Annotated in this window: 210 protein-coding genes, 1 tRNA gene and 1 pseudogene (1 of these 212 cut by a window edge); 195 read left to right on the forward strand and 17 right to left on the reverse strand. The window is 42.2% G+C overall.

The genetic code is table 11. The features are described from left to right. The first annotated feature begins 334 nt into the window (after window positions 1-334). From T541_RS21755 to T541_RS0100065, 12 genes are all read left to right on the forward strand, one after another. Window positions 335-2,209: a hypothetical protein gene (locus tag T541_RS21755; RefSeq protein WP_155839432.1), complete on the forward strand. Its 1,875-nt coding sequence runs from the start codon at window positions 335-337 to the stop codon at window positions 2,207-2,209. A gap of 16 nt (window positions 2,210-2,225) precedes the next feature. Next, window positions 2,226-3,437: a PoNe immunity protein domain-containing protein gene (locus T541_RS0100015; RefSeq protein WP_026650778.1), complete on the forward strand. Its 1,212-nt coding sequence runs from the start codon at window positions 2,226-2,228 to the stop codon at window positions 3,435-3,437. Window positions 3,438-3,782: 345 nt separating this feature from the next. Continuing rightward, window positions 3,783-3,926, forward strand: a complete 144-nt coding sequence (locus T541_RS0100020; protein WP_155839433.1) for a hypothetical protein — start codon at window positions 3,783-3,785, stop codon at window positions 3,924-3,926. Between the two features lie 22 nt (window positions 3,927-3,948). Further along, window positions 3,949-4,602 carry a hypothetical protein gene (locus T541_RS0100025; RefSeq protein WP_026650780.1) on the forward strand — a complete coding sequence of 218 codons (654 nt, stop codon included), beginning with the start codon at window positions 3,949-3,951 and terminating at the stop codon, window positions 4,600-4,602. 63 nt (window positions 4,603-4,665) lie between these two features. Then, a complete protein-coding gene (locus T541_RS0100030) occupies window positions 4,666-5,169 on the forward strand; it encodes a hypothetical protein (protein WP_026650781.1) in 504 nt (167 codons plus the stop codon). Window positions 5,170-5,186: 17 nt separating this feature from the next. After that, window positions 5,187-5,507, forward strand: coding sequence for a DUF6572 domain-containing protein (locus T541_RS0100035; protein WP_026650782.1), 321 nt, complete (start codon window positions 5,187-5,189; stop codon window positions 5,505-5,507). An 80-nt stretch (window positions 5,508-5,587) separates the two neighbouring features. After that, window positions 5,588-6,556, forward strand: coding sequence for a PoNe immunity protein domain-containing protein (locus T541_RS18285; RefSeq protein WP_051537999.1), 969 nt, complete (start codon window positions 5,588-5,590; stop codon window positions 6,554-6,556). A gap of 151 nt (window positions 6,557-6,707) precedes the next feature. Then, entirely contained in the window at window positions 6,708-7,895 is a 1,188-nt protein-coding gene (locus tag T541_RS0100045; RefSeq protein WP_026650783.1) for a pyridoxal phosphate-dependent aminotransferase, read from the forward strand. 75 nt (window positions 7,896-7,970) lie between these two features. Next, a complete protein-coding gene (locus T541_RS0100050) occupies window positions 7,971-8,627 on the forward strand; it encodes a phosphatase PAP2 family protein (RefSeq protein ID WP_026650784.1) in 657 nt (218 codons plus the stop codon). A 174-nt stretch (window positions 8,628-8,801) separates the two neighbouring features. Further along, on the forward strand, window positions 8,802-9,338 hold the full coding sequence (locus T541_RS21555) for a DUF6465 family protein (RefSeq protein ID WP_197025092.1): 537 nt from the start codon (window positions 8,802-8,804) through the stop codon (window positions 9,336-9,338). Window positions 9,339-9,620: 282 nt separating this feature from the next. Then, on the forward strand, window positions 9,621-10,151 hold the full coding sequence (locus tag T541_RS0100060) for a hypothetical protein (RefSeq protein WP_026650785.1): 531 nt from the start codon (window positions 9,621-9,623) through the stop codon (window positions 10,149-10,151). 361 nt (window positions 10,152-10,512) lie between these two features. Next, window positions 10,513-11,550, forward strand: coding sequence for a hypothetical protein (locus tag T541_RS0100065; RefSeq protein ID WP_026650786.1), 1,038 nt, complete (start codon window positions 10,513-10,515; stop codon window positions 11,548-11,550). Window positions 11,551-11,680: 130 nt separating this feature from the next. Here T541_RS0100065 and T541_RS0100070 read toward each other — a convergent pair whose 3' ends face one another. Further along, window positions 11,681-12,733 carry a LacI family DNA-binding transcriptional regulator gene (locus T541_RS0100070; protein ID WP_026650787.1) on the reverse strand — a complete coding sequence of 351 codons (1,053 nt, stop codon included), beginning with the start codon at window positions 12,731-12,733 and terminating at the stop codon, window positions 11,681-11,683. 269 nt (window positions 12,734-13,002) lie between these two features. On the opposite strand from T541_RS0100070, the gene T541_RS0100075 reads away from it, so the two are divergent. From T541_RS0100075 to thiI, 10 genes are all read left to right on the forward strand, one after another. After that, a complete protein-coding gene (locus T541_RS0100075) occupies window positions 13,003-14,514 on the forward strand; it encodes a glycoside hydrolase family 32 protein (RefSeq protein WP_026650788.1) in 1,512 nt (503 codons plus the stop codon). 22 nt (window positions 14,515-14,536) lie between these two features. Further along, window positions 14,537-19,837: a hypothetical protein gene (locus T541_RS0100080; protein WP_026650789.1), complete on the forward strand. Its 5,301-nt coding sequence runs from the start codon at window positions 14,537-14,539 to the stop codon at window positions 19,835-19,837. 176 nt (window positions 19,838-20,013) lie between these two features. Continuing rightward, complete coding sequence (hrcA, locus tag T541_RS0100085) at window positions 20,014-21,045, forward strand: heat-inducible transcriptional repressor HrcA (protein WP_026650790.1); 1,032 nt, start codon at window positions 20,014-20,016, stop codon at window positions 21,043-21,045. A 107-nt stretch (window positions 21,046-21,152) separates the two neighbouring features. Then, complete coding sequence (grpE, locus tag T541_RS0100090; protein WP_051538028.1) at window positions 21,153-21,776, forward strand: nucleotide exchange factor GrpE; 624 nt, start codon at window positions 21,153-21,155, stop codon at window positions 21,774-21,776. Window positions 21,777-21,875: 99 nt separating this feature from the next. Beyond that, window positions 21,876-23,756, forward strand: a complete 1,881-nt coding sequence (gene dnaK / locus T541_RS0100095; protein WP_026650792.1) for a molecular chaperone DnaK — start codon at window positions 21,876-21,878, stop codon at window positions 23,754-23,756. A gap of 95 nt (window positions 23,757-23,851) precedes the next feature. Then, entirely contained in the window at window positions 23,852-25,030 is a 1,179-nt protein-coding gene (gene dnaJ, locus T541_RS0100100) for a molecular chaperone DnaJ (RefSeq protein ID WP_026650793.1), read from the forward strand. A 161-nt stretch (window positions 25,031-25,191) separates the two neighbouring features. After that, window positions 25,192-26,229 carry a 50S ribosomal protein L11 methyltransferase gene (gene prmA / locus T541_RS0100105; RefSeq protein WP_026650794.1) on the forward strand — a complete coding sequence of 346 codons (1,038 nt, stop codon included), beginning with the start codon at window positions 25,192-25,194 and terminating at the stop codon, window positions 26,227-26,229. Then, a complete protein-coding gene (locus T541_RS0100110) occupies window positions 26,229-26,981 on the forward strand; it encodes an RsmE family RNA methyltransferase (protein WP_026650795.1) in 753 nt (250 codons plus the stop codon). Before prmA ends, T541_RS0100110 begins: the two co-directional genes overlap by 1 nt. A 59-nt stretch (window positions 26,982-27,040) precedes the next feature. After that, window positions 27,041-28,198 carry a cysteine desulfurase family protein gene (locus T541_RS0100115; RefSeq protein WP_026650796.1) on the forward strand — a complete coding sequence of 386 codons (1,158 nt, stop codon included), beginning with the start codon at window positions 27,041-27,043 and terminating at the stop codon, window positions 28,196-28,198. Window positions 28,199-28,213: 15 nt separating this feature from the next. Further along, window positions 28,214-29,410, forward strand: a complete 1,197-nt coding sequence (thiI, locus tag T541_RS0100120) for a tRNA uracil 4-sulfurtransferase ThiI (protein ID WP_026650797.1) — start codon at window positions 28,214-28,216, stop codon at window positions 29,408-29,410. A 128-nt stretch (window positions 29,411-29,538) separates the two neighbouring features. Here thiI and T541_RS0100125 read toward each other — a convergent pair whose 3' ends face one another. Next, a complete protein-coding gene (locus T541_RS0100125) occupies window positions 29,539-29,769 on the reverse strand; it encodes an HPr family phosphocarrier protein (RefSeq protein WP_026650798.1) in 231 nt (76 codons plus the stop codon). Window positions 29,770-29,884: 115 nt separating this feature from the next. On the opposite strand from T541_RS0100125, the gene mtaB reads away from it, so the two are divergent. The 13 genes from mtaB to T541_RS0100190 all read left to right on the forward strand — a co-directional run bounded on the left by mtaB (window position 29,885) and on the right by T541_RS0100190 (window position 41,693). After that, window positions 29,885-31,237, forward strand: a complete 1,353-nt coding sequence (gene mtaB / locus T541_RS0100130; RefSeq protein WP_026650799.1) for a tRNA (N(6)-L-threonylcarbamoyladenosine(37)-C(2))-methylthiotransferase MtaB — start codon at window positions 29,885-29,887, stop codon at window positions 31,235-31,237. Between the two features lie 104 nt (window positions 31,238-31,341). Beyond that, window positions 31,342-31,617: an IreB family regulatory phosphoprotein gene (locus tag T541_RS0100135; RefSeq protein ID WP_026650800.1), complete on the forward strand. Its 276-nt coding sequence runs from the start codon at window positions 31,342-31,344 to the stop codon at window positions 31,615-31,617. 2 nt (window positions 31,618-31,619) lie between these two features. Further along, window positions 31,620-32,048, forward strand: a complete 429-nt coding sequence (ruvX, locus tag T541_RS0100140; protein ID WP_026650801.1) for a Holliday junction resolvase RuvX — start codon at window positions 31,620-31,622, stop codon at window positions 32,046-32,048. Continuing rightward, the gene (locus T541_RS0100145; protein WP_026650802.1) at window positions 32,049-32,312 is read left to right on the forward strand and encodes a DUF1292 domain-containing protein; all 264 of its coding nucleotides are present in this window, start codon (window positions 32,049-32,051) and stop codon (window positions 32,310-32,312) included. It begins immediately after the preceding gene. Window positions 32,313-32,371: 59 nt separating this feature from the next. Beyond that, window positions 32,372-34,051, forward strand: a complete 1,680-nt coding sequence (locus T541_RS0100150; protein ID WP_026650803.1) for a ribonuclease J — start codon at window positions 32,372-32,374, stop codon at window positions 34,049-34,051. A 21-nt stretch (window positions 34,052-34,072) separates the two neighbouring features. Beyond that, on the forward strand, window positions 34,073-34,546 hold the full coding sequence (locus tag T541_RS18295) for an endolytic transglycosylase MltG (protein WP_051538001.1): 474 nt from the start codon (window positions 34,073-34,075) through the stop codon (window positions 34,544-34,546). Next, entirely contained in the window at window positions 34,539-35,180 is a 642-nt protein-coding gene (locus T541_RS0100160) for an O-methyltransferase (protein WP_026650804.1), read from the forward strand. Before T541_RS18295 ends, T541_RS0100160 begins: the two co-directional genes overlap by 8 nt. Before the next feature lie 56 nt (window positions 35,181-35,236). Then, window positions 35,237-36,502 (forward strand): peptidase U32 family protein, encoded by a 1,266-nt coding sequence (locus tag T541_RS18300; RefSeq protein WP_034465447.1) that lies wholly within the window; start codon window positions 35,237-35,239, stop codon window positions 36,500-36,502. A gap of 115 nt (window positions 36,503-36,617) precedes the next feature. Beyond that, complete coding sequence (locus tag T541_RS0100170; RefSeq protein WP_026650805.1) at window positions 36,618-38,729, forward strand: glutamine synthetase III; 2,112 nt, start codon at window positions 36,618-36,620, stop codon at window positions 38,727-38,729. 140 nt (window positions 38,730-38,869) lie between these two features. Further along, window positions 38,870-38,942 (forward strand) — tRNA-Gln (locus tag T541_RS0100175). A 163-nt stretch (window positions 38,943-39,105) separates the two neighbouring features. Continuing rightward, entirely contained in the window at window positions 39,106-39,837 is a 732-nt protein-coding gene (locus T541_RS0100180; protein WP_026650806.1) for an acyl-[acyl-carrier-protein] thioesterase, read from the forward strand. 90 nt (window positions 39,838-39,927) lie between these two features. Then, the gene (locus T541_RS0100185; RefSeq protein ID WP_026650807.1) at window positions 39,928-40,767 is read left to right on the forward strand and encodes a S1 RNA-binding domain-containing protein; all 840 of its coding nucleotides are present in this window, start codon (window positions 39,928-39,930) and stop codon (window positions 40,765-40,767) included. After that, window positions 40,767-41,693 (forward strand): CPBP family intramembrane glutamic endopeptidase, encoded by a 927-nt coding sequence (locus tag T541_RS0100190; RefSeq protein WP_026650808.1) that lies wholly within the window; start codon window positions 40,767-40,769, stop codon window positions 41,691-41,693. The genes T541_RS0100185 and T541_RS0100190 overlap by 1 nt, the downstream gene beginning before the upstream one ends. 56 nt (window positions 41,694-41,749) lie before the next feature. On the opposite strand, the gene T541_RS0100195 is transcribed toward T541_RS0100190, so the two are convergent. Then, window positions 41,750-41,938: a YjfB family protein gene (locus tag T541_RS0100195; RefSeq protein ID WP_026650809.1), complete on the reverse strand. Its 189-nt coding sequence runs from the start codon at window positions 41,936-41,938 to the stop codon at window positions 41,750-41,752. 285 nt (window positions 41,939-42,223) lie between these two features. On the opposite strand from T541_RS0100195, the gene T541_RS0100200 reads away from it, so the two are divergent. From T541_RS0100200 to T541_RS0100340, 29 genes are all read left to right on the forward strand, one after another. Next, entirely contained in the window at window positions 42,224-43,306 is a 1,083-nt protein-coding gene (locus T541_RS0100200; protein WP_026650810.1) for a PucR family transcriptional regulator, read from the forward strand. A 33-nt stretch (window positions 43,307-43,339) separates the two neighbouring features. Then, window positions 43,340-44,080, forward strand: a complete 741-nt coding sequence (gene ftsE / locus T541_RS0100205) for a cell division ATP-binding protein FtsE (RefSeq protein ID WP_051538002.1) — start codon at window positions 43,340-43,342, stop codon at window positions 44,078-44,080. After that, window positions 44,070-44,966 (forward strand): permease-like cell division protein FtsX, encoded by an 897-nt coding sequence (ftsX, locus tag T541_RS0100210; protein ID WP_026650812.1) that lies wholly within the window; start codon window positions 44,070-44,072, stop codon window positions 44,964-44,966. Before ftsE ends, ftsX begins: the two co-directional genes overlap by 11 nt. A 27-nt stretch (window positions 44,967-44,993) precedes the next feature. Next, window positions 44,994-46,217: a murein hydrolase activator EnvC family protein gene (locus T541_RS0100215; protein WP_026650813.1), complete on the forward strand. Its 1,224-nt coding sequence runs from the start codon at window positions 44,994-44,996 to the stop codon at window positions 46,215-46,217. A gap of 54 nt (window positions 46,218-46,271) precedes the next feature. Then, complete coding sequence (locus T541_RS0100220; protein ID WP_242840728.1) at window positions 46,272-47,540, forward strand: S41 family peptidase; 1,269 nt, start codon at window positions 46,272-46,274, stop codon at window positions 47,538-47,540. A gap of 126 nt (window positions 47,541-47,666) precedes the next feature. Further along, on the forward strand, window positions 47,667-48,353 hold the full coding sequence (locus tag T541_RS0100225; RefSeq protein ID WP_026650815.1) for a PP2C family protein-serine/threonine phosphatase: 687 nt from the start codon (window positions 47,667-47,669) through the stop codon (window positions 48,351-48,353). A gap of 9 nt (window positions 48,354-48,362) precedes the next feature. Further along, entirely contained in the window at window positions 48,363-49,325 is a 963-nt protein-coding gene (locus tag T541_RS0100230; RefSeq protein WP_026650816.1) for a serine/threonine protein kinase, read from the forward strand. Continuing rightward, on the forward strand, window positions 49,322-49,567 hold the full coding sequence (locus tag T541_RS0100235; protein ID WP_026650817.1) for a hypothetical protein: 246 nt from the start codon (window positions 49,322-49,324) through the stop codon (window positions 49,565-49,567). The genes T541_RS0100230 and T541_RS0100235 overlap by 4 nt, the downstream gene beginning before the upstream one ends. Window positions 49,568-49,691: 124 nt before the next feature. Further along, window positions 49,692-51,683, forward strand: a complete 1,992-nt coding sequence (uvrB, locus tag T541_RS0100240) for an excinuclease ABC subunit UvrB (protein ID WP_026650818.1) — start codon at window positions 49,692-49,694, stop codon at window positions 51,681-51,683. A 38-nt stretch (window positions 51,684-51,721) separates the two neighbouring features. Continuing rightward, complete coding sequence (gene uvrA / locus T541_RS0100245) at window positions 51,722-54,604, forward strand: excinuclease ABC subunit UvrA (protein WP_051538030.1); 2,883 nt, start codon at window positions 51,722-51,724, stop codon at window positions 54,602-54,604. A gap of 161 nt (window positions 54,605-54,765) precedes the next feature. Continuing rightward, a complete protein-coding gene (locus T541_RS0100250; protein ID WP_026650820.1) occupies window positions 54,766-55,758 on the forward strand; it encodes a rod shape-determining protein in 993 nt (330 codons plus the stop codon). 65 nt (window positions 55,759-55,823) lie between these two features. Continuing rightward, complete coding sequence (locus T541_RS0100255; RefSeq protein WP_026650821.1) at window positions 55,824-56,654, forward strand: flagellar hook-basal body protein; 831 nt, start codon at window positions 55,824-55,826, stop codon at window positions 56,652-56,654. A gap of 129 nt (window positions 56,655-56,783) precedes the next feature. Beyond that, window positions 56,784-57,611, forward strand: a complete 828-nt coding sequence (locus T541_RS0100260) for a flagellar hook-basal body protein (protein WP_026650822.1) — start codon at window positions 56,784-56,786, stop codon at window positions 57,609-57,611. Window positions 57,612-57,634: 23 nt separating this feature from the next. Continuing rightward, window positions 57,635-58,027 carry a hypothetical protein gene (locus tag T541_RS0100265; protein ID WP_051538003.1) on the forward strand — a complete coding sequence of 131 codons (393 nt, stop codon included), beginning with the start codon at window positions 57,635-57,637 and terminating at the stop codon, window positions 58,025-58,027. 96 nt (window positions 58,028-58,123) lie between these two features. Beyond that, a complete protein-coding gene (locus T541_RS0100270; protein WP_034465574.1) occupies window positions 58,124-60,379 on the forward strand; it encodes an ATP-dependent RecD-like DNA helicase in 2,256 nt (751 codons plus the stop codon). Next, window positions 60,372-61,106 (forward strand): ComF family protein, encoded by a 735-nt coding sequence (locus tag T541_RS0100275; RefSeq protein ID WP_034465456.1) that lies wholly within the window; start codon window positions 60,372-60,374, stop codon window positions 61,104-61,106. Before T541_RS0100270 ends, T541_RS0100275 begins: the two co-directional genes overlap by 8 nt. Before the next feature lie 19 nt (window positions 61,107-61,125). Further along, the gene (locus tag T541_RS0100280; protein ID WP_081779800.1) at window positions 61,126-61,533 is read left to right on the forward strand and encodes a class I tRNA ligase family protein; all 408 of its coding nucleotides are present in this window, start codon (window positions 61,126-61,128) and stop codon (window positions 61,531-61,533) included. Between the two features lie 9 nt (window positions 61,534-61,542). Then, window positions 61,543-61,935 (forward strand): hypothetical protein, encoded by a 393-nt coding sequence (locus T541_RS0100285; protein WP_026650827.1) that lies wholly within the window; start codon window positions 61,543-61,545, stop codon window positions 61,933-61,935. 4 nt (window positions 61,936-61,939) lie between these two features. Then, window positions 61,940-62,881: a hypothetical protein gene (locus T541_RS0100290; RefSeq protein WP_026650828.1), complete on the forward strand. Its 942-nt coding sequence runs from the start codon at window positions 61,940-61,942 to the stop codon at window positions 62,879-62,881. A gap of 14 nt (window positions 62,882-62,895) precedes the next feature. Beyond that, complete coding sequence (gene cdaA / locus T541_RS0100295; protein WP_026650829.1) at window positions 62,896-63,765, forward strand: diadenylate cyclase CdaA; 870 nt, start codon at window positions 62,896-62,898, stop codon at window positions 63,763-63,765. Further along, window positions 63,762-65,036, forward strand: a complete 1,275-nt coding sequence (locus T541_RS0100300; RefSeq protein ID WP_026650830.1) for a YbbR-like domain-containing protein — start codon at window positions 63,762-63,764, stop codon at window positions 65,034-65,036. The genes cdaA and T541_RS0100300 overlap by 4 nt, the downstream gene beginning before the upstream one ends. 24 nt (window positions 65,037-65,060) lie before the next feature. Continuing rightward, on the forward strand, window positions 65,061-66,410 hold the full coding sequence (glmM, locus tag T541_RS0100305) for a phosphoglucosamine mutase (RefSeq protein ID WP_026650831.1): 1,350 nt from the start codon (window positions 65,061-65,063) through the stop codon (window positions 66,408-66,410). After that, the gene (locus T541_RS0100310; RefSeq protein WP_026650832.1) at window positions 66,410-66,673 is read left to right on the forward strand and encodes an HPr family phosphocarrier protein; all 264 of its coding nucleotides are present in this window, start codon (window positions 66,410-66,412) and stop codon (window positions 66,671-66,673) included. The genes glmM and T541_RS0100310 overlap by 1 nt, the downstream gene beginning before the upstream one ends. Window positions 66,674-66,729: 56 nt before the next feature. Then, a complete protein-coding gene (locus T541_RS0100315) occupies window positions 66,730-67,896 on the forward strand; it encodes a DUF3048 domain-containing protein (RefSeq protein WP_026650833.1) in 1,167 nt (388 codons plus the stop codon). Between the two features lie 78 nt (window positions 67,897-67,974). Next, window positions 67,975-68,850: a dTDP-4-dehydrorhamnose reductase gene (gene rfbD, locus T541_RS0100320; RefSeq protein WP_026650834.1), complete on the forward strand. Its 876-nt coding sequence runs from the start codon at window positions 67,975-67,977 to the stop codon at window positions 68,848-68,850. Further along, window positions 68,847-69,305: a divergent PAP2 family protein gene (locus T541_RS0100325; protein ID WP_026650835.1), complete on the forward strand. Its 459-nt coding sequence runs from the start codon at window positions 68,847-68,849 to the stop codon at window positions 69,303-69,305. Before rfbD ends, T541_RS0100325 begins: the two co-directional genes overlap by 4 nt. A 33-nt stretch (window positions 69,306-69,338) precedes the next feature. Continuing rightward, window positions 69,339-71,147 (forward strand): LIC_10190 family membrane protein, encoded by a 1,809-nt coding sequence (locus tag T541_RS0100330; protein WP_026650836.1) that lies wholly within the window; start codon window positions 69,339-69,341, stop codon window positions 71,145-71,147. A gap of 179 nt (window positions 71,148-71,326) precedes the next feature. Then, window positions 71,327-71,764, forward strand: a complete 438-nt coding sequence (locus tag T541_RS18305; protein ID WP_026650837.1) for a CAP domain-containing protein — start codon at window positions 71,327-71,329, stop codon at window positions 71,762-71,764. An 18-nt stretch (window positions 71,765-71,782) separates the two neighbouring features. Beyond that, a complete protein-coding gene (locus T541_RS0100340; RefSeq protein WP_026650838.1) occupies window positions 71,783-72,565 on the forward strand; it encodes a heparan-alpha-glucosaminide N-acetyltransferase domain-containing protein in 783 nt (260 codons plus the stop codon). A 122-nt stretch (window positions 72,566-72,687) separates the two neighbouring features. Here the strand turns inward: T541_RS0100340 and T541_RS0100345 are convergent, their stop codons facing one another. Together T541_RS0100345 and gmd are read right to left on the reverse strand one after the other, a co-directional pair. Beyond that, window positions 72,688-73,629, reverse strand: a complete 942-nt coding sequence (locus T541_RS0100345) for a GDP-L-fucose synthase (RefSeq protein ID WP_334291891.1) — start codon at window positions 73,627-73,629, stop codon at window positions 72,688-72,690. Between the two features lie 30 nt (window positions 73,630-73,659). Continuing rightward, the gene (gene gmd / locus T541_RS18310; RefSeq protein WP_051538005.1) at window positions 73,660-74,751 is read right to left on the reverse strand and encodes a GDP-mannose 4,6-dehydratase; all 1,092 of its coding nucleotides are present in this window, start codon (window positions 74,749-74,751) and stop codon (window positions 73,660-73,662) included. 156 nt (window positions 74,752-74,907) lie between these two features. Between gmd and T541_RS0100355 the strand changes: the two genes are divergently transcribed. From T541_RS0100355 to T541_RS0100655, 60 genes and pseudogenes are all read left to right on the forward strand, one after another. Then, a complete protein-coding gene (locus T541_RS0100355; protein WP_026650840.1) occupies window positions 74,908-75,768 on the forward strand; it encodes a helix-turn-helix domain-containing protein in 861 nt (286 codons plus the stop codon). Window positions 75,769-75,889: 121 nt separating this feature from the next. Beyond that, window positions 75,890-76,828 (forward strand): glycosyltransferase family 2 protein, encoded by a 939-nt coding sequence (locus tag T541_RS0100360; protein ID WP_026650841.1) that lies wholly within the window; start codon window positions 75,890-75,892, stop codon window positions 76,826-76,828. After that, the gene (locus T541_RS0100365) at window positions 76,828-77,574 is read left to right on the forward strand and encodes a glycosyltransferase family 2 protein (protein WP_026650842.1); all 747 of its coding nucleotides are present in this window, start codon (window positions 76,828-76,830) and stop codon (window positions 77,572-77,574) included. Before T541_RS0100360 ends, T541_RS0100365 begins: the two co-directional genes overlap by 1 nt. Window positions 77,575-77,593: 19 nt before the next feature. Next, a complete protein-coding gene (locus tag T541_RS0100370) occupies window positions 77,594-79,000 on the forward strand; it encodes a sugar transferase (protein ID WP_026650843.1) in 1,407 nt (468 codons plus the stop codon). 28 nt (window positions 79,001-79,028) lie between these two features. Further along, the gene (locus T541_RS0100375) at window positions 79,029-80,132 is read left to right on the forward strand and encodes a hypothetical protein (protein ID WP_026650844.1); all 1,104 of its coding nucleotides are present in this window, start codon (window positions 79,029-79,031) and stop codon (window positions 80,130-80,132) included. Window positions 80,133-80,141: 9 nt separating this feature from the next. Beyond that, window positions 80,142-80,969, forward strand: a complete 828-nt coding sequence (locus T541_RS0100380; protein WP_026650845.1) for a glycosyltransferase family A protein — start codon at window positions 80,142-80,144, stop codon at window positions 80,967-80,969. Further along, window positions 80,970-82,097 carry an EpsG family protein gene (locus T541_RS0100385; protein ID WP_026650846.1) on the forward strand — a complete coding sequence of 376 codons (1,128 nt, stop codon included), beginning with the start codon at window positions 80,970-80,972 and terminating at the stop codon, window positions 82,095-82,097. It begins immediately after the preceding gene. A 15-nt stretch (window positions 82,098-82,112) separates the two neighbouring features. Continuing rightward, window positions 82,113-82,985, forward strand: coding sequence for a glycosyltransferase (locus T541_RS20385; RefSeq protein WP_026650847.1), 873 nt, complete (start codon window positions 82,113-82,115; stop codon window positions 82,983-82,985). A 1-nt stretch (window position 82,986) separates the two neighbouring features. Then, a complete protein-coding gene (locus T541_RS0100395; protein ID WP_026650848.1) occupies window positions 82,987-84,273 on the forward strand; it encodes a glycosyltransferase family 4 protein in 1,287 nt (428 codons plus the stop codon). Then, window positions 84,270-85,460, forward strand: coding sequence for a glycosyltransferase family 4 protein (locus T541_RS18320; RefSeq protein WP_051538006.1), 1,191 nt, complete (start codon window positions 84,270-84,272; stop codon window positions 85,458-85,460). Before T541_RS0100395 ends, T541_RS18320 begins: the two co-directional genes overlap by 4 nt. A 52-nt stretch (window positions 85,461-85,512) precedes the next feature. Next, a complete protein-coding gene (locus T541_RS0100405) occupies window positions 85,513-86,694 on the forward strand; it encodes a glycosyltransferase 87 family protein (RefSeq protein WP_155839434.1) in 1,182 nt (393 codons plus the stop codon). Continuing rightward, the gene (locus tag T541_RS0100410) at window positions 86,687-87,694 is read left to right on the forward strand and encodes a glycosyltransferase family 2 protein (protein ID WP_026650850.1); all 1,008 of its coding nucleotides are present in this window, start codon (window positions 86,687-86,689) and stop codon (window positions 87,692-87,694) included. Before T541_RS0100405 ends, T541_RS0100410 begins: the two co-directional genes overlap by 8 nt. Window positions 87,695-87,699: 5 nt before the next feature. Beyond that, complete coding sequence (locus T541_RS0100415; RefSeq protein WP_026650851.1) at window positions 87,700-89,265, forward strand: hypothetical protein; 1,566 nt, start codon at window positions 87,700-87,702, stop codon at window positions 89,263-89,265. A 110-nt stretch (window positions 89,266-89,375) separates the two neighbouring features. After that, on the forward strand, window positions 89,376-90,578 hold the full coding sequence (locus T541_RS0100420; protein ID WP_026650852.1) for an ATP-grasp domain-containing protein: 1,203 nt from the start codon (window positions 89,376-89,378) through the stop codon (window positions 90,576-90,578). Then, entirely contained in the window at window positions 90,575-92,485 is a 1,911-nt protein-coding gene (pseF, locus tag T541_RS22025) for a pseudaminic acid cytidylyltransferase (RefSeq protein WP_081779801.1), read from the forward strand. The genes T541_RS0100420 and pseF overlap by 4 nt, the downstream gene beginning before the upstream one ends. A 47-nt stretch (window positions 92,486-92,532) precedes the next feature. Then, entirely contained in the window at window positions 92,533-93,606 is a 1,074-nt protein-coding gene (gene pseI / locus T541_RS0100435) for a pseudaminic acid synthase (protein WP_081779802.1), read from the forward strand. Then, entirely contained in the window at window positions 93,607-94,692 is a 1,086-nt protein-coding gene (gene pseG / locus T541_RS0100440) for a UDP-2,4-diacetamido-2,4,6-trideoxy-beta-L-altropyranose hydrolase (protein ID WP_026650854.1), read from the forward strand. Further along, window positions 94,689-95,747, forward strand: coding sequence for a glycosyltransferase (locus T541_RS0100445; RefSeq protein WP_242840729.1), 1,059 nt, complete (start codon window positions 94,689-94,691; stop codon window positions 95,745-95,747). Before pseG ends, T541_RS0100445 begins: the two co-directional genes overlap by 4 nt. A 1-nt stretch (window position 95,748) precedes the next feature. Then, window positions 95,749-96,828 carry a glycosyltransferase family 52 gene (locus T541_RS0100450; protein ID WP_026650856.1) on the forward strand — a complete coding sequence of 360 codons (1,080 nt, stop codon included), beginning with the start codon at window positions 95,749-95,751 and terminating at the stop codon, window positions 96,826-96,828. Window positions 96,829-96,850: 22 nt separating this feature from the next. Beyond that, on the forward strand, window positions 96,851-98,602 hold the full coding sequence (locus tag T541_RS0100455; RefSeq protein ID WP_026650857.1) for an ABC transporter ATP-binding protein: 1,752 nt from the start codon (window positions 96,851-96,853) through the stop codon (window positions 98,600-98,602). 17 nt (window positions 98,603-98,619) lie between these two features. Then, entirely contained in the window at window positions 98,620-99,753 is a 1,134-nt protein-coding gene (locus tag T541_RS0100460) for an acyltransferase (protein WP_026650858.1), read from the forward strand. Beyond that, the gene (locus tag T541_RS0100465; RefSeq protein WP_026650859.1) at window positions 99,747-101,495 is read left to right on the forward strand and encodes a hypothetical protein; all 1,749 of its coding nucleotides are present in this window, start codon (window positions 99,747-99,749) and stop codon (window positions 101,493-101,495) included. The genes T541_RS0100460 and T541_RS0100465 overlap by 7 nt, the downstream gene beginning before the upstream one ends. 14 nt (window positions 101,496-101,509) lie before the next feature. Next, window positions 101,510-101,965 carry a GtrA family protein gene (locus T541_RS0100470; protein ID WP_026650860.1) on the forward strand — a complete coding sequence of 152 codons (456 nt, stop codon included), beginning with the start codon at window positions 101,510-101,512 and terminating at the stop codon, window positions 101,963-101,965. A 12-nt stretch (window positions 101,966-101,977) separates the two neighbouring features. Next, the gene (gene rffA, locus T541_RS0100475; protein WP_026650861.1) at window positions 101,978-103,114 is read left to right on the forward strand and encodes a dTDP-4-amino-4,6-dideoxygalactose transaminase; all 1,137 of its coding nucleotides are present in this window, start codon (window positions 101,978-101,980) and stop codon (window positions 103,112-103,114) included. A gap of 50 nt (window positions 103,115-103,164) precedes the next feature. After that, a complete protein-coding gene (locus tag T541_RS0100480) occupies window positions 103,165-105,087 on the forward strand; it encodes a hypothetical protein (RefSeq protein WP_026650862.1) in 1,923 nt (640 codons plus the stop codon). Window positions 105,088-105,089: 2 nt separating this feature from the next. Next, the gene (locus T541_RS0100485; RefSeq protein WP_026650863.1) at window positions 105,090-105,635 is read left to right on the forward strand and encodes a GNAT family N-acetyltransferase; all 546 of its coding nucleotides are present in this window, start codon (window positions 105,090-105,092) and stop codon (window positions 105,633-105,635) included. 15 nt (window positions 105,636-105,650) lie between these two features. Then, the gene (locus tag T541_RS0100490) at window positions 105,651-106,604 is read left to right on the forward strand and encodes a glycosyltransferase family 2 protein (protein WP_026650864.1); all 954 of its coding nucleotides are present in this window, start codon (window positions 105,651-105,653) and stop codon (window positions 106,602-106,604) included. Continuing rightward, window positions 106,591-108,264 carry a DUF6020 family protein gene (locus tag T541_RS0100495; RefSeq protein WP_026650865.1) on the forward strand — a complete coding sequence of 558 codons (1,674 nt, stop codon included), beginning with the start codon at window positions 106,591-106,593 and terminating at the stop codon, window positions 108,262-108,264. The genes T541_RS0100490 and T541_RS0100495 overlap by 14 nt, the downstream gene beginning before the upstream one ends. Before the next feature lie 87 nt (window positions 108,265-108,351). Next, window positions 108,352-110,976, forward strand: coding sequence for an O-antigen ligase family protein (locus tag T541_RS0100500; protein WP_026650866.1), 2,625 nt, complete (start codon window positions 108,352-108,354; stop codon window positions 110,974-110,976). A gap of 21 nt (window positions 110,977-110,997) precedes the next feature. After that, on the forward strand, window positions 110,998-112,938 hold the full coding sequence (locus T541_RS18330) for a polysaccharide biosynthesis protein (protein ID WP_034465482.1): 1,941 nt from the start codon (window positions 110,998-111,000) through the stop codon (window positions 112,936-112,938). A 12-nt stretch (window positions 112,939-112,950) separates the two neighbouring features. Continuing rightward, window positions 112,951-114,219, forward strand: a complete 1,269-nt coding sequence (locus tag T541_RS0100510; protein ID WP_026650867.1) for a DegT/DnrJ/EryC1/StrS family aminotransferase — start codon at window positions 112,951-112,953, stop codon at window positions 114,217-114,219. Window positions 114,220-114,264: 45 nt separating this feature from the next. Beyond that, complete coding sequence (locus tag T541_RS18335) at window positions 114,265-114,924, forward strand: sugar transferase (RefSeq protein ID WP_034465485.1); 660 nt, start codon at window positions 114,265-114,267, stop codon at window positions 114,922-114,924. Window positions 114,925-114,928: 4 nt separating this feature from the next. Then, window positions 114,929-115,918, forward strand: coding sequence for an ATP-grasp domain-containing protein (locus tag T541_RS0100520; RefSeq protein WP_026650868.1), 990 nt, complete (start codon window positions 114,929-114,931; stop codon window positions 115,916-115,918). Window positions 115,919-115,929: 11 nt separating this feature from the next. After that, a complete protein-coding gene (locus T541_RS0100525; RefSeq protein ID WP_026650869.1) occupies window positions 115,930-117,039 on the forward strand; it encodes a glycosyltransferase family 4 protein in 1,110 nt (369 codons plus the stop codon). Between the two features lie 37 nt (window positions 117,040-117,076). After that, on the forward strand, window positions 117,077-118,393 hold the full coding sequence (locus tag T541_RS0100530) for a nucleotide sugar dehydrogenase (RefSeq protein ID WP_026650870.1): 1,317 nt from the start codon (window positions 117,077-117,079) through the stop codon (window positions 118,391-118,393). A 253-nt stretch (window positions 118,394-118,646) separates the two neighbouring features. Continuing rightward, complete coding sequence (locus T541_RS0100535) at window positions 118,647-119,621, forward strand: SDR family oxidoreductase (protein WP_026650871.1); 975 nt, start codon at window positions 118,647-118,649, stop codon at window positions 119,619-119,621. A gap of 41 nt (window positions 119,622-119,662) precedes the next feature. Continuing rightward, window positions 119,663-120,412, forward strand: coding sequence for a DUF2334 domain-containing protein (locus tag T541_RS0100540; protein ID WP_026650872.1), 750 nt, complete (start codon window positions 119,663-119,665; stop codon window positions 120,410-120,412). A gap of 50 nt (window positions 120,413-120,462) precedes the next feature. Beyond that, window positions 120,463-121,914, forward strand: a complete 1,452-nt coding sequence (locus tag T541_RS18340) for a glycosyltransferase (protein WP_051538007.1) — start codon at window positions 120,463-120,465, stop codon at window positions 121,912-121,914. After that, window positions 121,914-123,119: a glycosyltransferase gene (locus T541_RS0100550; protein ID WP_026650873.1), complete on the forward strand. Its 1,206-nt coding sequence runs from the start codon at window positions 121,914-121,916 to the stop codon at window positions 123,117-123,119. Before T541_RS18340 ends, T541_RS0100550 begins: the two co-directional genes overlap by 1 nt. A 53-nt stretch (window positions 123,120-123,172) precedes the next feature. Continuing rightward, a complete protein-coding gene (locus tag T541_RS0100555; RefSeq protein WP_026650874.1) occupies window positions 123,173-124,108 on the forward strand; it encodes a methionyl-tRNA formyltransferase in 936 nt (311 codons plus the stop codon). Further along, window positions 124,108-125,223, forward strand: coding sequence for a glycosyltransferase (locus T541_RS0100560; protein ID WP_026650875.1), 1,116 nt, complete (start codon window positions 124,108-124,110; stop codon window positions 125,221-125,223). The genes T541_RS0100555 and T541_RS0100560 overlap by 1 nt, the downstream gene beginning before the upstream one ends. A 33-nt stretch (window positions 125,224-125,256) precedes the next feature. After that, window positions 125,257-126,015: a hypothetical protein gene (locus T541_RS0100565; RefSeq protein WP_026650876.1), complete on the forward strand. Its 759-nt coding sequence runs from the start codon at window positions 125,257-125,259 to the stop codon at window positions 126,013-126,015. A 6-nt stretch (window positions 126,016-126,021) separates the two neighbouring features. Then, window positions 126,022-127,956: an asparagine synthase (glutamine-hydrolyzing) gene (gene asnB, locus T541_RS0100570; RefSeq protein WP_026650877.1), complete on the forward strand. Its 1,935-nt coding sequence runs from the start codon at window positions 126,022-126,024 to the stop codon at window positions 127,954-127,956. A gap of 151 nt (window positions 127,957-128,107) precedes the next feature. After that, on the forward strand, window positions 128,108-128,575 hold the full coding sequence (locus T541_RS0100575) for a hypothetical protein (protein WP_026650878.1): 468 nt from the start codon (window positions 128,108-128,110) through the stop codon (window positions 128,573-128,575). Between the two features lie 207 nt (window positions 128,576-128,782). Beyond that, window positions 128,783-129,457, forward strand: a complete 675-nt coding sequence (locus T541_RS0100580; protein WP_026650879.1) for an amino acid ABC transporter permease — start codon at window positions 128,783-128,785, stop codon at window positions 129,455-129,457. Between the two features lie 37 nt (window positions 129,458-129,494). After that, a complete protein-coding gene (locus tag T541_RS0100585; protein ID WP_026650880.1) occupies window positions 129,495-130,229 on the forward strand; it encodes an amino acid ABC transporter ATP-binding protein in 735 nt (244 codons plus the stop codon). An 88-nt stretch (window positions 130,230-130,317) separates the two neighbouring features. Beyond that, a complete protein-coding gene (locus T541_RS0100590) occupies window positions 130,318-131,127 on the forward strand; it encodes a transporter substrate-binding domain-containing protein (RefSeq protein ID WP_026650881.1) in 810 nt (269 codons plus the stop codon). A 176-nt stretch (window positions 131,128-131,303) separates the two neighbouring features. Continuing rightward, window positions 131,304-132,224, forward strand: a complete 921-nt coding sequence (locus T541_RS0100595; protein WP_026650882.1) for an ABC transporter ATP-binding protein — start codon at window positions 131,304-131,306, stop codon at window positions 132,222-132,224. After that, window positions 132,217-133,137 carry an ABC transporter permease gene (locus T541_RS0100600; protein ID WP_051538008.1) on the forward strand — a complete coding sequence of 307 codons (921 nt, stop codon included), beginning with the start codon at window positions 132,217-132,219 and terminating at the stop codon, window positions 133,135-133,137. Before T541_RS0100595 ends, T541_RS0100600 begins: the two co-directional genes overlap by 8 nt. Window positions 133,138-133,148: 11 nt before the next feature. Next, the gene (locus T541_RS0100605; protein WP_026650884.1) at window positions 133,149-133,583 is read left to right on the forward strand and encodes a LytTR family DNA-binding domain-containing protein; all 435 of its coding nucleotides are present in this window, start codon (window positions 133,149-133,151) and stop codon (window positions 133,581-133,583) included. A 2-nt stretch (window positions 133,584-133,585) separates the two neighbouring features. Next, entirely contained in the window at window positions 133,586-134,017 is a 432-nt protein-coding gene (locus T541_RS0100610; protein WP_026650885.1) for a DUF3021 family protein, read from the forward strand. A gap of 29 nt (window positions 134,018-134,046) precedes the next feature. Continuing rightward, window positions 134,047-134,751, forward strand: a pseudogene (gene eno / locus T541_RS18345) (phosphopyruvate hydratase); the annotation flags it as partial. A gap of 340 nt (window positions 134,752-135,091) precedes the next feature. After that, entirely contained in the window at window positions 135,092-135,319 is a 228-nt protein-coding gene (locus T541_RS18350; RefSeq protein WP_034465492.1) for a hypothetical protein, read from the forward strand. Between the two features lie 14 nt (window positions 135,320-135,333). Then, on the forward strand, window positions 135,334-135,531 hold the full coding sequence (locus T541_RS0100625) for a hypothetical protein (RefSeq protein WP_026650886.1): 198 nt from the start codon (window positions 135,334-135,336) through the stop codon (window positions 135,529-135,531). A 145-nt stretch (window positions 135,532-135,676) separates the two neighbouring features. Continuing rightward, window positions 135,677-136,231, forward strand: a complete 555-nt coding sequence (locus T541_RS0100630; protein ID WP_026650887.1) for a flavodoxin domain-containing protein — start codon at window positions 135,677-135,679, stop codon at window positions 136,229-136,231. Next, window positions 136,228-137,598 carry a serine hydrolase domain-containing protein gene (locus T541_RS0100635; protein WP_026650888.1) on the forward strand — a complete coding sequence of 457 codons (1,371 nt, stop codon included), beginning with the start codon at window positions 136,228-136,230 and terminating at the stop codon, window positions 137,596-137,598. Before T541_RS0100630 ends, T541_RS0100635 begins: the two co-directional genes overlap by 4 nt. A gap of 25 nt (window positions 137,599-137,623) precedes the next feature. Further along, window positions 137,624-138,025 carry a DUF3795 domain-containing protein gene (locus T541_RS0100640; RefSeq protein WP_026650889.1) on the forward strand — a complete coding sequence of 134 codons (402 nt, stop codon included), beginning with the start codon at window positions 137,624-137,626 and terminating at the stop codon, window positions 138,023-138,025. Window positions 138,026-138,351: 326 nt separating this feature from the next. Then, entirely contained in the window at window positions 138,352-138,951 is a 600-nt protein-coding gene (locus tag T541_RS0100645) for a TetR/AcrR family transcriptional regulator (protein ID WP_026650890.1), read from the forward strand. Between the two features lie 32 nt (window positions 138,952-138,983). Further along, window positions 138,984-140,780 (forward strand): ABC transporter ATP-binding protein, encoded by a 1,797-nt coding sequence (locus T541_RS0100650; RefSeq protein WP_026650891.1) that lies wholly within the window; start codon window positions 138,984-138,986, stop codon window positions 140,778-140,780. Further along, complete coding sequence (locus T541_RS0100655) at window positions 140,781-142,526, forward strand: ABC transporter ATP-binding protein (RefSeq protein ID WP_026650892.1); 1,746 nt, start codon at window positions 140,781-140,783, stop codon at window positions 142,524-142,526. An 8-nt stretch (window positions 142,527-142,534) separates the two neighbouring features. On the opposite strand, the gene T541_RS0100660 is transcribed toward T541_RS0100655, so the two are convergent. Then, complete coding sequence (locus tag T541_RS0100660) at window positions 142,535-142,888, reverse strand: heavy-metal-associated domain-containing protein (RefSeq protein WP_034465495.1); 354 nt, start codon at window positions 142,886-142,888, stop codon at window positions 142,535-142,537. A 148-nt stretch (window positions 142,889-143,036) separates the two neighbouring features. Here T541_RS0100660 and T541_RS0100665 point away from each other — a divergent pair, with 148 nt between their 5' ends. The 32 genes from T541_RS0100665 to T541_RS0100820 all read left to right on the forward strand — a co-directional run bounded on the left by T541_RS0100665 (window position 143,037) and on the right by T541_RS0100820 (window position 179,076). Further along, window positions 143,037-143,264, forward strand: coding sequence for a FeoA family protein (locus T541_RS0100665; protein ID WP_026650894.1), 228 nt, complete (start codon window positions 143,037-143,039; stop codon window positions 143,262-143,264). Next, complete coding sequence (gene feoB / locus T541_RS0100670) at window positions 143,261-145,276, forward strand: ferrous iron transport protein B (RefSeq protein ID WP_026650895.1); 2,016 nt, start codon at window positions 143,261-143,263, stop codon at window positions 145,274-145,276. Before T541_RS0100665 ends, feoB (T541_RS0100670) begins: the two co-directional genes overlap by 4 nt. 39 nt (window positions 145,277-145,315) lie before the next feature. Next, window positions 145,316-145,564 (forward strand): FeoC-like transcriptional regulator, encoded by a 249-nt coding sequence (locus T541_RS18355; protein ID WP_034465497.1) that lies wholly within the window; start codon window positions 145,316-145,318, stop codon window positions 145,562-145,564. A 178-nt stretch (window positions 145,565-145,742) separates the two neighbouring features. Next, on the forward strand, window positions 145,743-145,985 hold the full coding sequence (locus T541_RS0100680) for an acyl carrier protein (RefSeq protein WP_026650896.1): 243 nt from the start codon (window positions 145,743-145,745) through the stop codon (window positions 145,983-145,985). A 33-nt stretch (window positions 145,986-146,018) separates the two neighbouring features. Next, window positions 146,019-146,411, forward strand: coding sequence for a VOC family protein (locus tag T541_RS0100685; RefSeq protein ID WP_026650897.1), 393 nt, complete (start codon window positions 146,019-146,021; stop codon window positions 146,409-146,411). Window positions 146,412-146,456: 45 nt separating this feature from the next. After that, complete coding sequence (locus T541_RS0100690) at window positions 146,457-147,671, forward strand: glycosyltransferase (RefSeq protein WP_026650898.1); 1,215 nt, start codon at window positions 146,457-146,459, stop codon at window positions 147,669-147,671. Window positions 147,672-147,896: 225 nt separating this feature from the next. Continuing rightward, a complete protein-coding gene (locus T541_RS0100695; RefSeq protein WP_026650899.1) occupies window positions 147,897-149,693 on the forward strand; it encodes an HAD-IIIC family phosphatase in 1,797 nt (598 codons plus the stop codon). A 54-nt stretch (window positions 149,694-149,747) separates the two neighbouring features. Beyond that, complete coding sequence (gene asnB, locus T541_RS0100700) at window positions 149,748-151,631, forward strand: asparagine synthase (glutamine-hydrolyzing) (RefSeq protein WP_026650900.1); 1,884 nt, start codon at window positions 149,748-149,750, stop codon at window positions 151,629-151,631. After that, window positions 151,622-153,154, forward strand: coding sequence for an MBOAT family O-acyltransferase (locus tag T541_RS0100705; RefSeq protein WP_026650901.1), 1,533 nt, complete (start codon window positions 151,622-151,624; stop codon window positions 153,152-153,154). The genes asnB (T541_RS0100700) and T541_RS0100705 overlap by 10 nt, the downstream gene beginning before the upstream one ends. A 34-nt stretch (window positions 153,155-153,188) precedes the next feature. Then, window positions 153,189-154,280 carry an SGNH/GDSL hydrolase family protein gene (locus T541_RS0100710; protein WP_026650902.1) on the forward strand — a complete coding sequence of 364 codons (1,092 nt, stop codon included), beginning with the start codon at window positions 153,189-153,191 and terminating at the stop codon, window positions 154,278-154,280. 92 nt (window positions 154,281-154,372) lie between these two features. Beyond that, window positions 154,373-155,245, forward strand: a complete 873-nt coding sequence (locus T541_RS0100715) for an alpha-1,2-fucosyltransferase (RefSeq protein WP_026650903.1) — start codon at window positions 154,373-154,375, stop codon at window positions 155,243-155,245. A gap of 30 nt (window positions 155,246-155,275) precedes the next feature. Then, the gene (locus T541_RS0100720; RefSeq protein WP_026650904.1) at window positions 155,276-157,093 is read left to right on the forward strand and encodes an ABC transporter ATP-binding protein; all 1,818 of its coding nucleotides are present in this window, start codon (window positions 155,276-155,278) and stop codon (window positions 157,091-157,093) included. 43 nt (window positions 157,094-157,136) lie between these two features. Continuing rightward, a complete protein-coding gene (locus tag T541_RS0100725; RefSeq protein ID WP_026650905.1) occupies window positions 157,137-158,177 on the forward strand; it encodes a glycosyl transferase in 1,041 nt (346 codons plus the stop codon). Between the two features lie 88 nt (window positions 158,178-158,265). Next, entirely contained in the window at window positions 158,266-159,033 is a 768-nt protein-coding gene (locus tag T541_RS18360; RefSeq protein WP_242840730.1) for a DUF5672 family protein, read from the forward strand. Then, the gene (locus tag T541_RS0100735) at window positions 159,030-160,133 is read left to right on the forward strand and encodes a glycosyltransferase family 2 protein (protein ID WP_026650906.1); all 1,104 of its coding nucleotides are present in this window, start codon (window positions 159,030-159,032) and stop codon (window positions 160,131-160,133) included. Before T541_RS18360 ends, T541_RS0100735 begins: the two co-directional genes overlap by 4 nt. A 2-nt stretch (window positions 160,134-160,135) precedes the next feature. After that, the gene (locus T541_RS0100740) at window positions 160,136-160,621 is read left to right on the forward strand and encodes a hypothetical protein (RefSeq protein WP_026650907.1); all 486 of its coding nucleotides are present in this window, start codon (window positions 160,136-160,138) and stop codon (window positions 160,619-160,621) included. 16 nt (window positions 160,622-160,637) lie between these two features. After that, complete coding sequence (locus T541_RS21290; protein WP_155839435.1) at window positions 160,638-161,174, forward strand: hypothetical protein; 537 nt, start codon at window positions 160,638-160,640, stop codon at window positions 161,172-161,174. Between the two features lie 55 nt (window positions 161,175-161,229). Further along, a complete protein-coding gene (locus T541_RS0100750; RefSeq protein WP_155839436.1) occupies window positions 161,230-161,370 on the forward strand; it encodes a hypothetical protein in 141 nt (46 codons plus the stop codon). A gap of 21 nt (window positions 161,371-161,391) precedes the next feature. After that, window positions 161,392-162,348 carry a glycosyl transferase GT17 family protein gene (locus T541_RS0100755; protein WP_026650910.1) on the forward strand — a complete coding sequence of 319 codons (957 nt, stop codon included), beginning with the start codon at window positions 161,392-161,394 and terminating at the stop codon, window positions 162,346-162,348. After that, window positions 162,345-163,517, forward strand: coding sequence for a hypothetical protein (locus tag T541_RS0100760; RefSeq protein ID WP_026650911.1), 1,173 nt, complete (start codon window positions 162,345-162,347; stop codon window positions 163,515-163,517). The genes T541_RS0100755 and T541_RS0100760 overlap by 4 nt, the downstream gene beginning before the upstream one ends. Window positions 163,518-163,550: 33 nt before the next feature. Beyond that, window positions 163,551-164,894, forward strand: a complete 1,344-nt coding sequence (locus T541_RS0100765; RefSeq protein WP_026650912.1) for a DUF3329 domain-containing protein — start codon at window positions 163,551-163,553, stop codon at window positions 164,892-164,894. Beyond that, complete coding sequence (locus T541_RS0100770) at window positions 164,894-165,883, forward strand: glycosyltransferase family 2 protein (protein ID WP_026650913.1); 990 nt, start codon at window positions 164,894-164,896, stop codon at window positions 165,881-165,883. Before T541_RS0100765 ends, T541_RS0100770 begins: the two co-directional genes overlap by 1 nt. A 36-nt stretch (window positions 165,884-165,919) precedes the next feature. Beyond that, window positions 165,920-167,101 carry a polysaccharide pyruvyl transferase family protein gene (locus T541_RS18365; protein WP_034465604.1) on the forward strand — a complete coding sequence of 394 codons (1,182 nt, stop codon included), beginning with the start codon at window positions 165,920-165,922 and terminating at the stop codon, window positions 167,099-167,101. Window positions 167,102-167,157: 56 nt separating this feature from the next. Beyond that, window positions 167,158-168,087: an alpha-1,2-fucosyltransferase gene (locus T541_RS0100780; RefSeq protein ID WP_026650914.1), complete on the forward strand. Its 930-nt coding sequence runs from the start codon at window positions 167,158-167,160 to the stop codon at window positions 168,085-168,087. Beyond that, window positions 168,087-169,607 (forward strand): lipopolysaccharide biosynthesis protein, encoded by a 1,521-nt coding sequence (locus T541_RS0100785; protein WP_026650915.1) that lies wholly within the window; start codon window positions 168,087-168,089, stop codon window positions 169,605-169,607. Before T541_RS0100780 ends, T541_RS0100785 begins: the two co-directional genes overlap by 1 nt. Window positions 169,608-169,634: 27 nt before the next feature. Beyond that, window positions 169,635-170,774, forward strand: coding sequence for a glycoside hydrolase family 88 protein (locus T541_RS0100790; protein WP_026650916.1), 1,140 nt, complete (start codon window positions 169,635-169,637; stop codon window positions 170,772-170,774). A 263-nt stretch (window positions 170,775-171,037) separates the two neighbouring features. Further along, entirely contained in the window at window positions 171,038-171,592 is a 555-nt protein-coding gene (locus tag T541_RS0100795; protein ID WP_026650917.1) for a hypothetical protein, read from the forward strand. Between the two features lie 78 nt (window positions 171,593-171,670). Next, window positions 171,671-174,046, forward strand: a complete 2,376-nt coding sequence (locus tag T541_RS0100800; protein ID WP_026650918.1) for an ABC transporter substrate-binding protein — start codon at window positions 171,671-171,673, stop codon at window positions 174,044-174,046. Between the two features lie 154 nt (window positions 174,047-174,200). Beyond that, window positions 174,201-175,187 carry an ABC transporter permease gene (locus T541_RS0100805; RefSeq protein WP_026650919.1) on the forward strand — a complete coding sequence of 329 codons (987 nt, stop codon included), beginning with the start codon at window positions 174,201-174,203 and terminating at the stop codon, window positions 175,185-175,187. Between the two features lie 18 nt (window positions 175,188-175,205). After that, the gene (locus tag T541_RS20390; protein ID WP_026650920.1) at window positions 175,206-176,873 is read left to right on the forward strand and encodes an ABC transporter permease; all 1,668 of its coding nucleotides are present in this window, start codon (window positions 175,206-175,208) and stop codon (window positions 176,871-176,873) included. Between the two features lie 14 nt (window positions 176,874-176,887). Continuing rightward, window positions 176,888-178,024 carry an ABC transporter ATP-binding protein gene (locus T541_RS0100815; protein ID WP_026650921.1) on the forward strand — a complete coding sequence of 379 codons (1,137 nt, stop codon included), beginning with the start codon at window positions 176,888-176,890 and terminating at the stop codon, window positions 178,022-178,024. Further along, the gene (locus T541_RS0100820) at window positions 178,024-179,076 is read left to right on the forward strand and encodes an ABC transporter ATP-binding protein (protein ID WP_330375702.1); all 1,053 of its coding nucleotides are present in this window, start codon (window positions 178,024-178,026) and stop codon (window positions 179,074-179,076) included. Before T541_RS0100815 ends, T541_RS0100820 begins: the two co-directional genes overlap by 1 nt. Before the next feature lie 55 nt (window positions 179,077-179,131). On the opposite strand, the gene T541_RS0100825 is transcribed toward T541_RS0100820, so the two are convergent. Then, on the reverse strand, window positions 179,132-179,719 hold the full coding sequence (locus T541_RS0100825; protein WP_026650923.1) for a hypothetical protein: 588 nt from the start codon (window positions 179,717-179,719) through the stop codon (window positions 179,132-179,134). A gap of 195 nt (window positions 179,720-179,914) precedes the next feature. Between T541_RS0100825 and T541_RS0100830 the strand changes: the two genes are divergently transcribed. From T541_RS0100830 to T541_RS0100840, 3 genes are all read left to right on the forward strand, one after another. Continuing rightward, window positions 179,915-181,183 carry a hypothetical protein gene (locus T541_RS0100830; RefSeq protein ID WP_026650924.1) on the forward strand — a complete coding sequence of 423 codons (1,269 nt, stop codon included), beginning with the start codon at window positions 179,915-179,917 and terminating at the stop codon, window positions 181,181-181,183. Between the two features lie 224 nt (window positions 181,184-181,407). After that, window positions 181,408-181,665, forward strand: a complete 258-nt coding sequence (locus tag T541_RS18370) for a hypothetical protein (protein WP_034465501.1) — start codon at window positions 181,408-181,410, stop codon at window positions 181,663-181,665. Between the two features lie 245 nt (window positions 181,666-181,910). After that, window positions 181,911-183,842: a carbohydrate-binding domain-containing protein gene (locus tag T541_RS0100840; protein ID WP_026650925.1), complete on the forward strand. Its 1,932-nt coding sequence runs from the start codon at window positions 181,911-181,913 to the stop codon at window positions 183,840-183,842. Here T541_RS0100840 and T541_RS0100845 read toward each other — a convergent pair. Genes T541_RS0100845 through rd form a run of 3 tightly spaced genes read right to left on the reverse strand, consistent with a single transcriptional unit; the run spans window position 183,839 to window position 185,618 of the window. Next, window positions 183,839-184,813 carry a hypothetical protein gene (locus T541_RS0100845; RefSeq protein WP_026650926.1) on the reverse strand — a complete coding sequence of 325 codons (975 nt, stop codon included), beginning with the start codon at window positions 184,811-184,813 and terminating at the stop codon, window positions 183,839-183,841. The two genes, T541_RS0100840 and T541_RS0100845, sit on opposite strands and share 4 nt — an antisense overlap. Beyond that, on the reverse strand, window positions 184,810-185,463 hold the full coding sequence (locus T541_RS0100850; protein WP_026650927.1) for a hypothetical protein: 654 nt from the start codon (window positions 185,461-185,463) through the stop codon (window positions 184,810-184,812). Before T541_RS0100850 ends, T541_RS0100845 begins: the two co-directional genes overlap by 4 nt. After that, window positions 185,460-185,618 (reverse strand): rubredoxin, encoded by a 159-nt coding sequence (rd, locus tag T541_RS0100855; RefSeq protein WP_026650928.1) that lies wholly within the window; start codon window positions 185,616-185,618, stop codon window positions 185,460-185,462. Before rd ends, T541_RS0100850 begins: the two co-directional genes overlap by 4 nt. A gap of 448 nt (window positions 185,619-186,066) precedes the next feature. Between rd and T541_RS0100860 the strand changes: the two genes are divergently transcribed. The 5 genes from T541_RS0100860 (at window position 186,067) to feoB (T541_RS0100880) (ending at window position 191,173) form a co-directional block, all read left to right on the forward strand. Further along, window positions 186,067-186,417: a hypothetical protein gene (locus T541_RS0100860; RefSeq protein ID WP_026650929.1), complete on the forward strand. Its 351-nt coding sequence runs from the start codon at window positions 186,067-186,069 to the stop codon at window positions 186,415-186,417. Between the two features lie 36 nt (window positions 186,418-186,453). Further along, entirely contained in the window at window positions 186,454-186,939 is a 486-nt protein-coding gene (locus T541_RS0100865; RefSeq protein ID WP_155839437.1) for an HAD family hydrolase, read from the forward strand. Between the two features lie 3 nt (window positions 186,940-186,942). After that, window positions 186,943-188,472: a DNA methylase gene (locus tag T541_RS0100870; RefSeq protein ID WP_026650931.1), complete on the forward strand. Its 1,530-nt coding sequence runs from the start codon at window positions 186,943-186,945 to the stop codon at window positions 188,470-188,472. Next, window positions 188,472-188,666, forward strand: coding sequence for a hypothetical protein (locus T541_RS18375; protein WP_034465506.1), 195 nt, complete (start codon window positions 188,472-188,474; stop codon window positions 188,664-188,666). The genes T541_RS0100870 and T541_RS18375 overlap by 1 nt, the downstream gene beginning before the upstream one ends. Before the next feature lie 140 nt (window positions 188,667-188,806). Then, complete coding sequence (gene feoB / locus T541_RS0100880) at window positions 188,807-191,173, forward strand: ferrous iron transport protein B (protein ID WP_026650932.1); 2,367 nt, start codon at window positions 188,807-188,809, stop codon at window positions 191,171-191,173. A 142-nt stretch (window positions 191,174-191,315) separates the two neighbouring features. On the opposite strand, the gene T541_RS0100885 is transcribed toward feoB (T541_RS0100880), so the two are convergent. Continuing rightward, complete coding sequence (locus T541_RS0100885; RefSeq protein WP_242840731.1) at window positions 191,316-191,774, reverse strand: Hsp20/alpha crystallin family protein; 459 nt, start codon at window positions 191,772-191,774, stop codon at window positions 191,316-191,318. A 286-nt stretch (window positions 191,775-192,060) separates the two neighbouring features. Between T541_RS0100885 and T541_RS18380 the strand changes: the two genes are divergently transcribed. From T541_RS18380 to T541_RS20395, 4 genes are all read left to right on the forward strand, one after another. Continuing rightward, the gene (locus tag T541_RS18380) at window positions 192,061-192,261 is read left to right on the forward strand and encodes a hypothetical protein (protein WP_034465511.1); all 201 of its coding nucleotides are present in this window, start codon (window positions 192,061-192,063) and stop codon (window positions 192,259-192,261) included. Window positions 192,262-192,308: 47 nt separating this feature from the next. Beyond that, window positions 192,309-193,130: a mechanosensitive ion channel family protein gene (locus T541_RS0100895; protein ID WP_026650934.1), complete on the forward strand. Its 822-nt coding sequence runs from the start codon at window positions 192,309-192,311 to the stop codon at window positions 193,128-193,130. Window positions 193,131-193,141: 11 nt separating this feature from the next. Further along, window positions 193,142-193,750, forward strand: coding sequence for a thymidine kinase (locus T541_RS0100900; RefSeq protein WP_034465518.1), 609 nt, complete (start codon window positions 193,142-193,144; stop codon window positions 193,748-193,750). Window positions 193,751-194,018: 268 nt separating this feature from the next. Beyond that, on the forward strand, window positions 194,019-195,068 hold the full coding sequence (locus T541_RS20395) for a hypothetical protein (RefSeq protein WP_051538010.1): 1,050 nt from the start codon (window positions 194,019-194,021) through the stop codon (window positions 195,066-195,068). Window positions 195,069-195,128: 60 nt separating this feature from the next. Here the strand turns inward: T541_RS20395 and T541_RS0100910 are convergent, their stop codons facing one another. Both T541_RS0100910 and glnA read right to left on the reverse strand, forming a co-directional pair. Continuing rightward, window positions 195,129-195,674 (reverse strand): ANTAR domain-containing response regulator, encoded by a 546-nt coding sequence (locus T541_RS0100910; RefSeq protein ID WP_026650936.1) that lies wholly within the window; start codon window positions 195,672-195,674, stop codon window positions 195,129-195,131. 75 nt (window positions 195,675-195,749) lie between these two features. Continuing rightward, entirely contained in the window at window positions 195,750-197,048 is a 1,299-nt protein-coding gene (gene glnA, locus T541_RS0100915) for a type I glutamate--ammonia ligase (RefSeq protein WP_026650937.1), read from the reverse strand. Window positions 197,049-197,539: 491 nt separating this feature from the next. Between glnA and flgM the strand changes: the two genes are divergently transcribed. The 14 genes from flgM (at window position 197,540) to T541_RS0100990 (ending at window position 213,157) form a co-directional block, all read left to right on the forward strand. After that, window positions 197,540-197,821, forward strand: a complete 282-nt coding sequence (gene flgM / locus T541_RS0100920; protein WP_026650938.1) for a flagellar biosynthesis anti-sigma factor FlgM — start codon at window positions 197,540-197,542, stop codon at window positions 197,819-197,821. Window positions 197,822-197,846: 25 nt separating this feature from the next. Beyond that, the gene (locus tag T541_RS0100925; RefSeq protein WP_242840732.1) at window positions 197,847-198,374 is read left to right on the forward strand and encodes a flagellar protein FlgN; all 528 of its coding nucleotides are present in this window, start codon (window positions 197,847-197,849) and stop codon (window positions 198,372-198,374) included. A 224-nt stretch (window positions 198,375-198,598) separates the two neighbouring features. Then, window positions 198,599-200,251, forward strand: a complete 1,653-nt coding sequence (gene flgK, locus T541_RS0100935) for a flagellar hook-associated protein FlgK (RefSeq protein ID WP_026650940.1) — start codon at window positions 198,599-198,601, stop codon at window positions 200,249-200,251. Window positions 200,252-200,310: 59 nt separating this feature from the next. Continuing rightward, window positions 200,311-202,158 carry a flagellar hook-associated protein FlgK gene (gene flgK / locus T541_RS0100940; RefSeq protein WP_026650941.1) on the forward strand — a complete coding sequence of 616 codons (1,848 nt, stop codon included), beginning with the start codon at window positions 200,311-200,313 and terminating at the stop codon, window positions 202,156-202,158. 209 nt (window positions 202,159-202,367) lie between these two features. Next, complete coding sequence (locus T541_RS20400) at window positions 202,368-204,446, forward strand: hypothetical protein (protein WP_051538011.1); 2,079 nt, start codon at window positions 202,368-202,370, stop codon at window positions 204,444-204,446. Window positions 204,447-204,577: 131 nt separating this feature from the next. Continuing rightward, window positions 204,578-205,033 (forward strand): flagellar assembly protein FliW, encoded by a 456-nt coding sequence (fliW, locus tag T541_RS0100950; protein WP_026650942.1) that lies wholly within the window; start codon window positions 204,578-204,580, stop codon window positions 205,031-205,033. 99 nt (window positions 205,034-205,132) lie between these two features. After that, window positions 205,133-205,348: a carbon storage regulator CsrA gene (csrA, locus tag T541_RS0100955; protein WP_026650943.1), complete on the forward strand. Its 216-nt coding sequence runs from the start codon at window positions 205,133-205,135 to the stop codon at window positions 205,346-205,348. 260 nt (window positions 205,349-205,608) lie between these two features. Beyond that, window positions 205,609-206,895, forward strand: coding sequence for a glycosyltransferase family protein (locus T541_RS0100960; RefSeq protein WP_026650944.1), 1,287 nt, complete (start codon window positions 205,609-205,611; stop codon window positions 206,893-206,895). An 875-nt stretch (window positions 206,896-207,770) separates the two neighbouring features. Next, a complete protein-coding gene (locus T541_RS0100965) occupies window positions 207,771-208,250 on the forward strand; it encodes a flagellar protein FlaG (protein ID WP_026650945.1) in 480 nt (159 codons plus the stop codon). 100 nt (window positions 208,251-208,350) lie between these two features. Continuing rightward, window positions 208,351-209,877 carry a flagellar filament capping protein FliD gene (fliD, locus tag T541_RS0100970; RefSeq protein ID WP_026650946.1) on the forward strand — a complete coding sequence of 509 codons (1,527 nt, stop codon included), beginning with the start codon at window positions 208,351-208,353 and terminating at the stop codon, window positions 209,875-209,877. 41 nt (window positions 209,878-209,918) lie between these two features. Beyond that, window positions 209,919-210,323, forward strand: a complete 405-nt coding sequence (gene fliS, locus T541_RS0100975) for a flagellar export chaperone FliS (protein ID WP_026650947.1) — start codon at window positions 209,919-209,921, stop codon at window positions 210,321-210,323. Window positions 210,324-210,334: 11 nt separating this feature from the next. Continuing rightward, window positions 210,335-210,814 (forward strand): flagellar export chaperone FlgN, encoded by a 480-nt coding sequence (gene flgN / locus T541_RS0100980; RefSeq protein WP_034465525.1) that lies wholly within the window; start codon window positions 210,335-210,337, stop codon window positions 210,812-210,814. 364 nt (window positions 210,815-211,178) lie between these two features. Then, complete coding sequence (locus T541_RS0100985; protein ID WP_026650949.1) at window positions 211,179-212,051, forward strand: flagellin; 873 nt, start codon at window positions 211,179-211,181, stop codon at window positions 212,049-212,051. 287 nt (window positions 212,052-212,338) lie between these two features. Beyond that, on the forward strand, window positions 212,339-213,157 hold the full coding sequence (locus T541_RS0100990) for a flagellin (protein WP_026650950.1): 819 nt from the start codon (window positions 212,339-212,341) through the stop codon (window positions 213,155-213,157). 91 nt (window positions 213,158-213,248) lie between these two features. On the opposite strand, the gene T541_RS18395 is transcribed toward T541_RS0100990, so the two are convergent. The 3 genes from T541_RS18395 to T541_RS0101005 are packed head-to-tail and all read right to left on the reverse strand — an operon-like array spanning window position 213,249 to window position 216,538. Continuing rightward, window positions 213,249-214,229 carry a hypothetical protein gene (locus T541_RS18395; protein WP_051538012.1) on the reverse strand — a complete coding sequence of 327 codons (981 nt, stop codon included), beginning with the start codon at window positions 214,227-214,229 and terminating at the stop codon, window positions 213,249-213,251. Between the two features lie 17 nt (window positions 214,230-214,246). Further along, on the reverse strand, window positions 214,247-215,485 hold the full coding sequence (locus tag T541_RS20405) for a hypothetical protein (protein WP_051538013.1): 1,239 nt from the start codon (window positions 215,483-215,485) through the stop codon (window positions 214,247-214,249). A gap of 42 nt (window positions 215,486-215,527) precedes the next feature. After that, window positions 215,528-216,538 carry a glycosyltransferase gene (locus tag T541_RS0101005; protein ID WP_081779805.1) on the reverse strand — a complete coding sequence of 337 codons (1,011 nt, stop codon included), beginning with the start codon at window positions 216,536-216,538 and terminating at the stop codon, window positions 215,528-215,530. A 191-nt stretch (window positions 216,539-216,729) separates the two neighbouring features. On the opposite strand from T541_RS0101005, the gene T541_RS18405 reads away from it, so the two are divergent. The 9 genes from T541_RS18405 to T541_RS20410 all read left to right on the forward strand — a co-directional run bounded on the left by T541_RS18405 (window position 216,730) and on the right by T541_RS20410 (window position 224,731). Further along, a complete protein-coding gene (locus T541_RS18405; protein WP_081779806.1) occupies window positions 216,730-217,812 on the forward strand; it encodes a glycosyltransferase family 2 protein in 1,083 nt (360 codons plus the stop codon). A 57-nt stretch (window positions 217,813-217,869) separates the two neighbouring features. Then, window positions 217,870-219,066 carry a glycosyltransferase family 2 protein gene (locus T541_RS0101015; RefSeq protein WP_026650952.1) on the forward strand — a complete coding sequence of 399 codons (1,197 nt, stop codon included), beginning with the start codon at window positions 217,870-217,872 and terminating at the stop codon, window positions 219,064-219,066. 15 nt (window positions 219,067-219,081) lie between these two features. Further along, the gene (locus T541_RS0101020) at window positions 219,082-220,398 is read left to right on the forward strand and encodes a glycosyltransferase family 2 protein (RefSeq protein ID WP_026650953.1); all 1,317 of its coding nucleotides are present in this window, start codon (window positions 219,082-219,084) and stop codon (window positions 220,396-220,398) included. An 8-nt stretch (window positions 220,399-220,406) separates the two neighbouring features. Continuing rightward, a complete protein-coding gene (locus T541_RS21960) occupies window positions 220,407-220,541 on the forward strand; it encodes a hypothetical protein (RefSeq protein WP_278247042.1) in 135 nt (44 codons plus the stop codon). A gap of 63 nt (window positions 220,542-220,604) precedes the next feature. Then, a complete protein-coding gene (locus T541_RS0101030) occupies window positions 220,605-221,630 on the forward strand; it encodes a GDP-mannose 4,6-dehydratase (protein ID WP_026650954.1) in 1,026 nt (341 codons plus the stop codon). Then, window positions 221,627-222,466 (forward strand): NAD-dependent epimerase/dehydratase family protein, encoded by an 840-nt coding sequence (locus tag T541_RS0101035; RefSeq protein ID WP_026650955.1) that lies wholly within the window; start codon window positions 221,627-221,629, stop codon window positions 222,464-222,466. The genes T541_RS0101030 and T541_RS0101035 overlap by 4 nt, the downstream gene beginning before the upstream one ends. A gap of 2 nt (window positions 222,467-222,468) precedes the next feature. Then, window positions 222,469-223,251: a glucose-1-phosphate cytidylyltransferase gene (gene rfbF, locus T541_RS0101040; RefSeq protein ID WP_026650956.1), complete on the forward strand. Its 783-nt coding sequence runs from the start codon at window positions 222,469-222,471 to the stop codon at window positions 223,249-223,251. 115 nt (window positions 223,252-223,366) lie between these two features. After that, on the forward strand, window positions 223,367-224,221 hold the full coding sequence (locus T541_RS0101045; protein ID WP_026650957.1) for a DUF3990 domain-containing protein: 855 nt from the start codon (window positions 223,367-223,369) through the stop codon (window positions 224,219-224,221). A 15-nt stretch (window positions 224,222-224,236) separates the two neighbouring features. Further along, window positions 224,237-224,731: an antitoxin gene (locus tag T541_RS20410; RefSeq protein ID WP_242840733.1), complete on the forward strand. Its 495-nt coding sequence runs from the start codon at window positions 224,237-224,239 to the stop codon at window positions 224,729-224,731. A gap of 1 nt (window position 224,732) precedes the next feature. Here T541_RS20410 and T541_RS0101055 read toward each other — a convergent pair whose 3' ends face one another. Beyond that, a complete protein-coding gene (locus T541_RS0101055; protein ID WP_026650959.1) occupies window positions 224,733-226,868 on the reverse strand; it encodes a glycosyltransferase in 2,136 nt (711 codons plus the stop codon). Window positions 226,869-227,024: 156 nt separating this feature from the next. Here T541_RS0101055 and T541_RS0101060 point away from each other — a divergent pair, with 156 nt between their 5' ends. The 4 genes in view from T541_RS0101060 to T541_RS0101075 are tightly spaced (at most 26 nt apart) and all read left to right on the forward strand, a layout consistent with a single transcriptional unit that may run on beyond the window. Further along, window positions 227,025-228,209, forward strand: a complete 1,185-nt coding sequence (locus T541_RS0101060) for a CgeB family protein (protein ID WP_026650960.1) — start codon at window positions 227,025-227,027, stop codon at window positions 228,207-228,209. Between the two features lie 20 nt (window positions 228,210-228,229). Further along, window positions 228,230-229,318 carry a glycosyltransferase family protein gene (locus tag T541_RS20415; RefSeq protein ID WP_051538015.1) on the forward strand — a complete coding sequence of 363 codons (1,089 nt, stop codon included), beginning with the start codon at window positions 228,230-228,232 and terminating at the stop codon, window positions 229,316-229,318. Between the two features lie 12 nt (window positions 229,319-229,330). Continuing rightward, window positions 229,331-230,341: a hypothetical protein gene (locus tag T541_RS0101070; protein WP_026650962.1), complete on the forward strand. Its 1,011-nt coding sequence runs from the start codon at window positions 229,331-229,333 to the stop codon at window positions 230,339-230,341. 26 nt (window positions 230,342-230,367) lie between these two features. Then, window positions 230,368-230,686: the start of a glycosyltransferase family 2 protein gene (locus tag T541_RS0101075; protein ID WP_026650963.1), read on the forward strand. Its footprint extends 725 nt past the window's final position; only the first 319 of its 1,044 coding nucleotides appear in the window; it begins with the start codon at window positions 230,368-230,370; its stop codon lies beyond the right edge, outside the window.

The raw sequence follows: 230,686 nt of genomic DNA on the forward strand, positions 1-230,686 counted from the left end.
AAAGAAGACAGAGCGGGTGGGACTATGCCGAGATTCTGAACACTCACGTGTTAGGCACAGAAATGCCTAAAATGAGGTGGCTCAGGGACCTCATTGACCAAAAGCTTGCATAAAGAAAGAAACCAGAGGCTGGCGTTCCATGACAGATAAAGTAGTCATTAAGCAGACCAAGGGTCAAAAGCGAAACACCGGGACTTTCGCTTTTTCCAACGGAATTTAGGGTCATATGTTGGATGATGGACAGGCTTGGTGTATAATTACGGAAACAGATCTGATCTTAAATGATTCCAGGTGAACTCCACCCTTTTGTTTCCGAATTTTGATTTACGCTATCATGACTACAGCAGGAGTATCTTCTGCGGCATATTCCTGCTATAATCAGTACACGGAGACAGGAACAATTGATCCTGTTAAGGTATTCTGGGATACAGCAAAAGGTGTAGCTGTTTCATACCTGACATATGTAGGTATGGAATGGGCAACTGGAAAACTCAGTACTTTCTGTACAGAAGGCGCAGCGGCTGCTGGTGCTACTGCAAGTAAAGACACTAAGACAAGCGGCGATGCTGATGGAGATGGCGCAGCTACTTCAAACAAGAAGTCTAAAGGAAATAGTACTGCGCCAGCTGATGTTGATGAGAATGGAAATTCTAACAAGAATAATACTAAGTCTAAGAATAATCAGGCTGCAAATACCGGCGATGTAGATAATCAGCAGGCAGAAAATGCTGATTCAAAGTCATCAGGTAAGGGTACAAATAAAGCTGCTAATAAATCTGGCAATGAAGCACCAACAACTACAACTGATGGCGATGAAGCATCTAAAGGAAACAAGGGAACATCTAAAAACCACGAAACAAATACCGGTGATGTAGATAATCAGCAGGCTGAGAATACTGATTCAAAATCATCAGGAAAGAATACAAATAAAGCTGCTAACAAATCTACCAGCGAAGCGCCGGCAAATACAACTGATGGCAATGATGCACCTAAAGAAAACAAGGGAACATCTAAGAATCACGCAGCTAACAATGCTGATGCCGATAATCATCAGACAGAGCATACAGATTCAAAGTCATCAGGTAATGGCGCAAACAAAACTACCACTAAGCCTGCAAATGAGACACCAGTAGCTACAGCCGATGGTGATGATACACACAAAACAAGTAGTGGATCATCAAAGAGTCAGTCAACAAATAAAGTTAATATAGAAAAGCAGCAAGTAGAAGGTAGTAACGCAAAATCTACAAGTAGCAGCACTAGCAAAGTGGCAAATGAAAACCATGCACCTGCGACAGGTAGTGGCGAAACATCTTCACACAATGGAAGCAGTGGAGCACCAGGTAGTCACACTACTTCTGGCGGCAATGTTGAGAAGCAGCATGTTGAAAGTACTAGTACAAAGACTTCAAGTCAGAGTACAAGCAGAACACCAAGTGAAGTTCCTGTAGCACCACTTGATAGCGATGACATCTCAGTTGGAAATAAGGGAACATCCAAGGGAGATAGCACAAAATCTACTGTTCCAAAACAAAATGCTGATATTAATGAAAACGTTGGAATGGAACAGGCAAAGACAACTCCTGAGCATGAGCAGCATGTGAGCAACGTTGAGGAAACAAAGGTTAAAGCGCCAGAAAAATCAAATCAAAATCAGAATACTCAAAAGAATACCGATTTTGATAACTTTGACCACGATACTGCTAGTAATATGCAAAAGGGTAATTATGGAGAACATCAGGCTTATGAAAATAAGGTCAATAATCCTGAAGCAAAAGAAAAAGGATATGAGCTTAATTCTATGGGGCGTGTTCCCGATGATATAAATGCTCCTACAAAGCAGGGCATAGATGGTTTATACGAGAATCAAAATAAGGATTCCAATATTAAATATGTTATTGATGAGGCTAAGTACAATACATCCAGTCTGCAAAAATCTAACGACGGAAAGCAGATGTCAGACTCATGGATTACAGGCTCTGGAAATGATGCAAGTGGAGATAGTAGAATTTATAAAGCTTTACGTGAAGGAGGATATAGTGAGGAAGCTGCTGCTGCAGAAGAAACAAAAATACTGAAAGCATTAAAGAATGGACAGGTTGATAGAGTATTGACTCAAGTTTCAACTGATGGCACAGTTACAACATATAAGCTTGATTCAAAAGGTAACAAAATTAAAGTAGATGGTAAATATGTAACATGGCCATGATGTGTAGGGAGAGAAAATGAGAGATATAAGGTGTAATAAAAAAAGATTAGAAATAATTATTAGAAATCATCCTATAAACATTGAGGATGAAAAGAATGAAATAAGCATACTTTCAAAAGATGAATTAGAAGGCGTGCAGCGATATCCTAGGGAAAACAAAGATATTATTTATGATACCAAAGTGATGATAATTAAATATATCAGAGAGCTTATGCATTCTCAGTATTCATATGGAATGGATATGGATGAGTTTGATGGCTTGTTTGATGAGATGATTCAATATTTGTGTGAGATTAGAATCAAGGATATCGGATACATAAATCTTTTGCATTTAATTTCCTATGGTATTCTTTTGCAGAAGACCCCAAATATATTTGATGAAATTGTAAGGAAAATGGATGAAGAAGAAATAAATGACCTTCTGATTGACGCATTACTTCAGGCATATGGAATAGAAAGAAATTACCATTCGGATGAGTTTTTTAAGGAAAATCCGTACAAATATTTGTTAGATATTATCTGTTCATCTTATTCAGGACAAGAAAATGTAAGTGATTTATTGAAGAATTATGTATCCAGCAAATGGCTAAAAGGACATTCTGATTATGGATGGGTAAAATCTGTAAAAAGTAAGGATTTCCGTGGCCTTTGGTCATATGAGGCAGCTGCAGTAGCCAAGCTTTTTGATATAGACGACAGTAGTCTAAAGGATGCAGAGTTCTATCCATATGATTTTGCTCATTATAAACCCACAACAATAAAGGCTGCGGAAAGAAAAGGCGCTATAGCAGATCAGAAAGAAATGTCTTATGAGGCTGAAGAGGATCTCATAATCGATGCAAAAGCTATTATTCCTCCATGCTTCTATAAGCATGTGAATGACTTTGTTGGCGATTATAGAAAACTTAGCGACGAAGCATTTTTGGAAAAATACGAGCTGGATCAGATATGGTCAGAGCTTGATGAATATGCTAAAGAAAAGAATAGCGGAGAGATGCTTGGAAAGCTTCTTGTCTTTGAACTTACAGAAAAAGGTTATATTCTGCAACTTGATTGGAAAGAAGACTTTGAGGACTTTAGAGATCATATGAAGAACTATTGGAGTAAGGATGGAGAGACAAAGGTAATCACCTTTGAACTTGATAATGATCAGCAGTATTTTGCAAGGATTCCAGTAGATAATAACATTCAGAATCTCTTTGAGATTCCAGTAAAAGTACATGAATGATTTGAGAGTGTGTTTATTTGGCAAGAAGACGGGGAATAACTACTCTTTTGGGAGATGGAAATGTTTCAAGATAATCTAGTCAATATATCTTAATGTCTGAACATTATCAAAGTAGTTGATTTATATTAAAGGCTTATTGTAAAAAGCGTTTTGTGATGATTCATGAAGCGCTTTTTGCTTTATCAATTCTGCTATGATTTAATTTGGAGCTAGGCGCCAGTCATTTTTAAGAAGCTGCAAAAAGAATTTGGAGGATTTGACTAATGAAGAAAAATATAAGATTAGGTGATATTTATGAGATATCTTTGCCTAATGGGAAAAATGCATATGGTAGGTTGTATAAAGATGGCTAACAGAGTATTGAATGATGTAAATTATGAGCATAGGGGAGAAATGCTTAATGTTTTAAGAAATTCTATTACTAGAGATGATATTCCAGATAGTACAAAAGAAGCTATTTCTGAATTTTTAGACTATCAGGGTGGATAATAGATGAATTGAGGAAGATAAAATGTATACTATTTTTACGTTCACAAATAAAAAAGAAATCTATAGTAAGTGTCTGTATGCGTCTATAGTTCACGCTGTAATGATTGGAAAATATAATATGTTATCCGATGAGATTGCATGGGATGGGAACAACTACCTGTTTCAAAATATGAGTGGAGTCAAAGGAGTCATTGCTTTTTCTGATGATGCTTTTGCTTGCGGCATTCAAAAAGCTGATGGGCCGTTCTTAGACATTGATGCTTGTACTGATTCAGCAAGTGAAAAGGTTAAGAAAATGGCTTATGAAGAGGTGTATCCATATCTTCTTTTGGAAAATGATAATGGAGAAGATGTGGTTTCTGTATCTTCATTTTTTTATGGAGATGATAAGGATATTATTTCATGTTCATCAGAGCCAGTTTTTATGAGTAATAGCGATAATATTTTTATACCTTACTTATATGGCTTTGATGATATGAGAAGATATTGGAATGATTACTACGAGAGCACAGATGAGCAGAGGCAATTGATAGATACCCTTTATCATAAAAAAGTCGAAAAAGGAGAAAGGCTTTTGGATGAAGAACTAGAAATCAAGTTAAGAGGCTGGTTTGGAGATAATTGGGAGAACTGTAGAAACGCTCTTTTGGAAATTGATTGCATAAGCTTAGTATAGGGAGTTTAAAGGTACCTGGCACGAGGTTAGGAAGCATTAGTGTAAAGGAGATAGACTTACCGAATGACAAATAGACGAATAACGATAACTCTTTGGGGAGATGGAAAGAGTAAGGAGAAATGGTGTGAATGGTATCTTGATGCTGTTGAAATGATGCAGCAAATTGGATATAAGTGTACGCATATAGGTATTTACAGTGATAGTTATGATTCAGGAAGAGCCTATACTAGGGGGAGAAAAGAAAAAGAGATCATCGCGAAGCTAGAGGCTGGAGAAAAAGTGCAAAGCCTATCGTGTTATTCATTGCCCAAAGACTATAGATCTGCAGCATTTGATTATTACTGTTCATGCATTAGATCAGAAGAATACTGTTCCGTGATTCTTTACGAAGATGATTATACTGAGGAAAATGAGAAATTGATATTATCGACTTTATCAAAGTATATTTTACCTGAAGAAGGTGAGATTTTTGCAAATGATAGATCTGAAGTCTCATTACTGTATACTGAAACAAAGGATAGGGGTAACCTAAAAACATATGAGTTTATAAAAAAAATAGATTTATAAGGGCAAGGAGAAAGGTAATGTATCAAGATATAGACTCTAATTCAATAGATATTATTGGCGAAAGGAAAGATGGCGGAATAGAATTATACATTATTGTAGATGATATTTTTGATTCTGCAGAGTTTCAGACTAAACTTTTGGATAAGATTCAAAATTATATTTCTTATGCAAATGGAAAAGACTTTGAAGCGGATTTTCCTAATGCGGATAAGAATAAAACGGTTATTGTTTTAAAAGTAAAAGAACAATTGTCAGATGATAAAAAAGATTGGATTAAGTCGATTGAAGATTGGGTTGTTAGCAATAAACTAGGCTTTAATCTAGTCAATGTATCTTAATGTCTGAACATTATCGAAGTAGTTGATTTATATTAAAGGCTTATTGTAAAAAGCGTTTTGTGATGATTCATGAAGTGCACTTGTTCGATGAAATGATCAAGTATGTATATGAAATTAGAATAAAAGATGTTGGTTATATTGACCTTTTGTATTTGGTATCGTATGGAATTCTTCTTCAAAAAAATCCTAATGTGTTTGATAAGATTGTTGAGAAGATGGATGAAGAAAAGGCAAACGATATTTTACTAGATGTATTATTACAAGCATATGGATTAGAAAGAAAATACCATTCGGATGACTATTTTAAAGAGAACCCATACAAATACTTGGTTGATGTAATCGAAGCGGCATATTCAGGAAATTCTAATGTCAGAGAAATGCTTGGTGATTACATGACAAAGAAGTGGCTTAAGGGTCATTCTGATTGGGGATGGGTAAAATATGTAAAAGAAGATGATTATTGTGGCCTTTGGTCATATGAGGCAGCTGCAGTAGCCAAGCTTTTTGATATAGACGACAGTAGTTTAAAGGATACAGAGTTCTATCCATATGATTTTGCTCATTATAAACCTACAACAATTAAGGCTGCGGAAAGAAAAGGCGCTATAGCAGATCAGAAAGAAATGTCTTATGAGGCTGAAGAGGATCTCATAATCGATGCAAAAGCTATTATTCCTCCATGCTTCTATAAGCATGTGAATGACTTTGTTGGCGATTATAGAAAACTTAGCGACGAAGCATTTTTGGAAAAATACGAGCTGGATCAGATATGGTCAGAGCTTGATGAATATGCTAAAGAAAAGAAAAGCGGAGAGATGCTTGGAAAGCTTCTTGTCTTTGAACTTACAGAAAAAGGTTATATTCTGCAGCTAGATTGGAAAGAAGACTTTGAAGATTATAGAGATCATATGAAGAACTATTGGAGTAAGGATGGAGAGACAAAGGTAATCACCTTTGAGCTTGATAATGATCAGCAGTATTTTGCAAGGATTCCAGTAGATAATAACATTCAGGATCTTTTTGAAATATCAGTAAAAGTACATGAATAATTTGAGAGTGTGTTTATTTGGCAAGAAGACGGGGAATAACTACTCATATTGGTGATTCTTTTACCCCGAATAAGGCAGTACACTTTACTACTTTGAAGTGGTAAAAGTATGTGATATAATTAGCGGAGATTTTGGAAGTGGGAGGTAGTATATGTTAAACGAGCATTATAAGAGCATGCTGGGGGCTAAGTCAGTGATTCGTGAGCTTTCGGAGTATGCTACAGCCAGGGGAAAAGAAATAGGTTATGAGAATGTTTTTGACTTTAGCCTTGGCAATCCAAGCGTTGAGGTCCCAAAGGAGTTCACTAAAGAGATGGAGAGACTTTTAAGAGAAGAGGATACAATGACTCTTCACGGCTACACTCCAAGTCTTGGTAACCCACTATATAAAGAAGAAATTGCAAAGTCTCTTAATAAGCGTTTTGGCATGAACTATGGCCCAGAGCACATATTCCCAACAACAGGAGCTGCTGGCGCTATTTCTCATGCTGTTCGTGCTGTGACTAAGGAAGGGGATGAGGTCATCACCTTTGCTCCTTACTTCCCAGAGTATGGCCCATATATTACAGGAGCTGGCTGCAAGCTTTCTGTAGTGCCTGCAGATACAAGCTCTTTTCAGATCAACTTCGATAAGTTTCTGGAAATGATTAATCCAAATGTTATGGCAGTTCTTGTTAATACTCCTAACAACCCATCAGGTGTTGCCTATTCTACAAGTACATTAGAGCGCCTAGCTTCTATTCTTAAGGATAAATCCACAGAGTACGGTCATACGATATATCTTTTATCTGATGAGCCATACAGGGAGATCGTCTTCAAGGGCGCGGATTCTCCATATGTTTCCAAGTTCTATGACAATACACTTAGCTGCTACTCATTCTCCAAATCCCTTTCACTTCCTGGTGAGAGAATTGGTTACGTTGCAGTTAATCCTGCTTGCGATGGTGCTGAGTTCATCGTGCCTATGTGCGGTCAGATCTCAAGAGGCACAGGTCATAACTGTCCTCCATCAATCATCCAGCAGGCTGTTGCCAAGGTTTGCGGAATGACAGCAGATCTTTCTGTCTATGAGACCAACATGAATATCATCTACGATACTCTGGTGGAGCTGGGCTTCACAGTGGTAAGACCTGGCGGAACATTCTATATCATGCCTAAGGCTCTTGAGGAGAGCTCCATCGAGTTCTGCAAGAAAGCTAAGGACTATGACCTTATCTTCGTGCCAACTGATGGTTTTGGCGCACCTGGATTCTTCAGAATGGCTTACTGTATAGATACAGATAAGGTAAAAAGAGCTATGGAGAGACTTCGCGAGTTTGTGAATAAAGAATATAAGTAAAGATTGAATGCACTTCTGTTCTTTGTGGGGTAAAATAAAGAACAGAAGTGCAGTTTAAAATCGTGGAGGAGAGAAATGAAGTATAACAAGAAATTACTAAATAATGCGCTACTTAGTCTTGGACTATTAGTGTTATATTCTCTGGCTATCTGCTTCTTTGATGTGGAGGCCATCGGACCAAATGGAACAGAGGTTGGCTTTTCACACATCAATGCTGCCTTTGCATCATTGGTGCCATATAATGCGACTTTAGATAAGATCACTGATGTGTTCATGCTGATCGCAATTCTTACAGCCCTTGCGTTTGCTGTGGTTGGACTTGTTCAGCTTGTAAAAAGAAAGAGCCTTTTCAAGGTAGATAACGCCATCATTGGACTTGGTGTTGTTTATCTTGTGGTCATTGTTTTGTATGTTCTTTTTGATAAGGTTGCTATTTCCTACAGACCAGTTCTTGTGCCAGGAGAGGAAGAGCTTGAAACTTCATTCCCATCATCACATGTACTTGTGATCGCTACAATCCTGACTACTGCAAAGTTTGCTATTGATAAAGTGTTCCCTGAGAAAACTACACTGAGAAAAATTGTCGCTATAGTGGTTCCAGTGATAGTTCTTTTGACAGTGGTACTCAGAGCATTCGCAGGCGTGCACTGGATTTCAGACATCCTTGCCGGCGCGCTGTTTGCTATAGTGATAAGCAACTTCTACTATCTTGCGAACTACGATGAACACTAACCTTTTTTGAAAGCGTTTATAAAGTGCCGCATATTTGTTGATTTTTTAGTGCCTTTTATCTCGCAAATGCGTTGACAACGTGCATTAATGAGAGTAAACTCTATTTCGTAATCACTTTATTGTTTTAACGAGCTACAATGAAATCTATTTTTGATTTTCTTGAGGAGGAGAAGAATGGCCGAGATTAAGAAAACAGAGGCTACTGTAAAGCCTGTTGCAACAATCAAGACTGGCGTAGTAGCTACAGAAGCAAAGAAAGAAGAGACAAAGGTTGTGGCAGCTGCCAAGACAGAAGTTAAGGCAGAAGCTAAGAAGGCACCTGCAAAGAAAGCACCTGCTAAGAAGGCAGCAGCTAAGAAGCCTGCAGCAAAGAAAGCACCTGCTAAGAAGGCAGAGCCAAAGAAGACTGAGACAAAGCCAGCAGCTAAGAAGCCTGCTACAAAGAAGGCTACAACTGCTAAGAAGCCAGCTGCAAAGAAGGCACCTGCTAAGAAGGCGGCTCCAGCAGCACTTAAGGCTAACATCGTACTTCAGTATGCAGACAAGAACGTTACATACGATACACTTGTTGAGAACGCTGAGAACGTATGGCAGTATGATATGGGCAAGAAGGTTTCTGATATCAAGAAGCTTAACCTTTATGTAAAGCCTGAAGAGAATACTGTATACTTCGTTGTTAACGACAAGGAGCACAATCAGTACGGCTTATAATTTTAAATGAAATAAGAGAATTCTGACGGATATGATCATCATGGTCATATCCGTTTTTTAATTAGAAAATAACTCTGTCATTTTCTAATTAAAAACGCTCCGCTATGGATGCGACTGGTGCGAAGAAGTATATGCAAGCTAAAGCTTCCACGCACCAGCGCGCAAAGAGTTGCATAGTAACTCTTTGATTGCAACTTTTTGTGGATGTTATTTGTATACATTATGAGGATAGTCTGGAAGTACTAATTTATCTAAGAAGCATAACGTGAAAAGGAATTGAGAATGGAAAAGGAAGTCAGAGTAGTTGATGTACTAATATATATTTTGGCGGGAGCTTTGTTTGAGGGAGTGTTTTTCTTTATCCCTTATTTAACGAGCAGGGCTTATCCCGACATCTGCGATATGATGCGAGTTGATGCCGGGCATGCAGAAATCATAAGCTTCGTTCTTATGGGATTTGCCATTGTCTCTTTGTTTGTTCAGAAAGCGACAGTCGATGCGGCACATACAGCCTTTAAGTATGGGATAGCTCTTTTAACTGCTCAAATTACTATGGTGGTGGCAAGTGTGATAGAGGCGTTGTATTCTACAGCACCCAAATATTATGTCAGCACCTATCAGGGAGTCCATATGACCTCTCAGGCAATAGCTTATCTGGCGGCTTACATCATTATCTTTTTTATCATGCTGACTGAGCTCAAGAACTACAAGACCTGGATGAAGATCTTTGCTGTAGTCTTTAGTTTGCCGATGATTGCACTGGCTGTGTTCAATATCTGGTTAGTTATAAGGATAATTACGATCGCGCTGTGATGTTTATGGGTAAATAGCGAAGGAATGATGGTGGATTGATTAGAGATATGACCATGATTACATCCTGATTTTTGTGATTACTAGTTTTGGGATGCATGGTTTTGGTTATAAGAATGCAAATGTATTATATTGCGTGAATTTACACATCCAAATTTTAAGAGTTGTGGAATAAAGGATGCGTTGATCATCACAAAGAAGAAATAATTGTTGTATTGCGTTAATTCACGCATCCTAAATCATCAATAAGGTGGAAAAGGGATGTAAAAAGAGCTATGAGAGGATGAATTATAGCCGCCAAGTAGCTGGATGCGAATTACAAATAGCTTTTAAAGGTGTGCATATTAAGTAATAGGAGGAAGATATGAAAAAGAAAATTGTAGGAATGATGTTAGCTACATCAATGATAATGACAGCACTGACTGCCTGTGGTGAGGAGATGAATGATGACACGACACCGAGTGGGGCGATAAGTACTGAGAATGATGGGGATGGATATGAAGGTAGTGATTCTGCAAGTACTGAGAAGACTGAAAAGTCAGAGAGTATTGAATCATCTTCCAGCGATGCGGAGGCTGGAAGCTCAGAAGATGCAGAAGCTTCAGAGGATAGTTCTAATGAAAGCGTAGAGATTAAGGGACTTTACGCGGACTTTGTGGATGGCAAAGCCAAGGTTAAATATGCAGGCAAAGCCGATCTGTACCAGGAACTTGCAGAGGTACTTACCGTAGGTGAGTCTTATACTTTGCAGGAAATATGCGATGCACTTGAAAATGCTGGTGAGTACGGGACAGATCCCGATCTGACATTTACAGTTATAGATTGCGGTCAGGACGGAGCAGAGGAGCTAGCTGTTGAAATAGGACTTAGCGCAATGTATCACCTTAATATGGTAATAAAAGAAATTAATGGTGAGCTTGTCATCTGTTACGACGAGGGAAGCTCTGATAAACATAGTGTGGATATAAACACTGATGGAACAATTGAAGCGACTCAGTTCAGTGCTGCAAATATTCATTCTTATGACTATGCATTCATAAATGCAGACGGAGAATATGTCTTCTACTATGGATATACCGAAACCTATGGTATAGTGGATGATTCCTATGACATCTATCAGGGCGATACCAAAATCTCAATTCCAGTAGACAATCTTGAAAAAGATAACATAGCAGTCCTTGAATACTACTACGAGCAGGATTACAAAACTCGTGATTACTTCTTCTCCTTCTATAGCTTTGATCTAGAAGATAACTGGAAAGTAATTCCACGTGAAGAGAACTCCGAAGATATCTCTACTATTATGGAACGCTTCGAATCAGCAGGCTACAAGACCCTGACTTCCGAAGAGGTCGAAACGACCCTTGCCCTTCGTGCTAAAGAAGTAGGTTACCCTAACTAAAGGATAGCAAGTATTTAAACATACCGAATTCGGTGGATTTAAAATCTAGATTATGTAATTACTCTTATAGACAAAGAAAGCCAATTGAGTATTAAGATACCCATACTAAAACATCATATAATGTCTTAAATCACCCTGCAGTTTCAGTGGACTCGCGGTAAATAATGTCTGTTTCGATGTAGGTCTTCTTGTATGGAGTGTGCGGATTGGCAATTCGCGATAGGAGAATGTCTGCCGCAGTATACCCCATGGAACTACTGTGAATCTTGACAGTAGTGAGATTTGGCTCAATGATGGTGGCTTCAGGCGCATTGTCGAATCCGCAGACCATCACATCTTTGGGCACATTTTTACCAAGTGAGCGCAGCGCCTTAATTGTTGAAGTTGCAAGGAAGTCGTTGGCGCAGAAGAATACCTCTGGCATTTCCTTTAGAGACTTGATCTTCTCTGAGAGCCAGCTTGTGTCATAGTATGGATTTGAATCATCATCAAGTATGCAAAGACTTGTATCAATGTTTAAGCTGTTATCAGCCATTGCTGATACATATGCCTGCCACCTTTCGTAGAAGGACTGGCAGTGAAAACGGTCACCGACAAAGGATATTTTCTTTTTACCTGATGATATAAAGGTGTTGATAAGTCTGTAGACACTTGATGCGTTTTCCATGAAAAGAGTGTCCGCAGAAAGGTTACATCTGTGGAGAAGAGGCGTATCTACAAATAGAATTGGAATGCCAAGTTTGCACAGAAAAGTGCTGTACTCTTCTGAGAACATCTCGATACACAGTATTCCCGCAAGGGTGTTTAAATCGATATTGGTTGGAAGGCATAGATTATCTATGTCATTATCCTTGATTATATTGATAGAAAGTCTATAGCCTAAGGAATCAATTTTATTCTGGAATGCAGAAAGAAGCTTATTTCCTGAATGTGAAGAACCAGGAAAAGAGTGAGTAAGAAGCGCAATCTCAGTCTTTCCATTTTTGACAGGAGCAGATGAAATGATAGCATCTGCTCTTTCTATTGAACTAAACTGTTTGTAGCCAAGGGCAGTAGCCATCTGGCAAATCTTATTTCTGGTTTCTGCTGATACAGCACCAGAATTGTTAAGTGCTCTTGAAACAGTATTTCTGCTCATTCCAAGAGCGTCTGCTATTTCTTGTAAGGTTACTCTTTTTCCCATATTATCCCCAATATTATTACTAAGAATATGAATTGCGAAAATGGCTCTAGCCATTGAACAATCCATATATCATCTTATCTTAGGTATTGCAATGTGTCAAATGCAACATTAATTGATTTACAAGTGTGCAAAATAGACAAAAAATAATACCTAAAAAAGTAGAAAAGCACGAAATTCTGTGACAAATGCACTTTATAATTGATACAAATGAACCATAATGCTATTATAAATATGTCAATTATTAGTGCAAAAGCACCAAGGGAGGAAATATGCAAAGGGTTAAAGCGATTCTTTTAACGGGAATCATTGCAATAGCAAGTATAGGGTGTTCCCAGAATTCAGAAGATATCAGGGATGAAAGTGTTGTTGAGGAGAAATATTTGGGAGAGAGTTTTGAAGATCACTCAGTATTTCCGGTTTCTGTGGAGGGTCTTATAGGAGATACGATGCCATTTTATGACAATGGCACATACAACGTTTTTTATCTTGCTGATCAAAGAAATGGTAAGCAGGGATATCATCCATGGGGACTAATAAAGACAAGCGATTTCGTGACCTATGATGACAAGGGCGTTGTTCTTAACTACGCAGATAATGTTGAAGATCAGGATATAGCACTTGGTACAGGCAGCGTGATCAAAGGAAATGATGGCAGATACCATGCTTTTTATACAGGTCATAACGACATGTTTGAGCCTAAAGAGGCTGTTATGCATGCGGTCAGTGATGATATGGAGAACTGGGAAAAGATTCCAGAAGATACCTTATACGCTGGTGAAGACTATGCACCAAATGACTTCAGAGATCCATATGTTTTTTATTATGACCAGGACAAGTGTTACTACATGCTTATTGCCACAAGAAAAGACAATATGGGCATTATAGCAAGATATAAATCTACAGATTTAACAAGCTGGGAGGATACAGGCGTATTTTTCCAGAATGATATGGGAACTGATTCGAATTTGGAGTGTCCAACACTCCTTGAATACAAAGGAAAATGGTATCTTTCATTTTCTGATCAGTGGCCGCACAGACTTGTTCATTACAGAATGGCTAATACGATGGAAGGACCGTTCACAATTCCGGCGCAGGATATCTTTGATTGCAACGGCTTCTACGCTGGAAGAATGGAAACTGATGGAGAGAATCTCTATGTTGTTGGCTGGAATGGAACCAAGAAAAATCACACTGATTCAGAGGATTATGACTGGGGCGGCAATATGGTAACCCACCTCTTAAAGCAGGGAGAAGATGGATCTCTTTATCCGGTGCTTAATCCAAAGCTTGAAGAAGCTATGAGTAATGAGCTTGCGGTGGCGCCGCTTAAGATGTCGGAGTCAGCGACATATAAGGATGGAAATATCTCTTTTGCAGAAGATAAATATGAGATGGCGGGCTTCAAGGAGCTGATGGGAAGCTATCTTATTAAGACGACAATAAGAGGTTTTGATAAGGAGGGAATGTTCGGTTTTTGCTTTAATACCAACGAAGAGAGCGTCGGCAGTCTGAACATTATCTTCAATGCATCAAACAACAGGATAGAGTTCTATAACGGCAGTAATATCATGGAAAGAACTGCTCAGTCCTATGTGGATTACGATTTTTCAAAGGTGGATGAACTTAAGGTTTCAATGATTGTTTCAGATGGGGTTGTGAGCATGTATGTGAACGATGAGATAGCATTTACCACGAGAATGTATATGTCACAGGGTTCTGACTGGGGAGTCTTTAGTATTAATTCAAAAGTGTCTTTTGAGGAGTTAAAGGTATTTAAGTAATGTCTATTGGGAGGACTTACAAATGGGGAAAAGTATTAAAGGGTTAGGTGAGTTTATAGCGGCTCACAAGAAATTTTTTGGCGGCGCATTTTTAAGCTTGGTACTATGCGTTAGTGCTGTGACTATTATTTATGCTAAAGGTGTTAAAAAGGAAGAGATTGTTCTTGTTGAGGATGATATAGCTCTTTTGCCAGATTCATGGCCATCTTCCTTCAACACAGATGATTATGTTGAGCCGGAATTTGTAGATGACGGCGAAAGAACTAACAATGCGTTTAACGTTGCTGATTTTGGTGAGCAGGGTCAAAACGGCTGGTTCTATAGATATGGCTCATCTCAGGATCCAGCAAGATCCAAGCAGCTTGAGTCCTTTGATGGGGAAAGATACTCACAGATTGGCCAGACAGGACTTGAGATTAAGGCGGGATTTATTCACACCGCTCAGGAGACTTCACCAATTCTTGAGTGGCGCGCTGCCGAAAATGGTAACGTCAATATTCAGCTTACTTACGTTAAAAATGTTAATAACGATAAGAATCCAATGTATCCAGATGGTGTAACTCTCTATATTTATAAGGGAAATGAAGCTATTGGAAGATACACAGTTGATGCCAAGACTGATGAAGAGGTTGTTGTTGAGAAGGCTTTGAGCGATGTGCATGTGGACGAGCTTGAGAGCTTATATTTTGTTGTTGATCCTAACATGAATAACGCTTACGATGGCGGTTCATTATATGTTGCTATTTCTGATGTCAATGCATCAGTTCTTGGTGTTAAAAGAGATGAGAACAGAATTGATAATAATGCCTATTCAATAGACGATTTCGGATTTCAGGGAAGTAACGGCTGGACTTACATGTGTGGAAAAGACGTTAAAAGTGCTAAGCTTGTTTCCACAGAAAAAGCAGGCGAGTACATGAACTGTACTTCACCAAGTCTCTCTATTAGTAAGTTTTTTATCCACCCATCTGTTAATGACGAGGCGATGCTGTGCTGGCAGCCTAAGACTGATGGCGCTGTAGAAATCAGAGGAACATACACAAAGTTTGAGCAGAATGATGGAAATCCCCAGTGGCCGGATGGTGTTACAGTATCAATTTATAAAAATGGAGAAAAGCTCTTTTCACAGAAAGTAAATGCACCTGATAAGGGCGAGAACAAGATTGCGTTTAGGGGAAAGAACATAAGCATTAAGACAACTGACAGGCTCTACTTTGTTGTCGATGCCAACGGTAATGCTTCATATGATGGCGGCTGCTTTGATATTTCAATCCTTGACAGGACAGGGGTTACAACCGAAAAGGATGTAGTGATCGAGGGCGACGCACAAAGAGATAACAACGCTGATGTAAAGTACGATTTTGGTAAGCAGGGAGAGAACGGCTGGTTCTTCCAGGAAGGCTTCGGGGATGATCCTTTTGACTGCTACAACATGAGATCTTTTGATGAAAAAGAGTACAGATACATGGACGGCAGCTACCTTGAAATCAAGAATGATTTTGTAAGCCCTGGTAAAGGCAAGTCAGCGGTTATCAAATGGAAGGTTGCAAAAGACGGTGTAGTAAACGTCGATGCTTCATATACCAAGTTCAGGAATGAGGACAAGAACCCAAGCTTCCCTGATGGCACAAGGGTGACACTCTATTATAATGATCAGGTCCTTTGCCAGGAGGAGTTTAAGCCTGATACCAAGAATGAAGTGACCAAAAAGATGAGCATAGAGTCCCTAAAGGTCAAAAAGGGCGGCTATATCACAATGGTCGTAAATGGCAAGGGGAATAATGCCTATGACGCCGGTAAGTACGAGTTTTCTATCTTTGATCTTACAGGTGCAACTACAGAAAATGACGTGGCTATAGATGAGAGCGAGACAAGGCAGAACTTTGCTGATGTTAAGTATGATTTTGGTCAGCAGGGCACTAACGGCTGGTTTTATCAGGAAGGTAAGGGCGATGCTCCTTTTGTTGCATATAACATGCGCAGCTATGACACAGTAGAAGAGCGTTATATGGACAAAAGAAATCTCGAGATAAAAAGGGATTTTGTAAGCCCCGGTAAGGGCAAGTCTGCGGTAATTAAATGGAAGGTTGCACAGACTGGAACTATTAAGATTGATGCTTCCTACACGAAGCTAAAGAATGAAGACAAGAACCCAAGCTGGCCAGACGGCACAAGGGTTACAATCTACCACAATGAAACTATCCTTGTTCAGGAGGAGTTTGCGGCAGATACAACTAAGGAAATAACAAAGAGGCTTGATGTGTCTTCCCTTGATGTGGCGCAGGGTGATTACATCACAATGGTAGTAAATGGCAAGGAAAACAATGCCTATGATGCAGGTAAGTTTGAGTTTTCGATAAAGGGCTTATCGCCTCTTACAGGTCATACAGAAAAGGATGTTGTTTCTAATAATGGTAGAAGCAACAATGCGTCAGCAGTTGAGGACTTTGGCAAGCAGGGATCTAATGGTTTCTGTTACCAGTATGGTTACTATCTCGATCCATTTTTTGCAGTAAATGTGGAAAAGTATCAGGAAGACGACAAGTACACTACTATTGATGGAATTGAGATTAAGCGTGATTACATCATGCCAGCCAATAAAGGAAGAAGTGCTAACGTAAAGTGGGTTGTGGCGCAGGATGGAACCATTGATATTATGGCGTCCTACACAAAGCTTAAGAATGAGGACAAGAATCCCGACTGGCCAGATGGCGTAACTGTTTACTTATATAAGAACAAAGAGGTTCTAAGAAAAGAGGAATTTGCTCCACTTGTAGATGAAGAAGTTACCAAGGACCTTACAGTAGAAGGCCTTAGCGTTAAAGCTGGAGATTGTATTACTCTTCTTGTTGATGGAAAAGAAAACACAGCATATGACGGTGGTACATATCAGTTTGTAATTGAAGATGCAGATCTTTATACAGTGAACATGGTTAATAACAGTGGTGTTAACTATGCAAACCTTGCACATGACTTTGGTCAGCAGGGTTCAAACGGATGGTATTACCTTGAAGGCAGAAGTATTAACAGAGCTGAGGTTCTTACTAAGCAAACAGAAGATGGTTCAGGCTATACATCAAGAAAGCAGAAGTACCTTGAAGTTAAAAAGGATTTTGTTCAGCCAAGACTTAATGCAGATGCCATGTATAAGTGGGTTGTGGCAGCAGATGGAGAAATAGATATCGAAGGCCTTTATACCAAGTTTGGTCATAACGATCCAAATGAAAGTTGGCCGGATGGAGTAACAGTTTCTATATATAAGAATAATTCGATAATCTATAACACTACATGCAACTGCTCTAAGGGTGAAGGCAACGATAATGTAAGGAATATCAGTATTAAGAAGCTTACAGTCAGAAAAGGCGATATTCTAACATTTGATATTGGTTGCAACAAGAATAATGCCTGGGATGGCGGAAGACTTGAGATTGATATTGCAGATTCAAATGGGCTTCGTGTAAACGTGGGAGACGCAGTCAGAACCAACAACACTGTACTTGGAAACATTGAGACCATGGCTCAGGGCACAGATGGCTGGTGGTTCCTTGAAGGAAATGATCTAAACAGTGCTTCGGTTTTGGTTTATCAGAACGATGATAAGACTGCATTTATATCTCCTTCAAATAACGGACTCGAGATGAAAAAAGACTATGTCCATCCAGGTGAAAAGAAGAGTGCAATCTATCAGTGGGTTGTATATGAGGATGGAAATATAGATATCCTTGGTGATTACACTAAGTTTGGCCAGAATGATGCAAATCCGGATTATCCTGATGGAGTTAAGGTATCAGTATACCTTAATAATGAACCTCTTAAGTCGGAAGACGTTGCTGTATATAGAGGTGATGGCAATGATAATAAGGCCGAGTTCTTCTTTACAAACCTCGAGGTAAAAAGAGGAGATATAGTATCGTTTGTTATTGATCGCAGGTCAAATGCAGCCTACGACGCAGGAAGACTCTCTGCGAGCATCTATGAATCAAGGGCAGCAGGTGATGAGGATAGAACTAATAACGCTAACCTTTATGAGGACTTTGGCCAACAGGGCTTTAATGGATGGCACTATGGAATGTGCGATTGGGATGGTAAAAACTATAAAGACCTTTCCTATGATGAAGCAAACAACAGATACTATAACAGTGGAAAACCAGAACTGAAAGCAGATTTTGTAGAACCTGGAAACGGCAGAAATGCTGCTTATACATGGGTGGCAGCTCAGACTGGCAAAATCTATGTAAAAGGAAGCTACACAAAATTTGCTAATACAAATGACCCGTATGCTAACGGAGTCTGCATGAGAATATTTGTAAACGGCGAAGAGAAAAAGTGGATTGGTGGCTCAACTCAGGGACAGATTGGCTCAGATGTAGAAGTGTTCTTTGATGAGGCTTACGTTGTTCATCAGGGGGATATCATCATGTTCGCTGTGGATCCGGATGGCAACGATAGCTACGATGGTGGAAAACTCAGCGTAACAATCTCTGACACTGAAGCTGCTACGCAGCCAGATGAAGAGCCTGAAGATCAGAACAGAACAAACAATACAAATCTTTATGATTCTTTTGGCCAGCAGGGAAATGATGGATGGCACTACGGAATGTGTGACTGGGATGGCAAGAATTTTGAAAAGCTTTCTTACGATGAATCTGCAAACAGATACTATAATAGTGGAAAGCCAGAGTTAAAAGCCGACTTCGTAGAACCTGGAAATGGCAGAAATGCTGCCTATACCTGGACAGTAGCACAGGATGGAACCATAAACGTAAGCGGAACATACATCAAATATGCTAATAGTAACGACCCATATGCAAATGGTGTATGCATGAGGATATTCATTAACGGCCAGGAGAAAAAGTGGATTGGCGGAGTAACTCAGGGCAACTTTGAATCTGATGTAGAAGTGTCCTTTGAGGAGACTTACCAGGTTAGCAAAGGGGATATCATCATGTTTGCTGTGGATCCGGATGGTAACGATAGCTACGACGGTGGAAAACTCAGCGTAACAATCTCTGATGCAGATAATGCTTCACCAAACCGTGAGCAAACTTCTGTTGTTCCAGCCACAGATGAAGAAACAGGGGAAGATGCCATAGATAATGGTGAAGATGATTCAGCTCAGGAAAACTCAGCGGAACAGTCATCTGAAGATAGCTCTGAAGAAAACGATGCAGAGAACAGTGAAGATGCTGACACTGACGAATCTGCTGCAGGAAATACTAATGCTGATAATGCCAATGAGGAAGATTCTGAGTCTGAAAAAGATAATTCTGAGGAATCAACAGAAGAAAAAGACGAAGATAATAGCGAAAGTGATGAGGAATAAAATGTAGAATAATAATTCCGGCTGTCTGATTAGCTAACCACTATCAGATAGCCGGAATTATTAATTTGTAGTGGGTTGACATTAATACATGGGAGTGATATTTTAATGTTAGCACTCGAAAGGGTTGAGTGCTAATAACCAGTAAATTCAAGTGACACTCTGTGAGAGGTGACGATTTGGAACTTGATGAGAGAAAAAGAAAAATCCTTCATGCAGTAGTTAAGAACTACCTGGAAACAGGCGAGCCAGTAGGTAGCCGTACAATTTCCAAGTATACAGATATTAATCTTAGTTCAGCCACCATCAGAAATGAAATGGCTGATCTTGAAGAGATGGGACTTATATTGCAGCCACATACCTCCGCTGGACGTATCCCTTCAGATCAGGGCTACAGAGTATATGTAGATGAGATGTTAAGGGACAAGGAAGCAGAAGTTGAGAACATGAAGGAAATGCTTCTTGATAAGGAAGAGAAGCTTGAGAACCTTCTCAAGCAGGTAGCTAAGACATTGGCAATAGATACCAATTACGCCACCATGATCTCTGCTCCTCAGATCAGGAAGAACAAGCTTAAATTCATCCAGATATCCAAGGTTGATGATGAGCACCTTCTTGCAACAATCGTCATTGAAGGCAATGTTATCAAGAATAAGATCATTCCAGTTGAGGAAGTTCTTGATGATGCCACAATGCTTAAGCTCAATATTCTTATGAATACGAGACTTGATGGACTGGCAGTAGAGGATATCAATCTTGGCCTTATAGCTGCTGTTAAGCAGGAGGCAGGAATCCACAGTGAGATCATCGGCAACGTTATAGATGCTGCCGCAGAGTCAATTACAGCAGATGAGGATCTCCAGATTTACACAAGTGGAGCCATGAACTTCTTTAAGTATCCTGAGCTTACAGATTCCACCAAGGCCAGCGAGCTGATTAGCACCTTTGAGGATACCAAGGACTTGTCCAGTATCGTAGAGGACACACTTTCTGCAGATGCCCAGGAGACAGGAATTCAGGTATATATCGGTAACGAGACTCCTATTCAGTCCATGAAGGACTGTAGCGTAGTAACAGCTACTTACGAATTGGGAGATGGTATGAAGGGAACGGTAGGTATTATCGGACCTAAGAGAATGGATTATGACAAGGTAATCTCAACACTTAAGAATATGAGACACGCCCTTGATGATCTATATAAAAGAGAATAGCAGTGACAGGAGGCAATCAATTGAGCAGTACAGAGAATAAAAATGTTCATCCTAAGTCTAAAAAGGCTGAGAACGCCAAGGACAAGGAAGAGGTTCTTGAGAACATTATGGAAGAATTAGAAAAGGAAGCCAAAGAGAAGGAAGAGGGTAAAGAGGCTGAAGAGACAGTTAAGGAAGAAGCCACTTCTGAAGAAGCCGCAGAAGCTACTGACGATCAGGCAACTGAAGAGCAGGCTGATGGCACTGAAGAGAAGGACAAGAAGAAAGGTCTTTTTGGTAAAAAGGAAAAGAAAGATCCTCTCAAGGAAAAGGTTGATGAACTCAATGACAAGGTTATGAGACAGATGGCTGAGTTCGACAACTTCAGAAAGAGAACTGAGAAGGAGAAGGCTCAGATGTTTGAGCAGGGACAGGCCAATGTTCTTGAAAAACTTCTTCCAGTAATAGATAACTTTGAAAGAGGTCTTGCAGCGGTTCCTGAAGAGGACAAGGACGGTGCCTTTGCAGATGGAATGAACAAGATTTACAAACAGCTTATGAAACAGATGGAAGACCTTGGAGTAACTCCTATCGAAGCTGTCGGAAAAGAATTTGATCCTAATCTCCACAACGCAGTAATGCAGGTTGAGAGTGATGAATATGAATCCGGAGTAGTTGCTCAGGAGCTTCAGAAGGGATATATGTTCCACGACACAGTGCTTAGACACAGTATGGTAGGCGTTACACCATAACCTAAGGAACACTTAACAAGAATGTATGTAGGATTACAAAGCATAGCAGGATAATCCACATAACTATAGAAATTTGATTAGTAAATGGAGGAAAACAAAATGAGTAAGATTATTGGTATCGATCTTGGTACAACCAATAGCTGCGTAGCAGTTATGGAAGGTGGTAAGCCAACAGTTATCGCTAATGCAGAGGGCGCAAGAACAACACCTTCTATCGTAGCTTTCACAAAGAATGGAGAGAGAATTGTTGGTGAGCCTGCAAAGCGTCAGGCAGTTACAAACGCAGAGAACACAATCGCATCAATTAAGAGAGATATGGGTACAGACAACGGTCGTACAATTGATGGCAAGAAGTATTCTCCACAGCAGATTTCTGCTATGATCCTTCAGAAGCTTAAGGCAGATGCAGAGCAGTACCTTGGCGAGAAGGTTTCAGAGGCTGTTATCACAGTTCCTGCTTATTTCAACGATGCTCAGCGTCAGGCTACAAAGGATGCTGGTAAGATCGCAGGCCTTGAAGTAAAGAGAATTATCAACGAGCCTACAGCAGCAGCTCTTGCTTATGGTCTTGATAACGAAAAAGAGCAGAAGATCATGGTTTATGACCTTGGTGGTGGTACATTCGATGTATCAATCATTGAGATTGGTGATGGCGTTATCGAAGTTCTTTCAACAAACGGTGATACACACCTTGGTGGTGATGACTTTGACCAGGCAATCATTAACTGGATGGTTCAGGACTTCAAGAACAAAGAAGGCGTTGACCTTTCAGGTGATAAGATGGCTATGCAGAGACTTAAAGAAGCTGCAGAGAAGGCTAAGAAGGAACTTTCTTCTTCAACAACAACAAACATCAACCTTCCTTTCATCTCAGCTGGAGCAGATGGCCCTAAGCACTTTGATGTAGATCTTACAAGAGCTAAGTTTGAAGAGCTCATTCACGATCTCGTAGAGAGAACAGCTATCCCTGTTCAGAACGCTATGAAGGATGCTGGTCTTACAAATTCAGATATCAGCAAGGTACTTCTTGTTGGTGGATCAACACGTGTTCCTTGTGTAGTTGAGAAGGTTAAGCAGCTCACAGGTCAGGAGCCTTCTAAGAACCTTAACCCTGATGAGTGCGTAGCTATCGGTGCTTCTATCCAGGGTGGTAAGCTCGCTGGAGATGCTGGTGCTGGTGATATCCTTCTTCTTGATGTAACACCTCTTTCACTTTCAATCGAGACAATGGGTGGTGTTGCTACAAGACTTATCGAGCGTAACACAACAATCCCTACAAAGAAGAGCCAGGTATTCTCAACAGCTGCAGATAACCAGACAGCAGTTGATATCAACGTTCTTCAGGGTGAGAGACAGTTCGCTAAGGACAACAAGTCACTTGGACAGTTCAGACTTGATGGAATCCCTCCAGCAATGAGAGGTGTTCCTCAGATCGAGGTAACATTCGATATCGATGCAAACGGTATCGTTAACGTATCAGCTAAGGACCTTGGAACAGGTAAGGAGCAGCACATCACAATCACAGCTGGTTCTAACATGTCTGACGAGGATATCGATAAGGCTGTTAAGGAAGCTCAGGAGTATGAGGCTCAGGATAAGAAGCGTAAGGAAGGAATCGACGCTAGAAACGATGCTGATGCATTTGTATTCCAGACAGAGAAGGCACTTCAGGAAGTTGGCGACAAGATCGACGCTTCTCAGAAGCAGACTGTAGAGGATGACATCAAGGCTCTTAAGGAGACACTTGAGCAGACTAAGGATAAGGAGCTTTCAGACTCAGAGATCGATTCTCTTAAGAGCCAGAAGGAAAAGCTTATGAACGATGCTCAGGCACTCTTCGCTAAGATGTATGAGAATGTTCAGGGTGCAGCAGGCGCAGGCCCAGATATGTCAGGTGCAGCTGGTGCAGGCCCAGACATGAATGCTTCTTCAAGCTCTAACGATGACAACGTTGTTGATGGCGATTACAGAGAAGTTTAATAGAACTTTTATAGAGATTTAGACTAAGTTATATTATACTAATAGCCAGGCGAGTTATTCGTCTGGCTATTAAGAGCATTTAAACGAGGAGTATTATGGCTGAACAGAAACGCGACTATTATGAAGTCCTGGGCGTTAGCAAGAATGCCACGGATGATGAAATAAAAAAGGCTTATAGAGTACTTGCCAAGAAGTATCATCCTGATATGAACCCAGGAGATGCTTCTGCTGCAGAGAAGTTTAAGGAAGCTTCAGAAGCTTATGCTGTACTTAGTGACCCTGAGAAGAAGCGTCAGTATGACCAGTTTGGACATGCTGCCTTTGAGGGTGGAGCAGGCGGCTTTGGTGGCTTTGACTTTAGCGGCGCTGACTTTGGCGACATCTTTGGAGATATTTTTGGAGATTTCTTTGGTGGCGGAAGAAGCAGAGGTGGTGCAAGAAGTGGACCATCTAAGGGCGCTAATCTTCGTGCCAGCGTAAGGATCACTTTCCTTGAGGCTGTATTTGGATGTGAAAAAGAGCTTGAGCTTACCATCAAGGATCCATGCCCAACTTGTCATGGAACTGGTGCTAAGCCTGGAACATCTGCTCAGACCTGCTCTAAGTGCGGTGGTAAGGGACAGATCGTTTATACACAGCAGTCATTCTTTGGAACAGTTCGTAATGTTCAGACTTGTCCAGAGTGTGGCGGTACAGGTAAGGTTATTAAGGATAAGTGTACTGATTGTCACGGTTCAGGATATATTGCTTCACGTAAGAAGATCAAAGTCAGCATTCCAGCCGGAATCGACAATGGTCAGAGTGTAAGAATTCGTGAGAAGGGTGAGCCGGGTGTTAACGGCGGACCAAGAGGAGACCTTCTTGTAGAGGTTATCGTATCAGATCATCCTATTTTCCAGAGAGAGGGATACGATATCTATTCTATGGTTCCTATGTCCTATGCAATCGCTGCTCTTGGTGGAACAGTTATCATTGATACTGTTGATGGCAAGGTTGCTTACGATGTTAAGGCAGGAACTCAGACTGATACAAGAGTAAGACTTCGCGGTAAGGGTGTTCCTTCTCTTAGAGATAAGAACTCCCGTGGTGATCACTATGTAACTTTGGTTGTTCAGGTTCCAGAGAAGCTTTCTAAGGAAGCTAAGGATCTTCTTAAGAAGTTTGATGAGAAGACTGGAGATTCACTTGGAGCAGCCGACAGACTTATGGGTGATGATAAGGGACCAGATGATAACGGTTCTGGTGGAAAGAAAAAGAAATCTTTTTTTAAATAATTTTGCTTAATAGAATTATTGTGTTATACTTCCGTAGTCAGGAAACTGGCTACGGAATTTGTCGTTATTTTATATAGTAAATTTATCACTAATAAATTCAGTATTTTGAATAGATTTTAACGGAATTATTGATTGTTTATATTATCGAGAGGTAAGAATTTATGAAATGGATGCGCTTTAGAGTACGCACTAATGAAGAATCAGAAGATATCATTATCAGCTATCTTGAGGATATAGGCCTTGAGGGAGCTCAGATTGAGGATAATGCTCCTCTTTCAGCAGCTGACAAGGAGCAGATGTTTATTGATGCTCCAGAGCTTGAGCCAGATGAGAAGGATAGCGGCATCGAAAGCGGCATTGCTTACCTTAATTTCTTTTTGGAAATAGATGATAACAATATGCTCACAGTGGAAGTGCCTAATGAGGAGGGTGAGTATATTAAGGAAAAGAAGACTCCTGAAGAGATTCAGGCTTCTATCAGAGAGAAGCTCGATGAGCTTAAGACCTTCTCTGACATTGGAGATGGCACAATCTCTGTTGATGTAACTGAGGATATTGACTGGATTAACAACTGGAAGCAGTATTTCCACAAGTTCTTTATCGATGATGTCCTTGTAATCCCTTCCTGGGAGAAGGAATCTGACGAGGACAAGGATAAGGCCAGCATGGTCCTTCATATCGATCCGGGAACAGCCTTTGGTACAGGAATGCATGAGACAACACAGCTTTGCATCAGAATGCTTCGTAAGTACATCACTCCAGAGACAGAGCTTCTTGATGTAGGAACTGGTAGTGGCGTTCTTTCAATTCTTTCTCTTATGTTTGGAGCTAAGCACGCTGTGGGAACAGACCTCGATAAGTGCGCAGTTCCAGCTGTTAAAGAGAACATGGAGAACAACGGCATTGCCCCTGAGAAGTTCGACATGATGATCGGTAACATCATTGATGATAAGAAGATCCAGGATGCTGTTGGATACGATAAGTACGACATCGTAGTAGCCAACATTCTGGCTAATGTATTAGTACCTCTTACGCCTGTTATTCTTAACCAGTTAAAGACAGGTGGTATTTACATAACATCTGGTATTATTAACACCAAGGAAGAAGAGGTTAAGAAAGCGCATCTTGATGCAGGTCTTGAGATTCTTGAGATCCATCATCAGGGAGACTGGGTTTCTATCACATCGAGGAAAAACTAATGTATCATTTCTTTGTGGAAAGCAGCCAGATATCACCTGATTGTAAAAGGGTTGATATTGTTGGAGATGATTATAATCATATAGCTAATGTTCTTCGAATGAAGGTGGGAGAACAGTTCTCTGTAAGTATCAGAGAAGAACAGGATAAGAGAGAGCTCTTTTACGAGATCGAAGAGATTACGGGATCAAGTGTTATTGGTAAGCTCTGCTTTATTGAAGAGGTTGGCAATGAGCTTCCTTCCAAGATATATCTTTTCCAGGGACTTCCCAAGGTGGATAAGATGGAGCTTATTATCCAAAAGGCTGTTGAGCTTGGAGCCTACGAGATCATTCCTATGTCCACCAAGAGGTGCATAGTTAAGCTTGATGAGAAGAAGGCTGTTAACAAGGTCAATCGTTGGCAGGCTATTTCTGAGGCTGCGGCTAAGCAGAGTAAGAGAAGCATCATTCCTACAGTTTCTATGCCTATGACCATGAAGCAGGCTATTGCGAAGGCAAAAGAGATGGATGTTAAGCTGATTCCTTATGAAAATGCCAAGGGTATTGAGGAGACAAAGCGTCTTATCGAGGGTATAGAGCCTGGCCAGAGCATTGCCATATTTATTGGACCTGAAGGGGGCTTTTCTGAAGAGGAGATAGCTCTTTGTCAGGAGGTGGATATTAAGCCTATTACACTGGGTAAGAGGATACTTAGAACTGAGACTGCTGGATTTACTATTATTTCCTGGCTCATGTATCATCTTGAAAGTTGAGACTAGCTCTGCTTTTAGAGCAGATTGTATATAGAGATTTTTATTCTGGAGATTTATAAATGGAAGCATACTTGGATAATTCGGCCACAACGAGAGCTTTTGATGAAGTAGCTGCGCTTGTGGCTAAAGTTATGACAGAAGAATATGGAAACCCCTCCAGCGTTCACCACATGGGAACTATTTCTGGAGACAGGCTTTCCAAGGCAAGAGAAGAGATCGCAGCCACACTGAAGGCTGATCCCAATGAGATTTTGTTTACCTCTGGAGGTACAGAGTCTGACAATACAGCAATCATCGGTGTTGCCAGAGCCAATGCATGGAGAGGCAAGCATATCATCACCACATCAATTGAACACCCTGCTGTGTTTGAGACCTGCTACTACCTTGAGAAGGAGGGCTTTGAGATTACAAGGCTTAAGGTGGACAGCCAGGGCAAGATCGATCTTGAGGAGCTTAAGAATGCCATCAGGAAGGACACAATTCTTGTATCCATAATGATGGTCAACAATGAGATCGGCACCATTGAGCCAATCAAAGAGGCTGGCGAGATTATCAAGGCAGCTAATCCTGATACTTACTTCCATGTGGATGCGGTTCAGGGATACGGTAAGATCCTGATCCGTCCTAAGACTATGGGTATCGACCTTATGTCAGTAAGTGGTCACAAGATTCACGGACCTAAGGGAATTGGCTTTTTGTACATTAGAAAGGGAACCAAGATCGTTCCTATATGCTACGGCGGTGGACAGCAGAAGGGAATGCGCTCTGGAACAGAGAATGTTCCTGGGATTGCAGGACTGGCCCTTGCAGCTAAGATGTGCTATACAGATTTTGACAAGCACATTGAAGATCTTTATGAAAAGAGAGAATACCTTATCAGCAAGCTTTCTGAGAAGATAAGTGATATTTCTTTTAACGGACCAGCAGGAAGAGAGGTAGCGCCTCACATCGTTAGCCTTTCAATTAGAGGTCTGGCGGCTGAGACAGTACTTAATATGCTCAGCAGCAAGAATATATACGTTTCAGCAGGAAGTGCATGTGCTTCCAACAATCCACATGTTTCTGACACGCTTCAGTCCATTGGGCTTGAGAGGGATCTTCTTGAGTCAACCATCAGGATCAGTATGTCAGTAATGACCACCAGAGAAGAACTGGATTATTTTATAGATACACTTTCATCACAGGTAGAGACCATGAGGAAATTCTACCGCCATTAAGAAGAGGTTTAGATTATGCAGTATCATGCTTTTGTAATTAAGTACGCAGAGATTGGAGTAAAGGGCAAGAACAGATATATCTTTGAGGATGCGCTTGTTAAGCAGATCAAGAGAGTTTTATCTAAGTGCGATGGCTCTTTTAACATATCCAAGGTTGCAGGAAGAATCTATGTAGAGGCTTCCGATTTCGATTTTAATGAGACAGTGGACAGCCTTAAGACTGTATTTGGTATCACAGGCATTTGCCCAGCTGTTACTATCGCAAGAAATGAAGACGGTCAGCTCCCTGATGTGGATGGCGTAGCTAAGGCTGTTATAGACTTTATTGACGGAGTATATCCAGATAAGAACAAGACCTTCAAGGTTAAGGTTAGAAGAGTAGATAAGAGCTATCCTATTGATTCAATGGAGATGGCTGCTGAGCTTGGCGGACGTATCCTCGATGCCTTCAAGGAGATGAAGGTTGACGTTCACGAGCCTGAGATCCTTCTTAACGTGGAACTTCGTGAGAAGCTCAATATCTTTTCAGAGGTTATTCCTGGTCCTGGCGGAATGCCAATCGGAACTGCAGGAAAGGCTATGCTTCTTCTTTCTGGCGGAATTGATTCTCCAGTTGCAGGCTACATGGTAGCTAAAAGAGGTGTAGACATTGAGGCGGTTTATTTCAATGCACCACCTTATACAAGTGAAAAGGCTAAGCAGAAGGTTGTTGATCTTGCCAAGGTTATTTCTAAGTACACAGGCAAGGTTCGCCTTCATGTTATCAACTTTACTGATATCCAGATGTACATCTACGAGAAGTGCCCTCACGATGAGCTTACTATCATCATGAGAAGATATATGATGAGAATTGCTGACATGCTGGCTGGAAATACAGGTTGTATGGGACTTATCACCGGTGAGAGTATCGGACAGGTGGCTTCACAGACTATGCAGAGCCTTATGTGCACAGGTGAGGTTGTAACAGATATCCCTGTTTACAGACCACTTATCGCCTTTGATAAGCAGGATATTGTCGATATTTCAGTAAAGATTGATGCTTATGATACATCAATCCTTCCTTACGAGGACTGCTGTACTATCTTCGTGGCTAAGCACCCTGTAACTAAGCCAAGAGCTGACATTATCAGAAAGCATGAAGAGAATCTCTTTGAGAAGATTGATGAGCTGGTTAAGACAGCCATTGAGACTGATGAGATCATCGAGGTCTGATTGGACAAAAGAGCTTTTGAATCATTGATTATTGATCGTTGGAATAAAGATTTAGATACAAAAAGACCATCTTAGCAAGCTAAGATGGTCTGTAATAATCTTTCTAAAGGGATCTAATTGATAAACAATTAGATCATGTAAGGCTTCAAAACATTGAGAACCTCATCTGCTCCGTCTTCTGCATGGATATTGAGATCAATTGGCTTAGAAAGGTCAAGTGAAAAGATACCCATAATAGACTTAGCATCGATAACGTATCTTCCAGAAACGAGGTCAAAGTCATAATCAAACTTCGTAATATCGTTTACGAAAGATTTAACCTTATCGATAGAATTAAGTGAAATTTTAACTGTCTTCATTGAGCAAATACCTCCTTCTTTTCTTTATAGTAAAACAAGGAATGGTCAAAAGTCAATGACTAACACACACAAAAAGACAAACAGTTTTCTGTGAATTTTGGAAAGAAATAATAATATGCTAAATAACGTTAAAGATTTAAAGGTTGCAATGCACAACCTGGGTTGCAAAGTAAATAGCTACGAGATGGACGTAATGGCCCAGAAAATTAAGGAATCAGGCGGTATCATCGTGCCTTTTAACGAGGTTGCAGACGTCTATGTTATCAACACCTGCACCGTTACTAACATTGCGGACAGAAAGTCAAGACAGATGCTTCACAAGGCTAAGAAGGAGAACCCAGAAGCCATCGTTGTTGCCGTTGGATGCTATGTTGAGACTGGAATAGATGGCATCAAGAAGGATGACTGCGTTGATCTGGCTATTGGTAACAACAAGAAGTCTGAGATCGCAGAGATCATCGACGAATTCATAAGTGCCAGAGATGGAGAGTACGACAAGACTCTCAATGGCGCTTCAATTATAGATATTAACGCTACTCACGAGTATGAGAATATGCTTCTTGCTGAGCTTCCAGAGCACACAAGAGCTTACATTAAGATTCAGGATGGCTGTAACCAGTTCTGTTCCTACTGCGTAATACCATATGCAAGGGGAAGAGTCCGCAGTAGAGCCATGGACGACATCATCGAAGAGGTAAAGGGCCTTGTTAAGAAGGGCTGTAAGGAAATCGTATTTACTGGAATCCACATCAGTTCTTATGGTGTAGACTTTGGTGAGCCAGCGCTTATCGAGCTTACAGAGAAGCTCAATGAGATTGAAGGAATCGAGAGAATCAGACTTGGCTCTTTGGAACCAAGAATTGTTACTGAGGAAAACGCAAAGCGCCTTGCTGCCTGCAAGAAGGTGTGCCCTCACTTCCACCTTTCACTTCAGAGCGGCTGTGACACAGTTCTTAAGAGGATGAACAGGCACTATACAGCTGAGGAATATAAAGAAGGCGTAAGACTTCTTCGCGAAGCCTTTGATAAGCCTGCAATAACAACAGATGTTATTGTTGGATTCCCTGCGGAGACTGAGGAAGAGTTTGAGCAGTGCTATGAATTTTGTAAGGACATCGACTTCTATGAGATGCATGTCTTTAAGTATTCTCCAAGAAAGGGAACAGTAGCGGCTTCAATGCCAGATCAGCTCACAGACAGAGAGAAGTCTAAGAGAAGCGACAGACTTCTTGACCTTACAAAGGCTCAGTCAGAGCTTTACAGAAAGAACTTTATTGGTCAGGAGCTTGGTGTTCTCTGGGAAGATGAGGAGACCTTAGGTGGAAAGAGCTATCTTATTGGACATACTGACAGATATGTCCGAGTAGCCGTATCAAAGGACCATGAGGACTTCGATAAATTCGCTTCAGGAGAGATTTCTTTTGTCACACCAAGGACTCTTCTAAATTCCGATACATTGCTTATTTGACATGGTTAGTGTAAAATTAAGATACGATGCACCATCTGTAGGATGGGACTAATAGAGCGAATAGGACCTTGGTCCACAAAATATATTAGAACGGAGAATAGCATATGGCAGATCAGGATTTAGGAAGCACCCAATTTTTCAAAGTTGAAGTCGAGCCAGAAACTGGTGTTAAAAAAGTACTAGCTGTTGTATACGATGCTCTTTTGGAGAAAGGATACAACCCGGTTAATCAGATTGTTGGTTACATCATGTCAGGTGATCCAACATATATCACAAGCCATAATGGTGCTAGAAGCCTTATTATGAAGGTTGAGCGTGACGAGCTGGTTGAGGAGATGCTTACTGAGTACATCAAGAGCAACGACTGGGCTAGAAAGTAATCATGAGAATTATGGGACTTGACTACGGATCCAAGACTGTGGGAGTTGCTATCAGCGACGAGCTTTTATTAACTGCCCAGGGCAAGGAGATCATCCGTAGAAAAGAAGAGAATAAGCTTAGAAGAACACTGGCGCGCATAGAAGAGTTGATACAGGAATACAAGGTGGAATCCATCGTTCTTGGACTTCCTCTTAACATGGATCAGACTCCCTCTGAGCGCTCCAATTTGTGCCTTGAATTCAAGGATAAGATTGAGAGACGTACAGGAATCCCAGTAATTATGTGGGATGAAAGGCTTACTACAGTGGAAGCCGATGAGATAATGGATGAAGCAGGTATTCGCGGTAAAGAACGCAAGGAATACGTAGATATGATAGCTGCCCAGATAATCCTTCAGGACTATTTGGACAATAGGAGCAAAGAGAAATAATTGGAAAAGATAATTTTTAGTCCCGATGGGGAAGAACCAGTAGAATTTTATTGTTTGGAACAGACAGTTATAGGTGCTAAGACGTACCTTTTAGTTACTGATGAAGAAGATGGTGACGGAGATGCGCTTATTTTGCGTGACGACTCCGATATTAAAGATGAAGAGGCAGTTTATGTGATTGTTGACGATGACCTGGAGCTTGAAGCTGTTGCAGGTGTTTTTCGTAAACTGCTTTCTGAGGATGGCATAGATCTAGATATCTAACGGGGACTTTGGTTGATAGCTCTTTCTATGTGTCCGCCAAGAATTATGGAGGAATTGATTTGAGTAAAAAGAAAATTGAAAATGCGTCCAAGTTGCAGATCATCCCTTTGGGTGGTCTTGAGCAGATTGGAATGAACATCACTGCCTTCAGATATGAAGACAGTATTATTGTGGTGGACTGCGGTTTGTCATTCCCTGATGACGATATGTTGGGAATTGACCTGGTTATTCCTGACATCACATATCTTCAGGAGAATATTGATAAGGTTAAGGGTTTTGTTATTACCCACGGACATGAGGACCACATCGGTGCGCTTCCTTATGTTCTTCATGAGCTCAATATCCCTGTTTATGCAACACGCCTTACTATGGGTATTATCGAGCACAAGCTCGAAGAGCATAACCTTCTTAAGACTACAAGAAGAAAAGTGGTTAAGTTTGGACAGTCCATTAACCTTGGACAGTTCAGAGTTGAGTTTATCAGAACTAACCACTCAATCGTTGATGCTGCGGCTCTTGCTATCTATTCACCAGCAGGAATCGTAGTTCACACAGGAGACTTTAAGGTTGACTATACTCCTGTATTCGGTGATCCTATCGACTTGCAGCGTTTTGCAGAGATCGGTAAAAAGGGCGTTCTTGCTCTTATGTGCGACTCTACAAATGCTGAGAGACCTGGATTTACCGCTTCTGAGAAGACTGTGGGAAGAGCTTTTGACTTCCTCTTTGAAGAGCATGAGAATTCAAGAATCATAATTGCTACCTTTGCTTCTAACGTTGACCGAGTTCAGCAGATTATCAATACTGCCCACAAGTGCGGCCGTAAGGTTGTGGTGGAAGGCCGAAGCATGGTCAGCATTATCGACATTGCTCAGAAGCTTGAATGTATTAAGATACCAGAGAATACACTTATAGATATAGATGAACTTAAGAATTATCCTGAGAACAAGACTGTTATCATTACAACAGGTAGCCAGGGTGAAAGTATGGCGGCCCTTAGCAGAATGGCTAACGGACAGCACAGGAAGATCACTATTGGCGCAGGAGATACAGTTATCTTCTCATCTCATCCTATCCCAGGTAATGAGAAGGCTGTTACTAATATCATCAATGAGCTTCAGATGAAGGGCGCTGATGTTATTTTCCAGGATGTTCATGTATCAGGACACGCATGCCAGGAGGATATCAAGCTTATCTATACACTAGTTAAGCCTAAGTATGCTATTCCAGTCCATGGTGAGTACAGACATCTTATTGCTCAGAGCAATATAGCTAAGGATCTTGGAATCCCTAAGGAGAATGTATTTATTCTTTATTCTGGTGATATTCTTGAGCTTGATGAAGAGAGCGCTAAGGTTAAGGGCAAGGTTCCTGTGGGAGCAATCCTTGTAGATGGCCTTGGTGTGGGCGATGTAGGTAATATTGTATTAAGAGATAGACAGCATCTTGCAGAAGATGGTATTGTAATAGTTGTATTTGGAATAGAAAAGGGAAGCGCACAGCTTGTTTCTGGTCCAAGTATTGTTTCCAGAGGATTTGTTTATGTAAGAGAGTCAGATAAGCTCATTGATGATGCCACTGATCTGGTACTTGATGAGGTTACGGAGGCTCTTGAAAAGGGCATAACAGATTGGGGTAAGCTCAAGAGCATTGTTAAGGATGTTCTCAGTGATTACATATGGAAGAAGACTAAGAGAAGACCAATGATCATGCCTATTATCATGGACACCAACTATTGATGTCCGTCATGAGGAGTTATTATGAATGCTAAGAAAGTTGGCTTAGGGCTTTTGGACACCGTCGTTAAGGTGGCGTTCATTATCGTAATTGCCATGTTTATCATCAAGTACGCCAAGATTGGATATTCCTACGGCTACCACATCTTCAACCAGACACCTGTATCATCAGGAACTGGAAGAACAGTTTCGGTAACCATTAAGCCTGGCGATTCTGCTAGTGATATCGGAGATACGCTCTATAGCAAAGGTCTTATTACAGATAAGCTGTTATTTAAATTTCAGGAGAAATTTTCTGAATACAGTGGAAAGGAAGTGCCTGGTACTTATGAACTGAGCACATCCATGACACCAGAGGAGATGATCCAAATCATGTCCAGTGGCAATACATCACTTGTTCAGGAAGGTGAAGATGAGGCATCAGAGGAAAGCTCAGAGGCTGTAATCGGAGCAGAGATTGGTTCTGATGTTGGTTCAGAGGAGAGTAGCAGTGATTGAACAGGATAGAATGAGAGCCTTTATCAATTCGCTGGATCCGGGGAACGCTCCGTTTCTTGACGAACTTGAGAGAGAGGCTAAGGATACAGATGTACCCATCATTCGAAAAGATACTCAGGCATTACTTAAATTTTTGATGGCACAGTCCCGCCCCAAGAACATACTGGAGGTTGGTTGTGCCATTGGTTTTTCTGCCCTGCTTATGGCTGAGTACAGCGATGATGATACTAAGATAACTACAATAGAGAAATTCGAAAAGAGAATTCCTATTGCCAGGGACAATTTCACAAAGTACGACAAGAAGGGTAAAATCACACTTTTGGAAGGTGATGCGACGGAAATTTTAGAGACGCTCTCTCCGGGGTATGATTTTATTTTTATGGATGCGGCAAAGGGCCAGTATATCAACTTTCTACCAAATTGCCTGAGAATCCTTAATAAAGGCGGACTTCTTGTATCTGACAACGTTCTTCAGGATGGAGATGTTATAGAGTCAAGATTTGCCGTCACCAGAAGAGATCGCACCATTCACACCAGAATGAGGGACTATCTCTACGAGCTTAAGCATAATGACCAGCTTAATACCGTGATCCTTACTGTGGGAGACGGAATGACACTGTCAGTTAAGCTTTAATGGACAATATTTGTTTAGTAACTATAGATGTTTTGTATTAGAAATAGGAGTATTTTATGAAGAAACCAGAACTTCTGATTCCAGCAAGTAGCCTGGAAGTTTTGAAAACAGCTGTTATGTTTGGCGCAGATGCTGTGTTTATTGGTGGCGATGCCTTTGGACTTCGCGCCAAAGCTAAGAATTTCAGCCCTGAAGAAATGAAGGAGGGTATTGAGTTTGCTCATGCCCATGGAGTTGAAGTCCATGTAACAGTTAACATCCTGGCTCACAACTACGACCTTGATGGTGTTGAGAAGTACCTTCATGAGTTAAAAGATATGGGTCCAGATGCCCTCATTATTGCGGATCCTGGAATCTTCATGAAAGCCCGCAGAATCTGTCCTGAGATTGATATCCATGTTTCAACTCAGGCCAATAATACTAACTATGAGACCTATAACTTCTGGCATGATCTTGGAGCCAAGAGAGTAGTGGCTGCAAGAGAGCTTTCTCTTAATGAGATAAAAGAGATCACATCAAAGATTCCTGATGACCTTGAGATGGAGTGCTTTATCCACGGCGCTATGTGTATTTCCTATTCAGGAAGATGTCTTTTGTCCAATTACTTCACAGGAAGGGATGCCAACAAGGGAGCTTGCACACATCCATGCAGATGGAAGTATGCAGTTGTTGAGGAGAAAAGACCTGGCGAGTATCTGCCGGTTTATGAAAATGACAGAGGAACCTACATCTTCAATTCCAAGGATCTGTGCATGATCGAGCATATTCCTGAGATGGTGGATGCTGGAATTGACAGCTTTAAGATCGAGGGCCGCATGAAGACAGCTCTTTATGTTGCTACTGTTGCAAGAACCTATCGCAAGGCTATTGATGACTACTTTGAGTCTGAGGAGAAGTACAGACAGAACATGCCTTGGTACCTTGATCAGATTTCAAAGTGTACATACAGACAGTTTACAACAGGCTTCTACTTTGGAAAGCCTACCTATGAGACTCAGATCTATGATAACAACACCTATGTTAACGAGTACATCTATCTGGGAATTGTGGGAGATATAGATGACAGAGGATATGCGAAGTTTGAGCAGAGGAACAAGTTCTGCGTCGGAGATGAGATTGAGATCATGAAGCCGGATGGTACGGATGTTCCTGTGACAGTCAGAGGAATGTACGCAGAAGATGGCACTCCTGTGGAGTCCTGTCCTCATTCCAAGCAGATTCTTTTTGCAGACCTTAGTGTAAAGCCAGAGAAATACGATATCTTACGTGTTAAATCAAAGGATGGCAGCGGTGACGTGGAGCCATTTGGCTGTGAACTGTAAAAAAGCTCTTTGCCTTTTTAAAAAGTTGTTGTAATATGTTCACAGCAGAAATGCGAATCTATTAATCTGTTTCATGTTTTATAAAACGTATCTATCGAAAGGAATATTTACCTAAATGGGCGAAAAAGTGAATGTTGAGGAAATCTTTGGATCTAATGTCTTTACCCTTGCTAAGATGAGAGAAAGACTTCCAAAGAATGTCTACAAAGATGTAGTTAACGTAACTGAGCATGGCGGAGAGCTTTCCAAGGAATCTGCCGACGTTGTTGCTAATGCAATGAAGGAATGGGCTGTTGAGCATGGTGCTACACATTATACTCACTGGTTCCAGCCACTGACAGGCATTACAGCTGAGAAGCACGATTCATTCGTAGGCTCTGCTGATAAAGAGGGACGTATGATTACTTCTTTCTCTGGCAAAGAGCTTATTAAGGGCGAGCCAGATGCTTCCTCATTCCCATCAGGTGGTCTCCGTGCTACATTCGAGGCAAGAGGCTATACTACATGGGACATCACTTCACCTGCTTTCCTTAAGGAATCTGGCGCAGGTGTGACACTTTGTATTCCTACCGCGTTTTGTTCATATACAGGCGAAGCTCTTGATAAGAAGACTCCACTTCTTCGCTCTATGGAGGCTATTAACAAGCAGGCACTTCGCATCGTCAGATTATTCGGCAATAATACAGCTACAAAGGTTAACGTTTCAGTTGGACCAGAGCAGGAGTATTTCCTTGTGGACTGGGATAAGTCAATGAAGCGTGAGGACCTTATCTTTACCGGAAGAACTCTTTTTGGTGCTCAGCCTCCTAAGGGACAGGAGATGGAGGACCACTACTTCGGTGTTATCCGAGAGAGAGTTGGAGAGTTCATGAAGGATCTTAACGTTGAGCTTTGGAAGCTTGGCGTTCCTGATAAGACACAGCACAATGAGGTTGCTCCTGGACAGCACGAGCTTGCTCCAGTTTATGAGACAGCCAACATCGCTGTTGATCACAACCAGATTATTATGGAGACAATGAAGCGTGTGGCTGAGCATCATCACATGAGATGTCTTCTTCATGAGAAGCCATTTGCAGGTGTAAATGGCTCAGGTAAGCACGACAACTGGTCTCTTTGCACAGATGATGGCATCAACCTTCTTGATCCAGGCGATACACCTAACAAGAACATTCAGTTCCTGTTTGTTCTTGCATGTATCCTGAAGGCTGTTGATACTCATGCTGATCTTCTCAGACAGAGTGCATCAGATGTTGGTAATGATCACAGACTTGGTGCTAACGAGGCACCTCCAGCTATTATCTCTGTATTCCTTGGAGAACAGCTTGAGGATGTTGTAAGACAGCTTATTGAGACTGGTGTTGCCAAGTCAAGTAAGAAGGGTGGCAAGCTTAAGACTGGTGTATCTACACTTCCTGAGTTTGAAAAGGATGCAACAGACAGAAACCGTACATCACCATTTGCCTTTACCGGTAACAAGTTTGAGTTTAGAATGGTTGGTTCCTCTGACTCAATGGCTAGTTCAAACACTACACTTAATACAATCGTTGCAGAGGCTTTCTGCGAGGCAGCTGATAAGCTTGAGAAGGCAGAAGACTTTGATATGGCTGTTCATGACCTTATCAAGGAATACCTTACTAAGCACCAGAGAATCATCTTCAACGGTGATGGATATTCAGATGCATGGGTAGAAGAGGCAGCAAGAAGAGGACTTCCTAACATCAAGTCCACAATTGAGGCAGCAGATACCCTTATTACTAAAAAAGCTATCAAGCTCTTTGAGGACTTTGGCGTATATACTAAGGTTGAGCTTGAATCAAGAAGAGAGATCATCTTCGAGAACTATGCTAAGACCATTAACATTGAGGCTCTTACAATGATCGACATGGCTTCTAAGCAGATCATTCCTGCAGTTATGAAGTATGCAGGCCGTCTTGCAGCTGATGTTAACGCAATCAAGGCAGCAGGCGTTGATGCTTCTGTAGAAGTTGACGAGCTTAAAGAAATCCAGAAGAACCTTAAGCTTATGAAGAAGTCCCTTGATGAGCTTATCAAGCTTGAAGCAAAGGCTTCAGAGATCACAGATCAGAAGAAGCTGGCTTATTTCTACAAGGATAAGGTAAGACCTGTTATGGATGCTCTCAGAACTCCAGCAGATGCTCTTGAGATGCTTGTGGATAAAAAGGATTGGCCATTCCCAACCTATGCAGATCTTCTTTTTGAGGGCTAATAATTGATTTGATTTTATATAGCAGGTGCTTGTCACCTGCTATTTTTCTGGGCTTCAACTGATTGACATAAATTTTTGAAAAATTTTTAAAAAAGTACTTGCATTTTTATATTAACCTGCGTATAATTACTTCTTGTCGATGGGCTATCGCCAAGCGGTAAGGCAACGGACTCTGACTCCGTCATTACGTAGGTTCGAATCCTACTAGCCCAGCTAGAAACGAGACTTCAACAGTCTCGTTTTTTTTTGCCCATGAATAAGGCATAGGTACAAAGCGCTCATATTTTCCACATCAATTTGTAGAAAGTTATATTATTTGGTATATTCAAATGAGATTTGTGAAAATATGTTTTTTCGACATCAAATGGAGACTACTATGTACAGCTTTGACTCAAGAATCAGATATAGCGAGGTAGACAGTGACGCAGAGCTTACTGTTGAATCCCTTATAGATTACTTTCAGGATTGTTCCACCTTCCAGACTCAGGATGGCCCAGCCACCATGGAGTATATGAAGGAAAGAGGAATTGCCTGGGTTTTGAACTCCTGGCAGATTGTGATTAACAGACTTCCCAAGCTTTGTGAGGAAGTTACAATCGGAACAGTTCCTTACGAACTAAAGGGCGTATTCGGACTTCGTAATTTTTTTATGGATACCAAGGATGGCGAGAGACTGGCAGTTGCCAATTCAATCTGGACTCTGTTTGATTTTGAGAATCAGGTTCCTGCCAGAATTACCCCGGAGATGGTAGAGGCCTATCCCTTAGAGGAGAAGCTCCCTATGGAATATGGAAGCCGTAAGATTGCAATTCCTAAGGAAGCAGAAAAGCGCCAAGGCGAAGAGATTCTTGTAAGAAAGCATCACCTAGATACCAACAATCATGTGAACAACGGCCAGTACATCAGGATGGCCATAGAAAGTCTTCATGATAAAAAGATAAATTTCAGCCAGCTAAGGGCTGAATACAAGAAGCAGGCCCTTCTTGGAGATGTTCTTTACCCGGTTATCTACAAAGTGGAAAAAGAGAAGGAGAAGGTTTATGCCATTTCTCTTAACGATGAGAATGAGTCTCCTGTGTGTATAGTTGAACTTACACACCCAATGTGAAGTTAAATTGTGGATACAGCCCGGATTTTTATAAGAAATTGTGGATAAATAGTTTGCAACTGGCAACAAAACAAAGAATAGGAATTAGAAATGATCGAATTAGGAAAAAAGCAGACACTGATAATTGCAAAGAAGGTAGATTTTGGTGTTTACCTCTCAGAGGATGGAACCGAGAATGAGAAAGTTCTTTTACCAAGAAAGCAGGTAAAAGAGGGCGCCAGCGTTGGAGATAAGGTGGAAGTGTTCATCTACAAGGATTCAGATGACAGACTTATTGCCACAACAGCTGAGCCTAAGATCATGCTTGGAGATGTAAGGATCCTTAAGGTTAAGGACACTGGAAAGATAGGCGCCTTCATGGATTGGGGCCTTGAGAAGGATGTTCTTTTACCATTTAGGGAGCAGACAAGAAAGGTTAAGAAGGGCGAGGAAGTTCTCTGTGCCCTTTATACAGATAAGAGTGACAGACTCTGCGTAACTATGAACGTTTATCCTTATCTTAAGAATGAGAGCCCATATAAGAAAGATGACAAGGTTATGGGAACAGTTTATGAGATGAGCGATAACTTCGGCGCATTCGTGGCTGTTGATGACATTTATTCAGCTCTTATTCCTAAGAAGGAGCTTTATGGCAACGTTCAGATCGGTGATACAGTAAATGCCAGAGTTGCTTCAGTTAAAGAGGATGGAAGACTGAACCTTAGTCTTCGTGAAAAGGCTTATCTTCAGATGGATGCTGATGCTGAGAGCCTTCTTGCCATGATGGAGAAAAACGGTGGCAAGCTTTCATTTACAGACAAGGCATCACCTGAGCTTATCAGAAAGCATACTAATATGAGTAAGAATGAATTTAAGAGGGCCGTTGGAAGACTCCTCAAGGAAGGCAAGATAGAGATTAAAGAAAGCTCAATAGAAATGAGGAAGAACTGATGAATCGCAACATTGCCAACAGATCATTTTTGTATATAGTAGCCCTGAATATTATCTGCAACTTTGCGCTGGTCTATGTAATGGCTAAGATCCCTAATTTTCCGGTTTGGGCCGTTAACATGATCCTGGAAGCATCTGTGGCAATCCCGGTTATTATTGTTGCCTTGGTTCACGGGGAGAAGATAAAAGAGCTTGTTCCTTTCAAGAAGATCAGGATTTCGTCAGCTCTCTTGACAATGCTGTTTACTGTGTTGATGTTCCCTACAGTTGCCCTTGTGAACGCAATTTCCATGTTGTTTGTGAGAAATACTGTATCTTCCATGACCAGCGAGATTTTGGCATGGCCCATGGGAGTAATGCTAGTGTCCATCGGCGTTTTTGGACCTTTTGTCGAGGAGTTTGTATTTAGAGGCTTTTATTTACACTCCTATAAGAAGTCTGGCAAGGTGTTTGGCGCTATTATGCTGTCAGCTCTTTTGTTTGGACTTATCCACCTTAACCTCAATCAGTGCATGTATGCTGTTGTTATGGGTATCATGCTGGCGCTTTTGGTGGAGGCTACGGGAAGTGTGCTGACTTCCTTTATCTGCCATGGACTGTTTAATTCCATTGAAGTGGTAATGATGTACAGTCTTGGAGATGTGGCTGCCCAGAGCACTGGAGTACTGGATAAAAAGACATTACTCTATGGAATTGTGGTTTATCTCCTGATTTCACTGGTTACATTGCCGCTGGCATTTTGCGTAGTTTATAAGATTTCACAGCTTGAGGGAAGAAACGAGAGATTCCTGTCAATCTTAAAGGATAAGAAGGGAAGCGCAGAGCTTCTAACTCCTTGGCTTATTCCGGGAGTAGTACTGGCAGTGATCTTTATGATACTTCAGATAGTGGGATTCTATGTGATTTTTAGATTGTTCGGATATTGAAACATAAGATAACACCTGTAGTTATAAAACTACAGGTGTTATTTTTGTGGCGTATATCAGATTCTTAGATCGATATTGGCTCCGATGTTAGGATTTACAGATAATTCTGAAACGGCATCAAGACCTTCTGTGATCATCTCGCCTGCATTTTCCATGTTGTCGAGACTCTTAGAAAGTACTGCCACTCCCACATCATTTAACAACCTGTTCTGAGCCAAAGCCATTGATAAAGCAGGAATATCCATAGGCACCTCCTGTGCATACTACCTTCTAGGCAATCCATTTGCCCCTGGGTATTAATACACTTTATCTTATCTTCTATATCGGTTAAAATGTTAAGAATGTTAATAGCCAAATAATTGTTTTTGGTTACAAAAACAGAAGCTCTTTTTTGTGAAAATTGACGGCGAAAACATAAAAATGTACAAAAAACACCCCTTACAAGGTGGATTTTTTTGTTCATTTGTATTAAAATGTCATTAAGTTTGTATAAGCAATGGATATCTCATTTATTGCAGAAAGAGTGACAGATGATTTCTAACCAGATTCTCCAGAACACAATTGATGGACTTAAAACTATCGCTCATGTAGAACTTAGCGTTCTTGACGTGGATGGTAAGGAAGTGGCATCTACATCTAACGAAATAGGAGATGTTTCTGATTCCGCAAGGGATTTTGTCAGCTCACCGGCTGATTCCCAGGAAATCCAGGGTTACCAGTATTTTAAAATTTATGATGAGCAGCAGCTGGAGTATATTTTGATCTGCACCGGCAATGGCGAGAATACTTATATGCTTGGCAAGATGATTGCCTATCAGATCCAGGGCCTTTTAGTGGCTTACAAGGAGAGATTTGATAAGGACAACTTCATCAAGAACCTGCTTCTTGATAACCTTCTTTTGGTGGATATCTACAGCAGAGCCAAGAAGCTTCACATTCAGACAGACTCAAGGCGTATTGCCATGATCATTGAGACTGCCAATGGAAGAGACAATAATGCTCTTGAAACCATAAGAAGTCGTTTTGGAAACAGTAATGATTTTGTTACTGAGGTGGATGAGGACAACGTAGTTGTTGTTAAGGACGTCAGCGACATGAGCAGACCTTCTGACATTACCAAGGCAGCTGAAGAGATGCTTATTGGCATACAGAAAGAGGGCCTGACAGATGTAAGGATTGCCTATGGAACAATAGTAGGCGAGATCAAGGAAGTGAGTAGGTCCTACAAAGAGGCTAAGATGGCTCTTGATGTAGGTAAGATATTCTTTGAGGACAGAAGAGTTATCTGCTACAGCGAGCTTGGTATCGGAAGACTTATCTATCAGCTTCCTATTCCACTTTGCAAGATGTTCATTAGAGAGATCTTTGGTGGTTCTTCTCCAGATGATTTCGATTATGAGACTCTTACCACAATCGATAAGTTCTTTGAGAACAGCCTGAACGTATCAGAGACCTCAAGACAGCTCTTTATACATCGTAATACTCTTGTGTATCGTCTGGACAAGCTTCAGAAGAGCACAGGACTTGACCTTAGAATCTTTGATGATGCTATCACTTTCAAGATCGCATTAATGGTTGTACGATACATGAAATACATGGAGAAATATACCTGATCAAGGTAGATAACAATACTCCGGGGGAGATTTATGGAAAGAAATTACAGAAAGAGGAGATCTAGCAGGTCGATTCCTGATGATGAGGTTATAACACTTGAAAATGTGACTAAGTCATATTCAACTGGCGCACCAGCCTTAAACGGGGTCAACCTTCATATCAAAAAGGGAGAGTTTGTTTTCATAGTTGGAGACAGTGGTTCTGGTAAATCCACACTGATCAAGCTACTACTTAGGGAGCTTGTTCCAACTGATGGAGAGATAACAGTCCTTGGATATAATCTCAAAAAGATTAAACACAGAAAAATACCTAAATTTAGAAGAAATCTGGGAATCGTATTCCAGGATTTCAGACTTCTAAAGGACAGGAACGTCTACGAGAACGTTGCGTTTGCACAGCGTATAGTTCAGACACCAACAAGAGAGATCAAACGTAATGTACCGTCTATTTTGGCAACAGTCAATCTTGCCGGTAAATACAAGAGCAGAATTAATCAGTTATCTGGTGGTGAACAGCAGAGAGTAGCCCTTGCAAGAGCGCTTGTTAATAAGCCTGCAATCCTGCTTGCTGATGAGCCTACAGGAAATCTTGATCCTAACAACTCATGGGAAATCATGAAACTCATGGAACAGATCAACGAAAATGGCACAACTGTTATTGTGGTTACACATAACAGGGAGATTGTTAATGCCATGAAGAAGCGAGTTATCACCATGAAGAAGGGCGTCATCATAGAGGACGAGGAAGAGGGTATGTACATCGATGAGGATTAGTAGTTTCTTTTACACCATCGGACAGGGATTCAAGAACCTTGGGCGTAACAAGTGGTATACACTGGCATCAATTGCTACCATAAGCGCCTGCCTGTTTCTGTTTGGTCTATTTTATTCAATAATTGGCAACTTCACTAATATTGTTAAGACAGCGGAGGAGGGAGTTTCCGTAACTGTTTTCTTCAAAGAGGGAACATCTGAGGACCAGATCCTTGCTGTTAAGAGCGATCTTGAGAAAAGAGCTGAAGTCAGAGAGATTACCTATGTCTCTGCCGACGCAGCCTGGGAGAGCTTTAAAGAGGAGTACCTTGGTGAATACTCAGATGGATTCACAGAAAATCCATTGGCAGATTCAGCCAACTTGCAGATATATCTTAATGACGTATCACTTCAGAGCGCCCTTGTTACCTACATCGAGTCCATTGATGTGGTGCGTTCTGTAAACAGATCAGAGGTGACTGCAGATACTCTCAGCGGCTTTAATAAGCTTATTGCCTATGTTTCTGCAGGTATCATTGTCATTCTTCTTCTCGTATCCATATTCCTGATTAGTAATACAGTAACTATGGGTATCGCAGTCAGAAAGGATGAGATCAATATCATGAAATACATTGGAGCTACAGACTTCTTTGTTCGTGCTCCATTCGTGGTGGAGGGTATCCTTATCGGTATTATCGGATCTCTCGTACCTTTGGTCCTGATCTATTTTGTATACACCAAGGCCATTTCTTACGTGGCTTCCAAGTTTAATATGCTCACATCGGTACTTAAGTTCCTTCCGATCGAGACAATCTACCACAACCTTATACCTATTTCACTTGCTATGGGTATCGGAATTGGTTTCTTTGGAAGTTTTACAACAGTAAGGAAACATCTTCACGTTTAATACAAAATGTAAGGGAAATTCTTTATTTTGAAAAAACTTAAAAAAATAACTTTAAAAAGAATAATGTATCTGCTGGTAAGTATTACTATTCTTGTTACGGCTTTAGGTAGCAGCAGCATTACTTCTTATGCTGAGGTCACTGAGGAGAGCATCAAGGCCAAGGAGGCTCAGATCTCTCAGGCTAAAAAGGAAAGACAGGATCTCAACAATGCCAAGACTGATCTGGAGAAGGTCAAGAAGGAGCTGGAAAAAGACAAATCTGATCTCAATAACTATATTGCAGAGCTTGATGCGTCTCTGACAGATATTCAAAGCAAGATAGATGCGTTGACAACTCAGATTGAAGAAAAAGAAGCACAGATAGAAACAACTACCAACGAGCTTAATGAAGCTGAGGCAATACAGCAGGGCCAGTACGAGGCCATGAAGAAGCGAATTAAGTTCATGTATGAAAAGGGTAATACCATATACGTGGAGCTTTTGATTGAGGCCGGCAGCTTTGCAGATATGCTGAATAAGGCTCAGTATATTGAAGCTCTTTCAGCCTATGACAGGCAGAAGCTCAACGAATACATCGCAACAACCCAGCTCATCACACTGACCAAGGAGGCCCTTGAGCAGGAAAAAGAGACCCTGGATCTTGCCAAGGAATCAAGAGAAGAGGAACAGGCTAATCTTGAGGCTCTTCTTCAGGATAAGAGTAACCAGCTTGCTTCTGTTCAGAGTGATATTTCTAACAAGGAAGCGGCAATTGCCGAGTATGAAGCAGAGATTAAGGCTGAGGATGCAGCTATCGCAGCTCTTGAAAAAGAGGTGGCGGCTGATAAGGCAGCTCTTTATAGCAGATATACCTATGACGGTGGTATGTTTACATGGCCATGCCCAAGTTACACCAGAATTTCCGATGACTTCGGAATGAGAATGCATCCGACCCTTGGGGTTGAGAAGATGCACAATGGTATTGACCTGGCAGCTCCGGCGGGCTCAGCAATTCTTGCAGCCTATAACGGAACGGTAGTGGCAGCCGCTTACGAAGGATCCATGGGTAATTATGTAATGATAAGCCATGGCGCCGGACTGTACACAGTGTATATGCACTGCTCAGCTCTTTATGTTTCAAAGGGACAGGATGTGACTGCTGGAACCAAGATTGCGGCAGTTGGATCAACAGGAAGATCAACAGGTAATCACTTGCACTTTGGTGTGAGACTAAATGGTGCTTATGTGAGCCCATGGAATTACTTGAAATAAATTATTCAGAGGTGAATAGAAGTGGATATCAATAATAATCCTTCGGGGGAACCAGTGCAGGTTCCGGTAGAGCCAGTGGTGGATAAGGAAGCAGAATTTAAAAAGAAGCTTACAAGAAGATATCTTTTCGGCATGCTTACAGGTGTGCTTGCAACGATAGTTCTTTTAGCAGGGGTTGTGATCGGATTCTTATTTGTTGGCTCAAGAAATGGCAGGGTGTTGCAGAATACAGCCCAGTCCAGCGAGCTTTTATCTGATCCCGTTGTTCAGAAGCTTGAAAAGCTCAATGCTATCATTGATGCTTATTACTACAAGACAGATGTGGACTATGATCAGAGAGCTGATGGCCTTTATAAGGGCTTAATGGAGTCTTTGGGAGATCCATATTCTGTATACTACACAGAGGAAGAGCTCATCGAGCTTAGGAATGATACACAGGGTATCTATTATGGAATCGGCGCATATGTGTCAATGGATACATCCCTTAATCTTCCGCGTATTTCTGGTGTCATGGAGGGAACACCTGCTGAAGAGGCAGGACTCATGGCCAACGATATTATCTATGAGATCAATAAGGAGTCTACAGCAGGCCTTACACTTGAGGAGGTTGTAGGTAAGATAAAGGGTGAGCAGGGAACAACAGTGCACCTTACTCTTGTAAGAGATGGCGAGGCAGATTATGTTGAGCTTGACGTTATGAGAAGACAGGTTGAGGTTCCTACAGTCAGCACCAAGCTCCTTGATGATGGTATCGGATACATCAGGATTACAGAGTTTGATACTGTTACTGCAGATCAGTTCAAAGAGGGAATGGCAGAGCTTAGAGCTCATAACATTAAGGGCCTTATCCTCGACCTTAGAGGAAACCCAGGCGGAAGCCTTGATACAGTAGTTAACATCGGAGACCAGCTCCTTCCAAAGGGCAAGATTGTTTATACCAAAGATAGAAATGGAGAGGGCGAGGAGTACTATTCTTCTGGAGAACACGAGCTTGATATTCCATTGGTAGTTCTTGTGGATCAGTATTCAGCCAGCGCTTCAGAGATTCTTGCAGGCGCCATCAAGGATTATCAGATCGGAACACTGGTTGGTGTTACAACCTACGGTAAGGGAATCGTACAGAGCATCCTTGATCTAAAGGATGGAACAGCTGTAAAGCTTACAGTTAGCAGCTACTATTCTCCAAATGGAATCAACATCCACGGAGTAGGAATTGAGCCAGATATTGTTTGCGAATTTGACTCAGAGGCCTACGCAGCTGATAAAACCGACAGTCAGCTTGATAAGGGAATTGAAGTTTTAAAAGAACTTATTGACAACTAAAACCAAAATATAGTAATATACCAAACTGTGTCACGTCTGTGGCACAGTTTTTTCTTTTGCCTGATTCAGGCATTGTTTCCATTTTTTTATTATGGATTTAGTTTGAAGTTTTTGAGGAAGGTTGTTATGAAGGTTAAAGCATGCATTTACACAGATGCAGGAACGAAGTCAAAAATAAATAGAGATGCTGCCCTTGTGAAGGTGGCAGCTACAAGAGAGCTTGGAAGGATATCCTTTGTGGCAGTGTGTGATGGCGGAGCCATGGGCGCCAAGGGAGAAGTGGCAAGTTGTATGGTGATAAGGAGCCTTGAGACCTGGTTCCATGAGGAATTGCCACTTCTTGTAAGCCTTTCAGAGGAGAAGCTTATGGACACCATTGAGAAATCTTGGAAAAGGCTCTATAGAAGCATACGGGTTGAGCTGGACAGATATGGCCGCCATCGAAAGGTGTCACCCTTCTCCACATTGACAGCTCTTTTGCAGATTGGAAAAAGATATCTGTATATGAATGTGGGTAATTCCAGAATTTACTTAACTGACAGGGGAGATATGTCCATGATCGACGTTCCTTGTCAGCAGGAAAAAGAGCTAACTTTTGTCAGGGGCTCTTTTAACAGAAATACCACAGTGGTGGCCTGCAGTGATGGCTTTTTTAACAGGCTTGATACAAGAGAGATCTATCAAAAGCTTTGCCCACAGATGTGTGTAAGCGCCAGTGATATGCTGGGACAGTGCAGGAAGCTGGCTATGAGGGCCATGGACAAAAAGGAAGAGGATAACATATCAGTTGCAGCACTTAGTTTGGAGTTTTGAGGAAAAGAAATGAATAATAGATATAGAGTTAAAAAGCGGCTGGGAGAAGGCGGAAACAGCGTCGCCTACCTGGCCATAGATACTATCAGCGGTAAAAAGGTTACTATCAAATCCTACAAGATGGGAATGGCCACTAAATCTGAGGCCGAAATTCTAAGAAGTCTTTCACACCCATCTATTCCACAGTTAATTGAAGCAGGTCCTTCAGAGATCATTTTAGAGTACATGGAGGGCGAGACTTTGGACAGATACCTTAAGAAGAACGGGCCACTTAAGGAAAAAGAGGCTGTTGATATCGCGATAAAGCTTATCGGGATTCTGAGATTCCTGCATGGCAGGCGGGTTCCGGTGATTTATAGGGATATAAAGCCTTCTAACATAGTTATCAGAAAAGATGGAGAGGTTGGACTGATTGATTTTGGAGCAGCCAGAGTTTACGATCCGCTACTTAGGAAAGACACAGAGAACTTGGGAACAGTGGGCTATGCTGCTCCCGAGCAGTTTGGAAATCTGGGACAGACCAATCCCTCAACGGATATTTACTGTTTTGGAATGACTCTTTTACAGATGTTGTCCATGGTGGATCCTGCTGATAAGAACGTAGTTTACGAGTACAAGAGCCAGGGCATAAGGGGCGTGTCAAAAGAGCTTATGGAAATTATTGATATGTGCACAAGACCTGACAGAGAGGACCGGTTTAAGTCCTGTAAGCAGGTGGAGAAAGCTCTTTTAACCTATGATGGAAAAGTAAAAAGAAGGAGGTTCTTCCAGGGAGGAAGATACGCGGCTACTGCGGCGGTCCTGGCACTATTCATATCACTTGCTATTTTTTACTTTGACAAGATAACGGCCTATGGGGCGGCGGATATGGAAAAGAGAATGCCCTATGTGATGGACAGGCTCTATAACGCAAGGTGCTTTATTGAAGCGGAAATAACGGAATTTAAGATAAATGGAGGAATTTTGAAATGATTATTTTTGGATATACTTTTGTGATGATATTTATAGCGTTGGTGCTGATCCTTGGAATTGGAGCTATCTTGACCAGGGATGGGCTTGAGGCAGCGGAAGAGGTAGAAGGGGAGCTTACAGCGGCCATGTGCACCACAAAGCTATTGGAAAACAGTAAGGATGTGGATGACAGAACCATGGAGGATTTTGTCATAGAACAGGACCTTGTATATACCTTTGATTCAGTTAACCTTGACCTGTAAATCCAGTAAATATCAGGGATTGCGACGGATGTAAGGGTTTAAATGCACAGGAACACGTGTTCTAAAAAGTTGTGGACAATTTAATATTGAGATGTTATACTAGCTCAATATAAGAGGGATTGTCATGGACTTTAAGTTACATTCTGAATTCAAACCTACCGGTGATCAGCCGGCAGCAATAAAGGCTTTGGTTGATGGCTTTAAAGAAGGCAACCAGTTTGAGACCCTTTTAGGTGTCACAGGCTCTGGTAAGACCTTTACCATGGCCAATGTGATCGCGGCTCTTAACAAGCCCACGCTGATCATTTCTCATAACAAGACTTTGGCAGGCCAGCTATACGGCGAGATGAAGGAGTTCTTTCCTGAGAACGCCGTAGAGTACTTTGTTTCTTACTATGACTACTATCAGCCAGAGGCTTATGTTCCCCAGACAGATACATATATTGCCAAGGATTCATCTATCAATGATGAGATTGATAAGTTGAGACTTTCTGCCACTGCGTCACTGGCTGAGAGAAACGACGTAATAGTTGTTGCCAGTGTCTCCTGTATTTATGGCCTTGGAAGTCCAGAGGAATTCAAGGGGATGTCCATTTCTCTGAGGCCTGGAATGCAGAAGGACAGAGACGATATCATCAAGGACTTGGTGGCTATCCAGTATAACCGCAATGATATGGAGCTTAGCAGATGTAACTTCAGAGTAAGGGGAGATACTGTGGAGATTTTCCCTGCCAATGCGGACGATTACCTCATAAGAGTTGAGTTTTTTGGTGATGAGATAGACAGAATTACGGAGGTTGAGCCAGTTACTGGCAAGGTTAAAAATGAGCTCAGCCACGTTATGATATATCCCGCTTCTCACTATGTTGTGCCTCAGGAGAAGATCAACAAGGCCTGCGACAATATTGAGAAGGAGCTGGAGGATCAGGTTAAATTCTTTAAGGGCGAGGATAAGCTTATCGAGGCCCAGAGGATTTCGGAGAGGACTAACTTTGATATAGAGATGCTGAGGGAGACTGGCTTTTGCTCTGGAATTGAGAACTATTCAAGACATCTTAATTTCATGGCACCAGGAGAGCCTCCTCTGACGCTTTTGGACTTCTTTGACAGAGATTTCCTTATTATTGTGGATGAGTCCCATATGACCATTCCTCAGGTTGGAGCCATGTATCATGGTGACAGGAGCAGGAAGACTACGCTGGTGGATTATGGCTTCAGACTACCATCGGCGCTGGATAACAGACCGCTTAACTTTGAGGAGTTCGAGTCTCATATTGACCAGATGCTGTTCTGTTCAGCTACACCTGGTAAGTATGAGGAGGAGCATGAGCTTCTTAGGGCTGAACAGGTAATAAGGCCTACAGGTCTTTTGGATCCTGAGATATCGGTAAGGCCTGTTGAGGGGCAGATTGATGATCTTATCGGTGAGATAAGAAATGAAATTGATAAGAAGAATAAGGTGCTGGTAACTACTCTTACCAAGAGAATGGCTGAGGATCTGACAGAGTACCTGGCAGAGGCTGGCATCAGAGTTAAGTACCTGCATTCTGATATAGATACCCTAGAAAGAGCAGAGATCATCAGGGATATGAGACTTGACGTCTTTGATGTTCTTGTGGGAATCAACCTTCTTAGAGAAGGTCTGGATATTCCGGAGATTTCACTGGTGGCCATCATTGATGCTGATAAGGAGGGCTTCCTTAGATCAGAGACCTCTCTTATTCAGACCATCGGAAGAGCAGCCAGGAATTCTGAGGGCCGCGTAATTATGTATGCGGACAATATGACAGATTCCATGACCAAGGCTATCGAGGAGACCCAGAGAAGACGTGCGATTCAGGAGAAGTACAATGAGGAGCACGGTATAACACCTCAGACCATCAAGAAGGCTGTAAGAGACCTTATTGCAGTAACCAAGGCTGTTGCCAAGGAAGAGGTTAAGTTTGAGAAAGATCCTGAGTCCATGAGCCAGGATGAGCTGGAGAAGCTCATTGGTCAGGTTCAGAAGAAGATGAAGAAGGCAGCTACAGAGCTGGATTTCGAAAGTGCTGCTATGCTTCGTGACCAGATGATAGAGCTTAAGAAGATTCTTAATGACCTTACTGAGGGCAAGTAGTTAGACTGATTGGAGATAATATGGCTACAGACAATCGCATGACCAAGAAGAATACCACAACTAAGAGGATTCTTCCAACAGATATACATGATTATATAAGGGTTAGAGGAGCCAATGAGCACAACCTTAAGAATGTCAGCGTCAAGATTCCAAGGGAGACACTGACAGTGTTTACCGGTCTTTCCGGATCAGGTAAGTCTTCTCTTGCCTTTGATACCATTTTTGCTGAGGGACAGAGGCGCTATATGGAGTCTCTTTCATCCTATGCAAGAATGTTCTTAGGACAGATGGATAAGCCCAATGTTGAGAGAATCGAGGGACTTTCGCCTACTATCTCAATAGATCAGAAGTCCACCAACAAGAACCCAAGATCTACAGTGGGAACAGTTACTGAGATTTATGATCACTTTAGACTCCTATATGCCAGAATCGGTATTCCACACTGCCCTAATTGTGGAAGAGAGATCAGAAGGCAGACTGTGGATGAGATGTGTGATCACATTCTTTCTCTTGGAGAGGGCACTAAGCTCCAGATTCTTGCACCAGTTGTAAGAGGTAAGAAGGGTGAGCATGCCAAGACTCTGGACAGAGCAAGACGAGCAGGCTATGTTAGAGCCAGAATTGACGGAAGCCAGTACGATATCTCTGAGGAAGAGATCAAGCTGGATAAGAATATCAAGCATAGCATTGAGATCATAGTTGATAGAATCGTTGTCCATGAGGACAATGAGAATCTTAGAAAGAGACTTACAGATTCTGTGGAGAATGCCCTGGCATTGGCTGAAGGACTTCTTCTGGTGGATGTTATAGATGGTAAAGAGCTTAGCTTTAGCCAGAACTTTGCATGTCCTGACTGCGGAATCAGTATTCCTGAGATCGAGCCTAGAAGCTTTTCCTTCAACAACCCATTTGGAGCCTGTCCTGATTGCTTTGGCCTTGGCTATAAGATGGAGTTTGACGAGGATCTCATGATTCCTGACAAATCTCTTTCTATCAATGACGGTTGCATAGTGGTTATGGGATGGCAGTCCTGTAACAAGGAGGGAAGCTTTAGTAATGCAATTCTTAAGGCTCTTACCAAGGCTTATAAGTTCAGCCTTGATACTCCTTATGAGGAGCTTCCTGAGAATGTAAGACATATGCTCATCTACGGAGCAGATAAGACTGTGAATGTTCACTATAAGGGCTCAAGAGGAGAGGGTGACTACCCTATTCAGTTTGAGGGACTTATTAAGAATGTGGAGCAGAGATATAAGGAGACCTTTTCTGAGACTGCCAAGGCAGAGTACGAGGAGTATATGAGAATTACACCTTGCCAGCTCTGCGGCGGACAGAGACTTAAGAAGGAATCCCTTGCTGTAACTGTAGATAATAAGAATATTTTTGAGATCACATCAATGTCTATTGATGAGCTTCAGAACTATCTGGAGAACCTTTCTCTTTCCAAGCAGCAGGAGATGATTGGTGCTCAGGTGCTAAAAGAGATTAAGGCAAGAGTTGGATTCCTTGTGGATGTGGGTCTTGATTATCTGTCACTTTCAAGAGCTACTGGAACCCTCTCTGGAGGAGAAGCTCAGAGAATCAGACTGGCAACCCAGATTGGATCTGGACTTTGCGGTGTTTGCTACATTCTGGATGAGCCTAGTATTGGTCTTCATCAGAGAGATAATGATAAGCTTCTCAATACTCTTAAGAACTTAAGGGACCTTGGTAACACTCTGATCGTGGTTGAGCATGATGAGGATACCATGAGAGCTGCGGACTATATCGTGGATGTGGGTCCTGGAGCCGGTTCCCACGGCGGCAAGGTTGTGGCCTGCGGAACAGCGGAAGAGATCATGGAGGTTAAGGAGTCTATCACAGGACAGTACCTGGCTGGTAAGCTCAAGATCGATGTGCCTTCTGTCAGAAGGAAGCCGACGGGCTTTCTTAAGGTGGTTGGCGCCTGCGAGAATAACCTTAAGAATGTGGATGTGGAGTTCCCACTTGGGGTACTTACTATAGTTACCGGTGTTTCCGGATCAGGAAAGAGCTCTCTTGTTAATGAGATCCTCTACAAGCACCTGGCAAAGAGCCTTAACAGAGCCAGAGTTATTCCTGGTAAGCACAAGACTATAGAGGGCCTTGATCAGGTTGATAAGGTAATTGCTATTGATCAGTCACCTATTGGAAGAACACCAAGATCAAACCCTGCTACCTACACTGGAGTATTTGATCTGATTAGAGATCTTTTTGCTGCAACTCCTGATGCTAAGACAAGAGGTTATAAGAAGGGCAGGTTCTCTTTTAACGTTAAAGGCGGACGATGCGAGGCCTGCAGTGGCGATGGTATCATCAAGATCGAGATGCACTTTTTGCCAGATGTCTATGTGCCTTGTGAGGTTTGCGGTGGTAAGAGATATAACCACGAAACTCTGGAGGTTAAATATAAGGGCAAGAGCATTTACGACGTGCTTGATATGACAGTGGAGGAGGCTCTTAGCTTTTTTGAAAACGTTAAGACCATTAAGCGTAAGATCCAGACACTGTATGATGTAGGACTTGGCTATGTTAAGCTTGGTCAGCCTAGTACAGAGCTCTCTGGTGGTGAAGCCCAGAGAATCAAGCTGGCAACAGAGCTTAGTAAGGTTGGAACCGGTAAAACAGTTTACATTCTGGATGAACCTACAACGGGCCTTCATTTTGCGGATGTTCAGAAGCTGGTTAAGATCATGCACAAGCTGGTGGAGCAGGGGAATACCGTTGTGGTAATTGAGCACAATCTGGATGTTATCAAGACTGGAGATTACATAATTGATATGGGACCTGAGGGAGGTTCAAAGGGAGGTACGGTTGTTACCTGTGGAACTCCTGAGGAGGTTGCAAAGTGCAAGAAATCCTATACTGGAGCCTATATCAAAAAGATGCTGAATAAGAATTAAAGAATGTGCAGGGGCTGTCCGATATATATATAAGACGGATAGCCCCTTTCAATTATTGCTATTTTGGTTTATAATGCTAGTGATATTATAAAATGAAATTATTATCCGCATCTATGCGCTGATAGATAAGTGTTTTTGTTCGAAAGGGGTACTTAAGAATTATGCAGTACGCAGACATTGGAATTGATTTAGGAACAGCCTCAGTACTTGTTTATATTAGAGGAAAGGGCGTTGTATTAAAAGAGCCATCAGTAGTAGCTTATAACAGAGATACAGAAGAGATCATGGCAATCGGTGAGGATGCCAGACTTATGCTTGGTAGAACACCAGGTAACATCGTAGCTGTAAGACCACTTAGACAGGGCGTTATTTCTAACTACAAGATCACAGAGCAGATGATGAGATACTTCATCAACAAGGCTATCGGACGTAGAATCCACCGTAAGCCTTTCATTGCTGTATGTGTACCTAGTGGTGCTACTGAGGTTGAGAAGAAGGCCGTTGAGGATGCTACAAGACTTTGTGGCGCCAGAGACGTTGAGACAATCGAAGAGCCTATCGCAGCTGCTATCGGAGCAGGTATCGATATTACTAAGCCATGTGGCAATATGATCGTTGATATCGGTGGTGGTACATCAGATATTGCGGTTATTTCCCTTGGAGGAACAGTTGTAAGTACATCAGTTAAGGTTGCTGGTGATGACTTTGATGAAGCAATTGTTCGTTACATGAGAAAGAAGCACAATCTCCTTATCGGTGACAGAACAGCCGAGGATATCAAGATCAAGATCGGTTCAGCTTATCCACGTGCTGAGGACGATTACATGGACGTTAGAGGTAGAAACCTTGTAACAGGTCTTCCTAAGACAGTAAGAGTTTCATCAGAAGAGACAGAAGAGGCGCTCAGAGAGCCAACTTCTCAGATTATAGAGGCTATCCACAGTGTTCTTGAGAATACTCCTCCAGAGCTTGCTGCAGATATTGCAGACAGAGGTATCGTCCTTACTGGTGGTGGTGCACTTCTTCGTGGTCTTGAGGATCTTATTTATTCCAAGACCGGTATCAATACAATTACAGCAGAGGACCCAATGACAGCCGTTGCTATCGGAACAGGTCGTTATGTTGAGTTTATTGTAGGATATCGTGAGGACTAATCACACATGCACGCTGTTCATGGATTGAATGGCCGATATCGCCAGGATGGCATGAGGAATATTGTATGGTTAAAGGTCTTTACACTGCTTACACAGGAATGATCAACGAACAGCACAGAATGGATGTGCTCACCAACAATCTTGCTAATGCCAATACTAACGGTTATAAGAAGGAAGGCGCAACTGCTCAGTCTTTCAAGGATCAGCTTGCGTATAAAATTAAAGACTATACTGACGCCCCGTACACTGCCCGTGGACTGGGCGTTATTACTCCCGGCGTTAAGATCGGTGAGACATATGTAGATTGGACGGAAGGTCCTATGAAGGAGACCCACAATACCTTCGATATGGCTATTGGTGGATATGGATTCTTTGGAATCGAATATACCAACAAGGCTGTGAACATCGAAAGGGATGAGGCCAATCAGACTAATATCATGTATACCAGAGATGGTAATTTTACCCTCACGTCTGAGGGTGTTCTAGTTACTCAGGATGGCGACTTCGTTCTGGATCAGGACGGAGGCCACATTGAGCTTGATCCCAACAAAAAGGTTGAAATTAATGCACTTGGCGAAATTCTCCAGGATGGAGAGGTTGTGTCCAGTGTGGGAATATTTGATTTTGAAAAGACAACATATCCTGATGGCAGGATAAGCTATGATACTCTTGAGCATTATGGCGAGAATATGTACGTTACAACAGACGATACAGTGGAAATTGATGCTACAGGCCAGCTCTATGCAGGGTTCCTTGAGCAGTCCAATGTATCTGTTGTGGATGAAATGGTACAGATGATCGCAGTTCAGAGAAACTATGATACCAACCAGAGAATGATAACCACCGTGGATGAGACTTTGGACATTGCTGTTAACCAGCTTGGACGTCTCTCATAAAATTTTAGAATTATTTAATAATATGCGTTAAATAAATGACCGATATAAAGATAGAGCAAAGATTACCAGTCACGGAGGACGGTAAAAGAGCAATTGAGCTCGCTTTTATTTATCTATCGGAGGTGGCTTATGGTAAGAAGCTTATGGTCCGCTGCAACAGGTATGAATGCCCAGCAGACAAATGTAGATACTATCGCTAATAACCTGGCGAACGTAAATACAACTGGCTACAAGGCACAGGGGGCACAGTTCAAAACTCTTCTTTATCAGGAACTCCAGACTGTATCCACAACAGCAAATGGTACACCAAAACCTACCAATTCACAGGTGGGACTTGGCGTGCGCACTTCTACAATTAATCAGTTCTTTTCACAGGGTTCATTCCAAAATAGTGATAATCCAGCCGCTCTGGCACTTTCTGGAGACGGCTTCTTTGGATATATGGCAGCAGATGGTGAGACCATTAACTATACAAGAAACGGTAACTTCACCTGGGCTCTTACAGAGACCGGAGGCACAACAGTAGAGCTTACTACTGCAGAAGGTAACCCTGTTCTTGATACAACAGGTGCTGCAATTACAGTAGATAACGCAGTTGCCAGCCGAATCACAATCGGCGGTGATGGAAAGATTTATTATCCGGATGATCAGGGCGTTCCTCAGGAGCTTGGCCCACAGATCGGTATCTGGCAGTTCAGAAACAGAGAAGGTCTTGAGAGAATCGGAAGTGCAGCCTGGATCGAGACTCCAGCCAGCGGCGAACCAATCCTTGAGTCAGAGAATCCTGACGGACTTAAGCTTACAGAGATCGTTCAGGGATACCTGGAAGGATCCAATGTTAACGTAGCTACAGAGATGGTTAACCTGATCGTTGCTCAGAGAGCATATGAAATGAACTCAACAGCAATCCAGACAACAGACCAGATGATGCAGACAGCTAACCAGCTCAAGAGATAATAAAGCTTTGATGGGAGAAGAAAATGGCGGGATTTGATGTAACAGGCATTAGTGCCAACGCGATAACTGAATATGCCACCATGGAAAGTAAGAATGCCTCCAGAGCGGCAGTGGAGAACAAGATAAGAAGTACCTCCAATACCGCAACTGACGATGAATTATGGGAGGCCTGCAAGAGCTTCGAGGCTTACTTCCTTGAGCAGGTATTTAAAGAGATGCAGAAGTCAGTGGATGCCATTAAGCCTGATAAGTCCGACAATTCCACCCAGACATTGGTAGACTTTTTCAAGGATCAGACCCTTCAGGAGGTATGCTCCACATCTGCAGATATACAGAGTAATGGCTTTGCACAGATGCTCTACGAGAATATGAAAAGAAATTATAATATTCCTGATGCACCTACAAATGAGAGCTGAAAGGGAAGCGTGAATAAGCAAGTGATAAAGCGCGTATTTCTTAAGAAATCTTAAGAATTACGTGCTTTTTATTGTGTTATAATGCCTATTATGGATATGGAAAAAGAGATAATTAAAGGATATATTGAACATTTTATATATAAGAATGCAGAGAATGGCTATGGGGTTGTGAGCCTTATATCTGATGGGGAGGAAATTGTCTGCACCGGGACTTTTAAGGACGCTGATGTGGGAGACACTCTGGAGATAGAGGGAGAATTCGTAACCCACCCTGTCTATGGTGAGCAGCTTAAGATCAAGAGCTTTAAGGTGGTTGTCCCTGATGATGCAGCTTCTATGCAGAGGTATCTTGGCTCGGGAGCCATCAGAGGCATCGGAGAAGCCCTGGCTGCCAGAATAGTTAAGAAGTTCGGAGATGATACCTTCAGGATAATAGAGGATGAGCCTGAGCGCCTGGCTGAGGTAAAGGGCATCAGTGAGAAGAAAGCCATTGATATAGCTATGCAGATGGCAGAGAAAAGAGAAATGCGAGATGCCATGATCTTTCTGCAGGGCTATGGCATAGGCAATACTCTGGCTGTCAAGATTTTCAACACCTATGGCAACAGAATATATGGAATATTAAAAGAGAACCCATACCAGCTGGCAGATGATATAGCAGGTGTGGGCTTTAAGACTGCGGACGAGATAGCCTCTAAGATCGGCATAAGGGTGGATTCCGACTATAGGATCAAGAGCGGAATCATGTATACTCTTTTGCAGGCTTCTGCGGATGGCAACACCTATCTGCCAATGCAGGATCTTATAAAAAGAACTAACGAGCTTTTAGCCACAGGTCCTGATGTGATCATAGATGAGGAGATCATCACCACACAGATTCAGAACCTTATGATGGATAAGAAGCTTGTGACCAAGAACGACAACAATATATATGCATCCAACTATTTCTACGAAGAACAGGGATGCGCTGTTATGCTCCATGATCTGAATGTGGCGGAGAAGGTAACAGCCAGAGAGGAAGAGGAGTACAACAATAGAATCCTTCAGATTGAGCAGAGCAAGGGCTTTGAGCTTGATTCACTTCAAAGAGAGGCTGTTATCAAGAGCATTTCCAACGGTATAGTTATTATCACCGGTGGTCCCGGAACTGGTAAGACTACCACCATCAATACCATCATCAGCTATTATGCCAGCGAAGGAATGGATATTCTTCTGGCTGCTCCCACAGGAAGAGCTGCTAAGAGAATGACTGAGGCAACTGGTTATGAAGCCAGAACAATCCACAGACTTCTAGAGGTTTCTGGTCAGATAGATGAAGATAAGGACGGACGAAGCGCCGGTGTCCACTTTGAAAAGAATAGAGACAATCCGCTGGAGGCAGATGCCATCATAGTTGACGAGATGTCTATGGTGGATATCCATCTCTTTTACGCCCTGTTAAAGGCCCTTATACCAGGAACACATCTGATACTGGTTGGAGACAGTTCCCAGCTTCCAAGTGTTGGCCCTGGTCAGGTCCTAAGTGACCTTATTAAGAGCGGTAAGTTCCCTACTATTATTCTCAAGAAGATCTTCAGGCAGGCGGAAGAGAGTGACATTGTCATGAATGCCCACAAGATCCACAATGGAGAAATGCCAAGACTTGATAATAAGAGTAAGGATTTCTTTTTCCTGGAGAGGAATGACAGCAATGTCATATATAAGCACATGGTTCAGCTTATAAGAGATAAGCTGCCTGGCTACGTGGATGCACAGCCCTATGATATTCAGGTGCTTACACCTATGAGAAAGGGGCCTCTTGGGGCAGCGTCGCTTAATCTGGTGCTTCAAAGCTACCTCAATCCTCCGGATAAGAGTAAGCATGAGCATACCTATGGAGACACCCTTTTCAGGGAAGGGGACAAGGTTATGCAGATCAAGAACAATTACCAGGCCCAGTGGGAGGTAGTTGGTAAGTATAACATCGCCATAGACTCAGGCCTGGGTGTTTTTAACGGAGATATGGGAATAATCAGGGAGATCAACGAGTATTCCCAGGATATGGTGGTGGAATATGATGAGCACAGGCGTGTCAGATATCCCTTTGGAGAGCTGGACCAGATAGAGCTTTCATACGCCATAACGATCCACAAGTCCCAGGGAAGTGAATATCCGGCTGTGGTGATTCCGCTTCTGGGCGGACCAAGGATGCTTCTTAACAGAAACCTTCTGTATACGGCGGTGACAAGGGCTAAGAGCACAGTGTGTATCCTGGGCAGCAGTCAGACAGTGTACACCATGGTTGAGAATGAGGAGCAGCTCAAAAGATATACAGGTTTAATGGATAGGATTAAAGAAGTTTTTGATGTTTAAAGCAGTAGATTTGATATACCCAAGACGGTGTCCTGTCTGCGACGGAATTATTGCGCCCTTTAGATTCAAAGAGGGGCATATAATAACAGGCGATTTAATTCACGGGCAGTGCCTTCCTAAGATTAAGCGGGTTAAGGGATCAGTTTGCCTTAAGTGTGGCAAGCCTCTTAAAAGGGAGGAACAGGACGAAGAGTACTGTGTAGACTGTAAGAAATACAGGCATGTATTCGAAAGAGGTTTTTCTCTGTTCGTGTACAGGAGTGTTGCCGGCTCTATTTACAGGTTTAAGTACCTGGGAAGGCAGGAATATGCAGAATTCTACGCCAGGGTAGCGGCAAAGAGCTATGGGAAAAGGCTTAAAAAGCTCGGTATAGAGGCAATTATTCCGGTTCCAATGTACGCTGGAAAGGAAAGAAAACGAGGCTATAATCAAGCCCAGGTTCTTGCCAAAGCTCTTTCGAAGGAACTTGGAATTGAGTGCTACGACAATGTCATAAAAAGGGTCGTAAATACCAGGCCAATGAAAGAACTGGACGCTATTGGACGGCGCAATAATTTGAAAAAGGCTTTTAATATAGCCCAAAATGATGTAAAATTTAAGTGCATACTAATTATCGATGACATCTATACAACTGGAAGTACCATTGATGAGATCGCCCATGAGTTTCTGATGGCGGGAGTGGAGAAAGCCTATTTTCTTACACTGGCTATCGGACAAACTACATAACATAAATGGAGGTCAGCTTATGAACTTACGGAATTGTGCAAGATGCGGTAAAATGTTCAACTACATTGGAGGTCAGCCAATATGCGAGCCTTGTAAGAAGGCTATTGAGGAAGATTTCCAGAAGGTCAAACAGTACATTGTCGATAATCCTAGGGCAGATATTAAGAAGATCGCCGAAGACAATGAAGTCTCTACTAAACAGATTCAGCAGTGGATCCGTGAGGAGAGGCTTATGTTCACGAGCGATTCTCCAATCCAGCTACAGTGTGAGAACTGTGGAGCAAATATTCAGACAGGAAGATTCTGTGCTAAGTGTAAGGGAAGTATGGCTAACAACCTGAATAATACCTTTGCTAAGCCACAACCTCAGATTCAGCAGCCGGTTAAGAAGGAGTCAAAGGCTGGAATGCACTTCCTGGATACATAAGGAGAAGTGATGTTAAACGAAGAAAGAGTCATTTTGATGACCAAAATGACCGCGTTCATAGATCGCGAAGGCAAGAAGAACGACGCTATAAACTCATATTTCAAGAGCGATTATATTGGATTTAATGTACTTAAATCCGTTATCAGCGCCACAATTGTTTTTGCTATATTCATGGCGACCTATGTTCTATACAATTTTGAGGAGGTTTTATCTAACCTCTACAATGAAGAAAATTTATTGGCTATAGGCAGGAGGTTTCTTATATACTACCTCCTGCTTGTTGGCGTGTATTCTCTTGCATCATATGTCATTTATTCCTATCGGTATTCTAGAATGCGTAAGAGTATGAAGGCATATTATGGAGATTTAAAGAAACTAGCTAGAATGTACGAAAAGGAATGATCGAATGACAGCTTTACTTGAATTAAAACAATACATTAAACGCTTTTATATCAAGAATGAGACCTACATTACTTATGTTTGGAAATTTGTACTGGCTCTCATTTCTATTTCTGTTGTGAACAACAGACTTGGCTATATGAAGTCGCTGAGCAATATCGCGATTGTTCTTATGGCATCACTTTTGTGCGCTATTCTTCCAGCCAATTCAATAGTGTTCATTTCAGCCGTGTTCATTATCGGACACCTTTACGCTCTGTCACTGGAGAGCGCTCTTATTGCTATCATCGTGTTCCTTCTGATGTTTCTTCTGTATTTCAGATTTTCACCTAAGGACACATTGGCAGTAGTTTTGACACCGATATTTTTCTTTTTACATATTCCCTATGTAATGCCACTTGCCATGGGACTTCTCGGAGCTCCTACATCAATTATTTCAGTGGCATTTGGTGTGGTTATTTCATACATGCTCACCTACTTCTCTTCAAATGCAGCCATCATCGGCACTGACGGAGTTGAAGAGGCAGCCAACCAGTTCCAGTCAGTTCTTTCCGGACTTCTTGGTGACAAGGGCATGATCGTAATGATCGCATCTTTCTCAGTAGCTCTTTTGCTTGTATATATTATCCGCAGATCTTCAATGGACAATTCCTGGAAGATAGCCATTGCATCAGGAGCTATTGCACTTATCATCTGCATGCTCATTGGAAATCTTGTATTCGACACTACAACATCACTTCTTGGAATCGTTGTAGGAACAGTGATTTCTGCAGCGCTTATGCTGGTGGTTGAGTTCTTTGCATTTAACCTGGACTACAGCCGAACAGAGAAGGTTCAGTTCGAGGATGATGAGTACTACTACTATGTTAAGGCAGTACCTAAGGTTACTGTTTCCACACCAGAAAGAAAGGTTAAGAAAATAAACCGCTCAAATGAAAGACGCGGATGAGATAAAGGATTACCATGCAGCAGTTTGAATCATTATTTGACTTCAACAGAACAAGTCTGCACATGCCAAATCTTCGAATACCAGATATCCTGGAGATTGTGATCATCGCTTTTCTGGTATATCACATATTGGTATGGGCAAGGAACACGAGACTATGGTCCCTTCTAAAAGGGGTCATAGTTATTGTTGCGTTTATACTTATTGCAGCAATATTCAACATGTCCACCATTTTGTGGATAGTCGAGAAGGTGTTCGGAATAGCCATCACAGCTATGGTTGTTATCCTTCAGCCAGAGCTTAGAAAGGCTCTTGAAGAGCTTGGTAGAAAGAACTTTCTATCAAATGTGTTCAACATTGGTGACGGCAAGTTTGAAGGCAGATTTTCTGATAAAACATTAAATGAGATTACAAGAGCCTGTGTAGAGATGGCTAAGGTCAGAACCGGTGCTCTTATCGTTATTGAGCAGACCCATCCTCTTACAGAGTTTGAGAGAACTGGAATTGACGTGGATGGCATAGTTACAAGCCAGCTGCTTATCAATATTTTCGAGCATAACACACCACTTCATGATGGTGCGGTTATCATAAGAGGCGACAGAATTACATCAGCAACATGCTACCTTCCTCTTTCCTACAACGAGGGAATTGGTAAGGAACTTGGAACAAGACACAGAGCTGGTGTGGGAGTATCTGAGGTTACAGATTCTCTTACTATCATTGTTTCTGAGGAGACAGGTAAGATAAGCGTTGCCTATGAAGGCGTTCTTGAAAGAGCTGTCGATAGTGACAGACTCAGAGAAAGACTTCGCGTGATCCAGAATAAGCACAAGACGGAGGCGCCAGTTAAGCACTTCGCCAGAAAGGCCAAGGTGAAAAAGCAATGAAAAGACTGACGGCCAACTGGGGACTTAAGCTAGCTTCTATTTTGTTTGCAGCTATAGTGTGGTTTTTGGTAACTAACATCAATGATCCTGTTACAAGTGTTAGATATACCAATATTCCTGTAGCACTTAAGAATACTAATCTTATTACTGATCAGGGACAGGTTTATTCAATCCTTGATGACAGCGCTAACATCAGTTCAGTTACTATTTATGCGCCAAGAACTGTTATTGATTCCCTTAGCCAGAACAATATCGTGGCTTATGCGGATTTTCAGGATCTTTCAAGCCTTAATACAGTAACAATCAACGTTAGCACCAACAAGTACAGCGATAAGATTGAGAACATAGTTCTTAGCTCTGATGTTGTTAAGCTCAGCATAGAGAGAAAGGCGACAAAGAGCTTAGTTCTTTCTGCCACAACATCAGGTAATCTGGCCGATGGTTACATGATCGGTGATATATCAACTGAGCAGAATATGCTTAGGATAAGTGGACCAGAGTCCGTGATCAATACCATAGAATCGGCAGTTGTAGATGTTGATGTAACTGGATTTACTTCCAACATCGGAACTGATGCAGATATTATTCTTTTGGATGCAGATGGCAACCAGGTTAGCACAGCTCAGATTGAGATGAACATCAAGACTGTAAGGGTTAACGTTGTTATCTACGAGACCAAGTACGTTCCTGTTAATTATGTGGTTCAGGGCGAGCCAGCAAGTGGTTATGCCATGACTGGACAGATTGACAGTACTCCAAGCGAAGTGCTTATCGCAGGAAGAAGTAGTGTGATCTCATCTGTTTCTGAGATAACTGTTGATGATTCAGCCTTGGATGTTTCAGGAATGTCATCCAATTATTCCGCAACGGTTGATATTAGTAAGTATCTGCCTTCTGGAGTTAGTTTTGGAGATAAGGATTTTAACGGCGTTTGCACGGTTGTTGTTCATATCGACAACGTGGAGGAAGAGACCTTTGATGTGGATATCGACAGGATATCAGTTGAAGGCGAAGTAGATGGATTCAAGATAAGCGTAGATGATACTGAGTATGATACAGTGTCACTTACTTTACAGGGACTGTCTGATGATATCAAGAAGGTCAAGGAATCTGATATTAAGGGAACAGTTGATGTGGATTCAATTGTTAAGCAGAACAACCTTGACGAACTGAAGCCAGGAACATATAGCGCTGAGGTAACATGGGAACTTCCAAATGGCGTTACAGCCAAGAGCAAGGTCAGCGTATATGTAACGGTGGAAGAAAAGTAAATTAGCAAAAGAGGTTTTTAAGAAATGGGAAGATTATTTGGAACAGATGGTGTAAGAGGAGTAGCTAATGATGAACTTACTCCACTTTTAGCAATGCAGCTTGGCCAGGCTGGAGCTTATGTATTGTCTAAGGAGGTTAATCACAGACCAACTATCATGGTGGGCTGCGATACAAGACTTTCCGGCGACATGCTTGCAAGTGCTCTTATGGCTGGCGCATGCTCAGTTGGTGCAGATGTAGTTTACGTTGGTGTTATTCCTACTCCAGCAGTTGCTTATCTTACCAGAAAATATAGAGTTGATGCAGGTGTTGTTATCTCTGCTTCACATAACCCAATGGAATTCAACGGAATCAAGTTCTTTGACGGAAATGGTTACAAGCTTCCAGATGAAATGGAAGACGAGATTGAGGCTCTTATCAAGAATGATATGGATGGCGTTAAGATGCCTACAGGAGCTGGTGTTGGTAAAATCAAGTTAAGAACTGATGCCAAAGAGGAATATATCAATCACAATTTAAGAGCAGTTGATATTGATCTCAAGGGAATGAAGATTGTTATGGACTGCGCTGAGGGTGCTTCCTACTACACTTCTGTAGAAGCTATCAAGCAGCTTGGAGCAGAGGTTATAGTTATCCATAATAATCCAGATGGAACCAATATTAACGCTAACTGCGGTTCTACACATATGGAAGAGCTTGAGGGAAGAGTTGTTACTGAGAAGGCTAACATTGGTCTTGCCTTTGATGGAGATGCAGACAGATTCCTTGCTGTAGATGAAAATGGTAAAATGGTCAATGGCGATGAGGTCATGGCTATCATTGGTAAATTTATGAATGACAATGGCAAGCTTGCTAAGAACACAATTGTTGCCACTGTTATGAGTAACCTTGGATTCTTCAAGATGGGAGAAAGAGAAGGAATCCAGATCGATAAGACAAAGGTTGGAGACAGATATGTTCTTGAGCATATGAAGGAAATCGGTGCAAACCTTGGTGGTGAGCAGTCAGGACATATCATTTTCCTTGATGATAACACTACTGGAGATGGCCTTTTATCAGCACTTCATCTTTTAGAGGTTATGGTAAAGACTGGCAAGCCTCTTTCAGAGCTTGCAAAGGTTATGGAGGTTATGCCTCAGGCCCTTGTTAATGCCCATGTTCCTACCCATAAAAAGGATAAGTACATGGATTATCCAGAAATTGCCAGTGCAATTGAGAATCTTGAAAAAGAGTTTGCGGGAGACGGAAGAGTACTTATAAGACCTTCTGGAACAGAACCCCTTGTAAGAGTAATGATCGAGGGTAAGGATCAGAATAAGATTGATGAGGAAGCTAAAAAACTCGCCAGTCTTATTGAGGAGGTTATGCTTTAATGATTAGTAAGAAAGTGGTTATTACGAACCCAACGGGGCTTCACCTTCGCCCTGCAGGGAATTTGTGTAAAGTGGCGATGAATTATAAATCTCACATCACCTTCAGTTATGGCGAAAATACAGCAAATGCTAAGAGTGTACTTAGCGTATTGGGGGCTTGTATCAAATGTGGTGATGAGCTTGAGTTTAAATGTGAGGGACCAGACGAAGAAGAGGCCATGGATGCTCTTGTTGAAGCTATCGAGAAGGGTCTTGGCGAATAATTATCTTCTATGCTAAAATCGTCTGAGTGTAATAAAGAGAGAGGATGTTAATTGGTATGAAAAGATTAAAGGCATTAGTCCTTACCGGTCTTATGTTTACTATGCTGATCGGTTGCGGATCAAAGGATGACGAGTCAGTTGTGGGACTTAGTGTTGAGAAGCTTGAGGATGTTGCTCCTGTAGCAGCTTCAGTAGAGGCTTCTGTAGAAGCAGTCGATGAAGATGCTCCTCCAGCTGAGGGAATGGTAAGAAGCTATTTTACTAACGAATGGGTCGATGAATCTGTTAACACAAATAGACCTTTAGCAGTTATGTATCCTATTAACAAAGAGGCTCAGCCTCAGTACGGACTTTCTAATGTTGCTGTATTCTATGAGATCATGGAAGAGGGTAACATGAGCCGTCAGATGGGTATTCTTGAGAATTGGGAGAATCTTGAGCAGATTGGTAATATCAGAAGTATCCGTGATTACTTTATTTATGCCGCTCTTGAGTATGATCCAATTATCATCCACTACGGCGGACCAGAGCTTTATGTTAAGTCAATTCTTACACGTGATGACGTGGATAACTTAAATGGTGTAGGCGGAGTTATGGGTTCAGATTATGGCGCATTCTTCCGTATTCCTGAGGGAAGTACATCAGAGCATACAGCCTTTACAGATGGCGCACATGTTTCAAATGCTATCGAGAAGGCAGGATTCTCTAAGGAGCATAGAGACAAGTTCGAAGGACAGTCTCATTTCACATTTACAGGTTATAGCAACCCTAACACTTTAGATGATTATCCAGATGCTGTTGAGGCAACTGATATCGATATGTCTGGATGCTATCCAGTTACCAAGTCAGCTCTTACATATGATGCTGAGAAGGGCGTATATCTTAAGACTCTTTATGGCAATCCTCAGAAGGATGCTGTAACTGGCGAACAGCTTGCATTTGCAAACGTTGTTATCCAGAGAGCATACCGTGAGGTTAGAGATGACAATGGTTATCTTGCTTACCAGATGCATGATACAACACGTGATGGATATTTCATCACAAAGGGTAAGATGATCCATGTAACATGGGAAAAGACAGATGACTACAGCCCAACAACATACTATGATGACAATGGTAATGAGGTAGTATTTAATACAGGAAAGACTATGATCTTTGTTGTTCAGGAAAGTAACGCTTCATTCTATAAGTTCGATGTAAATGGCGTTACATACACTGATTGATCACTAAATTAGCCATTATTTAGCGGACGGCAGAGATGCCGTCCGTTTTAAGCTAAAAAGGATAGGAGACTGATAACAATGAGTAAAATTATAGTTACAGGATGCAATGGACAGCTTGGAAGAGCGATCAATAAGGAACTTCTTGGCGATAGCAGATATGAGATCGTTAATACAGACGTTTTTGAAGGAGATGGTATCACACCTCTTGATATTACTAACGTAGATAATGTTATTAAGTTTGCAAAAGAGGTTAAGCCTGAAGCTATCATTAACTGCGCTGCTTACACTGCTGTAGATAAGCAGGAGAGCGATGTGGATCTTTCTTACAAGATCAATGCAATAGGACCAAGAAACCTTGCTATAGCAGCAACAGAGCTTGGCGCTAAGCTTGTGCATGTATCTACTGACTATGTATTTGATGGAAATGGCACAAGACCTTACGTAGAATTCGATCAGGTCGGACCTGTCAGCGTTTATGGTAAGACTAAGCTTGCCGGCGAAGAGTTCGTAAAGCAGTTTGCCGATAGATTTTTTACCATAAGAACAGCTTGGTTATACGGAGACGGTAAGAACTTCGTCAAGACTATGCTTGGCCTTTCAGATAAATATGATGAGGTTTCTGTAGTTAAGGACCAGCTTGGAACACCTACAAGCACCAAGGAACTTGCCAAAGCAATCCACTTCCTTCTTGGAACAGAAAATTATGGAACATTCCATGGAACCTGCGAAGGCGATACCAACTGGGCTGATTTTACAGAAGAGATCTTCAGACTTGCAGGTAAGAGTACCAAAGTTAACCACGTTACCACCAAAGAGTATCTTGAAAAGAACCCTCAGGCCGCTCCAAGACCAGCTTATAGCATTCTTGAGAATTATATGTTCAAGCTTACATCAGACTTCATGTTTGCTGACTGGCATGATGCTATAAGAGATTATTTAGAGGAAATTTTATGAATTATATAGCTCAGATCTTTAATAACAAGCTACTTGTAGCGTCCTTTTTAGGATGGCTCATTGCTCAGATTCTTAAGACCATCATTTATGTGATAGTTAATAAGAATTTTAATCCGGAGAGACTGCTTGGTGATGGCGGAATGCCAAGCTCTCATTCAGCAACTGTTATGGCACTTACGTCTTCAGCTGCTATCATTCACGGATTTAGCTCTTTTGAATTCGCTATATCAGGCGTTCTGGCTCTCATTGTTATGCATGATGCCATGGGCGTTAGGCGAGAGACTGGCAAACAGGCTGTAGTCATCAACAATATGATGGACTGGTTCAAGCAGTTTGACGGTAGTATTCCTGCTGAACAGAGATTAAAAGAGTTCGTAGGACATTCACCTATGCAGGTTCTTTTTGGAGCAATCCTTGGAATTATTATCGGATTTGTATACTGCAATATGGGGTGATATAACCACCAATCGAGAGGGGATTTTTCTTTCATGCTGATCGTTTCACTGATATGGATTTATGTGATCATAACTACATATCTTATTGGATATGGGTTCCTTACCAGTATGTCCTACTGGCCAGGGATGCACATCCGAAAGGGAAAGGATTGCAAGAAGAAATATAAGACTCAGAATAAAAAGAGCTATATAGTTGCCGGCCTTGTGCTGACAACTGTATACGCTCAGATTTTTAGCTTATTTACAGGAGTTGGACTCTATGCCAACTTTCTGATGGTTCTAATCTGCTTGATAATAGCAGTCTACTACAGAGAAGAGCTTCTCTGTGATTTTCGCACTACAGTTTCCATGTTGGCTTCTACTAAGGAATGGATAGTGTATCTACTTGTATTTCTGGTCATGGCCTATGGCACATCTCACGGAATAATGCATTATGATTCAGATCTTTATCATGCTCAGGCTATCAGATGGATTGAAGAGTATGGTGTAGTTAAGGGATTGGGTAATCTCCATGTTCGCCTTGCCTATAACAGTTCATCATTTGCTCTTTCAGCTCTCTATAGCCTTAAGTTCCTGGGAAAGCAGTCTTATCATGTGATGGCAGGATTTTTTGCCCTGATGCTGGCATGGCTCTGCGTGGATATCAAGGATGTTGTCAGAAGAAAGCATATTATAGTATCTGATTTTGCAAGGATCACAGCGATTTACTATCTCTTCACTATATTTGATGAGATGGTGGCTCCTGCGTCAGATTATTACCTTTCTACAATTGTTTTTTATGTGATAATTCAGTGGCTGGATCTTAATGTTAAGCATGAGAAGTCCTATCTTCCATACATTCAGCTGTCGCTCCTGGCTATATATGCCATAACAATCAAGTTGTCAGCAGCTCCAATGATCCTATTGTGCATTATCCCAATCTACAAGCTGTTCCATGAAAGAACCGCTGAAAAGATGCGGGCATTTGGGCTATCAATTGTGTCTGCCCTGATCATTGTGCTTCCGTTCCTGATAAGGAATATTGTTATTTCAGGCTGGATCTTGTATCCGGTAACTATGTTTGACTTCTTTGGATTTGGCTTTGAGATTCCTAAGAATGTGGCTAAGTACGATGCTCTTGAGATATCCACCTATGGAAAAGGATTTACGGATGTGGAGGAGCTTGCCAATATCTCCCTTAAGGAGTGGATAAATACCTGGTTTAATGGCCTTGGGACCATGCATAAGGCTGTTATTGGCCTTGATATTATATCGATAGCTATATTTGTTGCCTGCCTTATTTACTTTATCATTGTGGCCATTGGAGAGAATGACAAGACTTCAATTAAGCTTCCTGATAAAAAGGTATTTGATATAAGCCACAGAAGCGTATTGAACTTGGCAGATTTCCTTACAATAAGTGCTACACTACTTGGTTGTCTGGTGTTCTGGTTCTTTAGCGCTCCGCTTATAAGATATGGCGTTGTGTACGTTTATCTTACTCCTGCCGTGATAATAGGAAGGATGCTGATACATCTTTTTAATCATTCAGGAGAAGGGCTTAAGAAGATTGTACTTAAGGTGTGTGTTGTACTGTTTTGCCTCTGGATGCTGTATAAGGGCTTTAATATTGTCATGGAGGACAGGGTAAGGTTTAATGCCAAATATCTTGTGGCTCAGCAGGATTACGGCAAATATGAGGTTTCCAGTTATACATTAAATGGAGTTAAGTTCTACTACCCTGTAGAAGGGGATCGAATTGGTTATGACGCATTCCCATCATCTCCAAAGGATATGACAGGGGAGATTGAGCTTATGGGCACCAATATAAGGACAGGATTCAGGTCTTTACAGGAGGATTAAGCGAAAAAATAATAAAGATTTTATGCATTTGAAAGTTTATTTCACTATAACAGCTAATATTCTTAAAATAACATAAACTTTCATAAATAAGCGTTAAATACAGTACATTTTCTGCCGAAATAAAGTATCATTGAAACATAAATAACACCTTCAATTTTCTGAAGGGAGGTACTTTATTTATGAAGAAGTTTAGTACCAGTATTATTGTAATCTTTATTATCGGGCTTATATTTAATCCTATCAATTCTTACGCAGCTTCTGAGGATGATGTTCTTGCTTACATGAACGCTGAGAGAGCTGCTGTGGGTCTTCCTGCGCTGGTCATGGATGAAGATCTTGTTTCCGTGGCTTCTTTAAGAGCGATCGAGTGTGCTTCCAATTTTTCCCATATTCGACCAAATGGAAAAGAGTGGTATACTATATCTAGTCTTACATGTGGAGAAAACCTGGCTCATGCTGTTAACAACAATCAGCAGAAGCCTGAAAATGTTGTCTATGCATGGATGCTGAGTCCTACACACAAAGCAAATGTTGTGAGGTCTTGCTTTAGCTCCTGCGGAATTGCGTATTATACTGCGCCAAATGGCGATATCTACATAGTTTGCGAATTTAATTAACTAGTTAAGGAAAAGATAATGAACAACAAGAGACTTGAGACAGTTGATGCAATAAGAGGTTTTACGATAATCAGCATGATTTTGTATCACCTGTGTTGGGATCTCAAATACATCAGCGGATTTAGTATGTCTTGGTATGAGACATACTATTCTTTTGTCTGGCAACAGACAATCTGTTATAGTTTTATTCTTATTGCTGGCTTTAGTATGTTCTTTGCCAGAAAACCCATGAGAGATGGAATAATTCTTTTTGTGCTGGGAGCTATTATCACAGCCGTCACCTTTGTTGCTATTCCCGATACACCGATTCTTTTTGGCGTTCTTACCATGTATGGTTCCTGCAAGATTCTTGTGGGAGCATTTATGAGAAATGGGGCAAAAGAGATAACAAAGAAATTCAAAAGGTTCTTTGTTGTGGGATTTGTGGTGAGTCTGCTTCTTTTTATCGTTACCAGACCTATAAATGAAAGCTATCTTAATCTGATCTTTAAAAAGATATATCTTCCTTTGGGATGGTATGAGGTGAGCAGTCCATCAGACCTTGTTGGATCACTGCTTACATACCTTGGAATTATGCAAAGAGGCTTTTTCTCCTCGGATTATTTCTCTGTTGTTCCGTGGATATTCTTATTTCTGGTTGGATTCTTCTTTTATGGAGTAGTTAAGGATCAATTTGGGAAAAAGATATTTCATATCAACATTAAGCCTGTGAACTTCCTGGGGAGACATTCTCTTTTGATCTATTTCCTGCATCAGGCTGTGCTGTATGTGGCGGCCACTATAATTGGATACCTAAGGTGATAAACTATAATAAAATACACCCGCTGGATTTTATGAACCAGATTTCTGGATTCGTAAGTATCTAGCGGGTGTTTTGTTTGTATTAAAGGTATTTACTCTTTGAGAGTCTCGTGACTTTAAGATTAGCGCTCAGCTCTCATAGGATTATTGAGGAAGTCCTCATAAGCAAGCTTGATACCATCATCAAGCTCTGTTGTATAAGTCCATCCAAGCTCTTTTGCCTTAGAAACATCAAGAAGCTTACGTGGTGTTCCGTTTGGCTTAGAAGGATCCCAACGGATCTCACCTTCGTAGCCGATGATCTTAGCAACCTTCTCTGTGAGCTCTTTGATTGTAAGCTCTTTTCCTGTACCAGCGTTAACAGTCTCGTCGCCACTGTAGTTATTCATAAGGAATACGCAGAGGTTAGCAAGGTCGTCAACATAGAGGAACTCACGAAGTGGGCTTCCGTCTCCCCAGCATGTAACGTATGGAAGATTCTGCTCCTTAGCCTCGTGGAAACGACGGATAAGAGCTGGGAGTACGTGTGAGTGAGTTGGATGATAGTTATCATTAGGACCATAAAGGTTAGTAGGCATAACTGAGATGTAGTCAGTTCCATACTGCTTGTTGAGGAATTCGCAGTACTTAAGACCAGAGATCTTAGCAAGTGCGTATGCCTCGTTGGTCTTCTCAAGCTCAGATGTAAGGAGGCAGTTCTCCTTCATTGGCTGAGGAGCCATTCTAGGGTAGATGCAGGATGAACCAAGGAATTCAAGCTTCTTACAGCCATTCTTCCATGCTGCGTGAATAACATTCATCTCAAGTGTCATGTTCTCATACATGAAATCAGCAAGAGCCTCTGAGTTACCCATGATTCCGCCAACCTTAGCTGCTGCAAGGAATACGTACTCTGGCTTCTCCTCTTCGAAGAATTTCTCAACCTGGTCCTGTCTGATAAGGTCCAGCTCTTTGTGAGTTCTTGTGATGATATTGTTGTAGCCCTGCTTCTGGAGCTCTCTAACGATTGCAGAACCAACCATTCCGCGATGGCCTGCTACATAAATCTTGGCATTCTTTTCCATCATAATATAAATATCTCCGTTTATAGAAAATTACTTGTCGATGCCCTTTTCAAGGAACTCAGCAAGATTAAATTTAACGTGCTCGTTAGCTCTTTCTACTGCAACCTTCTTCATGTCGTGCTCAACCATGATACGTACAAGCTCTTCGAAGGAAGTTGTCTGTGGATTCCAGTGGAGCTTCTCCTTAGCCTTGGATGGATCACCCCAAAGGTTAACAACGTCTGTAGGTCTGTAGAAGTCAGGTGAAACCTCGATGAGAACCTTACCTGTAGCCTTGTCATAACCCTTCTCATCAGCGCCTTCGCCCTTGAACTCAAGCTCGATACCTGCATAGTGGAATGCAAGCTCACAGAATTCACGAACAGAGTGCTGAACACCTGTAGCGATTACGAAGTCTTCAGGCTTGTCGTTCTGAAGGATGAGCCACATACACTCAACGTAGTCCTTAGCATAACCCCAGTCACGAAGTGATGAAAGGTTACCAAGATAGAGCTTATCCTGCTTGCCCTGTGCAATTCTTGAAGCAGCAAGAGTGATCTTACGTGTAACGAAGGTCTCTCCACGACGCTCTGACTCGTGGTTGAAAAGGATACCTGAGCAGCAGAACATGTTGTAAGCCTCTCTGTACTCCTTAACAATCCAGAAACCATAAAGCTTAGCTACTGCATATGGGCTGTATGGGTGGAAAGGAGTCTTCTCGTTCTGAGGAACTTCCTCAACCTTACCATAAAGCTCTGAAGTAGAAGCCTGATAAATTCTACATGTATCAGCAAGTCCGCACTGACGAACTGCCTCAAGGATTCTTGTAACACCAACTGCGTCTACATCAGCTGTAAACTCTGGTGCGTCGAATGATACCTGAACGTGTGACTGAGCAGCCAGGTTGTAGATCTCGTCTGGGCGAACCTTGGAGATAACACCGATAATGCTCATGGAGTCACCAAGATCACCATAATGAAGGTGGAAATTAGGATTGCCCTCAAGGTGAGCAATTCTCTCTCTGAAATCTACTGAAGATCTACGGATGATACCGTGAACCTCATATCCCTTCTCAAGAAGGAACTCTGATAAGTATGAACCGTCCTGCCCTGTAACACCGGTAATTAACGCTTTCTTTGCCATAATAAATCCTTTCTTATCTTGTAAACAAAAATACATTTGCTTGCATCTTACTTTGATTATTATAACACTAGTTGAGACTAAGAAAATTCACTTTCTTGCCTTTTGTTTGCATTATCTTGACCATGGGATTATACTTTGGGGGAAGGAGATATGATCATGAGTGAGCAGCTATTTCAAGGAGAATACGTATCATCAGATAGAATTTTGTACACTCCATCGGAGTTTGCTAAAAATAATCTCATCTATTTGCAGGAAATTGGCAGACTTAAAGCCCAGAAACAGCACACCAGTAAACGTCAAAACCTGGCTTCTTTTTTGTTCTTTTATGTAAAGAGCGGAAGCGGTGTTCTGGACTATGGTTCCAAGGAATACAACCTGACCCAGGGAGACTGCGTCTTCATCAACTGCCTGGAGCCCTACTCCCATCGAACCAGTAAAGAACTCTGGGAACTGGAGTGGATCCACTTCAATGGAGAGAACGTCCTGCCAATTTATCAGAAATACTTAGAGCGCGGTGGCCAGCCAGTCTTTAAGCCCAACGGGTTAAAAGAGCCAACATCCATCTGGGAGAGACTTAACAGAGTGGCAGGATCCACGGACTACATCAGAGACATCAGAATCAACCAGGAATTGTCAGCTCTTTTAACATTCCTTATGTCCTTCTCCTGGAATCCAGAGGCGGAGGCGCTGTCAAAGAGCTCGACAACAGCCTTTTCTTTGAAAGAATATCTTGATTCTCATTACAAAGAGAAGATAAGCCTAGATAATCTTGCGGATCAATTCCTGATTAATAAGTATACTTTGTCTCGAAATTTTAAAGATCAGTTTGGCACATCGATAATTAATTATTTGCTTATGACAAGAATTACCCACGCCAAACAGCTCCTCCGTTTCACCGAAATGACCGTAGAGGAAGTAGGAAACGAATGTGGAATTTCTCATCTCTACTATTTCTCAAGAATATTTAAACAGATAGAAGGCATAAGTCCAATGGATTATAGGTCCCAATGGAGGTGATCCCAGTAGACCGTTCGCATAGCCAACAAAGTTGAAACACTAGGCGAATAAGTGTAGAATATTGGGTAGAATGGCGCTAAGTATGTGGCGCTATATTTACGGAAGAGGAGAAATAATGGCGATGAAGCTGTTAAGCGTTATTGTGCCTTGCTATAACGAGGTCGACAATATATTTGATTTTTATGATGAACTCATGAAGACAGAAGGATTCTTCAAAGAACATGACGTTGATATAGAGATTTTGTACATTAATGATGGCTCCAAGGACGGAACAGTTGAAAAAGTAAAAGAACTTCATCAGAAGGATGAGAGAGCACATCTCATCAGCTTTTCAAGAAACTTTGGAAAAGAGGCAGCAATCTACGCTGGCCTTCAGAATGCAAAGGGCGATTACGTGGTGGTTATGGACTGCGATCTGCAGGATCCGCCAGCTCTTTTACCAGAGATGTACAGATGTATAGTGGAAGAAGGATATGACAGCGTAGCCACCAGAAGAGTGGACAGAAAGGGAGAGCCTCCTATCAGATCCTTCTTTGCAAGAATGTTCTACAGACTTATCAATAAGATGAGTAAGACTGAGATTGTTGATGGAGCCCGTGATTACAGACTTATGACCAGAGCCTTTGTGGATTCTATCCTTTCTCTTAAGGAATACAACAGATTCTCAAAGGGTATCTTTGGCTGGGTTGGCTTTGAGACCAAGTGGCTTGAGTTTGAGAATATTGAGCGTAAGAAGGGAGAGACCAAGTGGTCCTTCTGGAAGCTCTTTGTATATGCCCTTGATGGAATTGTGGCCTTTTCTACAGTTCCGCTGGCTCTTGCTTCCCTTATGGGTGTGTTGTTCTGCTTTATAGCATTTATCTTTATTATCGTAGTTATTGTCAGACAGGTTACTATGGGAGACCCAAATGGCACCACAGGTTGGGCTTCTTCGATCTGTATTATCCTGTTTGTAAGTGGTGTACAGCTCTTTTGCCTGGGAATTGTGGGACAGTACTTATCCAAGACCTACCTTGAGGTCAAGGAACGTCCTATGTACATTGTAAAAGAGGAAATCTGATGGTCAGTATAATTGTGCCTGTTTATAACGCAGCAGAATATATCGCGGAAACCATTAGAATGGTCAGCGCTCAGACTTACAAGGACTGGGAGCTGATACTTGTTGACGACGCTTCAAGCGACGGCAGTAGCTCTGTTATTGAGAAAGAGATCAAGGCCCAGGGTAAAAGAATCAGACTCATTAAAAAGAGCAAAAACGAAGGCGCGGCCGCTGCAAGAAACACAGGAATTGACGCATCTGCAGGAAGGTATATAGCTTTTCTGGATGCTGATGATATTTGGAAAGAGGATAAGCTGGAGAAGCAGATCGCCTTCATGGAGAAGACCGGAGCGGCCTTTAGCTTCCACTCCTATGAGTTTGGCGATGATAAAGCCAATCCTACAGGAAAGATCGTCCATGCGCCGAAGACCCTGAATTTCAGGCAGGCTCTTTCCAGAACAGTTATCTTTACTACTACAGTTATGTTTGACACTGAGAAGATCGACATGGAGATCATCCATATGCCGAGGGTTCCCAGTGAGGACACAGCCACCTGGTGGCGTATTTTAAAGAGTGGTTATACTGCTTATGGCCTTGATGAGAATCTGGCTATTTACAGGAGACCACCTAAGTCTTTATCTTCAAATAAGTTTTTGGCAATTAAGAGAATTTGGTTCTTATACAGGAATATAGCAGGGTTATCGGGGATACAGGCTTTATATTATTTCGGAGGATGGGCAATCAGAGCGACTTTAAGAAGACTTTGATGCCGTAAAGGGGATATTTATGAAACACGTGGAATCAGTAAAAAGAATCCTGGTTCTTATCTTGGGATTTTTGGGACTATGCATGCAGACTGCGGTCTATGCCTGGTTCTGGTTTAACACCTACTATCCTATAGTATCAGCGCAGCGTACCAGCGTAGATGGTTATAATCTTGGTAATGGACTTAAGCTCTATTTCCGAGGCCATCTGCTTATTCTTGGTATCTATTTCATTTTGCTTTTGTTCTTTTCAAACACCTATGGAGGTCTTAAGATTGGCTATTTAAAGCCAATGGATGTGTTCTTCTCACAGATTTTTGCCCTCTTTATGGTGAATTTCATTTCATATTTCCAGATAGCTCTTTTAAGGAACTGGCTTGTTGATGCGGTTCCTATGTTAGAGATCTTCGTGATCCAGCTGTTGATCTCGTTCTTGTGGGCTTATGTCACCAATGCCATATATATGGCCATATTCCCGCCAAGAGAGCTTCTTCTTATCAGCGGAGTATACTCTGTTGACGACATCACAAGGAAGTTCAATTCAAGAAAAGATAAATATCACATCGCCAAGTACATCAATATTTCTGAGGGAATTGACAAGGTTTATCAGGAGTGCCTTGGTGAGTATGATGGCGTTATTATTTGGGATGTTCCAAGCCAGTATAGAAACGGAATTGTTAAGTACTGCTATGCCAGAAACATCCGAATCTACGTAATGCCAAAGATAACAGATGTTCTTTTAAAAGGCTCTCAGGAGCTTCACTTATTTGATACTCCGGTGCTTCTTTTAAGAGAGTATTCAATTAAGGTTGAGCAGCGTTTCATTAAGAGACTGATCGATATAGTTCTTTCTCTTATTCTCATAGTGCTGTCATCACCTGTAATGCTGATTACAGCCATTCTGATCAAGCTATATGACAAGGGACCTGTTCTCTATAAGCAGATCAGATGCACTCAGAATCAGAGAGAGTTTAAGATCATGAAGTTCAGGAGTATGAGACAGGATGCGGAGAAGGACGGTGTCGCCCGCCTTGCTTCCAAGAATGATTCCAGAATCACTCCTATTGGCAAGTTTATCAGAGCCTGCAGAATTGATGAGCTTCCTCAGCTCTTTAACATTCTGGTAGGAGATATGTCTTTTATCGGACCAAGACCTGAAAGACCAGAGATCATCAAGCAGTATCTTGAGGAGATGCCTGAGTTTGCCTTTAGAATGAAGGTTAAGGCCGGACTTGCAGGATATGCGCAGGTTTACGGTAAGTACAATACAACACCTTATGACAAGCTCAAGCTGGATCTTACTTACATTGAGAACTATTCAGTTTGGCTGGATCTTAAGCTGATGCTTCTTACAGTTAAGATCCTGTTTACACCAGACAGTACAGAGGGTGTTGATTCCAACCAGGTTACAGCCAAGAAGAATTCATGACAATTGGATTAGTTGTGGGGATTAGTTAATGGACAGATCAGATAGCAGATATATGAATGAGAAGCTGAATTTAAGGAGTTTTTATTTAAGACTCCTTAGGAAGATTTGGATAATTCCAGCCATGGTGGTGATCGGAGCCTTGATTGGCGCTGGCATTTACACACTTGTTACTGTTACCTTTGGCCCAGCCAAGCAGTATAGCACTGTTTCTCAGTTCAGCGTGAAGTTTGCTTATGACGAGAATACTGCTTCATATGTGGACAGCTACAATGCTTATACCTGGAACAGCTTCATGTCCACCGACGAGATTACCAAGGTTGCGTTAAAAGAGCTGTCTGATGGCGGCCACGGGGATATCTCCAAGGATGAGCTTGTTGCATCTGTGAAAGCGGAGATCCCTTCTGATGTAAGACTTCTTGTTCTCACGGTTACCAATAATGATCAGGTTAAGACAGAGGCTATCACGGACGCCATGGTGACTTCCCTTGAATCCTATGGTAAGACCCGTGAAGAGTTTGATTATATTTCAAAGCTTAGTAGATCTGAGGCTGAGCTTGTGACCTATACTGACAGGACAGTGATCTCTGCAGTTTTTGGAGGAGTGCTCCTTGGATTCATAGCTCTTTTTGCACTGCTATTGGCAGATGCCCTTGATAGCAGCATTTATGTCCAAGAGGACTGTGAAAAGAGATACAAGCTTCCAGTTCTTGGCGTGACCTTCGATAAGGAGATTTCCAAAGAAAAGAACGAGTTCTTTAGAAATGAGCTGTCAGCAGCCTATGAAGAGCTGGTGAATGGCGCAGGAGATGTGATCTTCATTTCAACAGACAGTGTAGAGGGCGCTGATACTTCAGAAAAGGACCTTCAGACCCTTAAGAACTCACTTGGAGGCAGACATGAGGAGAGCCTTTCACATGTGACAGCCATGGGAGTTCCTGGAAATGTTCTGGACAATTATCGCAGGATTGGCACAGCTGATGGCGTTATCTTAGCTATTCCTTATGGCAAAAGAAATGGTGCTATGACGGAGCATATTATCAGCCAGCTTAAAAAGCATGACTGCAAGATTATCGGAATTGTGCTTTCAAGAGCGGATTCTGGCTTTATGAAAGCTTATTATGGACTTAAATAGGACGAAGCTATGGGGAACAGACTTCAAATACTTATATCTGCAGTAAATAAGGATCCAGATGCTCTCATAAGGAGCAATGGCATTGAGTGTGATGCTATTGTAGTCAATCAGGTAATTGACGGTAGTGAGGCAGCTGAAAGCGCAGAGGATATAGTTGAAGATAAAAATATAGATGGGAAGGCTGTAAGGATAGTGACCATGCACAGGAAGGGCGTGGGCTTATCTAGAAATACAGCACTTGATAATGCGGATCACGAGATAATCCAGTTTGGAGATGATGATATAGTCTATAGCTCCGGGTATAGTGCTCTGATACTGGAGGAATTCGATAAACATAAAGAAGCAGATGTTATTCTATTCAATGTGCTGGCTCAGCCAGGCAGAGAAACCTATTGGAATCAGGATTACAAGAGAGTGTCCTGGTTTAACTATGGTCGTTACCCAGCTTACGCCATCTGTGCAAGGCTGGATAAGCTTAAGGAGGCAGGAGTTAAGTATTCGCTTTTGTTTGGAGGCGGAGCTCCCTACATGAATGGCGAAGACAGTCTCTTTTTACATGATTGTCTTAAGGCTGGACTTAAGATATATAGGACAACTGTAGAGCTTGGCCATGAGATGTCTACAGGTACTTCAACATGGTTTAAGGGATATACTGAGAAGTTCTTTTTTGACAGAGGAGTGCTTTATCATTTCCTTTATGGAAAGGCTGCCTTTGTGTGGGGACTTAGGTATCTTCTTAAGAATAACGATAACATGTGTGATGAAATGGGCTTTTTCAAGTGCTTTGGGATTTTGCTAAAGGGAGTAAAGCATGGAAAGGGCCTAAAGAAGGTTTAAATGGCTGTTTATTTAACTCTGATTCTGGTGGTGATTTTATTTGCCGCCATGGTTAAGCAAACTGAATCAGGAAGTGGACTTAAGGCTGCATACGATCATGGGATTACAAGACAGGATATGGTGAATGTCATTGTGCTCGTGTTTCTTTTTGCGGCTTTATTTGGTGTGTCTGCTCTCAGGGTCAACGTGGGTAATGACTATGCCAAGTATGTAGAATTCATGCACCTTGTATACAGTAGGGCTTATGTTCCCACAGAGGCCGGATTTAATGCTCTTACCTACGCGGTTTATTATCTTTGTGGTTATGAGAATTTCATTCTGGTGTTTGCTATTTTTGCCTTTGGAACCCTGCTTTTTTTCTTCAAGGCTCTTTGGCAGCAGAGTGAGTGGTTCTTTCTTAGCTTTATGATGTTTATGCTTCTTGGCTACTATTTCCAGTCCATAAGCACAGTCAGATATTATCTGGCTTTGGGAATGGCCATGTATTCTATAAAGTTTGTGATAAAGCGGGACTGGCCTAAATTCATATTGGTGGTTCTTATTGGATGTCTTTTCCACAAGTCCGTTCTGGTGGTGCTGGCGCTGTATCCTATAGCAAGGCTTCGCTGGAAGAGATGGATGGTGGGCGTTCTTGGGATCCTGTGTGTATCATGCCTGTTTCTACAGGACTTTTACCTTAAGATCGTGGTAGCTCTTTATCCTTCCTACAAGGATACGGAGTATCTGGTGGGCGGAACCAGCTACGTGTCTATCGCAAGGTGTGCTCTGGTTTTGGTATTGTCCCTTTACTTCTATAAGGATATGATCGCGGATAATAGGACCAACAGGTTCTACTTTAACTGCAACAATCTGGCTTTGGCGTTGTATGTGTTTGGTTCTTTCCTTCCTATTATTTCAAGGATTGGATATTATCTGACAGTTACTCATATTTTATTTATTCCTGCAATGCTTCTTAATGTTAAGGATTATAAAAAGAAAAGGCTGCTTACAGCGGCGGTTGTGCTGGGGTGCCTTGTTTACTTTGCAATGTATATGAAAGACGCAGGTAGTGATGGAATCAGAATCCTGCCCTATCAGACATTTTTATATCATGAGATGCCCCTTACTCTCTCCGAGAGGGGATATTAAGGAGATAGTTCTTTTATGAAAAAAGCTTTTTTTACAATAATTGTTGTTTCATATAATGCTGGTCATAAGCTTGTGGAGACGGTGGATAGCATCAAAGCCCAGACCTTTAAGGATGTAAGAATCCTGGTGAAGGATGGAATGTCCACGGATGGCTCTGTAGAAGAGCTGATGGCCAAGTACCAGACAGTATCTGCGGATCAGGGTGATAGCGAGGATATTATCCTTGTAAAGGGCGCAGATAAGGGGATTTATGATGGTATGAACATCGCCCTTACTACTCTTAAGGAAATCGGAGATAGAAGTTCATATGTCTTTTTCCTTAACTGCGGAGATGTGTTCAAGGATGAGAAGGTTCTTGAGGAGGTGTACGATCGCATAGTTTCCTACAAGAGGGAGACTGGCGGTCAGGGACGATATATCTTTTACGGAGATATATTCGAGAGGATCACTCAGCAGAAGGTATCCTCTAATCCTAAGATTGATGATTACGCCTGTTACAGGAATGTACCGTCGCATCAGGCCTGCTTTTACGATGAGGGCCTCATAGAAAAAGAGCTATTTGATCTTAGTTACAAGGTGAGAGCCGATTATGAGCAATTTCTTAGGTGCTTTTATGTGGACAAGGCAGAGCCTGTCTATATTCCTGTGATCATATCTATCTACGAAGGCGGTGGATACTCGGATCAGAATGCGGAAGTATCTGAGAATGAGAGAAAAGAGATAATTGCTAAGTATTTGAGCCCTGACAAGATCAGAAAATATGACCTGTTAAGGGTGTTGACCCTTGCTAAGCTTAGGACTGCGATTTCCTCAAATAAGGCTACTGCGGGAGTCTACAACAAGCTTAAGTCCGCAATCTATGGACTTAAGGGCAATAAGGAGAAATGATTTGAAGGTATTATGGCTGTGTAATATCATGCTTCCTGCCTACGCCATAGCCCATGACCTGGATTATTCAGTGAGAGAGGGCTGGCTTACAGGATGCCTTAACAGAATAATTAGTCAAAAAGAGCCTGATTTCCAGCTGGGAATCTGTTTCCCTGCATCCGGGGAGATTACTACTTCCAGCGAGGTTATTCAAGGCGTTACTTACTATGGATTTAATGAGGATCTGGACCATCCTGAAAAGTACGATGGTACTATCGAGAACAGGTTTCATGCTATTCTTGATGACTTTAATCCGGATGTTGTGCACATTTTCGGGGCAGAATTCCCTCATTCCCTTGCCATGCTGAGAGCCTTTGGTAATCCTGAGAAAGCTCTTTTGGGGATCCAGGGAATATGTAGTGAGATCGCCAAGGCTTACATGGCGGGCATTCCTGAGGAGGTGCAGAATACTGCCACCTTTAGGGACAGGCTCAAAGAGGACTCTCTGATTCAGCAGAGGGAGAAATATCTTGCAAGAGCTGAGCATGAGAGGGAAGCCATCATGCTTACAGGCAATATCACTGGAAGAACGGATTTTGACAGGGAAAAGACCAATGAAATAAATCCGGAAGCTAACTACTATTTTATGAACGAAACCATGAGACCTTGTTTCTACAAGGGAAAGTGGGAGGAGAAGAACGTGGTTCCCCACAGTATCTTCCTTTCACAGGGAGATTATCCGCTTAAGGGCTTTCACTTTGTGCTGGAGGCTATGCCTAAGCTGCTTGAGAGGTATCCTGATGCCCATCTGTATGTGGCAGGTAATAACATTATTGGAAAGGGTAAGAGCAAGTACCCATACTTTGTCAGGGCCAGTGCCTATGGCAAATATATAAAGAAACTCATCTCCAAGAACAAGCTTAAAAAGAGGGTTACAATGTTGGGAAGCCTTTCTGATGAGGAGATGAAGCAGCAGTTTTTGGAGAGCAGTGTATTTGTCTGCCCTTCAGTTGTGGAGAATTCGCCTAATTCCGTGGGAGAGGCCATGCTTCTTGGTGTGCCTACTGTGGCAGCCAGGGTGGGCGGTATTCCAACTCTCATTACTGAGAATAAGGATGGGCTTTTATTTGAAAGCGGAAATGTGGACGAGATGGTTAATGCCATCAGTTCAATCTGGGATGAGCCAGTAATATCAGCTGTTATTAGTGATAATGCAAGACAGCACGCTCGCAAGACCCACGATGCGGACGCCAACTACAATCGATTGGTTGAAATATACAGAGAAATCAACAAGAGGAGCAAGGCTTGAAGGTTACATTTGTCTCTAACTACATAAATCACCATCAGCTTCCCTTCTGTCTTGCCATGGAGGCCATGAAGGATGAGGTGAACTTTGCCTTTATACAGACAAAGCCCATGGAGGAGAAGCGTACCCAGATGGGATGGGGGCTTGATGTATCCCAGTACTCCTTTGTTAAGCTCTTTTACCAGGACAAGGAGGAGTGCGAGAAGCTGATCCTTGAAAGTGATGTGACCATCTTTGGCTGGAGCGATGGAATGCTGCTGTCTCTTGAAGAACAGCGATTTAATGAGGGCAAACTGTCCTTTAGAGTCAGTGAGAGGATCTACAGAGAGGGCCAGTGGAAGTTCATATCTCCAAAGGGCCTTATCCGCAAGTATCATGAGCACATCAAGTATCGTAAGAGCCCTGTTTATCTGCTTTGTGCTGGGGCGTATGTGGCATCTGATTTTAATCTGATTCACGCTTACCCGGGGAAGAGGCTTAAATGGGGGTATTTCCCTGAGGGAGATGATAGTTCTTTTAAGGAAAAAGAGCTTTCTAACAAGATTAAGCTGTGTTGGGCCGGAAGGTTTGTGGCGCTGAAGCACCCGGAGTTTGTGATAGGCCTTGCCAAGATACTAAAGGAAAATGGCTATAACTTTGAGATTGAGATGATTGGCGATGGCAATCTTAGACAGGAGCTGGATGTGCTGGTCAAGGCGGCTGGCGTAGACGATGTCATCAGCTTTACAGGAAATCTTAAGCCCGCTGAAGTAAGGCAGCACATGGGGGCTTCTGATATATTTCTTTTTACCAGCAACTATTTAGAGGGCTGGGGAGCAGTTGTGAATGAGGCAATGCTGGAGGGCTGCGCTGTGGTGGCTTCCAAAGAGGCAGGAGCCGTACCGTTCCTTATTCAGGACGGTGTAAATGGCCTTAGCTATCAAAACGGCAGCTACACTGACTTCCAGCAGAAGGTATTGTATTTATTTGAAAATCGAGATAAAATCCATGAGTTTGGGAAAGCAGCAAGAAATACGATTCTTGATAAATGGAATGCGGAAAATGCTGCCAAAGAACTGGTGAGATTTTGCAAGGAGTACTATGCAAATGGTAATCCAAGGCCCAGTGCTGACGGGCCTATGAGCGTGGCGGAGTGCATTAAGCCCGCGGGGTTACTTAGGTCACTTAAGGAAAAGAGTAGATTGGAATAGGAAAATGAGATTAATTGACAAGTTTTTTCAACAGGAAATTGAGATTTTTGGAGTGAAGATCACATTTTTTGATGTGGCATTCTTTGCTGTGATTTTTGCGCTGGGACTGATCTTCAGGCTTTCACTGTATGATGTGGTTTCTGGAGATTATTTCTATGCCTTTGCAGACTGGATGAAGGAGTGTCATCAGGCAGGCGGTTTCGCATATCTGGGAATCAAGCCTGGGGTAAGTGATGCCAGCACCTTCGATTACAACTGTATGTTCCAGTACATCATAGTTCTTTTGCACTATATCGGTGGCGGAATTGATGATATGTACCTGGTTAAGACAGTGTCTGTGATCTTCGATTATGTATGCGCCATCACAATTATGAGAATCGCATACAATGTTACAAACAGAAGTGTTCACAAGGCTCTTATGGCTTTCGCAGCTGTTATGTTCCTTCCTTCAGTGGTTCTTAACAGTGCTGCCTGGGCACAGAACGATTCTATCTATACTGCTTTTGTTCTTTTGTCCCTTCTTCACATTATTAAGGGCAAGGACAACCGCGCATTTATCTATTTCGCGCTGGCTTATAGCTTTAAGCAGCAGGCAATTTTCTTTATGCCATTCATTATCATCATGTGGCTTAAGAACAAGGTTAAGATCAGATATATCCTTTGGGTGCCTGTTATCCACGTGGTTGCCATGGTTCCTGCGGCTATTGCAGGTAGAAAGTGGGGCGACCTCCTTGGAATCTACGGCAATCAGGTTAAGATGTTCTCAAGTCTTACCATGAATTACCCAAGTATCTATACAATTCTTTCTTCAGAGAATAAGAAGGGAACAAGGCAGGTTCTGGTATCTGCGGCTACTATAGCAACTGTTATTATATTCGGAATCATTGCTTACTACTCCTATAAAAAGGCCTATGAGATCACTTATAAGCACATGATTACTTTGGTGCTGTTTACAGCTGAGCTTTGCTGCTTCTGTTTGCCGGCAATGCACGAAAGATATGGATTCCTTCCAGAGATTCTTGCTGTTGTTTACGCAGTTCTTAGCTACAAGGGACTTACAATATGCACGGCTCTGCAGGTTCTGACTTTGATGACCTATTCAAGGTATTTGTTTAAGTCTAATATCACCGCTTCTAATCTCGTTGTTCTGAGTATGGTAATGCTTGGCATTATCCTTTGGCTTGGATACGACCTTTATAAGCAGATGAGTATGGGAGAAAGAGTAAATGCCTGATCATAATCAGAAGATATCTGTAATCATACCTGCATATAATATTGAGAAGCTTATCAGGAAGTGCGTGGAATCCTGTGTTTCCCAGGATTATCCAAAAGAGCTGTTGGAGATTATCATAGTAGATGATGGCTCCACCGATTCTACAGGAAGTATCTGCGATGAGCTTGCCGAGGAGAACAGTAATGTGAAAGTTTTCCACAAGGAAAATGGAGGCTCAAGTAGTGCAAGAAACCTTGGAATCAGGAATGCTACAGGAGATTACCTGGGCTTTGTGGATAGCGATGATTACATTGATCCAAGAATGTACAGCACTATGATGGACTGCGCTGTTAAATATGATGCAGACATGGTGCAGATTTCAAGGGATGAGATCTCTGAGGATGGCACAAAGCTTCCGGATGTGGTCATTCCACCATCATTCATTACAGAGATTACTCCAGTTGAGCATTTGAGAACGTTACTTAGTCATACTGGGGATGCTTCATTTTGTACCAAGATTACTAAGAGAAGTCTTTTTACTGAGGATTGTCTTTTCCCTGAAGGGGCCCTTAATGAGGACTTCTATCTTATGATACATATGCTGGAGAAGGTCAATAAGCTGGTGATCATTCCAGATCAGTATTACCACGTATTTTATAGACTTGGAAGTAATTCCAGGAAGAATAAGGATGACAAGGATTATTTCCCTTCTGTATTTACAGATATTGTTGTAAATGCTGACGTGGCAGAGAAGCTTTGCAGAGATAATCATCCAGAGCTGTTGGAACTGGCTGAGAGATTTGGCTTCTATCAGAGATTGGATTATCTTCTCCATATTCCAATCAGTAAGATGACCAAAGACAATTCTTTTTACTGTCAGGTAGCTGAATATATCAGGCATAATCGGAAAAAGATAAAAAGCAACCGTTATTTAACTCGTAAACAGAAGGCATATCTGGAACTGTTATCCTTCAATCCTATATTTGTCAGAAAGGTTCATGCCCGTATTAGAGGACTATAATTTGCATGAAAACTAAAAAATCCGAGATAACAATAGTTTTTTTAATATTGGTGGCAGCTCTCTTTGTGAATATCTACTTTGGATTTTCCAAGGCTGGATTCCATGAGGATGAGTATTATACCTATTTTTCATCCAACAGGAGCATTGGCTTATACCAGCCAGACAGACAATGGCAGGACAGACAGACTATTTTGGATGAATTTGTAGTTAAGCCAGGAGAGGGATTTAACTACGGGCTGGTTAAGCTGGTTCAGTCCTGGGATGTTCATCCACCTTTCTATTATTTTATCTTTCATACTGCCAATTCTCTGGTGCCAAATGTCTTTACCAAGTGGACAGGAATAGTAGTTAATATAATAGCTTTTGTTATTTCATTTTTCTTACTATATCTGCTTCTTAAGCGCCTTAAAGCACCATTTGAAGTAGAGATTCTTACTCTTGTTTTCTGGGCTCTTAACCCACAGACTGTATCCTGTAACATGCTGATAAGGATGTATGCCTGGTTGACGGTGTTTATTCTGGCCTGTGCATATACTCATGTCAGATTTATTCAGGATTATGATAAGGTCAGCAAGAAGGACCTGATGATTAAGTACCTGATTCCTATCATGGCTGTTTCATATGTTGGTTTCTTGATTCAATATTTTTACCTTTTCTTTTTCTTTGGAATTGGTCTTGGAACCTTTGTGTGGCTGATCCGTACCAAGAAGGAAATAAAGCAGGCTTTCATTTATGCGGGGCTTTGCGCTGTTTCCTTGATGTTGTCGGTAATTACTTACCCTGCCAGTGTTCGCCACATGCTTGGAGGCTACAGGGGTAATGAAGCCACCTCCAGCCTGTTTTCCTTAGGGGATACAGGGATGAGAATTGCCTTTTTCGTAGGACTTTTGAATAATTACGTCTTTGCTGGCGGTCTGATCATAGTTCTTTTCTTCATCATTGGTGGAATGATGTACAGGATCATTCATAATAAGAAGTCAGTGAAGATCAGCGATAGCGGCATTGTATTGTCATTTGCGGCTTTTGTGTATTTTCTTTTAACAGCAAAGAGTGCTCTTCTGGTAGGAAGTGCCTCTAACAGATATGAGATGCCGATTTATGGCCTGTTGATTCTTATCTTTGTGTATGACCTGTATCTTGTGCTTGATAATGTGGGCAACAAGATGATTATGTACGGTGTATCGCTGGCACTTATGGCGTTCTTGTTAAAGGGATTTTTGTACGATCACAATGTGCTTTTCCTTTTTGAGGAGGATAAGGCTAAGATCGAGTACGCAAGAGATAATAAGGATGAAGTGGCGGTTGTGATGTTCAAGAGTGCCACAGCATATAACGTTTGGCGACTTACTGATGAGCTTCTTGAGTATGACGAGGTTTATTACATGGATGTTGCCAATACTGAGAAGATTGAGGATCCAAAGGTCACAGGCGCAGATAAGATCATATTGTACATGGCGGATGACGATTGCGATAACGAAGCCATGGATAATATATTGGAAAGCTGTCCCCGGATAGAGGGTTATGTGTACGTTCATTCTGAGGATATGTGGACCACCTATGAACTTGAATAAATGGCGTATTTATGCGGGTTTTTTGACCTTTATATTATCTTATATTATAATCAAGTAAATTGGGAAGTGTACCCAAATTGCGATAATCCTGACAAGGAGGCGTTAATTTGATGAGAGCGGCAGTAATTGGAGCTAGTTCCGAATCAATCTATGCAATTACTAAAGCCAAGGAACTGGGACTGGAAGTCGTAGCCCTTGATGGAAATCCGGAAGCACCTGGTCTTAAAGCGGCAGATGCTTCCTTTGTTGTAGATATTAGAAATCCTCAGAAGGTAAAAGAGATCCTGGATTCAAACAAACCAGATGTTATTCTTCCTGTTCCTATCGGAAGATATCTTACTACCACTGGTGTGATCAATGATTATTACGGACTTTGCGGTGTTTCTGAGCATAGTTCCAACATTTGTACTGATAAATATGAGTTTCATAGAATTCTTGCAGAGCAGGGCCTTAGAAAGGTTGAGCTGTATCTGATTCCTGCAGGTCAGGATGACACTGATGTGGATGAGCTCAATCAGGTATTTCCTGTGGTGGTTAAGCCAAGATTTGGGTCTGGAAGCAGAGGCGTTGAGATCTACAATACCAAAGAACAGCTTAAAGAGGGCTTTTTAAATGCAGCTCCTTATGATGAGGACTACATTGTGGAGACAATGGTTGAGGGCGTTGAGTACGGTCTTGATGGCGTCTTCGAGGATGGAGATTTCAAGCTGATTCTTCTTCGTGGTAAAAGAAATACACCACCTCCATACAGAGAGTGCGTAGGCTATTATTCAGTAATTGAAACCGATAAGAACAAGGATTTCTTTGACAAGGTTAAGAAGCTGATGCAGGGAGTTGGTGAGGCCTTTGGCTTTACCAACAATATCGTTCATGCAGATATTATCAAGGATAAGGATGGAAATCCTTTCCTGATCGAGACTTCAGCCAGACCATCCGGACACAATCTTCACAACCTCTTTACTCCTATGGCCAGTGGAGTGGATGAGGTTACAGAGTTTATTAAGATGGCAGTTCCTGAGCTTAAAAAGTCACATTCCTTTGAGCCATCAGTGCATAAGCACATGATGATCAGGTATTTCGATTTTGAAGATGTGAGAGTTAATAAGGTTCCTGATGAGAAGGAACTTATGAAAAAGTATCCAATTAAGGCATGGCAATGTAATCTAAAGAGTGGAATGTATCTTGGCAAGGTTACAAATGGCGCTTCCATCATGGGAAGAGGCTATTATGTTCTCGAAGCAAGTTCATTCTTTGAACTGGATGGTTATGCAGATGCCATAAAAAGCGAGTTTGAGTTGGAGGATAATAAATGAGCTCTGTTGCAATCATAACAGCAAGGGGCGGAAGTAAGAGAATTCCCAGAAAGAATATAAAGGAATTCTGTGGAAAACCTATAATCTGCTATTCGATAACAGCGGCTATTGAAAGTGGAGCATTTGATGAGATAATGGTTTCTACAGATGACAAAGAGATAGCGGAGGTGGCCATTTCCGCTGGTGCTGTTGTGCCATTTTTTAGAAGTGGTGACACTGCTAATGATTATGCCACAACAGATCAGGTTATTGCAGAAGTTCTTTTGACATACAAAGAGAATGGTAAGGAATTTGACAGATTCTGTTGTATTTATCCAACAGCTCCATTCATAACTCCCGAAAGACTTAGGGAAGCTATGGATAAGCTGGATCAGCATGAATCAGTAACACCTGTTGTTCAATTTTCATACCCTCCACAGAGGGGCTTTGTTATTGAAAATGAAAGGCTTGTAAGGAAATATCCTGAGTTTGCAAGCACCAGATCCCAGGACCTTGATAAGCTTTATCATGATAGTGGCCAGTTCTATGCATGTAGGACTGATGCTTTCTTTAGAGACAATACAACAGACACAGATGATATGGTTCCTGTAATCCTCAATGAGAGCGAGGTTCAGGACATTGATACCTTTGAAGACTGGATGATAGCTGAACAGAAGTACAGAGCCCTTAAGAGCAAGGGCACAGATCTGACAGCTACAGTATTTGATGATGATGCCCTTCAGACTCCATATTACAGAATAGATGAAGCTAAGCTTTTATCAGATACTAAGATGCTACAATCCGCACTGGAAGGCAGTTGGAATAATTACATCTGTTCTTTTTCTGTAAAGACCAATTCACTTCCATGGCTTCTTACTTTCTTTAAGAAGCAGGACTTTTTTGCAGAGGTAGTGTCCAAAGAAGAATACGAGCTTTCCAGAAGACTTGGATATCCTAAGGATAAGATCATATATAATGGTCCAATTAAGGATAGGAAGACCTTTGAAGAAGTTCTTTTATCCGGTGGATATGTTAACATGGATTCTTCTTACGAGCCTTTATGGCTTAAGGAGATTGCAGAGGAGAATCCAGATAAGAACCTTAAGGTAGGACTTAGAGTTAATTATGATATTCATACTCTAATCCCGGATGAAGTTCTTGCTGACGAAGAGGGAAGCAGATTTGGATATTCCTACGAGAATGGCCAGCTTGCTGAAGTTGTAGAACAAATCAATAAAATAACAAATGCTACCATAGTTGGACTTCATTTACATTCCTCCACCAAGTCAAGATCAGTTAAGGCATACGAGGCCTTGGCCAGTGTGGCTGTCAAAATGGCAGAGGAATTTAATCTGGACCTTGAATATGTTGATATGGGCGGTGGATATTATGGAGGCGTGGAAGGTAAGCCTGACTTCAGACAATATGTTCCAGCCATAGCCAAGGTCCTTTCACAGAAGTTTATTCCAGATAAAACCAAGCTTGTTATGGAGCCAGGAGTATCAATGGTTTCATCAAGTTTTGATTTTGTGACAAGCGTTATTGATACAAAGCACATCAGAGACCATGTCTATGTAGTGATTGATGGAAGCAGAGTCAACCTCAATCCACAGGTTACAAGAAGATGGTATCCTCACAGATTTGAGTTTAAGGGTAGTGACAACAGACAGACCCTTGATAACCAGATGATCTGTGGTGCTACCTGTATGGAATATGACAGACTTTTTGCGGCTGAGAATGAAAAAGAGCTAAAGACTGGAGACAGAGTTGTATTTACCAATGCAGGTGGATATACAGTTTGTCTTACACCTTTGTTCATTCATTATTTCCCAGGGGTTTATGTTAAAAAAACTGATGGCTCTTTGTTCGTGGCAAGAAAGCCCTGGACCAATGACGAATACATGCAGAACAATTACTATGAGCCTTGAATGATAACTAGTGTTATCTGTAAACTGTAGAACAGGAGAGGTTTTATATGCCTGAATTCAATCTTAATTCCAAGATCAAACTGGCTGATCATGTGATCAGTAAGGATAGTCCGGTATATATTGTGGCAGAAATGTCTGCCAATCATTTACAGGATTATAACAGAGCGGTTGAGATCATACACGCTGCTAAAGAGGCAGGAGTAGATGCAATTAAGCTCCAGACCTATACAGCAGATACAATAACAATTGATTCTGATAAGAGTTATTTCCAGATTACTGGAGGAACTATATGGGATGGAACAACCCTTCATAAGCTTTATCAGGAGGCCTATACTCCATGGGATTGGCAGCCTAAGCTGTGCGAGGTGGCAAACAGTCTTGGACTTGACTGTTTCTCTTCTCCTTTTGATTCTACTGCGGTGGATTTCATGGAGCAGATGAATATGCCAGCTTATAAGATTGCATCATATGAGATTACAGATATTCCTCTTATCAGAGAGTGTGCTTCCAAGCATAAGCCTATGATCCTTGCAACAGGCGTAGCCCTTGAAAGCGACATCCGACTTGCGATTGAGGCCTGCTTACAGGAAGGCAACAAGGATATCATCCTTCTTAAGTGTGTTTCAGCATATCCTACACCTTATGAAGATGTGAATCTTAACATGATTCCAACGCTGGCTAGTGAATATGGCTGTATCATGGGTCTTTCAGATCACACAATGGGAAGTGCCGTGGCAGTTGCTTCAGTGGCTCTGGGCGCAAGAATGATAGAAAAGCACATCACCTTAAAGCGAGCAGATGGAGGTCCGGATGGAGCATTCTCCATGGAGCCAGAAGAATTTGCTGAGCTTGTTAAGAATGTGAGAATTGTTGAGAAAGCTTTAGGAAAGAGCGAATACAAGCTTACTCCTGTTCAGGAAACTGAAAGAGAAGGAGCGAGAAGTCTTTTTATAGTAAAGGATGTTAAGGCAGGAGAGGTGCTGACCAGAGAGAATATCAGATCCATAAGACCAGGAAACGGCCTGCCACCTATAGAATTTGATAATGTTTTAGGGAAAGTAGCTACACATGACCTGTTCAGAGGAGAACCGCTTAAGTACGAAGATTTTAAGGAGGGCTAAATGTCATCAAAAAAGATCTGGATCAAAGCAAATGGTAATGGAATTATTGCTACAGGACACATAAGACGTTGCATGTCTATAGCTAAGGAGTTTATTCAGAAGGGAATGGAAGTGACCTTTGCTCTTTCTGATGAGCAGAGCGCCAATATCCTAAAGACCCTTTCAGATGAGGAAGGAAGCTTTTTTGAGGGCGTCATTCTTCATACCAACTATTCTGAGCCTTCTGAGGACATAGAGCTTTTAAAGGATATATTTGTTGAGGAGAAGCCAGATCTTTTCCTGATAGATACCTACTTCGTTACACCGGATTACTTTGAGCAGCTTAAAAAGATGCTTGATGAAGTGTCACCAGACACAAAGCTTGCCTATATTGATGACCTTTATAAATTCGATTATCCCGTTGATATTATTATCAATTACGATATAGAGATTCCAGAGGATTTCTATGGAGCGCCTATCAAGCTCCTTGGACCTGAATATTCACCTATCAGGGAGCAGTTTGCTCAGAACGATTATGTTATCAGGGACAGGGCTCAAAAGGCCTTTCTCTCTGCTGGAGGAACTGATCCCTATCATGTTCTGGGAGATATCCTCAAAGAGATATATTATGACGACAGCCCTTGCAGAGGAGTATTGGATCTTACAGGTATAACCTGCGAAGTTATCGTGGGAGCTCTTTTTGAAGATGATTATAAAAAAGAGCTTGAGGAAATGGCCAGTAAGGATTCCAGGATAAATATACACGAAGCTGTGGATAACATGGCCAATATTATGAAGGATTGTGATTTCGCAGTCTCTGCTGGTGGCACAACTCTTTATGAGCTATGCGCAGTGGGCGTTCCCACTGTAGTCTTTAGCATGGCTGATAATCAGGTGGATTTCGCCATGACCTTTGATAAAAAGGGAGCTGCCAAGTATGCAGGCGATGCAAGAAAGGACCACAGGCTGGTTCAGAAGATTGTAACCTGGGGAACAGCTGCTGTTGAGAACCCTGGATTTAGAAAAAGAATGAGTGACACCGCTCGCGGCCTTATAGATGGTATGGGGGCTAAAAGGATAGCGGATGTTATTGTGGAGCGTATATGATCAAGTTAAGCATTGTTGTACCTGTGTACAACATGGCATCTGACGGAAAACTGAATTTTTGCCTTGATAGTCTTGTGAATCAGACCCTTAAGGATGATTACGAGATAATAGCTGTGGATGACTGCTCAACGGACAACTCAATGGATATTTTGTTGGATTATCAAAAGAAATATCCTGAAAAGTTCATTGCACTTCACTCTGAGGTTAATCACCATCAGGGAGGAGCCAAGAACCTGGGCCTTGCCATAGCAAAGGGAGAGTGGATCGGATTTATCGATTCTGATGATTGGGTAGTTGAAGATTATTACGAAAGGCTCCTTAAGAAGGCAGAAGAGACAGGGGCCGATATGGTGGGGTGTGATTACTGCTTTACAGATGAGCATAGCTTCAAGGTTGGACAGATAGTACACAACAATAATTATTCCCAAACGGGCGTTATGGATGAGGAAAGGTATAAGAACCTCATTCTTGAGACAGGAAGCCTGGTTGTTAAGGTTTATAAAAGAGAGCTGATTCTTGGATCCTATGAGCCGGGAACCAGTGATCACGTGGATATTTTCCCGGAGGATATCTTTTACGAGGATAATGCAGTAAGTAATACCTGGATGCTGAAGTCTAAGCACTTTGAATATATTCAGGAGCCACTTTACTACTACTATCAGCATGAGATATCAACAGTTCACAGCATATCCAGAAAGAATCTTGAGGATAGAATGGCTGCTGGAAGGTTGATCCTTAAGGAAGCCAGAGATAATGGCTATTTTGACAAGTATAAGAACGAGATTGAATTTCAATATATAGTGTTATTTTATGTTAATACTCTTTTTTCTGCCATGCCTAAGAGCTCTAAGCTTTCAGGATGCTACGGATTTACCAAGGCCCTGGGAAAAGAAATGAAGGAAACCTTCCCTGATTTCCAAAACAATGCATATTATCAGGAGAAGATCCATCCAGAGGAAAAGAAGCTCATTAAGATGCAGATGAAATCACAGTTGTTATTCTATATATACTACAGATTACTGTGGTTTTACAGAGGACTTAGAAGTAAGGGATAAGATGTACGATAGAATTTATGTATGCCATACTTTTTATCATGTTTATGTGGCATGTCTTAAGGAATTTTATATAGGAGGAAATGGCGGAGCAAGTCTTGTTCTTTCCAAGATGTCCAACAAGTTTGGATCAATGGTAGAAAGAGCTAAGACCTGCGGTATTTTTGATGAGGTTTTTGAGTACGATGAGAAGGAGGATACCTTCTTCCCTGAACTTAAGAAATATAAGACTGATTCAGGTAATATCGCTGTCAATATGCTTAGAAGAATGAAGTTCTGCAAGCTTTTTGGAAAGCTTCAGGAGCAGTATGTTCCTGTGGACTTTTCTAAGTATAAGGATATTTATGTATTCTGCGATTCTGACCCGATAGGCTATTACCTTAGCTACAAGAAGATCAAGTACCATGCTGTGGAGGATGGCCTCGACTGCATAAGATACTATGATACAGCCAGATATGATAACAGGGGTCATTTTAAGATCAAGGCCTGGATGGCTAAAATGGGCTTTATCTTTATTCAGAATGGCTACGGTAAATACTGTATCGATATGGAGGTAAACAATATCTCAGTTCTTCCATATCCCTGTGACAAATATGTTGAGCTTCCAAGAAAGACCCTGACAGACAGACTTACCTCAGAAGAGAAGGAAAAGATGCTGAAGCTCTTTGTGGAAGACATTGATGGGCTTAATAGAAAGCTCTTTTCCCAGAGAGAAAGTGATAAGACCATTCTTGTACTGTCTGAGCCCCTTTGCGACCTGACAGTTAGGGAAAAGATATTTAGTGATATAATAGAGCAATATGGTCAGATTGACGGAAAGAAGGCTGCTGTTATAATTAAACAGCACCCAAGAGACCTTCTTGATTATAAGAATATCTTTAAAGAGGCAGTGGTCCTTGACGGATCATTCCCTATGGAGATGCTGAATTTCATTGATGGCCTTAAGTTTGACAGGCTGGTTTCAGTATATACTGTTGTGGATTCCATCAAATTTGTGGATGAGAAGATCTATCTTGGAGACGATTTCATGGATTTGTACGAAGCTCCGGAGATCCACAGACAGAATGAAGCTATAACAGATTAAGTTTTGGAAGGATTTTAGTTTTATGCGCAAAATTTACAAAAAGCTGATGGTGCTTCTTGATAAGAAGCAAAAGAGGCAGATGGTTGGAATAGTAATACTTATGCTGATCGGCGGTATTTTGGAATCCGTTGGTATTGCCCTTATTGCCCCGGTTATGCAGGTAGTTGTAGACCCTGAGCAGGTTCAGGAGAGCAGATGGCTTTCTCTTATCTACAATACCCTTCACCTTACCAATGCTACTCAGCTTGCGGCAGTGATAATGGTTTCACTTATACTTGTCTTTGTGGTAAAGAACATATTCCTGTATTTCATGAATGTGGTTCAGCTACGATTCGTTTATACCAATCAGTTCGCCACTTCAAGACGCATGATGATCAACTTCATGCAAAGACCTTACGAATACTACCTGAATGCTGACACCAGCATAATTCAGCGAAACATAACATCTGATGTTAATAACATGTACGGCCTTATCCTTAGCTGTCTTCAGCTTATCAGTGAGATGATTGTATTTGTTTGCCTTGTATTTATGCTCTTAAGTCAGGATGCCAAGATGACACTTAGCATAGCTACGCTTCTCGTGGCAGTGCTTCTTATCATCAAGTATTTCATAAAGCCTGTTATGGTAAAGGCTGGTCAGGAGAACCAGGATTACTACTCAGGACTGTACAAGTGGATTGATGAGTCTGTAACTGGAATCAAGGAAATCAAGATTGCAGCCAAGGAGAACTACTTCATAAATGGCTATGCAGATTGTGGCGCAGGCTATGTAAACGCTGTTCAGAAGTACAGCCTATACAACTCAACACCACGTCTTCTTATAGAAACAATAGCAATTGCAGGTATGATCGGATATATGCTTGTGGTTATGGCCGGAGGAGCAGACATTTCCCAGCTTCTTCCTCAGATCACAGTCCTTGCAGCTGCTGCAGCAAGACTTCTTCCAAGTGCCAACAGAATCAACAACTACATGACTTCAATCGCTTACTTTGAGCCATTCCTTATGAATGTTAGCGATAACCTTCAGACAGAGATACATGACGGCTCAATCTCATACAACAGTGAAGATTACAGGAAAAAGAGCTATGTTGAAAAGCTCCCTGTTACTAAGAATATAGAAATGAAGGAAATTACCTACAAATACCCAGGAACTGAGCACTACATCCTGGAAAAGGCTAACATGGAGATTCCTGTAGGAAAGTCAGTTGGTATTGTTGGAACATCAGGCGCAGGAAAGACCACCATCGTTGACGTACTTCTTGGCCTTCTCAAGCCAGAAAGCGGTAAGATCCTTGCTGATGGCGTTGATGCCATGGAGAACTATCAGGGATGGCTTAAGAATATTGGCTACATCCCACAGACTATCTTTATGATCGATTCTACCATCAGAAAGAACGTAGCCTTTGGCTATGCTGATGAAGACATAGATGATGAAAAAGTTTGGCAGGCCCTTAAAGAGGCTTCATTGGATGAGTTTGTTAAGACTCTTCCTGAGGGACTTGATACCAAGATCGGCGAACGCGGAATCAGATTATCTGGTGGCCAGAGACAGCGTATTGGTATTGCGAGAGCTCTTTTTGAAAACCCAGAGGTGCTTGTACTGGATGAAGCTACATCAGCTCTTGATAACGAGACTGAGGCAGCCATCATGGATTCCATTAACAAGCTTCATGGCAAAAAGACACTTATTATCATAGCTCACAGACTTCAGACAATTGAGAAGTGTGATATGGTCTACAGAATTGAGAACGGCAAGGCAGAAGTTAACAGATAAATCTGCAAGGAGGAATGATGAGTAGTGGGGTAACCGTTGCTAAAAAGAGAAATGCAAATATAGAGCTTTTGAGAATCGTAGCGATGCTGATGATTCTGGTGCTTCACTACAATTCCAGCGCAGATGTTCTGCTTCATTTAGGTGTTCCAGCCACAGGTGTGCAGGTTTTTGCCACCATCATGGAGGCAATCTGTATCACCGGATTAAATACCTATGTATTTATCAGTGGATTTTTTATGTCTAAATCTAAGGTTAAGCTAAGCCGCATGCTTCAGCTTATCTGTCAGGTGTACTTCTACACTATCCTCATTTCTATTGCAATGATGATGGTGGGAACCTATGTTGTTCAGGAGAACGACTCGGTTTATAAGTTTGTTCAGTACATTTTCCCTATTTCTTCAGAGCATTACTGGTTCGTTACAGCCTACGTGATCATGTATCTTTTTGCTCCAATAATGAACGTTGCTGTAGAGCACCTTAAGAGAGTTCAGCTTAAGGCTATCATCATTGGCCTTTTAGTTTGGTTCTGTATAATAAAGAGCTTTGTTCCTGTCTATTTTGTAACTGATGATAAGGGCTACAAATATGGATGGTTCCTGGTTCTTTATCTTATTGCTGCCTATGTAAGGAAATACGACGTGGTATTGTTTATTAACGCCAAGAAATCAGCCCTTGTATTCCTGATTTCCTGTGGACTTATATTCCTGTTTAGCATTTTCTTCCACTACGTGAATCTTACAAGAGGCGGATTTATCTACTATTCAGAGGTTCCAATCCACCTTAATTTCATATTCACCTTAACTGGCTCTTTGGGATTGTTCTCATTCTTTAGATTCTACAGAATGAGAGAGAACAAGGTGGCAGACGTGGTTAGATTCGTGGCTCCGCTTACCTTTGGTGTGTATCTTCTTCACATGCACCTTGAAATTCAGGGCAGATGGGTTACATGGATTGAGCATCTGATTGGAAGAGTTCCAGTAGATAGCGTTATTGGATACTTTATTCACCTTATGATCTCAATTTTCATCGTGTTTGTAGCAGGCATATTTGTTGACTTTATCCGCAAAACAATCTTTAGCTATGTTGGCAGAGTTATGTATAATACCTGGCTCTTTAAAAAGATAAGAGAATTGGATGAGAAGCTATGCTAAATAATTTCAGGTGCTATTTTTACAAATTCAAGGATTACCAGAAGCCATTGGAAAAGTACGTCTTTCCTTTGATTCTTCTGCTTTTCCCTCTGGTAGGCGTAAATGCCGGCCTTGACATATCAGATACGACCTATAATCTTGGCAACTACGAGTATATGAACAGCATTAACCCTATGTGGCTCCTTGCAACCTTCCTAAGTAACGTAGTTGGCAAGCTCATTATGTGTCTGCCCTATGGCTACACAATGCTTGGATTTAGCATTTACAGTTCTTTTATCATTAGTGCCATCGTTCTTATAGCGTATTATGGACTTCAGGCCTATATGCCTGGCTGGATGCTGTTCATCGGCCTTTTCATGTGCGAAGGCCTTTGCTGGTGCCCTAGAGTTATCATGTACAACAATCTTACATATCTGTTCATGACTCTTGGAGTAATATTCCTTTTAAAGGGCATATTTGCCTGGGAGAAGCAGAATCTGTATCTGTTCCTAGCGGGGGTATTTCTTGGAGTCAACGTATTTGTAAGATTTCCTAATATCACAGAGGCGGCTTTCATACTGGTTCTCTGGTTCTACTGTTTTATTACAAGGGAAAAGATATCTGAAACCCTAAGGCAGACCTTTGTCTGTATCCTTGGTTATGCCTGCGGATTTGGAGTTTTTTATATAATAGCGAGTGTTATGTATGGGCCAATGGCCTATTTTGGCATGATCCAGAGCCTCTTTGGAATGACAGAGGGCGCTTCGGATTACAGCAGCGTAGGAATGATATCATCTATTGTTCAGGCCTATGTTACAACAGGTTATGACATGATCATCATGATTCCATGTCTTGTGGCTGGAATAATCATGTTTATGCTCCTTCCGGAGAAGTATGTTCTTGTTAAAAAGATCTTATACATACTGGGACTCCTTATTCTGGTCAAGTTCTACTTCTCAACCGGAGTATTTACCAGAAACTATTTCTATTATGACAGCATGTTCCAGGCTGCCATGATGTTTGTGATAATAGCCATTATCTTATCGATAATTGGCACAACAGGTGTTTTGAATGGCAGCAAACAGGAGCAGACACTGGCATTTATGTCCCTTATCATCATCCTGATAACACCACTTGGAAGTAATAACTATACCTTCCCTGTTATCAATAATCTGTTCTACGTGGCTCCAATAACATTGTGGCTCATGAGAAGACTCATGCAGAGACTTGGAGAAGCCCAGTATCATTTCTCATGGCAGAGTATGATAACAATGGTTATTGTTGTAACCCTGATCCAGGGCACATTGTTCCGCATCAATTTCTCCTTTGTGGACGGAGCAGATGGTCAGGTCAGAGATGCTACGGTTTCGATGATACCTAAGGTCAGACATATGGTGACAACAAGAGATAATGCTGATAGCGTTGAGGAGCTTTATGCTTTTCTCTACACCAATGATCTTCTTGATCAAAAGACAATTCTTTTTGGAGGAATTCCGGGGCTGGCGTACGTTTACGATTTAGAGCCAGCTATTGATACAATCTGGCCAGATCTTGACAGTTATACCACAGAGACCTTTGATAATCAGCTTATGGAGCTCTCAACATCAGAGAACCCAACTCCTATGATCATTGTTGGCGCTCAGATGCAGGACTATGCCAACATCGGTGAGAAATACGATATTTTATTGGACTATATTGCCAATCACGATTATAATAAGGTCTTTGAGAGCGAAAGATTTATTGTTTTTACAGAGAACAAGTAAAGAGGAGCATTATTATGAATAAGCTTTTAGCACAGATTGCTAAATTTGGAGTTGTAGGCGTTATTGCCTTTATTGTTGATTATGTAATCTACAGAATTTTCAACGTTGTATTTGAGGCAACAGGCTTTAGCAACGTATTTCCACAGTACTACCTGATCTCAGCACTTCTTGGATTTACTGTTTCAGTAGTAGTTAACTATATCCTCAGCTTCAAGTTTGTATTTGAAAGAAAAGAGGATATCAGCAGAAAGAAAGAATTCATGATCTTCCTTATCCTGAGTATTATTGGTCTTGGTATCAATGAGCTCTGCCTGTTCATCGGATACGATGTTATCTATCTTAACTGGACTTGGCTTCAGAGTATTATGAGCGCAGGATTTGCTAAGGATGTATTCTTTAAATTTGGCGCAACTGGCGTAGTTATGGTATATAATTTCATATCAAGAAAGATTTTCCTTGAAAAGAAATAAGAGGTAAGAGCTATGAGAATTAACTTCAACGTACCACCATATACAGGAAAAGAGTTTGATTATATCAAGGAATGTGTTGAGAATCAGAAGATCTGTGGCGATGGCCCATACACAGCTAAGTGTAACGAATGGATCGAGAATAAGACTGGCGTAACCAAGGCCCTTCTTACAACATCATGCACGCATGCTACAGAAATGGCAGCAATCCTTGCAGACATTAAGGAAGGCGATGAAGTTATCATGCCTTCATATACCTTCGTATCAACAGCCAATGCCTTCGTTCTTAGAGGAGCAACTGTTGTATTCGTTGATATCAGACCAGATACCATGAACATGGATGAGAACCTCATCGAAAGAGCTATCACTCCTAAGACAAGAGCCATCGTTCCTATGCACTATGCAGGTGTAGGTTGTGAGATGGATACCATCATGGATATCGCCAAGAGACATAACCTGGTAGTTATCGAGGATGCTGCCCAGGGCGTAATGTCTACATACAAGGGAAAGGCCCTTGGTGCCATCGGCGATTTTGGTAACTACTCATTCCACGAGACTAAGAACTACAGCATGGGTGAAGGCGGTGCCCTTCTTCTTAGAGATGAGACCTATGTTGATAACGCTATCATCATTAGAGAAAAGGGTACTAACAGAACCCTCTACAAGCTGGGAAAGGTAGATAAGTACAGCTGGATCATGCCAGGTTCATCCTACCTTCCAAGTGATATGAACGCAGCTTACCTCTATGCACAGCTCCAGATGGCAGATGAGATTAACAATGCCAGAATGGATCACTGGAACAGATATTACCAGGCTCTTGAGCCACTCAAGGAGAAAGGCCTCATCGAACTTCCATATATTCCTGACTACTGTCAGCACAATGCTCACATGTTCTACATCAAATGTAAGGACTTTGAGGAGAGAAAGGGACTTATCGATTATCTTCAGGCTAACGACATTCTCCCTGCTTCTCACTACGTACCACTTCATTCTTCAAAGGCTGGCCTTAAGTACAGCCGTTTCGATGGCGAGGATAAGTACACAACCAAGGAAAGCGAGAGACTTCTTCGTCTTCCTATGTACTACAAGCTCACCAATGAAGACCTTGATGAAGTAGTTATGAGAGTCAAGGAATACTACAAATTCACATAATATGGCGCAGTTGTCATAGCTTTTTTGACACTACGTAATATGGAGTCCATATGAGTAAAAAGTCATTAAGAGCAAATTATATAGTTTCAGCAGTGATTCTATTTGCAATAGTTCTTATTACAGGAATTATTGGTGACTATTACTTTGACCTAAATGACGATTGTTTAATGAAGGACATCCTCTCAGGAGCCTACACAGGTGTTCCTGGGAGCCACAACATACAGATGCTATATCCAATTAGTGCATTCATTTCTGCATTTTACAGAATATTCGCAGGCGCTGACTGGTATGGCATTTTTTTGTGCGCCTGTCAGTACCTTTGCATCTTTATCATTTGCCATAGAACTGTGGCAATCTTTGACAGGAACGCCAAAGCCCTGGTAGGCATATTGGTTATGATTATTTCAGTGGGACTCATAGGCCCACACCTTCTGTACGTTCAGTACACCTTTACCTGCGGCCTTTTATCCGCAACAGCGGCTTATATCATTCTGACCCACAATAAGGATGGGGTAAAAGATCTAGTCCTTTCGGTAATTCTTATTTTTGTTGCATACCTACTAAGGTCAGAGATGCTTCTTTTGACCCTTCCTATGGTATATGTGGCAATTCTTATCAAGTGGATCAATGACAAGAATAATTTCAAACGTTATTTTATAACAGCCCTATCCATCGCACTTGCAGTACTTATTGGATTTGGCGCCAACAAGATAGGCTACTCAGATTCAGAATGGCAGGAATTCTACAGACTCTTTGATGCAAGAACAGAGCTTTATGATTTCCAGTACATTCCAGAATATGAGGGAAATGAGGAATTCTACGACAGCATAGGCCTTTCAGAATCTGAGCAGAAGCTTCTTATTAACTACAACTATGGTCTGGATGAAGAGATAAATGCAGACACATTAAGCGCTATAGCTAAGTATGCCAGCGATACCAGATCCTATGAGAAGCCATTTTCTGAGAAGCTTTCAGAAGCTCTTAAACTCTACCTATACAGACTTAGATATTTAAGTAAACCTAAGAGCTATCAGTATCCTATGACAGACTTCCCATGGAACATGGCAGTACTGTGCCTGTATATTACTATTCTTTTCATGGGCCTGTTCCCTATTGCGTGGGTAAGCTCAGTAAGACAAAAGCTCCTGATTACAGGTCAGCTCCTGCTTCTTTTTGCCTGCAGAAGCACCCTTTGGCTCTATATCCTTATTAGAGGCAGAGACCCTATTCGTATAACACATCCTCTGTACATTATGGAGATCCTCATTCTCCTAGGAATGCTTATGTTCAGATACATAGCACTTGGTAAGACCAATTGCTGGAATCAGGACCGCGATGACGAAGAAGCGCCTGATGACGATTGCGATGAGGACGAAGACGAGGAAGAGCAGGAAATAGAGGGCGAATCCCTTAGAGAAAGCATAAATAAGAACCCAGGCAAGGATGATATTGCCGTCCTTACAAGAATGGTACCTATGATCGCTATCATGGGGCTATTTGCATCCCTTATCATGGGAGTTGTAGATTATATCCCTGTTATCCGCAGTGAGAATGCCGCAAGGCAAGCCATGAGAGTGCACTATGATGCTCTTAACGATTATTTCAATGAGAACCCTGATTCCTTCTACTTTGTAGACGTTTACACCAGCGTTTCTGTAGCGGGAGAGAACCCAGAGGAAGCTACTTATTCAGAAAAGATGTTTAAAAATGTGGATAACTCCCTTCAAAATCACGACATTTGTGGAGGATGGGCTACTTTTAGCCCCCTCTTTAGAGACAAATTGGCGGCCTTTGGTTATAGTAATATAGAGACAGCTCTTTTAACCGACAATGCATACTTCGTCCAAGACATTAACGAACCTACGGACTGGCTTGTGGACTATTATGCAGAAAAGGGCGTTAGCGTCACCATAGAACAGCAGCAGATTGTGGGCGACGTGTTTGGAATTTACAAGCTTTCAAGGAGTAACTGATAATGGAGAGCAGATACCTGATGAGGGGCGAGAAGGTTTCGCTAAGACTCATCACTGATGAAGATACAGATTTAATAGTTAAATGGCGTAATAACCCGAGAGTTCGGGATAACTTTGTTTACCGTGAGGTCTTTACCCCAGAGAGCCACAGGGAGTGGATGAATACCAAGGTGGCAAAGGGTGAAGTTGTGCAGCTTATAATCTGCGACAACAGACAAATAGATCCAGATACCCAGGAGCTGACCCCAGTTGGAAGCGTGTACTTCCGTGACATCGACGAAGATAACAAAACCGCTGAATACGGCATATTCATTGGAGAAGACGACGCCATAGGAAAGGGCTTTGGCAACGAGACAGCACTTCTTGCCACCACCTATGCCAGGGAGCAGATGGGCCTTAAGAAGCTGATTCTTCGTGCTTTCACAGACAACACGCCAGCAATCAAGAGCTATGAGAACGCAGGCTTTGTTAAGATACAAGATCTTCCAAAGGTTCAGTGCAGTGATGGTCAAAAAAGTGATATGATATTGATGGAAAAAGTACTTTGATTGAAAGGTTTTACTATGACACCTAAAATGATTAGCTTTGTTATTCCCTGCTACAGATCAGAGAATACCGTAGAGTCAGTTGTTATCGAGATAGAAGACACAATGGCTGGGTTATCTGCGTACACCTACGAGATAATCCTTGTTAACGACGGATCCCCTGACAATACCTGGGATAAGTTAAAAGAAATAGCCTCCACCCGTAAGGACCACGTGATTGGAATTAACTTCGCCAAGAACTTCGGCCAGCATGCGGCTCTCATGGCAGGACTTAACGAGAGTAAGGGTGACTACGTAGTATGCCTTGATGACGACGGACAGACCCCTGCTAACGAAGTGGGCAAGCTTCTTGAAGCCCTTGAAAACGGCGCAGACGTAGCCTACGCAAGATACGCTCACAAGCAGCACAACCTCTTTAGGAACTTTGGAACCTTCATGAACGAATGGATGGCCAGCGTTATGATCGGCAAGCCTAAGGATCTGTTCGTGTCCAGTTACTTTGCCGCAAGACGCTTTGTTGTTGATGAGATGGTCAAGTACGAGAGCTCATATCCTTACGTAATCGGCCTTGTCCTTAGGACCACCAAGAACATCGTCAATGTTGACGTTAACCATAGGAAAAGAGAAATCGGCAATAGCGGTTATACCTTTTCCAAGCTCATGAAGCTCTGGATAAACGGCTTTACCGCCTTTAGCATTAAGCCCCTTAGAATTGCCACATTGTCCGGATCAATATTTGCTATCATCGGCTTTTTATACGGCGTTTACACAGTTATCAAGAAGATCATGTATCCTGATCTTCCAGGACTGACCACAGGTTTTTCCGCTCTGATGAGCGCTATCGTATTTATGGGAGGAGCCATCATGCTCATGCTTGGCATGGTTGGTGAGTATGTTGGAAGGATTTACATTTCACAGAACAAGAATCCACAGTTTGTGATACGGGAGACGACCCGCGATGAGGAAAAGTAGTACTTTTTGGGGAAAGCAGTTTAAAGAAGAAAACGTAGTATTAGCCTGGCTTATGTCAGGCTTATTTGGCGTTTTATCGGGTATTTTTCTGGTGTTTGGTTACCAGCTTGAAACCCATGGTAGCATCAACCTTACAGACAAGAACGCAATCCTTGTAATGGTCTGCATTATGGCCATTATGACCTTTGATTCAAGATACGTCTGGAGAAGCTATGACAACTGTGGAACCTCCAGGGACAGGCACTTCGCAGGAAGAACCCTTCCCAAGATCTTCACAGAAACAGACAGAAAGGCAGACAGGAGAGAATTCTACAAACTCCATCTGATTCTGATCGCCCTTAATATCCCAGTTCTTTTGGCAGAATTCCCCGGATTCTTCGTATATGATGCCCAGGACGAGCTCAACGAAGTCCTTACAAGGACCTTCACAACTCATCACCCGCTATTGCACGTCCTCCTTCTTGGTGGCACCATCACCCTTATCCACAAAATCTCAGGTTCCTGGAATGCTGGAATCTTCCTATACATCGTACTTCAGATGCTGGTAATCACCTGGATATTTGCCTATGTGATCACTTTCCTTAAGAAAAGAGGCGTAGGCAAAAAGTACCGTATTTTCTGGCTTTTATTCTACGGTCTTTTCCCAACTATCGTAATGTACACCCTGTGCTCAAGTAAGGATGGCCTGTTCTCTGCGCTGCTCCTTCTACTTACGGTTTTCCTTGTGCAGCTCTTTGAGGATCCACAAGAATTCCTTGCCAGTAAGACAAGAGTCGCAGCCTTTGTAGCAACTGCAGTTCTTATGCCATGCTTTAGACACAACGGCTTTTACGCCTACCTTGTATTCGTGCCTATAGCAATAGCTTTTTTATGGAAAAAGAAATCCATCAAGCTCACCACTATTTTGGCAGGCCCCATAGTTCTTTATCTTGTGGTAAACCTTGCCCTTAGTTCTCTCTTTGGCGCGACAGGAACCACACATCATCAGGAAATACTGACAGTTCCTATCATGCAGCTTGCAAGGAGCTATAAGTACGACAGAGACAGCATGAGCGAAGAGGATATTAAGACTCTTACAAGCTACATACCTGAAGAGAACCTCAACCTGTACACCGATAAGGTTTCTGACCTTGTAAAGGTGGACTTTAATAATGATCTTTACGAAGCCAATTCCAGGGACTTCTGGGACCTTTGGTTTAAGATGCTTAAGAAGAGTCCTGGAACCTATTTAAATGCCTGGCTTCTTACCTGCTATGGGTATTTTTATCCACCAGCTTCCTTTGATGTGTATAAGGGAACCTCTATGTTCACCTTTACCTATGAGGACAACTGTTACTTTGGCTACGAAGTGGAGCTTCCAGGAGAAAGACATAGCTTCATTCCTATAATAGACAAGTTCTACAGATACATTTCCATCGGCACATTTCCAAAGGATGCCCCAATTCCGGCTCTTATATTTGCCCCTGGACTGTGGCTTATAGTTTACCTTTTTGTTTTCTGCTACCGAATTTGCAGGAAAAAGAAAAATGGCGTTCTTCCATTTTTACCTATGGTCCTTACGTGCCTTACTGTTATGTTAGGACCAACCTATCTTGTAAGATACGTGGTGATTTTGTGGTTTAATCTGCCACTACTTATGGCCACGTCTGATGCTGAGTGATTTTTGGCTGGTTTGATTAACAATAGCAGGTGTGTTAATATTTAATGATGGCTTTTTATGCCATAAAACTAGGAAAAGGCTTATTTGATGAGAACAATTATTAACAGGAAAACAGCAATAAGACTGGTTTTTCTCTTATTTGCGATCATATGTGTAATGACAGTCTGGCCACTTAGAACCTGGACCAAGGTCCTTAAGACATCACCAGGCGGCGAGATTATCAGCGAGTCAGATTATATAAACCCAGATTTTCAGATGTCACAGAAATTTGTGACCCAGTATGAAAGGCTGAGTTCTATTGATGTATACATTTCTAAATTCGAGACAGGTAGATACATATACGCTGAGATCAGGGACAAGTACAACGTATCTGCCCTTAAGGTTATTGTTGATGTCAACGACTATCAGCTTCCATGCTATGTGACCATTCCTATGGAGCTTACAGTAGAGGTTGGTGAGGAGTACACATTAGTGCTTCAGGGCTGCAGATCTAAGTATTATGCGGCTTACGAGAGTATTCCTGATGATACAGCCTATGTTGGAAGTATATATATCAATGATGCTCAGGAAGTGCCTGGAGTGCATCTGGCAGCAATCTACAACTACAGATTGCCAATCTCCAAGTGGGTTTCACTGGGAATCATATTTGTGATCGCCGCTATTTATGCATGCATTTATCTGGCAACCTTCCTGTACTTTAAGAAGTTCCCTGATAAGAACAGCCTTATGACAATCGGTAAAGCCATTAAATACGTGGCTAACCCAGTAGCGACTGTTGTTTACCTGGTACTTATGATAATGGTATTTCCTCTTAGGATCTTTGATCTAAGGGCTGTGGACATTATCTTTTATGAGATAGGTCTTTTGATATGCGCCTTCTTCACCTTCTATGCCATTAACCACAGGGTGGTTACTCACAAGATTGGCATTTCATTCTGGGAGAGCGTTAAGAACAGCGATAAGCTCCGCTATATCCTTATCATGTTCTCAATGGCAATGGCCATCTGGTATGGCTGCGCCTACATGAACGACCTTTATGACATTTATCACACCCTTTCTGAGAGAAAAATGATGATCTGGCTTCTTATCATGATGCTTTTGACCTTCTCCCTTAAAGAGGCAGTCAATGTCTACAACGCGGTATGGCTTGTGGGCTCTGTGATCTACGGCGCCAATTACTACAGGCTTCATGCCCTTGCTGATACAGAAAAAGAGTATGACCTTAATAATGCTGCTCTTAAATACGGCATTATCATCGTCATCTTAGCTGGCGTGCTACTGATGAATGCCATAGTAGTTATTGCCAGATACATTGTTGGAAAGATTAAGACAAGAGATAAATCCCAGTACAGATTGTCCGCATTTGGAGCAATGCTGTTCCTTTTCCTGTTACTGATCGTTATTTTCAGGAACACCAGATGGTGGGGCGTAGTTCTTGCCCTTACATTCTGCGTATGGTACTTAAGGATCATGGTATGGCCTGGTAAAAAAGATTACCTCAAGATAGTTTCAGGTGGTTTCATGATGAACTTTGCCATCTCCCTTGTCTTTAGCCTTATGCACAGATATTTCGCAGGTTACGTACTTGGAAGATTTGGCTTTATCTTCCACACAGTAACTGTTACAGCAGAATACTTCACATTTATGGGAGCTGTTGCCTGCGTCCTTCTTGTGGCTAAGATCGTGGCAGCACCTAACGGATGCGGAATTTGGGAATTATTCAAGACAGCCTGGAAGGAAATAATCTTCTTTGGATGGACCATGGCCTATGCCATATTTACAGTATCAAGGACAGCATACCTTGCTATAGGAGTGTGCGTATTCCTTGTTATCGTAACAATATCTGTCAGATATAAGAGGCAGTTTGCCCGCATTATCGGTGTACTTGTGCTGTCAGTGATTCTTTGCTTCCCTGCAGCCTTTACACTTCAGAGAATAATACCTGCCATCGTGGCAGATCCTGTTATCTACGTTATTGACGAGACTGATGAGTTCATAAGAGGCGGAGCAGCCTGGGGCAGCACCAACTTCATGTGTGTTGAGCGCTTTACAGGTCTTTTTGCCACCAAGATTCTCGGCGTCGAAATTGGAGATTACTCATATCCTCTCGATGTCTACAACTACGATAGCAATGGCAATCCTCTTTATGACCACTACGGATATCCTATAGATGAAAGTAACGAGGAGTCCTACTACGAGGAAGGCCAGGATGGAAGACTCGACGTCAACGAGATGGGATTCCTTCTTGCATCTAATACAGTTACAAGAGCAGAGTTCAGAATGCTCCTTGAAACCATGAATGAATATGTGGATGTGGATAACCCACTGGACGTAATGTCTAATGGACGTATTACCATCTTCAGATCTTATATAAAAGAGCTAAATCTTACCGGTCATGATGAGATGGGAGCAGAGCTTCCAAACGGTGAGATTGCGATCCACGCCCACAACACATATATTCAGGTGGCCTTCGACCATGGAATTATAGTGGGAGCTCTTTTTGCTGTGCTTATGTTATTTGCTGTAATCTACAGCATTTACTACTATGGTAAGCACAAGAAGGAAGAGCCACTTTCACTTATGCCATTTGCCGTTATCATAGGCTTTATTGTGGCTGGTATCTCAGAATGGGTATTCCAGCTTTCAAACCCAATGACACTGGCACTTTTCCTTTCAATTGCACCACTGGTGTACAGGAAGAAGTGTGAATAATAATAGAAGTTGGATAGGATAATGAACAAGAAAAAAGAGCCTTTTAACTTTCAAAAACTATATAGAAGAACAGGGCTGATTATCTACGATATCATCAGCATAATTCTGGCCAGCTACGTGGCAATCCTTATAAGATATGAGTTTAAGGTTGGCACTATTCCTGACCATTTCCTTACACCTGTTAACACATTTTTGCCTATTAACATTCTGATCACACTGCTTGTATTTTATCTGTTCAAGCTTTATGACAGCCTTTGGGCATACGCAGGAGAAAGAGAACTTCAGAACCTGGTAATGGGATGTACACTTTCTGGAATCATCAATGCCATTGGACTTCAGTTTTTTAAGTCCCAGTCACAGCCGGTTCCACAGAGTTACTACTTCCTTTATACCTTCCTTCTCTACACCCTGATATTTATCAGCAGATTCTCCTACAGATTCCTTCGTAGTCAGAAGCATAGGGCAGAGAACAGGAATAATAGTAAAGCCGTAATGATCATTGGTGCCGGAGAGGCTGCCAACATCATCATTAAAGAGATCATCACCAGCAACTACTCAACAATGTCCATCAAGTGCATCATCGATGATGATCCTAATAAATGGGGCAAGTACATTCAGGGAATCCGCGTTGTAGGCGGAAGAGACAGAATCGTTGAGTGCGCTGACCTTTACGATATCGATGAGATCATAGTTGCTATCCCTTCTGTTTCAAGACAGGAGCTTAAGAAAATCCTTGATATCTGTAAGAATACAGACTGTAAGCTTCGTTCCCTGCCTGGAATGTACCAGCTGGTTAACGGAGAGGTAAATGTATCAAGACTTCGTGATGTAGAAGTAGAGGACCTTCTTGGAAGAGATCCTATTGCTGTAGATATAGATTCCATCGCAGGCTACGTAAGTGGCAAGGTTGTCATGGTTACCGGTGGTGGCGGATCAATCGGATCCGAGCTTTGCAGACAGATCGCAAGCCATAAGCCAAAGCGCCTTATCATCGTGGATATCTACGAGAACAACGCCTATGACATTCAGCAGGAGCTCATCCGCAATTACAAGGACCTTGATCTTGTAGTACTGATCGCTTCTGTTCGTAATACACTCAGAATTAACACTATTTTTGAAGAGTACAAGCCAGACATTGTCTACCATGCAGCAGCTCACAAGCATGTGCCTCTTATGGAGACAAGCCCTGGAGAAGCTATTAAGAACAACGTATTTGGTACCTTTAAGACCGCTATGGCAGCAGCCATGAACGGCGCCAGCAAGTTTGTTCTTATTTCCACAGACAAAGCTGTTAACCCAACCAACGTTATGGGAGCCAGCAAGAGAATCTGTGAGATGATTGTTCAGACCTTCAATAAGCACTACGATACAGAGTTTGTGGCAGTTCGTTTTGGTAATGTACTTGGATCCAACGGCTCTGTCATACCTCTTTTCAAAAAGCAGATAGCTTCAGGCGGCCCGGTTACAGTTACAGACCCTAATATCATCCGTTATTTTATGACTATTTCTGAGGCTGTATCACTGGTACTTCAGGCTGGTGCTTATGCCAAGGGCGGAGAGATCTTCGTTCTTGATATGGGAGAGCCCGTTAGAATCCTTGACCTTGCTGAGAATCTTATCAAGCTCTCAGGCTACAAGGTTGGCGAGGATATTCGTATAGAATTTACAGGACTTCGTCCAGGTGAGAAGCTCTATGAGGAGATGCTCATGGATGAAGAGGGACTTCAGGATACATCCAACAAGATGATCCACATTGGAAAGCCAATTCAGCTTGATGAAATGAGATTTTTCTCACAGCTTGAAAGACTCAATGTGGCGTCAAGAGAGGAATCACCTGAGGTCAAGAGTATTGTTCAGGAGATAGTAACAACCTACCATCCTACAGATAATGAAGCAGACCGTTCTACAGAGCACAAGGAAGCTCTTAAGAAGGTGGCTGACAAGATCAACGAGGAAGATTAAGAGGAATCAGTTATGGAAATCAAACCTTTTGAGAAAAAGATCTATCTCTCATCACCAACAATGCACGGCGATGAACTTAAGTATATGCAGGAAGCCTATGACACCAACTGGATGTCTACAGTAGGCGCCAACATCAATGAAGCAGAGAGAATCGTGACCGAGAAGATTGGTTGCAAGGACGCTGTAGCTCTTTCTTCAGGAACCGCAGCTCTTCACCTTGCCATCAAGCTTGCAGGAGAAAGACTTTACGGCATTCCTAAGGTTGGACACGGTTCACTAGAGGGTAAAAAAGTATTCTGCTCTGACATGACCTTTGATGCAACAGTTAACCCTATTGCCTACGAAGGCGGCGAAGCAGTATTTATCGATACAGAAGCAGATACCTGGAATATGAATCCTAAGGCTCTTGAGAAGGCCTTCGAGATTTATCCTGAGGTTAAGCTTGTGGTTGTAGCTCACCTTTACGGAACACCAGGTAAGATTGATGAGATCCGCAGCATCTGTGACAAGCACGGTGCCCTTATCGTTGAAGATGCAGCTGAGTCCTTTGGCGCAACCTATAAAGGCAAGCAGACAGGTATCTTTGGTGATTACGGAATTATCTCTTTTAACGGAAATAAGATTATTACAGGTTCTTCAGGCGGAATGTTCCTTGCTAAGAGCGAAGAGGATGCCCACAAGGTTCGTAAGTGGTCTACCCAGGCAAGAGAGGATGCTCCATGGTATCAGCATGAGGAGCTTGGCTTTAACTATAGAATGAGTAATGTTATCGCAGGCGTTGTAAGAGGCCAGCTTCCTTATCTTGAGGAGCACATTGCTCAGAAGAGAGCTATTTATGAGCGTTACAAGGAGGGACTTAAGGACCTTCCTGTTACAATGAATCCTTTCGATGACAAGAACAGTGTGCCTAACTTCTGGCTTTCATGTCTTCTTATCAATAAAGAAGCTATGTGCAAGCAGGTTAGAGGCGAGAAGGACGTTCTTTACGTGACAGAGCCAGGTAAGAGCTGTCCTACAGAAATCCTTGAAGCAATTGCCAAGATAAATGCAGAGGGCCGTCCAATCTGGAAGCCAATGCACATGCAGCCAATTTACAGAATGAATCCATTCATCACTGTATCCGGAAACGGAAGAGCAAGAAGTAACGCTTACATCAACGAGGGTGCTATTGCCGACGTTGGAATGGATATTTTTGAAAGAGGCCTTTGCCTTCCAAGTGATAACAAGATGACTCCTGATCAGCAGGATGTGATCATTGAAGTGATCAAGAGCTGCTTTTGATCTGAGTTTTCAGAGAAGAATACTAACATAGAAATAAAGGATATCATGAAGAATTCATTTTATGGAAAGTATGTAAAGCGAATATTCGACATACTGATATCTTTGATAATCCTGATCCTGTTTTGCTGGCTGTACCTGATAGTGGCGATCCTGGTCCGCATCAAGCTTGGAAGCCCTATATTATTCAAGCAGCCCCGTCCAGGTAAGGATGAAAAGATATTCAATATGTACAAGTTCAGAACCATGACAGACAAAAGAGATGCTGAAGGCAAGCTCCTTCCTGATAAGGACAGGCTTACAAGTTTTGGCAAGTTCCTAAGAAAGACAAGCCTTGATGAGCTTCCTGAGCTCTTTTGCATACTGAAGGGTGACATGAGCTTTATTGGGCCAAGGCCCCTGTTGGTTGAGTATCTTCCATATTACACAGAAAGGGAGAAGCTTCGCCACACAGTAAGACCGGGACTTACAGGTCTTGCTCAGGCCAGCGGCAGGAATACTGTGGACTGGGATACCAGATTTGAAATTGATGCAACATATGTTGAGAACCTGAGCTTTTTTATGGATCTTAAGGTTATCGGCATGACTTTTAAAACAGTTTTTGGCCACAGCGAACAGGTGGCAGAGGACACTAACAAGGTTGAAGGAAACTTCGCTCAGATTAGAAAAGAGCGTCTTGAGAGAACTGGAAAATTAAAAGAGGATTGAGACTATGGAGACAAACATTTTAATTCTTAGTGCAGGAACAAGAAATAAGGTGGTACAGGCTTTTAAGAGTGAGCTTGATGGAACAGGAAAGGTTGTGGCAACAGATTGCTCCAACATCGGACCAGCCATCTACGATGCAGATAAGAACTATATTGTTTCAAGAATCGATGCTCCATTTTATATTGATGAGATTCTTGGAATCTGCAGAAAAGAAGAGATCAAGGGAGTTTTCAGTCTTATCGACCCAGAGCTTTCCCTTCTTGCCAAGAACGCTGAGCGTTTCACCAAGATCGGTGTAACTCCAATCGTATCTTCCTATGAGCTCTGTGAGACAAGCCTTGATAAATACAAGATGTATGAGATGCTTGGTAAGCTTGGAATTCCAACAGCCAAGTGTTATAGAAGCATTGCTGAGTTTGAGAGCGCAAGAGCAGCAGGAGAAGTGGACTACCCTGTATTTGTTAAGCCAAGAAGAGGAAGCGCTTCTCTTAACATCAATGCAGTTAATTCAAGGGAGATGCTGACAGCTCTTTTCCATGATTTCGATGACCTTATCATTCAGGAATACATGACTGGTCAGGAGTATGGAGCTGACGTTTATATTGACATGATCTCCGGCAAGTGCACATCTATCTTCCTTAAGAAAAAAATCAAGATGCGCGCAGGAGAAACTGATAAATCCGTATCTGTCATCAACGACCAGCTCTTCAAGCAGATCGTTCAATTTGTTGAGAACGTTGGTTACAGAGGCATGATCGACATAGATCTTTTCTATGACAAGATCAGTGACACCTGGTATCTGTCTGAGGTTAATCCAAGATTTGGCGGCGGTTATCCACATGCCTATGCCTGTGGCGTCAACTTCCCTAAGATGATTCTCAACAACCTTCAGGGAATTGAGAACGAGGTGGACATCGGAGATTACAAAGAAGGTGTCTACATGATGAAATACAACGAACTTTGCGTAATGCAGGAAAGCGACCTGGCAGAGTAAAAGGAGATTAAATGCCTAAAGCACTGATACTGGCCAATTCTTCTGGCGGTTTATATGATTTTAGAAATGAGCTTCTGACAAGCCTTATGGACAAGGGCTTTGAGGTGGTTATCAGCCTTCCCGATGACGTTAAGGTCAAGGAGCTCAGAGAAGAAGGCTGCAAAGTCATTCATACAGACATTAACAGACGAGGAGTCAATCCTGTACAGGACTTGGCTCTTTTGCGCGATTATAGGAAACTCATTAAAAGTGAGAAGCCTGACGTGGTTCTTACCTACACTATCAAGCCTAACATCTACGGTGGATACGTATGTAAGAGATTGAAGGTTCCTTATATATCAACAGTTACCGGCCTTGGCAGCACCTTTGAAAGAGGCGGAATGCTACTTAAGCTGATAGTCCTTATGTATAAGGTATCCCTTAAGAAGTGTAGATATCTCTTTTTCCAGAATGCTGAGAACAGGCGTATATTCGAAGACCACGGCATTAGAGGTCTTGAGCATGTCACAGTTAACGGCTCAGGAGTTAATCTTGATAAGCACGTAAAAGAGCTATATCCAGGCCACAAGGATGACGTCACCAGATATCTGTATATAGGAAGACTCATGAAGGAGAAGGGTACAGATGAGTACCTGGCAGTTGCTAAAAGGCTTCATGAGAAATATGGCGATAAAGTCTCCTTTGCAGCCATCGGTTACAACGACGATGACTATGAGAGCAAGGTAAAAGAGGCAGTTTCTAAAGGCTACTTTAAGATGATACCTTTCCAGAAGGATGTTCATCCATATATTAAGGAGGCGGATGTTATCGTGCATCCTTCCTATCACGAGGGCATGTCTAACGTGCTGATGGAAGCCTCTGCCACTGGAAGACCGGTTATCGCATCTGATATTAGCGGCTGTAAGGAAATTGTGGAAAAAGAAGTTTCAGGATTTTTGGTTAAACCACGAGATGAGGATTCACTTTTTGAAGCGGCAGATAAGTTCTTTTCCCTTAGTGAGGATGAGAGACGCAAAATGGGAGAAGCCGCACGGAGACTGGTTGAGCGAAAGTTTGACAGACGTAGTATAATATTGACGTATGTGAATAAAATAGACGAACTATTGAATTCTAATAAATAAAAAATTATATCTGACTAAGTTAGATGGAGGAATTATTATGGGATTATATGAGAAGCTCCTTTCAGGAGAGGAGAAACTTTCACTTGTAGGACTTGGATACGTAGGTATGCCTATCGCAGTTGCTTACGCCAAGAAGATCAAGGTTGTAGGTTATGACTTTAACGCAGCCAAGGTTGATCTTTATAAGAAGGGAATCGATCCAACAAGAGAAGTTGGTGACGAAGCTATAAAGGAGACAACAGTTGAGTTCACAGCAGATCCTGAGAAGCTCAGAGAGTGTAAGTTCCATGTTGTAGCAGTTCCTACACCAGTTAATGATGATCACACACCAGATCTTTCACCAGTTGAGGGTGCAAGCCGTACACTTGGTAAGTACCTTACAAAGGGTTCTATCGTAGTATATGAGTCAACAGTTTATCCTGGAGTAACAGAGGATATCTGTGTTCCTATCCTTGAAGAGGAGTCAGGCCTTAAGTGCGGCGTTGATTTCAAGGTTGGTTATTCACCAGAGCGTATCAACCCAGGTGACAAGGTTCACAGACTTGATACTATTACTAAGATCGTTTCAGGTATGGATGAAGAGACACTTGAAGAGGTTGCTAAGGTTTACAGCCTCGTTGCTCTTGCAGGCGTATATAAGGCTCAGTCAATCAAGGTTGCTGAGGCAGCTAAGGTTATCGAGAATTCACAGCGTGATATCAACATCGCTTTCATGAACGAGCTTTCAATCATCTTCAATAAGATGGGAATCGATACAAAGAGCGTTCTTGAGGCAGCTGGAACAAAGTGGAACTTCCTTCCATTCAGACCAGGTCTTGTTGGTGGACACTGTATCGGTGTTGACCCTTACTACCTTACATACAAGGCTGAGGAGCTTGGTTACCACTCACAGATCATCCTTTCAGGTCGTCGTATCAACGATGATATGGGTAAATACATTGCAGAGTCAGCTGTTAAGCGTCTCATCGCCAATGACATCCCAGTTAAGAATGCAAAGGTAGCAATCCTTGGCTTCACATTCAAGGAGAACTGCCCAGATACACGTAATACAAAGATTATCGATATCTATAACGAGCTTGGTGAGTACGGAATCACTCCTGTAGTAGTAGATCCACAGGCTGATTCAGACGAGGCTAAGAGACTATACGGTATCGAGTTCAATACACTTGATGATGTTAAGGACATGGACCTTGTAATCATGGCTGTTGCTCACGAAGACTTCAAGGCTTACAAGCCAGCTGATATAGCTAAGTTCTTCAATCCTTCACACAAAACTAAGGTATTCATGGACCTTAAGGGCATCTATGACCTTAACGACTACAAGGCTCCTGAATTCGACTACTGGAGACTTTGATTAAAGAAAAATAGGAAAAGAATAAGAAAACTCAATCAATAAAGATTAAGTTTTACTATGTAGTATAGCGAGGCAAATCATTCAGATGTGAGACATTTGCACGAGTCGATGAATCCCAGGGTGAAATATCAGAAAAATGTCGAGTGTTCCGAATAACATGAGATGAGACATTTTTCTGATATGAGCCCATGGGAATCACGACGAGGAAACGCGAACAGATGAATGATTTGACCGCGGACTAGAGAGGAAAAAAATGGGTTTTAGAGAGTTAAAATTTCCGGAAGATTCTGTCTTCCTTGTAACTGGTGGAGCAGGCTTCATCGGATCAAATATTTGTGAGGCGCTTCTTGAGATGGGTTATACAGTTAGATGTATGGATAACCTCTCAACTGGCCACATTGAGAACATTCAGCCTTTCATGGAGAACCCTAAGTTCACATTCCTTGAGAAGGACATCAGAGACTTAGACGCATGCATGGAAGCTACAAAGGGCGTTGACTACGTTCTTAACGAGGCAGCCTGGGGTTCAGTTCCACGTAGTATCGAGATGCCTCTTTTATACGAGGAGATCAACATCAGAGGAACCCTGAACATGATGGAAGCTTCAAGACAGAACGGCGTTAAGAAGTTCGTCTATGCTTCAAGCTCATCAGTATACGGAGATTCAACTACTCTTCCTAAGAAGGAAGGTCAGGAAGGCAACGTTCTTTCACCTTACGCTCTTACTAAGAAGACAGACGAAGAGTACGGTAAGCTTTACAAGAAGCTTTACGGTCTTGATACCTATGGACTTAGATATTTCAACGTATTCGGAAGAAGACAGGATCCAAACGGCGCATACGCAGCTGTTATCCCTAAGTTCCTTCGCCAGCTCATGAACGGTGAGACTCCTACTATCAACGGAGACGGTAAGCAGTCAAGAGACTTTACATATGTTGATAACGTAATTGAAGGTAACCTTCGTGCCTGTCTTGCTTCTTCAGAGGCAGCAGGTGAAGCCTACAACATCGGTGCAGGCGGAAGAGAGTTCCTTATTGATGTATATCATCACCTTACAGATGCACTTGGTATGGACGTTGAGCCTATCTTTGGACCACCACGTGCAGGAGATATCAGAGATTCTAACGCTGATATCACAAAGGCAAGAACTAACCTTGGCTATGATCCATCTTATGATTTCAAGGCTGGTATTGAGCTTGCAATAGACTGGTATAAGAAAAACCTGTAAGATATAAGAGAACAAATGTTATCTTATACAGAGGAATTTTCATGCAGATAACAATCAGAATGGACGACATCACACCAGATATGGACTGGACCAAGTTTAACAGGTTCAAAGAGATCCTGGATAAGCATTCAGTCAAGCCTTTAATTGGTGTGGTGCCTGATAACAAGGACCCTAAACTTCAGATAGACCCTAAGAGAGAAGATTTCTGGGATTATGTTAAGACCCTGGAAAAGGATGGGTGGACTATTGCCATGCACGGCTTTAATCACCTTTACACCACTAGGGAAGCAGGTCTTTTCCCTATTGGAGGAAAGTCTGAATTTGCCGGTGTATCAATGTCCGCTCAGGATGATATGATAAGAGAAGGCAAGAGGATCCTTAAGAGCCACGGAATCAGGACAGATATTTTCATGGCTCCTTCCCATTCCTTTGATAAGAACACTATCAAAGTCCTTAAGAAAAACGGATTTTCCAAGATCACAGATGGCTTTGGTAACATGCCATTTTCAAGATTTGGCATGACCTTTTATCCACTTGCTTTTAAGAAATCCATGGCCATTAAGGCTGGTAAAAAAGGTATCGAGACCCTTGTTTACCACACTAATACCATGGAAGATAGGGATTTTGTAGCCTTTGAGAAGCTTTTGGATGAGGCACAGGTAGTGTCTTTTTCAAGGCTCTTTTCCTTAAATCCTGTTAAAAAGGGATTGTTCGCAGCATTTGGAGATGCACTTCTTGCAAGATCCAAGTATAACCTTGGAAGACTTCACAAGCTAATTAAACATAAATAACCTGAAACCAGGGTTTATCCATATACAAATAAATACGGGATGGAAATAATATGGAAGATAGTTACGGACAGATTCGCGTACTACACGTACTTGGGGGACTTGGTGTTGGTGGAGCTGAATGCAGGATCATGGACCTCTACCGCAACATGGACAGGGACAAGATCCAATTTGATTTCCTGGTACATTATTCCCCGGAAAAGACAGGTAAAAAGAGTCCGACTTCAGATGAGCTGATGGCAATCAGGGAGCCGGACTATTTTGATTCTAGCGTCAGAAAGCTTGGCGGTAGAATTTATTGCTTGCCCAAATTTGTGGGCACCAATCTTCTTGATTACAAGAACGCTATCAAGAGATTCTTTAACGACCACCCTAACCAGTGGAAGGTTGTTCAGGGTCATATGACAAGTACAGCTGCCATTTACCTTCCAATTGCCAAGAAGAGTGGCATACCTATCTGTATCGCCCACGCAAGAAGTGCAGGCGTTGATAATGGTGTAAAGGGCATGGCTACTAAGCTCTTTAGATCACCTCTTCAGAAGGAAGGTATTACAGACTACAATTTTGCCTGCTCCAAAGAGGCTGGAGTTGCTGTATTTGGCCAGAACATGGTGGATCAGGGTAATGTCCATATCATCCCTAATGCCATCGACCTTAAGCATTTTGCCTATAACGAAGAGACCAGGAACAAGATAAGAAAAGAGCTTGGTGTTTCCAATGCAATTGTAATAGGCCACGTTGGAAGCTTCAGATATGCCAAGAACCACGAATTTCTTTTAAATGTTTTTGCCCAGATATGCAGACTTCTTGATAACGACGATCTCAACGAGTACAGCATGCTTCATGGCATGAGGATCAGACTTCTTATGCTGGGTAAGGGCCCTCTTATGGACGATATGAAGAAGCTTGCAATCAAGCTCCATATCATAGACAGATGTATCTTTGCAGGTAATAAGAGTAATGCCAGCGACTACTATCAGGCCATGGACTATTTCTGCTTCCCTTCAAGATATGAGGGACTTCCAGGCAGCGTTGTGGAAGCTCAGGCAGCAGGTCTTCAGTGCCTTGTTTCTGACTCAGTTACCAGTGAGGTTAATGTAACAGAGCTTGTATCTATGCGCAGTATCAATTCCGAGCCAAGGGACTGGGCCAGAAAGATATTGGATGACCTTCTTTTCCATGAAGATTATCATCCAGACCCACTTCACGAGGAGATACGCCTTAATCAGACCCTCACTGCAATTGCAGGGGAGAGAAGAGAGAGCGTATTTGAGACAGACGACATGCCTGACTTTGACCTTCTTGATGAAGGCACAGGCTTTGAAAAGGTTAATATCCCAGATAAGATCAGGGTTGTAAAAGATAAACACAGATCTATCGAGTATTCAATCGGCGACAGATCAGAATCCTCAGTTTACATCCAGGGTAAGCTTCGCGATGCTGGCTTTGATGTAAAGGCTCAGGCTAAGCTTATGGGATTCTTCTACGAAAGAGGACATTTTTAATGGCTAACACTAATGACAAAAAGAACCTTATGCTCATGGTTCCAATGCTCCATCAGGGAGGCTTTGAGCGAGTTTGTGTCAAGACAGCAAGGCTACTTCAGGACACTTACAATGTATATATCCTTATTTTCAGCTCCAAGGACATCAACTTTGATGTGACAGGTCTGGAAGTCATTGACATCAATGTACCTTCCAAGAAGGGCATATTTAATAAGGTTATCAACGTTCTTAAGCGCGTTAATAAGACCAAGAAGATAAAAAGAGATCTTGGCATAGATATTTCCTACAGCTTCGGCAGCAGTGCCAATTATGTTAACGTCCTTTCAAGGCAAAAAGAAAAGGTGTTAACAGGGCTTAGATGCCAGACTGACATGGAGAATCCTCGTCAGGTTAATCTCTTTTGCCAAAAGTCAGATCAGGTTCTGTCCTGCTCTAAGGAGATTGTAAGACAGCTAAAAAGAGATTTTGACTACGACAGAAGCACCTATATCTACAATCCTCTTGATGTTGAGGATATCCAGAAAAAGGGTGCTGAAAAGATAGATGATTTCCCATTTGCAGATCCTTCACTTAAGACTATTGCCTGCATGGGAAGAAATGACTATATTAAGGGAATCTGGCACCTTACCAAGGCCTTTTCACTGGTTTGTCAGAAGCATCCGGAGGCTCGCCTTGTAGTTCTTGGTGCCGGCAACTGGGATCCATACAGAGAACTGGCTGATAAGCTGGGAGTTGGAGATAAAGCCTTTTATCCAGGCAATCGTAAGAACCCATTCCCATACGTGGCAGCATCAGACCTCTATGTCTGCAGCTCCAACCACGAGGGATTTCCTAATGCAGTCCTTGAGGGAATGGCCCTTAATAAGCCTGTTATCTCAGCGGATTGTAAGACAGGCCCTAGAGAAATTCTTTTATCAGAAAGCGAGTATGAGGACCTTATCAAGAGGATCCCTAACGGTGACAGCACAGAGGTGGCAATAGAGGGTAGCTACGGCGTTCTTATCCCTGACATGGGAGAAGAGGTCAACATGGACCCATCTGTGATCACAGACAGAGAGAAGATTCTTGCAGAGGAGATCTGTAAGATGCTTGATGATGAAGACAGAATGAAGGCCTATGCAGAGAAGTCAGCAAAAAGAGCTGCTTCCTACAAGCCAGAAATGTACAAAGAGAGTATCCATGATATTCTGAGAAATTACGAATAAAAGATACAGTAAATACGGATATTTATGAGTATCAGATATAAAGAGGTATCAGCATGCACTACAAAGTAGTAGTATTTGGCGTTAAGGACACATCAGAGAACATAATAGATTTTATACAAAAAGAGCTATGCCCAGTAGACCTTGTAATGACAATAGCTCCAAAGGTTACTGAAAAGAACCAGGTTTCTGGTTTTAAGGGACTGTCTTTTCTTACTGAGAAGTACGGAATCCCTGTATTTGAGGCAGAGAGCTACTATCTCAAGGATGAAAAAACATTGAAATTCATCAGTGAGAACACCTTTGATCTTGGTATCGTTATGGGCTGGCAGAGACTTATTCCTAAGGAAGTTCTTGATGCCTTCAAGGCTGGTATCTATGGATTCCACGGCAACTGCGGATATCTCCCATTCGGAAGAGGCAGATCACCACTTAACTGGTCCATGATCCTTGGAGATACAAGATTTAACCTCAACCTCTTTAGATACGATGAGAAGGCAGATTCACCTAACGTCTTTGCTACAGAGATGTTCCAGATCAATGAGCACGACGACATCAGAACTGCTCAGTACAAGAACATGATCTGCTCCAAGAACCTTATCAGAAAGCTTGTTACCACATATATGGAAAAGGGCGAGATTCCTATCCACACAGATTCTAAGGATTTCGATTCATGGTACAATAAGCGTACAGCAGCTGACGGTAAGATTGATTTTACCGACAGAACAAGGAATATCTACAACCTTATTAGAGGCGTGGCTGCGCCATTTCCTGGCGCTTTCTGCTATGCAGATACAGAGGATGACGCCCACAAGGTTACAGTCTGGGAAGCACATCCCTTTGATGAGATGATCGACTTCTCCATGTTTGCCCCAGGCGAAGTTGTGGATATCTTCGATGGTAAGCCTATTGTCAGAACTGTTGATGGCTCCATCAGAATCGACAGATTCGATACAGATATTGAGATAAAGGTTGGAACGGTACTTAAGTAATGAAAAAGATAGCATTTCATTTGAATTGCCTTTGCCAGGGCGGAGCGGAGAGAGTTGTATCAAACCTCGCCAATCAGTTTGCCCAGGAAGGCTACAAAGTTTATATAGCAACAGAATGGTATGACAAGGACGAATTTGAGCTGGACGAAAGAGTAACAAGAGTCCATGTTGGTCTTCGCGAGGGCGACGAGAAGAAGAACAGAATCACTAAGTTCTTTTTACGTGTTAAATACCTCAAGGAATTCGTTAAGGAATATCAGCCAGATGTTCTTATTCCTTTTGCCCACAGAGCCAATTACAGAGCTCTTATGGCAGCAGGAAACACCAATGTTCCTGTAATTGTCTGCTGCAGAACAGACCCAACAGGCCATTACGATCACTTTTCTGACAAGGTTCAGATCAAGTGGCTCTTCCCTAAGGCTTCTGGAGCTGTTTTCCAGACCACAGGTCAGAGAGAATTCTTTAAACCACACCTTCAGAATAACTCCACAGTTATCCTGAATCCTATAAATCCTAAGTACTTTGGCGTAGAGCACCCAGAAGTTCCAGAAAAGAGCGTTGTGCACCACGCAAGACTTATCGACTTCAAGAACCAGCCAATGCTTTGCAGAGCCTTTGTAAGAGTTCATGAGAAGCACCCTGACTACGTTCTAAAGATTTACGGTCCTGATTCCCATGATGGAACCAAGGAAATCCTGGATAGCATCATTGAAGAGAACAATGCTCAGGACTACATCCTTCTTATGGGCGGTAGCGATGAGCTGGAAAAAGAGATCCCTAAGGGTGAGGTATATGCCTTCACATCAGACTGGGAGGGCCTTCCAAACTCACTTCTTGAAGCTATGGCAATGGGAATGCCTATCGTGGCAACAGATTGTCCATGTGGCGGCCCAAGAACAGTTATGAGAAATGAAGAGAACGGACTTCTCATTCCTATTAAGGATGAGGACGCTGTAGTAGAAGGCCTTTGCAGACTTATTGAGGATAAAGAGCTGGCTAAACGCCTTGGCAAAGAGGCAGCCAGGATCGAAGAAATCGCCAACGGTAAGGCCATCTTTGAGCAGTGGCGTGACTATCTCGACAGAGTCATCGCCGGAGAATTCCCAAAGGGTTAATTAAATTACGGTAGTTATTTTAAGGAGTTAGATATGTTTTCATACGAAGATTACAGAGAAATAATCAGAGCAATTAAGGATACAGGTCTTTATGCTACATATGAAGAGGCTAAGGAGAGAGACGAGTTCATCATCATGAGACATGATGTTGAGTACTCTGTAGAAAGAGCTTATGCCCTTTCCAAGGTTGAGGAAAGCGAAGATTTCAGATCCACCTTCTTTTTCCAGTGGACTAACAACTCTTATAACATCCTTTCCCGTAAGAACAGAGACATCCTTACAGACATGCATGAGAGAGGCCAGCACATCGGTCTTCACTTTGCTCTTAACGGCATGACAGACATGAAGCTTGTAAGACAGAGAATCAAGCAGGAAATGGATATGCTCAGCGATATGCTTGGCTTTGAGGTTAATTCCTTCTCAGTTCATAGACCATCTCCAGACATCCTTGCAGAGAACATCAAGATTCCTGGCATCATCAATGCTTATCAGGACGACTTCTTCTCCTTTGACCCTAAGGCTACACCAGAGTCCAAGCTTGAAGTTAAGTACATGTCAGATGCTAACCACATCTGGAGATATGGCTATCCTGATGCTGAGACAATCAAGGCTCACAAGAAGATTCAGATCCTTACACATCCATTTGCCTGGACTAAGAAGGGTTATGACAACCTTGAGAACTACAAGACTCTCATCAATGAGAAGTATGTAGAGCTTCTTGATTCCATCGACAACGAATGTAAGGACTTCGGACCACTTCGCGACAACTTTGAGAAGTTACCTTTGGAGTAAAAAACTATGTGTGGTATCTGCGGATATATTTCAAAAAAGAGAATAACAGAAGAACAGCTCCGCGAAATGAATGATACCATGTTTCATCGCGGTCCAAATGACAGCGGTGTCGAGATTTTTGAGAGTAAAAATGACTATGCTATCGGTTTTGCCCAGAGGAGATTGTCTATTCAGGACCTTTCTCCCCTTGGTCATCAACCAATGCATTCAAATGATGGAAGAATTTCCATTGTTTTTAACGGTGAGATTTACAATTTCCTTGATCTTAAGAAGGAATTATCCGATTATTCATATAAATCAAATTGTGACACAGAAGTCATAATTGCTGCCTACCTTAAATGGGGAATTGACATGGTTGATCACATCCATGGGATGTTCGCCATAGCTCTTTTAGACAGAGAGGATGACAGCGTATATCTTATCAGGGACAGAATTGGTAAGAAGCCTTTGTTCTACTGGCTTGACGGAGAGAACATCGTCTTCGCTTCAGAGCTTAAGCCAATCTTCAAGTGCCCTGGATTCAACCCTACAATCAACAGAACAATTATTTCCAGATACCTGTATCAGCAGTACATTTCTGCTCCTGATACGGTTTTTGAGAATGTCTATAAGCTTGAGGCTGGCATGATCCTTAAGTTCAACAAGGGCCAGATATCAAAGCGCAAGTACTGGGATGTTAAAGAGGTCTACAAGAGACTTAGTGCAGACCCTGTCACCGACTATCAGGAGGCCAAGGCCCATCTTAAGGGCCTGTTAAAAGAGTCAGTGGCTGACAGAATGATCGCTGACGTGCCCCTGGGAGCCTTCCTTTCCGGCGGATATGATTCATCCCTTATTACAGCCATTGCCCAGGAATTGTCTGATAAGCCTGTTAAGACCTTCTGTATTGGCTTTGACGTAAAGGGCTACAACGAGGCTGAGTATGCCAAGGAGATAGCAAAGCACCTTGGCTGTGACCATACAGAATACTATATCTCAGAAAAAGAGATGGCTGATCTTGTGGACAGTATTCCACAGTACTATGACGAGCCTTTTGCAGATGACTCCCAGATTCCATCAATGCTGGTGTCTGCCGTGGCCAAGAAGGACGTGACAGTAGCTCTTTCCGGTGATGGCGGAGATGAGTTCTTCTGCGGATACAACGTATACGACAAGGTTATGTCTGCCAGAAAGCTTGAGGCCCTGGGTGGTCTTGCCTATGGCTTTGGCCAGATCCCTGTTCCAGGAGGCAGGTTCCTTGATAAGTACCCTGTAAAGGTAAGAGCCATCGCCCTTAACAGGAATCAGGATACCAAGACCCAGCTGGCTTCTCCCACCTATGTGGATGCAGCCTACGGCTTAGTGTATGGAGAACAGGGTAAAAGAGCTTACATAAACAGTGAATTCAGCAATAGAGCCTGGGAACACACTGACAAAAGCGTCAGATACCATGTAGAGAAATCCATGGACATCAGCGATTACCAGATAAGGCGCATGATCCTTGATATGGACACCTACCTTCCTGAGGATATCTTAGTTAAGATGGACAGAGCTTCCATGAAGTATTCCCTTGAGAACAGATGCCCTATCATGGACACAAGAGTCATGGAATATTCCTTCAGACTTCCACATAGCTTTAAGTATCACGATGGTGATAAGAAGCATATCCTTAAGGACATAGTCTACGACTATATTCCAAGAGAAATGCTCGAAAGACCTAAGACTGGCTTTGCTGCTCCTGTGGATAAGTGGCTTCGCGGAGCCCTTAAGGACCAACTCCTTCAGTACAGTGACAGCTCTTTTATCAGGAATCAGGGACTGTTCGATGAGACATTTGTTAAGAACTTCATAGGAAACTATCTGGCACAGGAAGACTTAGGAAAAGGATCTGGCAGCAACCTTAGTAAACTGGTATGGCCATTCTTTGTATTCCAGAAATGGTATGATTTTTATTTGAAATAAGAGCTTTTTCTTGAAATAGAATGGATGGCTATAAAAAACTAAATAATTTTGCCGATATAAAAGATAGCAATGGAAATGCGTGTCTTTTCAATGGATTGAGAATATCCACTGGAAAGACGCGTTTTTTGTTCTTGAATTTGGAGGCTTGCTTATGGATATTATGGCTATGGAGCATCTCTATTTGGTGAATAATACCAGTTCTTCTGGAACTTTGAGCCGCGTAGAAAATACTTCTGAAACAAAGGGGAGCTTTGCCAAGATTCTTCAGGCAGAAAACGAGAAGACATGCCCCTATAACTTCCTGGCTCGTAATGGTCTGATTGAGTATAACGGCGTTGTCTTTAACTGTGATTACAAGCAGAACGCCATAACCCTTGGAGATATGTCTGATAAAAGAAATGTCCTAAAGATTTACCTTCCAAGTGGAGGAAGCCTTCATGTAAATGTAAATAACATCGATCAGTTAGCCAAGGCAGCAGGCATGTTTACACCTGAAGATCTTAACGCAATCATGCGTGCCATCCACGAATACAACCACTGTACGCGAAAGCGTTACGAAATAGAGGAAGAGAAAACCGAAACCGCTGAAGAACTTGCTACAGGAGTAAAAGAGCTCTGAGAAATCAGAGCTCTTAATTTTTTGCGAAAAAATATGTGTAAATGCCCACAAATACTGTGATAAAATGTTTTCATACACACTTGGTAGGAAATGCTTGCAATTGAAATATTACCATTGTATAATTGTGGTTGATTAAATTGCACACAATAAATCGTGCAAGACATTAAAACTAATAATACTTAATGAAATTGATTATAGGATAGATATATGTTTAACTCAGACACTTTAGAGCTCCTTGTTAGCTCTTTTCCCAAAATATTAGAGTTCGGCCTTAAGGTCACATTACCACTGGCAGCGATAGCGTTTATATTATCAACGGTGATCGCAGTAATAGTGGCTATGATCCAGTATGCCAATGTGCCAGTGCTTAGGCAGATAAGTAGGTTTTATATCTGGATCATCAGAGGAACACCACTTCTTGTTCAGCTTATGGTGGCGTTCTATGGACTTCCACTTATTGGAATCAGGGCTAACCCATTTGTTATGGCGGTTATCGTGTTCTCTTTTAACGAGGGTGCATACAGCTCAGAGACTATGAGAGCAGCAATGGAGGCAGTTCCAGCAGGACAGCTGGAGGCAGGCTACTGTTCAGGACTTAATTACCTGCAGATCATGTGGCACATCATTTTGCCGCAGGCCTTTAGAACAGCCTTCCCATCACTGTTTAACGCGCTTATCAGTATGGTGAAGGATACATCCCTTGCATCCAGTATCACTGTTGTGGAGATGTTTACAAGAACCAAGCAGATCGCAGGCCAGTCCTACAACTACTTCCCGCTGTATATCGAAGTGGCCCTTGTATACCTGATCTTCTGCACAGTTCTTACCTACCTTCAGAAGAAGGGCGAGAAGATTCTTGGAACATATGGCGTTCGAAAGTAAACACAGACTAGTACATATTTAGAAGGTTTATATGGCAATATTAGAGATAAAAAATCTTACAAAGTCCTTTGGAGACAATGAGATCCTAAAGGGCATAGATTTACAAGTTAATAAAGGTGATGTGGTTTCAATCCTTGGTCCATCAGGCTCAGGGAAGACCACACTTCTTAGATGCATCAATTTCCTGGAAAAGCCTGATAGCGGAATCCTATCCTTTGACGGAATAGATCACGACTTGTCACAGATAACCAAGAATGACATTGCAGCCATCAGGAAGAAGACTGGATTTGTATTCCAGAGCTACAACCTTTTTGCCAACAAGACAGTTCTTGAGAACGTGACATTAGGCCTTACCAGTGCCAGAAAGGTTCCTAAGAAAGAAGCCATCGAAAAGGCAATGGATGTCCTTAAAAAGGTTGGAATGGATGAGAAGGCAAACCAGTATCCAAGCCAGTTATCCGGCGGACAGCAGCAGAGAGTTGGTATAGCAAGAGCTCTCGCTACAGATCCCGAGATCATCTACTTTGACGAGCCTACTTCAGCTCTGGACCCTCAGCTTACAGCAGAAGTACTGGAGGTTATGAGGACATTGGTGGATGACGGAATGACTATGATAGTCGTTACCCATGAGATGAGCTTTGCAAAAGAGGTATCTTCCCACGCAGTATTTATGGCAGATGGCGTTATTGTGGAAGAGGGCTTTGGAAAAGAGTTCTTTGAAAATCCTAAGCAGGCACGAACCAGAGAGTTCCTTAGGCTGGCAACAAATTAAAAAGATTTTTGATGATAACTGCACCAGCAGATCATTTCAAGAATATGTAACTGGACACTTAAGTTTTGTTTAAAGAAGGAGTTAGATTATGAAGAAAAAGATATTCGCTATGATGCTTGCAGCATCTATGACAGTAGCTCTTATAGGCTGCGGAAGTTCACCAAAGTCAGCTGCAGATTCTCAGGACCACCTTGCAAGAATCAAGGCAGCAGGCAAGATCACAATAGCAACAGAAGGTGTTTGGGCACCATTTACTTACCACGATGAGGCTACAGATGAGCTTATTGGCTTTGATGTAGAAGTGGCAGCAGCTATTGCTGAGAAGCTTGGTGTAGAGCCAGAGTTTAAAGAGGTTGCTTTCGACGGCGGTCTTACAGGCGTATCAACAGGAACCTTCGATATGATGGCTAACGGCGTAGATGTAACAGAAGAAAGATCTAAGACCTACGATTTCACTGCACCTTATGCTTATGACCACGCAGTAGTTGTAACTCTTGCATCAAACGATACAATCACTTCCTTTGAGAATCTTAATGGCCTTAAGACAGCTAACTCAGCAGGTTCAACCTACGAGGCAATGGGCCGTGAGTACGGAGCAGAGGTTATGAACGTTGATACTCTTGGCGAGACAATGACCCTTGTAAGCAACGGAACTGTTGATGCTACAATCAATGCTAACACATCTGTTCAGGACTACATTAAGACAACAGGTACTACAGATCTTAAGGTAGCAGCAGTAGACAGCGACGTAACATTGTACGGAATTCCTCTTGCAAAGGGCTCAGATAACGATACACTTCGCGAAGCTATCGACAAGGCTATTGAAGAGCTCAGAGCAGATGGCACTCTTGCTGAGATTTCCATCAAGTACTTTGGCGTAGACATTACAGCAGAGTAAGTTTAACGGGAGTCAATTAGAACCGTCCACACTGACTTATAAAAAATATGCATCTTACCATACTAAAAGTGCAACTCACCGCAGAGTTGCACTTTTTTTGCTTTAAATGGTTTAACATCGTTTTCAGATACAAAAAAGACCACGGAAAAAACAAGAGATAAGAAAAGAGGTTAACGATGAAAAAGGCAATTGAAGTTAGGAACCTTAAAAAGCAATATGGCGAAACAAAGGCAGTAAAAGATATTTCTTTTGATGTTGAACAGGGGCAGCTCTTTGCATTCCTTGGTGAGAACGGAGCTGGTAAATCTACAACAATCAACATGCTAAGTACAATCCTTCCAAAGACTTCCGGAAATGCCAGAATCATGGGATATGAGCTTGGAAAAGAGGATGACAGCATCAGAAAGAGCATAGGAATCGTCTTTCAGAATTCAGTGCTGGATGGGAATCTATCGGTAAAGCAGAATCTTTTAACAAGAGGTGCTTACTACGGATATAGCCAGAAAGAAATAATGGAGAGCTTAAACAGCTTCTGGGAGGAATTCAATTTAGAGGAAATCTGGAATAAGAAGTATGACAAGCTTTCTGGTGGTCAGAGAAGGCGAGTAGATATTTCACGAGCTTTGATCCATAAGCCAGATATTCTTTTCCTGGATGAGCCCACCACGGGCCTTGATCCAATGTCCCGCAAGATGGTATGGGACTACATCAATCACCTCAGGAAAAAGGACAACCTGACAATTTTCCTCACCACCCATTACATGGAGGAGACGGCAGAGGCTGACAACGTGGTGATCATGGATAAGGGAAGCATAATAGCAGAAGGAACTCCTGCTGAATTAAAGAGCAGATACACAGGCAAGAAGCTGATCTGGTATACGAGGGAATGCGAAGAAAACACAAGGATCATAGAAAACTTAACTTCTCCAAGATTTAGTTACGAGGCAGATCATTACAACATATTGATGGATGAGGGAATCATGGAGTTTGTCTGGAAATATAGAGATTTTATCAAAGATTTCGAAGTAATAAAGGGCACAATGGATGATGTCTTTTTAACACTTACAGGAAAGGAAATGGTGGAGTGCAATGGCTAAGATAAGAGGAATTATGGGACTTACAAAAAGAAATATGCTGGTATATTTAAACAACAAGGGATCTATATTTTTCTCAATGCTGACCCCTATCATAATTCTGATCCTTTATATTCTTTTCCTTAAGAACAGCTTTTTATATTCTCTGGAGAATGCAGCTTCTGACCTTGGAAATCTTGTTTCTTCAAAGGATATGGACCAGTTTGTAAACGGACTTATGCTTGCAGGAATCATCAGCTCAGCTCTTATCACAATTCCTTACAACGCCCTTCAGACAATTGTAAGAGATCGTGAGGAGAGAGTTTACTACGATATGATGGCAACACCTGTAAAAAGAGCTGAAATAATCCTTTCATATTTCATTGCAGCTGTAGTAACAGCCTTTCTTCAAACATTAGTAGTTCTTGCTGGGGGACTCATAGTTCTTTTTGCTAATGGAGATTTGTATATCACAGCGCTTGACATCATCAGACTTATAGGAGTGATATTCCTTGGAACGGTTTCAGCTACAGCTCTTTTTACACTGATCATGATGTTCTTTAAGAAAATGGGAACCTGCAGCGCCTTTATGGGAATAATATCTGCTGTATCCGGCTTTGTGGTTGGAGCATATCTGCCACTTTCTGAATTTAATAAGACCATTCAGAATGTATGTAATCTGGTGCCTGCAACAGGAGTGACAATTCTTATCAGAAATTACCTCATTGGTGGTGTATTGCAGCATATGGATGAGAGTATCGGGGGACTTGATAATGGAGCCTTTGCTGAAGCAATGCGCAGCGTATTTACTTTCAATTCGAAGGTGGGATCAAGTGTCTGGACATTGAATCAGACCTGTATTTATATCATAATGGTTACAGTAGCTTTAGTAGCTGCTATCAGAATCATTTATCCCAGAGTTTATAACAAAGTGTGAGGGGGAAAATCTTGAAGGTAACGTTTACAAAAATACCACAGGGTGAAAGTGAACATGCGATAATAAATGCCCATGAGCGCACGCCTGCTATAGAAACCGCCATTGGACTTCTTGAAAACGGCGAGCGGATAATAATGGGTGTCAAAGACGGAGAGAGCGTTCCCTGTCCAATTTCTAAAATCTATTATATTGAAACCGTAGATGACAAGTGCTTTGCCTACACTAAAGATGACTGTATTGAGATTCGAAGCAGACTCTATGAGATTGAAAAAGAGCTGGATTTTAGATTTTTCAGGTGTTCTAAGTCTCTTCTTTGTAATATCAGGAAGATCAAAAGTGTAAAGGCTGAGTCCAATGCCAGAATGAGAGCAGTTCTTTTGAATGGAGAGGCGGTTCTTATTTCCAGAAGCTATGTCAAAGAGATGAAGAAAAGGTTGGGCCTGTAACTATGAAAAAGATAAAAGTCATAATTGGACAGACAATGATGGTAAGCTTCATGGTGCTGTGCGCCGTCAGTATATACGGTTTATTTGTAATGAGAAAATATGAATGGGCATTTGACTGGTATATCCCAGGATCTATCGTGGTTGCAAGTTTTGCCTGTAGCGTCGTGACATGCCTTCTTTTATACAATGATGGCTATGCACAGTCTAGGCTAAGTTTTGTTGTAAGAACGATCCTGCATTTTATTTTGCTCTATGGGATAATCATGGCTTTTGGTCACGTGTGCTATTGGTATAGAAGTTTACGTGGTGGCATTTTTGTCTCAATCATCTATGTAGTTGTGTATTTTGGAGCTTGGATAGGTACCTCTATCATGTTTAGGCATGATGAGAAGGTTATCTCGGATGCGCTGGATAGCGTAAGGGATAAGGAGTAAGTCACCTAGAACCGTCCCCCATTGTCATGGGCGATGTTACAGCTGTTGGTGATGAGGGCGGTTTTGCTCCTAATCAGCTTAAGAGCGATGAGGAAGCAATTGAGAAGATTCTGGAGGCTATAAAGGCAGCAGGATTTGAGCCTGGCAGAGACTTCAAGATTGCCATGGATGCAGCTGCTTCTGAGTGGAAGAGCGAAAAAGGTAAGGGCTTCTACAAGCAGCCTAAGTCAGGAAAAGAGTTTACATCCGACGAGCTTATCGCCCATTGGGAGAGTCTTGTAGATAAGTATCCAATCATCTCAATCGAGGATGGCCTGGATGAGGAAGATTGGGAAGGCTGGCAGAGAATGACAGCCAAGATTGGACATAAGGTTCAGCTTGTTGGTGATGACCTCTTTGTTACTAACACAGAGCGCCTTAGCAAGGGTATTTCTCTTGGCGCTGGTAACTCTATTCTTATTAAGCTCAACCAGATCGGATCAGTTTCTGAGACACTTGAAGCTATTAAGATGGCTCATAATGCTGGCTATACAGCTATTTCATCACACCGCTCAGGAGAGACAGCAGATACAACAATTGCAGATCTTGCAGTTGCACTTAATACCTGCCAGATTAAGACAGGTGCACCTAGCCGTTCAGAGCGTGTTGCTAAATACAATCAGCTTCTTCGTATCGAAGAGCAGCTTGGAGATGCAGCAGTATATCCTGGAATGAAGGCTTTCCACGTACAGTAAGGATGTGGGAGGGGTATGAACAAAATAAAAAATCTTGGTAAAAACTCTTGATTGCATGACTATTGCAGAGGCAATACCCATGCAGATGGCAGCATAAAGAAATAAGGAAGAACGAATATGTATCACATCGAGAAAAACACAGTGCAGGAAACATTGATAATAGCCTGGATATGTACTTTGTTCTGAAGAATGCAATTAGGAGGAGAAGCAAATGCAATTGGTGAACTCAGAAATACTGTATAATATACATAGAATAGTGGGGTAAAAAATCGTAAACATTATAAGAAATGCAAAACTATATAGCTGAAGAATACGAGTCAATACTGATGGAGAAAAGATAATGGAAAGAAAATCAATTCTTATCAAGGACACAACACGAGAAGAGAGGGAGCAGATAGTTAAAAACTCCTTGGATTGTGGCGGTGGTTGTGAGAACTGCTCTTCATGCTGGCTTGGTGGCGGAAGCCCCTGGGATATTTATCAGGACTATATTGATGGCAAGAAAGAAATCCGTGATATAAACATGGAGTACATGGAAAAGTATCGCCAGGACAGGCAGATTCATTGAGAGGAATTGTGTTTATGGGAAGTGCTCCTGAGATAAAAGACTCTACAGTAGAAGATCGTAGAGAATATATTAAGAAAAGATTTCCCTGTATTGCAGACTGTGATATGTGTGGTCTGTGTAAGGTTTTTCATGGGAAAGATGCTGAGACTGCATACGCTGATTACATAAGCGGCGATAGGTCTTTTGCGGAAGTATCAGCAGATTATAAGTGATAGTGAACATGAGGGTGCTCTCTAAAGGAGCACCCTTTATTATTGTGAAAACGATTTGTTGACAGCAAATTAGTGTTAGAATAGATAGAAAAGCATATAGATAATTTTTTTCAGATACAGATTTGCTTAATTATGGGAGGGAATTATGAAAACACTAATCATTTACACATCACAGACAGGATTCACAAAGAGATACGCAGAGTGGCTTGCAGACAGAGTAGGGGGAGATCTTCTTGATCTTAAGGACGCTCAGAAAAAGAGTGATAGCTTTTTTGACGACTATGATGCAATCTGCTATGGCGGATGGGCTATGGCTGAGAAGATTTCCAAGATCAAGTGGTTTCTTGATAAGGCTCCAAGTTGGGAGAATAAGCGTCTTGCAGCATTCTGTGTTGGCGGAACTCCAAATGGTGAGCCACAGGTGGATTCTTTACTTCAGAACGCACTTACAGATCAGCAGAGGGAACAGATCAAGCTCTTTTATTGCCAGGGTGGAATGAACTATGAGAAGATGAGCGCTCCGACCAGAATTGCCATGAAGATGTTCGTGTCAGCTCTTAGAAATAAAAAGGATGCGACAGAAGAGCAAAAGAAAATGTTCGACAGAATGGCTTCATCCTATGATATTTCTGATGTTAAGTATATAGAGCCTATCGCAGCCTACCTTAGAGGAGCAGAAGAGGAAGAATCAGCTTCATGAATAGACGAAAAACAATAATCAGAAGATGCCTCCTGATCATTATGGTGATTATCACTATAGTATTCTTTGCTCTGCACTACGATTCAAAGGAATACACCATTCAGGAAGAGCAGCAATACATAGATAGAATCTGTAGCATGACTCACAATAGAGCCGTCTCTGTTGGAATAATGGATGGCGATGAGACTATTTATTTGGAGTATTGTGACATTGATGGTGAAAGTGTAGATGAGCATACGCTTTTTGAATTAGGGTCTACGACAAAAGCTTTCACAGGTTTAGCAATTCTTAATCTTGCGGAAGAGGGCTTGGTTGATCTAAATGCCCCGGTCACTGATTACATAGACTGGTTCAGACCCCAGTATAGAGGCTTGGATGCTGTAATTACAGTAAGCCATCTTTTGAACCATTCAAGTGGTATTCCTGTATGGACCATCTCACTTATTCCGGAAGGAAGTAAAGGCGAAATAACCTTGGAAGATACTGTCAGAAAGATCGCTGATGTTAAGCTTGCCCACGCGCCTGGTGAAGTCCATGAGTATGCAACAATCAATTATGATGTGCTGGCGCTGATCATTGAGAAGATTACAGGAGAAAAGTATGAGGATTATATTACTGATACTATTCTGGATGATGTGGGGATGACTGAGTCTTTTTTTAGAACAAGTGATTCTGACAGAGAGCGTATTTTTCCTGGCCATAAGGCAGGCTTCTTTGAATCAAGACGCTATAATGCTCCAACCTATTACGGAAATACGGCAGCAGGATACCTTGTTTCAAATACTAACGATCTTGTTACGTGGATGAGATATGTAAGGAATAACATCGACTTTGGTTCTTTTCCTATAACAGAAGCAAACAATTACTATGCAGGATGGAATCTGTATCCTGAGACTGTTCACCATGGTGGAAATAATCCTAATTTCAGCACTCAGATTATCATGTCGAGAGATCGTGAATTTGGGGTATTTGTCTTGTCTGCTTCTGACGGAGATATGGCTACAAGGATCGCAGATGGAATATATGGAATGCATATGGGTGTGAATGCAAGAATCGGTCTGTGCATTTCTAATCAGGAACTTTATGATTTTTTGTTTATCATTGGTACACTTTTGATTTTGTATGTAGCTCTTTTACTTAAGAATGGGCAAAAGAAATTATGCCTTTGCTGTGGGCTAGCGATCATAATTGTGCTTCTCCTGATTCCAGTGATTTCTCATATCAGCTATAGATTTTTATTTGTTTGGATGCCATATAGTTTTGGCGTGATGATCATTAGTTTGTTGGCGTTTACTCTATGGGAGCTATGGCTGTTTGCCAGAAGTGTGATTCGTATTAAGTTTCAGTCTAAAGATAAATGCATTTGAAGTTTTGAAAGGTGGGAGGAAATCTATGAAACGTGAACTTGGAATAGCAAGATGTGGACTGGCGTGTTGTCTGTGCTCTGAGAATGTCACATGCAAGGGCTGTAAGCTTGATGGGTTTAAAGAACTGTCATGGTGCAAGGATGCTGACTTCTGCGTAAATAGAAATTGCGGAATAGCCAAGGGTGTTCCAGGATGCTGGCAGTGCGATGAGTTAGATTGTAGAAAAGGCTTGTTTGGTGAAAAACTAAAGCCGCTTGCCTTTACCGAGTATATCCGCCGCTTTGGTATGGAGGCACTGCTTGACCGATTGGAGATTAACGAAAAGGCAGGAGTAGTCTACCACCGTGAAGGAATAATCGGTGATTACGACGACTTTGACGACATCGAGGAATTGATTCAGTTTATACAGATAGGAGAAAAGCAATAGATCCTAAAGCGAGAGGATGTAATAGGGTAAATCTTCTTGCATATGAGGATATTATGAATGTATCCGACGCAGTGCAGGGTATTTTTGAGTACGATTGATAATTTATGATATCTAATAATTACTAGTTACGGATTGAGCCATTTACCGGTGTTATTTACTGTTAAACGGCTCTTTTTTTGCCCCAAAACACAGATGAAAAGATGAGAATAATTCTCATTTCAAGTAACCTTAAATCCATTGACTCCGCATCTGTAGCCTATTACAATGTTAGACGTAGCTAACAAAGTTAACGGTGTTAACACAACAAGTTTACCAAAGGAACCTAAATGGATACAAAGGAAGAGATACTAGAGGCTGCCAGAAAAGAGTTTATGGAAAAGGGGTTTCAGGAAGCCTCTATGCGCAAGATTGCATCTAAAGTAGGCATAACGGCAACAGCTCTATACCGGCACTACACAAGCAAAGAGGATATCTTTGATGCAGTTGTGGAGCCAGTAGTAAGTGCATGGGAGTCAATGTGCATAACTGAAGAGATAAGGCAGACTGATACTGCTAGAAAATGCGGACTTGATGCCATGTGGAATGACACAGAGCAGTCAAGAATGATTGTCGATATGCTCTATCAGAACATTGATGCGCAAAAGCTTCTGTTCTTTAAGAGCAAAGGAACTAAATATGAGAATTACCTGCATGAGATTATCACGAAAATTCAGAGCGCAACTCTTAATTTCATGGAAGAACTTGAGGCAGAAGGAATGCATATCAATCACGTAGATGATAAGGAGATGCATTTGATCTTAAGCGCGCAGTACTCCGCGGTGCTTGAAATGATCGATCATGATTTTTCTTATGAAGAGGCACTTCATTATGCAGATACATTAGCTCTTTTCTTTAAAGAAGGTTGGCGTAAATTTCTTGGTTTTTAGCGTTGTTTAGCAAATACATAAAGGAGGGACATATGAAAAAGAAAAAAAGTGACCTTGCCGTACTTCTTGGGTACGCGGGCAACTACAAAGTATTAACATTTCTTGGACTTATGCTATCGGGAATAGCAATGATCCTTGGAATGCTGCCATATATTTGCATATGGCTGGTGGCGAGGGATCTGATCGCAGTGGCACCAAACTGGACCTTAGCATCAGGAATAGGAAAATACGGATGGATGGCATTTGCATTTTCTATTGCAGGAATCGCGGTATACTTCGCAGCACTGATGTGCACTCACCTTGCTGCATTTAGAACTGCATCTAATATTAGAAAGCAGGGCATGGAGCACCTTATGAAGGCGCCTCTTGGATTCTTTGATTCCAATGCATCAGGACTTCTTCGTAACCGTCTTGATGGCGCTGCTTCAGAGACAGAGACTCTTCTAGCTCATAACCTTGCCGATATCGTTGGCAGTGCTGCCATGTTCATTGGAATGGTGGTTTTGATGTTTGTATTTGACTGGAGAATGGGTGCAGCTTGCCTTATAGCAGCAGTAGTTTCTGTAGCAGCCATGTTCACCATGATGGGCGGCAAGAATGCCAAGCTTATGCAGGAATATCAGGCAGCTCAGGACTACATGAGTAAAGCTGGCACAGAATATGTCCGCGGAATCCCAGTTGTAAAGGTTTTCCAGCAGACAGTTTATTCCTTCAAGGCTTTCAAGGAAGCTATTGAGGACTACAGTAAAAAGGCAGAGCTTTACGCCGCTGATGTTTGTCAGCTTCCACAGGCTGTGAATCTTACCGCAACAGAAGGCGCATTCATCTTTATGGTTCCGGTAGCGCTTTTCATCGCTCCAGGAGCTCTTAAGACAGGTAACTTTGCAGCTTTTGTAACTAACTTTGCATTCTATGCTGTGTTCTCAGCTATTGTTTCCACAGCTCTTGCAAGAATAATGTTCGCAGCAAGTGGCATGATGCTTGCTAGCACAGCACTTGGAAGAATCGCTCAGGTTATGGCTGCACCAACCTTGGAAATCACTGATAATCCAAAGGAGCCTAAGGATAACAGCATTGAATTTAGAAACGTTAGCTTTACTTATGACGGAGCCAATATCCCAGCTATAGATCATGTTTCTTTTACGGTGGAACCAGGACAGACTGTGGCCCTTGTAGGACCTTCCGGAGGAGGAAAGACCACAGCAGCCAGCCTTATCCCAAGATTCTGGGATGTTACTGAAGGCAGCGTACTTGTGGGCGGCGTCGACGTTCGCGACATGGACCCTCATGTTCTCATGGACAAGATAGCATTTGTTTTCCAGAATAACAGGCTGTTCAAGGCAAGTATCTTAGAGAATGTAAGAGCTGCAAGGCCAAGTGCCACAAGAGAAGAGGTAAAAAGAGCTCTCTCTGCTGCCCAATGTGATGACATACTAAGTAAACTTCCAAACGGCATGGATACAGTGATCGGAACAGAAGGCACTTACCTTTCAGGCGGAGAGCAGCAGCGTGTAGCCCTTGCCAGAGCAATCCTTAAGGATGCTCCTATCGTAGTTCTTGATGAGGCTACAGCCTTTGCAGATCCTGAGAACGAAGTTCTTATCCAGAAAGCCTTCGGAGCACTTACCAAGGATAAGACAGTTATCATGATTGCCCACAGGCTTTCAACTGTTGTAGGTGCAGACAAGATTATTGTGCTTGATAATGGTCGCGCCATCGAAGAGGGCACACACAAAGCTCTTAAGGATAAGGATGGCATGTACAGCCGCATGTGGACAGATTATAACAAGGCAGTTAAATGGCGTATTAGTGCAGGGGAGGCGATGTAAATGTTTGGAAAAGAGTTTCAGAAAAAGTATGCACTTACCGATCAGGGAATAAGGAATGCCAAGTCGGCAACCTTTTGGACAGTTATAGTTAATCTTCTTGCTATGGGTGGAATGGGAATTCTGTACATGATGATGACAAGGTACATGAATACCCTTACGTATGGCGCAGAGCTTCCAAATACATGGCTTATCTTAGGCCTGGTCTTTGGGTTTGTGGTGCTGTCACTTCTTACTCATCTTCAGCAGTACAGAGCCACATATGGACTTGTATACAGAGAAGTTAAAAGCGTGCGTATTTCCCTTGCAGAGCGCATGAGAAAGCTTCCTCTTGGATACTTTGGCAAAAGAGATCTCGCTGACCTTACAGAAACTATCATGAGCGATGTTAACCGTCTTGAGCACGTTTGGTCACACTGCCTTGGATACCTTTATGGATCCTATATCTCAACTGCAATCGTTGCAATTATGCTGTTTGCCTTTGACTGGAGACTTGCACTTGCTTGTCTGTGGGGCGTTCCTGTAGCATTCATCCTTTTGTTCGGAAGCCGTAAGATCAACAAGCGCAATTCAGAGATTACCAAGGAAGCTGGAATTCAGGTTTCAGATGGAATTCAGGAGACCTTAGAGAATATCAGAGAGATCAGAGCAACTAACCAGGAAAAGAGCTTTATCGCTGATCTTAACAGAAAGATTGATTACCACGAAAAGACAATGCTTTCAGGAGAATTATCCTGTGGAATATTTGTTAACGCAGCCAGCGTAATCATGCGTCTTGGCGTTGCCACAACAGTTCTTACAGGAACAAGCCTTATCCTTAAGGGACAGGTGGACTTCATGGTACTGTTCATGTTCCTCCTTGTGATAACAAGAATCTATTCACCATTTGATCAGGCCCTTGCCCTTATTGCAGAAATGCTTATGTCACAGATTTCAGCAGCCAGAATCAATGAGATTCACGATACTCAGGCAGCAGAAGGTGCCGATGAGTTTAATACAAATGGTCATGATATTGTATTTGAAAATGTAGCCTTTGCCTACGACGATGATCAGGTACTTAACGGCGTCAGCTTCACTGCTAAGGAAGGTGAAGTTACTGCCATCGTTGGACCTTCAGGTTCTGGAAAGAGTACCTGCGCAAGACTCGCTGCAAGACTTTGGGATGTACCAAAGGGAACAATCAAAGTAGGCGGAGTAGATATTAACTCCGTTGATCCGGAAGTCCTTCTTGGTGACTATTCAATGGTATTCCAGGATGTAGTTCTTTTTGATGATACTGTAATGGAGAATATCCGCCTTGGTAAGCATGGCGCTACCGATGAAGAAGTAAGAGCAGCAGCGAAAGCTGCCAACTGCGACGAGTTCGTGGATAAGCTTCTAAACGGCTACGATACACCAATCGGCGAAAACGGAGCTAAGCTTTCTGGCGGCGAAAGACAGCGTATCTCCATCGCCAGAGCACTTCTAAAGAATGCGCCAATCGTACTTCTTGATGAAGCAACAGCTTCTCTTGATGTTGAAAACGAGACCAAGGTCCAGGAAGCTCTTTCAAGACTCCTTACCGGCAAGACCGTTCTTGTTATCGCCCACCGCATGCGTACCGTAGAAGCGGCAGATAAGATTGTAGTTCTTAAGGATGGAAAAGTCGCAGAGGAAGGAAATCCATCTGACCTTATGAAGAAGGATGGTAGTATCTTTAGACACATGGCACAGCTTCAAAGCGACAGCGCCCAGTGGAGCATCGCCTAAGGAAGTCATTAACGAACGCTATAGCCTAGATCTTCAATGGCTTTCACGAAGACATCGCGGTCGATATTTCTATCAAACTTAATATCTACGCGGCCTTTACGTAGATTAACCTTACAAGACGCACCGTCAATACTGTTGATGGTGCGTTTTACTCTGTTTGAGCAGTTTTCGCAGTGCATTCCATCAACCATAAGAACGATTTCTCCTATGACTGGGCCGTCGAGCTTTTTGTTAGGAACCTTTATATCTCCGCCGCCACCACAGCATCCACCTTCACCTTTAAAGTGTTTGATGGAGCCTCTAACGGCCAATACTAAGACTAAAACCAGGATAAGACCTGCGACTATATTTTGTGCAACCATTTTTAAATCCCTTCTTTTTGAAAAACATTCTCAATAAGTTATATTGTTATAGATGTTAGCTTATACTAACATATAATGTTAGAGATGTCTAACAAAATGTTGGAGCGTCAAATGTATGAAAAAGCAAAAAGTATGAGGAGGGTAAAATATGAGCTTAAGCGAATTACAAAAAGACAGCCATGCAGTTGTGGACAAGTTAACTGGTGATGAGAGATTCATGAGCAGAATCACTTCCATAGGTCTGACACCAGGTTGCACCGTAAAGGTCATCAGAAACGACAAGAACAGACCTATGCTGATCTACTCCCGCGACACTCTGATCGCACTTAACAGAAATGAGTGTAAGGGAATTGAGGTTACGGAGGTGGCAGGATGAGCACAGCATCAATAGCGCTGCTTGGTCAGCCTAACTCCGGTAAATCAACACTTTTTAATGCACTTACAGGTCTTCACCAGCACGTAGGTAACTGGCCAGGTAAGACCGTTGAGAAAAAGGAAGGAAGCTTTTCGTACAAGGGGATGGAGTGTGCGATCGCTGATCTTCCAGGATCCTATAGCCTGACAGCCAATTCTGACGAGGAGCTTATTACAAGAGATTACATTGCTTCTGGAAAGGCAGATGTGGTGTGCATTCTTGCAGACAGCTCACAGCTTCAGCGAAGCCTCTTTATGACTGCTGATTACGCTGGTATAGACGTGCCAAGTTTCCTGGTACTTAATATGGCAGACGTGGCAGCAGATCAGGGTAAGACCATAAACGTAAAAGAAATAGAGAAAAAGCTTGGTATCCCAGTAGTTCTTTTCTCAGCGACAGAGGGTAAGAAGTACGAGCCTTACTACGAAGTTATGGAAAGAGCTGTAAAGGAAAAGTCCAAGATTAATGTAGCTGCCCTTGAGGCAGAGTACGAGAAGATCGAAGGCTATAGCCTGTTAAAAGAGCTAATTCCAGACAATCTGATAAATGGCTTCACTCCAATGTGGCTTGCTGTAAAGGCTCTGGAGGGCGATAAGCAGGTTCTTTCCATGTTAAAAGAAAGAATGACAACAGAGAATTACAAGAACGTAGTTAATATCTGCAACAACAGTCAGGGTGCAATAGCAACTGGAAGCAGCAAGTTTAGCTGGATTGATGGAATACTTGAAGGAAGCGTAACTTCCAAGAAGGAAAGCATTGCACTTAGTAAGCTCGATAAGATTTACCTTAGCAGAGTCTGGGGTAAACCTGCAGTTATTTTGACAGTTCTTTTAGGCCTTATCGGATCATTTATTCCAGCCCTTCCATTTATGGGAATCGGACAGGCAATTGGAGGTCTTAAAGCGCCAGTTGCTGCAGTACTAACATCAGTAGGCGCTCCAGAGATTCTGATTCAGATAATTTGCACCGTTATCATACAGTCTTTCTGCTACATTGTGCAGATGCTGGGATTTGTATTTGGCGTAACTTTAGTATTTGGACTTCTTGAGGAAGTAGGCGTAATGGCCCGTATTTCCTACGTGTTTGATAATACCATGGGTAAGCTTGGACTTCAGGGTAAGTCAGTTATGCCTTTCCTTGTAAGCTTTGGATGTACCATGGGCGGCGCAGCAGGAGCTAGGGTTATCGATAACTGGGGACAGAAGGTTCTTACTATCGCCCTTGCCTGGGCAGTACCTTGCGGAGCAGCTTGGGCAGTTATCCCAATGCTATCAGCTATATTCTTTGGACCATGGGCTGTGCTTGTAATAGTGGTGATACTTCTTACAATGATCCTACACATGTGGGTTACAGCTAAGATCTTTGGAAGAAAGCTGGTTCAGAAAGCTGACAGATACGGAATGATCATGGAGCTTCCTCCATATCATAAGCCAAGAATCGGCGCGCTTCTTCGCTATGTTCTTGGAAGAACAGGAGATACCTTTAAGCGTGTAACAAGCGTAGTTCTTCTTGTATGCGGCGTGTTCTGGCTTCTTAGCTACACCTTTGTTCCTGGGACCCAGCCTATCCTTTATCGCATTGGAACAGCAATCGAGCCTGTAACCAAGATCTTCGGCCTTGGCTGGCAGCTCTTTGTGGCATTCATTGCATCTGCAGTAGGTAAAGAAGGAGCTATCGGTGTTATCAGCGCTCTTTATACTGGTGGCAACCTTTCAACAGCCTTCAACGATGCCATGAGCGGAGCTGGCGCTGCTTCCAACCTTCAGGAGATTCTTCTTGCCAACGTATCAAAGGCAGAAGCCCTTGCCTTTATCTTTGCAATGACCTTCAACATGCCTTGCGTTGTAGCTCTTGCAGCAACCTTCCAGGAGACCTACTCAGTTAAGTGGACAGCCAAGATTGCCCTGTACTACACATTCACAGCGCTTCTTCTCGCATGTGTTGCTTACCACGTTGGACTTTTGATCTTCTAAGATAAATGATTTTCGGATTCAATAATCTGAGGAAACTATATGAAAGACTTATTAGCGCTACTAAGCGATGGTCACGCCAGAACAGAAAAGCTTCTGGCTATTGAACTTCACACAACAGTAGAAGATGTAAAAAGACAAATCGAATACCTTGAGCACATGGGCATAGTCCGCAAGGTGGACATGTCCGCCTGTTCAGGAAAGAGCTGTGGTGGTGACTGCAATAAGTGTGCGCCCAAGGACGGCTTTAAGAACATGGGCGCTATGTATGAAGTAGTCATGACAAGATGACAATGGTGACAGAGGGGACGGTTCTCTTTGACTTATTGCATTCAATAAGTCAAAGAGAACCGTCCCCTCTGTCAGATCACTGACTTATTTTTTGTCATTTGAACATAATTAATATGTAGACTATAATGTCAGACGTATTTATGGTAAAATACCGATGATACTATGGAGGTAATATAGGATGACAAGAGAAGAAGTTTTTGAAAAGATAAATGAAGTATTCAGAGATGTATTCGAGGACGACGATATCACAGTTAACGAGACAACAACTGCTGACGACATCGACGATTGGGATTCCCTTGAGCACATCAACCTTATGAACGCTATTGAGCAGGAATTCGACATCAAGTTCACAATGGGTCAGATTGTTGCCATGAAGAACGTTGGCGAGATGGCTGACATCATCATCAGCAAGCTTTCATAATTTGGTAAAAGAACTAACTATTTTAGGAGAACCATGAAGATACATCACGTTGGCTACCTTGCCAAGAGCCTGGAAAAGAGCCGTAACAAGTACATAGAGCTTGGCTTCATCGTGGAGAGACCAGTTAAGTACGATGATATCCGCAAGATCAATATCGAGTTTCTGGTGAACGGAGATTACCGCGTAGAGCTCATTGAGCCTGTAGACAAGGAATCTCCCATGTATCCACTTCTTGCAAGATACAAGAACACTCCTTACCACTTCTGTTACGAAGTAGAGGACCTGGATAAGGCAGTAGCTGAGCTTTCAGACAAGCATTACACCATGATGCAGGAGCCAGAGGTGGCACCATGCATCGACAATGACAGAGTTGTGTTCATGTACAACAACAGCATGGGCATCATAGAACTGGTGGAGATTCGATAGTTCTTTTTGTAAAAAGAAATTACGATGAATTTGAGGTAATAAGAATTGCCTAAAGCAGAAGCATCAAAACAAAAGCATATAGCACTTTATATCGGATCCCTTAAAAAGGGCGGCGCAGAGAGAGTTATGGTGAACCTTGCAGATTTCTTTTTCGAGCAGGGTTATAAAGTTACCCTGGTAACCACCTATCTGGCAGCCAACGAATATGAAGCAAAGCACGCAGCATGGAAGGTTGTTCCCGCAGGATATGAGGGAGCAACCCTTGTTTTGGATACAGAAGAAAATCCCGTCTGGGTAGATCTTGAAGGCGGCGAGAAGGACGGAATAAAGCGTGTCTTCTCAGCTCTCCTCCCAAGCGAAAAGGAAAGCAGACTAAAGAACTTAAAGCTTCGCAGCAATAAGCTTAGGAATATATGGAAAGAGATCAAGCCTGACCTGGTTCTTAGCTTCATCGGCAAAAACAACATCATGGCCCTTTCCACAGCCACACGAGAAGAAATCAAAGTCGTGGTTTCTGTAAGAGCAGATCCCGACATGGAATACAACACAATGGCTCTTAAGTCCGGCATGCTGGCCACCTTCCCAAAGGCAGCAGGCATCATCGTCCAGACTACAGATGCCCTCAAATGGTTCCCATCTTTTATTCAAAAGAAATGTACCATTCTTCCCAACTCCATTAACCCATCCTTTATAAGACCTTACTATCTTGGAGACAGGGAGAAGAGAATAGTCATGGTGGGAAGACTTGATGAGAACAAGAACCAGTCCATGGTTATGAGCGCCTTTGCAAAGGCCACAGTAGATAAATTTAAAGATTATAGCCTTATCCTTTACGGAGATGGTCCAGATAGAATAAAGCTCCAGCACCTTGCCGTTAAACTTGGCATTGAGCAGAGAGTAGAATTTAGAGGTGTTGTCCGCAACGTCCCAGAGCACATAGAGAAAGCAAGCCTCTTTATCCTTGCCTCCAGCCAGGAAGGAATGCCCAATTCCCTCATTGAAGCCATGAGCCTAGGCCTTCCCTGCATCTCAACAGACTGCCCTTGTGGAGGGCCTAAGGATTTAATTAGGGATGGAGAGAACGGAATTCTTGTTCCTATTAAGGATGAGGATGCCATGGTTAACGCCATTACAAGATTACTAAGCAATCCGGAACTATGCGAACGATTGGGGAAAGAAGCTACAAAGGTTCAGGAGAAGTACAATCCTGAGGTGACAAACAAAGCCTGGAAGGATTATCTAGATAAGATTATTGGATGACAGTAGATAAGATAGGCAAATAATAAAGATATTAGTTTTTTATAATATCTATTTACTGTTATCAAAAAAATAATAATACATACATATTTTTATTTTCCGGTTACGTAGTCAGTCATATACAGATATAAATATATACAAGGAGCGATTTCGGGCCCGTAGGGACCGCGAGCGACGGTATATATTTATATCTGTATATGACGTCCTCATAGCCAGTAAAGGAAACTTATGCACGAATTAGAATACCCTTTTGACAACAACTATATTTTAAAGAAATCAAAGAGTCTCAAAAAGGCTCTCCTTGGCGACGGTTCATCTAGAATCACCAAGAAGATTGCGGTTCTTGGTGGCTCCACTACTCATGATATTATAAGGATCCTGGAACTGTTCCTTTTGAACTACGGCATAGAGCCAGTATTCTATGAGTCCGAATATGGCCAGTACTACCAGGATGCCATGTTCCCTGGTGAAGAGCTTAGCTCTTTTAACCCGGACATTATCTTCGTTCACACCAGCAACAGGAACATCAAGGAATATCCTGATATGAACGATACCGACGAAGTGGTGGAGGCTAAGCTTAACGCCACCTACAGACACTTCGAGACCATGTGGCAGAAGCTTTCAGACACCTACCACTGCCCAATTATTCAGAACAACTTCGAAGCTCCATTCTACAGACTCCTTGGAAACAGGGATGTCTACGATGTTCACGGAAGACTTTCCTTTGTGAACAGACTTAACGAGAAATTCAACGAATACGCAAGAAAGTGCGCTAAGGAAGGTACAAGCTTTTTTATCAACGATATCAACTACCTTTCAAGCTGCTATGGCCTTGATGCCTGGTCAGATCCAATGGCCTGGCACATGTACAAGTATGCCCTTTGCATACCGGCCATTCCAACACTTTCATTTAACATAGCTAACATCATCAAGTCCATTTACGGTAAGAACAAGAAGGGCCTTGTTCTTGACCTTGACAATACCCTTTGGGGCGGTGTCGTAGGCGACGACGGTGTTGATGGCATTGAGATTGGCCAGGAGACCAACCTTGGTCAGGTTTATTCTGAGTTCCAGGATTACATCAAGATGCAAAAAGACCTTGGCGTTGTCCTTACAATTGACTCCAAGAATGAAAGAGAAAACGCCATTGCCGGCATCAACCATCCAGACGGAAAGCTCAAGGAAGAGGACTTTGTTATCATCAAGGCCAACTGGGAGCCAAAGAGCGAGAACCTTAAGGCCATCGCCACAGAATTAAACGTCCTTCCAGAGTCTTTGGTATTTGTGGATGACAACCCTGCAGAGCGTGAAATCGTAAAGGGGCAGCTTCCAGGAACCCAGGCCCCAGAGATGGATAGTCCTGAGCACTATATCAGGATCCTTGATCACTCTGGATTCTTTGAGGCAACACTTATTTCCGAGGATGACAAGAAGCGTAACGAGATGTACATGGCCAATATCAAAAGAGCTAGTCTTGAAGAGAGCTTTGCAGACTATGGCGAGTACTTAAAGAGCCTTGAGATGACTGCAGATATCGCTCCTTTCGAGAAGATGTACATGCCTCGCATTGCGCAGCTTACCAATAAGAGTAACCAGTTCAACTTAACAACCAAGCGCTATACACAGGATGACATTGAGAAGGCAGCAGCCGACCCAGCTAATATCACATTGTATGGTAGACTTACAGATAAATTTGGCGACAACGGAATCGTATCTCTCGTGATCGGTAACATCCGCGAGGATGCGCTCCACATGGATCTCTGGCTTATGAGTTGCCGCGTTCTTAAGCGTGACATGGAGTTTGCCATGATGGACGCTCTGGTTGCAAAGGCCAAGGACAAGAACATTAACACCATTTACGGCTACTACTATCCAACAGCCAAGAACAAGATGGTTAAGGACTTCTACCTCCTTCAGGGATTTGAGAAGGTATCAGAGGATGCAGCAGGCAACATTACCTTCAAGTTCGATATTCCTGAAGAGTATGACAACAAGAACCATTACATTGATGTAAAGCTTAGCTAATAAGATAGGATAACCAAACTTACACAACACACGTAACGATAGCAAGGACAGAATATGTGCGGAATAGCAGGACTTATTAAATTTAAAGGCGATAAAAGAGCCAACATAGAGAAGATGAACGAGCGCATGCTCCACAGAGGCCCGGATGACGGCGGAATCTATATTAGTGACAACGGTGACGTGGCCCTTGGACACAGGCGTCTTTCTATCCTGGATCTTTCCAAGAAGGGTGCACAGCCCTTTGTCTCAGCCACTGGCGACAGCATCATGGTCTACAACGGCGAGATCTACAACAGCGGCGAGATCAAGGACAAGCTCCGCAGTGAGGGCAAGGTAAAAGAGTTTAAGAGTACCTCCGATACTGAGGTTCTCATTGAAGCTATTGAGAGCTACGGAATAGAGAAAGCTCTTTCTATGTGTAAGGGAATGTTCGGCATTGGCTTCTATGACAAGAAGGCAGGCACCATCACTCTTGCAAGGGACCGCGTTGGAGAGAAGCCTCTCTACTACGGCACTGTTAACGGAGCCTTTGTCTTTGCTTCTGACCTTGGATGCATAAGAGTAATTGACGGCTTTGACAATAAGATCAATACTGATATACTTGATATCTATTTTACAGAAGGTTACATTCCAGCTCCTTACTCAATCTATGAGGGCATTAACAAGCTGGAGGCAGGTACCTACCTTACACTGGACGTAAATACACTTAAGTACGAAGTGCATACCTATTGGTCCATGATGGAGGCTGCAAAGCGCGGACAGAGTAATATCTTTACAGGAAGTAGACAGGAAGCGGCAGAGGAGCTTGAGCGTCTGTTAAAAGAGTCCATCAAAGGACAGATGGTTGCTGACGTTCCAGTTGGAGCATTTCTTTCAGCGGGAATTGATTCTTCAACAATAGTAGCACTTATGCAGGATCTGGACCCTGGTAAGGTTAAGACCTTCACCATCGGCATGAATGATCCTAAATATAACGAGGCAGAGTATGCCAAAGAGATAGCAAGGCACCTTGGTACAGAGCACACTGAGCTCTACATTACAGAGGATGATGCCAAGGCAGTTATCCCTAAGCTTTCCAAGATGTTTGCTGAGCCCTTTGCGGACTCATCACAGATTCCTACTTACCTTGTAAGTAAGATGACAAGAGATCACGTAACGGTTTCACTTTCTGGAGATGGCGGAGATGAGCTCTTTTGCGGATATACATCCTATGAGTCCATCAGCAGGATCTGGGGCAAAATGGGTAAGGTTCCATACGGTCTTAGAAAGCCAGCCAGCAGCCTGATTCTCCACAGCCCTCTTGCTAATAAGGAGATCTACAGAATTAAGGCAACTCTCCTTGGAGCCAAGGGCCCTAGAGACCTTCACAGAATAGAGCATGAGACAGACCCTCTTACAAAGCGAATTGCACTTAAGAAGGGCACTGCTCCTTACAAATATACAACTCTTCCTAATGACTTCATGGAGGAGGTTAACCACGAGGCCATGCTTATGGATATGCTGGTGTACCACCCAGACGACATACTTGTTAAGGTGGACAGAACAGCCATGGCTGTTTCCTTAGAGACCAGAGTTCCTATGCTTGACAGAGACCTGGTTGAATTTGCATGGACACTTCCTGTAGAATATCTTCGCGAAGGCAAGGTAGGTAAGCAGGTTCTTAGAGACGTTCTCTACAAGTACGTTCCTAGGGAAATGATGGAAAGACCTAAGAAGGGCTTCTCAATTCCTATCAGCAAATGGCTCATGGATAAAGATCTGCGAGACTGGGCTGAAGGCCTTCTTAATAAAGACAAGATCGCTGCTCAGGGCATCCTTGATCCTGACGTAGTTGAGAAAATCTGGACAGACTTTACAGAGAGAGGAATATACAGAATTCAGATCTGGTATATCCTTATGTTCCAGATGTGGTATGAGGATGAATATAAATGGGCTTAACAACCTTTGATTTTCTGTGCTTTTTTGCACTTTTGTTAATTGCATATTACACACTGCCTCTTCTTACAAAGGGAAGAGGTCAGTGGATTATACTCTTGATTGCCAGCTTTGCCTACTTCTACGCTAACGTTCGCACATCTGGCAATTACTTTTTGGTTCTTTATCCGCTGGGTTCCTCATTTGTGACCTGGCTCCTTCTGTTACTGTTATCCAAGGTTTCTGAAGAAGATATTGTAAAAAGACGTATCATCTTATCGGCAGAGCTCCTGGTCCTTCTTGGAATCCTCATTGCCCTTAAGTACGTTAAGCTCATCACCGGTGGCAACATCGCTACACCTCTTGGATTATCTTTTTACACCTTCATCCTTCTTGGATATTTCATCGAAGTCTACAACGGAATCGGTGTAAGGCAAAAGAGCTTTCTAAAGACCTGTCTGTATGGCATGTTTTTCCCTGTTATGATTTCAGGACCTATCATGAAGACCAGAGACAGTGGAGAGCAGTTCTTTGAAACACACCGCTTTGATTATAAGAATGTAACCTTCGGTCTTCAGAGAATGCTCTGGGGATTCTTTAAAGAGCTTGTTATCTCTGAAAGACTTGCTGTAGTAGTTAACACAATCTACAACAACGACACAGAGTATCCTGGCGCTTACATCATGCTTGGCACAGTGTGCTTTGCATTCCAGTTATACACTAACTTCTCAGGCTGTATGGACATCGTTATCGGTATGGCTGAGTGCTTTGGAATTGTGCTTCCTGAGAACTTTACTACACCTTTCTTTGCCAAGAACATCTCTGAGTACTGGAGAAGATGGCACATCACTCTGGGTGTGTGGATGAAGGATAATGTCTTTTACCCACTTCTTAGAACTAAAATGATCACTAATCTTGGCAAGACCCTAAAAAAGAAAATGGGCAAGAAGAAAGGTAAACAGTACACAACTTACGTTGCCATGTTTATCCTGTGGTTCTCAGTTGGTATGTGGCACGGCGGCGAGCCTAAGTATGTTATTGGTTCTGGTCTTCTTCACTGGGCATACATTGTTCTTGGTGAGATAACACTTCCATTCTTCACATGGCTCTTTGCCACCAAGATGCACATCAACATGCAGAGTAAGTTCGCAGATGTGGTTCGCGTTATCAGAACCTTTATCCTGGTTTGTATCGGTGATCTGTTCTTTAGAGCAGACAGCGTTCCTCACGCCCTTAGAATGCTTAAGGAAAGCGTGACAGTATTTAATCCACAGATCTTTGTAAACGGAAGCCTTTTAAACCTTGGCCTTGATATCTTCAGCTGGGGAGTGCTTCTTGTGTCACTGGCAATCCTTATTACAGTGTCTACTATCCAGTACAGAATGGAGAATTCTGAGGGAGAGTACCACAGCGTTAGAGAGCTTATCGCCAGCAAGGGCATAGTTCTTAGATGGATCATTTTATTTGCGCTTTTGTTCTACTGCATCTTCCTGGCTGAGTACGGCCCAGGCTATAGCGCAGCAGAGTTTATTTACAAAGACTTCTAATGACACTAATTTGTAAAAAGAAATAGAGATAAGAATGAACAAGAAACAGTTTTTAAAAGCCATCAGCTTTATATTGATAGCTCTTTTCCTTCTGATTCACCTTACCTACTGTGTAAGGACCAATGGTGATGTGAAGGACAGATTCGTGGGATTCTACGCGGAGAAAAAGAACACTGTGGATGCAGTGGTTATCGGATCTTCTCCAGTGTATCCTGTGTTTGCTACGCCTAAGATCTACGGTGATATGGGTATTACCATGTATCCACTTTCTTCCAATATGCAGAGGCCTGTAGCCACCAAGTACCTAGTGGAGGAAGCTCTTAAGACTCAGAGCCCTGAGCTCTTTATCTTCGAGATGAGAATGTGGACAGCAGAGGATGAGAACCTCCTTGGAAATATGGCCCACACAAGGGAAGTTACAGATAACATGAAGTACTCAGTGAACAGGATCAAGACCATCAATGCAATGGTTGAGGATCCTTCTGAGAGACTTACTTATTATTTTGATATCTTTAAGTATCACTCCAACTGGAAGACACTGGCTCTTTGGAGTCAACTACGTACCTTCTTCTATTCTTATCCGGACGATCTTAAGGGTTATGTGGCTGAGACTGATGTGGGACCTTGCACAGTGTCTGAGTTTGCGAGCCTTACTGATAAAGAGCCAATGCCAGCAGAGCAGGAAGAGTACCTTAGAGACCTTCTTAAGTATCTTAAGGAGAAGAACCTGAATGCGCTTTTTGTCATCACTCCATACACAGTCAAAGAGGATGAGCAAAAGAAAATCAACTATATGTCAGACATAGTGGAGAGCTACGGCTACAACTTCCTTGATATGAATCAGCACATCGATGAGATTGGTCTTGTATTTGAAGAAGATTTCAGGGACTTTGGAACTCACACCAATGTGGTTGGAGCTGAGAAGGTAACTGACTATTTTGAGCAGTACCTGAAAGATAACTATGTGGATAAACTTGGCATTCTCACAAGAGACCACAGAAATGATCACTACAAGTCCTGGGATGAAGCCTACAAGCTTTACTGCGACAATATAGATAACTGGAAATCTACAGTACAGTATAATTTAGATAATGAGATCTATTATGATCTTGAAGGGGAAGACTAATTTGAGTAAATCCACGTGTTAGAGTATAATCATCTTAAGAATGCGCATTTTTATTTGCGCCTGGAACTGCGACGGCAATTCTTGGAGGGGATATGATAATAATTCAGCTGAAGGGCGGACTTGGAAACCAGATGTTCCAATACGCTCTATACAGGCAGCTTAAAAGCATGGGCAAGGATGTTAAGATTGATGATGAGACTGGTTTCATCGATGACAAGCTTCGCATCCCTGTTATTTCGCGCTTTGGAGTTGAATATGATAAGGCTACCAAGGAGGAGATAACTCTCCTTACTGATTCCAAGCTGGATATCTTCAGCAGGATCAGACGTAAGCTTACTGGCCGTAAGAGCCACAGAATAGATGAAAACTCAGGAGTATTCGATCCGGAGATCCTTAATCTTGAGGATGCTTATCTTGTGGGCTATTGGCAGAGTGATAAGTATTTTCCTGATGATGCCGTAATTGAGGCTCTTAGGAATGATTTTCAGAAGCGCCCACAGGAGGTTATGAATGATTCTGTGAGCTGGTCAACTCTGCAGCAGATTGAATGCTGCGAATCAGTTTCGCTCCATGTGAGAAGAACTGATTACATAGATGAAGAACACATTAAGATCCACAACATCTGCACTCAGAAGTACTACAAGAGTGCTGTTGATTATGTCAGGGGCAAGGTTCCTGGAGCAGTGTTCTTTGTATTTACTGATGATAAGAAATGGTGCAAGAAGCACCTTAAGGGACCTAACTTTATCGTGGTTGAACTTAGTGAAGCTGATAACACTGACATGGCAGAAATGCTGCTTATGAGTAAGTGTAAGCATCACATCTTAGCCAACAGCTCTTTTAGCTGGTGGTCAGCATGGCTCAATGACAGCCCTGAGAAGATCGTGGTTGTTCCTGAGAAATGGATCAACAACCGCAAGATGGATGACATCTACACAGCCAGAATGACTAAGGTGGCAATCTAACAACATACAACATTAGAAACAGGATTTTTTATGGGAAGTACAGACAAACTTAATAGAAGCGATGCCAAGAAAGTAAGCCTTCTGCAGAAAATCAACTACATCTTTGACAAGAAGCAGAAGACCCACTTATTCCTGCTGGGAATTATGATCCTTATCGGAGGTGTGTTTGAGACCCTGAGCGTATCAATGATGTTGCCAGTGGTATCTACAATCCTCAGACCGGATTCACTTCATGAATTCATAGCAGATCATGACATCCTTCAGAATATTGTGAACTTTGTAGGACTAGATAATGATGTGAAGCTGGCAAGTGCCCTCCTCATTCTTATGATAGTCCTTTTTGTAGTTAAGAACGGATATCTACTTCTTCTTATCCACAGACAGAACACCTTCGTAGCAAGGGCTCGTAATGACATGATAAGCCGTGTTATGAGAGAGTTCCTGAATAGGCCCTACGAGGACTATCTTGGAGCGGATATCCCAACAGTATTTAGAATTACAGACAGTGATATTCCAAGAGTATTCTCACTGATCTTAGCTCTGCTTTCACTTTGCACTGAGCTTGTTGTATCTGTTTGTCTTGGAATAGTTCTTTTATACGTTAACTGGCAGATCACAGTCCTTATGGTTGCAATCCTGCTTGTCATGACACTTCTTAGCACCAAGGTTCTTAAGCCTCGTCTTAATACAATCGGACGTAAGAACCAGGAGACCCAGTCCAGGATCGCCAAGTGGAGACTTCAGGCTATCTACGGACTTAAGGATGTTAAAGTCCTTAACCGCGAAGACTTCTTCATCAGGAACTATTATGAGTCTGGTAAGGTTGGTGCCAATATCGCCAGAGACTATGCGGTTCTTAACAACGTGCCTAAGCTTATGATCGAGACTGTATTCATGGCAGCAGTCCTTTCATTTATTCTTGTTTATATTAATGCAGGCGGAGATGTATCCCGTCTTGTTACACAGCTGGCAGCCTTTGGTGTTGCTGCCATCAGAATCATGCCATCAGCAAACCGTATCAATACCTACATCACAGAGATCGCTTACGAGCAGTATTCTCTTGATTATGTATATGAGAACCTTACAGAATCCATGAAGACAGACAAGGCAATGCGCGCCGAGAGAGCTGCCATTGCAGGTCCCGCCCTTCACCTGGATGACAAGATTGAGTTAAAAGATATTACATTCAGATATCCAGATGGTGACTCCAACATCTTCACCAAGGCCAACATGCTTGTTCCTAAGGGCAAGTCTGTAGGTATCATGGGACCATCAGGAGCTGGTAAGTCCACTGTTGTGGATATTCTCCTTGGACTTTTACATGTACAGTCCGGCGAGATTCTTTGCGATGGCAGGAATATCTTTAGTAACTACGAATCCTGGCTTGCACAGATCGGCTACATTCCACAGTCCATCTACCTTGTGGATGAGTCAATCCGTGAGAACATCGCCTTTGGTATAGATGCTAAGGATATCAGCGATGAGAGAATCTGGCAGGTTATGGAGGAAGCTCAGCTGGCTGACTTCGTTAGAACTCTTCCAGAGGGACTTGATACCAAGATCGGTGACAGAGGTGTAAGACTTTCTGGTGGCCAGAGACAGCGTATCGGTATCGCAAGAGCTCTTTATCATAATCCTGAGATCCTGGTATTTGATGAGGCTACAAGTGCTCTTGATAACGAGACAGAGGCAGCAGTTATGGAAGCCATCGATGGATTCCACGGCAAGAAGACAATGGTTATCATTGCTCACAGACTTAACACTATTGCTAACTGCGATATCATCTATGAAGTTAAGGATGAGCAGATCAATGCCACAACCCTTGAGGGCAGAACCATCATCCAGTAATTCTGGCAGATGCCTAAAGAGATATGAATAACAGGAAAGAAATATGATCGGAACAGAACTGATAAAAGGTTACGGATTAGGTAACCAGCTCTTTTTCTATATAGTGACCAGATGCCTTGCAGAAGAGAAGGGCGTTGACTTTGGCTTCGTTAATCCGGAGCAGATAGGTAACGTTTTCCACTCCCAGAAGGGCATGTACTTCATGGACATCGACATGGGAACAGAGATCCCAAGGGAAGACATGGATAAGTATAAGATTTTCCACGAGCAGGATGATCGCTTGTTTATGGGTAACTCCAAGCACGACATGTCCTATGGATGCTACGTAAGTGGCGCAGACCCTAAGATGTTTGAGGTGGAGGACAACACCATCATCTATGGCAACATGCAGGATCAGTCATACTTTGAGAAATACAGAGATAAGATAAAGGAATGGCTTCACGTTAAGGAAGAGGCTGAATCCTATGAGTATACAGCTGATGATCTGTGTATCATTAACATGAGAGGCGGCGAGTATACCAGCTGCCCAGAGCTTTATCTTGACCGCAGATATTGGCTTAACGCCATTAAGAACATGAAAAAGATAAACCCTAACATGAGGTTTATGATCATAACCGAGGACGAAGAGGCAGCTAAGAAGGTACTTCCTGAGTATGAGTGTCATCACTTCGACATGGGTAAGGATTACGTCACCATTAAGAATGCAAGATATCTGATCCTTTCTAACTCATCATTTTCACTTATGCCGGTTATGAGCAGCACAGAGCTTAAGTACGCAATCGCGCCCAAGTACTGGGCTAGACACAATATATCAGATGGCTTCTGGTCTTCAGAGCAGAACATCTATACATTCCTCACTTACCAGGATAAAAGAGGTAAGCTCTTTTCCGCAGAGGAATGCAGGGCTGAACTTGAGGAGTACAAAAAGAAATCAAGACTCTATGCAAGACGTAATATCCGCCCTGGAAAGGTAAGATTCTTTTTCCAGAACATCAGAAGAAAGCTCATCTATGGAGTGTTCTTCTTTAAGAAGATGGTCCGAAGCTTTGAGAGAAGAACCGGGATCATCAAGACTTTCAGATAGAAATAATCATTAAATCAGGAACCATCAAAATAATGGAAACTTGTAAGTGCCATCGTTTTGATGGTTTGGTTGTAAATTGGAAGGAACTATGAGTAGTAAAGGAAAGATCAAGCTTCCTACAGTGACACTGGTTGCCATGACCAGCGTGGACATATATGAGACCTTAAAGGCTATGGAATATAGCATGAGGGGAATTGAGTTTGGCGATGCCGTCATCATAACTCACAAGAGACCTCTCTTTTTACCAAAGGGGATCAGATACAGTCACACAGACAAGCTTGATAACATCGACAAATTTAATTATAAAATGACCTACGAGCTGGGAGACCACATTAAGACTGATTATGCGCTGGTGGTGCATGCAGACGGCTTCGTAATTCATCCGGAGAAGTGGAACAATGACTTTTTCCACTATGATTACATCGGATCTCCATGGCCTCTGCCTAAGAACGACTATGCCTACAGGGATAGTAAGGGCAACATCTGCAGAGTTGGTAACTCAGTATCCTTAAGATCCAAGCGTCTTATGGAATTTCCTAAGAAGTATGATCTTAAGTGGGAGAAGGTCTATGACGGTTTTTACAACGAGGATATTTTCATCTGCTGTCATTGTAAGAACCTGATGGAGGAAAAGGGCCTTAAATGGGCGCCTTTTGAGCTGGCTCTCCAGTTTGGTAGAGAACATCCACTGCCTGAGAACAAGGGCGTAGAGCCCTTCGTATTCCACAAGTGGTGGGGTGAGAATGCGGATTATCCAAGATTTTACAGTCCTAAAAAGAGATTCAAAAGAGCTGTCAGACCGCTTCTGTTCTGGAGAAGAACAGCCAAGTGGAAAAAGGAGCATAACGTAGAATGATCTTTACGGTAGTAATTCCTGTGTATAATGCGGTTAATTACATAGAGAACCTCGTGGAAAACCTGGTTGGAATTTCTGACGCATGTGGAAAACATCCTGAAGTTAAGACTCTTCTCATTGAGAATGGTTCCGACGATGGAAGCTATGAGCTCTGCGATAAGCTTGCAGAGAAGTATGCTGAGGTTTCCTGCGCTCATTTCGGTAAGATCGGAGCTTTTAGAGCAAGACGCGAGGGAATGAAGCGTGTTAAGGGTGATTACGCATTTTTTCTGGATGCGGATGATGGGGTAAGTCCTGATCTGGTAAAAGAGGTTCAGGCTATCATTGATGCCTGCGCTGGCGAGAGTCTTGCAGATAAAGAAGTTAGCTCTCTTACCGGTACCCTCAAGAACAAGCTTCCTGACATTATTCAGTACAACGCAGCGGATTACAATAACAGAGATAAAAAGATGTTTGCCTACCCATTTGAAGCTGGCAAGCTCTACAGCGGCGAAGATAAAAAGCTCTTTTACCAGGTTATGTGTGAAGGGGATTCTATCAATGCCCTTTGGAATAAATGTATAAGTGTGAGCCTTATTAAGAAAGCCCTGGAGGATGAGAGCCTTAACGGCCTGTCCATAAGTCACGGGGAGGATCTGCTTCAGACAGCACAGCTCCTGGATCTGGCTGACAGCGTTGTTTATCTTGATAAGATTCTTTATTACTACAGAGTTAATCCTAATGGCCTTACAGCGGGATTCCATGCGGATCTATTGGATGAGCAGATCGTGGCCTGGGACAGATTTGATGGTTATGTGGATAAGTGGTTTCCGGAAGGGGCAGCTTTGGTAAAAGAAAGAAAGTCTCTTACCTGCTCCATTGCCATCAGGAACCTGATCTACTCTGGAATAGGATATGCCCAGAAAAAGGTCATATTAAAGGATATTCTTGATTCTGACTTCTATGGCAAGTACGGAAAGGGTAAGCTCCCTTCCTGGGCTCCGGAAGCAGATGTGTTTGTACATGATTTAGAGCTTGAAGATAAGCCCTATAATAAGCTTCTTGCTTCAGCAAGGAAAAATGACTTTAAGTCGAAAATAAAACATTTAATTCAGGCATAAGAATGAGGGCATATACTATAAATGGATGTAATATTGAATATCCTCCATCAGAATATGCTTCAACAAGAGCGCTTAACTATGCGGTTGCCAATTATGATAGTAATGTAGGTGAAGAGAATCTACTTGTTTTTAACTTTGAGGAATATGGAGAATGCTATGCTGGGGCAATGGTTGAGGGTTTTGGGGAGTTTGGAGATATAGTACAGGTGACGTTGGACGATGGGACAACTTTCAATATGATTATCCTTGATACAAAGTCGACGGAACATACTGAAAAGGAACTTAAAAAGAATGATCAGTGCCAAAATCAATGGGGGCACGGATACTATTACCCAGATTCTGAAACGGTTCAAATGTGTGTATGCGAGTTTGTTGCAGCTGGTAGTTCACAGAGGGGAAGTGCGGTTAATTATGAAAATGGCGAATTCCTTCTTCAGAGGTCTGCAATTAGCGCTGTTATAATTGGGCATGTAAATATTGAAACATAAAGTGGGATTATATAGTATGAAAAAAAGAATAATACTATTATTATCAATACTAATAGTTACAGGGTGTGAAGGAAATAGTGATGATTATCTTCGTAAAGTAGAAAGTACTGAAAGCTCATCAACTATGAGTTATAATTATGAGTCTGAAAATTCAGATGACGCTTCTAGTTTGGTTGAATCATCGACGAATTCGTCAACAAATCTGTCTTGTGATGAGAATAATCAGATGACCGCTGATGAGTTATTTGAGGCTTTTTGTAATGGCGAAATACTAGCTCATTCTTTACCGAATGAAAAGGGTGAAACATATACTATAGATGCAAATTGGTATGATTTTAGCTGGAGTGGTGATGCGACTCAGAATGTTAAAATACTAGAACCTGAGGATGTTGATAATGATGGGGAGCTAGAATACATCATTTATAACCAGGTTTATGGATGCATGTTTTTTGACTGTAAAGATGGGGAAGTAGTGATGTTCGCAGAAGGAGAAGGGACAGCAGCGTTTTGTACGTATACTTCGTATCAGAATAATTATTTGGATTATGCATAGTGATACTATGCATAGTGGTAGATGTGTATATCATCTAGATAAGTATGATGGAAACTTGAGCGTTGTTGATTCATTTTGGTTTGGATACTCTGAAGATGATAATGGAATAAAGACCTACTACTATAATGGGGAAGAAACAAGTGAAGAAATATACAACAAATTACATGATTCTGTTTTAGAGGAAGAAGTTCCATAATTGTATTATTGAGGAATAGCAATGGTTTACGACCTGATACCGTTTTTTAATGAAGTTGATATTTTAAAGCTAAGGCTCAATATCCTTAGCCCATATGTGGATAAGTTCATCATTGAAGAGGCCACCATGACCTTTTCTGGTGAGCCTAAGGAGCTGTGCTTTGAAAAGCACAAGGACCTGTTTAAGGATTACCTTGATAAGATCATTTACATTGTAGTTGAGGATACACCTAAGGTTGCCAAGACCCATGAAAGAGACTACTTCCAGAAGAATAGACTGGAGAAGGGCCTTGATATGGTGGGAGCCACAGAGGATGACGTGCTGATATTTGGCGACGTGGATGAGATTCCTAACACAGATGTACTTCAGAATATAATTAATAGCTTTGATAAGACTAAGGTTTATCACCTGGCACAGCGTAACTTCTACGCCTTCTTTAACATGGAGGAGAAGTCCGGAAAGCTCCTTTCCATAACTGGAGACTTCCCGGAGATCAGGGAAGAGGACAGGAAGTGGCTTGGAACCAAGGTTACCAGCAGGCTCAATATCCCTAAGGAGGGAATTGTAAGACTCCGCGACCTGGTGCCACCTACTGACCCTAAGTCAGTTCGTGTTGCTGACGGTGGCTGGCATTTTGGCTATATGGGAGGTCTTCATGAGACCAATCCTGTTAACAGAATCGGCGTTAAGGTTAAAGCCGCAGCCCATCAGGAGTACAACGACAGAGAAATCCTTGCTGAGACCATGGACAGACTTATTCTTGGTCAGGACATTTTTGGAAGAGACGCCCGTTTTGAGAGGGTTGAGATAGATTCCACCTATCCTAAATACCTGGTGGATCACATTGATGAATACAGCTATCTTGTTATGCCTAAGATCACACCGCTTTCAAGATGCTGGCACAAGCTTGATATTACAGCCGGCAGATTCTGCCGCAAGGCTTATCACAAAATTGTAAGGACACTGAGACGTAAATGAGAATGACACCAGAACGCAGAATCCGAATTTCAAACGCGCTTTTTTATATGGCCCTTGCTATAGAAGTTGTTCTCATGATTGTTGAGAAGAGCGAGCTGTACTTTGGCCTTGAGAGCTATGTCTTCAGGGCAACCTTTCTTATCACTTTGGTGGCAGTTCTTTTTAAGCCCCATACCAAGAAGGAATGGGCTATCATGGTTGCAGTGTGGGTATTTACCTTTATCTGCTACCGCATAACAGGAAGGAACGAGCTTCTTAGATTCGCCACATTCCTGTTTGCCGCAAGAGACATTAACCTGACAAGAACCATGAAGACCATGTTCTACACATGCCTTGCTGGATTTGGCATCATAGCTCTTTTGTCTATAACAGGAATCTATGGACCTATCAGCTATGTTACGGATTACGGAAGAGACTGGGGCGAGGAGCTGCGATACGTCTTTGGCTTTGGACACCCTAACACCCTGTACGGCGCCGTTTACACCCTTACCCTTTTATGGATCTGGGCCTATGGTAAAAGAGCTAAGATAGGAGAGTACATAATCGCGCTGGTAATCAACCTTGCTATCTGCCACGTGGCTGCCACAAGGACAGGCTACGTCATCAGCGGCTTTACTATTATTGTTGCCATCATGGCAAGATACATTCCTAAGATTTCAGAAAAGAAATGGCCATACATTCTGACTGTAGTTGTTACTCCAATTGCCTGCGTTGCATTCTCCATCTGGAGCGCCTGTGTAGGCCACATTCCTTATTATCTTAATGATAAGGACTGGTATCAGTATGTGTGGAAGATCAATTCTCTTTTAAATGACAGAATTGAGAACCTTTATAGAGCTAACAACAGACATGCAGGAGCTATCGTGTCCTGGAAGCTGTTCTCAGACAGGCTCAGCGAAGAGTACTTCGATATGGGATGGGTCAGGATCTTTTACTGGTACGGAATTATTCCAGCGATCCTGGTTATAATTCTGGTTGTGGTGTTCATCTACATCTGCTACCGCAAGAAGGATATCTGGACACTGGTTCTTATCCTGTCCATGTCGGTGTATACTGTAATTGAGGCGACTTTTGTTTCAAGGTACCTTGGAAGGAATCTCCTTATTCCTGTTCTGGGCGTATACTTTGGATGGCTGATAAATACTAAGAAAACGGCGAAAGCTGACTAATAATAGACGTGACTAAATTTGAAAGGAACAACCATGTCACAGAAAGCTAAGAAAACTCTATTCTACATAATTACAGCGGTGACCTTTGTGTCAGTGCTCATATATGAATTCTTAACTCCTATGATGTCCGATGACATCGTATATTACGATGCTGTCAAAGAAGCCAACAACTTCTTTGATCTGTTTGTTCAGGAGTATCACCACTACATCGACCACTCCGGAAGAAGCGTTGCTCATATTATTATGAGAATCTTTTACTTCATCGATGTTAAGGCAGTGTTCAACATAGTTGCAGCTGCTATGTTTACTCTTTTATCCCATCTTATCTATGCTAACGTGGCTGAGAAGGAGCAGTATGATTCAAGAATCTATGCTCTGATTGTGCTTATGCTTTGGCTCTTTGATCCAGCCATCAGTAACACAGTATTCTGGGAGACCGGTGCCTGCAATTATCTTTTCACAACTACCATCATCATGGGATTTGTGACATTGTTCAGAAAGCTTGTTAGAGAAGGAAAAGAGTGTAATCCGGGACTCCTTATTGGAATGGGCCTCTACGGCGTTGTGGCTGGCTGGTGCAATGAGAACACATCCGGCGCAGTTATCCTTTTTGTATTGATCGAACTCTACGTTAATCGCAAGAAGATCAAACCTTACATGGTATCTTCCCTTATCGGAAGTATGATCGGCTTCGTAACTATGTGCCTTGCTCCAGGTAATTTCGGAAGACTTGGCGTTACAGAGGAGGAGCACACAGGCCTTATGGCTATGGTAGCCAGATTCCTTAAGATCACGCTTAATATCAAAAACGGCTACTTCGTGTTAGTGTGCGTATTTATCGCACTTCTCATTATCATCAGATACATGGACAGAGGCGTTAGGAAGTACACCACCTTTGTTTCAGATATGGCTTTATTTGGCCTTTTATTCGTGGCAACCTGCTATGCACTTATCATGGTGCCTTCATCAGAGCTTCGCTCCTACTATGGCGCCAGCATTTTCCTTATGACAGGTGTTGCCCAGGGCGTAGCCAAGATTCTTACAAGTAAAAAGAGCTATGCAAGATGCGTAGTGACTGTGGTAGTAGCTCTTTTAACTGTTTACCTTGGATTTACATACATCGAGCAGGGTGCTAATCTTGCCAGAATTAAAAGAGAATTCAATGAAAGGGACGCTTACCTTCAGCAGAAGGCTGATGAGGGTGAGGTTGATGTATTTGCGCCAAAGCTTCGTCCTCAGTGGGAAACCAGGTTCAGTGCAGCCTATGAGTCAGATATTGAGGAGGATTGGCACTACTGGATCAATCGTTTCTATTCAGAGCATTATGGACTGGACACTGTTTCCGGTGTTGAGCGTGAGGAGTGGACAGAGTACTAATGGCAGATAAAGAGAGAATTGTCAGCATAATAATTCCCGTGTATCAGGTTAAGGAGACACTTCGTGCATGCGTAGAGTCCTGCGTGGATCAGGCTGATGTGAAGCGGGATGAGATAGAGATCATCCTGGTGGATGATGGCTCCACAGATGGCAGCAGTGAGCTTTGCGATGAGATTGCTTCCCAGTATGGAGAGGACCTTGTGAAGGTACGACACACCAAGAATTTTGGAGTGTCCCATGCCAGGAACATCGGTATTGAGATGGCTACAGCAAGGTTTATTGCCTTTGTGGATTCAGATGACCTTGTTACCAAGAGCTTTGTAGACAACTGCACCAAGTATGCAGATGAGAGCACGGTTCTTATAGATGAGACCCATAGCTTCCAGGGGACACAGAAGATAAGCGGATTTCAGTACATTGAGAATTCTACCCTCAATAGAAACACCCACGTGTGGGGAAAGCTCTTTTGCCGAAAGACGATTGTGGATAACCACATCACCTTCAGGGAGGGGGTTGCCATTGGCGAGGATCTGCTGTTCATGATAGATTTCGCCCTTACTCAGGAGAGGAACCACACCATCAGATGCATTGCTGATGGGGATTATGTATATACAGAAAATGAACAGAGTGCCATGAACAGGGCCTTTAAGGAGAGCTACATGGATCAGCTGATCTGCTGGAGAGATGCTGAGGATAAGCTTAAGGCTCATGCTACTGAGTTGTCACCCTATGCATTTGTCAGCATTGCGGTTTCCCAGATCCTGACAGCCCTTCTGGTGGCAGGTAAGATCGCAGTGGCAATTAAGGCAGATGCAATAGATAAGACGCTGGTGCCTGTTTATATGCAGAAGGTTAAGGAACAGATTGATCACGCTCTTGAGACAAGGGGAGCCTTTGCAGCTCTTTCTTCAGGACATAAGATAAAGGTCATGATATTCAGGATTAGTCCTAACCTGTACCTTAAGTTATATGGGGATTACAAGGCGTAAGAAAAAGTTTTGGAGATCTGTGGGATGGAGAACAACATGGATTTAAACAGAATCATAATTTTATATATGCACGCTGGTTCTGGTAACCACGGCTGCGAGGCTATTGCCAACAGCACCATTAAGATGATTGCCAGAAAGCGAAGAGAACAGGGAATTTCTGAGAACATCCCTGTGATTCTTGTGACCAACAGCGTTTCAGAGGATAAGAAGTACTCCCTTGGGGAGCTTCAGAAAAAGGGACTTTGCTATATCGTTGAGGACAGACATATAGACAGAGACCTGATTCCGCATATTGTTTATTACGCATGGCGCATGGTTTCTGGAGATAAGGAGTCCTTCCAGAGATACAAGTACAAGGATGCCTTTAAGCTTTACAATAAGCTTCTTAAGGACGAGGGCTGGGGAGAGCACATTAAGTCACAGAGCCCGCCACTTGCTGTATCCATCGGAGGCGACAACTACTGCTATCCTGAAATGATTGAGGACCTTATCCTTGCCCACAACGTATTTAAGAAAAAGGGCTTTGAAACAGTGCTCTGGGGCTGCTCAATTGAGCCAGATTCCCTTAAGGACGCTAATCTCCTTCAGGACCTTGCTTCCTACGACAAGATTTATGCAAGGGAATCTATCACCTACAATGCCCTGTTAGAAGCAGGTCTTTCTGCAGATAAGCTTGTGATGCGAAAGGACCCGGCCTTTGAGCTTGAGACCAGCAAGGTTCCAACTCTTAACGGCTTCATTCCGGGAAGGACAGTGGGTATTAACCTAAGTCCTATGGTAATTGCCAAGGAGAAGACCGAAGGAATCACAATTCAGAACTATGTGAACTTCATTAACTATATCCTTGATAATACTGACGAGAACGTGGCTCTTATCCCGCATGTGGTCTGGGCTAACAACGATGACAGAAGAACTCTTCGAAGCCTCTACGATGAATTTGCAGGTACGAAAAGAGTTATAATGATAGAGGATGCACCCTGCGAGGAGCTTAAGGGATATATTTCCCAGTGCAGCTTCTTTGTGGGAGCAAGAACTCACAGCACCATCGCTGCCTACAGTAGCGGCGTTCCAACCCTTGTAATTGGCTATTCAGTTAAGAGCAGGGGAATTGCGACAGATCTTTTTGGAACCATAGAGAACTATGTGCTTCCTGTTCAGGACCTGTCAGAGCCTGATTCACTGGTAAAGGCGTACAAGTGGATCATGGAGCACAAGTAATTGGCGAGAAATATAATAACTAGAATTTATGTCCAGAAATGGGCAGGGGGAAGAGTATGATAATAATCCAAATCGCTGGGGGACTTGGAAATCAGATGCAGCAGTATGCTCTGTACAGAAAGCTTTTATCGCTTGGCAAAGATGTAAAGCTTGATCTTTCCTGGTTTTCTAAAGATATCCAGAAAAATATGCTGGCGCCTCGAAGCTTTGAGCTGCCTTTATTTGTGAACCTTCCATATGAGGAGGCCACCAAGGAGGAGATAGATCATTTCCTTAAAAGGGGCGTAGTATCCAGATTCGTAGGCAAAGTGTTTAGGAAGCTCCATATCTGGGCTTCTGAGAATCCCAAGGTTTTTGTTGAGACTAAGATGTATCATCCTGAGATCTTCGATATGGATGACATGTACATCACGGGCTATTTTGCGTGTCAGAAATACTACGGGGACATCATGAATGAGTTAAAAGAGCTATTTTCTTTTCCACCACATTCTGATCCGGACCTGGAGACCCGCAACAAGACCATCATCACTAAGATGGAGTCAGCGCCTTCAGTCAGTGTTCACATTAGAAGAGGAGATTACCTTAGCCCTGAGAATGTGGAGATCCTTGGCAACATCGCAACCAAGGAGTACTACGACAGTGCCATGAATTACTTCTTGGAAAAAGATCCAAATACTCATTTCTATATTTTTACCAGCGACCACGAATTTGCTTATGAGAATTACGGCGATGAGTCAAGATATACAATAGTTGACTGGAATACTGGCAAAGACAGCCTTCAGGACCTTAGGCTCATGAGCCACTGCAAGGGCAACATCTGCGCCAATTCCACCTTCAGCTTCTGGGGAGCAAGACTTAACAAGCGCCCTGACATGGAAGTTGTAAGGACAGCAACAATGAGAAATAACCAGAAGTGCGACCCTGACATCATGCATGATTACTGGAAGGGATGGCTTCTTGTGGATAACAAGGGACAATTTGTTTAATGGGAAGAGTTAAATCGGCAAAAAGAAATATCATTTTCGGATATATTGGGCAGCTTTCAACGGCGCTGATGTCCTTTGTTATGCGTAAGATCTTTATTCTGTATTTTACGGAGAACCTTCTTGGCGTCAACAGCCTTTATACCAATATCCTGGCCGTTCTTAACATGGCAGAGCTGGGAATTGGAACAGCCCTGAACTTCAGCCTCTATGGCCCAGTTGCCAGAGGTGAGAAGGAGAAAATCAAGTCCTACATGCAGCTCTATCGCAAGGCCTACCATATCATTGCGGTAGTTGTGGCGGTTATAGGTCTTGCCCTTATCCCATTCCTTGGATTTTTCACCAAGGGCGCCACAGAGATTCCTATGAGAGACAGGACTCTCTACTACCTGATCTTCTTATTTAACACAGTTACCAGCTATCTGGTGGCTTACAAGTACAGCCTTGTTTATGCTGAGCAAAAGAACTATATCCAGACCAACATCATTACTGTAACCAAGATAATCACTATCTTCCTGCAGATTATAGTTCTTGTAACAACTAAGAATTTCTACGCATTCCTTCTGACAGAGGCCGTTGCCCTACTGATCCAGAAGATATTTGCATCTTACTACCTGGACAAGCTCTATCCATTCCTTAAGGAAAAAGATATTACGCCTCTGTCCAAGGATGAGAGCGATCAGGTTTGGACTAAGACCAAGGCTCTTGTGTTCCATAAGGTGGGAGATGTAGCAAGACTTCAGACTGATGCCCTTATTATTTCAAGTATCATCAAGGTTGCCATGACAGGTATTGTGGATAACTACAACATGGTCATCAGCTCAGTATCTAATTTCGTTAATATCATTTTCAATTCAGTTATATCAAGCTTTGGTAACCTTATTGCTACAGAAAGTAAGCAGAAGCAGTACGAGATGTTCAGAGTCTACAGATTCTTTGCATCCTGGATCTATGGATTCTCCTGCGTGGGCTTCATGGTTCTTTTAACACCACTTATCAGACTCTGGCTGGGAGATTACTGGGTGCTTACTCCAGTGGCTGTATATCTGATTCTTACTGATTATTACTTTAAGGGCGACAGAATCGTTCTTAGTAACTATAAGACCGCAGCAGGCGTGTTTGAGCAGGATAAGTATCTGGCGCTGATCCAGGGCTTTGTAAATCTTGTTATCTCAATTGGCCTGGCCCTTACACCACTTGGAATTATCGGTGTTTACATTGGAACTGTAGTGTCTGGCCTTATTGCCAACATTACTAAGCCTATCATTTTATACAGGACCTGTTTTGATAAGAGCGCAGCCAGCTACTTTATAGACTCAGCCAAGTACCTGGTGTCTTTGGTGGCAGTTCTTTTAACCTGCAACTTCATTGCATCATTTGTGCTGGCAGAGCTGTCAATCGGCGGATTTGCACTGATGGTGGTTATCATCACCGTACTGTTTAATGGTGTATATCTTTTACTATATGGAAGGTCACCAGAGTTTAAGTACATCTGGAGCAAGGTTTCAGCAAGGTTTAACTAAGGTTTTTGCTATGGAAAGGGGGCTCATATGAATAATAATCAGGCATCTGTTTCTGCACAGTATCAGCTTATTGTTGATGAGACAATCAGACAGCTGGATAGCATCATGCGGGTTCCATTTAAAGAAAGAGCTAAGGACCTGGTCAAGAAGATGATGGGAAGGTCAGTAAGGACCAAGGATCCCATGTTCTGGCACGCCGGAATGCTCATGCTGGGCCTTGTGACAGCCCTTGGAAAGTCCGGAGACTTTCAGCACAGAGATAAGATACTTCGCAGCCTTTCTGTCCATTTTGACCTTTGGCAAAAGAACTATGACGGAAAGATAGATTTCGTGGACGATGCGGTGGCTGGCTACTGCTTCGTTAAGCTCTATGAAGAGACCAAGGAGATTAAGTATAAGGAAGCTGCTGATAAGGTTTACGCCTTCATAGTAAATGCCAAGACTGATGAAGAAGGATCTGTGATCTATAATCCTTCCAGAAATAGCGCCAATATCTTTGCAGACGGCATCGGTCAGGTGACCATGTTCCTGGGAGCCTACGCCAGGATGATGGTAAGAGAATCAGACGATGACATCAGGATATGTACTGATATTATAGAGAATCTTCTTATTAACTATTATAAGAATGCCTTTGATGAAAAGAGTGGCCTTCATTACCATGGCTATGTGGCTAATGGCCACGTAAGGAAGGGACTTCTTGGTTGGGGAAGAGCAGAAGGATGGATGATCATGGGACTTAGCCAGGTTGCCATTCTTTTCAACAAATATCCTAACCTTGTTAACATAAAGAATTCCTCGGATTACATTGAGATGTATAAAGATCTGTCTGTGACCCTTCTGGATTATCAGAGAGAGGATGGTGGATTTAGCTGGCAGATTCAGGGGACTGACGGCCATCTGGACACCTCTGCAACCGGTATGATCGGTTTTTCCATAGCAGCGGGATATAAAGAAAAACTTTTTGATGATGGACACAAAAAATTCACAAAAAGTTTTATCAGCGAGAGACTTAAAAAAGTTTCCGCAAATATATATGTAAACTCTAGCGAAGGACGGGTTTTAAATGCCCTAAGTTCCTGCGATGATTTTGGGGTTCACTACCAGAATTATGGTAACTATCCCTGGGGGCAGGGGGCTGGATTGTGCTGTATTGCTTTGCTGCAGTGATGTGTGTTAGTGAAATGCCCCTTGATATAGTAATTACAAGGACTTATTGACTTTCAAAGGGGTTATGGTTTACAATGTGTTAATGAAAATTTTATAAAGATAAATTCAATTGTGAGTTTGATTTTAACCGTTTACATATAGTTGCATTTCTTAAGAACAAAGGCGTTCCTACTTGCAAGTCATGTTGGAACGCTATTTTTATAAACAAGGAATGCATCACTATAAACCGCTAAAGTGGAACGGTTATAAATAGGTAATTGATCATGGGTATTTTACATAATCCATACAAGGATGATTACGATCACAGGCCTGATGTTGATAAGAAAGGCAGATTTAAGGATACCTTCTTTTATAAAGGTAATCTGTATATCCTTCCTTTCGATGAGGACGAGAAGAAAAAGACTCATCTTCCCTGTTTACTGTTTGGCTTATTGATGATCGTATCTATAATTCTTCAGGGCCTTATCAATCAGACTTCTTCTAGAACAATTTGGATCGTCTTGCCTTATATGATTCAGTTTTTACCAGCACTTATTTACATAGTTGGTACTGTAGAGTACATGGGGGCTACACCTCGAATGACAAGGCAGCAATACGATAAGGGAATTTCGAGAATGAGATTTTGCGCGATTTCGTTAATTGTTATTGCAATTTGTAGTATTTTATGCGACATTGTATACATGAGTACTAGAGCGGGCGAATACGAATTGAAGTTAGAAGTTATGTACCTTGTATGTCATTTAGCTACTATAGCGATATGTCTTTTATTTGGAAGATATTACAACAAGAAGTTCTCTAATATAGAGATTCAGAAATAATAGTTTTTTTCTTATTATGTTGTCAGCCGCCAATGGCGGACAAAATAGAGGGCGGATGCCTTAGAATGGAGGAATGTTATGAAGAAAGTAAACAAGCTTCTGGCACTTGGATTAGCCGGAACAATGGTGCTTGGTTGCGTAGCATGCGGTCCTAAGACTGATAATGCAGGCAATGGCTCAAGCGAGCAGGCACAGGCAACAGACGGAACATCAACAGATGGACAGGCTGGAGGATCAGGAGAGGATAAGACTCTTGTTATTGCTCAGGATGATTTCTCAGAGAAGTTCAGCCAGTTCTTCCACTCAGCAGTACCTGATATGAACGTAGCTGCTGTTACATCAGTATCACTTCTTGGCAATGACCGTGCAGGTGAGATCATCTACAACGGTATCGAGGGTGAGACTAAGAACTGGAATGGCACAGATTACACATACTATGGATTATCAGATTGTACAGTTACTGAGAACGAAGATGGAACTGTAGATTATGATTTCAAGCTTAGAGAGGATGTATATTTCTCAGACGGCGTTCAGCTTACAGCTGATGACGTAATCTTCTCTTACTACGTATTCTGCGATCCTTCATACGATGGATCAAGCTCAACATACGCACTTCCAATCGTTGGTATGGAAGAGTACAGAAGCGGATCAGATACACTCTTCAACCTTCTTTGCAAGGCTGGAGCAGACAACACAGACTTCACTAACTTCACAGAAGAAGAGCAGAAGAAGTTCTTCGAGACAGATCTTCCAGCAGCTGGTGCTCAGTTCGCTCAGTCAATCGCTGACTACTGCACAGCTAAGGGATACGCAGCAGATGATGCTAACGTAGCAGCTAACGATATCGCAAACGGTATGGCTAACTGGGGATTTGCTTCAGTTAATGAAGACGGATCTATCACAACAGCAGCAACAGAGACAACATTCACAATGCAGGGCAGCGATGTTCCTACAGCAGATGATTTCTGGAACGAGATTCTTGCAGCTTATGATGGAGACATCATCACAGCTACTACTAAGGAAGCAGCTGAGAGCGGAATCCTTGATTTCCTTCCTGAGGAGTACAGAAACGCAGTTGAGACTGGTTCTTCTGCAGACCACATCGAGGGTATCCAGAAGGTTAACGATTTCGAAGTTAAGATTACTCTTTCAGAAGTAGATGCAACAGCTATTTACCAGCTTGGTATCAGCGTACAGCCTATGCACTACTATGGTGATGAGTCACTTTACGATTATGATAATAACAAGTTCGGATTTGAGAAGGGTGACCTTTCATCAGTTCGTGCTAAGACAACACAGCCACTTGGTGCTGGTCCTTACAAGTTCGTTAAGTATGAGAACAAGACAGTTTACTTCGAAGCTAACGAGAACTACTACAAGGGAGCTCCTAAGATCAAATACCTTCAGTACAAGGTAACATCACAGGCTGATAAGGAGCCAGGTGTTGTTCAGGGTACAGTAGATATTTCTGATCCTTCAGCTTCAAAGGCTATCCTTGAGCAGATCGCTGGTGAGAACTCTAACAAGGAACTTGAAGGTGACGTTCTTACAACAGTTCTTACAGACTACAGAGGATATGGTTATATCGGTATGAACGCTAACAACGTATGTGTTGGTGGCGACCGTGGTTCAGACGAGTCTAAGGCTCTTAGAAAAGCTATTGCAACAGTTATTTCTGTATACCGTGACGTAACAATTGATTCTTACTACGGCGATGCAGCTTCAGTTATTAACTATCCTATTTCCAACACATCATGGGCAGCTCCTCAGGCTTCAGATCCTGATTACAAGGTAGCTTTCTCAACAGATGTTGATGGAAATGATATTTATACAGACTCTATGTCAGAGGATGAGAAGTATGCAGCAGCTCTTGAGGCAGCTCTTGGTTACTTCGAGGCAGCTGGTTACACAGTAACAGATGGCAAGCTTACAGCAGCTCCTTCAGGCGCTAAGCTTTCATACGAAGTTATGATCGGTGGCGGCGGATCAGGTGATCACCCATCATTCGGTATCCTTACAGCAGCATCAGAGGCACTTGGTTCAATCGGATTCGAGCTCAAGATCAACGACCTTTCAGATACATCAATCCTTTGGTCAGCTCTTGAGGCAGGAACAGCAGAGATGTGGTGCGCAGCATGGTCAACAACAATCGATCCTGATATGTTCCAGATTTATCACTCAGAAGGTGGTAGCGCTGGTCACTACGCAATCAAGGAGCCTGAACTTGATGAGCTCGTTATGGAAGCTAGAAAGGTTACAGACCAGGCAGTACGTAAGGCTCTTTACAAGGAAGCTCTTGACTATGTAGTTGATTATGCAGTTGAGATCCCTGTATATCAGAGACAGGATTGCACTATCTACAGCTCACAGCGTGTAAATGTTGAGTCTATCACTCCTGATCAGACAACATACTATGGATACATGGATGAGATTGAAAAGCTTGAGATGAACTAAGATTTTTGTTAAATTAGAATAGTTCTAATTTAATGTGGGAAGAGGAAGTCACATTCCTCTTCCTAATTGTGTGTTATAAAGACACTTTTTGTTATCAACGTGATAAAGCGATGATGACATATCAGCAATAATTAGGTAAGGAGTAATTAGTAACATGAAGAAATTTATTATCAAAAGACTGCTGATTTCGGTAGTACTACTATTCTTTGTATCGCTGATAATATATACAATCATGCGATGCATGCCAACATCATACGTTGAACAGCAGGCTATGGCTTTGGCAACCAGACCTGGATCCAAGTCATATTCAGAGTGGGTTGCTCAGCTTAATGCTCAGTATGGTCTTGACTCTGGTGTAGTCCAGGGATATTTTAAGTGGGCATCAAGAGCTATAAGGCTTGATTTTGGTGATTCCTGGTATTGGAACCAGCCAGTTCTTGCCAAGTTCTCAAGTGTTATCTGGTATTCATTTACACTTGGCCTTGTAACATTTATCTTACAGATTATCATTGCAATCCCAGCAGGTATTGCAGCTGCAAGGAAGCAGTATTCAATGACAGACTATACTGTAACTGTTATAGCCCTCATTGGTATTTCACTTCCAAGCTTTTTCTTTGCAACAATTCTTAAGTATGTATTTTCTGTAAAGCTCGGCTGGCTTGATCTTTACGGAATTGTTGGACGTGATTTCCAGAATCTTTCAAGCTTTGGCAAGATTCTTGATATGGCTAAGCACCTTATTCTTCCAACACTTACACTTACAGTTGTCAGTGTCGGTGGACTTATGCGTTACACACGTACTAACATGCTTGAAGTACTTAATTCAGATTACATCCGTACAGCAAGAGCTAAGGGACTTTCTGAGAAGAAGGTTATTAATCACCATGCTTTCAGAAACACACTTATCCCTATCGTAACTCTTCTTGGTGGATCCCTTCCTGGACTTTTCTCAGGTGCTATGATCACTGAGACACTTTTCCAGATCCCAGGTATCGGATATACATCATACCAGTGCGTAATTCAGGGAGATATTCCTTTTGTTATGTTCTACATGGTATTCCTTGCAGTTCTTATTCTGCTTGGTAACCTCATTGCTGATATTTTATATGCCGTTGTTGACCCAAGAGTCAGAGTAAACTAAGGAAAGGAGGCGGATGCAATGTCAAAAGAAATTAAGAACACTAATGAAGTAACAGAAAATAAGAATGAAATGCATCTCGATGATGCAAACAGAGTCCGTGTCCTCTCTCCAGGAATGATGGTCCTTAAGAGATTCCTTAGAAACAGACTCGCTATCGTTGGTATCGTTATTATAGTATCCATGTTCCTTTTCTCATTTGTAGGCGGAATGCTTTGCCCTTATTCACAGAGCCAGGTATTCTACACAACTGAGGAGATCAGAAAGGATTATGCTGGAGCTACTAAGATTGATCAGTTTCAGTTCCAGATTGCAGATGGAGCACAGCTTCCATCAGATATTTACTCTAAGATCCTTATTGCTACAAGCACAGGCAAGACTACATTCGAAAGTAGAGAGGGTGCTTTATATGGTCTTGATAAGCTTGGTGAGAATGTATATGTAGTTTATTCACTTGAGGAGGCTAAGCTTCTCCTTAAGAAGAACGCAGCTTACCAGGAAGCCCTTGAAGCTGGCAGAAACAGCTTTGAGTCAGATGGTACACTTTATTTTGCAGATGCTGATGAGAATGCTTATACAGCTACAGAGGTTGCTGTTGCCAGCATGAGCTCCTTTACAGGATATGCAGCAGATGCTAAGTTCAGCTATGAATTCTATAAGAATGCTCTTGCTGCTGTTGCAGGTGGCGAGAAGAGCTTTGAAGCAGATGGCACAAACTACACTGTTGATGGAGATGTTATTTCCCTTGACGGTTCAGAGTATGCTCTTTTACTTGACCTTAACTTCAACGCTGCTAACTCAGGCGTATATCTTAGCCCTGCATACAAGGCTGCAGCTATTGAAGCATTTGAGAGTGGCGCTAAGTCATTTACATTTGCTGATGATAATGGAACAGATGTAGAGTACGAGATCGAGAATAAGAACGGTCAGTACATCATCAAGAAGTTCCAGGAGACACGAGTTATTGATACATACGCTTCACCTTCAAAGGCTCACTGGGTTGGTACAGATGCCAACGGTATGGACCTTCTTGCAAGACTTATGTATGGTGGACGTATTTCACTTCTTATCGGTTTTGTTGTTATCTTTATCGAAGTATTTATTGGTATGGTAATCGGTGGTATCGCTGGTTTCTTTGGAGGACATGTTGATAACCTTCTTATGAGACTTGTTGACGTAGTTTACTGCGTACCTTCAATGCCACTTTATCTTATACTTGGTTCTATCATGGACTTCTATCAGGCATCAGCTACAGCACGTATCTATCTTCTTTGCGTAGTTATGGCTGTTATCGGATGGGTAGGAATTGCCAGAATCGTAAGAGGACAGATCCTTTCCCTTCGTGAGCAGGAATTCATGGTAGCAGCAGAGGCAACTGGAATCAGTACTTACAGACGTATCTTTAAGCACCTTATTCCTAACGTAATTCCTCAGCTTATCGTATTTGCTTCTATGGGTCTTGGTGATGTTATCCTTGCAGAGGCAACACTTAGCTTCCTTGGTCTTGGTATCAAGTATCCAGCAGCTTCATGGGGAAGTATTATTAACGCAGTTAACGATTCATATGTCATGACAAACTACTTGTTTGTATGGCTTCCAGCAGGATTGTTTATTCTCCTTACAGTTCTTGCCTTCAACTTTATCGGTGATGGACTTAGAGATGCATTCGATCCTAAGATGAAGAGATAATAAGGAGATAGGAAATGGCTAAGAATTCAAATTATATCTCTGCCAGGGAGTCTCGTAAGATTTCCAGAGAGAATAGAAAGATAACCTCAGCAATTGAGAAAAAGAGAAATAGAAAGCATATTCCAGAGAGCGAGTATGTAACAAAGATGAAGAACAGTGAGAACTGCGTTGAGTTCGACAATGTTCACACATATTTCTTTACAGATATCGGAACAGTTAAGTCAGTTGACGGTGTTTCTTTTGACGTTCCACAGGGTAAGACTGTTGGTATCGTTGGTGAGTCAGGCTGTGGTAAGTCAGTTACCAGCCTTTCACTGATGCAGCTTGTACAGCGTCCTTCAGGTCAGACTGTAGAAGGTGAGATCAGATTCAACAATGGAGATAACGCTATTAACGTAGTTAATGCTCCAGCAAGCGTTATGCAGAAGCTTCGTGGTAATCAGATGTCTATGATCTTCCAGGAGCCTATGACAACACTTAACCCTGTATTCAGAATTGGTGATCAGATTGATGAGGTTATTGCACTTCACAATCCACATATGTCACAGGAAGATGTTAAGGCTAGAACAATTGAGATGCTTCAGATGGTTGGTATTGCCAACAAAGAGGGTGTTTACAAAATGTATCCTCATGAGCTCTCAGGTGGTATGAGACAGCGTATCGTTATTGCTATGGCTCTTGCCTGCGATCCTAAGCTTATCATTGCCGATGAGCCTACAACAGCTCTGGATGTTACAATCCAGGCTCAGATCCTTGACCTTCTTAGAAGTCTTAAGGATAAGATCAACAGTTCAATCATGCTTATCACACACGACCTTGGTGTTGTTGCTGAGATGGCTGATTATGTGGTAGTTATGTACGCTGGCCGTGTAGTTGAGAAAGGTACAGCTAGAGAGATTTTCAAGGATCCTAGACATCCTTATACAATTGGACTTATGAAGTCTAAGCCAGTAGTTGGTCAGCACGTTGACGAGCTCTATAGCATTCCTGGTAGCGTTCCTAACCCAATTGATATGCCTAACTATTGCTATTTCAAGGATCGTTGCGAGATGTGCACAGGTAAGTGTAACGGAGCATATCCAGGAGTTTACAAGGTTTCACCTACACACGAGGTGAGCTGCTATAGATGTGAGGAAGGAGGTGCTAACTAATGAGCATGGAGAATCAGAATGTCAATGAAGAAGTAAAGGCAACAGAGACTGTAGCAACTTCAGCAGTTAATGATCCTAACGCTGATAACATTCTCGAGGTTAGACATCTTAAGAAGTACTTCCCAATCAAGGGTGGTTTCTTCGGTGGAGTAACAGGTAATGTTAAGGCTGTAGACGACGTAACATTTTCAATTAAGCGTGGTACTACAATGGGACTTGTTGGTGAGTCAGGTTGTGGTAAGTCTACTACAGGTCGTACAATCCTTCGTCTTCTTGATAAGACAGAGGGTGACATCATCTTTAACGGTGAGGACATCAGCACATTTGATAAGGACAAGCTCCGTGAGCTTCGTACCAAGATGCAGATTATCTTCCAGGATCCATATTCATCTCTTTCACCAAGACTTCCTATCGGTGAGATCATTGGTGAGGCTGTAAGAGAGCATGGTATCGTATCTAAGGAAGAGTATGATGACTATATCTCAGAAGTTATGAAGGAGTGTGGTCTTCAGGAGTACCATAAGGACAGATATCCTCATGAGTTCTCTGGTGGACAGCGTCAGAGAATCTGTATCGCAAGAGCACTTGCTCTTAAGCCTGATTTCGTAGTATGTGATGAGCCTGTATCAGCTCTTGACGTATCTATCCAGGCTCAGATCATTAACCTTTTAAGAAAACTTCAGAAGGACAGAAATCTTACATATTTGTTCATTTCACACGATCTTTCTGTTGTAGAACATATTTCAGATACAATCGGTGTTATGTACCTTGGAAGCTTAGTTGAGACAGGTAATACAGAGGATATCTTTGCAGAGCCTCTTCACCCTTATACAAAGGCTCTTTTCTCAGCTATTCCAATGCCTGACCCAGACATTAAGAAGGAGCGTATCCTCCTTCAGGGCGATATTCCTTCACCAGCTAACCCACCTAAGGGCTGTAAGTTCCACACAAGATGCAGCCAGTGCATGGGCATCTGTAAGGAGAAGGCTCCTACACCAAAGGATATGGGCAACGGACATGTAGTTGCTTGTCACCTTTACGACGAGAAGTAATTCATGTAAATAAACAAGTGGCAGTCAGTTTACTGGCTGCCACTTTTATTGACTCTTAATTTCCGATTTTGTCTCTTCGCTCTGGAAGGATGTTGTTGACGCTACACTTCATGATCTTGCCGTTCTCAAGGTAGAGGAGGTAGGCTTCTTCATTGTTACCGCCGGCGTTGTGGTTCTCAAAAATGGCTGTTGGAGACAGTGCCTCCATATCAGCGAAGAAGACGTCAGTATTAGCGATTTCTCCTGTATGAACTTCTGTATCACCACAGTCGAAGTAGTCGCGGTAGATTACGAGTTTATCGTCTTCTTTTTTCACGCAGTAATATGTATTCCAAGATGAAGAGCCTTCATTACTGATGTAGGCTACGAAGTTGTCCATGTTGATCTCTTTTGGAATTGAGAGGTTATCCTTGGCGGAATCCTCCAGCTCTTTATTCATGTAATATACGGTCTGCTGGTCTGAGTAGAAGGTATATTCAATTCCATAGGTCTCAGGATCCACGCGATAAGTTGGCCTTGTTACTGCATTTACTGGATTCGGTACCTTTTTCCCCGGTGCAAATATGCGTGGAAGTATAACCAGCGCGAAAACTATTATTGTCAGAATGATTACCATTATTGTTTTTTTCTTGTTCTTTTTCATATGAGAAATCTCCTTCACGTCCCTTATACTATATATACAATTGCGATGACTGATTTGTTGCAAAATGGATAGAAACAATATGTTATTGCATTCTTTTTCCGCCGATGCTAAAATCCTTAAGGCATATTTTTAAGAATTCGTTTCAAAGCGAATTTAATGATTTGGTTTTATGTGTTTTGAAAGGTTATTAGTTTTATGTTGTTTTTAGTAATACTTGGCCTGTTTATATGGCTTGGAGTAGAGATATTTCGTTACTTCAAGATTAAGGCCAATGCTTTTAGTAAAGATGAAGTGATTAAGGCTGCTGATGAGCAGGCCAGAAAGCTTGAATATAGAGATCCTGTTATTACCTGTGATTACTGTGGAGCCAAGATAGATACCAGGAAGCATAAGGTTTGTCCGCAGTGTGGAGGCCCTTACGATAAGGATGAGGAATGGGTATCCAGGCATATTGCTGAGGATAAGTTCATCAACAAGAATACTGAGAAGGTCATTGCTGATCGTGAGAAAAAGGCTCAAAAAGAGAGTAAGGAAATCCTTAAGAAGATTAAGAAGCTTATCATAGCTCTTTCTGTAATCCTGGGTGGACTTTTTACTCTTGGTGTTGTTGGACTAGTGATGACCACGAAGCCAGATTACAGGAAGTCAGAGGATCCATACGAGGATTCATATTATACGTTTACAGATGCCGACTACGAGGCAGTTGATGGCGGCGTGATCTTTGATAATGAGCAGATAACTGTCTCAATAACGGGCTTTTACCTGAGTGATTATACTTACGAGTATAGCGATGGAATTGTAAGGGGCGACGTTAGAGTTGGAATAAGAGTTCAGAACAAATATAACGGTGATATTGATCTGCGCCTTTATTGCAATTCTATGAATGGTATGGCCACTGAGACCTCTAAGCTGTCCTTATATGATACCTTCAAGAAGGGCTGCGATGTAACTATATACGAGACAATTTACCGTGTGCCTAATCAGAAGGTTTCTGAGCTTGTATTTAGCCAGTTTAAGGTTTATACCAAAGATTATCATGACTGCATCGATCTGGCTGATCCAATAACCATCAAGACCACATGTGAGCAAACTGATACCGTAGACTTTAGTGACAAGACACTACTCTTTTCTAATGACAAAGTTGATATGTATATGCGCATAGATGAAGGCGCATATGAGAAGGGCCCTGTACTCTATGTTGTTAACAAGACAGATAAAGGCTTTTTCCTGACTACAAGCGAATTCAATATTGAGGGCAAAACAGTTCATTTATATGGCTTTAGAGACGAATATTTGCCAGCTGGTTATACATTTGAATCGGGTATTCTCACAAGCTACGATGAGGCATACACCACAAGAACTAACGACACCAGTGTTAAGGTCAATATTTCTTTTGCCTGCAAAGAGGACCCTACCTATGATTTCTCTTCCGGATATGTGGAAGTGAATCAGGCTATGTATTAAGCATTATAAAGCGCTATAACCCGCATGTTCAGCATGTCTTACTGTAATAGTAAGGCATGCTTTCTTTTTGTAAAAAGAGCTATCAAATCCATTGCACAGAAAGTAGTAATGTGTTATATTATATGTAGTAATGAAAACTACATCACATGTAGTGGATAACCATTAGATAATTAATATACGTAATAACATACATTGGCGAAATGAAATGTCGGGGAGGAATGACTATGACAGCAAAAGAACTTAAGAAATACTTCAAAGATCACTTGGTACCATCCAAGTTATACAAGATTGGCGGACATCACAAGAACAGAATCTGCCTTGATAAGACAGAAAGTGGCTGGACAGTTTTCTTCCAGGACAACAAGGATAAGGTTGGCGTTATGAACTTCGTCGATGAGGCTTCAGCCTGCAACAGAATGAAGGACGAGCTCAGAAAGCTTATGGAGCAGCTATATGGAGTAACATGGGCACCAGCTCACTGATTTAGAGATATGAGCTAAAAGAGATAGCTCTTTTAACAGAATAATTAAGATATAATGCTCTCTACCGGAATTCCGGTAGGGAGTTTTTATTTCTCAAATATCATTAGATTTAAGTGCCAGAACATCGTAGCGTGATACTTTTCTGGTTTAGGAAATTATTATTTTATATTTAAGTTAGATTAAGGTTATGGACTTAGAATGGCAACATCGACAATAATAGATGTATAGATTTAGAGGTGATAACCATGATCAATAAGAATATGAAAAAGAAAATAGGAACAGGTTGTGCACTTATTATAGTTGCTGCTATGGTGCTGTCAGGTTGTAAGAGCAGTAGCTCTTTATCTGGAAGCTCTGCTACAAGTACTTCATCAACAGCATCAGTTAGTGCAGATGCCAGCTTAAGCGCAAGTGTTGATATAAGCGAGCTTTCTGCGACCATAGAGCTGTCAGATGGTAGTACAACATTCGTTGGAAGTGGCGTTGAGCTGAAGGACGATGACGTTATTATTACAGCCGGCGGTACATACTCCTTTAGCGGAAGCTTGTCAGATGGCAGGATCAAGGTTGAGGCTGGAGATGAGGAAGTTATCATTATCCTTAACGGCGTCCAGATCACAAATACCGAGGGCGATGCCATCTATATTGAGGAAGCAGGCAATGCTGTAGTATACGTGATGGAGAGCACTGAGAACGTGCTTACCAGCGGTGTGAAGAGTGCTGATGCAGATAAAGAAGATTCTTCTACCGAATCTGACGAGAGTGAAAATAGTGAACAGACTGCTGATGACACAGAAGCAGATAGTGAACAGTCGGATACTGGCGAAGAGACTACAGAAACAGACGAAGGCTTCAGTAACAGTCAGAAGGCCGTTATCATGGCTAAGTGTGACCTGACAGTGACTGGTTCTGGAAACCTTACAGTTTATGGCTACATCAACAACGGTGTTCAGTCAAAAGAAATCCTGACTTTAGATAGTGTGAACCTGACGGTAGATACAGTTAATGATGGAATCAAGGCTGGATCAGCACTTGTAGTTAATTCAGGAACATACACAATAGAAGCTGATGGCGATGCCATCCAGTCAGATGGAACCCTTGATATTGAGAATGGCGATTTCACCATAGTTACAGGTGATGGCGCTGCTTCTGTTGAGAGAAAGTCTGACGAAATGGGCGGAGGCATGGGCCCTGGAGGACAGGGCGGTGGAAGACCAGGTCAAGGCGGAGATCAGCAGACCCCACCAGATAATGCCGGAGATCCACAGCAGAATGGACAGCAGACACCGCCAGATATGATGAGTGGTGAGAATGGTGCTGAAGATATGCCAGATATGAGCAATATGCCAAACTTTGGAGACATGGAGAGTTCATCTGATCTTGATGATGAGAATTCTGTGAGTCAGAAGGGTATCAAGGCGGACGGCCAGATTACTATCAATGGCGGAACATTCTCTTTTGACACCGCAGATGATGCAATCCACGGCGGCGCTGAAGTAGTGATAAATGATGGCTCTTTTAACATAGAGGCAGGAGATGACGGCGTTCACTCAGATACGGAGCTGACAATAAATGGCGGCGTGATAAGTGTAACTGACTGCTACGAGGGTATTGAAGGTGCTACAATCACCATAAATGGCGGCGACATCAGCGTTACATCCGATGACGATGGAATCAATGCTTCTAGTGATCTGGTGGACCCTGAGATTATCATAAATGGCGGAAAGGTCTACATTGACACCAGCGGTGACGGAATTGATTCTAACAAGAACATCACCATTAATGGCGGTGAGGTTTATGTGGATGGCCCGGGAAATGCCGGAAATGCAGCGATTGACGTTGGATCTGAGAACCAGGGCGTGTTTGCGATAACAGGCGGTACAATTACTTCCCTGGGAATGTCAGGAATGCTGGAGAATCCTAGTGAGACCAGCACTCAGCAGAGCATCACCTATGTTTTTGACGAGACCCTTGAAGCAGGCTCAGTTATTACCATCACAGATTCAGATGGAAAAGAAATAGCCACAATTACTACAGCTCGCAGTGCGGACTCAATTACATACTCCTCTGCAGAGCTTGAATCGGGCAAGACTTATACAATTAGTTCCGGGGATCTGACAGGAACAATTACGACAGACAAGATAAATGCATCAAACTATGCGGGACGTACACATTAATCCCTGAACACAACCCAGTTGTGGGACCAGGGAACAGGAAGACCAAATAAAGTATTTACTTTACCAGATGGGCGGCGGTACCAGGAGTAATTCCAACCGGCGCCCATATCCATGTATATGGCATTGGTGACGCCGAGTCTTTGAAGCTCCTCCATGAACTCAGTAAAATGCACCATGTTAACAGAATCGATAATGCAGACATTGCCGTTGAGCTCCGCCAAAGTCCTGTAGCAGCGGGCTCTTGGCCTGTCAAAGTTCATGACAATTTCTTTATCCCTTATCAGGGCAAACTGCATAAAGCCGCTACCACCGGCTTCTGCAGCTTCTTTCATGATTTCTTTTTGGTTATCAAATTCGAATTTAAAAGTTCCATCATAAAAAACAAAGGCAGCAAAGTTGTCCTTGTTATAAGGGCTTTCGTAAAGCACGCCGTCGCACGCATGGTCACCTTCAACGTTGATCTGGGAAAAGCTAAGACTTACTGTGTGCTGGAAAGCGGCGCCTGAACACCAGGTGATAGACTTATCTGACTTGGAAGGACGATTTTCGCAGACAAGATCAATCTCAGAATACTTAGGAAAGATAATGTAGGCTTTTCCGGTGTTGTAGATGGTTGTTTCCTCTCCAGGAAGGATCTGTTCCACAGCCATGTTTGAAGCGTCGATGCTCTCTGGGATCTTGACGTGGTACTGGGATATAAGCCCCATGAATATAAAGATGAATGAAGGCAGAACCAGGATAGAAGAGGCGCAGAATAGATGGTATAGGATTTTGAGGGGTTTAAAAGATATCTTTTCCTCGCCCCAAAGATAGATAATAAGGGCGGTGAATTGCATTGCCATAAGGCCAAAATACACCATGAATAGGAGATTTAGCCACATCTGAGCCACATAGAATGCCGTAAACGCAGCAAGTGAGAGGAGCGTCATGGCCATTATCCAGATTCCTTTAAGGCGTTTTGTCTTTTTCATAGCTCTTTTCCCCTCGCCTTCTTCTGTTCAATAAGCTCCTGGCGCAGAACCTTAAGTGAGTCGATCTGGGATTCAATGCACACGATAAGTAGCAGGATCGCGATGTCTGTCAGGTATTGGAGAGCGTTCTCCCAGCGGATTATCCTGTCAAAAGAGAGCATGCTGTTAGTGATGATGAGAACAAGATAGATAAAGAGCTTGATAGATATGGCCATCTGGTTGAATATGACGTTCTCAGGATTGCCCTTTTTGGCGTAGTTGATGAAGAAATGATTGATGGTGATGATGACAGTCAGCATAAAGGCCATGCCGGAAGCTGCCAGATAGATACTGCCCTGAACACCGGCTACAAGGTAGGTGTCGAAATCTTCCTGCCCCCAAAGACGCTCCAGCACAAGGTTTCCCTCCTGGAACATCAGGCAAAAGAGAATTCCGCCCATGAGGCCCTTTGCTACATCCCATCTGTAGTGGCGATAGGCGTAGTACATGGCGAAAATGGTGATGACCTTCACGATTATTATGAATAGGGTGAAGCCATCCTTCATCCGCCAGCTCAAAATGAGCGCAAAAAAGCTGGCGCCTATGGCAAAGGCGCTGGCTATAGTCATCAGGTATTCATTTAAAAAGATGGATTCTTTTTGATCATTCATCCTTCAGGTGAGAAATCTTCCTTTCCTACACCGCATAGTGGACAAACAAAATCAGCAGGAAGATCATCCCACTTAGTTCCTGGAGCAATGCCGTTATCTGGATCACCAGCAGCTTCGTCGTAGATATAACCACATGTGTTGCATACGTACTTCATAAGATAATCTCCTTTCGCGTTGGGTGTTTGCTTTGAATTATTCCGCACTAGACGGTATGTTGCGCGTATATGTACGCTATACAATAATTTTAGCATAGGAAAATACTGGCAGTTATAAAATAATTATTAAAACGGGCCAGTAACATGATAGGGCCACTACCGTAACGCCGGCAGTGGCCCCATTTATAATTAGGTGAGGAAAATGTTTTTTGAGGTGCGCGGCGAATTTTCCACCGCGCGGTGTGTTATGAAAAAGTTATTGTGTGGGGTATCGAAAAATCCTGTGGGAAGATCTTTCGATGAAATTATGATAAAACATGAACCTAAAATGAAACTAAAATCCTATATTACAAACCACTTTAAAAATATTTCAATATGCTATATACTTTATCCTCGAAGGGGTATTACTCCCGCTAAAAATTGCGGGATCTAAGGAGGAATTTTTAGTATGACAAAAAGAACAGCTGGATGGGCACTTATCGTAGTTGGCCTGGTAATGATGTTTAAGATGGTGAGAATCTCTGACATTGGATTCTACAGATTCGGTAGCGTTAGCACTTCAGCGATCATCCTGGTACTTCTTATCCTTTCAGGAATTGCAGTTGTAGTTAACAGCAACAAGTTTACCAGAGGCGCTCTCATTGTGTCTGTAGCATTACTTGTGCTTTCACTTATTCTTGGAACTGATATTTACTTTGCTTACACATCACTGCTCAACGTACTTCTTGTATTTGTTCCAATCATCCTTGGTGTTGGACTTGTGATCAAGAGCGCAGTTGAAAGACGTTCAAGAGCATAATAAGTCGTAACAAGTAGATCGGAATTAGCATTACACATGAACAAAATTTGGGAAATTTTACATAAACCGGATACCGTGGTTTTCTTCGACATCGACGGAACCCTCACAAGCTACAACTATGGCGTACATCACGCTCATCATGAACTGGATGGAACACCGGAGTTTAGGGATGTGAACATCTACGCAGATTGCAACAGACTTGAACCACTGTATCGCTATATCAAAGATCACGACGTGGACAGGCTCTTTTGCATATCAAGAGAGCCCCACGGTCACGAGGACTGGAAGAGTGAGATGGTGGAAAGGCTCTATGGAATCCCAGCGGATCATTGTTTTTACACAATGCTTGCCAGTGAGAAGCCAGCCATTGTCATGGACAAGGTAAAAGAGCTATTTCCTGACATCGACCCTGAATCTGTAGTCCTCATGGATGACAACGATGACACTCTTGGGATGTACATGGAGAAGACTCCGTTCTGTACAGCTCATCCTATGATTTTCATGGAGCATTGGTGCAACTAAGAAATGGCTGACAAGGTTTACATTGCAATTGATCTGAAGTCTTTCTACGCTTCTGTGGAATGCCAAGACATTGCCCGTAATCCACTTACTACCAATCTTGTGGTGGCAGACAGAAGCCGAACAGACAAAACAATATGCCTGGCTGTATCGCCGGCTCTGAAGAAATTCGGGATACCGGGAAGAGCCAGGCTTTTTGAAGTTGAGCAAAGGCTCAAAGAAGTCAACGCCATGAGACGCCTTAAGGCTCCAGGCGGAGAATTTACCGGGGAGTCCGATGATGAGGGCCAGCTTATGGCTAACCCTTCCCTTAAGATCTCTTTTATCGCAGCTGTGCCCAGAATGGCCCGCTACATCGAGATCAGCTCCCAGATATATCGAACATATCTTAAATACGTGGCTCCAGAGGACATCCACGTCTATTCCATCGACGAGGTCTTCATGGACGTCACCAACTATCTTGGAATCTACAAGAAATCCCCCAAGGACCTGGCCATGGATATGATAAAAGATGTCCTTCAGACCACGGGAATCACGGCAACAGCAGGAATTGGAACTAATCTCTACCTGAGTAAGGTGGCCATGGACATCGTGGCTAAGCACATAGAACCTGATGAGAATGGCGTTAGAATCGCAGAGCTTAACGAAAAGAGCTATAGAGAGCTCCTCTGGGATCACACGCCCCTTACGGACTTTTGGCGCGTGGGCCGTGGCTATACCAAGAAGCTTAGCTCCATGGGCCTTTACACCATGGGTGATATCGCCAGATGCAGTCTTGGTGGACCTAATGATTTCTTTAACGAGGACAGGCTCTACAAGGCCTTTGGCATAAATGCAGAGCTTCTCATCGACCATGCCTGGGGTTATGAACCCTGCACCATGGACATGATCAAGAAGTACAAGCCTGAGAACAATAGCCTTAGCCAGGGTCAGGTTCTTCACTGTCCGTATACCTTTGACAAAGCCAGAATAATAGTACGAGAAATGGCGGATGCCCTTGCCATGCAGCTTATGGAGGAGAAGAAGGTCACAGACCAGGTGGGCCTCTACATCGGCTACGACATGGCTAGCCTTAGCGACCCCAAGATTCTCAAGAAATACGCTGGCAGGATCAAGAACGACTACTACGGAAGAGCCGTTCCTGAGCATGCCCACGGCGGCGTAGGCCTTTCTGAGTTCACCTGCCTTAGCTCCAAGATTATCGAGGGAGCCCTCGCTATCTATGACAACGAGGTGGATCCAGACCTTCTTATCCGTAGAATCAACATCGTGGCAGGACATGTCATTGACGAAGAGACTGCTGTAAAGGCAGAAGAGAGCTCTTTTCACCAGATGTCCTTATTCGAGGATTTCGAGGCAAAAGAGCTACAGAAGAAAGAGGAAAAGAAGCTAAATGATAAGGAGCGCGCCCTCCAGGAGGCAGCTCTTAAGATACAAAAGAAGTTTGGCAAGAACGCCATAGTTAAGGGAACCTCCATGCAGGAGGGTGCCACAGGCATGGACAGAAACAACCAGATCGGAGGGCACAAGGCCTGATGGGAAAGTATGACGACATCATAAACTTAAATAGACCCATATCCAAGAAGCACAGTCCTATGCCACTGGAGAATAGGGCTGCCCAGTTCATGCCCTTTGCGGCTCTTACGGGATTTGAGGATGCCATTTCTGCCACAGCAGAGCTGGCCAGGGAAGAGGCAGAACGCACGGAAAACGAGCCCTACGAAGACTAAATTGTATTGGTAGAAATGACTGAAATAATAGTGATATGGCTATATTTTTTGGTTTGTTATGCATTTGAAATGAGCACAAAATGGGGGTATGATTGTTAGAGAATGCTAATTGAGAATTGTTCTCAACAAGGAGATAAGTAGTGACTTTACAGGATTTAAAGATAGGTAAAAAAGCAAAGATTATAAAGGTTGGCGGGGAAGGTGCTCTTCGCCAGCATTTTTTGGATATGGGTGTGATTCCAGGTGCAGAGCTTAAGGTGGTTAAGTTTGCGCCAATGGGCGATCCCATGGAGATAGAAATTCACGGATACAGGCTGACTTTGAGACTTTCAGAGGCAGCACAGATTGATATTGAAGAGATAACAGAGACTGCCAAGGAGACAGCTCTTTTGACAGAAAAGGAAGAGGGCAAGAAGGGAGCCAAGGCTCAGAAGACAGCCCATCCTGGACTGGGAGAGTCTGGTATCTTCCATAACAAGGAGGATGAGCATCCCCTTCCCGACAATGCGATCCTGACCTTTGCACTGGTGGGTAATCAGAACAGTGGTAAGACCACCCTTTTCAATCAGCTCACTGGTTCTAAGCAGCATGTGGGTAACTTCCCTGGAGTTACAGTGGATAGGAAGGACGGCGAGATCAGGGGCTACAAGAATACGCTGGTTACAGATCTTCCGGGAATTTATTCCATGTCCCCTTACTCCAACGAGGAGATTGTTTCAAGAAATCACGTGCTGAACGAGCAGCCTACAGCCATCATCAACATCGTGGATGTAACTAATATCGAGCGTAACCTGTATCTTACCATGCAGCTTCTTGAGATGGATGTGCCTACAGTTGTGGCTCTTAACATGATGGACGAGCTTACAGGCAACGACGGCGCTGTTGATATCAATGCCATGGAGGAAATGCTGGGAACACCGGTGGTTCCTATTGCTGCCGCCAAGAACGAGGGTGTTGATGAGCTTATTGCCCATGCTATCCACATCGCCAAGTACCAGGAGAAACCTCTGGATCAGGACTTCTGTTCCAAGGACGACAACGGCGGATCAGTGCATCAGTGTCTTCACGCAGTTATGCACATGATCGAGGACCATGCAGACAAGGCAGGAATTCCTCTTAGATTCGCGGCTAACAAGATCATTGAGGGCGACAGCCTTATTATAGACCAGCTTTCTTTGGATGATAATGAGAAGGATGCCATCGAGCACATGGTTTCTCAGATGGAAAAAGAAAGAGGGCTGGACCGAAGCGCTGCTATAGCGGATATGCGTTTTTCTTACATCGAGAAGGTCTGCAAGCGCTGTGTGACTAAGCCTAAAGAGAGTAAGGAGAAGATCAGAAGTAACAAAATCGATAAGATCCTTACTGGTAAGTACACTGCAATTCCAGTATTTATCGCTATTATGGCATTGGTGTTCTTTTTGACCTTCAATGTTATCGGACCTTTCCTTCAGGGAATCCTTGAGAATATCATTGGACTTCTAAGTGAGAGAGTCGAAGGTATTATGGTGGATGCCGGAGTTAATGAGGTGTTAAAGGGACTTGTTATCAATGGTTTGTTTGAAGGTGTCGGAAGTGTGCTTAGCTTCCTTCCTATTATTGTGACACTGTTCTTCTTCCTGTCCATGATGGAGGACAGCGGATACATCGCAAGAGTTGCCTTTGTTATGGATAAGCTCCTTAGAAGAATCGGCCTTTCTGGACGAAGCATAGTGCCGCTTCTTATCGGCTTTGGCTGTACTGTTCCTGCGGTAATGTCCACAAGGACGCTGCCGAGTGACAGAGACAGGAAGATGACTATTATACTTACGCCTTTCATGAGCTGCTCCGCTAAGCTTCCTATTTACGCATTCTTTGTAAATGCGTTCTTCCCAGGAAAGGGCGGCTTTATCATGACTGGTCTTTACCTTTTGGGAATTCTTGTGGGAATTTTGATGTCTCTTTTTACAAAGAGATTCGTGTTTAAGGGCGAGGCGGTTCCATTTGTTATGGAGCTTCCTAACTACAGACTTCCTAGCCCTAAGAGCGTTGTGATGCTTCTTTGGGAGAAGTCCAAGGACTTTATCCAGAAGGCCTTTTCAATTATCTTCGTGGCTACGATTCTGGTTTGGTTCCTTAGTAACTTTGATCCTTACTTTAACCTGGTTACTGATTCCCATGACAGTATCATGGCGATTATCGCAGGGGTGTTTGTTCCTCTGTTTAAGCCACTGGGTCTTGGTGACTGGAGAATCTGCACTTCCCTTATCAGTGGATTTATTGCTAAGGAGAGTGTAGTCTCTGCAATGGAGATTCTGTTTGAAGGCAATATCACTGCGGCCATTGATGCTGTCAGTGCTGCGACACTTTTGACCTTCAGTCTTTTGTATACACCTTGCGTTGCTGCTGTTGCTTCTATCAAAAGAGAACTTGGCAAGAAGTGGGCACTTGGAGTAGTGCTGTGGCAGTGTGCCATCGCATGGATTGTTGCACTTGTGGTGCGTGGCATCATGATGCTGATATTGTAATTGACTACACGGACGATGAGCTCTTGGGAGTGCCGGGGGCTGTGGGTATGTAATTGCTCACGTTTACTCGTTGGAATTTATAAATAATAAAAGAGCCTGCACGTAAGTGCAGGCCCTTTTTGGTTACCGTATGAGCTCAGGCTCAATCTTTAACTTCGATCTTTACTGGCTCTTCGTTGTGGGGAAGGGCTTCCTTCTTAGGTACGTTGACAGTTAAGATACCGTTTTTGTACTGTGCGATGATGTCCTCAGGTTTAAGGCCATCTACACGGAAGGATCTCTGGTAAGATGAAGTTCTTCTCTCGCGGCGGATATACTTGCCGTTGTCGTCTTTCTCATCCTTGTTCTCATTGTGTGTTGCCTTGATGGTAAGGATGTCATCCTTAAGGTCAATATTTATATCTTCCTTGTTGAAGCCAGGCAGCTCAGCCTCAAGCTGATAGCTGTTGTCCTTCTCAATTACATCTGTCTTCATAAAGTTAGAAGTCTGCAAAGCTCTGTCATCGCATCTGCCGTGATCGCACAGACCATTGAAGAATCTGTCGTTAAGAAGATCATCCATCTCATCAAAAATACTATTGTTACTCCAAATCATAGGCATCAACATAAGTCATCACTCCTTTTCTTCTTATTCTTGTTGTGTCGTGCAACGCTAAGTTTTGCGCTGCTGTTGTAGTAGTTTGTTTGAATAAGGGGATTCGATTCGTTCCTAATCTGTTCCTCTTGTTCTATAATCGTTATAACACTTGTTAGCACTCTTGTCAAGTGAGTGCTAAAATTTTTTTTGAATTCTTTTTGCACAGATAATAGCTCACATTTTACTAGCAACAACCTGGCCAAAACTGTATAATATAGAAAGCTTTGTAAACGAAATTCAGGAGTAAAAAATGGAAAATGTTTTAGAGTACGAGGGCTACAGAGGCTCAGTAAATTATGATAAGAAATGTGACTACTACACAGGAGAAGTGGAGATTGATGGTCGCATCTATACCTATGAGGGAGATACCCTTGAGGAGCTCAGGGAGGACTTCGAGGATATCATTGATTCCATCATTGCATTTGATGAGATGGAAGACGAGGATGAATAGTAACTTGAATCCATTGACTAGTGATTTGTTTTAGTTGGGAGAGTTTTATGCACGTATTAAATGTATTTCTTAAGTATGTGCTGCCATTTATTGTGGCGTACGTTCTTAATCTTGTGATCAATAAATTTCTTAGTACAGAGAGGCTTCGTGGTAAGCTTCTGCTTGTATTCTTAAAGGGTGTTGTTATAGCATTCATCTGGGGCGCAGCGGCACTTACAGCCCTTAGCGGAATTCCAGCCTTTTCCAAGACTTGGGAGACAGCGGTAGCTTCTTCCGGAATCGTGGCTGTTGTACTAGGTCTTGCTGCCCAGTCGACGCTGGCCAACGTGTTCGCAGGCATTTCCATTTCGGCCACCAGGTCAAGGGCCTTTGATATCGGTGATAGAGTGCAGATCGATTCAATTGAGCCTGGTTATGTTGAGAACATCACTCTCAGACACACTGTTATCAAAACCTATCAGAACGAGATTATCTATATTCCTAACTCTACAGTTGGTTCTGCCACAGTTGTTAACTACACTCAGGAAGAGTCTTTTTCATATCCAATCACTATTTCCGTTGCCTATGGCACAGATATGGAAAAAGCTATGAACATAATGTCAGATGTTATCTACGAGCATCCTAAGCATTATGGCGTCAGACCTACAGTTCTTTGTAAGAGCTGCGATGACAGCGGCGTTACACTTCGTGTTATGGTTGAGACAAAGAGCTTTAGAGACAATCCTACAACTTGCTCAGACTGCCTTGTAGAGATTATGAAGCGCTTCGAAGCTGAGAATATCGAGATTCCTTACAACAAGCTTGTTGTTTACGATGGGGACAGAGCTGGCAAAAACGTAGACAAGAAGTACACAAAAGATTGGAGTTGATTGGGGGAAACATGGGAAAGTTATACTTTAGGTACGGAGCAATGGGAAGCTCCAAGACAGCAAATGCACTGATGGTGCGCTACAACTATATCGAGAAGGGCCAGAATGCTATAATTCTTAAACCCAAGATCGAGAACAGAGATGGGGAAGCAACTGTTAAATCCAGAATGGGTCTGGAGGCTGAGTGCATCTTCGTAGAGGACTTCCTTGAGGAAGTTGAGAATGAGTGGTTTACAGGAAAGAGCGATGCCTGGGACAAGCTGGACTGCGTAATCGTGGACGAGGCCCAGTTCCTTACTGAAAAGCAGGTAGATCTTTTAGCCCTGGTTGTTGATAAGTATGATCTGCCAGTTATCTGCTATGGTCTTAGAACTGACTTTACAAGCCATCTCTTTACTGGATCCAAGAGACTTATGGAGATTGCCAACTATATAGAAGAGGTTCCTACAGTTTGCTGGTGCGGAAGACGAGCTCATTTCAACGCCAGAGTCTGCAACGGCAAGATTGTCAGAGATGGAGAGCAGATCATGATGGGTGGCAACGAATCCTATGTATCTGTGTGCCGTCGTCATTTCCTCAGCGGAGAAGTAATGGGAGAACGCGAAAGGGATATCCAATAAACAATATTCTGAATATTTAGTCTTTTTTATATTGCCTAATGTACTTAGCGCTGCGTCCGATAACATTAGTAAGATATGTTATTGTTCGCAGCGTTAACGTGTCCTTGGGACGATTTTAGAATGCAATCTGCAAATCGAAGTAATAAGTTAATTAGCTGCGATCAGTAACTGTAAATAGCTACGGAAAGCGTGGATCTTCATGGAGGATTAACAATCTTCACAGGATGAAGGTCTACTTTTTTTGGCCTTCATCTGGTAAGGAGGCACCATGAAAATTGCACAAAGCACCGTCAACATGGTTTCGAGCCACAAGTATTATGAAGAAAATACTGTGTCCTTCGAAACCGCAACCCTGACGAGAGAGTCTTTCATGGACAGCCTGAAGAACCAGGAGAACAAGATGGACAAGCTGGAACTGTCTGAGACAGATGGGTTCGAGGCCATGGGTAGTGAGAACTACAATAAGCTTAAACCCAACAAGACAGAATACCTGTCCACTTACGAGTCAACCCTGGAGGAGCAGCTGGCCGAAATTCGAAGTACTCTTCTTAGCAGGATTCTTAGTCTCTTGCAAATCCTAGGAGGTGATGATCAAAGCAGCAGATACAAAGAAGTACTAAGTAAGACGTCCAACATGCTTACCAGCAATTCATTTGTGAAGGTAACAACCTTTACGCAGACCCACTATGAGGAGGAAGGGGTCAGCTTCGCCGGTCAGGGCACGGCTATGACAGAAGATGGGAGAGTAATTGATTTTAACGTGGACTTCACAATGTCACGAAGGCTCACGCAATTTGCTGGAATCAGCATGGCGTCTGCAGTGGGACTGATTGATCCGCTGGTTATTAACGTGGATTCAAGCGTAACCCACATAAGCGACCAGCATTTCTTCTTTGATCTTGATTGTGATGGAAAAGAGGATAAAATTTCCAATCTGGGCAGTGGCTCCGGGTTCCTTGCCTATGACAAAAACGGCGATGGAAAAATCGGGGATGGTTCGGAGCTTTTTGGAACCAGAAGTGGAAATGGCTTTAACGAGCTGGCAGCTTACGATAGTGACAACAATGGCTGGATTGATGAGAACGATGAGATATTTGATAAGCTCAGCGTTTGGATTAGAAATGAAGATGGGACAGATACTCTTTTGTCCCTGAAAGAAGCTGATGTTGGAGCTATTAATCTTGGAAATGCGGATACAGAATTTACCCACTATAACGGAGATTTCCTTGCATCTGCCATGACCAGAGCCACCGGATTATTCCTTAAAGAAAGTGGCGGAGTAGGCACGATACAGCAGGTTGATCTGGCAGCAATGTGAAAAGAACTACAGACTAGCCGGATCGTAACATGTGGCTGAAAGATAGCCACGTGGCAATAATCAAATCGTCGAAAGGGAGATGATCATCTCCGCAGTTTCGACCATACGAGTCCCGGAGTCCATGGAGCACTTCTGCAAGTACTTGTGGGCTTCGGGCTCTGTCATGTGATGGCGGCTCATGAGAATCTCTTTTGCCGCCGCAATAGTCTTTTTATCTTCGTCGTTCTTGGTCTTGTTTCTTTCTTTAGCTCTTTTCCTTGTAAGGGTGACACCCTCCAGCATCATGTTCAGGGTGAAGAAAAGATCTGACTTCTTAATTGGAGATTGGAGGAAAACCAATTTGTCGTCGATTTCTTCAGGAGCCTTGTCAGCAGAGGCTATCATCATCATCTTAAAGTAGTCTGGCATGTTCTCCAAAAGCTCAGAATAGAGCATGTCACTTAAGCGGTAGCCACATATAATGACACCGCTTCCTAAATCTTCCATGGCAGAAAGAGCCTGTACACCAGACTGGTAGCACTGGACAGAGTCGTATCCACCCTTGTTTAAGATGCTTTTGAAGTTTTGTATATCGTTAGGCTTTGCAAAAGCAACAATTACGTTCACGTAAGCAACCTCAGACTACAGAATTTATAGTACTAATTATTTCTGATTAATCATGTAAAAGAGCTAAATCCTTCATCAGAAGATATTGAGATATCTCTTGATCTCCCACTGGGTAACGCAGGAACGGAAGTCCTTCCATTCGTTCTTCTTGTGAAGGAGATAGTTATTAAAGGTAGACTCTCCAAGAACTTCCTTAACAAAAGAGTCTGTCTGGTAAGCATCAATAGCTTCGCCAAGAGTAAGTGGAAGTGTATCCTGGTTTTCACCGTTTTTGCATTCAGGCTTAAGATCTTTTTCAATACCATCAAGACCAGCAGCCAGAATAAGAGCGATTGCAAGGTATGGATTGCAGGTTGCGTCTGGGTTTCTGATCTCTAACTTGGTATCTGCGCCGCGGCCAGAAGGGATTCTTATAAGAGCACTTCTGTTGGCAGAGGATGTGGACCAGGAAATATCAACTGGTGCATCAAAGCCAGGAACAAGTCTCTTGTAGGAATTAACGATAGGGTTAGTTACAAGGGTCATGGCCTTTGCGTGGTTAAGGATACCAGCTACGAAATTCAGAGCTTTATCTGAAAGAGTATTATCTTTTTCATTAATGAAGATATTCTTGCCCGCTTCGTCAAATGCCATTATATTGATGTGCATTCCGCTTCCGCTGATGCCCTCAGTTGGCTTAGGCATGAAGGTTGCATAGAGTCCGTGCTTCTTGGCGATGGTCTTAACTGCCATGCGGAAGGTCATGATCATGTCAGCTACCTTTGAAGCATCCTCTTCCTTAAAGTCAATCTCATGCTGAGCTGGAGCGCATTCGTGGTGGGAAGATGAAATGTCAAAGCCAAGTTCTTCAAGATTCAGGATGATGTCACGTCTTACGTTCTCGCCCTGATCTGCTGGAGCTACATCAAAGTATCCACCCTGCTCTTTAGTGGTATTGGTTGGACGTCCCTCTTCGTCGAAGTCGAATAAAAAGAACTCAAGCTCTGGATTCAGCTTGAACTTAAGGCCCATTTTGTCAGCTCTTTTTAAAGTTCTAAGAAGAATATCTCTGGAATCTCCCTCGTAAGGCTTCTTGTCAGCTGTGTAAACGTTGCAGAACATTCTGGCAACCTTACCTGACTGTGGTCTCCAGGGGTAGATCTCGAAGCTGTCCAGATCAGGGTACAGATACATGTCACCTTCGCTGTCGCAGCCAAAGCCTTCTACAGACACGCCATCAAACATGCACTCGTTATTAAGGGCGCTCTCAAGCTGGCTTGAAGCAATAGCGATATTCTTGGGAGTTCCAAAGATATCGCAGAACTGGAGCCTTATAAAGGCTACATCCTCTTCCTCAACAATGCGGAAGATATCCTCTTTTGTGTACTTGCTCATATTTTTCCTCCAATTTTGTGATATGGGTTTTACACATATCTTGTTAATAATGAAAAAAGACGTCAAAACAGCGAACAGATTCTGTTCGAGTTCTGGCGCCATTGCCTACAAATTTCCTATTTCTCAACCATAGTATCATAGTTGCCTTAGGGAATTCAATTTGATTTTTCTTAATATAGGAAAAAATAGTTTAGGGAATTAATCCGAGGACACAAAAAGTTCACAATTAAATTATTAAATTACTCTAAAGTTTCTAAAAATATATCCGATATATATTGCGAAGGAACAAAAAGCCCATACCCCTATTTGGGATAAAATAGGCATGGATGCTAGAAACTATCGACAAAATAAAAAGTATGACCTTGGGTATTTGGTCCATTATTTTTCTAAAAGTTAGTGGGGATAATTTTTAGATAAAAACTAAAGTAATGGTAATATCTACCGATAAATGAAGTAGATAAAAAAATACTCCAGGGAAGGAGGAAAAGATTATGCGAATAGAAGCATACAGTCAGGTCCAGCAGATCTACTCAAACAACAAAGTAAATAAGACCCAGGCAACCAAGAAGACTGGAGATGTAAGGGATACAGTATCCTTTTCTTCAATTGGAAAAGACATCCAGGTTGCAAAACAGGCTGTAAGCGCAGTTCCTGACGTCAGGGAAGATGTCGTTAGTGCGTTGAAAGCTGCTATTAAAAACGGTACTTATGATGTGAGTGGAGAGGCTTTTGCCGACAAGATTCTTTCTAAACTTGATGAAGGTTTAGTTTGATTCACATTCAATTTAATATAGGAGGATGATTCCAGTGGCTAGTCTTATGGAAAATCTGGTTGGCGTGCTCGACCAGGAATGTAACATGTACGAAAGATTACTGGGGTTATCCAGCCGAAAGACCGCCATCATTATTAAAGGCGATCTTGAAGCACTTGCTGAGATCACGGATGAGGAGCAGTGCGTTATAGGCAATATTCAGAACCTCGAAAAGCAAAGAGAAGAGGCTATGAGCGATATTGCAGGCGTACTTAACACGGATGTTGATTCATTAAAGCTGACCGATCTGATCACGGTACTTGAGAAAAGACCTGAAGATCAGAAAAATCTGGCAGTCTCCCGCGACAGGCTTAAAAGCGTTGCGCAGAATGTCAGACGTGTAAACGGCCAGAACCAGGAACTTCTCAAAAGTTCACTGGAAATGGTGCAATTCGAAATGAACATCATCCAGGCGTCGAAAATGGCTCCGCAAACTGCGAATTATTCCAGAGCTTTAGACACTACAGGCGAATGTTTAGGTTACACATCGGGCGGGTTTGATGCAAAGCAATGACGTACCACCACTAAGGGTGGTACGGGATGCATGTGGATGACCCAACGAGTGGAAACCGTGCCAAGCGGTAGTGTCTTTAAGTTTGCCTTTTTTACAATCATAAAGAACATGATTGTAAAAACGCTCCGCAGGGATGCGCAACTCGCGGTAATGTAGTTATCGCTGACGCGATCCGCTAGTGCGCGAAAGATTTGTGAGCAAATCTTTATCGGGAGGTACTAATTATGTCTTTGATGGCCAACCTTTATGTAGGACAATCAGGTCTGCAAACTTCACAAAATGCTTTGAATACAACTGCTCATAATATGGCCAACATTGACACTGAAGGTTATACAAGGCAGCAGGTATCTCAGGGAACAAGAGCCTATCAGACCCTTGAAAAGAAATATGAAGCAGTTGCCTGGAAGCAGATAGGTACAGGCGTTAACTACAACAAGTGTAAACAGGTAAGAAGTGAATTCTTAGATACAGCATATAGAAGAGAAACAGGAAGATATGCATTCTACGACGTTTCCTCCAAGGCTCTTGAAGAGATAGAAGATCAGCTTCAGGAGATGGACGGATCAGAGTTCGCAGAATCTCTTAATAACCTCTGGGTAGCAGTGCAGGAGCTGGGTAAAGACCCATGCTCAGCCGTTACGCAGAGTGCTCTTATTACTAGGGCAAATGAATTTTTGACAAGAGCCAAGAGCGTATACGACGGCCTTGTGGATTATCAGGAGAACCTTAATTCAACAGTAGAAACCATGGTAAAAGATATCAACCATTACGGCGATCGTATCAGACAGCTGAACGAACTCATCGTTGATATCGAATCCGGACATCAGGAAAAGGCCAACGACCTTAGAGATGAACGTAACATGATGCTGGATAAGCTTGGTGAATATGGCAAGATCGATTATCAGGAAGATATCTTCGGAAATGTGACAGTTCTTTTTGAAGGATCAACTTTCGTAACTACGGACCACGTTAACCACATCGCTCTTGATACAACCCTTGAAAGCTGCGTTGGATACGCAACACCATATTGGGACTACGCAGCCAAGAGAGAATATAACGCCAACGGAGAAGAAGTTATCACCTCCATTTCCGGTGGACTTCTCTATGACCTGACCCAGCCAATATCCACAACAACCAACACAGATATTGGTAAGTTGAAGGCGGTTCTCCTTGCAAGAGGTGACCACAACGCAACATACCATGACATTACAGAGGATACTGATTACTACAATGAGAACATCTCCCAGTCAGTAATGATGAACATTCAGGCTGAGTTTGATCAGATGATCCACAATGTCATGACTGCAATAAACGATATCATGGAAAGTGCTGAGAGTAATCCAGCCCTCCAGACAGGTGAAGATCTTTCTACCTATACAATGTTCGTATGTGCCAACGAATCAGATATGCTCATCTACGACATTGGCGAAGATCACCCTGCAGGCTCAGTTCAGACCGGATTTACAATTGCCAACTCCCAGATCAATCCGATTCTTTTGCAGGATCCAAGTACCTTCACCTTCAGAACCATCGATGGTACAGAGGATAACGCAACAGTAACAAAGCTTAAAAACGCTTTCACCAGCGAAGAATATACATTAAATCCAAACGTAACAAGTAGAAACAGCTTTACAACCTACTACAACAGCCTTGTTTCACAGGTTGCCAACTCAGGTGATGTATACAAGAGTATCTGCGCAGCCCAGGAACAGACAGTAACAGCAGTAAGCGAAGGCAGAGAGCAGATCGTAGGCGTATCCAGTGACGAGGAGCTTGAGTACATGATCATGTTCCAGAACGCCTACAACGCATCCAGTAGATATATCAACGTAGTGAGTCAGATGCTTGAACACCTGGTAACAACCTTAGGCTCATGATCCTTTAGATAGTAGTACCCGGCAACACCACAGTTCATGATGAATAGGAGAAAAGAACTATGACATCTCAATTCTTTGGACTTAACATTGCAGCATCAGGACTTAGAGCAGCAAACGCAGCTCTTAACACAACAATGAATAACGTTGCAAATGCTAATACTGATGGCTACAGCAGACAGAAGGTTAAACAGGAAGCCACAGATGCCCTCAGAGTATTTGCTACCTATGGCTGCGCCGGTGCCGGAGTAGATACCATCGCGATAGAGAGAGTAAGGGACAGCTTCTACGATGTTAAGTTCCGCAACAACGAGTCCCTCCTTGGAACAGTAAGTCAAAAGAACTATTACACCAAGTTAGTTGAAGAATACCTCGATGATGACGGCACCACCGGATTTTCATCTCTTTTCAATAAGATGGAGGCTGCCCTTGAATCAGTAATGACAGCAGCTGGAACCACAGAGACCAAGTCAACATTCGTATCATCATTAAAGAGTATCACTGAGTATTTCAACTATGTTTATGGCAACCTTCAGAGTGAGCAGGCTGACGTTAATGCAGAGATCAAGCTCTGCGCAGATAGAGTAAGCTCCATGGCTCAGGAGATCGCCACCATCAACAAACAGATCAACATCATCGAGATGACTGGAACAACAGCCAACGAGCTTAGAGATAAAAGAGATAAGATCTTAGATGATCTTTCCAAGATAATCTCAATTGAGACCAAAGAGTCTCCGGTTGTTGATGAGAATAACCCTGACAGAGTAACTGGCGCCACAAGATTCCAGGTATGGGTAGCTGGCGGATATGAGCTGGTTGATACCTACGAATACAGACAGATGATCTGCGTTGCAAGAGATGATGACGGAGCAACCAATCAGAATGATGTTCAGGGCCTTTACGAGATCAAATGGGGAAGCGCAAGCTATAAGGATGGCGATAACATCAAGGAGCTGGCAGACTTCTCTATTGATTCCAAGCTTATCGGCGGAGAGCTCCAGGGCCTCCTTGCTATGAGAGATGGTAACAACGGCCAGTACTTCCACGGAAGAAGCTCAGAGCTTGAAGAGGATTCAGATGGTAATGTGGTAGTAAGAGTTGAGGTTACAGACTCCTACCTTACAGACATGACCAAGTGTACTCTTCCTGAGGAAGGAACCATCAAGATTGGTGACAAGACTTACAAGTATGACAGCTGGGAATACGACGGAGAGGATTTTCTTTTTACAATAGATGATACTACCCTCACAAGTATGCCTGATGTTCCAAGAAATGTATCTGTAGGCTACTCCAATGACTATCAGGGACTTCCATATTACATGGCCCAGATGAATGAGTGGATCAGACAGTTCTCAGCTCAGGTTAATGAGATCATGATAGACGGTTATACCTCTGATTCCCTTGAGGGCGTATTCCTCCTTACAGGAAACATGGATACCAACTCAGGAGCTCAGTACAACTACGAGCAGTTCACATCACTTTCCAAGAATAAGGGTTATTACAAGCTCCGCGGCGGTAACTTTACGGTTAACTCAGTGGTTGCAGATGATGCAGACAGAATTGCCACAAAGGCTGACCTTACAGAAGGTGAAGCTGAGTTCATGAACCTTAAGAAGCTTAAGAACATGCTTGATAATGAGAAGATCTTTAGAGGAGCCACATCCGGGGAATTTCTTACTAAGGTCCTTGCAGACGTTGCCCTTAACAGTAGTAATGCGGGCACCCTTGAGGATACCTACAGTGCTCTTGAGAAGACCATTAAGAATCAGCGACTTTCAGATTCTGGTGTTGATGAGGACGAGGAAGCATCTAACCTTGTTAAGTTCCAGAATGCTTACACTCTTTCTTCTAAGATGATCCAGACCCTGACTGAGATCTATGACCAGCTGATCCTGAGAACCGGTGTGTAATCTGATGTTGCAAATGATACTATGCGAATTGGCAAAAGAAATATCATGAATCTGCTACGATTATGGCAGCAGAACTGTTAAGAATTGTAGATAAAATTCCGATAAGTTATATGTAGAGATGTAGGTCTTTACATATAGCTTATTTTTTATAGTTCTAATCGCAGGGAAGCGGATTATTTTGACATGGAAAGTCTACGTGGAGGTTTACTATGCGTATCACTAACAAAATCATGCAGAATAATTCGCTCTATAATATTAATAACAACAAGATCGCAGAGGATCAGCTCAACACCATGATGTCTACAGGTAAGAAGATTACCAAGCCATCCGATGATCCTGTCATTGCCATCAGAGCACTTAGACTTCGAAGCAATGTTACCCAGATCGAACAATTCTATGAAAAGAACGCCAAGGACGCCAAGAGCTGGCTTGATGTAACAGCAGATGCTCTTTCTACAGTTACATCCGTTCTTACAGACTGCGTTAAGCAGGCCACAAAGGGCGCCAATAAGGACCTTACCCTGGACGACCTTGGAACCATCATTACACAGATGGATGCTCTTTCTAAAGAGTACTATTCAACAGGTAATGTTGATTACGCCGGAAGATATGTATTCACCGGCTATAGAACAGATACAGCCCTTACCTTCTCCACAAGATCAACAGAAGACTACCGCGACATCAACGATGAGTTCAATGGAAAAGACGTATCTGGAGCCAAGAGAATTCTTGGAAAGCACCAGTTCGACAACGTGGGCGAGGACGAAATTCTCCAGAGTTCCATTAATGAAGTAGAGGTTGGAAGAATCAGACTTTCCTACGACACCCTTTGCTATCCTGGCGATGGTTCCAGCGATGACGTGGTAGAACTTAAGTGGAGAGAGGCTATAACACAGCCTGCATCCAGTACAGTAGATAAGACACATCAGGTTATCGACCTTACCTTTAAGACCGCAGAGGGCGTAACTCACTCAATGACCATCCCGGTTCCTGATGTTGATGATAATGAAACCTACGTGATCACAGCAGAGGACGGCTTCACATATGAAGCAACATACCTTGGCAACAACGAATATAAGATAGAGGTTGAAGATAGCGGAACAGTTTACGAGATGATGGTCAAGTCAGACGGAACCTTCTATTCCACAGATACCAAGGTGGATTCCGGTAAGACCACAGTAACAACTGCTCAGAGAACCACCATCAAGTACACCGGAGAAGACGGCGTACAGACTGAGATGGGGCTTCCACTTATCCCTGCAATTGGTCAGTACTACACAATGACCATGAAACAGAACGGCCAGGAGACACTGGTTACCGTAAACAGTGACGGAACCTATACTTTGGCAGACAGTAAAGTAACTGAGAACGACGACGGAACAACCTCCAGATACATCGTTCAGGTTACAGAAAACGGAAGTATTCATTCTTCCTATAAAGAGACCACACTTGCCATCAATTCTACTAACATCTTAGTAGCAACCGATAAGGAAGATAAAAAAGACAGCGCCTACAAGAACCTGGTAGATGGCGTTGAGATGGCATACTTAGATGCAGCTACAGGAGAAATCCTTTTAAACGATGAACTCCGAAACAAGCTGGCTACCCTTCCTGACCTGATCAATGCCAACACCATTGACGTGGTCTACAACAAGAAGGAGTGGAACGCTGGAGATATAAGACCAGAGAACCTGTTCTCCTGCGTATATATCAATTCCAACGCTCAGGAAATTCATTACAACAAGGGTAACGCAGCCCACGATATAGCTTATGATGTAGGCTTTGCTCAGTCAGTAGTAGTTAATACCACAGCAGACGCCGTGTTCACCACATCTGTAAAAAGAGATATCGATGACCTGTCCAAGATGCTTAGTGAGTTAGAGCAGATGGCCAGCACCATCAAGATCATTAAGGATGACCTTTCAAAGGCAACCTCCGATGCAGATAAGAATAGACTTACAGTTAGCCTTGAAGCTGCCAACAAAGCATACGACACCTTAAGAGAAGAGCTTCAGAAGGAATTCGAGCACAAGATCACATCCATGCAGAAGGCTCTTGATACAGCTAACCTGGCAGTTACTGATAACGGAACAAGATCAAAGAGACTTGACCTTATTGATGCAAGACTTATGGGACAGACCACAACCTTTAAGACACTGCAGTCAGAGAACGAAGATATCGATCTTGCCACAACAGTTACACAGCTTACCTCTGCTCAGGTTACTTACGAGGCCAGCCTTATGGCAACAGGTAAGATCAGCCAGAGTTCACTGATCAATTACATTTGATGTATGGGATTTCGTGAACGGAGATTAGTTATTTGCTAATCATTAAATATAAATAAAAAGTAGCATTGTGTCGAAATAACGTTTATAATTAATTATGTAGCGGATGTCTAAAAGACAATGGAGGTTACGACATGAAACTTAATACAAGAATCTTCGGCGAAGTTGATGTTTTGGATGAGAAGATTATTTCTTTTCCAAACGGTATAATCGGATTCCCAGACCTTAAGAGATTCACTCTTATGTTTGACGAGGATAAAGGATCAGATAGCATTAAGTGGCTTCAGTCAATTGACGAGCCTAACTTTGCAATGCCTGTTCTTGATCCACTTATTGTATGCCCAGATTATAAGCCAGAGATTGATAAGTCCGAGGTTTCAGATATTGGTGAACTTAAGGAAGAGGATTTGCTCGTTCTTGTGACTGTTACAGTTCCACATGACCTTAAGCAGATGACGGTTAACCTTATGGGACCATTCGTTATTAATGTTAAGGACATGAAGGCTGTACAGACAATTATTGATAATGAAGATTATCCTGTTAAATTCCCTATTTACGAGATTCTTCAGAAGAATAAGGAGGCTAAATAAGGCCTGCTGTCACTGTAAAAACTAGTTTTGGCATGTATGTGCGGCTTAGTGTATAATAGAATAAGCGAGCACGTAATGTGTCCACGGAGGGAGAAAACAATGTTAGCATTATCAAGAAAAAAGAACGAAGCAATCATTATCAACAACAACATCGAGATCACAGTTCTGGACATCAGGGGAGACCAGATTAAGCTCGGTATCTCAGCACCTAAGGAGATTCCGATCTATAGAAAAGAGGTTTACATCCAGATTCAGAATGAAAACAAACAGGCTACCGATATTTCTGGAATCGAAGAGCTTAAGAAACTGCTTTGATGAACTGATAAAGGTGGATAACAACAGCTCTGTACGCTTTGTATAGAGCTGTTATTTTATTCAATAGGAAATTCCTTTGGATTTCCTATTGAATAAAAAGCGCTCCGCTAAGGATGCGACTGGTGCGCAGATGAATTTTGCAAGCTAAAGCTTGCGCGCACCAGCGCGCAAAGAGTCGCGAGCGACTCTTTGTTCTGTTAGTATCCAGCGATTTTTTTACTAGTTGATGATACAAGCTTCCTTATAATTGAGGAACCAATATGCGTATTTTATATTACGATTGGAGCGAATTTAATGGCGAAGATTGCCGCGATGCCATGAGGCGATTAGGGCACCAGGTTGATGCCTTTAAGTTTGATATGCCCGTATTTGACTTAACTCCGGAGCTTGATAACAGGGTAAAAGAGCTAGCCTCTAAGAAAAACCCTGATGGAAGCCGCTACTACGATCTTTTATTTTCCTTTGATTTCTATCCAAATATTTCTGAGGCTTGTCAGAAGTATGATTTCCCTTATGTTTCCTGGGTATTTGATTGTCCTCATCATACCCTTTATTCCCACGCTGCAGCTAATCCTGTAAATAGAATATTTGTCTTTGATAAACTCTTGTGCAATGCCCTTAGAGAAAAGGGGAATGCAAATGTGAACCATTGCCCTCTTGGAGTTAATGAGAAGAGGCTGGCACAGCTGTGCCTTGAGCTGGATGAGGGAATTACATGTGACGCTGGTGCAAATAAGACAAATGGAAGTTGCATTGAGACAGTGTCTGATATTAACGCAGATATTGATCTTGATCGTATTGCCAGAGCTGCTGAAGATATAGTCTACGAGCATGACGTCACATTCCTTGGAAATCTCTATGACAATGAATACAACTTCTATGACCAGGTTAAGTACCTTCCGCTGGAGCTAAAGGGCTACACCGATGCAGTTATCAAGGCATCTGAGCGGATATTTGGAGTAGATCTTTTTACAGATCCCAATGTATTTGATCAGGACAAGATTGATGAGCTCAGGGAATATATTAAATTCGAACAGACCGGGAAGTATGAGATTGACTACGACGGTGTTATCAGAGATATCCTTCGTAAGAAGGTCACTGTTAATGAGCGCCACAATATATTAGTAGAAATGGGTAAGAGATTTGATACAGTTCTTTATACCCAGCCAGGAACCAAGCCGATTGAAGGCGTGGTGGACCTGGGTGTTGCCAATTACATCACCAAGATGCCAAGAGTATTCCATAGAAGCAAGATTAACCTTAACATTACTCTGCGCTCAATCCTGTCCGGAATTCCACTTAGAGTTACCGACATCCTGGCAGCAGGGGGCTTCCTTATTACCAGCTACCAGGCCGAGATTGCCGAGAATTTCGTGGATGGCGAAGACCTGGTCATTGCCTACACTCCAGAGGATATGATCCAAAAGACTGCCTATTATCTTGCTCATGATGAGGAACGCAAGCAGATTGCACTAAATGGTCAGAGGAAGGCCTTTGAGAATTATGCTTATACTAAGCTATTACCTAGAGTTCTCGGCACTCCATGACTGCAATCGGTGGACTGATTTGGGTAAAAAAGAGCCGTTTGTAGATTCTTACCCACGGCAGCATCGTATATCTTGGGTAAGAATGGTGATTATCGTAAATTTACCCATGGTGTCAGCAAGTGACTTGGGCAAGAATGAAGGTTTTTATATATTTACCCATGATTGTGGAGCGGCTTTTGGGTAAGATGATTGTTTTGCGTGAAGTTACCCAAGGAAGGGGAGTGTGGTTTGGGCAAAATCGGTTTAAAAAATGATATTACCCAAGACAGAGGCATGATTCATGGGCAAGATGGGCAGAAAATACATTTTTACCCATAGCAACATGATTTTGCCTGGGTAATATAGCCAATTATTTAGAATTTGCCCAAGAGTGCTAAAAAACGATCCATTATGAGACATTCAGAAAAACGTTAGCATAAAGAATCAAAGAGAATCCCCAAATTACGGCAACAAATATATCAATATAACTTCAAAACCCAAATCACAAATTTATCGATACAACTCCATCTCCAAGCCACAAATACATCAATATAACCTCAGAATCCTAAAATTTTTATAAATTTTTGGTTTTTTTGTTCAGAGCTATAAAGATTTTTAAGCCTTCTCCGATATACAAGATGAGAAATCCTAGCTAATAACCAGGGGCATGCTATACACTTACGCAGGCAAGATGGCATGTTGTGCGAATTAGAACTAGTCTAATCTAAGCGCATACTATACGCTTTAAACCGTGAGAAGGCGTATTTTATATAAATTTAGATTTGCAACAAGACAATAGTCTTGAGCAGATCAACATATTTAGCAACATTTATAACAGTACAAAAACCGGTAAATATATAGAATTATTCATGATTCTAACATGGAGGTATAGGATTATGGGAATGGATGCAATTAATGGCTTTGGGCCTCTTATTCAGCAGGTTCAGCCGCAGGTAAAAGCACATGTACAGGAACAGAATCAGTCGCAGTCTGAGATTGTAGAGCTTGAAGCAAATGGCGGCGGCCAGAATATTGAACTTAGGGTAGAAGCTGCTGACAACTCATCAGGAGCTGGAAGCGATGCCCAGAGTGGTGCTCAGTCATATACTAAGGCTCAGGACCATCTTGAAGCTACAGAAGAGCAGATTCAGGCTGATAACGCCAAGGTTAGACAGGCAATCACAGAGATGACCAAGAATGCCAAGTCTACTGCTGAGGCTGTATTTGGTATACATGAAAAGACAAATCGTGTAACCATTAAGATGGTCGATAAGGAGACCAAGAAAGTAATAAAGGAATTCCCACCAGATGAGACTCTGGATATGATCGCCAAGGTATGGGAGATCGCGGGAATTATGGTAGATGAGAAACGCTAATCCTGATATGAAGCTTTAGTGCCAGCAGCTAGAGCATATCTGTCGGGAATGACAGGGACGTCAATGAAACACACTCACGGATTGAGAAAGGAGAATGCCTATGCCTATCAGAATAACAGGAATGAACTCAGGTCTTGATACTGAAAGCATTATCACTGCGCTGACCCAGAAGCATCAGACCAAGCTGGACAATTATAAGGGCGATCAAAAGAAATTAACCTGGAAGCAGGATAAGTGGAAAGCCCTCAATAAAAAAGTTACTTCTTTCTTTAATGGAAGCCTTAGCAACATGAGATTTTCAGCAGCATATACAAAGAAGACAACTACTTCTTCCAATGCTAATGCAGTAACAGTAGTTACTGGTGAAAATGCCATGGATGCTACCCAGACCCTGGATATTACAAGACTTGCAAAGTCAGCATATCTTACTGGCGAAGCAGTTAGTAAGACAGGTGGCGGTGCTGCCAAGAAAGATACAACTCTTTCAGAGATTGGTCTTGGAAGCGGCGGAACCCTTGAATTTATAATCGGCGGAGATGCAGAAGATAAGATCTCTGTAAATGTTGGAGGTTCCGAAACTATAGAATCTGTTCTTTCTAAATTAAAGAGTGCTACTTCCTCCAAGACAGGAACTACTCTTAACTTTAACTATGATGAGGACAACAGCAGATTCTATGTATCCTCAAAGACTGCAGGAGCAGCTGCTTCCTTTGCACTTGGCGAAGGAACTGCGATGGAGGCTCTTGGATTTAAGCTTAATGAAGATGGCAGTAACTACATCCAGGGAACAAGCGCAGCTATTAAGCTCAATGGTGTAGAGTACACATCAGATTCCAATACCTTCTCTATTAATGGTCTTACCATTACAGCAAATGAGCTTGCAGAAGGTATAACCCTTACAACCAAGCAGGATACCAGCGGTATCTTTGATAATATCAAGAAGCTCATCAAAGACTACAACGAGCTTATGAAAGAATTCGCTACTCTTTACAATGCAGACCCAGCCAAGAAGTACAAAATGCTGACAGATGATCAGAAGGAAGAAATGTCTGATAAGGAAGTTGAAGAGTGGGAAGACAAGATCAAGGCAGGACTTCTTAGTAAAGATGAGACCATTGGTACAGTAAGAGATGCTCTTAGAACCATCACAAATATGTCCGTTGACGTAACCATGAAGGATGGAACAACTAAAGCCCTTTCTCTTGCAAGCTTTGGTATCGCTACAGGAAGCTATTTTGCTACAGAAGAAGATGAAAGAGATCTTCTCCATATAGATGGTGATGAGGACGATTCTTCAACAAGTGGTAACACAGATCTTTTAAGTGCTGCAATATCCACAGATCCAGACAGTGTACAGAGCTTCTTTACTCAGTTTGCAAGATCCATGTACTCAAAGCTTTCAGATCTCATGGCAGGTACTGAATACAGTAGTTCTTTTACCATCTACGAAGACAAGCTTATGGCTTCACAGTATAGCGCTTACAACACCAAGATCTCAGATGCCCAGAAGGCTCTGGAGGCAGCACAGGATAGATATTACACCAAGTTCGCTGCAATGGAGAAAGCGTTATCCAAGATAAACAGTTCCAGCAGTTCCTTATCCGGAATGTTCGGAAATGGAAGTTAAGTTCTTATACTAAAAAATCTTAAGAATGAGAGGGAGAGAATATGCCAGTATTAAATGCTCAGCAAAAGGCAGTATATGCACAGTATAAGAATAATAAGGTAATGGGCGCCAGTGGCCCGGAGCTTACCCTTATGCTTTACGATGGCGCCATCAAATTCCTCAATATCGCTGATTATGCAATTGAGAAAAACGATGTTCAGAAGGCCCATGACAACATTATCAAGACTGAGAGGATCATTGAATACCTCCGCAATACTCTTGATATGAAATATCCGGTTGCTCAGGACTTTGAAAACATGTATTCTTATATTGCAAGGCGTCTTATTGAAGCTAATGTTGCCAAGGATCGCGAGATTGTTGGTGAAGTCAACAAGCACATGCATGCAATCAGAGATAACTGGGTTGAAGTTATGAAGGCCAATCACGTATACGTTAAGGATGCATAAGGGGGATGGCGATGCTGTCAGCAAGTCTTGATATGTTAGAGGATAGCCTTAATAAGAAGATTGAGGTTATGACACAGATTGAAAAAGAGAATGAAGCTCAAAGAGATGTCCTTAAGGACGCAGATGATGTGGATGAAGCTTCTTTCGATGCAACTGTAGACAGAAAGGGCGAGCTGATCGATAAGCTAAACCTTCTGGATGATGGCTTCGAAGCCTTATATGCAGATATCAAAAAGGACCTGGAGGCTGAGAGAGATCAGCACAAGGAACAGATTGCAAGGCTTCAGACTCTGATCCACACAATTATGGATAAGAGTGCTTCAATAGAAGCCCAGGAACACAGAAATAAGAAACTGGCTGAGAAATACTTTAGTGTTACGAGGGAGAAACTGGCAGCAGGTAAGAAAAGTTCCTCAGTAGCCTTTAACTATTACCAGACAATGAATAAGTTTAGGGATATTCCACCTCAATTTATGGATGAAAAGAACTAATATTATATGAAAATGTGCCGAGAGCTCCGCTAAATAAAGCGGAGCTCTTTTTATCGGCTAATTTTTTCAAAACTTTAGACAATTGAATATAAAATTTTTATGGCCGCCAGCCCAGTGTTTGCCTTATATCGGCAGGTGATTGCAAAAACTTAATAGCAAAAATCAATTTTTTCAAAAAAAATTTCTAATTGTGCAAAAAATATAAAAAATATTTCAAAAGGGGTTAAGTTGTGTGAAACACTGCCGATAATAATAGTGAAAAGTAAAAAACAAGCAGCCATGGAAGGGACTCCGCGGTAGCTGCACAAATTTCAAATGAGGAATGGCAGCAGGGAAGCAGCCCCCTTTCATGGAGGATTATATTATGGTAGTACAACACAACGTCACAGCGATGAACGCAAACAGACAGCTGGGTATCACAACTGATATTCAGGCAAAGTCAAGTGAGAAACTTTCTTCTGGTTACAAGATCAACAGAGCAGCCGATGACGCAGCAGGTCTTGCGATTTCAGAAAAAATGAGAAGACAGGTAAGAGGTCTTACACAGGCTTCAGCTAACGCTCAGGATGGTATCTCAACTGTTCAGACAGCTGAAGGTGCTCTTAACGAAGTTCACGATATGCTTCAGAGAATGAATGAGCTTGCAGTTAAGGCTGCTAACGATACTCTTACAAGTGATGACAGAAGTTACATCCAGTCAGAGATTTCAGCTCTTGCTAGTGAGATTACACGTACTGCTGAATCAACAGAATTCAACAACCAGTATCTTCTTAATGGTACATTTACAAATAAAGAGCTTCAGGTTGGATCAGAGACAACTGATGACAACGTAATCAAGATCGACATTGCTCCTCTTTCAGCTTCAGCTATCGGTGTAGCAGCTATCGAGAAGACAGAAGTATCTGCACTTCCAGATCCTTCAAGCACAACTGACCAGATCAGCGTACTTACACACTCAACAGCTAAGCAGGCAATCGTACAGATCAAGAACGCACTCGTATCAGTATCAAAACAGAGATCAGACCTTGGTGCTCTCCAGAACAGACTTGAGCACACAATCAAGAACCTGGATAACGTAGTAGAGAATACACAGGCAGCTGAATCACAGATCCGTGATACAGACATGGCAGAGGAAATGGTTAGATATTCTAACAACAATATCCTCGCTCAGGCAGGTCAGTCAATGCTTGCACAGGCTAACCAGACCAACCAGGGTGTACTTTCACTCCTTCAGTAATCCAGATAAACAAAGCCTTAATTGGCGGTGGCTCACAAGAGTCACCGCCTTTTTATTGGGAAAAGAACTATGAAATCAGACTATAATGATCTTCAAATGCGGTTATTTACTATGGTTCTAAAATTTATACATAATTTATAAAATTCAGGGTTAAGTTTTTAGAATTATAGTCGATAATAAAGGTGTAAACAAATGAAATAGTTTTTAGGCCAGCACTAGAGACTATTTCGTAAATTAAGCAAACGAGTGGCAAGGAAGCCACCGTATTTATCAAGGAGGATAAAATTATGGTAGTACAACACAACGTCACAGCGATGAACGCAAACAGACAGCTTGGAATTACAAATGGTATTCAGGCTAAGTCAAGTGAGAAGTTATCATCTGGTTACAAGATCAACAGAGCAGCAGACGATGCAGCAGGTCTTGCAATTTCTGAAAAGATGAGACGTCAGATCAGAGGTCTTACACAGGCTTCAGCTAACGCTCAGGATGGTATTTCAGCAGTTCAGACAGCTGAGGGTGCTATGAACGAAGTTCATGACATGCTTCAGAGAATGAACGAGCTTGCTACAAAGGCAGCTAACGACACACTTACAAGTGATGATCGTACTTACATCAATTCTGAGGTTCAGGCTCTTGCATCAGAAATTACTCGTACAGCAGAAGCTACAGAGTTCAACAACCAGTATCTTCTTAACGGAACATTCACAGGTAAGGAGATCCAGGTTGGTTCTGAGACAGGCGACAAGAACCAGATCAAGATCGACATCTCTAAGATGGACGCTTCTTCAATTGGTGTATCTACACTTGCAGTAAGTTCACATTCAGCAGCTAAGAGTGCAATCACATCTATCAAGAACGCTCTTACATCTGTTTCTACACAGAGATCTAATCTCGGTGCATTACAGAACAGACTTGAGCACACAATCAAGAACCTTGATAACGTTGTTGAGAATACTCAGGCTGCAGAATCTGCAATTCGTGACACAGATATGGCTACCGAGATGGTTAAGTATTCAAATAACAACATCCTTGCTCAGGCTGGACAGTCAATGCTGGCTCAGGCTAACCAGACAAATCAGGGTGTTCTTTCACTTCTCGGATAATACAAGTTTTAATTTAAACAAGAGGTCTTTTGCAATCATTGCAAGCTACCACAGAGGGCTCCGGTTTCCGGAGCCCTCTTTCATGTTAATTTCAGTTTAGGAGAGTATCCAGTCTGTATATATTCTTGCTCATAAATGGTGATAAATATGGAGATCTGTCAAATTCCTTTTCATGGAACCAGACAGATCTTTCTTCGTTAAGACCGTACTGGTTACAGATGTCTTCCATAGTGGTTAAGTATACCTTGTAAATGTCATTGATAGCACTTATTGGAATTTTATATACGCTGGAAGTAAGTGCAACATAACCATTAGTAAAATGGCTAAGATCATGGAAGTGGAAAAATACCAGGTCGTATTCCTTGCCGCTTTCCATGTGTACAAGCTTTGTAACCACTTCATTTTTATAGAAATAATACTGATCAACATTCCAGGGGGCAACTCCGCCTCCAAGATAAGAAAGTTCGTGAATACAATCGTAGATGCTGGTCCAATCGTCTAGATATTTCTGATCTCCGCAGAAGCCCTTTTCTTTATCTATAGTGCAGCAATCGATGCACATCTTATTCCAGTCATTAAGGACTTTCCTTGCTTTATCATTGTTTTTAAAGGTCATAAACTGGACGCAGTATTTTCCTGATGCTGCTGACTGATCACAATAGGAGGAGTATCTGTGCTCTGTGATCATGACAGAGGCGTTTGCATCAGAGAGAAACTCGTCAAATAAAGGAGCTGGATCTGAGAAAAACATCATATCTGCGTCGATGTAGGTACACATTTCCTGATTGTATTTATCAAGAACATAAGCTATGGATTTAGGAGTTGAAGTCCAGCAGTACTCACCTCTTGAACGGCTGTCTTTAATTGAAAGAAGCTCTTCATCTTCGAAATCCTTTAGTGAAATAATTGTGGCATTAGTTAGATTCAGACTAGTTAACTTGTCATAGCTCTTTTCATCAAAGGCTATTATATACAGGTGCATATCAGGGCATGCCTTTAGAAGGGATGTATAAAGAACTAATCCCTTGGCAAGATATCCTGAATCAAATAGTGTCACAAAGCAGTTTGTCACTGGCGTTTCTCCTGGTCTTAGAAATAAATTTCCTCGATAGTCATCATTGGAATACTTATCTTATCCTTAAGATATTGTTTGATGAGGTAGCTATCCATGATGTTGGATATAACAAGCATTTGGGAATCTTCAATCTGTTCAGCAGCATGATCAAGGTCAGAAATAAGATGACATACCATGAACTCAGACTGTTCCATTTCACGGATAAAATGATCAGCCAACTCATCATAGCCAATAAAAGCAATAGTATTGATTCCTTTAGCTTTAAAGTATGTATCAATGGTGATACCGTAATCACGGCTATTCATCCATTTGTTCATGATTTGATAGTTTTTCAGAAGTTTATTTATCATAGAATTAGGTACAAGGATTCCTCTTACTGCAAGATAATCCGCTTCATCTTGCGAGTAGCTGCGCAGTTCTTTGTCTATCTCGGAGTAGGACTTGCACTCTTCAAAGGAATATGGCTTGGCGCTAAGATCAAACTCATCATTTTTGATCTCCTGACCGCTGTAATGAGTGCCATTTACTCCAACGTTATACACATGAGTTCTTGTCGGATAGACGGTAAGCATATCTCTTTTGCTCTGGTCATAGGCGACAACAACAGCCCAAGAGTCAAGGTGCCCTTCACATTCAAGACCGTACATAGCAGGCAGGTCATAACCGGTTTCTGAGAAATGATCCTGCATTTCGAGGCTTTCCTTAAATTGCGGATAATCAGAAAGACTAAAGTCGCATAGATTCCATCTGTCTGCCCAAAGACCAAAGCCCCAGGAATGGAACCTTTTCCCAAAGAATGTCGTTGCGTTAAGATTCTGGATGTTTTCTCCTACTTCAGCAAATCCCGCAATAGACATAACTCTTTTATCACTCTCAAAATAGTCCAAGGCATCATCCATATAATCCAGGAAATCTACAGTGAGAATCAGATCATCTTCCACATCTATGATTCGTCCATACTTATTGATAATCTCGTTTATTCCTTCAGACACATTCTTGCGACAGCCTTTGTGTTCCTTGGCAAAAATATTAGTTATTGATTTAAATTTGTTGTTTTTTTCCAGTTCACGAAGATAGGTCCTGACTACCTCAACCTTCATGTCATCCATATATTTTAGAGGATGAGGGGCATCTGAGAAAATAAAGACATCATGCTCTTTCGCATTGTTGCAGTTTGAAAGAGAATTAATAGTATTAACCAGGTCTTCAAGCCTGTTATATACGGGTATTACGATTGGTGCATAGGTTTTCATTATGTAGCCTCCTGTGGGAAACAGATCATATTTATGCTAGGTTTATACAGCTTCTTTTTCATTCATTATTGCCTGATACGCGAAAACTCCGATGTTGGAGGGATTAAGATAATCAATAACCATGTTGGCAACAATGCCCGGTTCAATGCTTGATTTTGGAACATAGCCAGCCTTATATATTTCTTCTATTCCTTTAAGTGCAAAGTTCATAACACCAGCATCTTCATTTTGATGAGAAATAATCAGAGCATGACAAGTGAAAAGAACTTTTTCTTCAAGAAGGTTTTCAGCGCCACAGGCCTCAAACAGTTCTTTGATATCTCCAGAAAGAGCAAAGATTTCATAGAGGGCTTCCTCCAGCGAAAGAGGAGAGTCGATATACTGATCAAGTTGAGTAATGAATTCATTCATGCGTCTGTTTTTGTAATAGCCAATTCTTTCATCACTTATCATATGGTCCCTTGCAAGGATTTCTATGATTCTAAGGTACTCCTCAGTGAAAAGGTTGTGGTGGTAATTCCTGTATCCTTCATAGCCTTGGTAAATATCACCCTTCCAGAAGGGTCTTGGATCATATCCAACAGACCTAGCTTTATCAACGGCGTGGATGTTGAATATTAGATATTCAGAGCTGGAACCATAGGCAAAACGCAGGTTAGAGATAAGGTTCTTTTTATATATGTTAATGCAATTGTCCAAAAGTCCGGAGAGAATAAAAGAATCATGGTTGCCTGTTAGCACCTCTGTATCGTCAAAAAAGAAGGTAGTACTGATTTTGATGTCTTCGTTGGGGCATAGATATATATCAAGATTGTGTGAAACTGCAGCATTAACAGCACTTGAAAGAACATCAGGTTCAAGTGTTACACCAGAATCCAGAAAAATAATATACTGACCGGCAGCCTCGAAGATGCAGTTATTTATAGCATCACCGCCAAGTTCATTAACGTTGGCAATGAGAATGTCCATATCGTCGAAATTCTGGGCATCCAAACTTATTAGCGTTTTATCGTAATCGCCTCTATTTATGATTATTACTGATAGTAAGCTCATGTATGTTCTGCTGTCCCTTTCTTTGTTGGGGAAGATTACACACCACTACAAGATTAATTATACGGTTTACCGTACCCTCCATCAAGGGCGAAAGACCCTAAATTTGAAAGTTTTCACGCAATTTCGTATAATTTTAATAGAACGTTATTCCGATAATACTGTCGTGGATATTTTTGCTTATTGGAGTTCGTATGAAAAAAGTTTCGATCATTATCCCTTGCCATAATTGTCATGAATGGGTTTATCAAAGCTGGAAGTCGCTGAAAAGTCAGACTATGGGCCTTGATGATATAGAGTGCATATTTGTCGATGATTGCTCTGATGATGAAGGTAAGACTTTGGAGGTACTTAACAGGATAGAGCAGGAAGCCCCAGAAAATGTCATGATCATTCCACTTTCAGAAAATCTTAGACAGGGTGGCGCCAGGAATGTTGGAATGCAGTATGCTTCTGGTGAGTACATGTTATTTCTTGATTCAGACGATCTGTACAGGCCTGAAACCTGTCAGGAGCTGTATGATCTAGCCAAGAAATACGATGCAGATATAGTGCAGTTTAAGCATGATGTGATCTGGCGTGATAGTAGCGATGATGCGATTCCAGAGAAAAAAGAAAGGGAGAAGCTGGATATTATAGATCTTGATGATGCAAAAAGACGTTCTTTTCTAATCGGAAAAGGTGACTATGGTTGTACAAATAAGTTCTACAGACTGGATATGGTAAGAAAGATAAACCCACAGTTTGCAGAGCACATGATTTATGAGGAGCCTAAATTTGTATATCCGCTGTTTTTGATAATAGACCGGATTGTTATGGTGGATGATGGCTATTATATTTGGCGTAAACATGTTGGTTCTACCATGACTTCAGAGTTGGGAGCTAAGCTTTTGGATCACCCAAGGGTTCAGCTTGAGACATTGGAAGAGATTATGCAGTATGGGGACCTGTATTCAAGGTATACCCAAGAGGTCCAGTTTAAGTTCTTTCATTCTTACTATTACGAGACCTTATTCTTTGCTTTTGCAAATAGAGGGAATATGACATTGGAACTGTATCACTTGATGCAGGAGACTTGTAAAGCGTTGATTCCTGATATTGCCAAAAATAAATATGTTTTGGAACTGGTGGCATACCAACCTTTAGCTGAAAGCATAAACATAAAAGTCGAATCAACAGAGCAGATGATTTTTTTGTTGGTCAATCTTTTGTACGTTATCGATCGAGACATGTTAATTAAGTACAATCCGGGACTAAAACGCTTTATTAAAAAATAAGAACTTGGAAACCGGTGATTTTGTGGCTAAAGTGTAGCACTTGTTAAAGGTGGCAAAATGGAAAATCAGAATATGAGAAATGATCCACTAATTTCAGTAATCATGCCTGTCAGAAATAATGAGAGGTATTTTCCTGTTGCTGTGAAGAGCGTTCTTGCTCAGAGTTATTCTAACTGGGAACTCATAATAGTGGAAGGCTTATCTACGGACAATACCTCAAAAATAGCTGACGAATATGCAAATTCTTATGATAATATAAAAGTTTATCATGAGGATGAGTGGATTTATGAAAGTATAAATCTTGGAATTCGATATTGCACAGGGGATTATGTTACAGTGTTAAATTCTGACGATTTCCTGGAACCTGATGCTCTGGAAATAGCCGCAAAATATATTCAGAAATACATGATCGATGTCTTTTTATTTGCGGTCAAAGAGGTTGCTATCAACTCAGATGGGGAAATATATGATGAGAACGGTGAAGCTGTTCTTAAGAGGATGTCTCGAGAGTTCGTTATTAAGGGCAAGGATAAGGTTAGAAACAACTGGACTAACCTATTGTATTCTGTTCTATTAAATAATCAGCTTAATGTTTATCGAAAGGATATGATAAAGGACATTCGATTCAGGAATGATGTGTATGGAGCAGACTATCTATTTAATCTCGACGTATTACCCTTGATTGAATCTATTGCCTATTATCCCAAATGTCTATATCAGTTCAGATCATATCAAGAAGAAGGTATGAATGCCTCAGTTGGTAAGTTCTACGATTATGCCCACAAAATGTTCAATGAGTTTTTCTTTAAGTCTGTTCAGGTATTTGAAACTGCTGGTTGCATTTCTGATATGGCAATGAAGGTCTTAAGAAGAAAAAGAATGGATGAATTCGCATATCAGATGGACTGTTATCTCTATAAGTCTTGTCCGCTTACTCCTGAAAACAAACTCAGAGAAATGTTTCTATATGCTAATGACGTTAAACCTTTATATGCTGCAGATGGCTTTGTATATGCCATGGAGGATGCAGTCCTTACATCGGCCAAGTCAGTTCTTGATCTGTCTGATACCGAACATTATGGCAGAATGCAGACTGTAGCTGAGGGAATAAAAGAGATATATCAGATTAAGGAATATAATCTAGAGTCTGTAGATATAGGAAAAATAGAAGCAATGGTAAAAGACTACTACAATCCAGCCCATGTCGGAGCGGATGCATTAAGTAAACTTACTAAGGCACAATCAAAAAAGTAGGAGCTAAGGGAATTTATGGATGTAAAAAATGTTTTTATAATTGGACGTTTTAGAAAAAGCCTTGATGCATATGATATTTTGTGCCAATCTACAGAGCTTTATCAGTGCTTGGGAATCCTTTCTCTGGATCAATTTGATAGAGCTAGATTCGATGGGCCTGTCTTTGTTTCTGATGCTCTTAAGAACGAGGAAATCATGTCTGAAGTGTTTAAAAACACTGACATAGTAATCATAGATGATACCTTTTTTGATGAGATAAAAGTCATAGTAGAGGAATATAACCCCAATATTGAGCTAATACGACACGGCGAAGCATTTGATAAACTTAAGTGCGAAAAGACTTGTACAGTTGATAAACTCTGCATTCTTATTCCTACTTATAACAGACTTAATCATATCAAGGACACCCTTAATATGTTGGACAAGCAGACTGCGGACAAATCGAGATATGAAATTGTGGTCGTTGATAATGCTTCAAGCTATGAAATTGAGGAATTGGAAGCGGTGGTACCGGATGGACTTAAAGGAAATACCACGGTTTATAGAAATTCCTGCAATATTGGACTGACTGGTACTATAGCTAATCTCTTTTTACGAGGGACACAGAAATGGTGTTGGCATCTTGCTGATGATGATGCAATTCCAGAAAACGCAGTGGAGACCATAATAAAAGATATAGAGAGATTTGGAACTGATGATCTCGGAGTTATTCAGTACCTTCATTTTGACCTTGAAGGAAAAGCCTGTGATGAGTATTTTCATATTGATTCGCTGGAGTCTTTTGCCAAATCTTTCATATCACTAGTTGAAAATAAAAATACAATACTTCCTTTGGTGCAGGGGACACTGATTTATCTTGCAAATAAAGTCTACAACATGGACGTCATAGCTCCTTTTGTTCAGTATGCATTTACCTACGCCAATACAATGATTCCAATGGATATGCCTATTCTTAAGGGGCTTGAAATCCATCAGTTTAGAATGCTTCAGCATAATATCCCTATTCTTGAGTACTCTCCTGGAAGAGTTACCTGGAATATGAAATGCACTTCCCTTGGACTTTCCACCATTAAATATCTGGATCTTAAAACGGATGCAGAGACAATGAATACAATAGTGGGCTTGTTTAACTTTGGAATGGATGATGTTTTATTCGATTATGCTGTCGTTGGAATATCTGATCCAGACTATCTTGAGACGCTTTACAACAATGCATATCGTCATTTTCTAAAAGGGGATGCTGATTACTATTTCAAAAAGATAATTGAGCTTTCCAAAGATGGTGAAGAAATGTTCTACCTTTGGAGAAAATATGGAATCAGACAGGGGTAATAATACTTATGGATGAAGGTGTAGTAAAGGAAATACTCAATGCACTGGTGGAGCAGAATAAAGCTTTTTTAAATCATCAGCAGGACATTGCAAACTTAAGAGCTCATGCTGGACGACAGGCTTCAAATATCTGGGTCCTGTGAAATAACTTTAATAAAGATGCCGCAGATTACCAGATGGAAGACTAAAGAGAAAGGCGGTAAAAGATGAAGATTCTGATCAATGGTGGTTGTGGATTCCTTGGAAGTAACCTTGCTGCCTATGGAATCAAGAATGGACATGATATTACAGTTTTTGATAACCTCTCAAGACTTGGTGCGTCCGAGAACCTTGAGTGGCTTAAGTCTGTTGGTGATTTCACCTTCGTCCACGGCGATACCAGGAATAAGAACGACGTGGAGACTGTGATAAGTGGCGGCAAGTTTGATGTGGTAATGCATCTGGCTGGTCAGGTTGCCATGACAACCTCCATCGCAAACCCTTACAAGGACTTTGAAACCAACACTATGGGAACAGTAAATGTCCTGGAGGCTCTAAGGAAGTTCAGTCCAGACACAATAATGACCTTCTCTTCAACCAATAAGGTTTATGGTGATCTTGAGCAGTACACATATATTGAGAATGATAAGAGATATGTCTGCAAAGAATGGCCAAACGGTTTTGATGAGACAGTTCCTCTGGATTTCAGATCTCCTTACGGATGTTCCAAAGGGGCAGCAGATCAATATATGCTGGATTTCCACAGGATTTTTGGAATCAGGACAATTGTCTTTAGACACTCTTCAATGTATGGTGGCAGGCAGTTTGCTACCTATGATCAGGGATGGATTGGCTGGTTCTGCGAAAAGGCCATTGAAAAGAGCTTAAATCCAAACTGCGAGCCTTTTACCATATCTGGAAATGGTAAGCAGGTGCGAGACATCCTTCATGCTGAGGATATGATGAGACTGTATTATACAGCCATAGAGAATGCAGATAAGATCAAGGGCCAGGTGTTTAACATAGGCGGAGGAATGGATCAGTCACTATCTCTTCTTGAACTTTTTGACATGCTTAACGATATGCTGGGTATCAGGATGGAATATACACAGCTTCCTCCAAGAGTTAGTGACCAGAAGGTCTTTGTGGCAGATATTACCAAGATAACAGGAGCCATCGGCTGGAAACCTCAGGTTACGGCAGCAGAAGGCATTGAGAAGATGATAAAGTGGGCAAAGGAGATACATAGGTGAGCGTTCTTTTACTGGGAAGTACGGGATATCTAGGTAGTAATATTGCAAGATTTTTATCAGATAATGGTTATCATGTTTTTTGCGTGGTAAGACGAACTTCAGACCTTACCTATGTCAAAAAGATCAAAAACGTCCATTTGATTTCCAATGATCCAGGCCAGATAGAGCTTACCTTTGAGCAGGAAGAAATCAACTGGGTTATTAATTCTGTCACTACATACAGGCCGGATGAGTACCTCTACGGCAGTATGCTTGAATCTAATGTTATTTTTCCATTAAGTGTTCTTAACCTTGCTATCAAGAACAGGATAAAGAACTATATGACCATCGGAACAGGTCTTCCTGAGAACTTCAATGTATATAGCTTTACCAAGGCTAAGTTCTCAGACTTTGGTAAATTCCTTAGTATTAAGGATGGCATTAACTTTGCTGACCTTCGCCTTGAGATGTTCTATGGCGGCGAGAATGAACCGGATTCAAGATTCATGAGATCCTGCAGGCTTAAGATGATGAATAATGAGCCGGTAGATCTTACAGAAGGTACACAGCTACGAGATATCGTCCGCGTTGAGGATGTGCTTGAGATAATTTTAAAACTCCTTGAATCAGATTATGTAAGGGGCTACAAGATTCTGCCTATTGGTAGCGGCGAACAGCACTCCATCAGAGAGATAATGGAATATATGAAGGAATCCATTGGCTCCACATCAGAACTTAACTTTGGTGCGGTTCCCATAAGAGATAGAGAACCAGATACTCTTGCGGATATCTCCTGGTATAAGGATATTGATTATACGCTTAAGTACAGCTTCTTTGATGGACTTAAGGAGGGATAACTATGAAGGTTGTTATTCTTGCAGGCGGACGTGGTACGCGCTTGGTTGAAGAGACAAATATTAAGCCAAAGCCAATGATAGAGATAGGTGGAATGCCGATTCTGTGGCATATCATGAAGGAATACTCATACTATGGAATAGATGAGTTTATTATCTGCGCAGGTTACAAGCAGCATATAGTTAAACAGTGGTTTACAGACTACTTCAACAACAGTAGCGACCTGACCTTTGACTATCGCGAAGGTAAGGAAGATATCAGTATTGAGGAGACCCGGGTAGAGAGATGGAAGGTAACCATTGTGGATACTGGTCTTGATACCATGACAGGTGGACGTATCAAACGTGTCCAGAAGTATGTGGATGGCGAGACATTTCTCATGACCTATGGCGATGGCGTCTGCGACGTTAACATCAAGGAGCTTATAGAATTCCACAAGGAGCATAAGAAGATTGCTACGTTAACTGCTGTATTACAGGACCAGTCTAAGGGCGTTCTTAATATTGGTGGTGACAACGCAGTTAAGTCCTTCCGTGAGAAGAACATTAATGATGCGACTCCTATAAATGCAGGTTACATGGTACTTGAACCAGAGATATTTAATTACATATATGGTGATAATACAATTTTTGAACAGGAACCATTAGAGCTTCTGGCTAAGCAGGGCCAGCTCATGAGCTATATGCACAAGGGCTTTTGGCAGTGTATGGACAATGCCCGCGAGAAATGGATGCTGGAGCAGATGCTTGAAGAAGGCGTAGCGCCTTGGAAGAAGTGGAAGGACTGATCAGAGCTTTCAAATAATCCTCACAAACTTCTCTATATAATATTATATAGAGAAGTTTATAATAACTATTGAACTTCTTTATGTAATATGATATAAAGAAGTTGGAGGTGCAGATATGAATTACGATTTTGCGCATGACATTATAGCAATTAGAGATATTCTTGAAATGTCTCAGGATGATTTTGCTAAAGCTATTGGCGTTGAACAGGCGACCATTTCTCGAAATGAGAAAGAACATACTGATCCAGGCAATCGAGTACTAGAAAGCGTGTATGATTACGCATTTAATAGAAATGTTCAACTGAACAGACTAAAGGAAATGTTATTTAGAGAGAATTTGGCAAAGGGGCATAAGTTATTATTCCATGGAGCTAAGGATGAAATAACCGGAGATCTTCGCGTGGATTTGGGAAGAGCTAATAACGACTTGGGAACAGGGTTCTATGCTGGCGAGGGTTATGAGCAGGCTATATCTTTTGTATCTAATTACGATAAATCCTCGGTGTATATACTGGATTTTAACGACTCTAAGTTGAAGAGCAAGAAGTATTCCGTAGATCAGGAATGGATGATGACGATAGCCTACTATAGAGGAACGCTAAAGGAATACAAGGATCATCCTTTGGTGAAAAAACTTTTGGAAGAATCTAGAAAATGTGATTACATAATAGCTCCCATAGCTGATAATAGAATGTTTCAGATTATTAATTCGTTTATCGAGGGAGAGATTACTGATGAGCAGTGCAAACACTGTCTGGCAGCTACTAATCTTGGAAGCCAATATGTTTTTATAAATGAAAAGGCAATCAAGCAGGTTAAACTTCTGGAACGCTGCTACATTTCTAATTCAGAGAAAGAGTTTTACAAAAAGAAACGAAGCGAAGAAACAAAGCTTGGTGACGACAAGGTGAAACTTGCAAGAAGGACCTATAGAGGACAGGGCAAGTATATAGATGAGATTTTAGCCTGATTGAGGGGGCTGACTATGACGATTAAAACGATAGATAAAGATGGACTTTTACTTTGCGACCTACAGGCAAGAGCATTTGAGAAAACCTGTAATGACTATCCCACAAGTTCCGAAGTGTTCATCAGAAGGTTTATGAATAGTGATATTTCAAAGATGCTGGACGATGGTTCTTTTTTACAGACCAATCTTCAGCCAGCGGATATTCTTGAAAGAATAGATGAGCAGTATGGTAAATCCACATATGGCAAAGTCAAATATTCGCCAAACGAAATGTTCTGGATTGGATATATATACAGGTACTTTGCATATACCTATGATTACTCATCCAAGAAAGTCTATAAGCTCATTAAACCAGGAGAACTACGCGATGTCTTTTTACCATATCACACACTGGATCCTGCGCAGGCTATCGAAAGGCTTCTAGAAGCCAAGCACTATTCACCAGAGGACCAGATGTCCATAGAAAGACAATTTGAGATATTTAAAAGAGTAAGACAGGGTTTGTCTTAACTTAACCTAAGAATTCACAGATACTTTTCTTTTCGTCATCAGAAAGGTATCTGTTTTCTTTTATGTCAGGGAAGTTCTCTTTGATGTAATCTACGAGGATTGCCAGGTTGTCTGCAGGTATGGGGTCAAAGGTTCCTCGCATGTAGTTTACAAGATTTGAGAAGACTTTCTTGTAGTAGACGAGGGCGATTTCCTCATTGAGAGCATCATAAATGTCCATGGTTTTGTACTCATCTATGGCCATGGCGAAGACATGATGGACATCCATGTAATATGATTTGATTTTTTCAGACTTCATGATGCCTTCATTGTTCTGATAATAGTGATAATATTTCTCGGGGATAATCTGCCATGCGCTGGAGTAGGCGACAGACATGTAGGTAAAGTATATGTCCTCCATGCGATAGCCCTCAGGGAAGCGAAGATTATCATTAGGTAAAAGAAATGATGATTTATAGAGTTTACCCCATGGAGCCGTAAAAAATGCGTTATCTACAAAGAGCTGGCGAAGTTCGTCATTGTTCTCAAGGAGAGTGAAGTCGCTGGTAAATACTGGAGCATCTGTTGTAGTGGTGTTTGCACTATCTGAGTTGTTGGCGCTGGCGTGAATATATTTGTCCTGACTTGAGTCATCGAATGTATCGAAGTCGCAGGATACAATATCAGAGGGATAGCATTTCTCTGAAAGGAACATCTTCTCAAACATGTCAGGTGCTATACAGTCGTCAGAATCAACGAAGGACACGTAGGCGCCAGAAACATAGGAAAGGGCTATGTTACGAGCTCTGCTTTGTCCACCGTTTTCCTCGCAGTTGATGATACAGATATTTGCAGGATATCTCTTTTCATAGTCTTCGAGAATTTGAAGAGTTCCGTCAGTAGAGCAGTCGTTGACTGCAATGATCTCCAAATGTTCTTTTCCGATGGTCTGATCAAGAACGCTATCAAGACACCTTCCTACGTACTTATCTACGTTGTAGCAAGGAATCACGACACTGATTTTGTCATCGATTATGAAATCTCCCTGCTGAGGGAAGGTGTAGCCTGTGATGAGACGGCCGTTAATTGTGGCGTGGAGCTTGATATAGAAATCAAAGAGGGCGGTGCCGGCATCGTAGTTAGGGACGGTGCTGCGGCAGGCATCTGATGTGATCTTAGGGAATTTGCCTTCGGATATCATATCCAGGATCTTGGCGAATTCATCGATGTCGTTGTCTGGGTAGAGATAGCCGTTGATTCCAGGCTGAATGATTTCGTTGCAGCGGCTGGAAACATTGGCAATGACTGGAAGACCGCAGCTAAGGGCTTCTATGGCCACAAGAGGTGAACCCTCGTACATGGACGACAAGCCGATGGCATAGGCACCCTCTGCATATTTCCAAGGATCATCTGACCAACCGATAAAGTCCACTTTGTCCTGAATGTTGAACTGTCTTGCAAGCCTTTTAAGGTTTCGTTTTTCGTCGCCATCACCTACAAGGATAAGCTTCCAGTCGGTGTGGGCTTTAGCTATGGCGCTAATCATGATTCCGATATTTTTTTCAAGGGATAGCCTTCCTACGAAGAGGAGGGTTCCCGGTTTATCAATTTCAATCTGGTGGATTTTGGAAAGGTCAGCAGGGTTGTTGATTCTGTAGATTACGGCCTTAGGATCCGCAGCCTTTATGGCGTTGGCAATCTCGTTGCTGATGGCAAAGTGAAGGTCGGCGTACTTAACAAAGTCGCCGCCGCCAAAGTTAGAGATTTCATACATTTTAAGGGGAGCGTGAAGCCAGGATGCCACAAGGAATTTTTCGTTGGCACCTTCAGAGACCATCTTGGCAACGTAGCTCATCATGGGCCAGGCGGTTGCCAAAGACAGGTTGGGAGATCCATTCTTTTTTATATAATCAGAGTAACCATCTATGAAAGCCTGAACATTATGGTCTTTTCTTGTTGTGTAGACATAGTTAAACTCCATGCACTCATCTGCCCATGAGGAGCCTTCATAGACCATCTGAACTATTCGGACGCGCCAGCCCTTGCTTACAAGGAATCTGCCCAACATGTTAATGCAGTTCTCACCGCCGCCGCGGTTAGCTACTGCCACCAGGATATCTATTGTGGGTTTGAAGTTGTAGGTGATGGTTAGTTTCATAATGATCGCTCCAAAGTATATGTCATGAAATATGAGTTAATGTTCTTGATTTGATGAGCAATATATGGAGAATTCATATCTAGTATTATGATATAATTATATCAAAATAACGAATATCATTAAAGAAAGTGTTAGTTCTTTTAACGGAGCAGCGGTATGAACTATAGCCAGATTAAATGTTTGGATGTAAAAACCAGTGATCTAATGCTGAACGACCTTATCTGGGGCGTTCTGGAGCTTGGCTGCGAGTGTGAGCAGATTGAGCTGGGTATTGAGACCAATGATTTTGAAGAGAAGGCAATCCAGGAGTTAAAGGATTTCATTGACTCAGAGAAGATTGACATTGCTATGACTATGGATTTCTGCCCTTCTATTGCCAGGGCCTGCGCAGAAAAAGGGGTGCCCTACGCTGCCTGGATCTACGATAGCCCAATTCAGGCTATTTTCCACGAAGAAGCAAAGCAGGATACAAATTATTTCTTTGTTTTTGACAGGTACCAGCTTGAGGAATTCAAGAAGCTGGGATTTACACATGTTTATTATTTGCCGTTGGCTGCCAATGTGACCCGTACTGGGCAGCTGAGCATTACCAAGGAAGATGAAAGGGAGTTTTACTGCGATATTTCTTTTGTGGGAATGCAATATATAGACGGAAGATACGCAATGTACAGGGATAGACTGGAGCCGGAATTTAGGAATCAACTGGAGGGATTTGCCCTTAACATGCTGGGGCACTGGGATAAAGAGGACAGGGTTCATGAGAAGATGCCTCAGGAGCTTATAGATGCCATGGTGGGGTTATCTGAGGACGAGCCTGTAAAGCTGACCGGTATGCCTAATCGCATCTATTTTGAATCTGTGGTGGTTCCAAGGGCTGTGGCATACACTGAGCGCCGTCTTATGATAGAGAAGGTTGCTGACCTGCATCCTAGATGGTATGGCTCCAAGGCTGAGGAAAAAGATATGATTCCAGGAGTTGAGTATTTGCCGCGCCTTACCTACGAGGACAGGCTTCCTAAGGCTTACTACCTGTCCAGGATTAATCTGTCCACATGCCTTCATAGTATTTCATCGGGACTTCCACTTAGAGTTTTTGACATTATGGGTGCTGGAGGGTTTATTCTGTCTAATTACCAGCCAGAGATGGATGATCTCTTTAAGGTGGGAAAAGAGATTGTGGTCTATCACGATTTCGATGAGATGAAGGATCTTGCTAAGTACTACCTTAAGCATGAGACAGAGAGGCTTCAGGTGCTGGCAGCAGGATACAAGAGGGTTTGCAGGGATTATACATTCCCTGTTGGAGTGAAGAGGATTATAGATACGGTGTTTGCTGGTTAAGAAAATGAATTGGAGCATATATGAATCACGCCGATTTATACAGGGAAACGGAGCAGATTTGGCAGCTTAAGGATCGAAAGAGGCTGGCTGAATTCCTTGAGAAGAACGAAGACAGCTTCATGTCCAAATATGACGATATTGCGTACTGCTATTTCTTTTCCAAGATAGAATTGGAAGATGAAGGAGCGCCGGGACTTCTTTTTACAGGAGAAAGCCTTGCGGAGGTACTTCATAATATTGTTGTGCTAAGGCGTTTGCTACAAAGGCTTGAGTGGTGTAACGAATATCCTGTAGAAGATTTTTTGCAGGTTGCCGTTTCAAAGGGGATTACTCCCGAGGAGCTTTATTGGCTTGCTGAAGCTTGTTCTATACGACATGAGCATCTGCTTGCGAGAATTAATGGGGAAGCGGATTATCTGCCAGACGAACCTGAAAAGGCTTACTACGACAATTCTAAGAATCATAATTTAGATATTTCTTTTATCTCATGTACCAATAATGAGGAAGAGTTTGCGGAGATGGAATACTACATCCGAAGGCTCCATGTTCCAGATGGATGCAACGTGGATGTGCTTGGAATAACGGATGCCAAGTCCATGTGCGCAGGTTATAACGAAGGAATGCAGGCTTCATCGGCAAGTATTAAAGTATATCTCCATCATGACGTCAGGATTGTGGATAGATTCTTTTTGCATTACATTCTTAATGTTTTTGATAGTGATCCTGATATTGGGATTGCTGGAATGGTTGGAACAAAGACATTTGCTGATGACGGAGTAGTGTTTCACTCGGGATTAGAAGGTGCCTGGATAGAAGGAAAATCAGTACATACGCAGGCCAACATCTTTTATGTCGAAAAGAAAACAACGCCAGTGTTGTTGGTGGATGGGCTGCTCTTGGCGACTAGAGTAGACATACCTTGGAGAGAGGATCTGTTTGATGCATGGCATTTCTATGATGCTTCCCAGTGTATGGAGTTTAAAAGAGCTGGATACAAGGCGGTAGTTCCATATCAGGAATCACCATGGTGCTTGCATGAGTGTGGATGGAGTAACGTAGAAAACTACTTTAAGTATTCAGAAATTTTTAGGAAGGAATACTTTGGCTAATGGAGAAATATTATGGATAGCCTTGAGATTCTTGGGAAGATAAAAGGTCTTTTACAAGTTAATAAGGGCTTTGTTAAGCAGATACCAGTGGAAGATGTGGTGTCTTGCGTTTATGTGGAAGTTTATGGGCTTAGGCAGTTGTACTCTGCGGAGCATTTTGCAAGGCTTGAGGGTAGGATCAATGAGTATGCAGCAACTATTACCAGCGCCAAGGAAAGTGGCGATGCAGATGGGGTGCTGGCGATTCTGGATAAGCTTGAGGCCATTATTGAGACTATACCGGACCAGGAAATTTCCCAGTCTTTTATAGAGGAGGCTAACTTTGATAAGGCGCTGCTGCGGCATAGGAGTGAAAAGACCGCGGTGGTGATTGGAGATTCTCATGTGAATTTCTTTAGTGGGAATGAGGATTTATCTTTTATTCCTATTGGACAGAATGTGAATACATGTCAGCAGGTAAATGGATTGCCTCTAACGGTGCTACATTTGGGACCATGCCTGGCGTTTAAGAGTAATCAGTACGGATCCACCAATATGTTCAGGGAGAAGCTGGACTGGCTCATTGAGGAGTTCATTACTGAGAAGTCAAGGATTATTGTGTGCCTTGGAGAGATTGATATAAGAGCCCATGTGTTTAAAGAGGTGGAAAAGCAGGGTGTTTCCTATGAGGAAGTGGTGGATGGCATAGTGGCAAACTACTTCGAATTTCTTGATTTTCTTGCCGGTAAGGGCTTTGAAGTTACCTGCTACGGACCTGTTGCTTCCCAAAGGGACTCCTGGCCTACTACTGAGGACCACCCAAGGATTGAATCGGAAAAAGAAAGAAATCTGGCAACAAAGTATTTCAATGATAAGTGCCAGCAGCTGTGTGAACTGAAGGGATATAGCTTTTTTACCATGTTCTACGACATGGTGGATGAGAATATGTGCACCAGGGAAGAATACATGTCCGCGGATATGTTCCATTTGGGACAGTTCGGGGCTGAGAAACTCAAAGAGTTCTGCACAAAGATATGCGATTGATGAGTTGGTAATAAAAGGGGTTAGCTATGAAGAAAGTAAGCGTGATTATTCCCTGCTACAACGTGGAAAATTTAATAGACAGGACCTTGAAGTCTCTGGAATCGCAGACCGTGGGTATAGATGCCCTGGAGATAATCTGCATTGACGACTGTTCCACAGATGGAACTTTTGGACGATTGAAGGCATGGGAAGAGCGGTATCCTGAGGATATCATGTTGGTTCAGCTGCCCACGAACAGTCGACAGGGAACGGCCAGGAATGTGGGGCTTAAGTACGCCACATGTGATTATATTGCCTTTATTGACTCTGATGATTGGGTTGAGAAGAACTATATCGAGAGGATGC

Origin of the sequence: Butyrivibrio proteoclasticus P6B7 (assembly GCF_000622085.1) — a bacterium.
Taxonomy (GTDB): domain Bacteria; phylum Bacillota; class Clostridia; order Lachnospirales; family Lachnospiraceae; genus Butyrivibrio; species Butyrivibrio proteoclasticus_A.

What these genes read in the sequence shown, in the direction of transcription:
- T541_RS21755 (WP_155839432.1), top strand. Translation starts at nt 335, where the DNA reads ATGACTACAGCAGGAGTATCTTCTGCGGCATATTCCTGCTATAATCAG.
- T541_RS0100015 (WP_026650778.1), top strand. Translation starts at nt 2,226, where the DNA reads ATGAGAGATATAAGGTGTAATAAAAAAAGATTAGAAATAATTATTAGA.
- T541_RS0100020 (WP_155839433.1), top strand. Translation starts at nt 3,783, where the DNA reads ATGGCTAACAGAGTATTGAATGATGTAAATTATGAGCATAGGGGAGAA.
- T541_RS0100025 (WP_026650780.1), top strand. Translation starts at nt 3,949, where the DNA reads ATGTATACTATTTTTACGTTCACAAATAAAAAAGAAATCTATAGTAAG.
- T541_RS0100030 (WP_026650781.1), top strand. Translation starts at nt 4,666, where the DNA reads ATGACAAATAGACGAATAACGATAACTCTTTGGGGAGATGGAAAGAGT.
- T541_RS0100035 (WP_026650782.1), top strand. Translation starts at nt 5,187, where the DNA reads ATGTATCAAGATATAGACTCTAATTCAATAGATATTATTGGCGAAAGG.
- T541_RS0100045 (WP_026650783.1), top strand. Translation starts at nt 6,708, where the DNA reads ATGTTAAACGAGCATTATAAGAGCATGCTGGGGGCTAAGTCAGTGATT.
- T541_RS0100050 (WP_026650784.1), top strand. Translation starts at nt 7,971, where the DNA reads ATGAAGTATAACAAGAAATTACTAAATAATGCGCTACTTAGTCTTGGA.
- T541_RS21555 (WP_197025092.1), top strand. Translation starts at nt 8,802, where the DNA reads ATGGCCGAGATTAAGAAAACAGAGGCTACTGTAAAGCCTGTTGCAACA.
- T541_RS0100060 (WP_026650785.1), top strand. Translation starts at nt 9,621, where the DNA reads ATGGAAAAGGAAGTCAGAGTAGTTGATGTACTAATATATATTTTGGCG.
- T541_RS0100065 (WP_026650786.1), top strand. Translation starts at nt 10,513, where the DNA reads ATGAAAAAGAAAATTGTAGGAATGATGTTAGCTACATCAATGATAATG.
- T541_RS0100070 (WP_026650787.1), bottom strand. Translation starts at nt 12,733, where the DNA reads ATGGGAAAAAGAGTAACCTTACAAGAAATAGCAGACGCTCTTGGAATG.
- T541_RS0100075 (WP_026650788.1), top strand. Translation starts at nt 13,003, where the DNA reads ATGCAAAGGGTTAAAGCGATTCTTTTAACGGGAATCATTGCAATAGCA.
- T541_RS0100080 (WP_026650789.1), top strand. Translation starts at nt 14,537, where the DNA reads ATGGGGAAAAGTATTAAAGGGTTAGGTGAGTTTATAGCGGCTCACAAG.
- grpE (WP_051538028.1), top strand. Translation starts at nt 21,153, where the DNA reads ATGGAAGAATTAGAAAAGGAAGCCAAAGAGAAGGAAGAGGGTAAAGAG.
- dnaK (WP_026650792.1), top strand. Translation starts at nt 21,876, where the DNA reads ATGAGTAAGATTATTGGTATCGATCTTGGTACAACCAATAGCTGCGTA.
- dnaJ (WP_026650793.1), top strand. Translation starts at nt 23,852, where the DNA reads ATGGCTGAACAGAAACGCGACTATTATGAAGTCCTGGGCGTTAGCAAG.
- prmA (WP_026650794.1), top strand. Translation starts at nt 25,192, where the DNA reads ATGAAATGGATGCGCTTTAGAGTACGCACTAATGAAGAATCAGAAGAT.
- T541_RS0100110 (WP_026650795.1), top strand. Translation starts at nt 26,229, where the DNA reads ATGTATCATTTCTTTGTGGAAAGCAGCCAGATATCACCTGATTGTAAA.
- T541_RS0100115 (WP_026650796.1), top strand. Translation starts at nt 27,041, where the DNA reads ATGGAAGCATACTTGGATAATTCGGCCACAACGAGAGCTTTTGATGAA.
- thiI (WP_026650797.1), top strand. Translation starts at nt 28,214, where the DNA reads ATGCAGTATCATGCTTTTGTAATTAAGTACGCAGAGATTGGAGTAAAG.
- T541_RS0100125 (WP_026650798.1), bottom strand. Translation starts at nt 29,769, where the DNA reads ATGAAGACAGTTAAAATTTCACTTAATTCTATCGATAAGGTTAAATCT.
- mtaB (WP_026650799.1), top strand. Translation starts at nt 29,885, where the DNA reads ATGCTAAATAACGTTAAAGATTTAAAGGTTGCAATGCACAACCTGGGT.
- T541_RS0100135 (WP_026650800.1), top strand. Translation starts at nt 31,342, where the DNA reads ATGGCAGATCAGGATTTAGGAAGCACCCAATTTTTCAAAGTTGAAGTC.
- ruvX (WP_026650801.1), top strand. Translation starts at nt 31,620, where the DNA reads ATGAGAATTATGGGACTTGACTACGGATCCAAGACTGTGGGAGTTGCT.
- T541_RS18295 (WP_051538001.1), top strand. Translation starts at nt 34,073, where the DNA reads ATGAATGCTAAGAAAGTTGGCTTAGGGCTTTTGGACACCGTCGTTAAG.
- T541_RS18300 (WP_034465447.1), top strand. Translation starts at nt 35,237, where the DNA reads ATGAAGAAACCAGAACTTCTGATTCCAGCAAGTAGCCTGGAAGTTTTG.
- T541_RS0100170 (WP_026650805.1), top strand. Translation starts at nt 36,618, where the DNA reads ATGGGCGAAAAAGTGAATGTTGAGGAAATCTTTGGATCTAATGTCTTT.
- T541_RS0100180 (WP_026650806.1), top strand. Translation starts at nt 39,106, where the DNA reads ATGTACAGCTTTGACTCAAGAATCAGATATAGCGAGGTAGACAGTGAC.
- T541_RS0100185 (WP_026650807.1), top strand. Translation starts at nt 39,928, where the DNA reads ATGATCGAATTAGGAAAAAAGCAGACACTGATAATTGCAAAGAAGGTA.
- T541_RS0100190 (WP_026650808.1), top strand. Translation starts at nt 40,767, where the DNA reads ATGAATCGCAACATTGCCAACAGATCATTTTTGTATATAGTAGCCCTG.
- T541_RS0100195 (WP_026650809.1), bottom strand. Translation starts at nt 41,938, where the DNA reads ATGGATATTCCTGCTTTATCAATGGCTTTGGCTCAGAACAGGTTGTTA.
- T541_RS0100200 (WP_026650810.1), top strand. Translation starts at nt 42,224, where the DNA reads ATGATTTCTAACCAGATTCTCCAGAACACAATTGATGGACTTAAAACT.
- ftsE (WP_051538002.1), top strand. Translation starts at nt 43,340, where the DNA reads ATGGAAAGAAATTACAGAAAGAGGAGATCTAGCAGGTCGATTCCTGAT.
- ftsX (WP_026650812.1), top strand. Translation starts at nt 44,070, where the DNA reads ATGAGGATTAGTAGTTTCTTTTACACCATCGGACAGGGATTCAAGAAC.
- T541_RS0100225 (WP_026650815.1), top strand. Translation starts at nt 47,667, where the DNA reads ATGAAGGTTAAAGCATGCATTTACACAGATGCAGGAACGAAGTCAAAA.
- T541_RS0100230 (WP_026650816.1), top strand. Translation starts at nt 48,363, where the DNA reads ATGAATAATAGATATAGAGTTAAAAAGCGGCTGGGAGAAGGCGGAAAC.
- T541_RS0100235 (WP_026650817.1), top strand. Translation starts at nt 49,322, where the DNA reads ATGATTATTTTTGGATATACTTTTGTGATGATATTTATAGCGTTGGTG.
- uvrB (WP_026650818.1), top strand. Translation starts at nt 49,692, where the DNA reads ATGGACTTTAAGTTACATTCTGAATTCAAACCTACCGGTGATCAGCCG.
- uvrA (WP_051538030.1), top strand. Translation starts at nt 51,722, where the DNA reads ATGACCAAGAAGAATACCACAACTAAGAGGATTCTTCCAACAGATATA.
- T541_RS0100250 (WP_026650820.1), top strand. Translation starts at nt 54,766, where the DNA reads ATGCAGTACGCAGACATTGGAATTGATTTAGGAACAGCCTCAGTACTT.
- T541_RS0100255 (WP_026650821.1), top strand. Translation starts at nt 55,824, where the DNA reads ATGGTTAAAGGTCTTTACACTGCTTACACAGGAATGATCAACGAACAG.
- T541_RS0100260 (WP_026650822.1), top strand. Translation starts at nt 56,784, where the DNA reads ATGGTAAGAAGCTTATGGTCCGCTGCAACAGGTATGAATGCCCAGCAG.
- T541_RS0100265 (WP_051538003.1), top strand. Translation starts at nt 57,635, where the DNA reads ATGGCGGGATTTGATGTAACAGGCATTAGTGCCAACGCGATAACTGAA.
- T541_RS0100270 (WP_034465574.1), top strand. Translation starts at nt 58,124, where the DNA reads ATGGAAAAAGAGATAATTAAAGGATATATTGAACATTTTATATATAAG.
- T541_RS0100275 (WP_034465456.1), top strand. Translation starts at nt 60,372, where the DNA reads ATGTTTAAAGCAGTAGATTTGATATACCCAAGACGGTGTCCTGTCTGC.
- T541_RS0100280 (WP_081779800.1), top strand. Translation starts at nt 61,126, where the DNA reads ATGAACTTACGGAATTGTGCAAGATGCGGTAAAATGTTCAACTACATT.
- T541_RS0100285 (WP_026650827.1), top strand. Translation starts at nt 61,543, where the DNA reads ATGTTAAACGAAGAAAGAGTCATTTTGATGACCAAAATGACCGCGTTC.
- T541_RS0100290 (WP_026650828.1), top strand. Translation starts at nt 61,940, where the DNA reads ATGACAGCTTTACTTGAATTAAAACAATACATTAAACGCTTTTATATC.
- cdaA (WP_026650829.1), top strand. Translation starts at nt 62,896, where the DNA reads ATGCAGCAGTTTGAATCATTATTTGACTTCAACAGAACAAGTCTGCAC.
- T541_RS0100300 (WP_026650830.1), top strand. Translation starts at nt 63,762, where the DNA reads ATGAAAAGACTGACGGCCAACTGGGGACTTAAGCTAGCTTCTATTTTG.
- glmM (WP_026650831.1), top strand. Translation starts at nt 65,061, where the DNA reads ATGGGAAGATTATTTGGAACAGATGGTGTAAGAGGAGTAGCTAATGAT.
- T541_RS0100310 (WP_026650832.1), top strand. Translation starts at nt 66,410, where the DNA reads ATGATTAGTAAGAAAGTGGTTATTACGAACCCAACGGGGCTTCACCTT.
- T541_RS0100315 (WP_026650833.1), top strand. Translation starts at nt 66,730, where the DNA reads ATGAAAAGATTAAAGGCATTAGTCCTTACCGGTCTTATGTTTACTATG.
- rfbD (WP_026650834.1), top strand. Translation starts at nt 67,975, where the DNA reads ATGAGTAAAATTATAGTTACAGGATGCAATGGACAGCTTGGAAGAGCG.
- T541_RS0100325 (WP_026650835.1), top strand. Translation starts at nt 68,847, where the DNA reads ATGAATTATATAGCTCAGATCTTTAATAACAAGCTACTTGTAGCGTCC.
- T541_RS0100330 (WP_026650836.1), top strand. Translation starts at nt 69,339, where the DNA reads ATGCTGATCGTTTCACTGATATGGATTTATGTGATCATAACTACATAT.
- T541_RS18305 (WP_026650837.1), top strand. Translation starts at nt 71,327, where the DNA reads ATGAAGAAGTTTAGTACCAGTATTATTGTAATCTTTATTATCGGGCTT.
- T541_RS0100340 (WP_026650838.1), top strand. Translation starts at nt 71,783, where the DNA reads ATGAACAACAAGAGACTTGAGACAGTTGATGCAATAAGAGGTTTTACG.
- T541_RS0100345 (WP_334291891.1), bottom strand. Translation starts at nt 73,629, where the DNA reads ATGGAAAAGAATGCCAAGATTTATGTAGCAGGCCATCGCGGAATGGTT.
- gmd (WP_051538005.1), bottom strand. Translation starts at nt 74,751, where the DNA reads ATGGCAAAGAAAGCGTTAATTACCGGTGTTACAGGGCAGGACGGTTCA.
- T541_RS0100355 (WP_026650840.1), top strand. Translation starts at nt 74,908, where the DNA reads ATGAGTGAGCAGCTATTTCAAGGAGAATACGTATCATCAGATAGAATT.
- T541_RS0100360 (WP_026650841.1), top strand. Translation starts at nt 75,890, where the DNA reads ATGAAGCTGTTAAGCGTTATTGTGCCTTGCTATAACGAGGTCGACAAT.
- T541_RS0100365 (WP_026650842.1), top strand. Translation starts at nt 76,828, where the DNA reads ATGGTCAGTATAATTGTGCCTGTTTATAACGCAGCAGAATATATCGCG.
- T541_RS0100370 (WP_026650843.1), top strand. Translation starts at nt 77,594, where the DNA reads ATGAAACACGTGGAATCAGTAAAAAGAATCCTGGTTCTTATCTTGGGA.
- T541_RS0100375 (WP_026650844.1), top strand. Translation starts at nt 79,029, where the DNA reads ATGGACAGATCAGATAGCAGATATATGAATGAGAAGCTGAATTTAAGG.
- T541_RS0100380 (WP_026650845.1), top strand. Translation starts at nt 80,142, where the DNA reads ATGGGGAACAGACTTCAAATACTTATATCTGCAGTAAATAAGGATCCA.
- T541_RS0100385 (WP_026650846.1), top strand. Translation starts at nt 80,970, where the DNA reads ATGGCTGTTTATTTAACTCTGATTCTGGTGGTGATTTTATTTGCCGCC.
- T541_RS20385 (WP_026650847.1), top strand. Translation starts at nt 82,113, where the DNA reads ATGAAAAAAGCTTTTTTTACAATAATTGTTGTTTCATATAATGCTGGT.
- T541_RS0100410 (WP_026650850.1), top strand. Translation starts at nt 86,687, where the DNA reads ATGCCTGATCATAATCAGAAGATATCTGTAATCATACCTGCATATAAT.
- T541_RS0100415 (WP_026650851.1), top strand. Translation starts at nt 87,700, where the DNA reads ATGAAAACTAAAAAATCCGAGATAACAATAGTTTTTTTAATATTGGTG.
- T541_RS0100420 (WP_026650852.1), top strand. Translation starts at nt 89,376, where the DNA reads ATGAGAGCGGCAGTAATTGGAGCTAGTTCCGAATCAATCTATGCAATT.
- pseF (WP_081779801.1), top strand. Translation starts at nt 90,575, where the DNA reads ATGAGCTCTGTTGCAATCATAACAGCAAGGGGCGGAAGTAAGAGAATT.
- pseI (WP_081779802.1), top strand. Translation starts at nt 92,533, where the DNA reads ATGCCTGAATTCAATCTTAATTCCAAGATCAAACTGGCTGATCATGTG.
- pseG (WP_026650854.1), top strand. Translation starts at nt 93,607, where the DNA reads ATGTCATCAAAAAAGATCTGGATCAAAGCAAATGGTAATGGAATTATT.
- T541_RS0100445 (WP_242840729.1), top strand. Translation starts at nt 94,689, where the DNA reads ATGATCAAGTTAAGCATTGTTGTACCTGTGTACAACATGGCATCTGAC.
- T541_RS0100450 (WP_026650856.1), top strand. Translation starts at nt 95,749, where the DNA reads ATGTACGATAGAATTTATGTATGCCATACTTTTTATCATGTTTATGTG.
- T541_RS0100455 (WP_026650857.1), top strand. Translation starts at nt 96,851, where the DNA reads ATGCGCAAAATTTACAAAAAGCTGATGGTGCTTCTTGATAAGAAGCAA.
- T541_RS0100460 (WP_026650858.1), top strand. Translation starts at nt 98,620, where the DNA reads ATGAGTAGTGGGGTAACCGTTGCTAAAAAGAGAAATGCAAATATAGAG.
- T541_RS0100465 (WP_026650859.1), top strand. Translation starts at nt 99,747, where the DNA reads ATGCTAAATAATTTCAGGTGCTATTTTTACAAATTCAAGGATTACCAG.
- T541_RS0100470 (WP_026650860.1), top strand. Translation starts at nt 101,510, where the DNA reads ATGAATAAGCTTTTAGCACAGATTGCTAAATTTGGAGTTGTAGGCGTT.
- rffA (WP_026650861.1), top strand. Translation starts at nt 101,978, where the DNA reads ATGAGAATTAACTTCAACGTACCACCATATACAGGAAAAGAGTTTGAT.
- T541_RS0100480 (WP_026650862.1), top strand. Translation starts at nt 103,165, where the DNA reads ATGAGTAAAAAGTCATTAAGAGCAAATTATATAGTTTCAGCAGTGATT.
- T541_RS0100485 (WP_026650863.1), top strand. Translation starts at nt 105,090, where the DNA reads ATGGAGAGCAGATACCTGATGAGGGGCGAGAAGGTTTCGCTAAGACTC.
- T541_RS0100490 (WP_026650864.1), top strand. Translation starts at nt 105,651, where the DNA reads ATGACACCTAAAATGATTAGCTTTGTTATTCCCTGCTACAGATCAGAG.
- T541_RS0100495 (WP_026650865.1), top strand. Translation starts at nt 106,591, where the DNA reads ATGAGGAAAAGTAGTACTTTTTGGGGAAAGCAGTTTAAAGAAGAAAAC.
- T541_RS0100500 (WP_026650866.1), top strand. Translation starts at nt 108,352, where the DNA reads ATGAGAACAATTATTAACAGGAAAACAGCAATAAGACTGGTTTTTCTC.
- T541_RS18330 (WP_034465482.1), top strand. Translation starts at nt 110,998, where the DNA reads ATGAACAAGAAAAAAGAGCCTTTTAACTTTCAAAAACTATATAGAAGA.
- T541_RS0100510 (WP_026650867.1), top strand. Translation starts at nt 112,951, where the DNA reads ATGGAAATCAAACCTTTTGAGAAAAAGATCTATCTCTCATCACCAACA.
- T541_RS18335 (WP_034465485.1), top strand. Translation starts at nt 114,265, where the DNA reads ATGAAGAATTCATTTTATGGAAAGTATGTAAAGCGAATATTCGACATA.
- T541_RS0100520 (WP_026650868.1), top strand. Translation starts at nt 114,929, where the DNA reads ATGGAGACAAACATTTTAATTCTTAGTGCAGGAACAAGAAATAAGGTG.
- T541_RS0100525 (WP_026650869.1), top strand. Translation starts at nt 115,930, where the DNA reads ATGCCTAAAGCACTGATACTGGCCAATTCTTCTGGCGGTTTATATGAT.
- T541_RS0100530 (WP_026650870.1), top strand. Translation starts at nt 117,077, where the DNA reads ATGGGATTATATGAGAAGCTCCTTTCAGGAGAGGAGAAACTTTCACTT.
- T541_RS0100535 (WP_026650871.1), top strand. Translation starts at nt 118,647, where the DNA reads ATGGGTTTTAGAGAGTTAAAATTTCCGGAAGATTCTGTCTTCCTTGTA.
- T541_RS0100540 (WP_026650872.1), top strand. Translation starts at nt 119,663, where the DNA reads ATGCAGATAACAATCAGAATGGACGACATCACACCAGATATGGACTGG.
- T541_RS18340 (WP_051538007.1), top strand. Translation starts at nt 120,463, where the DNA reads ATGGAAGATAGTTACGGACAGATTCGCGTACTACACGTACTTGGGGGA.
- T541_RS0100550 (WP_026650873.1), top strand. Translation starts at nt 121,914, where the DNA reads ATGGCTAACACTAATGACAAAAAGAACCTTATGCTCATGGTTCCAATG.
- T541_RS0100555 (WP_026650874.1), top strand. Translation starts at nt 123,173, where the DNA reads ATGCACTACAAAGTAGTAGTATTTGGCGTTAAGGACACATCAGAGAAC.
- T541_RS0100560 (WP_026650875.1), top strand. Translation starts at nt 124,108, where the DNA reads ATGAAAAAGATAGCATTTCATTTGAATTGCCTTTGCCAGGGCGGAGCG.
- T541_RS0100565 (WP_026650876.1), top strand. Translation starts at nt 125,257, where the DNA reads ATGTTTTCATACGAAGATTACAGAGAAATAATCAGAGCAATTAAGGAT.
- asnB (WP_026650877.1), top strand. Translation starts at nt 126,022, where the DNA reads ATGTGTGGTATCTGCGGATATATTTCAAAAAAGAGAATAACAGAAGAA.
- T541_RS0100575 (WP_026650878.1), top strand. Translation starts at nt 128,108, where the DNA reads ATGGATATTATGGCTATGGAGCATCTCTATTTGGTGAATAATACCAGT.
- T541_RS0100580 (WP_026650879.1), top strand. Translation starts at nt 128,783, where the DNA reads ATGTTTAACTCAGACACTTTAGAGCTCCTTGTTAGCTCTTTTCCCAAA.
- T541_RS0100590 (WP_026650881.1), top strand. Translation starts at nt 130,318, where the DNA reads ATGAAGAAAAAGATATTCGCTATGATGCTTGCAGCATCTATGACAGTA.
- T541_RS0100595 (WP_026650882.1), top strand. Translation starts at nt 131,304, where the DNA reads ATGAAAAAGGCAATTGAAGTTAGGAACCTTAAAAAGCAATATGGCGAA.
- T541_RS0100600 (WP_051538008.1), top strand. Translation starts at nt 132,217, where the DNA reads ATGGCTAAGATAAGAGGAATTATGGGACTTACAAAAAGAAATATGCTG.
- T541_RS0100610 (WP_026650885.1), top strand. Translation starts at nt 133,586, where the DNA reads ATGAAAAAGATAAAAGTCATAATTGGACAGACAATGATGGTAAGCTTC.
- T541_RS18350 (WP_034465492.1), top strand. Translation starts at nt 135,092, where the DNA reads ATGGAAAGAAAATCAATTCTTATCAAGGACACAACACGAGAAGAGAGG.
- T541_RS0100625 (WP_026650886.1), top strand. Translation starts at nt 135,334, where the DNA reads ATGGGAAGTGCTCCTGAGATAAAAGACTCTACAGTAGAAGATCGTAGA.
- T541_RS0100630 (WP_026650887.1), top strand. Translation starts at nt 135,677, where the DNA reads ATGAAAACACTAATCATTTACACATCACAGACAGGATTCACAAAGAGA.
- T541_RS0100635 (WP_026650888.1), top strand. Translation starts at nt 136,228, where the DNA reads ATGAATAGACGAAAAACAATAATCAGAAGATGCCTCCTGATCATTATG.
- T541_RS0100640 (WP_026650889.1), top strand. Translation starts at nt 137,624, where the DNA reads ATGAAACGTGAACTTGGAATAGCAAGATGTGGACTGGCGTGTTGTCTG.
- T541_RS0100645 (WP_026650890.1), top strand. Translation starts at nt 138,352, where the DNA reads ATGGATACAAAGGAAGAGATACTAGAGGCTGCCAGAAAAGAGTTTATG.
- T541_RS0100650 (WP_026650891.1), top strand. Translation starts at nt 138,984, where the DNA reads ATGAAAAAGAAAAAAAGTGACCTTGCCGTACTTCTTGGGTACGCGGGC.
- T541_RS0100655 (WP_026650892.1), top strand. Translation starts at nt 140,781, where the DNA reads ATGTTTGGAAAAGAGTTTCAGAAAAAGTATGCACTTACCGATCAGGGA.
- T541_RS0100660 (WP_034465495.1), bottom strand. Translation starts at nt 142,888, where the DNA reads ATGGTTGCACAAAATATAGTCGCAGGTCTTATCCTGGTTTTAGTCTTA.
- T541_RS0100665 (WP_026650894.1), top strand. Translation starts at nt 143,037, where the DNA reads ATGAGCTTAAGCGAATTACAAAAAGACAGCCATGCAGTTGTGGACAAG.
- feoB (WP_026650895.1), top strand. Translation starts at nt 143,261, where the DNA reads ATGAGCACAGCATCAATAGCGCTGCTTGGTCAGCCTAACTCCGGTAAA.
- T541_RS18355 (WP_034465497.1), top strand. Translation starts at nt 145,316, where the DNA reads ATGAAAGACTTATTAGCGCTACTAAGCGATGGTCACGCCAGAACAGAA.
- T541_RS0100680 (WP_026650896.1), top strand. Translation starts at nt 145,743, where the DNA reads ATGACAAGAGAAGAAGTTTTTGAAAAGATAAATGAAGTATTCAGAGAT.
- T541_RS0100685 (WP_026650897.1), top strand. Translation starts at nt 146,019, where the DNA reads ATGAAGATACATCACGTTGGCTACCTTGCCAAGAGCCTGGAAAAGAGC.
- T541_RS0100695 (WP_026650899.1), top strand. Translation starts at nt 147,897, where the DNA reads ATGCACGAATTAGAATACCCTTTTGACAACAACTATATTTTAAAGAAA.
- asnB (WP_026650900.1), top strand. Translation starts at nt 149,748, where the DNA reads ATGTGCGGAATAGCAGGACTTATTAAATTTAAAGGCGATAAAAGAGCC.
- T541_RS0100705 (WP_026650901.1), top strand. Translation starts at nt 151,622, where the DNA reads ATGGGCTTAACAACCTTTGATTTTCTGTGCTTTTTTGCACTTTTGTTA.
- T541_RS0100710 (WP_026650902.1), top strand. Translation starts at nt 153,189, where the DNA reads ATGAACAAGAAACAGTTTTTAAAAGCCATCAGCTTTATATTGATAGCT.
- T541_RS0100715 (WP_026650903.1), top strand. Translation starts at nt 154,373, where the DNA reads ATGATAATAATTCAGCTGAAGGGCGGACTTGGAAACCAGATGTTCCAA.
- T541_RS0100720 (WP_026650904.1), top strand. Translation starts at nt 155,276, where the DNA reads ATGGGAAGTACAGACAAACTTAATAGAAGCGATGCCAAGAAAGTAAGC.
- T541_RS0100725 (WP_026650905.1), top strand. Translation starts at nt 157,137, where the DNA reads ATGATCGGAACAGAACTGATAAAAGGTTACGGATTAGGTAACCAGCTC.
- T541_RS18360 (WP_242840730.1), top strand. Translation starts at nt 158,266, where the DNA reads ATGAGTAGTAAAGGAAAGATCAAGCTTCCTACAGTGACACTGGTTGCC.
- T541_RS0100735 (WP_026650906.1), top strand. Translation starts at nt 159,030, where the DNA reads ATGATCTTTACGGTAGTAATTCCTGTGTATAATGCGGTTAATTACATA.
- T541_RS0100740 (WP_026650907.1), top strand. Translation starts at nt 160,136, where the DNA reads ATGAGGGCATATACTATAAATGGATGTAATATTGAATATCCTCCATCA.
- T541_RS21290 (WP_155839435.1), top strand. Translation starts at nt 160,638, where the DNA reads ATGAAAAAAAGAATAATACTATTATTATCAATACTAATAGTTACAGGG.
- T541_RS0100755 (WP_026650910.1), top strand. Translation starts at nt 161,392, where the DNA reads ATGGTTTACGACCTGATACCGTTTTTTAATGAAGTTGATATTTTAAAG.
- T541_RS0100760 (WP_026650911.1), top strand. Translation starts at nt 162,345, where the DNA reads ATGAGAATGACACCAGAACGCAGAATCCGAATTTCAAACGCGCTTTTT.
- T541_RS0100765 (WP_026650912.1), top strand. Translation starts at nt 163,551, where the DNA reads ATGTCACAGAAAGCTAAGAAAACTCTATTCTACATAATTACAGCGGTG.
- T541_RS0100770 (WP_026650913.1), top strand. Translation starts at nt 164,894, where the DNA reads ATGGCAGATAAAGAGAGAATTGTCAGCATAATAATTCCCGTGTATCAG.
- T541_RS18365 (WP_034465604.1), top strand. Translation starts at nt 165,920, where the DNA reads ATGGATTTAAACAGAATCATAATTTTATATATGCACGCTGGTTCTGGT.
- T541_RS0100780 (WP_026650914.1), top strand. Translation starts at nt 167,158, where the DNA reads ATGATAATAATCCAAATCGCTGGGGGACTTGGAAATCAGATGCAGCAG.
- T541_RS0100785 (WP_026650915.1), top strand. Translation starts at nt 168,087, where the DNA reads ATGGGAAGAGTTAAATCGGCAAAAAGAAATATCATTTTCGGATATATT.
- T541_RS0100790 (WP_026650916.1), top strand. Translation starts at nt 169,635, where the DNA reads ATGAATAATAATCAGGCATCTGTTTCTGCACAGTATCAGCTTATTGTT.
- T541_RS0100795 (WP_026650917.1), top strand. Translation starts at nt 171,038, where the DNA reads ATGGGTATTTTACATAATCCATACAAGGATGATTACGATCACAGGCCT.
- T541_RS0100800 (WP_026650918.1), top strand. Translation starts at nt 171,671, where the DNA reads ATGAAGAAAGTAAACAAGCTTCTGGCACTTGGATTAGCCGGAACAATG.
- T541_RS0100805 (WP_026650919.1), top strand. Translation starts at nt 174,201, where the DNA reads ATGAAGAAATTTATTATCAAAAGACTGCTGATTTCGGTAGTACTACTA.
- T541_RS20390 (WP_026650920.1), top strand. Translation starts at nt 175,206, where the DNA reads ATGTCAAAAGAAATTAAGAACACTAATGAAGTAACAGAAAATAAGAAT.
- T541_RS0100815 (WP_026650921.1), top strand. Translation starts at nt 176,888, where the DNA reads ATGGCTAAGAATTCAAATTATATCTCTGCCAGGGAGTCTCGTAAGATT.
- T541_RS0100820 (WP_330375702.1), top strand. Translation starts at nt 178,024, where the DNA reads ATGAGCATGGAGAATCAGAATGTCAATGAAGAAGTAAAGGCAACAGAG.
- T541_RS0100825 (WP_026650923.1), bottom strand. Translation starts at nt 179,719, where the DNA reads ATGAAAAAGAACAAGAAAAAAACAATAATGGTAATCATTCTGACAATA.
- T541_RS0100830 (WP_026650924.1), top strand. Translation starts at nt 179,915, where the DNA reads ATGTTGTTTTTAGTAATACTTGGCCTGTTTATATGGCTTGGAGTAGAG.
- T541_RS18370 (WP_034465501.1), top strand. Translation starts at nt 181,408, where the DNA reads ATGACAGCAAAAGAACTTAAGAAATACTTCAAAGATCACTTGGTACCA.
- T541_RS0100840 (WP_026650925.1), top strand. Translation starts at nt 181,911, where the DNA reads ATGATCAATAAGAATATGAAAAAGAAAATAGGAACAGGTTGTGCACTT.
- T541_RS0100845 (WP_026650926.1), bottom strand. Translation starts at nt 184,813, where the DNA reads ATGAAAAAGACAAAACGCCTTAAAGGAATCTGGATAATGGCCATGACG.
- T541_RS0100850 (WP_026650927.1), bottom strand. Translation starts at nt 185,463, where the DNA reads ATGAATGATCAAAAAGAATCCATCTTTTTAAATGAATACCTGATGACT.
- rd (WP_026650928.1), bottom strand. Translation starts at nt 185,618, where the DNA reads ATGAAGTACGTATGCAACACATGTGGTTATATCTACGACGAAGCTGCT.
- T541_RS0100860 (WP_026650929.1), top strand. Translation starts at nt 186,067, where the DNA reads ATGACAAAAAGAACAGCTGGATGGGCACTTATCGTAGTTGGCCTGGTA.
- T541_RS0100865 (WP_155839437.1), top strand. Translation starts at nt 186,454, where the DNA reads ATGAACAAAATTTGGGAAATTTTACATAAACCGGATACCGTGGTTTTC.
- T541_RS0100870 (WP_026650931.1), top strand. Translation starts at nt 186,943, where the DNA reads ATGGCTGACAAGGTTTACATTGCAATTGATCTGAAGTCTTTCTACGCT.
- T541_RS18375 (WP_034465506.1), top strand. Translation starts at nt 188,472, where the DNA reads ATGGGAAAGTATGACGACATCATAAACTTAAATAGACCCATATCCAAG.
- T541_RS0100885 (WP_242840731.1), bottom strand. Translation starts at nt 191,774, where the DNA reads ATGCCTATGATTTGGAGTAACAATAGTATTTTTGATGAGATGGATGAT.
- T541_RS18380 (WP_034465511.1), top strand. Translation starts at nt 192,061, where the DNA reads ATGGAAAATGTTTTAGAGTACGAGGGCTACAGAGGCTCAGTAAATTAT.
- T541_RS0100895 (WP_026650934.1), top strand. Translation starts at nt 192,309, where the DNA reads ATGCACGTATTAAATGTATTTCTTAAGTATGTGCTGCCATTTATTGTG.
- T541_RS0100900 (WP_034465518.1), top strand. Translation starts at nt 193,142, where the DNA reads ATGGGAAAGTTATACTTTAGGTACGGAGCAATGGGAAGCTCCAAGACA.
- T541_RS20395 (WP_051538010.1), top strand. Translation starts at nt 194,019, where the DNA reads ATGAAAATTGCACAAAGCACCGTCAACATGGTTTCGAGCCACAAGTAT.
- glnA (WP_026650937.1), bottom strand. Translation starts at nt 197,048, where the DNA reads ATGAGCAAGTACACAAAAGAGGATATCTTCCGCATTGTTGAGGAAGAG.
- flgM (WP_026650938.1), top strand. Translation starts at nt 197,540, where the DNA reads ATGCGAATAGAAGCATACAGTCAGGTCCAGCAGATCTACTCAAACAAC.
- T541_RS0100925 (WP_242840732.1), top strand. Translation starts at nt 197,847, where the DNA reads ATGATTCCAGTGGCTAGTCTTATGGAAAATCTGGTTGGCGTGCTCGAC.
- flgK (WP_026650940.1), top strand. Translation starts at nt 198,599, where the DNA reads ATGTCTTTGATGGCCAACCTTTATGTAGGACAATCAGGTCTGCAAACT.
- flgK (WP_026650941.1), top strand. Translation starts at nt 200,311, where the DNA reads ATGACATCTCAATTCTTTGGACTTAACATTGCAGCATCAGGACTTAGA.
- T541_RS20400 (WP_051538011.1), top strand. Translation starts at nt 202,368, where the DNA reads ATGCGTATCACTAACAAAATCATGCAGAATAATTCGCTCTATAATATT.
- fliW (WP_026650942.1), top strand. Translation starts at nt 204,578, where the DNA reads ATGAAACTTAATACAAGAATCTTCGGCGAAGTTGATGTTTTGGATGAG.
- csrA (WP_026650943.1), top strand. Translation starts at nt 205,133, where the DNA reads ATGTTAGCATTATCAAGAAAAAAGAACGAAGCAATCATTATCAACAAC.
- T541_RS0100960 (WP_026650944.1), top strand. Translation starts at nt 205,609, where the DNA reads ATGCGTATTTTATATTACGATTGGAGCGAATTTAATGGCGAAGATTGC.
- T541_RS0100965 (WP_026650945.1), top strand. Translation starts at nt 207,771, where the DNA reads ATGGGAATGGATGCAATTAATGGCTTTGGGCCTCTTATTCAGCAGGTT.
- fliD (WP_026650946.1), top strand. Translation starts at nt 208,351, where the DNA reads ATGCCTATCAGAATAACAGGAATGAACTCAGGTCTTGATACTGAAAGC.
- fliS (WP_026650947.1), top strand. Translation starts at nt 209,919, where the DNA reads ATGCCAGTATTAAATGCTCAGCAAAAGGCAGTATATGCACAGTATAAG.
- flgN (WP_034465525.1), top strand. Translation starts at nt 210,335, where the DNA reads ATGCTGTCAGCAAGTCTTGATATGTTAGAGGATAGCCTTAATAAGAAG.
- T541_RS0100985 (WP_026650949.1), top strand. Translation starts at nt 211,179, where the DNA reads ATGGTAGTACAACACAACGTCACAGCGATGAACGCAAACAGACAGCTG.
- T541_RS0100990 (WP_026650950.1), top strand. Translation starts at nt 212,339, where the DNA reads ATGGTAGTACAACACAACGTCACAGCGATGAACGCAAACAGACAGCTT.
- T541_RS20405 (WP_051538013.1), bottom strand. Translation starts at nt 215,485, where the DNA reads ATGAAAACCTATGCACCAATCGTAATACCCGTATATAACAGGCTTGAA.
- T541_RS0101005 (WP_081779805.1), bottom strand. Translation starts at nt 216,538, where the DNA reads ATGAGCTTACTATCAGTAATAATCATAAATAGAGGCGATTACGATAAA.
- T541_RS18405 (WP_081779806.1), top strand. Translation starts at nt 216,730, where the DNA reads ATGAAAAAAGTTTCGATCATTATCCCTTGCCATAATTGTCATGAATGG.
- T541_RS0101015 (WP_026650952.1), top strand. Translation starts at nt 217,870, where the DNA reads ATGGAAAATCAGAATATGAGAAATGATCCACTAATTTCAGTAATCATG.
- T541_RS0101020 (WP_026650953.1), top strand. Translation starts at nt 219,082, where the DNA reads ATGGATGTAAAAAATGTTTTTATAATTGGACGTTTTAGAAAAAGCCTT.
- T541_RS21960 (WP_278247042.1), top strand. Translation starts at nt 220,407, where the DNA reads ATGGATGAAGGTGTAGTAAAGGAAATACTCAATGCACTGGTGGAGCAG.
- T541_RS0101030 (WP_026650954.1), top strand. Translation starts at nt 220,605, where the DNA reads ATGAAGATTCTGATCAATGGTGGTTGTGGATTCCTTGGAAGTAACCTT.
- rfbF (WP_026650956.1), top strand. Translation starts at nt 222,469, where the DNA reads ATGAAGGTTGTTATTCTTGCAGGCGGACGTGGTACGCGCTTGGTTGAA.
- T541_RS0101045 (WP_026650957.1), top strand. Translation starts at nt 223,367, where the DNA reads ATGAATTACGATTTTGCGCATGACATTATAGCAATTAGAGATATTCTT.
- T541_RS20410 (WP_242840733.1), top strand. Translation starts at nt 224,237, where the DNA reads ATGACGATTAAAACGATAGATAAAGATGGACTTTTACTTTGCGACCTA.
- T541_RS0101055 (WP_026650959.1), bottom strand. Translation starts at nt 226,868, where the DNA reads ATGAAACTAACCATCACCTACAACTTCAAACCCACAATAGATATCCTG.
- T541_RS0101060 (WP_026650960.1), top strand. Translation starts at nt 227,025, where the DNA reads ATGAACTATAGCCAGATTAAATGTTTGGATGTAAAAACCAGTGATCTA.
- T541_RS20415 (WP_051538015.1), top strand. Translation starts at nt 228,230, where the DNA reads ATGAATCACGCCGATTTATACAGGGAAACGGAGCAGATTTGGCAGCTT.
- T541_RS0101070 (WP_026650962.1), top strand. Translation starts at nt 229,331, where the DNA reads ATGGATAGCCTTGAGATTCTTGGGAAGATAAAAGGTCTTTTACAAGTT.